Origin of the sequence: Dechloromonas sp. A34, from assembly GCF_026261605.1 — a bacterium.
GTDB lineage: Bacteria > Pseudomonadota > Gammaproteobacteria > Burkholderiales > Rhodocyclaceae > Azonexus.
In genome coordinates, this window is sequence record NZ_CP102486.1 from 3,154,586 (window position 1) to 3,383,758 (window position 229,173).

The 229,173-nt window shown below is 63.3% G+C and carries 213 protein-coding genes, 3 tRNA genes, 4 pseudogenes and 2 other annotated features (1 of these 222 running past the window's edge); of the genes and pseudogenes, 119 read left to right on the forward strand and 101 right to left on the reverse strand.

From position 1 onward, the window contains the following. Positions 1-51 precede the first annotated feature (51 nt). Genes NQE15_RS15790 through cysE form a run of 11 tightly spaced genes read right to left on the reverse strand, consistent with a single transcriptional unit; the run spans position 52 to position 7,834 of the window. Positions 52-447, reverse strand: a complete 396-nt coding sequence (locus NQE15_RS15790; RefSeq protein ID WP_265942617.1) for a DUF2237 family protein — start codon at positions 445-447, stop codon at positions 52-54. Further along, positions 444-638 (reverse strand): Fe-S cluster assembly protein IscX, encoded by a 195-nt coding sequence (iscX, locus tag NQE15_RS15795; RefSeq protein WP_265942618.1) that lies wholly within the window; start codon positions 636-638, stop codon positions 444-446. The genes NQE15_RS15790 and iscX overlap by 4 nt, the downstream gene beginning before the upstream one ends. Then, the gene (gene fdx / locus NQE15_RS15800) at positions 635-979 is read right to left on the reverse strand and encodes an ISC system 2Fe-2S type ferredoxin (protein WP_265942619.1); all 345 of its coding nucleotides are present in this window, start codon (positions 977-979) and stop codon (positions 635-637) included. Before fdx ends, iscX begins: the two co-directional genes overlap by 4 nt. Continuing rightward, positions 976-2,856 (reverse strand): Fe-S protein assembly chaperone HscA, encoded by a 1,881-nt coding sequence (hscA, locus tag NQE15_RS15805; protein WP_265942620.1) that lies wholly within the window; start codon positions 2,854-2,856, stop codon positions 976-978. Before hscA ends, fdx begins: the two co-directional genes overlap by 4 nt. Positions 2,857-2,858: 2 nt before the next feature. Next, a complete protein-coding gene (hscB, locus tag NQE15_RS15810) occupies positions 2,859-3,386 on the reverse strand; it encodes a Fe-S protein assembly co-chaperone HscB (protein WP_265942621.1) in 528 nt (175 codons plus the stop codon). Continuing rightward, the gene (gene iscA, locus NQE15_RS15815) at positions 3,386-3,709 is read right to left on the reverse strand and encodes an iron-sulfur cluster assembly protein IscA (RefSeq protein ID WP_226443567.1); all 324 of its coding nucleotides are present in this window, start codon (positions 3,707-3,709) and stop codon (positions 3,386-3,388) included. The genes hscB and iscA overlap by 1 nt, the downstream gene beginning before the upstream one ends. A 2-nt stretch (positions 3,710-3,711) precedes the next feature. After that, complete coding sequence (gene iscU, locus NQE15_RS15820) at positions 3,712-4,095, reverse strand: Fe-S cluster assembly scaffold IscU (RefSeq protein ID WP_117608694.1); 384 nt, start codon at positions 4,093-4,095, stop codon at positions 3,712-3,714. Positions 4,096-4,116: 21 nt separating this feature from the next. Further along, entirely contained in the window at positions 4,117-5,328 is a 1,212-nt protein-coding gene (locus NQE15_RS15825; RefSeq protein WP_265942622.1) for an IscS subfamily cysteine desulfurase, read from the reverse strand. 25 nt (positions 5,329-5,353) lie between these two features. Continuing rightward, a complete protein-coding gene (locus tag NQE15_RS15830) occupies positions 5,354-6,511 on the reverse strand; it encodes a cysteine desulfurase family protein (protein ID WP_265942623.1) in 1,158 nt (385 codons plus the stop codon). Positions 6,512-6,519: 8 nt separating this feature from the next. Next, positions 6,520-7,020 (reverse strand): Fe-S cluster assembly transcriptional regulator IscR, encoded by a 501-nt coding sequence (iscR, locus tag NQE15_RS15835; RefSeq protein WP_265942624.1) that lies wholly within the window; start codon positions 7,018-7,020, stop codon positions 6,520-6,522. Between the two features lie 58 nt (positions 7,021-7,078). Next, positions 7,079-7,834, reverse strand: a complete 756-nt coding sequence (gene cysE / locus NQE15_RS15840; RefSeq protein WP_265942625.1) for a serine O-acetyltransferase — start codon at positions 7,832-7,834, stop codon at positions 7,079-7,081. 141 nt (positions 7,835-7,975) lie between these two features. Between cysE and NQE15_RS15845 the strand changes: the two genes are divergently transcribed. Further along, complete coding sequence (locus NQE15_RS15845) at positions 7,976-9,736, forward strand: serine hydrolase domain-containing protein (protein WP_265942626.1); 1,761 nt, start codon at positions 7,976-7,978, stop codon at positions 9,734-9,736. A gap of 3 nt (positions 9,737-9,739) precedes the next feature. Beyond that, on the forward strand, positions 9,740-10,000 hold the full coding sequence (locus tag NQE15_RS15850) for a phosphopantetheine-binding protein (RefSeq protein ID WP_265942627.1): 261 nt from the start codon (positions 9,740-9,742) through the stop codon (positions 9,998-10,000). Here NQE15_RS15850 and NQE15_RS15855 read toward each other — a convergent pair. The 24 genes and pseudogenes from NQE15_RS15855 to NQE15_RS15970 form a co-directional block, all read right to left on the reverse strand. Then, positions 9,981-13,076: an error-prone DNA polymerase gene (locus NQE15_RS15855; protein WP_265942628.1), complete on the reverse strand. Its 3,096-nt coding sequence runs from the start codon at positions 13,074-13,076 to the stop codon at positions 9,981-9,983. The two genes, NQE15_RS15850 and NQE15_RS15855, sit on opposite strands and share 20 nt — an antisense overlap. Next, a complete protein-coding gene (locus NQE15_RS15860; protein ID WP_265942629.1) occupies positions 13,060-14,523 on the reverse strand; it encodes a Y-family DNA polymerase in 1,464 nt (487 codons plus the stop codon). Before NQE15_RS15860 ends, NQE15_RS15855 begins: the two co-directional genes overlap by 17 nt. Continuing rightward, entirely contained in the window at positions 14,456-15,169 is a 714-nt protein-coding gene (gene imuA / locus NQE15_RS15865) for a translesion DNA synthesis-associated protein ImuA (protein ID WP_265942630.1), read from the reverse strand. Before imuA ends, NQE15_RS15860 begins: the two co-directional genes overlap by 68 nt. After that, on the reverse strand, positions 15,166-15,771 hold the full coding sequence (gene lexA / locus NQE15_RS15870; protein ID WP_265942631.1) for a transcriptional repressor LexA: 606 nt from the start codon (positions 15,769-15,771) through the stop codon (positions 15,166-15,168). The genes imuA and lexA overlap by 4 nt, the downstream gene beginning before the upstream one ends. A gap of 133 nt (positions 15,772-15,904) precedes the next feature. After that, positions 15,905-15,981, reverse strand: a tRNA-Arg gene (locus NQE15_RS15875). A gap of 163 nt (positions 15,982-16,144) precedes the next feature. Next, a pseudogene (locus NQE15_RS15880) lies at positions 16,145-16,684 on the reverse strand (IS3 family transposase); the annotation flags it as partial. Between the two features lie 21 nt (positions 16,685-16,705). Then, a complete protein-coding gene (gene tnpC / locus NQE15_RS15885; protein ID WP_265950075.1) occupies positions 16,706-18,214 on the reverse strand; it encodes an IS66 family transposase in 1,509 nt (502 codons plus the stop codon). 62 nt (positions 18,215-18,276) lie between these two features. Beyond that, positions 18,277-18,660, reverse strand: coding sequence for an IS66 family insertion sequence element accessory protein TnpB (gene tnpB / locus NQE15_RS15890; RefSeq protein ID WP_265942632.1), 384 nt, complete (start codon positions 18,658-18,660; stop codon positions 18,277-18,279). Continuing rightward, positions 18,603-18,977, reverse strand: a complete 375-nt coding sequence (locus tag NQE15_RS15895) for a transposase (protein WP_265942633.1) — start codon at positions 18,975-18,977, stop codon at positions 18,603-18,605. The genes tnpB and NQE15_RS15895 overlap by 58 nt, the downstream gene beginning before the upstream one ends. 83 nt (positions 18,978-19,060) lie before the next feature. Further along, positions 19,061-19,560 (reverse strand): annotated as a pseudogene (locus tag NQE15_RS15900) (transposase); the annotation flags it as partial. Further along, positions 19,166-19,282, reverse strand: a sequence feature (AL1L pseudoknot). Its footprint overlaps the pseudogene before it by 117 nt. Before the next feature lie 146 nt (positions 19,561-19,706). Beyond that, positions 19,707-20,321: a hypothetical protein gene (locus NQE15_RS15905; RefSeq protein WP_265942634.1), complete on the reverse strand. Its 615-nt coding sequence runs from the start codon at positions 20,319-20,321 to the stop codon at positions 19,707-19,709. A gap of 69 nt (positions 20,322-20,390) precedes the next feature. Then, complete coding sequence (locus NQE15_RS15910; protein ID WP_265942635.1) at positions 20,391-21,485, reverse strand: hypothetical protein; 1,095 nt, start codon at positions 21,483-21,485, stop codon at positions 20,391-20,393. Next, positions 21,395-21,976: a LysM peptidoglycan-binding domain-containing protein gene (locus NQE15_RS15915; protein WP_265942636.1), complete on the reverse strand. Its 582-nt coding sequence runs from the start codon at positions 21,974-21,976 to the stop codon at positions 21,395-21,397. Before NQE15_RS15915 ends, NQE15_RS15910 begins: the two co-directional genes overlap by 91 nt. Beyond that, positions 21,973-24,918 carry a type VI secretion system Vgr family protein gene (locus NQE15_RS15920; RefSeq protein ID WP_265942637.1) on the reverse strand — a complete coding sequence of 982 codons (2,946 nt, stop codon included), beginning with the start codon at positions 24,916-24,918 and terminating at the stop codon, positions 21,973-21,975. Before NQE15_RS15920 ends, NQE15_RS15915 begins: the two co-directional genes overlap by 4 nt. Before the next feature lie 4 nt (positions 24,919-24,922). After that, positions 24,923-25,396: a hypothetical protein gene (locus NQE15_RS15925; protein WP_265942638.1), complete on the reverse strand. Its 474-nt coding sequence runs from the start codon at positions 25,394-25,396 to the stop codon at positions 24,923-24,925. A 29-nt stretch (positions 25,397-25,425) separates the two neighbouring features. After that, the gene (gene tssH / locus NQE15_RS15930; RefSeq protein WP_323054995.1) at positions 25,426-27,597 is read right to left on the reverse strand and encodes a type VI secretion system ATPase TssH; all 2,172 of its coding nucleotides are present in this window, start codon (positions 27,595-27,597) and stop codon (positions 25,426-25,428) included. After that, the gene (locus NQE15_RS15935; protein ID WP_265942639.1) at positions 27,534-28,130 is read right to left on the reverse strand and encodes a Clp protease N-terminal domain-containing protein; all 597 of its coding nucleotides are present in this window, start codon (positions 28,128-28,130) and stop codon (positions 27,534-27,536) included. Before NQE15_RS15935 ends, tssH begins: the two co-directional genes overlap by 64 nt. 13 nt (positions 28,131-28,143) lie before the next feature. Continuing rightward, positions 28,144-29,208, reverse strand: coding sequence for a type VI secretion system baseplate subunit TssG (gene tssG / locus NQE15_RS15940; RefSeq protein WP_265942640.1), 1,065 nt, complete (start codon positions 29,206-29,208; stop codon positions 28,144-28,146). Next, entirely contained in the window at positions 29,172-31,004 is a 1,833-nt protein-coding gene (gene tssF, locus NQE15_RS15945) for a type VI secretion system baseplate subunit TssF (protein ID WP_265942641.1), read from the reverse strand. Before tssF ends, tssG begins: the two co-directional genes overlap by 37 nt. Beyond that, positions 31,005-31,484: a type VI secretion system baseplate subunit TssE gene (gene tssE, locus NQE15_RS15950; protein WP_265942642.1), complete on the reverse strand. Its 480-nt coding sequence runs from the start codon at positions 31,482-31,484 to the stop codon at positions 31,005-31,007. It abuts the gene before it with no gap. A 48-nt stretch (positions 31,485-31,532) separates the two neighbouring features. Further along, positions 31,533-32,069 (reverse strand): Hcp family type VI secretion system effector, encoded by a 537-nt coding sequence (locus NQE15_RS15955; RefSeq protein ID WP_265942643.1) that lies wholly within the window; start codon positions 32,067-32,069, stop codon positions 31,533-31,535. Between the two features lie 31 nt (positions 32,070-32,100). Beyond that, positions 32,101-33,585, reverse strand: a complete 1,485-nt coding sequence (gene tssC / locus NQE15_RS15960) for a type VI secretion system contractile sheath large subunit (RefSeq protein ID WP_265942644.1) — start codon at positions 33,583-33,585, stop codon at positions 32,101-32,103. Then, positions 33,582-34,094: a type VI secretion system contractile sheath small subunit gene (tssB, locus tag NQE15_RS15965; RefSeq protein WP_265942645.1), complete on the reverse strand. Its 513-nt coding sequence runs from the start codon at positions 34,092-34,094 to the stop codon at positions 33,582-33,584. Before tssB ends, tssC begins: the two co-directional genes overlap by 4 nt. A 92-nt stretch (positions 34,095-34,186) precedes the next feature. Continuing rightward, positions 34,187-34,756, reverse strand: a complete 570-nt coding sequence (locus NQE15_RS15970; RefSeq protein ID WP_265942646.1) for a tetratricopeptide repeat protein — start codon at positions 34,754-34,756, stop codon at positions 34,187-34,189. Positions 34,757-35,009: 253 nt separating this feature from the next. Between NQE15_RS15970 and tssJ the strand changes: the two genes are divergently transcribed. From tssJ to NQE15_RS16025, 11 genes are all read left to right on the forward strand, one after another. Further along, on the forward strand, positions 35,010-35,642 hold the full coding sequence (gene tssJ, locus NQE15_RS15975; RefSeq protein WP_265942647.1) for a type VI secretion system lipoprotein TssJ: 633 nt from the start codon (positions 35,010-35,012) through the stop codon (positions 35,640-35,642). Positions 35,643-35,655: 13 nt separating this feature from the next. Then, positions 35,656-36,999 carry a type VI secretion system baseplate subunit TssK gene (gene tssK / locus NQE15_RS15980; RefSeq protein ID WP_265942648.1) on the forward strand — a complete coding sequence of 448 codons (1,344 nt, stop codon included), beginning with the start codon at positions 35,656-35,658 and terminating at the stop codon, positions 36,997-36,999. Beyond that, a complete protein-coding gene (gene icmH, locus NQE15_RS15985) occupies positions 36,996-37,769 on the forward strand; it encodes a type IVB secretion system protein IcmH/DotU (protein ID WP_265942649.1) in 774 nt (257 codons plus the stop codon). Before tssK ends, icmH begins: the two co-directional genes overlap by 4 nt. A gap of 8 nt (positions 37,770-37,777) precedes the next feature. Then, entirely contained in the window at positions 37,778-40,546 is a 2,769-nt protein-coding gene (locus tag NQE15_RS15990; RefSeq protein ID WP_265942650.1) for a type VI secretion system Vgr family protein, read from the forward strand. Positions 40,547-40,550: 4 nt separating this feature from the next. Next, entirely contained in the window at positions 40,551-42,011 is a 1,461-nt protein-coding gene (locus NQE15_RS15995) for a hypothetical protein (RefSeq protein ID WP_265942651.1), read from the forward strand. A 6-nt stretch (positions 42,012-42,017) separates the two neighbouring features. Further along, complete coding sequence (locus tag NQE15_RS16000; protein ID WP_265942652.1) at positions 42,018-42,989, forward strand: hypothetical protein; 972 nt, start codon at positions 42,018-42,020, stop codon at positions 42,987-42,989. Positions 42,990-43,300: 311 nt separating this feature from the next. Continuing rightward, positions 43,301-44,296, forward strand: a complete 996-nt coding sequence (locus NQE15_RS16005; protein ID WP_265942653.1) for a sulfate ABC transporter substrate-binding protein — start codon at positions 43,301-43,303, stop codon at positions 44,294-44,296. A 2-nt stretch (positions 44,297-44,298) separates the two neighbouring features. Next, entirely contained in the window at positions 44,299-44,592 is a 294-nt protein-coding gene (locus NQE15_RS16010) for an ArsR/SmtB family transcription factor (protein WP_265942654.1), read from the forward strand. 472 nt (positions 44,593-45,064) lie between these two features. Beyond that, on the forward strand, positions 45,065-45,670 hold the full coding sequence (locus NQE15_RS16015) for an EAL and HDOD domain-containing protein (RefSeq protein ID WP_265942655.1): 606 nt from the start codon (positions 45,065-45,067) through the stop codon (positions 45,668-45,670). 78 nt (positions 45,671-45,748) lie between these two features. After that, on the forward strand, positions 45,749-46,654 hold the full coding sequence (gene rssA / locus NQE15_RS16020; RefSeq protein WP_265942656.1) for a patatin-like phospholipase RssA: 906 nt from the start codon (positions 45,749-45,751) through the stop codon (positions 46,652-46,654). A 153-nt stretch (positions 46,655-46,807) separates the two neighbouring features. Continuing rightward, positions 46,808-47,167 carry a bacteriohemerythrin gene (locus tag NQE15_RS16025; RefSeq protein ID WP_416336471.1) on the forward strand — a complete coding sequence of 120 codons (360 nt, stop codon included), beginning with the start codon at positions 46,808-46,810 and terminating at the stop codon, positions 47,165-47,167. A 176-nt stretch (positions 47,168-47,343) separates the two neighbouring features. Here NQE15_RS16025 and NQE15_RS16030 read toward each other — a convergent pair whose 3' ends face one another. Together NQE15_RS16030 and NQE15_RS16035 are read right to left on the reverse strand one after the other, a co-directional pair. Next, positions 47,344-47,688: a c-type cytochrome gene (locus NQE15_RS16030; RefSeq protein ID WP_265942657.1), complete on the reverse strand. Its 345-nt coding sequence runs from the start codon at positions 47,686-47,688 to the stop codon at positions 47,344-47,346. Between the two features lie 283 nt (positions 47,689-47,971). After that, positions 47,972-48,988 (reverse strand): LysR family transcriptional regulator, encoded by a 1,017-nt coding sequence (locus tag NQE15_RS16035; RefSeq protein ID WP_265942658.1) that lies wholly within the window; start codon positions 48,986-48,988, stop codon positions 47,972-47,974. A 136-nt stretch (positions 48,989-49,124) separates the two neighbouring features. On the opposite strand from NQE15_RS16035, the gene NQE15_RS16040 reads away from it, so the two are divergent. The 7 genes from NQE15_RS16040 to NQE15_RS16070 all read left to right on the forward strand — a co-directional run bounded on the left by NQE15_RS16040 (position 49,125) and on the right by NQE15_RS16070 (position 58,225). After that, positions 49,125-49,964, forward strand: a complete 840-nt coding sequence (locus NQE15_RS16040; RefSeq protein WP_265942659.1) for an alpha/beta hydrolase — start codon at positions 49,125-49,127, stop codon at positions 49,962-49,964. A 17-nt stretch (positions 49,965-49,981) separates the two neighbouring features. After that, positions 49,982-51,145: an efflux RND transporter periplasmic adaptor subunit gene (locus tag NQE15_RS16045; RefSeq protein ID WP_265942660.1), complete on the forward strand. Its 1,164-nt coding sequence runs from the start codon at positions 49,982-49,984 to the stop codon at positions 51,143-51,145. Positions 51,146-51,157: 12 nt separating this feature from the next. Beyond that, positions 51,158-54,358: an efflux RND transporter permease subunit gene (locus NQE15_RS16050; protein ID WP_265942661.1), complete on the forward strand. Its 3,201-nt coding sequence runs from the start codon at positions 51,158-51,160 to the stop codon at positions 54,356-54,358. Positions 54,359-54,375: 17 nt separating this feature from the next. Next, the gene (locus NQE15_RS16055) at positions 54,376-55,935 is read left to right on the forward strand and encodes an efflux transporter outer membrane subunit (RefSeq protein ID WP_265942662.1); all 1,560 of its coding nucleotides are present in this window, start codon (positions 54,376-54,378) and stop codon (positions 55,933-55,935) included. A gap of 132 nt (positions 55,936-56,067) precedes the next feature. Further along, a complete protein-coding gene (locus NQE15_RS16060; protein WP_265942663.1) occupies positions 56,068-56,505 on the forward strand; it encodes an RNA polymerase sigma factor in 438 nt (145 codons plus the stop codon). Positions 56,506-56,629: 124 nt separating this feature from the next. Beyond that, positions 56,630-57,022 (forward strand): hypothetical protein, encoded by a 393-nt coding sequence (locus tag NQE15_RS16065; RefSeq protein ID WP_265942664.1) that lies wholly within the window; start codon positions 56,630-56,632, stop codon positions 57,020-57,022. A gap of 27 nt (positions 57,023-57,049) precedes the next feature. Then, entirely contained in the window at positions 57,050-58,225 is a 1,176-nt protein-coding gene (locus tag NQE15_RS16070) for a metallophosphoesterase (RefSeq protein ID WP_265942665.1), read from the forward strand. Positions 58,226-58,628: 403 nt separating this feature from the next. On the opposite strand, the gene NQE15_RS16075 is transcribed toward NQE15_RS16070, so the two are convergent. Beyond that, positions 58,629-59,813, reverse strand: coding sequence for an AI-2E family transporter (locus NQE15_RS16075; RefSeq protein WP_265942666.1), 1,185 nt, complete (start codon positions 59,811-59,813; stop codon positions 58,629-58,631). 625 nt (positions 59,814-60,438) lie between these two features. Between NQE15_RS16075 and NQE15_RS16080 the strand changes: the two genes are divergently transcribed. After that, positions 60,439-60,924, forward strand: coding sequence for an acyl-CoA thioesterase (locus tag NQE15_RS16080; protein WP_265942667.1), 486 nt, complete (start codon positions 60,439-60,441; stop codon positions 60,922-60,924). Between the two features lie 361 nt (positions 60,925-61,285). Here NQE15_RS16080 and NQE15_RS16085 read toward each other — a convergent pair. Beyond that, a protein-coding gene (locus tag NQE15_RS16085) for an IS3 family transposase (RefSeq protein ID WP_265941681.1) occupies positions 61,286-62,514 on the reverse strand; the annotation gives its coding sequence in 2 pieces (ribosomal slippage) (positions 61,286-62,226 and positions 62,226-62,514; 1,230 coding nt in all). After that, positions 62,120-62,236: a sequence feature (AL1L pseudoknot), on the reverse strand. It overlaps the preceding gene by 117 nt. Positions 62,515-62,692: 178 nt before the next feature. Between NQE15_RS16085 and NQE15_RS16090 the strand changes: the two genes are divergently transcribed. After that, positions 62,693-62,911, forward strand: coding sequence for a hypothetical protein (locus NQE15_RS16090; RefSeq protein ID WP_265942668.1), 219 nt, complete (start codon positions 62,693-62,695; stop codon positions 62,909-62,911). A gap of 125 nt (positions 62,912-63,036) precedes the next feature. Then, complete coding sequence (locus NQE15_RS16095; RefSeq protein WP_265942669.1) at positions 63,037-63,666, forward strand: dihydrofolate reductase family protein; 630 nt, start codon at positions 63,037-63,039, stop codon at positions 63,664-63,666. A 311-nt stretch (positions 63,667-63,977) separates the two neighbouring features. On the opposite strand, the gene NQE15_RS16100 is transcribed toward NQE15_RS16095, so the two are convergent. Beyond that, a complete protein-coding gene (locus NQE15_RS16100) occupies positions 63,978-64,361 on the reverse strand; it encodes an EF-hand domain-containing protein (protein WP_265942670.1) in 384 nt (127 codons plus the stop codon). 331 nt (positions 64,362-64,692) lie between these two features. On the opposite strand from NQE15_RS16100, the gene NQE15_RS16105 reads away from it, so the two are divergent. From NQE15_RS16105 to NQE15_RS16115, 3 genes are all read left to right on the forward strand, one after another. Then, positions 64,693-64,899, forward strand: a complete 207-nt coding sequence (locus tag NQE15_RS16105; RefSeq protein ID WP_265942671.1) for a hypothetical protein — start codon at positions 64,693-64,695, stop codon at positions 64,897-64,899. Between the two features lie 223 nt (positions 64,900-65,122). Next, complete coding sequence (gene ald, locus NQE15_RS16110) at positions 65,123-66,247, forward strand: alanine dehydrogenase (protein ID WP_265942672.1); 1,125 nt, start codon at positions 65,123-65,125, stop codon at positions 66,245-66,247. A 69-nt stretch (positions 66,248-66,316) separates the two neighbouring features. Then, positions 66,317-68,563 (forward strand): carboxy terminal-processing peptidase, encoded by a 2,247-nt coding sequence (locus tag NQE15_RS16115; RefSeq protein WP_265942673.1) that lies wholly within the window; start codon positions 66,317-66,319, stop codon positions 68,561-68,563. A gap of 22 nt (positions 68,564-68,585) precedes the next feature. Here NQE15_RS16115 and NQE15_RS16120 read toward each other — a convergent pair whose 3' ends face one another. Further along, complete coding sequence (locus NQE15_RS16120; RefSeq protein ID WP_265942674.1) at positions 68,586-69,182, reverse strand: peroxiredoxin; 597 nt, start codon at positions 69,180-69,182, stop codon at positions 68,586-68,588. A 10-nt stretch (positions 69,183-69,192) separates the two neighbouring features. On the opposite strand from NQE15_RS16120, the gene NQE15_RS16125 reads away from it, so the two are divergent. Both NQE15_RS16125 and NQE15_RS16130 read left to right on the forward strand, forming a co-directional pair. Beyond that, complete coding sequence (locus NQE15_RS16125; protein WP_265942675.1) at positions 69,193-69,426, forward strand: hypothetical protein; 234 nt, start codon at positions 69,193-69,195, stop codon at positions 69,424-69,426. Between the two features lie 322 nt (positions 69,427-69,748). Next, on the forward strand, positions 69,749-71,356 hold the full coding sequence (locus NQE15_RS16130) for an AAA family ATPase (protein ID WP_265942676.1): 1,608 nt from the start codon (positions 69,749-69,751) through the stop codon (positions 71,354-71,356). Here the strand turns inward: NQE15_RS16130 and NQE15_RS16135 are convergent. Both NQE15_RS16135 and NQE15_RS16140 read right to left on the reverse strand, forming a co-directional pair. After that, positions 71,289-73,970, reverse strand: a complete 2,682-nt coding sequence (locus tag NQE15_RS16135; RefSeq protein ID WP_265942677.1) for a M16 family metallopeptidase — start codon at positions 73,968-73,970, stop codon at positions 71,289-71,291. The two genes, NQE15_RS16130 and NQE15_RS16135, sit on opposite strands and share 68 nt — an antisense overlap. 380 nt (positions 73,971-74,350) lie before the next feature. Next, positions 74,351-74,427, reverse strand: a tRNA-Arg gene (locus NQE15_RS16140). Between the two features lie 66 nt (positions 74,428-74,493). On the opposite strand from NQE15_RS16140, the gene NQE15_RS16145 reads away from it, so the two are divergent. Further along, positions 74,494-74,760 (forward strand): biotin/lipoyl-containing protein, encoded by a 267-nt coding sequence (locus tag NQE15_RS16145; RefSeq protein WP_265942678.1) that lies wholly within the window; start codon positions 74,494-74,496, stop codon positions 74,758-74,760. 39 nt (positions 74,761-74,799) lie between these two features. Here NQE15_RS16145 and NQE15_RS16150 read toward each other — a convergent pair whose 3' ends face one another. The 4 genes from NQE15_RS16150 to NQE15_RS16165 all read right to left on the reverse strand — a co-directional run bounded on the left by NQE15_RS16150 (position 74,800) and on the right by NQE15_RS16165 (position 78,689). Continuing rightward, positions 74,800-75,141 (reverse strand): BON domain-containing protein, encoded by a 342-nt coding sequence (locus NQE15_RS16150; protein WP_265942679.1) that lies wholly within the window; start codon positions 75,139-75,141, stop codon positions 74,800-74,802. A gap of 186 nt (positions 75,142-75,327) precedes the next feature. After that, positions 75,328-76,737, reverse strand: coding sequence for a sigma 54-interacting transcriptional regulator (locus tag NQE15_RS16155; RefSeq protein WP_265942680.1), 1,410 nt, complete (start codon positions 76,735-76,737; stop codon positions 75,328-75,330). Next, complete coding sequence (locus NQE15_RS16160) at positions 76,734-77,153, reverse strand: permease (protein WP_265942681.1); 420 nt, start codon at positions 77,151-77,153, stop codon at positions 76,734-76,736. Before NQE15_RS16160 ends, NQE15_RS16155 begins: the two co-directional genes overlap by 4 nt. 129 nt (positions 77,154-77,282) lie before the next feature. Beyond that, entirely contained in the window at positions 77,283-78,689 is a 1,407-nt protein-coding gene (locus NQE15_RS16165; protein ID WP_265942682.1) for a HAMP domain-containing sensor histidine kinase, read from the reverse strand. A 355-nt stretch (positions 78,690-79,044) separates the two neighbouring features. Here NQE15_RS16165 and NQE15_RS16170 point away from each other — a divergent pair, with 355 nt between their 5' ends. The 4 genes from NQE15_RS16170 to ettA all read left to right on the forward strand — a co-directional run bounded on the left by NQE15_RS16170 (position 79,045) and on the right by ettA (position 82,666). After that, positions 79,045-79,611, forward strand: a complete 567-nt coding sequence (locus NQE15_RS16170) for a bactofilin family protein (protein ID WP_265950317.1) — start codon at positions 79,045-79,047, stop codon at positions 79,609-79,611. Positions 79,612-79,642: 31 nt separating this feature from the next. Beyond that, a complete protein-coding gene (locus NQE15_RS16175; RefSeq protein ID WP_265942683.1) occupies positions 79,643-80,278 on the forward strand; it encodes an N-acyl amino acid synthase FeeM domain-containing protein in 636 nt (211 codons plus the stop codon). A gap of 119 nt (positions 80,279-80,397) precedes the next feature. Then, the gene (locus tag NQE15_RS16180) at positions 80,398-80,790 is read left to right on the forward strand and encodes a VOC family protein (RefSeq protein WP_265942684.1); all 393 of its coding nucleotides are present in this window, start codon (positions 80,398-80,400) and stop codon (positions 80,788-80,790) included. A 211-nt stretch (positions 80,791-81,001) separates the two neighbouring features. Next, positions 81,002-82,666: an energy-dependent translational throttle protein EttA gene (gene ettA, locus NQE15_RS16185; protein WP_265942685.1), complete on the forward strand. Its 1,665-nt coding sequence runs from the start codon at positions 81,002-81,004 to the stop codon at positions 82,664-82,666. A 90-nt stretch (positions 82,667-82,756) separates the two neighbouring features. On the opposite strand, the gene NQE15_RS16190 is transcribed toward ettA, so the two are convergent. Further along, positions 82,757-83,035 carry a hypothetical protein gene (locus NQE15_RS16190; RefSeq protein WP_265942686.1) on the reverse strand — a complete coding sequence of 93 codons (279 nt, stop codon included), beginning with the start codon at positions 83,033-83,035 and terminating at the stop codon, positions 82,757-82,759. 111 nt (positions 83,036-83,146) lie between these two features. Here NQE15_RS16190 and NQE15_RS16195 point away from each other — a divergent pair, with 111 nt between their 5' ends. The 4 genes from NQE15_RS16195 (at position 83,147) to NQE15_RS16210 (ending at position 87,152) form a co-directional block, all read left to right on the forward strand. Further along, entirely contained in the window at positions 83,147-83,968 is an 822-nt protein-coding gene (locus tag NQE15_RS16195) for a class I SAM-dependent methyltransferase (RefSeq protein ID WP_265942687.1), read from the forward strand. Positions 83,969-83,974: 6 nt separating this feature from the next. Beyond that, positions 83,975-85,852 carry a peptidase U32 family protein gene (locus tag NQE15_RS16200; RefSeq protein ID WP_265942688.1) on the forward strand — a complete coding sequence of 626 codons (1,878 nt, stop codon included), beginning with the start codon at positions 83,975-83,977 and terminating at the stop codon, positions 85,850-85,852. A 43-nt stretch (positions 85,853-85,895) separates the two neighbouring features. Beyond that, positions 85,896-86,579, forward strand: a complete 684-nt coding sequence (locus NQE15_RS16205; protein ID WP_416336472.1) for a hypothetical protein — start codon at positions 85,896-85,898, stop codon at positions 86,577-86,579. A 138-nt stretch (positions 86,580-86,717) separates the two neighbouring features. After that, positions 86,718-87,152 (forward strand): cyclic nucleotide-binding/CBS domain-containing protein, encoded by a 435-nt coding sequence (locus tag NQE15_RS16210; RefSeq protein ID WP_265942690.1) that lies wholly within the window; start codon positions 86,718-86,720, stop codon positions 87,150-87,152. Between the two features lie 100 nt (positions 87,153-87,252). Here NQE15_RS16210 and NQE15_RS16215 read toward each other — a convergent pair whose 3' ends face one another. Beyond that, positions 87,253-87,726 (reverse strand): OmpA family protein, encoded by a 474-nt coding sequence (locus NQE15_RS16215; RefSeq protein WP_265942691.1) that lies wholly within the window; start codon positions 87,724-87,726, stop codon positions 87,253-87,255. Positions 87,727-87,776: 50 nt separating this feature from the next. Then, positions 87,777-88,331, reverse strand: a complete 555-nt coding sequence (locus NQE15_RS16220) for a YaeQ family protein (protein WP_265942692.1) — start codon at positions 88,329-88,331, stop codon at positions 87,777-87,779. Between the two features lie 122 nt (positions 88,332-88,453). On the opposite strand from NQE15_RS16220, the gene NQE15_RS16225 reads away from it, so the two are divergent. The 3 genes from NQE15_RS16225 to NQE15_RS16235 are packed head-to-tail and all read left to right on the forward strand — an operon-like array spanning position 88,454 to position 90,177. Further along, positions 88,454-88,894: a rhodanese-like domain-containing protein gene (locus NQE15_RS16225; protein WP_265942693.1), complete on the forward strand. Its 441-nt coding sequence runs from the start codon at positions 88,454-88,456 to the stop codon at positions 88,892-88,894. Continuing rightward, complete coding sequence (locus NQE15_RS16230) at positions 88,888-89,100, forward strand: hypothetical protein (RefSeq protein WP_265942694.1); 213 nt, start codon at positions 88,888-88,890, stop codon at positions 89,098-89,100. The genes NQE15_RS16225 and NQE15_RS16230 overlap by 7 nt, the downstream gene beginning before the upstream one ends. A gap of 57 nt (positions 89,101-89,157) precedes the next feature. Next, the gene (locus NQE15_RS16235; protein ID WP_265942695.1) at positions 89,158-90,177 is read left to right on the forward strand and encodes a class I SAM-dependent rRNA methyltransferase; all 1,020 of its coding nucleotides are present in this window, start codon (positions 89,158-89,160) and stop codon (positions 90,175-90,177) included. A gap of 33 nt (positions 90,178-90,210) precedes the next feature. Here NQE15_RS16235 and dgt read toward each other — a convergent pair whose 3' ends face one another. Both dgt and NQE15_RS16245 read right to left on the reverse strand, forming a co-directional pair. Next, positions 90,211-91,554 (reverse strand): dGTP triphosphohydrolase, encoded by a 1,344-nt coding sequence (dgt, locus tag NQE15_RS16240; RefSeq protein WP_265942696.1) that lies wholly within the window; start codon positions 91,552-91,554, stop codon positions 90,211-90,213. A gap of 21 nt (positions 91,555-91,575) precedes the next feature. Continuing rightward, on the reverse strand, positions 91,576-91,980 hold the full coding sequence (locus NQE15_RS16245; protein WP_265942697.1) for an acyl-CoA thioesterase: 405 nt from the start codon (positions 91,978-91,980) through the stop codon (positions 91,576-91,578). A gap of 87 nt (positions 91,981-92,067) precedes the next feature. On the opposite strand from NQE15_RS16245, the gene NQE15_RS16250 reads away from it, so the two are divergent. Further along, entirely contained in the window at positions 92,068-93,714 is a 1,647-nt protein-coding gene (locus tag NQE15_RS16250; protein ID WP_265942698.1) for an electron transfer flavoprotein-ubiquinone oxidoreductase, read from the forward strand. Between the two features lie 109 nt (positions 93,715-93,823). Then, entirely contained in the window at positions 93,824-94,621 is a 798-nt protein-coding gene (locus tag NQE15_RS16255; RefSeq protein WP_265942699.1) for an SDR family oxidoreductase, read from the forward strand. Between the two features lie 111 nt (positions 94,622-94,732). Here the strand turns inward: NQE15_RS16255 and NQE15_RS16260 are convergent, their stop codons facing one another. Beyond that, positions 94,733-96,619, reverse strand: a complete 1,887-nt coding sequence (locus NQE15_RS16260; RefSeq protein WP_265942700.1) for a SurA N-terminal domain-containing protein — start codon at positions 96,617-96,619, stop codon at positions 94,733-94,735. A 99-nt stretch (positions 96,620-96,718) separates the two neighbouring features. Beyond that, positions 96,719-98,137, reverse strand: coding sequence for a PLP-dependent aminotransferase family protein (locus tag NQE15_RS16265; protein ID WP_265942701.1), 1,419 nt, complete (start codon positions 98,135-98,137; stop codon positions 96,719-96,721). 149 nt (positions 98,138-98,286) lie between these two features. On the opposite strand from NQE15_RS16265, the gene NQE15_RS16270 reads away from it, so the two are divergent. Further along, positions 98,287-98,619 carry a DUF2917 domain-containing protein gene (locus NQE15_RS16270; RefSeq protein WP_265942702.1) on the forward strand — a complete coding sequence of 111 codons (333 nt, stop codon included), beginning with the start codon at positions 98,287-98,289 and terminating at the stop codon, positions 98,617-98,619. 4 nt (positions 98,620-98,623) lie between these two features. Here the strand turns inward: NQE15_RS16270 and NQE15_RS16275 are convergent, their stop codons facing one another. Next, positions 98,624-99,187, reverse strand: coding sequence for a rhodanese-like domain-containing protein (locus tag NQE15_RS16275; protein ID WP_265942703.1), 564 nt, complete (start codon positions 99,185-99,187; stop codon positions 98,624-98,626). A gap of 182 nt (positions 99,188-99,369) precedes the next feature. Here NQE15_RS16275 and NQE15_RS16280 point away from each other — a divergent pair, with 182 nt between their 5' ends. After that, positions 99,370-99,927, forward strand: coding sequence for an O-acetyl-ADP-ribose deacetylase (locus NQE15_RS16280; protein ID WP_265942704.1), 558 nt, complete (start codon positions 99,370-99,372; stop codon positions 99,925-99,927). Between the two features lie 91 nt (positions 99,928-100,018). Next, positions 100,019-100,369, forward strand: coding sequence for a CZB domain-containing protein (locus tag NQE15_RS16285; protein WP_265942706.1), 351 nt, complete (start codon positions 100,019-100,021; stop codon positions 100,367-100,369). A 71-nt stretch (positions 100,370-100,440) separates the two neighbouring features. On the opposite strand, the gene NQE15_RS16290 is transcribed toward NQE15_RS16285, so the two are convergent. The 3 genes from NQE15_RS16290 to purL form a co-directional block, all read right to left on the reverse strand. Next, positions 100,441-100,824, reverse strand: coding sequence for a hypothetical protein (locus tag NQE15_RS16290; protein WP_265942708.1), 384 nt, complete (start codon positions 100,822-100,824; stop codon positions 100,441-100,443). Between the two features lie 172 nt (positions 100,825-100,996). Continuing rightward, positions 100,997-102,052, reverse strand: coding sequence for an FUSC family protein (locus NQE15_RS16295; RefSeq protein WP_265942710.1), 1,056 nt, complete (start codon positions 102,050-102,052; stop codon positions 100,997-100,999). Between the two features lie 291 nt (positions 102,053-102,343). Then, positions 102,344-106,273, reverse strand: a complete 3,930-nt coding sequence (gene purL / locus NQE15_RS16300) for a phosphoribosylformylglycinamidine synthase (RefSeq protein WP_265942712.1) — start codon at positions 106,271-106,273, stop codon at positions 102,344-102,346. Between the two features lie 161 nt (positions 106,274-106,434). On the opposite strand from purL, the gene NQE15_RS16305 reads away from it, so the two are divergent. Further along, complete coding sequence (locus NQE15_RS16305; protein WP_265942714.1) at positions 106,435-107,055, forward strand: Clp protease ClpP; 621 nt, start codon at positions 106,435-106,437, stop codon at positions 107,053-107,055. 132 nt (positions 107,056-107,187) lie between these two features. Here the strand turns inward: NQE15_RS16305 and NQE15_RS16310 are convergent, their stop codons facing one another. The 5 genes from NQE15_RS16310 to NQE15_RS16330 form a co-directional block, all read right to left on the reverse strand. Then, positions 107,188-108,333: an MBL fold metallo-hydrolase gene (locus tag NQE15_RS16310; protein ID WP_265942716.1), complete on the reverse strand. Its 1,146-nt coding sequence runs from the start codon at positions 108,331-108,333 to the stop codon at positions 107,188-107,190. After that, positions 108,333-108,476, reverse strand: a complete 144-nt coding sequence (locus tag NQE15_RS16315; protein WP_265942718.1) for a hypothetical protein — start codon at positions 108,474-108,476, stop codon at positions 108,333-108,335. Before NQE15_RS16315 ends, NQE15_RS16310 begins: the two co-directional genes overlap by 1 nt. Before the next feature lie 97 nt (positions 108,477-108,573). Beyond that, positions 108,574-109,173, reverse strand: a complete 600-nt coding sequence (locus NQE15_RS16320; RefSeq protein WP_265942721.1) for a DUF4202 domain-containing protein — start codon at positions 109,171-109,173, stop codon at positions 108,574-108,576. A 117-nt stretch (positions 109,174-109,290) separates the two neighbouring features. After that, positions 109,291-109,698, reverse strand: coding sequence for a response regulator (locus tag NQE15_RS16325; RefSeq protein ID WP_265942723.1), 408 nt, complete (start codon positions 109,696-109,698; stop codon positions 109,291-109,293). Then, positions 109,695-111,794: an ATP-binding protein gene (locus tag NQE15_RS16330; RefSeq protein WP_265942725.1), complete on the reverse strand. Its 2,100-nt coding sequence runs from the start codon at positions 111,792-111,794 to the stop codon at positions 109,695-109,697. Before NQE15_RS16330 ends, NQE15_RS16325 begins: the two co-directional genes overlap by 4 nt. Positions 111,795-111,986: 192 nt before the next feature. On the opposite strand from NQE15_RS16330, the gene NQE15_RS16335 reads away from it, so the two are divergent. After that, positions 111,987-112,676: a phosphatase PAP2 family protein gene (locus NQE15_RS16335; protein ID WP_265942727.1), complete on the forward strand. Its 690-nt coding sequence runs from the start codon at positions 111,987-111,989 to the stop codon at positions 112,674-112,676. 58 nt (positions 112,677-112,734) lie between these two features. Here the strand turns inward: NQE15_RS16335 and NQE15_RS16340 are convergent, their stop codons facing one another. Continuing rightward, positions 112,735-113,631: a diguanylate cyclase gene (locus tag NQE15_RS16340; RefSeq protein WP_265942729.1), complete on the reverse strand. Its 897-nt coding sequence runs from the start codon at positions 113,629-113,631 to the stop codon at positions 112,735-112,737. 281 nt (positions 113,632-113,912) lie between these two features. Continuing rightward, on the reverse strand, positions 113,913-115,241 hold the full coding sequence (locus tag NQE15_RS16345; RefSeq protein WP_265942731.1) for a tetratricopeptide repeat protein: 1,329 nt from the start codon (positions 115,239-115,241) through the stop codon (positions 113,913-113,915). A 172-nt stretch (positions 115,242-115,413) separates the two neighbouring features. On the opposite strand from NQE15_RS16345, the gene NQE15_RS16350 reads away from it, so the two are divergent. The 8 genes from NQE15_RS16350 (at position 115,414) to sbcC (ending at position 124,682) form a co-directional block, all read left to right on the forward strand. Further along, complete coding sequence (locus tag NQE15_RS16350; RefSeq protein ID WP_265942733.1) at positions 115,414-116,364, forward strand: AraC family transcriptional regulator; 951 nt, start codon at positions 115,414-115,416, stop codon at positions 116,362-116,364. 478 nt (positions 116,365-116,842) lie between these two features. Continuing rightward, positions 116,843-117,136 (forward strand): energy transducer TonB, encoded by a 294-nt coding sequence (locus NQE15_RS16355; RefSeq protein ID WP_265942735.1) that lies wholly within the window; start codon positions 116,843-116,845, stop codon positions 117,134-117,136. An 83-nt stretch (positions 117,137-117,219) separates the two neighbouring features. Next, entirely contained in the window at positions 117,220-117,672 is a 453-nt protein-coding gene (locus NQE15_RS16360; RefSeq protein ID WP_265942737.1) for a disulfide bond formation protein B, read from the forward strand. Continuing rightward, on the forward strand, positions 117,669-118,325 hold the full coding sequence (locus NQE15_RS16365; RefSeq protein ID WP_265942739.1) for a DsbA family protein: 657 nt from the start codon (positions 117,669-117,671) through the stop codon (positions 118,323-118,325). Before NQE15_RS16360 ends, NQE15_RS16365 begins: the two co-directional genes overlap by 4 nt. Positions 118,326-118,335: 10 nt before the next feature. Next, positions 118,336-118,830, forward strand: coding sequence for an RNA methyltransferase (locus tag NQE15_RS16370; protein WP_265942741.1), 495 nt, complete (start codon positions 118,336-118,338; stop codon positions 118,828-118,830). A 225-nt stretch (positions 118,831-119,055) separates the two neighbouring features. Continuing rightward, positions 119,056-119,922 (forward strand): hypothetical protein, encoded by an 867-nt coding sequence (locus tag NQE15_RS16375; RefSeq protein ID WP_265942743.1) that lies wholly within the window; start codon positions 119,056-119,058, stop codon positions 119,920-119,922. Positions 119,923-120,015: 93 nt separating this feature from the next. Continuing rightward, the gene (gene sbcD, locus NQE15_RS16380; protein ID WP_265942745.1) at positions 120,016-121,248 is read left to right on the forward strand and encodes an exonuclease subunit SbcD; all 1,233 of its coding nucleotides are present in this window, start codon (positions 120,016-120,018) and stop codon (positions 121,246-121,248) included. Beyond that, positions 121,245-124,682, forward strand: a complete 3,438-nt coding sequence (gene sbcC / locus NQE15_RS16385) for an exonuclease subunit SbcC (protein WP_265942747.1) — start codon at positions 121,245-121,247, stop codon at positions 124,680-124,682. Before sbcD ends, sbcC begins: the two co-directional genes overlap by 4 nt. A 23-nt stretch (positions 124,683-124,705) precedes the next feature. Here the strand turns inward: sbcC and NQE15_RS16390 are convergent, their stop codons facing one another. Next, on the reverse strand, positions 124,706-125,254 hold the full coding sequence (locus NQE15_RS16390; RefSeq protein ID WP_265942749.1) for a peroxiredoxin-like family protein: 549 nt from the start codon (positions 125,252-125,254) through the stop codon (positions 124,706-124,708). A gap of 142 nt (positions 125,255-125,396) precedes the next feature. Between NQE15_RS16390 and NQE15_RS16395 the strand changes: the two genes are divergently transcribed. Next, the gene (locus tag NQE15_RS16395) at positions 125,397-126,221 is read left to right on the forward strand and encodes an AraC family transcriptional regulator (protein WP_265942750.1); all 825 of its coding nucleotides are present in this window, start codon (positions 125,397-125,399) and stop codon (positions 126,219-126,221) included. A 58-nt stretch (positions 126,222-126,279) separates the two neighbouring features. On the opposite strand, the gene NQE15_RS16400 is transcribed toward NQE15_RS16395, so the two are convergent. Beyond that, entirely contained in the window at positions 126,280-127,131 is an 852-nt protein-coding gene (locus NQE15_RS16400; RefSeq protein ID WP_265942752.1) for an SDR family oxidoreductase, read from the reverse strand. A gap of 90 nt (positions 127,132-127,221) precedes the next feature. Here NQE15_RS16400 and NQE15_RS16405 point away from each other — a divergent pair, with 90 nt between their 5' ends. From NQE15_RS16405 to NQE15_RS16415, 3 genes are read left to right on the forward strand one after another with little or no spacing between them, the layout of a single operon-like run. Further along, positions 127,222-127,617, forward strand: coding sequence for a winged helix-turn-helix transcriptional regulator (locus NQE15_RS16405; RefSeq protein WP_265942754.1), 396 nt, complete (start codon positions 127,222-127,224; stop codon positions 127,615-127,617). 15 nt (positions 127,618-127,632) lie between these two features. Continuing rightward, the gene (locus tag NQE15_RS16410; protein WP_265942756.1) at positions 127,633-127,911 is read left to right on the forward strand and encodes a hypothetical protein; all 279 of its coding nucleotides are present in this window, start codon (positions 127,633-127,635) and stop codon (positions 127,909-127,911) included. After that, positions 127,820-128,674, forward strand: coding sequence for an alpha/beta hydrolase (locus NQE15_RS16415; protein WP_265942758.1), 855 nt, complete (start codon positions 127,820-127,822; stop codon positions 128,672-128,674). The genes NQE15_RS16410 and NQE15_RS16415 overlap by 92 nt, the downstream gene beginning before the upstream one ends. A 49-nt stretch (positions 128,675-128,723) precedes the next feature. On the opposite strand, the gene NQE15_RS16420 is transcribed toward NQE15_RS16415, so the two are convergent. After that, positions 128,724-129,920 (reverse strand): PilT/PilU family type 4a pilus ATPase, encoded by a 1,197-nt coding sequence (locus tag NQE15_RS16420; protein WP_265942760.1) that lies wholly within the window; start codon positions 129,918-129,920, stop codon positions 128,724-128,726. Positions 129,921-130,066: 146 nt separating this feature from the next. Here NQE15_RS16420 and NQE15_RS16425 point away from each other — a divergent pair, with 146 nt between their 5' ends. After that, a complete protein-coding gene (locus NQE15_RS16425) occupies positions 130,067-130,195 on the forward strand; it encodes a hypothetical protein (protein ID WP_265942761.1) in 129 nt (42 codons plus the stop codon). Positions 130,196-130,222: 27 nt separating this feature from the next. Here the strand turns inward: NQE15_RS16425 and NQE15_RS16430 are convergent, their stop codons facing one another. The 3 genes from NQE15_RS16430 to nifJ are packed head-to-tail and all read right to left on the reverse strand — an operon-like array spanning position 130,223 to position 134,848. Next, positions 130,223-130,399: a hypothetical protein gene (locus NQE15_RS16430; protein WP_265942763.1), complete on the reverse strand. Its 177-nt coding sequence runs from the start codon at positions 130,397-130,399 to the stop codon at positions 130,223-130,225. Continuing rightward, on the reverse strand, positions 130,399-131,235 hold the full coding sequence (locus NQE15_RS16435) for a dihydroorotate dehydrogenase-like protein (protein WP_265942765.1): 837 nt from the start codon (positions 131,233-131,235) through the stop codon (positions 130,399-130,401). The genes NQE15_RS16430 and NQE15_RS16435 overlap by 1 nt, the downstream gene beginning before the upstream one ends. Next, the gene (nifJ, locus tag NQE15_RS16440; protein WP_265942767.1) at positions 131,228-134,848 is read right to left on the reverse strand and encodes a pyruvate:ferredoxin (flavodoxin) oxidoreductase; all 3,621 of its coding nucleotides are present in this window, start codon (positions 134,846-134,848) and stop codon (positions 131,228-131,230) included. Before nifJ ends, NQE15_RS16435 begins: the two co-directional genes overlap by 8 nt. An 86-nt stretch (positions 134,849-134,934) precedes the next feature. On the opposite strand from nifJ, the gene NQE15_RS16445 reads away from it, so the two are divergent. The 6 genes from NQE15_RS16445 (at position 134,935) to NQE15_RS16470 (ending at position 140,007) form a co-directional block, all read left to right on the forward strand. Beyond that, complete coding sequence (locus NQE15_RS16445; RefSeq protein ID WP_323054901.1) at positions 134,935-136,320, forward strand: 3'-5' exonuclease family protein; 1,386 nt, start codon at positions 134,935-134,937, stop codon at positions 136,318-136,320. A 118-nt stretch (positions 136,321-136,438) separates the two neighbouring features. After that, positions 136,439-137,449 (forward strand): patatin-like phospholipase family protein, encoded by a 1,011-nt coding sequence (locus NQE15_RS16450; protein WP_265942769.1) that lies wholly within the window; start codon positions 136,439-136,441, stop codon positions 137,447-137,449. A 28-nt stretch (positions 137,450-137,477) separates the two neighbouring features. Beyond that, entirely contained in the window at positions 137,478-137,942 is a 465-nt protein-coding gene (locus NQE15_RS16455; protein WP_265942771.1) for a CreA family protein, read from the forward strand. Then, on the forward strand, positions 137,939-138,301 hold the full coding sequence (locus NQE15_RS16460) for a cupin domain-containing protein (protein ID WP_265942773.1): 363 nt from the start codon (positions 137,939-137,941) through the stop codon (positions 138,299-138,301). The genes NQE15_RS16455 and NQE15_RS16460 overlap by 4 nt, the downstream gene beginning before the upstream one ends. A 52-nt stretch (positions 138,302-138,353) precedes the next feature. Beyond that, positions 138,354-139,547 carry a DUF2252 domain-containing protein gene (locus NQE15_RS16465; protein WP_265942775.1) on the forward strand — a complete coding sequence of 398 codons (1,194 nt, stop codon included), beginning with the start codon at positions 138,354-138,356 and terminating at the stop codon, positions 139,545-139,547. 91 nt (positions 139,548-139,638) lie between these two features. Beyond that, positions 139,639-140,007 carry a hypothetical protein gene (locus tag NQE15_RS16470; protein WP_265942777.1) on the forward strand — a complete coding sequence of 123 codons (369 nt, stop codon included), beginning with the start codon at positions 139,639-139,641 and terminating at the stop codon, positions 140,005-140,007. 12 nt (positions 140,008-140,019) lie between these two features. Here NQE15_RS16470 and NQE15_RS16475 read toward each other — a convergent pair whose 3' ends face one another. Beyond that, positions 140,020-140,493 carry a nucleoside 2-deoxyribosyltransferase gene (locus NQE15_RS16475; protein ID WP_265942779.1) on the reverse strand — a complete coding sequence of 158 codons (474 nt, stop codon included), beginning with the start codon at positions 140,491-140,493 and terminating at the stop codon, positions 140,020-140,022. A 64-nt stretch (positions 140,494-140,557) separates the two neighbouring features. On the opposite strand from NQE15_RS16475, the gene NQE15_RS16480 reads away from it, so the two are divergent. The 3 genes and pseudogenes from NQE15_RS16480 (at position 140,558) to NQE15_RS23910 (ending at position 142,427) form a co-directional block, all read left to right on the forward strand. Continuing rightward, positions 140,558-140,908: a hypothetical protein gene (locus NQE15_RS16480; protein WP_265942781.1), complete on the forward strand. Its 351-nt coding sequence runs from the start codon at positions 140,558-140,560 to the stop codon at positions 140,906-140,908. A 230-nt stretch (positions 140,909-141,138) separates the two neighbouring features. Beyond that, positions 141,139-142,155 (forward strand): annotated as a pseudogene (locus NQE15_RS16485) (Do family serine endopeptidase); the annotation flags it as partial. A gap of 119 nt (positions 142,156-142,274) precedes the next feature. Continuing rightward, positions 142,275-142,427, forward strand: coding sequence for a PDZ domain-containing protein (locus NQE15_RS23910; protein WP_323054996.1), 153 nt, complete (start codon positions 142,275-142,277; stop codon positions 142,425-142,427). Between the two features lie 58 nt (positions 142,428-142,485). Here NQE15_RS23910 and NQE15_RS16490 read toward each other — a convergent pair whose 3' ends face one another. Further along, positions 142,486-143,178 (reverse strand): UPF0149 family protein, encoded by a 693-nt coding sequence (locus NQE15_RS16490; RefSeq protein ID WP_265942783.1) that lies wholly within the window; start codon positions 143,176-143,178, stop codon positions 142,486-142,488. An 85-nt stretch (positions 143,179-143,263) separates the two neighbouring features. Here NQE15_RS16490 and msrB point away from each other — a divergent pair, with 85 nt between their 5' ends. After that, complete coding sequence (msrB, locus tag NQE15_RS16495; protein ID WP_265942785.1) at positions 143,264-143,662, forward strand: peptide-methionine (R)-S-oxide reductase MsrB; 399 nt, start codon at positions 143,264-143,266, stop codon at positions 143,660-143,662. Positions 143,663-143,669: 7 nt separating this feature from the next. Here the strand turns inward: msrB and NQE15_RS16500 are convergent, their stop codons facing one another. Further along, the gene (locus NQE15_RS16500; RefSeq protein WP_265942787.1) at positions 143,670-144,473 is read right to left on the reverse strand and encodes an AraC family transcriptional regulator; all 804 of its coding nucleotides are present in this window, start codon (positions 144,471-144,473) and stop codon (positions 143,670-143,672) included. 84 nt (positions 144,474-144,557) lie between these two features. Between NQE15_RS16500 and NQE15_RS16505 the strand changes: the two genes are divergently transcribed. Beyond that, entirely contained in the window at positions 144,558-145,766 is a 1,209-nt protein-coding gene (locus NQE15_RS16505) for an MFS transporter (protein WP_265942789.1), read from the forward strand. Position 145,767: 1 nt separating this feature from the next. Here the strand turns inward: NQE15_RS16505 and NQE15_RS16510 are convergent, their stop codons facing one another. Together NQE15_RS16510 and NQE15_RS16515 are read right to left on the reverse strand one after the other, a co-directional pair. Then, positions 145,768-146,658: a radical SAM protein gene (locus tag NQE15_RS16510; RefSeq protein WP_265942791.1), complete on the reverse strand. Its 891-nt coding sequence runs from the start codon at positions 146,656-146,658 to the stop codon at positions 145,768-145,770. Between the two features lie 3 nt (positions 146,659-146,661). Next, positions 146,662-147,087, reverse strand: coding sequence for an acyl-CoA thioesterase (locus NQE15_RS16515; protein WP_265942793.1), 426 nt, complete (start codon positions 147,085-147,087; stop codon positions 146,662-146,664). A gap of 77 nt (positions 147,088-147,164) precedes the next feature. Between NQE15_RS16515 and NQE15_RS16520 the strand changes: the two genes are divergently transcribed. Continuing rightward, a complete protein-coding gene (locus NQE15_RS16520) occupies positions 147,165-147,539 on the forward strand; it encodes a YajD family HNH nuclease (RefSeq protein WP_265942795.1) in 375 nt (124 codons plus the stop codon). A 4-nt stretch (positions 147,540-147,543) separates the two neighbouring features. Continuing rightward, positions 147,544-147,957: a secondary thiamine-phosphate synthase enzyme YjbQ gene (locus NQE15_RS16525; RefSeq protein ID WP_265942797.1), complete on the forward strand. Its 414-nt coding sequence runs from the start codon at positions 147,544-147,546 to the stop codon at positions 147,955-147,957. Positions 147,958-147,968: 11 nt separating this feature from the next. Here the strand turns inward: NQE15_RS16525 and NQE15_RS16530 are convergent, their stop codons facing one another. From NQE15_RS16530 to NQE15_RS16550, 5 genes are all read right to left on the reverse strand, one after another. Further along, entirely contained in the window at positions 147,969-148,775 is an 807-nt protein-coding gene (locus NQE15_RS16530; protein ID WP_265942799.1) for an alpha/beta fold hydrolase, read from the reverse strand. 3 nt (positions 148,776-148,778) lie between these two features. Further along, a complete protein-coding gene (locus tag NQE15_RS16535; RefSeq protein WP_265942801.1) occupies positions 148,779-150,068 on the reverse strand; it encodes an O-acetylhomoserine aminocarboxypropyltransferase in 1,290 nt (429 codons plus the stop codon). Positions 150,069-150,950: 882 nt separating this feature from the next. After that, complete coding sequence (locus tag NQE15_RS16540) at positions 150,951-151,886, reverse strand: CysB family HTH-type transcriptional regulator (RefSeq protein WP_265942803.1); 936 nt, start codon at positions 151,884-151,886, stop codon at positions 150,951-150,953. An 11-nt stretch (positions 151,887-151,897) separates the two neighbouring features. Further along, positions 151,898-152,965 (reverse strand): sulfate/molybdate ABC transporter ATP-binding protein, encoded by a 1,068-nt coding sequence (locus NQE15_RS16545; RefSeq protein ID WP_265942804.1) that lies wholly within the window; start codon positions 152,963-152,965, stop codon positions 151,898-151,900. A gap of 167 nt (positions 152,966-153,132) precedes the next feature. Continuing rightward, positions 153,133-153,456: a hypothetical protein gene (locus NQE15_RS16550; RefSeq protein WP_265942805.1), complete on the reverse strand. Its 324-nt coding sequence runs from the start codon at positions 153,454-153,456 to the stop codon at positions 153,133-153,135. 384 nt (positions 153,457-153,840) lie between these two features. On the opposite strand from NQE15_RS16550, the gene NQE15_RS16555 reads away from it, so the two are divergent. From NQE15_RS16555 to NQE15_RS16630, 16 genes and pseudogenes are all read left to right on the forward strand, one after another. Continuing rightward, positions 153,841-154,620 carry a hypothetical protein gene (locus NQE15_RS16555; protein ID WP_265942807.1) on the forward strand — a complete coding sequence of 260 codons (780 nt, stop codon included), beginning with the start codon at positions 153,841-153,843 and terminating at the stop codon, positions 154,618-154,620. A 299-nt stretch (positions 154,621-154,919) separates the two neighbouring features. Then, entirely contained in the window at positions 154,920-155,507 is a 588-nt protein-coding gene (locus tag NQE15_RS16560; protein WP_323054902.1) for an ABC transporter substrate-binding protein, read from the forward strand. 278 nt (positions 155,508-155,785) lie between these two features. After that, the gene (locus NQE15_RS16565) at positions 155,786-155,941 is read left to right on the forward strand and encodes a hypothetical protein (protein WP_265950417.1); all 156 of its coding nucleotides are present in this window, start codon (positions 155,786-155,788) and stop codon (positions 155,939-155,941) included. After that, complete coding sequence (locus tag NQE15_RS16570; RefSeq protein ID WP_265942809.1) at positions 155,941-156,738, forward strand: ABC transporter ATP-binding protein; 798 nt, start codon at positions 155,941-155,943, stop codon at positions 156,736-156,738. The genes NQE15_RS16565 and NQE15_RS16570 overlap by 1 nt, the downstream gene beginning before the upstream one ends. An 11-nt stretch (positions 156,739-156,749) precedes the next feature. Further along, a complete protein-coding gene (locus NQE15_RS16575) occupies positions 156,750-157,598 on the forward strand; it encodes an ABC transporter permease (RefSeq protein WP_265942811.1) in 849 nt (282 codons plus the stop codon). Positions 157,599-157,630: 32 nt separating this feature from the next. Continuing rightward, complete coding sequence (locus NQE15_RS16580) at positions 157,631-158,146, forward strand: thioredoxin family protein (RefSeq protein ID WP_265942813.1); 516 nt, start codon at positions 157,631-157,633, stop codon at positions 158,144-158,146. A gap of 10 nt (positions 158,147-158,156) precedes the next feature. Then, entirely contained in the window at positions 158,157-159,146 is a 990-nt protein-coding gene (locus NQE15_RS16585; protein ID WP_265942815.1) for a CoA transferase subunit A, read from the forward strand. Continuing rightward, positions 159,143-159,931 (forward strand): CoA-transferase subunit beta, encoded by a 789-nt coding sequence (locus NQE15_RS16590; RefSeq protein ID WP_265942817.1) that lies wholly within the window; start codon positions 159,143-159,145, stop codon positions 159,929-159,931. Before NQE15_RS16585 ends, NQE15_RS16590 begins: the two co-directional genes overlap by 4 nt. Before the next feature lie 22 nt (positions 159,932-159,953). Continuing rightward, positions 159,954-160,739, forward strand: a complete 786-nt coding sequence (locus NQE15_RS16595) for an enoyl-CoA hydratase (RefSeq protein WP_265942819.1) — start codon at positions 159,954-159,956, stop codon at positions 160,737-160,739. A 36-nt stretch (positions 160,740-160,775) separates the two neighbouring features. Next, a pseudogene (locus tag NQE15_RS16600) lies at positions 160,776-162,187 on the forward strand (PLP-dependent aminotransferase family protein). A 99-nt stretch (positions 162,188-162,286) separates the two neighbouring features. Further along, on the forward strand, positions 162,287-163,678 hold the full coding sequence (ccoG, locus tag NQE15_RS16605; RefSeq protein ID WP_265942821.1) for a cytochrome c oxidase accessory protein CcoG: 1,392 nt from the start codon (positions 162,287-162,289) through the stop codon (positions 163,676-163,678). Between the two features lies 1 nt (position 163,679). After that, positions 163,680-163,940 carry a hypothetical protein gene (locus NQE15_RS16610; RefSeq protein WP_265942823.1) on the forward strand — a complete coding sequence of 87 codons (261 nt, stop codon included), beginning with the start codon at positions 163,680-163,682 and terminating at the stop codon, positions 163,938-163,940. A gap of 203 nt (positions 163,941-164,143) precedes the next feature. Beyond that, complete coding sequence (locus NQE15_RS16615) at positions 164,144-164,974, forward strand: substrate-binding domain-containing protein (RefSeq protein WP_265942826.1); 831 nt, start codon at positions 164,144-164,146, stop codon at positions 164,972-164,974. Further along, a complete protein-coding gene (locus tag NQE15_RS16620; RefSeq protein ID WP_265942828.1) occupies positions 164,971-167,433 on the forward strand; it encodes an EAL domain-containing protein in 2,463 nt (820 codons plus the stop codon). Before NQE15_RS16615 ends, NQE15_RS16620 begins: the two co-directional genes overlap by 4 nt. Positions 167,434-167,510: 77 nt before the next feature. Then, on the forward strand, positions 167,511-168,857 hold the full coding sequence (locus NQE15_RS16625) for a phenylacetate--CoA ligase family protein (protein WP_265942830.1): 1,347 nt from the start codon (positions 167,511-167,513) through the stop codon (positions 168,855-168,857). Between the two features lie 2 nt (positions 168,858-168,859). Continuing rightward, a complete protein-coding gene (locus NQE15_RS16630) occupies positions 168,860-169,411 on the forward strand; it encodes an RBBP9/YdeN family alpha/beta hydrolase (RefSeq protein WP_265942832.1) in 552 nt (183 codons plus the stop codon). Between the two features lie 195 nt (positions 169,412-169,606). Here NQE15_RS16630 and cysK read toward each other — a convergent pair whose 3' ends face one another. Continuing rightward, positions 169,607-170,581, reverse strand: coding sequence for a cysteine synthase A (gene cysK, locus NQE15_RS16635; protein ID WP_265942834.1), 975 nt, complete (start codon positions 170,579-170,581; stop codon positions 169,607-169,609). Between the two features lie 281 nt (positions 170,582-170,862). Here cysK and NQE15_RS16640 point away from each other — a divergent pair, with 281 nt between their 5' ends. Continuing rightward, the gene (locus NQE15_RS16640; RefSeq protein ID WP_265942836.1) at positions 170,863-171,045 is read left to right on the forward strand and encodes a hypothetical protein; all 183 of its coding nucleotides are present in this window, start codon (positions 170,863-170,865) and stop codon (positions 171,043-171,045) included. Between the two features lie 3 nt (positions 171,046-171,048). On the opposite strand, the gene NQE15_RS16645 is transcribed toward NQE15_RS16640, so the two are convergent. Continuing rightward, positions 171,049-171,330 (reverse strand): DUF2325 domain-containing protein, encoded by a 282-nt coding sequence (locus NQE15_RS16645; protein WP_265942838.1) that lies wholly within the window; start codon positions 171,328-171,330, stop codon positions 171,049-171,051. A gap of 314 nt (positions 171,331-171,644) precedes the next feature. On the opposite strand from NQE15_RS16645, the gene NQE15_RS16650 reads away from it, so the two are divergent. Together NQE15_RS16650 and NQE15_RS16655 are read left to right on the forward strand one after the other, a co-directional pair. Next, on the forward strand, positions 171,645-171,857 hold the full coding sequence (locus NQE15_RS16650) for a helix-turn-helix transcriptional regulator (protein ID WP_416336473.1): 213 nt from the start codon (positions 171,645-171,647) through the stop codon (positions 171,855-171,857). Then, positions 171,847-173,112 carry a type II toxin-antitoxin system HipA family toxin gene (locus NQE15_RS16655; RefSeq protein WP_265942842.1) on the forward strand — a complete coding sequence of 422 codons (1,266 nt, stop codon included), beginning with the start codon at positions 171,847-171,849 and terminating at the stop codon, positions 173,110-173,112. The genes NQE15_RS16650 and NQE15_RS16655 overlap by 11 nt, the downstream gene beginning before the upstream one ends. Before the next feature lie 84 nt (positions 173,113-173,196). Here the strand turns inward: NQE15_RS16655 and NQE15_RS16660 are convergent, their stop codons facing one another. From NQE15_RS16660 to NQE15_RS16685, 6 genes are all read right to left on the reverse strand, one after another. Beyond that, positions 173,197-174,174, reverse strand: coding sequence for an ATP-binding cassette domain-containing protein (locus NQE15_RS16660; protein WP_265942844.1), 978 nt, complete (start codon positions 174,172-174,174; stop codon positions 173,197-173,199). Between the two features lie 11 nt (positions 174,175-174,185). Beyond that, complete coding sequence (gene ssuC / locus NQE15_RS16665; RefSeq protein WP_265942846.1) at positions 174,186-174,974, reverse strand: aliphatic sulfonate ABC transporter permease SsuC; 789 nt, start codon at positions 174,972-174,974, stop codon at positions 174,186-174,188. 20 nt (positions 174,975-174,994) lie between these two features. Continuing rightward, positions 174,995-175,210, reverse strand: a complete 216-nt coding sequence (locus tag NQE15_RS16670) for a TOBE domain-containing protein (RefSeq protein ID WP_265942848.1) — start codon at positions 175,208-175,210, stop codon at positions 174,995-174,997. Between the two features lie 173 nt (positions 175,211-175,383). Then, positions 175,384-176,241, reverse strand: a complete 858-nt coding sequence (locus NQE15_RS16675) for an amidohydrolase family protein (RefSeq protein ID WP_265942849.1) — start codon at positions 176,239-176,241, stop codon at positions 175,384-175,386. 68 nt (positions 176,242-176,309) lie between these two features. Beyond that, complete coding sequence (locus NQE15_RS16680) at positions 176,310-177,329, reverse strand: sulfonate ABC transporter substrate-binding protein (RefSeq protein ID WP_265942851.1); 1,020 nt, start codon at positions 177,327-177,329, stop codon at positions 176,310-176,312. 11 nt (positions 177,330-177,340) lie between these two features. Continuing rightward, positions 177,341-178,213 carry a TauD/TfdA dioxygenase family protein gene (locus NQE15_RS16685; protein WP_265942853.1) on the reverse strand — a complete coding sequence of 291 codons (873 nt, stop codon included), beginning with the start codon at positions 178,211-178,213 and terminating at the stop codon, positions 177,341-177,343. 203 nt (positions 178,214-178,416) lie between these two features. Here NQE15_RS16685 and NQE15_RS16690 point away from each other — a divergent pair, with 203 nt between their 5' ends. Both NQE15_RS16690 and NQE15_RS16695 read left to right on the forward strand, forming a co-directional pair. Continuing rightward, entirely contained in the window at positions 178,417-178,887 is a 471-nt protein-coding gene (locus NQE15_RS16690; protein ID WP_265942855.1) for a CoA-binding protein, read from the forward strand. 9 nt (positions 178,888-178,896) lie between these two features. Further along, positions 178,897-180,177 (forward strand): O-acetylhomoserine aminocarboxypropyltransferase/cysteine synthase family protein, encoded by a 1,281-nt coding sequence (locus NQE15_RS16695; protein WP_265942857.1) that lies wholly within the window; start codon positions 178,897-178,899, stop codon positions 180,175-180,177. Positions 180,178-180,223: 46 nt separating this feature from the next. On the opposite strand, the gene NQE15_RS16700 is transcribed toward NQE15_RS16695, so the two are convergent. Continuing rightward, positions 180,224-180,484: a hypothetical protein gene (locus tag NQE15_RS16700; RefSeq protein WP_265942859.1), complete on the reverse strand. Its 261-nt coding sequence runs from the start codon at positions 180,482-180,484 to the stop codon at positions 180,224-180,226. Here NQE15_RS16700 and NQE15_RS16705 point away from each other — a divergent pair. After that, positions 180,473-181,138: an EAL domain-containing protein gene (locus tag NQE15_RS16705; RefSeq protein ID WP_265950321.1), complete on the forward strand. Its 666-nt coding sequence runs from the start codon at positions 180,473-180,475 to the stop codon at positions 181,136-181,138. The genes NQE15_RS16700 and NQE15_RS16705 overlap by 12 nt on opposite strands. A 302-nt stretch (positions 181,139-181,440) precedes the next feature. Here the strand turns inward: NQE15_RS16705 and NQE15_RS16710 are convergent, their stop codons facing one another. The 5 genes from NQE15_RS16710 to NQE15_RS16730 form a co-directional block, all read right to left on the reverse strand. Continuing rightward, positions 181,441-182,250 carry a phytochelatin synthase family protein gene (locus NQE15_RS16710; RefSeq protein ID WP_265942861.1) on the reverse strand — a complete coding sequence of 270 codons (810 nt, stop codon included), beginning with the start codon at positions 182,248-182,250 and terminating at the stop codon, positions 181,441-181,443. Continuing rightward, positions 182,250-182,966 carry an alpha/beta hydrolase family protein gene (locus NQE15_RS16715; protein WP_265942862.1) on the reverse strand — a complete coding sequence of 239 codons (717 nt, stop codon included), beginning with the start codon at positions 182,964-182,966 and terminating at the stop codon, positions 182,250-182,252. Before NQE15_RS16715 ends, NQE15_RS16710 begins: the two co-directional genes overlap by 1 nt. 149 nt (positions 182,967-183,115) lie before the next feature. Then, positions 183,116-184,009, reverse strand: a complete 894-nt coding sequence (gene cysW / locus NQE15_RS16720) for a sulfate ABC transporter permease subunit CysW (protein ID WP_265942865.1) — start codon at positions 184,007-184,009, stop codon at positions 183,116-183,118. Continuing rightward, a complete protein-coding gene (cysT, locus tag NQE15_RS16725) occupies positions 184,009-184,836 on the reverse strand; it encodes a sulfate ABC transporter permease subunit CysT (protein ID WP_265942867.1) in 828 nt (275 codons plus the stop codon). The genes cysW and cysT overlap by 1 nt, the downstream gene beginning before the upstream one ends. Before the next feature lie 4 nt (positions 184,837-184,840). Then, a complete protein-coding gene (locus NQE15_RS16730; protein ID WP_265942869.1) occupies positions 184,841-185,845 on the reverse strand; it encodes a sulfate ABC transporter substrate-binding protein in 1,005 nt (334 codons plus the stop codon). Between the two features lie 450 nt (positions 185,846-186,295). Between NQE15_RS16730 and NQE15_RS16735 the strand changes: the two genes are divergently transcribed. The 24 genes from NQE15_RS16735 (at position 186,296) to NQE15_RS16850 (ending at position 223,778) form a co-directional block, all read left to right on the forward strand. Next, positions 186,296-188,275: a tetratricopeptide repeat protein gene (locus NQE15_RS16735; protein ID WP_265942871.1), complete on the forward strand. Its 1,980-nt coding sequence runs from the start codon at positions 186,296-186,298 to the stop codon at positions 188,273-188,275. Positions 188,276-188,314: 39 nt separating this feature from the next. Continuing rightward, positions 188,315-189,151 (forward strand): caspase family protein, encoded by an 837-nt coding sequence (locus NQE15_RS16740; RefSeq protein ID WP_265942873.1) that lies wholly within the window; start codon positions 188,315-188,317, stop codon positions 189,149-189,151. An 85-nt stretch (positions 189,152-189,236) separates the two neighbouring features. Beyond that, positions 189,237-195,143 (forward strand): CHAT domain-containing protein, encoded by a 5,907-nt coding sequence (locus tag NQE15_RS16745; protein WP_265942875.1) that lies wholly within the window; start codon positions 189,237-189,239, stop codon positions 195,141-195,143. Between the two features lie 30 nt (positions 195,144-195,173). Further along, positions 195,174-195,866, forward strand: a complete 693-nt coding sequence (locus NQE15_RS16750; RefSeq protein ID WP_265942877.1) for a M15 family metallopeptidase — start codon at positions 195,174-195,176, stop codon at positions 195,864-195,866. Positions 195,867-195,896: 30 nt separating this feature from the next. Then, positions 195,897-197,471 carry a hypothetical protein gene (locus NQE15_RS16755; protein WP_265942879.1) on the forward strand — a complete coding sequence of 525 codons (1,575 nt, stop codon included), beginning with the start codon at positions 195,897-195,899 and terminating at the stop codon, positions 197,469-197,471. 531 nt (positions 197,472-198,002) lie between these two features. Next, a complete protein-coding gene (locus tag NQE15_RS16760; RefSeq protein ID WP_265942881.1) occupies positions 198,003-200,285 on the forward strand; it encodes a phage tail sheath C-terminal domain-containing protein in 2,283 nt (760 codons plus the stop codon). 46 nt (positions 200,286-200,331) lie between these two features. After that, positions 200,332-200,856 (forward strand): phage tail protein, encoded by a 525-nt coding sequence (locus NQE15_RS16765; protein ID WP_265942883.1) that lies wholly within the window; start codon positions 200,332-200,334, stop codon positions 200,854-200,856. A gap of 12 nt (positions 200,857-200,868) precedes the next feature. Continuing rightward, positions 200,869-201,567, forward strand: a complete 699-nt coding sequence (locus NQE15_RS16770; RefSeq protein WP_265942885.1) for a hypothetical protein — start codon at positions 200,869-200,871, stop codon at positions 201,565-201,567. A gap of 826 nt (positions 201,568-202,393) precedes the next feature. Beyond that, complete coding sequence (locus tag NQE15_RS16775; protein ID WP_265942887.1) at positions 202,394-203,686, forward strand: DUF4255 domain-containing protein; 1,293 nt, start codon at positions 202,394-202,396, stop codon at positions 203,684-203,686. After that, positions 203,683-205,638 carry an ATP-binding protein gene (locus NQE15_RS16780; protein ID WP_265942889.1) on the forward strand — a complete coding sequence of 652 codons (1,956 nt, stop codon included), beginning with the start codon at positions 203,683-203,685 and terminating at the stop codon, positions 205,636-205,638. Before NQE15_RS16775 ends, NQE15_RS16780 begins: the two co-directional genes overlap by 4 nt. After that, positions 205,635-205,880, forward strand: coding sequence for a hypothetical protein (locus tag NQE15_RS16785; protein ID WP_265942892.1), 246 nt, complete (start codon positions 205,635-205,637; stop codon positions 205,878-205,880). Before NQE15_RS16780 ends, NQE15_RS16785 begins: the two co-directional genes overlap by 4 nt. Next, positions 205,877-207,772 (forward strand): DUF4157 domain-containing protein, encoded by a 1,896-nt coding sequence (locus tag NQE15_RS16790; RefSeq protein ID WP_265942894.1) that lies wholly within the window; start codon positions 205,877-205,879, stop codon positions 207,770-207,772. The genes NQE15_RS16785 and NQE15_RS16790 overlap by 4 nt, the downstream gene beginning before the upstream one ends. After that, a complete protein-coding gene (locus NQE15_RS16795; RefSeq protein ID WP_265942896.1) occupies positions 207,769-209,598 on the forward strand; it encodes a DUF4157 domain-containing protein in 1,830 nt (609 codons plus the stop codon). The genes NQE15_RS16790 and NQE15_RS16795 overlap by 4 nt, the downstream gene beginning before the upstream one ends. Then, complete coding sequence (locus NQE15_RS16800; protein WP_265942898.1) at positions 209,595-210,248, forward strand: hypothetical protein; 654 nt, start codon at positions 209,595-209,597, stop codon at positions 210,246-210,248. The genes NQE15_RS16795 and NQE15_RS16800 overlap by 4 nt, the downstream gene beginning before the upstream one ends. Then, positions 210,245-210,586, forward strand: a complete 342-nt coding sequence (locus tag NQE15_RS16805; protein WP_265942900.1) for a LysM domain-containing protein — start codon at positions 210,245-210,247, stop codon at positions 210,584-210,586. The genes NQE15_RS16800 and NQE15_RS16805 overlap by 4 nt, the downstream gene beginning before the upstream one ends. Beyond that, positions 210,579-211,706, forward strand: coding sequence for a hypothetical protein (locus NQE15_RS16810; protein ID WP_265942902.1), 1,128 nt, complete (start codon positions 210,579-210,581; stop codon positions 211,704-211,706). The genes NQE15_RS16805 and NQE15_RS16810 overlap by 8 nt, the downstream gene beginning before the upstream one ends. After that, a complete protein-coding gene (locus NQE15_RS16815) occupies positions 211,703-212,218 on the forward strand; it encodes a phage baseplate assembly protein V (protein WP_265942904.1) in 516 nt (171 codons plus the stop codon). Before NQE15_RS16810 ends, NQE15_RS16815 begins: the two co-directional genes overlap by 4 nt. A gap of 18 nt (positions 212,219-212,236) precedes the next feature. After that, the gene (locus tag NQE15_RS16820; RefSeq protein ID WP_265942906.1) at positions 212,237-212,560 is read left to right on the forward strand and encodes a hypothetical protein; all 324 of its coding nucleotides are present in this window, start codon (positions 212,237-212,239) and stop codon (positions 212,558-212,560) included. Position 212,561: 1 nt separating this feature from the next. Beyond that, on the forward strand, positions 212,562-212,921 hold the full coding sequence (locus NQE15_RS16825; protein WP_265942908.1) for a GPW/gp25 family protein: 360 nt from the start codon (positions 212,562-212,564) through the stop codon (positions 212,919-212,921). Beyond that, a complete protein-coding gene (locus tag NQE15_RS16830; protein ID WP_265942910.1) occupies positions 212,918-215,374 on the forward strand; it encodes a putative baseplate assembly protein in 2,457 nt (818 codons plus the stop codon). The genes NQE15_RS16825 and NQE15_RS16830 overlap by 4 nt, the downstream gene beginning before the upstream one ends. Continuing rightward, the gene (locus NQE15_RS16835; RefSeq protein ID WP_265942912.1) at positions 215,371-218,493 is read left to right on the forward strand and encodes a putative baseplate assembly protein; all 3,123 of its coding nucleotides are present in this window, start codon (positions 215,371-215,373) and stop codon (positions 218,491-218,493) included. The genes NQE15_RS16830 and NQE15_RS16835 overlap by 4 nt, the downstream gene beginning before the upstream one ends. Beyond that, positions 218,490-220,628, forward strand: a complete 2,139-nt coding sequence (locus NQE15_RS16840; protein ID WP_265942914.1) for a hypothetical protein — start codon at positions 218,490-218,492, stop codon at positions 220,626-220,628. Before NQE15_RS16835 ends, NQE15_RS16840 begins: the two co-directional genes overlap by 4 nt. 40 nt (positions 220,629-220,668) lie before the next feature. Beyond that, entirely contained in the window at positions 220,669-221,889 is a 1,221-nt protein-coding gene (locus NQE15_RS16845; RefSeq protein ID WP_265942916.1) for a DUF6519 domain-containing protein, read from the forward strand. Further along, positions 221,814-223,778, forward strand: a complete 1,965-nt coding sequence (locus NQE15_RS16850; RefSeq protein ID WP_265942918.1) for a hypothetical protein — start codon at positions 221,814-221,816, stop codon at positions 223,776-223,778. Before NQE15_RS16845 ends, NQE15_RS16850 begins: the two co-directional genes overlap by 76 nt. Positions 223,779-223,877: 99 nt before the next feature. Here NQE15_RS16850 and NQE15_RS16855 read toward each other — a convergent pair. The 6 genes from NQE15_RS16855 to NQE15_RS16880 all read right to left on the reverse strand — a co-directional run. Further along, positions 223,878-223,968: transfer RNA gene (locus tag NQE15_RS16855), tRNA-Ser, on the reverse strand. Positions 223,969-224,004: 36 nt separating this feature from the next. Further along, positions 224,005-224,274, reverse strand: a complete 270-nt coding sequence (locus tag NQE15_RS16860; RefSeq protein ID WP_265942920.1) for a hypothetical protein — start codon at positions 224,272-224,274, stop codon at positions 224,005-224,007. A gap of 9 nt (positions 224,275-224,283) precedes the next feature. Next, positions 224,284-224,532, reverse strand: coding sequence for a DUF4212 domain-containing protein (locus tag NQE15_RS16865; RefSeq protein ID WP_265942922.1), 249 nt, complete (start codon positions 224,530-224,532; stop codon positions 224,284-224,286). Between the two features lie 2 nt (positions 224,533-224,534). Then, a complete protein-coding gene (locus NQE15_RS16870) occupies positions 224,535-226,574 on the reverse strand; it encodes a sodium:solute symporter family protein (RefSeq protein ID WP_265942924.1) in 2,040 nt (679 codons plus the stop codon). Positions 226,575-226,583: 9 nt separating this feature from the next. Continuing rightward, the gene (locus NQE15_RS16875; protein WP_265942926.1) at positions 226,584-227,249 is read right to left on the reverse strand and encodes a hypothetical protein; all 666 of its coding nucleotides are present in this window, start codon (positions 227,247-227,249) and stop codon (positions 226,584-226,586) included. Positions 227,250-227,251: 2 nt separating this feature from the next. Beyond that, positions 227,252-229,173, reverse strand: partial view of a DUF294 nucleotidyltransferase-like domain-containing protein gene (locus tag NQE15_RS16880; RefSeq protein ID WP_416336474.1) — the 3' portion only. 67 nt of this gene lie beyond the right edge of the window; only the last 1,922 of its 1,989 coding nucleotides appear in the window; its start codon lies off the right edge, out of view; its stop codon occupies positions 227,252-227,254.

Below are 229,173 nucleotides of genomic sequence, written 5' to 3' on the forward strand. Positions count from 1 at the left end.
CGCCCATCCGCACAGCTCTGCCCCGGCCGATTGTGGTAACCGGAAGCGCGCTCAGTGCAGGTCGACGGCGTGCTGCTTGAGGGCTTCCAGCGGCACGATTTCGAGCGCCGCCTGGTTGGTCGAATTCAGTGCCACGTGCGGCGCCTGTCCAGCCTGCCAGGCCTGCAGCCAGCGCGCGGCGCACAGGCACCAGCGCTGACCCGGTCGCAAGCCGGGAAAGTCGAATTCGGGGTGCGGTGTCGACAGGTCGTTGCCGCTCGCCTTGGAGAATTCGAGGAACTCGGCGGTCAGCACGACACACACCGTGTGGCTGCCGAAATCGTCTTCCGAGGTATTGCAGCAGCCATCGCGAAAAAAGCCGGTGACCGGTTGCTCGGAACAAGGCAACAGCGGTCCGCCCAGGACATTGAGCTGGCTGCCCCGCCCCGGGAAGTCACGGGTTTTCATTCCACTTCGTCGATCCAGGCCTGCTGGATGGCTTCGAGTATCTTCTCGCCGCAGTGCTTGGGATCGTCGTTGAATTCAGGGAGCGCCATGACCCAGTCGCGCAGGTCGACGAAATTGATCTTCAGCGGGTCGATGGCCGGATGCGCCTCGGAAAGTTCGATGGCGATATCGTTGATGTCGGTCCATTTCATTTGCGGTGCCCCTCCTTCGCCATATTGATGCTGTATTTCGGGATTTCGACGACCAGCGGCGTCTTGCCGACGATGGCCTGGCAGCCGAGGCGGGAATTGGGTTCGAGGCCCCAGGCCTTGTCGAGCAGGTCTTCCTCTTCCTCTTCGGCCGGCGTCAGCGAGTTGAAGCCTTCGCGGACGATGACGTGGCAGGTCGTGCAGGCGCAGGACATTTCGCAGGCGTGATCAAGTTCGACACCGTTCTCAAGCAGCGTCTGGCAAATGGACTTGCCCTCTTCCGCCTCGATCACGGCGCCGTCCGGACAGTTTTCGACGTGTGGCAGGACGATCAGTTGCGTCATGCGTCTTCTCCCATCTTGATGTCGTCGACCTTGCGGCCGGACAGCACTTTCTTGATGCTCTGGTCCATGCGACGGTGCGCAAAAGCCTGCGTCTCGAAGCCGAGGTCGTCCATCGCGATGTTGATCAGGCGGCGGTTGTCGCCGGCCATGGTGTCGCGCAGCTTGGCGATGGTAGCGACAATCTTGGCGGTTTCCGCCTCGTTGAGCAGATGCGGGTCTTCCATCATGGCGGCTTCGGTCGCCTCAATCATGCGTTGTGCCTCGACCTGTGCTTCCTTCAGCGCCCTGGCCACTGCATCGTCTTTGGCGTGTTCCATCGAATCCTTGAGCATGCCAGCGATTTCGTCATCGGACAGGCCGTAGGATGGCTTGACGGTGACGCTGGCTTCGACGCCGGTGGTCTGCTCACGCGCAGCGACCGACAGCAGGCCGTCGGCATCGACCTGGAAGGTGACGCGGATGCGGGCCGCCCCGGCGACCATCGGCGGAATGCCGCGCAATTCGAAGCGGGCCAGCGAACGGCAATCGCTGATCAGCTCGCGCTCGCCTTGCACGACGTGAATCGCCATCGCCGTCTGGCCATCCTTGAAGGTGGTGAATTCCTGAGCGCGGGCGGTCGGAATGGTCGAGTTGCGCGGGATGACCTTTTCGGTCAGGCCGCCCATGGTTTCCAGGCCAAGCGACAGCGGCGTGACGTCGAGCAGCAGCCAGTCGTCCTTGCCGGTCTTGTTACCGACCAGCAGGTTGGCTTGGGTTGCCGCGCCGAGGGCGACGACCTTGTCCGGGTCGAGATTGGTCAGCGGTTCCTGGCGGAAGAAATCGCCGACCGCTTTCTGGACCTGCGGCATGCGCGTCGAGCCGCCAACCATGACCACACCCTTGACATCTTCGGCGCGCAGGCCGGCATCACGCAGGGCCTTCTTGACCGGCTGCATGGTCTTCGAAATCAGCGTCTGGGCGATTTCGGCAAAGGTCGCGACGTCGAGCTTGGTATCGACGATCTCGCCGGTGGACAGCCGGGCGGTGATCGGCGCCTCCGGATTATTGCTGAGGTATTCTTTAGCTTCGCGGCAGCGCATCATCAGCAGGCGGCCGTCTTCCGGCGACAGCGGCTGCAGCTTGGCCTGTTCGATGGCCCAGCAGAAAATGCGGTGATCGAAGTCGTCACCACCGAGCGCCGAATCGCCGCCGGTGGACATCACTTCGAAGACGCCCTTGGTCAGCTTCAGGATGGAGATGTCGAAAGTGCCGCCGCCGAGGTCGTAGACGGCATAGACGCCCTCCGCCGCATTATCCAGCCCGTAGGCGATGGCGGCGGCGGTCGGTTCGTTGAGCAGGCGCAGCACGTTGAGGCCGGCGAGGCGGGCGGCATCCTTGGTGGCCTGGCGCTGGGCATCGTCGAAATAGGCGGGCACCGTGATCACGGCGCCGACCAGTTCGCCGGCCAGGGCGATTTCGGCACGTTCCTTGAGGTTTTTCAGGATCTCGGCCGAGACTTCGACTGGGCTCTTGATGCCGGCGATGGTGTTGACCTTGACCATGCCCGGCGCTTCGACAAAATCGTAGGGCATGGATTCGACGTGGGCGATATCCTTCAGCCCACGGCCCATGAAGCGCTTGACCGAGACGACGGTGTTGCGCGGATCGATCGCCTGTTTCTTCTGGGCGTCGTAACCGACTTCGGTGGTGTTGTCGGCGTGGTAGCGGACGACCGAGGGCAGCAAGGGCCGGCCCTGCTCGTCGCTCAGGCAGACGGCAATGCCGCTGCGCACGGTGGCGACCAGCGAATTGGTCGTGCCGAGGTCGATACCGATGGCAAGTTTGTGCTCGTGGGGTGCAGCCGACTCTCCGGGCTCGGCAATTTGAAACAGGGCCATTTTTATTCTTCCAGCGACGCCAGCGCGTCGTCGATTTCGTGCAAGAGTTTTTCGAGGAACATCAGCCGGCGGACACGGTCGGTGGCCAGCGCGAAATCGCCGCTGCCATCGAGTAATTCGCCGAGTTCCTGATAACGGGTGTTGATGTCGCCGCGCAGCCGGTTGTGGAGATGCTCGAGCTCGTGGTGGTCACCGCCGTGGCGCGCATCCATCACGGCTTCCCGCCATTCCATCTGGTCCATCAGAAAATCGGCCGGCATCGCGGTATTGTTCTCCGCTTGGATGTCGTGGCCGCCCAGATGCAGCAGGTACTTGGCCCGCTCCAGCGGCTTTTTCAGCGTCTGGTAGGCTTCGTTGGCGTGCGTCGCCCACTGCATCGACATTCGGCGCTCGGCTTCGCCGGCATTGGCGAAGCGGTCCGGATGCACCTGGGCCTGGATGTCGCGGTAACGGGAATCCAGATCCGACAGATCGAGCCGAAAACCACGGTTCAATCCAAACAGGGAGAAGTGGTCGGCGCGAAGATCCATCAGACGTTAAAGGATTCGCCGCAGCCGCACTGGTCTTTCACGTTCGGATTATTGAACTTGAAACCTTCGTTCAGTCCTTCGCGGGCGAAATCGAGTTCCATCCCTTCCAGGTACGGCATGCTCTTGGCGTCCACAAAGACTTTGACGCCATTGCTTTCGAAGACCATATCCTCGGGATCCACCTCGTCGACAAATTCCAGCTTGTAGGCCATGCCGGAACAGCCGCTGGTCCGCACCCCGAGGCGCAGGCCAACACCCTTGCCGCGTTTGGTCAGGTAATTGGCAACGTGTTTCGCTGCCTTGTCGGTCAAGGTGACAGCCATGCTTATTCTCCGTGCTTTTTCTTGTAATCGGCCACAGCTGCCTTGATGGCATCCTCGGCCAGAATCGAACAGTGAATTTTAACCGGCGGCAGGGCCAATTCTTCGGCGATTTCCGTGTTTTTGATCGACAGTGCCTGATCGACGGTCTTGCCCTTGACCCACTCGGTGACCAGTGAAGACGAGGCGATCGCGGAACCGCAACCGTAGGTCTTGAACTTGGCGTCCTCGATCACGCCGGCCTTGTTCACCTTGATCTGCAGCTTCATGACGTCGCCGCAGGCCGGGGCGCCGACCATGCCGGTACCGACCCCGTCGTCTTCCTTGCCGAAGGAGCCAACGTTACGGGGATTCTCATAATGATCAATGACTTTGATGCTATAGCTCATGTTAGTTCTCCTAGAGTTTCTTTAGTGCGCAGCCCACTGCACGGTGCTGAGGTCGATACCGTCCTTGTACATTTCCCACAGCGGCGAAAGTTCACGTAGTTTTCCAACTTTCGTGTGCAACAGTTTGATTGCGTAGTCTATTTCTTCTTCCGTCGTGAAGCGGCCGATGCTGAAGCGGATCGAACTATGGGCCAGTTCGTCGTCGCGCCCCAAGGCACGCAAAACATAGGACGGCTCCAGGCTGGCCGAGGTGCAGGCCGAGCCGGAAGAAACCGCCAGATCCTTGATCGCCATGATCATCGATTCGCCTTCGACGTAGGCAAAGCTGATATTGAGATTGTGCGCCACGCGCTGCTCGAGGTCACCATTGACAAAGGTTGCCTCGATATCCTGCAGGCCCTTGAGCAGCTTGTCGCGCAGGGCGCCAACCCGCTGGTTCTCTTCGACCATTTCTTCCTTGGCCAAACGGAAGGCTTCGCCCATGCCGACGATCTGGTGTGTCGCCAGCGTGCCGGAGCGGAAACCACGCTCATGGCCACCGCCATGCATCTGCGCTTCCAGACGAATACGCGGTTTGCGGCGGACGTAAAGGGCGCCGATACCTTTCGGGCCGTAGGTCTTGTGGGCCGAGAAGCTCATCAGGTCGACCTTGAGCTTGCTCAGGTCGATATCCACCTTGCCGGTGGCCTGGGCAGCGTCGACGTGGAAGATGATGCCGGCGTCGCGGCAGATTTCACCCAGTTCGGCAATCGGCTGGATGACGCCGACTTCGTTATTGACGAACATCACCGAGGCCAGCACGGTATCCGGGCGGATGGCGGCCTTGAAGACTTCGAGATCGAGCAGACCATCTTCCTTGACGTCGAGATAGGTGGCCTCGAAACCCTGACGCTCCATTTCGCGCACGGTGTCGAGCACGGCCTTGTGCTCGGTCTTCACCGTGATGATGTGCTTGCCCTTGGTGCCGGCGTAGAAATTGGCGGCGCCCTTGATGGCGAGGTTGTTGGACTCGGTGGCACCGGAGGTCCAGACGATTTCCTTGGGGTCGGCACCGACCAGCGCCGCGACCTGCTCGCGCGCCTCTTCGACCGCCGCGTCGGCCACCCAGCCAAAGCTGTGCGAACGCGAAGCCGGGTTGCCGAAGTGCTCGTACAAGTACGGAATCATTTTTTCCGCAACGCGTGGGTCAACCGGGGTGGTTGCCGAGTAATCCAGGTAAATGGGAAGTTTCATCGTCATTCTCGCTAGGTCGGGTTGTTCAGACAGCCATTGCTGTCAGTCCTTGCAGGCGTCCGACTGTAACCTGCAAAGCGCTGATAAATTGTTCAATTTCGACCTCGGTATTGCTTGCCCCGAGGCTGACCCGCACCGCACCACGCGCCATCTCCGGCGCCACGCCCATCGCCCGCAGAACATGCGAAGGTTCCGGGTTGGCGCTCGAACACGCGGCACCGCTGGCCACGGCGAATCCGGCGCGGTCGAGCTTGCCGACCAGCGTTTCACCATCGATATCGGGGAAGGCGAAATAGCTGGTGTTCGGCAAACGGCTTGCCTCCGTCGCAAATATCCGGGCGCCCAATCTTGCCAGCCCGGCTTCCAGCTTCGCCTGCAGGGCCCGCAAGCGAGCCGCTAGTTCGGCAACGCGCTGCGCCGCAAGTTCCGCCGCCACGCCGAAGCCGACGATGGCGGGCACATTTTCGGTACCCGAACGCAGGCCGCGTTCGTGACCGCCACCGGCGATCAAGGGCAGCAGTTCGACCCGCTTATCGACGACCAGCGCCGCCGCGCCCTTAGGGCCGCCGGCCTTGTGCGCCGACAGCGTCAGCGCATGAACGCCGGCCGCATTGAGGCTGCGAAAATCGATAGCCAGCTTGCCCAGCGCCTGCACGGCATCGCTGTGGAACCATCCGCCAGTGGCCTTGGCTGCATCGGCCAAGGCCGCGACATCCTGCACGACACCGGTTTCGTTGTTGGCCAGCATTACCGAGAGCAGCCGCGGCCGGTCGAGCAGCGTTTCAGCGTAATCGGCCAGGTTGATGCTGCCGGCACAATCGACCGCCAGCTGGCGCACCTGCCAACCCTGCCGTGCCAGTTGCGCCGCCGGCTTCAGTACGCAGGGATGCTCGATGGCGCTGACCGCCAGCAAGCCCGGCTTCAGCGCAGCCGCGGCGCCTTTCAGGAACAGGTTGTTGGTTTCGCTGCCACCGCTGGTAAACACGATTTCTGTGGGATGGGCATTGACCGCAGCCGCCACCTGTTGCCGCGCCTCGTCGATCGCCCGCCGCGCCGCCCGGCCGAATTCATGCCGACTCGACGCATTGCCGTACTGGCTTTCCAGCCAGGGCAGCATGGCCGCCAGCACCGCCGGATCAAGCGGCGTCGTGGCGTTGTGGTCGAGGTAGATGGGGCGAAACATCGGGAAACTCAGGCGAGGATCGCTGATTTTTCACGGCCGGTACGCGACCGGGGTGCGAGGTGGCGCTTGTCTTCGAGGATTTCGGGCAACTTGCCGGCCAGCTTGAGTTTCTGGCGATCGACCAGTTCGGAGAGCGTCACCGAAGAGAGGTAGTCGAACATCTTGGTATTAAGCGTCGTCCACAGGTCGTGGGTCATGCAACGATGTTCGTCATGGCAGTTTTCACGGCCGCCGCATTGCGTCGCATCGAGTTGCTCATCGACGGCACGGATGATGTCGGCCACGGTCACCAGCGTCAGCGGACGGGCAATGCAGTAACCACCACCGGGGCCGCGCACGCTGTCGACCAGCTTGTGACGACGCAGCTTGCCGAACAGCTGTTCGAGGTAGGACAAGGAAATCTTCTGGCGCTCGCTGACGCTGGCCAGTGCCACCGGCCCGTCCTCGCCACGCATGGCGAGGTCCATCATGGCCGTGACGGCAAAACGTCCTTTGGTGGTCAAACGCATTGTTGCTCTCCCGCTAATAACCCAGTAATGCGGTCAACTATATCGAAGCCATACTAAATCAGTCAACTATCTTGCTCAGATATGTTGGGTCGAAGCGGTCGGCTGCCAAGACCTCGCTGTCGCACTTGACGCCCTGGGCATCCAGTTCCTTCAACAGCGAAGTCAGGCGACGGTCGGTTTCCGCCGCATGATCGAGCAAACCGTGGATGGCCATGGCCAGCGGATCGTCCTGGTCGCGCCCGACGGCATAGGCGGAGAAGCCCAGTTTTTGGGCTTGCGCCTGACGCTGCCGACTTTGTTCGGAATTGTCGAGGATCCGCGCCGGATTGCCGACGGCAGTCGCCCCGGCCGGTATCGGTTTGGTGACCACGGCATTGGAGCCGACCTTGGCTCCGGCCGAAATCGTGATCGGCCCGAGCACCTTGGCCCCGGCCCCGATCACCACACCGTCTTCCAGCGTCGGGTGACGCTTGCCCTTGTTCCACGAGGTGCCGCCTAGCGTGACCCCGTGGTAGATCGTCACGTCATCCTTGATTTCGGCCGTTTCGCCGATCACCACGCCCATGCCGTGGTCGATGAAGAAACGGCGACCAATGGTGGCACCCGGGTGAATTTCGATACCGGTAAAGAAGCGGGCAAAGTGCGCCGTGAAGCGGGCCAGCCAGCGCAAGCGATGGCCCCACAGCCAATGGGCCAACCGGTGCATGATCAGGGCGTGGATACCCGGGTAGCAGGTCAGCACCTCCCAAAACGAGCGCGCTGCCGGGTCGCGGTCGAAAACCGCACGGATATCCTCTCGCAGATACCGGAACATGAAGCCAGATCCCCTCTTATAACGAAGCGGAATTTTAAAATACTCGACTGAAATTGTCAGCTATTTTCCCTGGCAGTGAGCAATTCCATCTGTCTTATAATTGCGCACCGTTTCGTCAGCCCATTTTTAAAGCTCTTTTCCATGCCCAATCGCCTTCTTCTGCTCGTTTCCGCGCTTTTTCTCTCGGCCTGCGCCACCCCCCCTCCGGTCGCCGAGAGCAATGCCCGTGGCGATTACCGGCACACCCAGAATTACCTCTCGTGGCTGGTCGAGCGCGAGATGTCGGATGCCGATATCACCGGCATCAGCATTGCATTGGTCGATGACCAGCAGGTGATCTGGCAGAAGGGCTTCGGTCATGCCGACCTCGAAAACGGCATCCTGGCGACACCGGAAACCGTCTATCGCGCCGGTTCGATCGCCAAGGTCTTTACCGCTGCCGCGGCCATGCAACTGGCCGAACAGGGCAAGATCAACATCGACCAGCCGCTGGCCGCCGCCCTCCCCGAGTTCTCGATCAAGACCCGTTTCCCGAATGCCGGGCCGGTCACGCCGCGCAACGTGATGACGCACCACTCCGGGCTGCCCTCCAATTTCTTTCGCGGCCTGTTCGTGCGCGACCCCGGCCGCTTCGACAGCGTGGTCGAAGGGTTGCGCGACGAACACCTGAGCTTCCCGCCCAATTACGTCTTTTCCTATTCCAATCTCGGCATGGCCTTGCTCGGCGCGACAGTGCAGAAGGTCAGCGGCGAACCGTTCGAAGCCTACATGGCCCAGCATTTCTTCAAGCCGCTGGGGATGACGCAGAGCAGCTTCGCCTCGAAGGCCGTAGCCAAGGCTTACGACGGCAACAAGGAAATCGAGGTTTTCTCGCTGCGCGACATGCCAGCAGCCAACCTGCTTAGCAACGTGGTCGATCTCAGCCAGTTCCTGAAAATGCAGTTTGCCGACGGCCAATACGGCCAGCAGCGGATTCTTGCGCCGGCCACGGTGCGCGAGATGGTTCGCGTCCAGAACCGGGATTTCCCGCTGACCTTCCAGCAATATGTCGGCCTCGGCTGGATGTTGAGCGGCATCGAAGTGCCCGGTGGCGGCCCGGTGGCCAGCCACGGCGGCTCGCTGCCCGACTCGCACAGCATGATGGCGATCCTGCCCGAGCACAAACTGGGTGTCGTCGTGCTTTCCAACTCCGCCACCTCGGCCGTCGCCGTTTCCAAAATTGCTGCCGAAGCCCTGAAACTGATGCTCGAAGCCAAGACCGGCATCCGCCAGCCGCCGGCAGCGGTAGTCCGCTCGCCGGAGCGCGCCCCGAACCAGGAGGAGTTGCGTCTGTTCAACGGCCATTTCGACACCCTGGTCGGACTGGCCAAGGTATCCACGGCATCGGGCAAGATCGACGCCGATGCTGTTGGCCACCATTTCCAGCTGGTGCCGCACGAAGACGGACTGCTGACCCTGAAATACAAGATTTTCGGCATGGTGCCGGTCAATGTCGGCGCCTTCGAGGACATCCGCCTCTCCGCCGTCACGATCGACGGACGGCAGATCATCGTCGGCCGCATCGGCGGCGAATCGCTGCTGTTCGGCGAAAAGCTGAAGCCGACCGCTATCCCGGACAATTTCATGCAATTGCTCGGCAGGTACGAAATCATCGACAAGATCGACGGCCCGGCGCCCAATCACATCATCATGAAAGAAGACGATGGCCTGCTGGTTGGCGAAATGCGCTTCCCGGAAAAGCCGGAACTCTTGCTGCGCATCGGCTTTCAGCCGATTTCCGACCACGAGGCGGTCACCGCCGGCCTGGGCAGCGGGCGCGGCGACACGCTGCGCCTGATCTACGAAGACAACGAAGAGCGGCTGGGCTTTTCCGGCTTCCAGCTCCGTAAGAAACTGAACTGAACCATGGACACACTACACCAGGAACTCAAGGGCTTCATCATCGAGACGATGAACCTCGAAGACATCACACCGGCCGAGATCGGCGACGACACGCTGCTTTTCGCCGAGGACGGCCTGGGGCTGGATTCGATCGATGCACTCGAACTGGTGCTTGCCCTGAAGAAGAAATACGGCATCGTGCTCGAGGCCAACGACGACAAGAGCCGCGAGCACCTGCGTTCGGTGGCGACGCTGGCGGCGCTGATCAGTGAAAGTCGCGGCTGACCGTTTCCAGCCGACCCAGCCAGGCGGAAAGATCGACCAGCCGCTTGGCGACCAGGTGCACCACCTCGCCCTCCTTCTGCAATTGTCCGTAAACCCCGAGCAGCGCTGAACCGAGCAGTTCTCGGCGCTGCTGGTCGACCAGTTGCGGCTGGACGACGACATTGACCAGCCCGCTCTCATCCTCCAGCGTGACGAAGACGACGCCCGCCGCCGTGCCCGGCCGCTGGCGGCCGACGACGATACCGGCGGCGCGAACCAGCGCCCGGTCGCCGGCCTGAGCCAATTCGGCGGCCGGCAGGAAACGGCGCTCAGCGAGCGACTGGCGCAGCAGCGCCAGGGGATGCCGACGCAAGCTCAGGCCGAGGTGCCGGTAGTCGGCGACCAGATTTTCGCCTTCGCTCGGCACCGGCAGCGGCGCGGCCTTCTCGACTGCCGGCAAGCCGGCGAACAGATCGCCCTGCACCGCGGCCGGCGCCTTTTCAGCACTCGCCGCCCAGGCTGCCTGACGCCGATGTCCGGCCAGACTCTGCAAGGCGTCGGCCGCGGCCAGGCGATCGAGGTCGCTGCGTTGCAGGCCGGCGCGAGCCGCCAGGTCGGCCACACTGGCGAAGGGCTGGCGCTGCCGTTCAGCGGCAATCCGCTCGGCAACACTCTTAGAAAAACCGCCGATTTCGCGCAGGCCGAGGCGGACCGCACCGCGCTCGTCGATCCGGCAGTCCCCGTCGCTGGCCGTGACGTCCGGCGGCAGCACGGTGACGCCATGCCGGCGGGCATCCTGGATCAGCATCGACGGCGAGTAGAAGCCCATCGGCTGGCTGTTGAGCAGGCCGCACAGGAAAGCGGCCGGATGGTGGCGTTTGAGCCAGGCCGAGGCATAGACCAGCAGCGCGAAGCTGGCGGCGTGCGACTCGGGGAAGCCGTATTCGCCGAAGCCCTGGATCTGCAGCACGATGCGCTCGGCGAATTCGGCCGGCAGCCCCTTGGCCGCCATGCCGGCGCGCAGCTTGTCCTGATAGATTTGCAGATTGCCCTTGCGCTTCCAGGCCGCCATCGCCCGGCGCAGCTCGTCGGCTTCGCCGGGCGTGAAATTGGCGGCGACGATAGCCAGTTGCATGACCTGCTCCTGGAAGATGGGCACGCCATAGGTTCGGTCGAGGACGGCATCAACCGCCTCCGAGATGCTTTCGATTTTCTCCCTGCCCTGCCGCCGCTTCAGGTAAGGATGCACCATGTCGCCCTGGATCGGCCCCGGCCGGACCAGCGCCACCTCGACCACCAGATCGTAGTAGTTCCGCGGCCGCAGGCGCGGCAACATCGCCATCTGGGCCCGCGACTCGACCTGGAAGACGCCCATGCTGTCGGCGTGGCAGAGCATCTCGTAGGTCGCCGGGTCTTCTGGCGGAATGTCCTGCAGCCGGAGGGCCTGCCCACGCTGCTCGCCGACGATGGCCAGCATGCGGCGGATCGCCGAGAGCATGCCGAGCGCCAGGATATCGACCTTCATCAGCCCGACCGCATCGAGATCGTCCTTGTCCCACTGGATCACCGTGCGCTCCGCCATCGCCGTGTTTTCGACCGGCACCAGTCGGGCCAGCGGCCCGCGCGACATCACGAAGCCGCCGACATGCTGGGTCAGGTGGCGCGGAAAGCCGCGCAGCGCCTCGGCGATCCACAGCCATTTCTCGACGCGCGGCGACTGCGGATCGAGCCCCTGTTCGGCGAAGCGTTGCGGCAACTGCTCCCGCTTGTCCCACCAGGCCAGCGACGCGGTCAGGGCATCGATCTGGGCGATGCCGAAGCCCATCGCCCGGCCGGCGTCGCGCAGGGCGCCCTTGGTCCGGTAGGTGATCAGCGCAGCGGCCAGCGCCGTCCGTTCGCGGCCGTATTTTTCATAAATGTAGGCGATGACCTCGTTGCGCCGCTCGTGCTCGAAATCGACATCGATATCCGGCGGCTCGCCGCGTTCTTTCGAGATGAAACGCTCGAACAGCAGCTCGGAGCGCGCCGGATCGACCTCGGTGACGCCAAGCGCGAAGCACACCGTCGAATTGGCCGCCGAGCCGCGCCCCTGGCAGAGGATATTGGCCCCCCGGGCGAAACAGACGATGTCGTAGACGGTCAGGAAATAGGCCTCGTACTGCAACTCGGCGATCAGCGCCAGTTCGTACTCGATCCGTTGGCGCACGGCCGGCGGCGTACCTCCCGGATAACGCCGCTTGAGGCCGCACTCGGTCTCATGGCGCAGCCAGGAGGCCGGCGTTTCCCCGGTCGGCACGATTTCCTCGGGGTATTCGTAGCGCAGTTCGTCCAGCGAAAAGCGGCATTCCTCGGCAATACGCAGGGTTTCGGCCAGCAATTCCGGCGGATACAGGCGGGCCAGGCGCAGGCGCGCGCGCAGGTGGCGTTCTGCATTGGGAAACAGCGCGTAGCCGGCAGCGAAGACCGTCGTTTTCAGGCGCAGCGCGGTTAGGACATCCTGCACCGGGCGGCGCGCCCGAAGATGCATATGGACATCGCCGGCGGCGACCAGCGGCAGGCCGCAGGCCTCGCCCAGCGCCTGCAGGCCGGCCAGTTTCGCCGCATCGTCCGGCCCGGCGTGCAGTTCGACGGCAATCCAGACCCGGCCGGGAAAGCGTTCGGCCAGCCAGCGCCCGTCGGCCACCGACAGCGATTCGCCGGGCACCCAGAGCACCCGGCAATCGGGCACGGCGCCGCTTGGCGAAACGACATTCAGGTCGTGGCGCTGCAGGGTGTAGGCGCCCTTCTCCGCCCGCCGCCGGGCCAGCGTGATCAGCGCCGAGAGGTTGCCGTAGCCTTCGCGATTGGCCGCCAGGAAGACCAGTTTCAAGCCATCGACCGTCGTCATCTCGCTGCCGACAAGCAGTTTCAGACCAACCCGTTTGGCTGCCTGGTGGGCCCGCACGACACCGGCCAGCGAGCATTCGTCGGTCAGCGCCAGCGCTTGATAGCACTGCTTCGCCGCCTGTTCGACCAGTTCGTCGGGATGCGAGGCGCCGCGCAGAAAGCTGAAGTTGGAGAGGCAGTGCAGCTCGGCGTAGTCAGGCAAAGAGGCCATGCAGGTACCAGCCGTTGGCGTCGCGGAAAATCCAGGCCCACTGCCCGCGCGGATTGCGGGCGACGAAATAGTCGCGCCGCAGGTCGCCCGCCGCGTCGGCCTCGCCTTCGTCCCACCAGCCGCTCTCCAGGCGCTCGGCGCGGGTCAGCAATTGCAGCGGGCCATGCCAGCGCGGGCCGCCCGCCTGCTCGGCCAATGCTTCCGGCACCGGCAACAACCACAGCGGACGGGCCGCGGCGATGGCAGGAAGCGTTCCGGCGGAGGCCGGCACGGCCAGCGGATCGGCCAGGCGGGTGGCGCATTCCGGGCGATAATCGGCCTGCACGCCAATGACCTGGACCGCCGCTTCGCCCAGCCGGGCGCGCAGCCGCTCCAGGCAGGCCGCCGTGCCCTCGCCGGCCGGCGCCGTCTCGAACAGCGAGGCGCTGTCACCGTGCCACTCGACGATCTCGTCGGCTTTCAGACCGAGCACCTCGACCGGTGCCGCCAGTTGCAGACGCGACAGGTGCTCGCGCAACAAGCGCATGAAACGCCTTTCGTCAGCGCAAGGCTCGCTCAGGCGCAGCGACAATTCGCTACCAGTGCCGTCGTCGTGCGTCAGTTGCAGGGTGTAGGCGCGGGCCAGCTTTTGCCGGGCATGCAGCCATCCGGCCAGGGCCGAGAACAAGCGCTGGCCGGCAAAGGCCAGCCCTTCCGCATGCTCGACGCGCGACGGCAACTCAAGCTTCTCGGCAAACCGTTCGGGAAAGACAAAGCTGACCTGGGGATCGGGGCATTCCCCGCGCGCGCGCAGCAGATCGTCGACCGGCCCGTTGCCGAGCCGACGCCGCAATCCGGCCGCCGGCAACTGCGCCAGGTCGCCGAGACATTGCATACCGAAGGAGTCGAGACGCGCCAGGATCTCCGGCGGCCAACCGGCAATGCGGCACGGCAGGACAGCCAGCGCCGTCTGCAGATCGGCGAGCGAGGTCAGCATTGCCGCAGCCCCGGCCTGCGCCAGCCAGCGCGCCCCGAGCGGCGTCGGCGCCACGGCCCAGCGCACGGAATAGGCCTGCTCGGCACAGCCGGCCAATACGGCATCGACAATCGCCTGCCCGCCGCCGAACAGGCGCAGACAGCCGCCGATTTCGAGCAGCAGCACATCCGGCGGCTGCCGGCTGAGCGTCGGCGTGAAGCGGCCGGCCCATGAGGCCAGTGCCGTCAACGCCCGCTCCTCGCGCCCGGCATCACGCTCGAAGACGCTCAAACCGGGTTGCAGGCCGAGAGCCGTCGACAGCTTCTGGCCGGGCAATACGCCGGCCCTGGCCGCTGCCGCGTCGCAGGCGAGGACCCGCCCGCGAACGACGATGGCGCTAGTGCCAGCCTTTGAATTCGTGGTACTAGGCGAGTGCCGCAGGGGCAGCGCTTCGAGCGACAGCAGGGGAAAATGCAGGGCCAGCCACAACACGTTGATTTCTCCCGGGACGGGGGATCGACAAGACCAGCGGCCGCGAGGCCGGACGACCGCGCCGCTTCAGGATGCGCACCGCCAGGCCATGCTCGGCAACGCTCAACACCAGGCGCAAGGGTGCCGGCGACGGTAGGCCGGCGACCGCAGTCGAACGCCACAGGCCGGCAAAAACCGGGCGCCCCTCGACCGCCACCTGCAACCGGCGCAAGGTCCGGGCATCGATGCCGTTGTCCGGCCAGGCGAGCACACCGGCAAAACCACCGCTGGCCAACAGTTGCTCCAGGCACCAGCCCAGTTGCCGGCCGGCTTGGACGACGACCAGGCGCTCCGGCATCAGGCCCGCGGCCGCCCAGGCCGGCGCATGCGGCCGCCAGGGCGGCGCGACCAGCGCCAGCCAGCCGCCTGCGGCCGACAACCGGGCCAATGCAGGTAACAGCAGGCCCATTTCGCCAAGGCCGCTGCGGTCGACCAGGATTTCGGTGAGATTGCCGCGCGGCCAGCCACCGCCCGGCAGTTCGGCGTCGAGTTCGGGATGGCCACTGGGAATGGCCGCGTCAGGCAGACTGGCCAGCGTATCGCCGCGCCAGACATCACCCCGGGCCAGCACTTCCGCCAGGGCGAGAGGCGACGGCATGGTGCTCATGACAAGGTGCTGATCGCCCCGCGAATCAGACCGACGGCAATCCCCTCGATGGCAAAATCGACTTCGGCAGGATTGACGATGATGGGTTCGAAATCCGGATTCTCGGCAATCAGTTCGACAAAGCCATCACGGCGCTGCAAACGTTTGACCGTAACTTCCTCATCGAGCCGGGCCACGACGATCTGCCCGTCGCGCGCCTGGTTGGTCTTGTGCACGGCCAACAGGTCGCCGTCGAAGATGCCGGCATCGATCATCGACAGACCGCGCACCTTGAGCAGGTAATCGGCCCGCGGGCTGAACAGTTGGGCATCCAGGGCATAGCGCCCCTGCACGTTTTCGACGGCAAGGATCGGCGAACCGGCGGCAACCATGCCAATCAGCGGCAGGCCCAGCTGTTCAACCAGCCGAATACCCCTCGCCGAGCCAGGTTCGAGAACGATAGCCCCCTTCTTGGCCAGGGCTCGCAAGTGATCCTCTGCCGCGTTGGGCGAGGCAAAACCGAAGGCGCTGGAAATCTCCATCCGCGTCGGCGGCGCACCGAGCACCTCGAGCGTGCTCCTGATGAAGTCGAGAATTTCCTGCTGACGTGGCGTAAGTTTCATGGCCTGCTCCGCTAAAAACCGGTAACTGTATTTTTATACAGCAAACCGCAAATAGCAAGCAGAACCGCATGTGCCAGCAAACGCCAGAAAGCAAAAAGGCCAATCCGAAGATTGACCTTTCTACTGTTCTTACTGGTGCGCCCGGAGCGATTCGAACGCCCGACCCCTTGGTTCGTAGCCAAGTACTCTATCCAGCTGAGCTACGGGCGCACTGAAAGAGTGGCGCATTATACGGATAATTGGAGGAAAGGCTAGAGGTTTTGACGAATTATTCACCTACTGGTTTTCTCGAACGATCAACGTTCCCATCTCTGGTGAGACACAAGCAGGCGGCTGAATCGCCCCGGTTTCCGTGGAGGCCGGTTGGTTTAAGTCAGGCCACGATGGCGGCCTGATCGGCGAGTTGCCTGTAGTAGTTTGCCTCAGCTTCTGCGGGGGGGATATAGCCAATCGGTTCAAGCAGCCTGTGGTGGTTAAACCAAGACACCCATTCCAGAGTTGCCAGCTCCACGGATTCCCTGGTTTTCCAAGGGGCGCGCCGGTGGATCATCTCCGCCTTGTACAAGCCATTAATCGTCTCGGCTAGCGCGTTGTCGTAGCTGTCGCCCTTGCTGCCGACTGATGGCTCAATCCCGGCTTCGGCCAGTCGCTCGCTGTAGCGGATCGAGACGTACTGCGAGCCCCTGTCCGAGTGGTGGATCAAGGCCTCGTCGGGACTCGGCTGACGGGCGTACAGCGCCTGTTCCAGCGCATCGAGCACGAAGTCCGTATGCATGGAACTGCTCACTCGCCAACCCACGATACGGCGGGCAAAAACGTCGATGACAAAAGCCACATATAACCAGCCTTGCCAGGTCGAGACATAGGTGAAGTCCGAGACCCACAACTGATTGGGACGGTCGGCCTTGAACTGTAAGCGCCCGGCGAACTCAGGTCAGTCGGTGATTTGAGGTTGCCAGCGGTGCGGCAGCAGGTCGCCGACGCGGCTTGCCGGTTGGGTCGGCAGGCGGGTCAGGACATCCTTCAGGTAAGCCAAAGGCTCGTGACCATTGAGCTTGGCGGATTGGATCAGGCTCATGATCGCGGCGGCGCGTTTGCCGGCGCGCAAGCTGCCGGCAAATAACCAGTTCTTGCGGCCGAGCGCGATCGGCCGGATCTGATTCTCGATCCAGTTGTTATCGATCGGCACCTGGCCATCCGTTAGGTAATGCGTCAGCGCCACCCAGCGTTTCAGGCTGTAGTCGATCGCCCTGGCGGTCCCCGAGCCATTGGGTACCACCTGTCGTTGCCGGGTCAACCAGGCATGCAATTCATCGGCAATCGGTCGGGCTTTCGCCTCCCGAATTCGTCGTCGCTCATCGATGTCGAATCCGGCAGCTTCCTGCTCGACCCCATAGAGTTTGCCGAAACAATCCAGTGCCTCGCCGGCGATCAGGCTCTGCTTCTGGCTGTGTAGCTCGAAGAACTTGCGCCGGGCATGCGCCATGCAGCCGGCTTCAGTCAACCCATTGGCCAGCAGTGCCTTGTAGCCTGAGTAATCATCGCAAATCAGTGTGCCGCGCCAGTCACCCAGGAATTCCTGGGCGTGCCTGCCGGCACGGCTTTCAGCAAAGTCATAGATCACCGCCTTGGTCGGCTCGAAGGCGCCGATGCTGTAGGACCAGAGGTAGGCTCGATGCGTCTTGCCAGCCCCCGGATCAAGCATGGCCACCGGCGTTTCATCGGCATGCAGCACCCGATGCCCGAGCATCTCATCCTTCAGGGCATCGACCAGGGGCTGGAGTGCCACACCGCATTTCCCTACCCACTGGGCGAGTGTCGATTGCGGAATGGCCAGTCCGGCCCGACCGAAGATCGCTTCCTGACGATAGAGCGGCAGATGGTCGAGGTATTTGGCAACCAGCACCTGCGCGAGCAAGCCGGTCGTCGGAATACCCTTGTCGATAACGTGCGCCGGAACAGGCGCCTGGATCAGCGTTTCGCACTGCCCGCAGACCCACTTGCCACGAATGTGGCGCTCGACGCTGAAGACGCCTGGCGTGTAATCGAGCTTCTCGGCCACATCCTCGCCGATGCGCTTCATCGTGCAGCCGCAAGGGCAGACCGTGGATTCAGGCTCATGATGAATGTCGGCACGCGGCAGACTCGCCGGCAGCGGCTGGCGTTTGGCCTGGCCTTTCGCCTTCGGTGGCGTCGGCGACAGTTGTGCGAGTTCTTCTTCCATCGCCGCCAGATCGGCATCGATGGTTTCCTCGAATAGTTGCGCCTGCTCGACCGGCCAGTGCTCGGTCTTGACCCCGAAGCGCCAGCGCTTGTGCATCGCCAGTTCATGCGTGAGTTTGTCGATCTTGGCTTGGCGCCAGTCCAACTCGCGGTCTTTCTCGACCAGCAGGCGACGCAGTTCGTCAGCGCTGAGTTGGTCGAGGTGGGTTGGCAAGGACATGGCCGGCATGATGCCGTCCGCCGCCCGATCTGACCATCGTGGACTTCCCCAATGGTGGACCGTCAAACAATCCGGATCACACCGCCGTCAGCCAGTCGTTCCCATGGCAGACCGAGGACGAGTGCATCAAACTGCGGCCGGCTGAGCTCGACGCTGCTGTTGCCGTGCCGCCAGCAGAATCGCCCCTGATTGAGCCGACGGTTCGCTAGCCAGATACCGTATCCATCATGGACCAGCACTTTCATCCGGTTGGCTCGGCGATTGGCAAACAGATAGGCATGGTGGGGTCGGGCTTCGCCAAACATCGAGACGACCCGGGCCAGGATCGTCTCGGTCCCCGCCCGCATATCCAGCGGCGTGGTCGATAACCACAGGGCATCGACCCGAATCACCGTAGCCAATCTCGCAACCAGGCGGCGCAATCGCTCGCCGCCTGTCCAGGCCATTCAATCTTCACCGCCGTGTTGCCACGCCGAACTTCGATCCGAATGTCGGGGATGCTTGAGACGATGGGTGGCATCGGTACCGGCACAAAGGCGGGTTCTGTGCCGCGCGCCGGTGAAATCGACCGTGCCGGCAGGCTGCGGCTCGGTGGCTCAATGCCCCGTTCCCGCATCCAGCGACGGACCTGATTCGCATTGACGCTATTGGCCAACGCAATGCCGGCAACTGAAGCGCCGGCCTCACAACAGGCAGCAATCACTGCCTGCTTGAACTCCTCGGGGTGAGTCCGCCTGCGGCGGCTCGGCTTCTTAACTTCCATCGATCGTGTCCACCATCTTTTTTAGTGGACACTATCTTCACGGTCTAAGCCGTCAATTCACAGATGAGTTCGCCGGGCGCTTACTGCCAGACGCGCTTGATCTCGGGCACTAACACCTCGTCACGCCGCACTCTCTGACTGCGCTGTTCAGGATTGCGCCGCCGAGCGACATGACGCCGGTAGCCCGACGGGGCAATCTGCAATTGCCTGCAGATCGGCTCGACCCCGAAGGCAGCACGATGCTCGTCGACGAAAGACCTCAAGACTTGAATCGGCGGTCGAGCTCCGCCTGGGCGAAAAACGCGCTGGCAAGCTTGAGTATCTCGTTGGCTTTGCGCAGCTCTTTGACCTCGCGCTCCAGTTCCTTGACACGCTTCTGGTCCGCCGTGGTCGGCCCTTCGCGCTGGCCGGCATCTCGTTCGTGCTGACGCACCCAGGTCAGCAGCGTCTGCGGCGTGCAACCGATCTTGACCGCAATGGATTCAACGGCTGACCACAGCGACGGATGATCGGCACGGCTTTCGGCAACCATGCGCACGGCGCGCTCACGAAATTCGGGGGAGAACTTAACTGACTTCTTCATGGCTCTATCTTCTCAAGAGTTAGAGCCTCCACCAAACCCGGGGCGATTCAGGCCTGGGATGATGAGGTGCCATGAACATGCTTGGACTCAAGCACTTATGATGCCCGAGTGCGGAGACCTGCTAATAGTGCGTGCGGCGCAAAATGCTATTTGTATTCGCAAGCATTGAGGGTCGCCCCTTCTTCGCAGGGAACCACACCGGAAATAATAGACCAATCGGAATAGACACTTTCCGTTTCGCAGACCAGATTCAGTTCCTTATTCTTTGCCCGACTTAATACAGTAACTCCGGCCAGCTTAATCGAAGATCCGTGCTGGTCTTCAGATTCATTAACGACGTAGTTAAATGCTCCATTTGCAAATGAAATGCTTGTGGAAACAAGGTCTGGGCGGAGGTATTCGTAAAGTTTGAATTGTTCGAGCGAACCAGTTTCCAACGACGGAAATTGAAATTCTGGTGTTCCATTAAGTTTTCCAAATCGATATTGGAGCGTTACCGCATTTTTCTCCCCCCTGATTACCTTTGAGGTTGCGCATAGCGATACAACCTTGCGCGACTTTGCAATCTTGCAGGAGAACACCACCTCTTCTCCCCCTTTGCAGTGTGTTTGCGCCGATGCCCCGGAAAAAACAGCGGATAGCATGACAATGGCTGTTAGTTTAATTCTGTAATCTGAAAGCCAGCTAGCCAGTTTCTTTTTTCCAGACAAAGCAAAATACTTCAGCTCAGTCTCGATATGCCTAGTAACTAAATAGCCCATTGAGATTTCCTAGAGGTGGTTGCCGGAAAACGGCATCGACGCAACTGCAGCGCTAACAGTACAAATGAGCTACTTGTCGTGCGCTTTATCGTAAGTGTTGGGGTCATATAAATCCTCAGTCAGGAAATCGAATTCGTCCTTGAGCAAGACATTCACCCGGCGCTTCTCGTCTGCCGGAAACTCTATCGCACCAACATGGCAAAGCTCTTTATTCACCTTGCCATTTTTTTCTACGCTGGGCGCATTGGCGATTGCCTTGAGGGCTTCAAGCTCTTGCTCTGGTTTTTCAAAGCGGCTGGTAAGACCGAGCTTCTCTTTGCCAACGCGACTTAACAAGGTGACCAACGGTCGGGTCGGCGAAGGGCCTCCGCGCACGGCTCCAGCCAGCACCATGGCCAAGCCCGTGGCGCTGCGGATGTTCCACAACTGGCAATGCGACAGCACGGGATTGAAGTAATCCTCCACGGCCATTTCCAGTTGAGTATCCTGAAATACTGGCAGTTCTCCCGCTGCCTTGAAGGCCGATGCCCAGCCAGGGTAATTAATCTTCCCATCTTTAGGCTTTTCTGCGTAGTCCTCCCACAGATCGATAGGCGGATACCCTTCCACGTAGGGAATTTTCTGGACGCGCGCGCCGCGTATCTCCTCGTCCGCCTTCAAGGGGTTGTCCGGCTTTTCGTCCTTGTCGGTATCGGTATTGGCACGCTCTTTCAGTTTTTCCTTGTCCGTCTTCTTGAGCTTGTTCCAATACTGCTGGCCGCTTTTGCCATAGCGATTGTATTGTTCGCCTTCGAGGCCATCATTGGTGAGCTGGATTAGAGCGACCACGTTGGGAAAGTAGGCTTTGAACTCCCGATCCGTCACTTTGCTTTGCATCCGCGTCAGCAGCTTGCCTATCCCGCCGCCATCCTGGGTGTATTGGATGTAGCCGTAGGAAAGGCCGATATGCACGATGCGCGAGTAGGAAGTTTCAATGCCTCTCTTTTTGAACTTCCGGCCGACGAATTCCTGATCGCGGTTTCCCGCCCCAAATACGTCGCTGTTAATTTCGCAAAGCCCAACGGCAGCGACGATCATCTTGCGCTCGTTGCGGGAAAGCAGCACGCCGCTGGTCTGGACGACATGGGGCGTAGAGTACAAACGGTCACGCAGCTTTTGCAGCACTTCGTCGCGATGCTTGCGCGCTGAGTTCCGCTGGCTTGCCGTTTGCGCGCTCCCTTCAGCTTTTTTGGGGAAGGCTTGGTTCCGTCGGGAAGCTTTTCTGTCTTCTTTTCTTCTGTGTGATGGGCCGCTTCAATCGATTCTATTTCGCGCAGCCAGCCCTTCAGCGTGTCTCCCAAACTGTGCCATAGGACGACGCCATGCACATACGCGTCACCGGCTTCGCCCTGGACTTCTTTCCAGAATTCGCCGAATTTTGAGGTAATACCGGACGTATCGCCCTGCTTTACTTTGTCCGGAGCTTTTCCCTGATCTACCGGGCGCTTGCCGCCGTTGGGGTCACGGATGTCCGGGATGCGGAGGCTGGAACCAACAACCAGCTTCTTCGGGTTAACGTCCTTGTTTTCCGATTGGACACCTTCTACAGAGCAGCGAAAATGGCGTGCGATGCTACTGAAAGTATCGCCAGCGCGAACGGTGTAAATGGTGCTCACGCGTACTCTCCGTTCTGTTTCAATATCTCGATGCGGGTTACTTCGCTCGCATCCGCCTCGATGACCTGGGTCAGACCGTCAATGTCCGAGTAGCCTTCGACAAACGTACCGCTCTTCAACCATATCCGATAAGGGCGATGCGGCAGTACATAGCCTTCATCATCGGAGAGAAGGTATTGCCGTTCAAAGCCCTTCGTCGGCGTTGCCGTTGGCATGGAAAGGTTGCTTTGCGGGAAGCTAAGCGCCTTCACGCTCACACTCTTCGGCCCCGTCCAATTCTTCTGACTGGCCTTGAACTCGACCCTCCCCGGCGCATGGACACTGATGTTGCCGCCCTCGAGCTTCAAATAGGCCCCTTTGGCTGTGGCCAGCAGGTGTTTCTTGGCACTGGCGCTCAGGCTGGCGTCGGTGCTGGCGAGGGTCACTTTCTTGTCGGCCGCCGCCGTGGTCTTGCCGCTCTGGCTTTGCAGACTGACCTTGCCGCTGGCGGCGTGGAGATGGATGCCGGTTTCGCTGTTGGGTTTGCTCTGGTTGCTGGCTTTTCCCACCGTAAAAATGGTCAGGCCGTCTTTTACCGCCAGGCTGTGATTGCCCTGGGCGATCAGGTTGGTGTCCTGGCCGCTGGCGATGCTGAGGTTTTTGCCGGCAACCAGAATGTGGCTCTTTGGGGTGAGTTGGGCGATGCCGCCGGGTGCGGCGAACTGCAGGCGCGGTTCGTTCCAGGCGGGAACGCTGCCGGTACCGCCCTGGGTGGTTTTGATTTCGCCTTCGCTGCGGCTGATGGCGCCACGGCTGGCCGTGGTGTTCATGACCTCAATGGCGTGTTTGTAGGCTTCGGCGACCGGGAGCTGGTTGGCGGCCGGATCGCCTTTGAGGGCGGCGTTCTGTTTACCGGCGACCTCGGCCAGGCTCTGCGTCAGGCTGTGCGCAGCTTCGCTCTGGGCGATCGGTTCGCGGCTGTCGAGCTGGTGACTGCTGGCGCCCGACCTGGCGTCGGCGCTGATCAGCAGGCCACTGCCGGCGCGGAGCGCGGTGGCGGCCCGGGTGGTGAGTTCGGCGCCATGGCCGCGGTCCTTTTGGCGGGCATTGTCGCTTTGCTGTTTGAGGTGGCCGAGTTGGAGTTGGCTGTGGTGTTCGGTGGTGGCGAGTTCGATGCGCGATTCGCCGGGGGTATCGTCGAAGACGAGCTGGTTGTAGCCGCCCTGCCCGCTGCGGCTGCTGTCGAGTTGCTGGGTCTTGATGCCGGCGAGGCTGGCGCCGTGGGCGTGGTCGCCCGCCTCGCCGGCAAAGAAGGCGGGGGCGTTGGGGCTGGCCTGCTGCGTACCGCTGCCGATCTGGTTGCCCTGGGCATCGGCCTGGCCCTGGCCGTTGTAGGCGGTGCCGATGATGACCGGGCGGTCGATATTGCCGTTCTGAAAAGCGACGATGACTTCCTGGCCGGGGCGCGGGGTAAGGTGGCCGCCCCAGTTGGCGCCGGCGACCGGGGTCATGACGCGCAACCAGACGCCGAGGCGGTCGTTGGCCGGGGCGTTGTCATTGCCGGCGGGATGCGGGCCGCGGCTGGCCGACTGGCTACCGCGTTGCCAGGGGAACTGGACGCGGACGCGCAGGTCGCGATCGGTATGGGTCGGGGTGCCGGCGCCGAGAACGATGGCGGTCAGGGTGCCGCGTGCGCTAGGCCGCGGGTGAAGGCGCCGGCCGTGGGCGTCCGCCATCAGCGGCCGCCAGGGCATGCTAGCCGGGATGGCCTGAATCTGGTTGCGATAGAGCTCGACCGCCGGGCTTTCGGCGCTGTTGGAAACACCGGCCGTCAGATTGCCCCCCAAGGGGACTTCTGTCAGGGCGTTACGGGCCTGGTGGGTGACGGCGGCGATCAGGAAGCGGCGCTGCTCGGCGGCCTGGCGGTCGTGTTGCGGGTGCTCGGCCAAGCTGAACGTGGTGCCGGGCGCGCCGGTACGGACGGTGCCTTCGCCCCGGTATTGCGTGCGGCGGGCGTCGATAGCCTGGCGCTGGTTGGTGAGCATGCGTTCGCCGTGGGCGCTGTTCTGCCAGGCGTATTGCCCGGGGTCGTACCAGGCGACGGTGCGCAGGCCGGCGTCACTTTCGCTGCTGCCGGCGCTTTGCGGCCGGGTGGAACGGCTGCGGTAGTCCCAGCTGGTGGCGTTGAGTTCGCCGGTGTCGATGCGCCGTTGGCCAAGCCAGCGGTCGAGGCTGTCTTCGCTGAGCGTGGCGCCGGCCTGGGTATAGCGGATGCAGGCCTGTTGGTTGTCGGCAAAGGCGCCGTTGTGGTCGGCGATGACGAGGCAGTGGCTGCCCAGGGTTTCGCCTTCGGCGGTCTGGTGTTCGAACCAGCAGAAGAGGCCTTCTTCGGCGAGCAGGCGTTTGAGGAAATCGAGATCGCTTTCCTGGTATTGCACGGTCATGCCGCGCTTGGGGTATGCGGTGCTGTCGGCCAGATTCCAGCGCCAGGCCGGGGCCAGATGGGCATGACCTTTCCAGTCGGACAGCAACTCGTCGACGATTTCGATGACGCTCTTGTCCTGGAAGAGGTAGTGGTCGCGGTTGTGGCCGAGGAAGGCGAGCCAGGGTTCGATGATCAGCCGGTAACGGGCGAAGCCGCCATCGGCACCGAGGCGGGTGGCTTCTGTGATATGGCCGTGGAAGGGGCGTAGCGCTGTGCGGGAAAAACTGGTTTGCAGGTCGAGACGCGCCGCTTGGCCGAGCAAGGCGGTTAGGGATTGATGCGCATTGGCGGCAAGGACCGTCAGTTCGATGCGAAATCCGGCATGTTCGGTGACCGGGCCGAGCGCTTCGTCGATGCGGGCGGTTTCGGCCAGCAAAACATCCGGCCCGGCTGGCGTGGTCAGGGTCAGCAGGCGGGCGTTCTGGTTCCAGCCAGCACCGCCGGCAAGCAGTTCAATGATCTTATCCGTGGCCGCCATGACTTTAGTAGACCTCCCAGAAGTGAACTTCCAGCGGATGCTTTCCCTGGGCGGCAATGCAGGCGGCGGCAGCGTTGCGCCCGTCGAGCAGGGCAATCGAACCGCCGGCCGGCCCGCTTCCCTGAATGAAGGCAACGATGCCACGCCGGCCGAAGAGCTGTTCGGCTACTCCGCCCAAGCCAGCGTCGACGGACAGGATTTCGGGGGCCTTATGGTGCGCACCGAGCCAATCGGCCAAACGGTTGGCGCCGTTTTGCACCTTGCGCCCGGCGAGCGGCCCGGCTTCGATCCTGAGCGGCCCGCTCAACGGCACACCGGCCGAAAGCAGCCCCAGGCTGGTCAACACGGCGCCGTTGCGGGCATAGGCCGGCGTGCCACCGTACGCGGACCAGCCCAGCGCTTCCAGCAAGGCGGCCGGCGCGAGGGCGGCGTAGCGTCGATAGGCGGCAGCGAGCGTGACGTAGTTCAGGTTGAGCATGCTTGACCCTCCGGAAAGATTGCTGCCAATTACTTGATGGCGTACTTGAAGTCGCCGTTCTTGCCGGCGCCAACCTTGATGCGTTCGACCGCCGCGCCTTCGGCCATGCGGCCCAGCACGACTTCGGCGATCTCCGGCAGCAGCGTGCCGCCGAGGATATGATCGACATTGCGCGCCCCGGAATCGACCTCGGTACAGCGGCCGAGCACGGCGTCGACCAGTTTGTCGTCCCAGACGAACTCCGCCTTGTGGTTGGCGGCGACGCGATCGCGGATGCGCCCGAGCTTGAGCTGGATGATGCTGAGCAGCACCTCGTCCGAAATCGGGTAATAGGGCACGACTTTCATGCGCCCCAGGAAGGCCGGCTTGAAGGACTTGAACAGCACCGGGCGCAGCGCATCGGCCAGGGCATCGGCGGCGGGCAGTTCGGCCGCCGCCTTGTTCAGGCAGGACTGCATGATCTGGGTCGAGCCGACATTGCTGGTCAGGATGATCAGGGTGTTGCGGAAATCGATCTCGCGGCCTTCGGCGTCGTCGAGCACGCCCTTGTCGAAGACCTGGAAGAAGAGTTCGAGCACATCCGGATGGGCCTTTTCGACCTCGTCGAGCAGCACGACACTGTAGGGATTGCGCCGCACGGCTTCAGTCAGCACCCCGCCCTCGCCGTAGCCGACGTAGCCCGGCGGCGAACCCTTGAGGCCGGAAACGGTGTGCGCTTCCTGATATTCGCTCATGTTGATGGTGACCAGCTTGCGTTCGCCGCCATAGAGGATGTCGGCCAGGGCCAGCGCCGTTTCGGTCTTGCCGACGCCGGAGGGACCGACGAACAGGAAGACCCCCTTCGGCTTGTTGGGGTCTTCGAGATTGGCGCGGGCAGTACGCACGCGCTGGGCGATCGCTTCGAGTGCATGATCCTGGCCGATCACCCGTTCCTGGAGCAGCGGCTTCAGGTTGAGGACGGTCTTGATCTCGTCCTTGACCATCTTGCCGAGCGGAATGCCGGTCCACGCGGCGACGATTTCGGCGACGACATGGCCATCCACCTGCAACGGCACCATCGGATTTTCGCCCTGCAGTTCGCGCAGTTGAGCCAGTGCCTTGTCCAGCTCGCTGTCCCCGTTGCCGGCGACGGCCAACTTCCGGCGCCCTTTCGGCTTGGCTGCGGGGGCCGCATCCTCGACCGCACCCTCATTGTTTTCCAACTGGTCGCGCAGTTCGAGAATACGGGCGACCAGTGTCTTTTCTTCAGCAAAGCGCGCCCGATAAATGGCGAGATCGGATTCGACGGCGGCGATCTGCGCCTTGAGTTCGCCGATCCGCGTGTCGTGCCAGGCGCCGCTGGCGGCTTCGCGCTCCAGTGCGGCAAGTTCGGCCCGTTCGCGAACAAGGCGCTTGGCGGCCTCGTCGATCAATGCCGGGGTCGCGCTTTGCCCGAGCGCCACCTTGGCGCAGGCCGTGTCGAGCACACCGATCGCCTTGTCCGGCAGTTGCCGACCGCTGATGTAGCGGTGCGAGAGACGAACCGCTTCGGTCACCGCTTCATCCATGACGCGGATGCCGAAGTGCTTTTCCATCAAGGGCACCATGCCGCGCAGCATGGCGGCGGCCAGCGGTTCGCTGGGTTCCTCGACTTTCACGACCTGGAAGCGGCGGGCCAGCGCGGCATCCTTCTCGAAGTACTTCTTGTATTCGGCCCAGGTGGTGGCGGCGACCGTGCGCAGCTCGCCGCGGGCGAGCGCCGGTTTCAGCAGGTTGGCGGCATCGTTCTGGCCGGACTGCCCGCCGGCGCCGATCATGGTGTGGGCCTCGTCGATGAAAAGGATGATCGGCTTCGGACTTTTCTTGACCTCGTCGATGACGTTCTTCAGGCGGTTCTCGAACTCGCCCTTGACGCTGGCCCCGGCTTGCAACAGGCCCATGTCGAGGGTGTGCAGATCGACGCCGAGCAGCGGCGGCGGCACGTCATCGGCCGCGATGCGCAGGGCCAATCCCTCAACCACGGCCGTCTTGCCGACACCAGCCTCGCCGGTCAGGATCGGGTTGTTCTGGCGGCGCCGCATCAGGATGTCGATGACCTGGCGGATTTCGCCGTCGCGGCCGATCACCGGGTCCACCTTGCCGTCGCGGGCGCGCTGCGTCAGGTTGGTGGTGAACTGGTCGAGCGCCGGCGTCTTGCCAGCTTGCGGCGTTGCCGCCTGCAGCGGGTCGCCCCCTCTTCCGTGCTGCCGGCCGGGTTGCCCAGACCGGCGATTTCGGCGGCTTCGGCCGAGCCTTCAGTGATCTTGTCGAAATTGTGTTTGAGTTCGTCGAGCTTGACCTTGGCGAGCAGCTTGGAGCCACGGAAAGCTAGTTGCGACAGTTCCGGCTCGGTGAGCAGAGCGAGCAGCAGGTGGCCGGAACGGATGCGCGGCAGTCGGGCGTCGAGCGAGGCGATCAGCCAGGCCTGCTCGAACAGTTTGGGAATATGCGTCGAGAAGACGGGGGTCCGGGAATTGCCATTCTTGAAGCGGTCGATTTCCTGGTTCAACTCCCGCTCGACCCCGGTCGGGCTGACACTGCTGTGGCGCAGGATGCTCATCAGGTCGCAGCCGGGCTGCTCCATCAGCGCCAGCAACAGGTGTTCGAGATCGACTTCATAATTGCCGCGCCCCATGCACAGGCTGGCGGCGCGCTCGGCGGCCTGGCGACAGGTGCTGTTCAGTTTGCTGATCAGAGTCTTGAGAGAAGTGCTCATTGGCTTTTGTTCTTTATTGAATGGAATGGGTGAGATAACGGGTATCGCTGCGATCACGGGTTTCCGGCCGGGTCAGCACGAAGCTGTCGTAGCCGAGACGACCGCCCAGCCCTTGGCCAAGCCTCAAGGGCTTGACGTCGGCGGCGCGCAGGATGGGCCGGATTTCGTATTCGAACTGGCCGCCCGTGGCCAGCGTCAGGATTTTCTCTAGGGCGGCCGCCACTTCGCCTTTGGGCAGAAAGGCCAAATAGCGCTCGTGGGCTAGCGGGCCGATGTGGATACGGATGCGCAGATTGCGTTGCCAGATGCGCTCGCCAGCCAAAAGGTTGCTGCCCAGCACGGCGTTCTTGCCACCCAGCGTCGACCGTTGGTCGACCGGCACCACATACCAGCGGCCGACAAATTGCTCGACCACCACTTGCTCACGGAAGTAGCCGCCCAGCGCGCGCTCCAGGGTTTCGGCGGAGACCGGCCGCTGACGCAAGAGTCCGGCAAAGAAGGCAATCGATTCGTCGTCGATTGCCCCCGGCGCCTCGCCCATCCGTTCGCGCAACGCATCGAAGCCGAGTCCGGCCAACGCCAGGATGAGCGGCAGAAAACGGTTGCGACGGTCGGTCTCATACTGGATGGGGAGCTTGTACTTCTTCCAGGCCCGGTAGAAATGACCCACCGCCCGATTGGTGAACAAGTCCAGAAAAGCCCGGCCCGAGGCATCGCGCTTGAAGCGCTCGAGGTGGATGACCTGCTCGGTGTAGTGGATTGGCAGCGTGCCGTTGACGCCGAGCATGCCCATGAAGCTCGGGGTGATCTCGACCTGCTCGAGTTCGCCCGTCTCCAGCCCCTCGGCATCGCGCCGATAGCCGGCCACCATGGCATCGACCTGGCTGGGGGCAAAACCGAGGCGCAGCGAATTGCGAAAACGGATGCGCTCGCTGACCGCATTGCCCCCGCCAGTGCCCGCCGTTTTGCGAAACACCATCTCGTAAAGGCGGACGAGCTGGAAAAACTCATAGCGTTCCGGTTCCTGCAGGGTGTGTTCGACTACACCAGGATCGACTCGCCGTTGCGGGGTGCGCATCGGATCAGTTCCTCTCCGGTTCGTTTTGAAACCACCACCAGCTGGATGAAGCTGTTCAGGCTGACATAGAGGCCGAGAAAGCGGTCGATGCAGCGGGCGAATATATCGAGACCGCTGCCGACAAAGCTCGACTCATCGATCGTCAGGCAGACTTCCTGCCCGCGCACGAAGCAGGCAAAGGGCTTGCCGGGCATCCAGACCGTCTTGTCCTGCTGGTCGATACCGAGCACGCCCTCGATCTGCCGCCGGCTGGCCGCCGTCTGCGGCAGGTCGTAGAGGGCCAGCATTTCCCGGAAAGCGCCCAGCCCGTTGCCGGTCAGCGACAGCTGGTTCAGCGAGAGGTGCGAAATGATCCGCCACTGGCCGTCCCGCCGATGATCGAAGCGGCAGGGCGAGGTCGGTTTGCGCAGCAGCTTGATGGCACGCACGCTGGAACCGCCTTCGAGAAACAGGTCGCCGGATGGCAGGCCGACCGACATCAAGGTCGGCAGTTCGCGATTGGTACAGGTCAATTGCAGGCTGAGCACGTCAGTCTTCGGCTGCACCGGATCGAAATCGGCATCGACGATGGAGAGCGAGGTTTCGTAGCCCGGGCTGCTTTCCGCTACCATCTCGTCGCGCTGGGCATACCAGTAATAGCCGTTGCGGTCCGGCGTCTCGCCGTGACGCAGCGAGAAAAATGGACGAAATTCGGTAATCGCCTCGCCCTGCGGCGTCTGGCGTACCCGGCGGACCGCATCGATGGCATAGACCTCGTAGGCATAGGCGCGGCGGCCGTCGGCGACCACCGGATAGGACGACTGGCGGTTGCTGACGCGGATCGGGTCGCCGCGCTGGGCGAACAGGTTGACCACCGGCACACAGCCGAAACGGAGGTTCTGCGCGGTCAGCGTCTGCATCAGGCGTGAGGCATCGCTGTCGGCACGCAGGTCGCCGAGGGTGATATGCAGCGTGATCTTTCCTTCGTCGAGCAGCGCGGACGGTAGCGCCGCGATGTCGAGATCGAAGAAATTGAATTTTTCCGGAAAACAAAAATATTCGGTCAGGTAGCGGTAGGCACCGTGCGCCGTGTCCGGCATCTCGATTAGCGCCTCATCGCTGGCAAAGCCGACTTCGCCAATCAGTCCCTCCCGTGCCGGGCGCCAGCGCTGGTCCGCACCCTCCGCATAGATTTTTTGCTGGCGCAGGAAGAGTGCATCGCGCAAGGCCGAGGCGACCGATGGCTCGGCATCGATATAGAAGCGTAGTTTGTCCAGCTTGCGCAAGCCGGTTTCGACCTTGCCGCCCCGCATGACGAGGGAAAAGGAAAGGATGGCGTTGCAGCCAACCGGCAGGCGCACCTCGCTGGGTGCCGTCGCCACCGGGTCGAAATCCAGTTCGCCGATGGCGACCGGCACCAGCTGGACCTCCCAAGCCGTACGGAATTTGCAGACAGCGCCCTTGACCGGTCGCGACTGAAGTTCGGTGCCGCGCCGGATGCTTGCCACCGCGGAGAGATCACCGCCGCCGTGGTCAAAATAGGCGATCGAGCAACTGGGAAAAGGCCGCAGGTAATGCGGGTAAAGAACGTTGAGCAGGGCTTCGGTGAACTGCGGGTAACTGTCTTCCAGCTTTTTCGAGACGCGCGCGGTGAGCAGCGCGAAGGACTGGATCATCCGTTCGACGTGCGGATCGTCGCAGCCTTCGCCCGAGAGCAGCAACTGGGCGGCCAGTTTTGGGTAGCGCTCGGCGAACTCGCGGGAATGCTGGCGCAGGAAGGCCAACTCCCGCTCGTAATAGGGCAGCAGGTCTTCCACTTAGCCCCCCGCGCGCGGCCGGTGCCGGCTCACCGAGTATTGCAGGCTGGTCGGCTGCAACAAGGCGTCGAAAGCCACCGGCTCCTGCGCCGGCCGGACGAAGAGCACGGCATTGATCGAAAAATACAGGGCATTCACCGTCTTGCGCTGTAGTTCCAGTTCGACGCGCACATCGCGCAGGCGCGGCTCGTGCGCGGCAATCGCCGTTGCGATGCCGGCGCAGATACGCCGGCGGTCGTTGACGCTGGACAGACTGAGCCCGGCGAAATCCGAGAGGCCAAAACCGGCGACCGAGCGGGCGGCGAGAGGAAACGTCTTGTCGCAATCCGCATCGAGCAGAACCCGGGTATTCAGCAAGGCTTCAAGGTCACGGGCGACCGAATCCTTCAGTTGTTCCAGCGACAGACGCCAACGTGCAGCCCTGACTGGCAGGTCGTCGAAGAGCTTGTCGAAGAGGGATGGCTCGAAGCCTTTGATCATAAAAAAGGCGGAAACGAGTTTCCGCCGTGTCTTTCGGAAGAATGGCGATCAGGTCAGGTTCGGTGTGTTGTTGGCGAGGTTCCAGGCGCCCTGGATATTCACTTTGCCGGACTTGGATCCGTCGATATTCAGTTCGTCGTAGGTCCACTTCACGGCGGAATACTTCAGGGAGAAGGCTTCCTTCGGGATACCTTCGTCATCGACCGACGGAGAAACCGAGGCGATGATGACGTTCTTCAGTTCGATCTTCAGGTACTGATGGCGATTCTGGGTGCCGGACGGATTGCCGGTGGTGTTCTTGCCGCCGAAAGCACGATAGAAATAGATGATCACGTCGTTGACCACCAGGCCGGAAGAGCAAGCCTGGTATAGCTTCGGGCTGGAACCGTCGATATCCTTGGTAAAGATCATTTCGCCATGTTCGACACGCTCGGCAGTATGACCGCCGGCTGCCGATGCCGTTGCCGACTTCGGCTGGCGCATGGTGTGGCTCCAGGTCGAGACTTCGACGGTGTCCTTATGCTTGGCATCGCGTGAATCTCCCTTGATATCGCTGCCCTTGAATTCAACGTAAATATCTTTCATTTCGTGCTTTCTCCTTGATGGTTAGGAAACATCAGCTCTTGCTGGATTGCGGCAACTCGGCGACCAGACGCAAGGACACCGAGAGTTCGTCAAGCTGGAAGTGCGGCCGGATGAACGACACAGCCCGATAAACACCGGGCCGACCGGGCACTTCGCTGACTTCGACTGACGCTTCCCGCAAGGGGAACTGCGCCTTGGTTTCCTGCGATGCCGAATCGTCCGCCGTCACGTATTGGTCGACCCAGCGCTGCAGGTAGTTTTGAACATTGGCCGCGGATGCAAAGCTGCCGATCTTGTCGCGCATCATGGCCTTCATGTAGTGCGCGATCCGGGAAACCGCGAACATGTATTGCAACTGCGCCGACAACGAAGCATTGGCGTTGGCCGAGTCGGTATCGTATTTCTTCGGTTTCTGAGCCGACTGGGCACCGAAGAAGGCGGCATAGTCGGTGTTCTTGCAATGCACCAGCGGAATGAAGCCGAGGTCGCTCAACTCCTTTTCCCGGCGGTCGGTGATCGAGATTTCCGTCGGACACTTGAGTGCCACCTCACCATCGTCGGTGCGGAAGGTGTGGGTCGGCAAATCCTCGACCAGGCCGCCGCCTTCCACGCCGCGGATCGCCGCGCACCAGCCGTAGTTTTCGAAAGCGGTGGTCAGTCGGGCGGCAAAGGCGAAGGCGGCACTGCACCAGAGATACTTGTCGTGATTCGTGCCATCGACTTCTTCAACGAAATTGAAACCCTCGGTGACTTCGCCGTCGATCGGGTTGTAGGGCAAGCGCCCCAGAAAACGCGGCAAGGCCAGGCCGACATAACGGGAATCCTCGGATTCGCGGAAAGACTTCCACTTGGCGTATTCGACGGTATCGAACACCTTGGCCAAATCCCTCGGCTTGCCGAGTTCGGTGTAGGAGTCCAAGCCGAACAGTTGGGGGGCAGCCGCCGCGATGAAGGGGGCATGGGAGGCCGCCGCGATATGGGACATCTGCTCGATGAAGTACATATCCTCGGGCTGGCGGGACAGTTCGAACTGTCCGATCAGCGTACCGAATGGCGCGCCACCGAAAGTACCGAACTCTTCTTCATAGACTTTCTTGAACAGTGCACTCTGATCGAAATCGATGGCGGTCTTGAAGTCCCGGACCAGCTCGCGCTTGCCGGCATTGAAGAGCTTGATTTTCAGTTGCTGGCTGGTTGAGGTTTGCTTGCACAGGTAGTGCAGACCGGTCCAGGCGCCTTCCAGCGCCTGAAATTCGGGCGCATGCATGACCTCGCTCAACTGTTCGGAAATTAGCCGATCCAGTTCCGCCACCCGGGCATCGAGCGAAGCCGCAAGGTTCTCGGAAACAATGACCTCTCCTTCCAGAACCTGACTGACCAGTTCGCTGATGATGTCGCGCGCCCGGCTCTTTTCCTGATCCGACTGCGCTACCCGGCTTTCTTCGATGATCTGGTCGAGAATGCTGCGCTCATTTGCTTCGGCAAAGCCGCCAACGACTGCTTCCTGAAGGTTCATTGTTTATCTCCTTCGTGCTTTTCACCGCCCAGGTTGTGCAACTGCTCGGTGTTGTTCAGCACGTCATTCAGCAAGTCTTCCAGCTTCTCGTTGCCGGCCAGCTTGTTGCGCAGATCGGCCAGTTTGGCGCGTGCTTCCTGAAGCTTTCGCAAGGGTTCAACCTGCTGGACGACGGATTCCGGTCGAAAGTCCTCGAACTTCTTGAACTCGATATCGATCCCCATTTCCCCACCTTCCGCGGAGAGGCGGTTCTTCACGCGGTAGACGGTGCGTGGCGCCATGCCTTCCATGACGTCGTCGAAGTTATCCATATCGACGTTGACGAACTTGCGATCGCGAACCTTGCCCTGCGGCTCCCTGGATTGCGCTGCAAAATCACCCAACACGCCAACCACAAACGGCAACTCTTTGACTTCGATGGCATCACCGATCTCGACGTCATAAGTCAACTGGACGCGCGGCGGACGAACCTTTTGCAACCGCTTTTGCACACTTTCCTTTTTCGCCACAAAACTCTCCCGAACAATTATCAAATTCAATCACACGGCATAGCGCGATCAATAACCAAGCACGAACCGAAGCCCAATATCGATCTAGCCAATTACCTCAACATGCTGAACGGATTGCTGCCCGACGACGCCGCTGAGGGAGCGCTCGCCTGGCCTGCTTCATCGCCCCTTTTCGACTCGGCTCTAGCCCTGGCGCGGGCTGCTGCCGCAGCAGCCTCCCGCTTGGCGAGAGCTGCTTCCTTTTTCTTTCTCGCTTCGAGTTCGGCGGGCGGAACCAGAACATCTTCTCCCAGCGTCTCGCGCATGACTTTGGCCAAGCCGGCGGCATCGGAACGGGCATTGCCTTTCAATTCGACATCGTTTCGCAGCTCGCTCAGCGATTGCGACGCAACCCGCAATCCAGCGACGGCGCGAATGCTTTTCGCCTCCCGGTCGGTGTTGTCGCGCTGCAAGGCTTCCTCGGCCGAAACGATCGCCTGGGAATAGTTTTCGGCATCAAAATGAACTTTCGCCATGCGCACCCAAGGTTCTTTGCGATCCGGATTCCGCTTTGCCAAATCGCCAAGAATTCGCACGGCTTCTTCCTGATTACCCTTGTCGAGCAAGGAATCGATCTTCAAGCTGGATTTCCCCATTGCGTCCAGGAACTCGCTTTGGGTCATCGCCACCTTCTCGGTCGCGCAACCTGACAACGCTGCGACAAGCACCGCGACAAGCAGCCAAGAACTCCGTCTAGCGACAAACATAAGCACTCCTTGGGTATTCCATATAGATTGGCGATAGATAAATTAATGCCATATGGTTTGCTTCAATGAAGGCGGCATAGTACATTACGACCCCGGCCATAGCAATACAATTGCATATATCTGAATTGCATTTTTTTACAACACATCATTCGGGCACCACCCACTGTTCATGAGCATTCCAAGGAAGCCTCGTTTCAATTGCTTGTTCGTTGCAATCCTTGGCCTGCTGGCCGCACTGGTTTCGGGATGCAGTACCACATCCGGAGTTCAACTCGCCGGGGCGGCGATTGGCATGGTTCTGGAGGCCACCGGCGTCATCAAGAAAGACTCTGGCGATCCGAGCAAGAAGCTGACGGATCTGTCGCTCCGGGTCTTCGCCGGCGAAGAACTCAACACGACCAGCAATGGAAAATCGCTGTCATTGGTGATGAAGATTTACATCCTGCGCTCCCCGGAGCGACTGAAGATGCTGACCTACCCCGAGATATCCACTACCGAGAGTGAAAGGGAGGCGCTCGGCGATTCCCTGATTTCGGTTCGCGAAATCACCGTCATCCCCGGCAAGTCCTACGACCTCCAGTTGAAGATTCCCGGAGAGGCCACCACCATCGGCATCGTCGGCATGTTCCGGGCGCCGTTCTCCTATCGCTGGAAGCTGGCGTTCGATGCCAAGAACTCCTTCGATACCGGCATCATCGTCGGCGCCCACGCCTGCGCCCTGACCGCCAGCAAGGGCAGCCTGGCGAGCGATATCAGCCCTGACTCGGTCCACTCCTTGATCGGGGTCCAATGCAACCAGTAGCCATACCGACACCATGAACAACGCAAAGATTCTCTGGGGCGAAGGGCTTTTCCTTCGTCCCCAACACTTTCAGCAACAGGATGCTCATGCCGAGGCGATGAATCGACGCACCTTACTCGCGGCAAATCCATTTGCCTGGGGGGTGCGCGACCTCGACCTCGATATCGACTCCCTGAAAAGCGGCGTTTTGCGCTTTAACCGGATCGATGCCATTTTTTCCAACGGCGATTTCTTCACCGCGCCGGATGTCGATCAATTGCCGCCGCCGCTGGCTCTCGACACGGCAGTGGCTGAAGAAGGGGCGACCGAGTTTTTTCTCGCGTTGCACCACGTCAGCCCGCACGGCGGCAACAGCACCGAAAACACTGCCGGCTCCGGACAGGCCCGCTATCTCATCGTGCCTCATGAAACCCACGATCTGTATACCGATGCGGCCGAGGCCGACATTGCCACACTGAGCAAGATCGCCCACCTGAAGTCGGCCAATGAACCCCGGGACCAGTTTTTGACGCTTCCGCTCGTCCGCATCCGGCGGACTGCCAGCAACGGTTTCGAAGTCGATTCCGCTTTCCTTCCGCCGTCGCTCAGTTTGCGCAGCGCGCCCGGACTCTACATGCTGTTGCGCCGGCAGATCGATGCTCTGCTCGCCAAGGTGGATGCCCTGTATGGGTTTCACCGCGAGCCCTCGAAGAACATCATCGAGTTCCGTTCCGGGGATATCGCCTCGTTCTGGCTGCTGCATACCGCGAGCAGCGCCTGCGCCACGCTGACCCATCTGTTCCGCAATCCGGACACTTCGCCCGAACGGCTATTTCAGGAGTTGTTGCGCCTGGCCGGCGGCCTGATGACCTTCTCCAAGGCCTGTTCGCTCAATGACCTGCCGGCCTACGATCACGACCAACCCGGCCCCTGCTTCGCGCGCCTGGACCTGATTTTGCGGGAACTGCTCGATACCGTGATCTCGACCCGCTATTTCGCCATTGCGCTGACCCAGCCCAAGCCGGCTTTCCATGCCGGCCGGCTGGATTCCGAAAAGATCAATGCCGAGACCGCCTTTTACCTGTCGATCACGGCAACCCACCCGCAATCCGAAATCATTGAGTCGATTCCATTACGCATCAAGATCGGGGCTCCGGACGACGTCGAAAAACTCGTTCTTTCGGCCATGTCCGGTGTCCGCCTGACCCATGCCGCCCAGGTTCCAGCGGCGATTCCGGTTCGCCCCGGCGCCTGCTACTTCGCGCTGGATGCCCACGGCCCGCTCTACGAGCGGATGCTCAAAGCACAGTCCGTCATGATCTATGCCCCGGAAAGCTACCGGGATCTCAAAATTGAAATGATCGCCGTTACGCCATGACCAACGCACCCAGCCTGTTTTCCATTGCTCCCGGTACTCAGCCGGACGAATCAGCCGCCGAACGCCCGGCCAAGAACCTCGTCGATCTGCTGTATGACGGCTTCTATATGCTGATCCTGTTGCACAACAGGAGCGCCCCCAAGGACCCCGAAGAATTCTCCGGCAATATCCAGAAATTTCTCGACCAGTTCGAACGAACTGCCAAGAAAAACCATTTCAGTGCGGAAGACATCTTTGACGCCAAATACGCCTTCTGTGCCACCGTCGACGAAGCCGTCCTGACTTCAAAAATGAATATCCGCGACGTCTGGGAACGTCGGCCGCTGCAACTTCTGCTGTTCGGCGATCAACTGGCCGGCGAACATTTTTTTGACAAGCTTGAAGTCGCACGCAATGGGGGCGCCCCCCGGATCCAGGCCCTGGAAGTCTTCCACATGTGCCTGCTGACCGGCTTCAAGGGACGCTACTTGCTGGAAGGTCCGGAAAAGTTGAAGTACCTGACCTCCCAACTGGGCGAGCAGATCGCCCACATCAAGGGCAAGGCCGCGGCCTTCGCCCCGCACTGGGCTGCGCCGGACAGCGTATCCAATGCGCTCAAGCGCGATATTCCGTTCTGGGTCATCGCCTCCGTGCTCGCCCTGTTCGGGCTGACGGCGTATATCGGCCTTGACTGGCATGCCGCACGCAGCGTCCAGCAAACCCTGTCGCCCTTTAAAAACATCATCCAGTTGGCGCCGCGCGCCCCGACACTGACCATCACCCTGCCCTGACCCAAGTCATGATTAACGCCCTCCTCGACGGTCTCCTCTCCCAGCACGCCCGGCTGCTTGAACTGAAGATCGCCTTGCCCGATGCCGCCCTGATCGTCGAACGTTTTTCCGGACGGGAGGCAGTCTCGGAGTCTTTCCGTTTCGAGATCGACTGCGTCTCCACCAACGCCCATCTCGATCTCAATGCGCTGATCGGCGAGGAAGTCACCCTGCGCCTCCTGCAGGCGGACGGTAGCCGGCGTTCATGGCATGGCTACGTCACCCAGGCCATGCAACTCGGGGCCGATGGCGGACTTGCCCGCTATCGACTGGTCATGGAGCCCTGGCTCGCCTTTCTCGGCCACCGCCGGGACAATTACCTCTTTCAGGAGCAAACCGTGGTCGACGTTCTCGGCGGGGTCTTCGCCGACTACCCCCAGGCCAACTGGTCGAACCTGATCACCCAGAAGTTGCGGCAGTACAGCCTGCTGATCCAATACAACGAAACCGACCTCGACTTCACCCGCCGCCTGCTTGCCGAAGAAGGGCTTTCCTTCCGCTTCGAACACGACCAAGCCGCAACCGCCGGCGACGATGCCCGTCATGCCCGACATCGTCTGGTGCTGGTCGACAGTACGAGCGAACTGCCGGCTTGCGCCCAGCCTGAAATCCGCTTTCACCGCAGCCACGCCACCGAAGGCAGCGACACCCTGCAAAGCTGGCGGGAAGTCCGCACCGTGCTGCCCAATACCGTGTCGCTGGCCGGCTGGGACTACAAAGCCCTGATCGCCACCGGCGCGGAAGCAAATACCAGCCTCGACAATGGCGAACTCCCCCGCCTCGAAATTCACGATGCTTCCCGCCCCTATCGCTTCGAGGACAGCGCTGCCGCCCAATTTCGCACCGATCTCGCCCTTGCCGCCTACGAAGCGCGCTACCGGCGCTTTGCCGGCGACGGCAGCGTCCGCCAACTTGCCGAGGGCACTGTTTTCACGCTCAGCCAGCACGACGCTTACCGCGGCGACGACGCCCGCTTCACTGTCCTCGCCGTCGACCATCACGGCGCCAACAACCTCGGGGCACAGGCCGCCGAGTTGCTGGGCAGCACCGATGTCGAAAGGGGCACTTACCGCAATCACCTGCTCGCCCAACCCGCCCGCCAGCCGGTTGTCCCGCTGCCCATCGCCAAACCGCTGGCCCGCCCGCAAACCGCGCTCGTCGTGGGGCTGCCCGATAACGTGCTGACCACCGAACGCGATCACCGGGTCAAGATCCAGTTTCATTGGCAACGCGGCGCCTCGCCCAATCCGGGCGGGCTCGATGCGGCGGAACAATCCGGCCACGCCCCGGGCAACGATCAGTCCGGAACCTGGGTCCGCGTCGCCGAGTGGTTGTCCGGGCCGAACTGGGGCAGTCATTTTTTGCCGCGCATCGGCAACGAAGTCCTCATCGACTTTCTGGACGGCGACATCGATCGCCCGCTGCTCATCGGTCAGGCCTATAACGGGGCAGACCAGCCGCCCTTCGCCGCCGGCCACGAGGGATCCGCCAATCACCCCGGCGTGCTGTCGGGCTGGATGAGCCACAATTTCAAGGAAGGCTACAACCAGTGGGTGGTCGACGATGCGCCCGCTCAGGTCCGCACCCGTCTGGCGACCAGCGAGAACGCCGCGCAGCTCGGCCTCGGCCACCTGATCCACCAAACGCCGGGCAGCGCCACCCGGGGCGCCTGGCGCGGTTCGGGTTTCGAGTTGCGCACCGATGGCTGGCTGGCCGTGCGGGCCGGGGAAGGCCTGCTGCTCTCGGCGACTGCCCGGACCAACGGGCAGAGTACCCAGATGGATGCCGGCGAAGCGGTCGCCCAACTCAAGGCGGCGGCGGAAACAGCGAAAGCGCTGTCCGATGCGGCAAGTGCCCAGACGGCCCTGCCCCTGAAGGCGAATGCCGAACAGACGGCCTTCATCAAGGGCGTCGATCCGCAGCAGGATGGCAAATTCTCCGGCGACGTCGGCGGCCAGCCGGCACGCAAGGCGAATCCCGGCAGCCGCGAGCCGGGCGATCCGACCGAACGCTTTGCCGATTCGATCATCCTCGCCGAGGCGCCGAGCGACATCGGACTGGCCAGCCCGGCCAGTACCCTGCTCTTCGCCGGCGAACATCTGCACGCCACTGTGCAGCACGATTTTCACATCGCCAGCGCCCATACCATCTCGGCCACCGTCGGTGAAGGCGCCAGCTGGTTCAGCCACTCAGGCGGCATCAAGAGCATCGCCGCCGCCGGCAGCCAGTCGATTCAGGCCCATACCGACGAAATGGAAATCCTGGCCGATCAGGCCCTGACCGTCACCAGCAGCAGCGACGAGATCCACATCCTGGCCAAGCAGAAAATCGTGCTCAAGGCCGGGCAATCTTCGGTGACGCTGGAAGGCAGCAACATCACCTTCGCCTGTCCGGGGACGTTCTCGGTCAAGGGGAGCGGGAATGCGTTTGTCGGGCCAGGTTCAAGTCCAGCGGAGATGGAAGCTTTACCTGATGGAACGGTCGATAAGGCGCCCAACTGGATCGAGGTAATGCACACCGATGTTGATGGCGAAGCCTTCTCCGGGCAAGGTTACAAGATTCACTTCGAGGGCGGCCAAATCGTCAGCGGAAAACTGGATGGCAATGGCTTTGCCCGCCATGAGAATGTTCCAGCCGCCGCCAAGTATGTCGAATACGAGCCGCGCGAACCCGGGAAAGACGCTCCTTGGGAGACGTTGGAACAATTGATCAACGCGGCGCAGCAAAAGCTCGGATAATTCCATGTGGGAAGAACTCGAAAATGGTCTGGCCTGGTTCAAGGCCGCACCGGAGCGCTGGATGTCCAGCGCCAAGCAGGATTTTACGGCCGCTGCCGAATGGATATGGATCGTCATCCAGGGCGATTTCTCGGATGATCAGACGACCGCCCAGGCTGTGACGGGAACGGTCATTTCCATGATTCCGCTGGTCGACCAAATCTGCGATGTGCGGGATGTCGTCGCCAATTGCAGGAAGATTAATCAGGACAGCAGCAATCGCTGGGCTTGGGTGGCCTTGGCGTTAACGTTGATCGGTCTCTTTCCAACCTTGGGCAGTCTCGTCAAGGGTTGCTTCAAGGTGATGTTCGCCTATGGAAGAAAAGCCATGTTCCAGGCCGGTAAAACAGCGTTGGACGCGGACATGTGGAAAGCCAGCAAACCGTTTGTGGAAAAAGGCATCGGCAAGCTGAACGACTTCCTGGCCCACCCAGAGGTGCGCAAGACACTCAAGGCCCTGAAGATTGACAACCCCTACAAATACCTGGCAGACCAATTGCGCAAGCTCACCCGGGGACTATCCCTGGGCAAGCTGACCGCCGCCTTCGACACCGCCATCGGCGCCCTGAACAAGTTGCTTGACCTCGTCAAGAAATGGGGAACGACGCCCATGCAAACCCAGGCCGGCCAATTGCTACAAATGGTCAAGAAAGTTCGCGAGCAAGCCAACAAGGCGCTGGCCGATGCCCTGGCGCCCATTCAGAATTACCTCAATCGACTGGCCCAGCGGCTCGATGTCGAACACCGTGTGAATCACAGTGCTAGTACCAACGTGCCAAATCCGCATGGGACGACGCGGATGCAATTGGATGAGGAGATTGCTGAGCTGCGGAAGGCGAAGCCGGAATGGGTGAAAGTCGGGAAGGCGGGGATATATGATGCGGAACGTAAAGCCCCTCCAGTGCCTCCGACTCATTTCGATATTGGCGAAGATGCTCCTAAACCGCTAACCGAGGTTTACAACACCTTCCACGGCACCATCACCCCCGACATTTTACCGCCCGGCACGGTGCTCTATCGGGTACTCGACGCAAAATCCAACGACAATGCCATTTACTGGATGAGCCAGGCGGAGTTTGATGCCCTGCACGCCAAACCGGAGTGGCGCGACCACTTCGCTGTCTGGAAGCATTGGAACAGCAATGGCGAATACCTCACCTATACCGTGCCGCCCGGCAAGGGTATGCCGGTCTGGCGAGGCAAGGCTGCATCACAGCGTCTTGAAGACAAGGGAATTCCTGTTCCTGCCGACAAAAGCGGCAACTACTTCTGGCTTGAAGGCGGCCACGAGCAGATCGCCGTCAATCCAAAACTGCTCAATCCCGAACATGCCAGCAAACGCGAATTCACCGGCTGGGGCTACGACGACGGAGATATTGAGGTTAACCTCGTCGGAGTGCCCATCCTGGAACGGAACTGGAGATAAGAATTTATGTTGAAACCGACCCCGCTGATCCCGCAAGAAATCTATCTTCTCGAACGCTACAGCTCGCTCGATTACTTCGGGCGGATGCGCGACGCCTTCGAGGCCTGCGTCAAGGCTGCCGAGAATGCCTTGGCAGAGTTCATGAAACACCTGCCGCCGGATTATCGAAATCAACCGCTATGGAAACAGCCGGATGCCGTCTGGGGGGAGCGGGTGATTCCAAACATACAATTTTCTCTACAGGGCGTCTTCAACGGATACATCCGGCTTAGTCACGAAGACTTTGAAGGTCTCGCGTTGTCTGGCAATGTCACTGCTTCTTTTGCAGCAATCCAGCGCGACTACGATAACGAATGGATGCCCGAACCCTTTGTGACGGAATACGATGCGAACGAACGGATTGCCCGAAGGCTCGCCTCCAATATCTTCTACACCCAGCAAGGGAATTGGCACATCGGGGATTTATCCTATGACTATAATTCTGCCCGTGGCCCGCTTGATGCCCCCGAAAGCTGGCCCATCTACCGCCTGAACCATGCCATCACCGTCAAAACCGACGACAAGGTTCCACAAAGCGGCGTTTACCTCCCCAATGCCCCCAATAGTGCCGCCCAATTTCTGATCAAAGGCTACGAAGCTTGGCGCGCCTATGTCCAGCCCACGCCCGAGGAGCTTACCCCTTCTGGCTATTTCAAGAACCCGACCATCCGCCAAGACTGCACCTGGACCCTGGTCGAGCGCGTTGCCGATAGCGGCGGCGGTACTGGTTTCGGTCCGCAAGGGGATGCCGGAGGCGCAATCCGCCGTCCGAACGTTGCCGCCGGCCAATCCTGCCCCGAAGCCGGCTGGTGGTTTACACCGGCGCAAGCCAATTCCCGCCGCTTCTTCAAACAAGGCGAAGTGATGCCCTCTCTGGGCGGCGACTACGGCCTGACCTTCTGGCAATGGTCGCCGGACCAGTCGGCGCCAAAGTTGTAGGAACACCTGAGTTCGGCTCCAAACGCCAACACTCGGTGACAGTGGTGGCCACGCACGCCCGGCACCGCCCCGTCCGCTTCAGGTACCTATCCGAGAATGCGCCGAAAGCATTCACTGAAGGCAATAGTGAGCTTGCCCAAGAAAGATGTGCGGCCGACGATCTGCTTCCGCGCTGGCGACACTAGCTCGAACAACTACGGGCCAAGCCCCCATAGACAAAAACATAATAAGCATCGAATAATTTATTCTTTTTGCTTGTTAAACGAGCCCTTAGACTGAGCGCATCGATCTTCTCCTCAGGAATTATTCCCATGCGCAAATCAGTCATTGCGGCGGTATTCGCCGCAGCGCTCAGCATCGGCCAGGCATTCGCCCAGACCACGCTGCTCAACGTCTCGTACGATCCGACGCGCGAGCTGTACAAGGACTTCAACGCCGCCTTCAACAAGCATTGGCAGGGCAAGACCGGTCAGACGGTGAATATTCGCCAGTCGCATGGCGGCTCCGGCAAACAGGCGCGTTCGGTTACCGACGGCCTGGAAGCCGATGTCGTCACCCTCGCCCTTGGCTACGACATCGATGCGCTCGCCGAGCGCAAGCTGATCCCGGCCGATTGGCAGAAACGCTTCCCGAACAATTCCTCACCCTACACCTCGACCATCGTTTTCCTGGTCCGCAAGGGCAACCCGAAAGGTATCAAGGACTGGGGCGATCTGGCCAAGCCCGGCGTCGGGGTCATCACCCCGAACCCGAAAACCTCGGGCGGCGCCCGCTGGAACTATCTGGCGGCATGGGCCTGGGCGTTGAAGCAGCCGGGCGGCAACGAGCAGAAGGCCAAGGAACTGCTCACCGCCATTTTCCGGAACGTACCGGTACTCGACTCCGGAGCGCGCGGCTCAACCACCACCTTTGTCGAACGCGGCCTCGGCGACGTGCTGATCGCCTGGGAAAACGAGGCGCAACTGGCGGTCAATGAAATCGGCAAGGACCGCTTCGAGATCGTCGCCCCCAGCCTGTCGATTCTCGCCGAACCGCCGGTCGCCGTGGTCGACAAGGTCGTCGAGAAACGCGGCACCCGGCTGACGGCCCAGGCCTATCTCGACTACCTGTACTCCGAGGAAGGCCAGAACATCGCCGCCAAGCACTATTACCGGCCGTCCGACAGCAAGGTGGCCGCCAAATACGCAGCCCAGTTCCCGAAAATAAAACTGGTGACGATCGATAACACGTTCGGCGGCTGGCCTAACGCCCAGAAGATGCACTTCGCCGACGGTGGTACTTTCGACCAGATCTACCTCAAGAAGTAGCCATGGAAAAACACTGGAGCGACAAGGATATCGAGCTGACTGCCGACCGCTGCAAGGCCGTCGCTCATCCGCTCCGGCTGGCCATACTCTGCCTGCTGGGCCAGGGGGAACGCTCAGTCGGAGATATTTGCCGCGAACTGGGCACCACGCAGCCTAATATTTCGCAGCATTTGACCCAGCTCCATAACCAGCGCCTGCTCAAGTCGCGCAAGGAAGCCAACTTCGTCTACTACGCCATCGCCGACCAGCGCCTTAGCGAAATCATCGGCATGCTGCAAAAAATCTATTGCCCATGAAGGCAGTGCCCGAATAATGGGCACCCCGTACAAATCGTTTCTGCGACAAGGCACTAGCACCGCTACTCAGTTACTACTCCCAAGCTTATCCACAGGAAATGGGGATAAGCTTGGGTAGCGAATTTTGCCCGACCAGTGGTCCCAAACCATATGCATCGGCCATCCGAAGCAAAATCCCGGTGCGCTTGACGACTGGTTCAGCAAGGTCAATCAGCCTAACAACCAATGACTGTTGCCCGCTTATCACAAGGCACAGGATCAACATGGCAACCAGAACCGGCCCTCTCCATTGCGTCTCCGGAGTTGGGCCCTCGATCTTTCTGGAGATATCTGCTTACAAATAGCGGTACGTCCGCAATGCGCCTGATGCGTTATTCAGGTACTTGCTGCTTAGTTCAACGCTGATGGCACGGCTTATGCGTGACAGGATCAAGACGCGCAATCCAGGCGGATTCAGCCAGAGGAGAACAAAATGACCTCAGATAAAGACAACGTATACCTCGGCCGCCAGCCCATTTTTGATCGCCAGCAACATCTGGTGGCTTACGAACTGCTGTACCGTTCCGGCGAGTTCGCGGAGGCGCACGTTACCGACAATGCGCAAGCCACTGCCGAGGTTATTCGGCGGAGCTTCAAACGGATCGGCATAAATACCGTACTGGGCGAATCCGCCGGCTTCCTCAATGTCGATGCCGAAATGCTTTACAGCCGCCACCTCGACGCCTTGCCGGTCAATCGCCTGGTGCTGGAACTGCTCGAAACCGTGGAGATCGACGACGGGATTATCGAACGCTGTCGCGAACTGAAGCAGCGCGGCTTCCGCCTGGCCCTCGACGATGTGTCTTCGTATGACGACCGCCTTGCCCCCCTGTTAGAAATGGCCGATATCATCAAGATCGACTTGGCCATGCTTGACCAGGCCGGGCTCGCCGCCCTCGTCCGACGACTCAAGCCATACACCGGAAAATTGCTGGCGGAAAAAGTCGAGACCTGGGAGCGCGTCCACGAATGCATGGCGTTGGGCTTTCAACTCTTCCAGGGTTTTATCCTCGCCCGCCCCAGCATCCTGGTTTCCTGAGACGAACCGGCAGACAATGCTTGGCGGAGATAGACTCTGACTGCCATCATTCCAGCCACTTAGAACAGGAACCAAATCTTGAAAAATCACCCTATCCGCATCGGCTTAGCCTTGGGCAGCGGCTCGGCCAGAGGCTGGTCGCACATTGGCGTGATCAGGGTTCTGGAGCAAGCCGGAATTTCGCCCGAAATCATTTGCGGCACCTCGATCGGCTCGCTGGTCGGGGCGGCCTATGCCGCCGGCAAACTGGACAGTCTGGAGCTCTGGGTAAAGGAGTTGAGCTGGCAGGCCGTAGTCGGACTGCTCGACCTGAAAATGGGGGGCGGGCTGATCGAAGGCGGCAAACTTGTCGGTTTTCTGCGCAAACAGTTGGACGATCAAGGCATCGAGGAACTGACCAAAACCTTCGCCTGCGTCGCGACCGACCTGGCCAACGGTCGCGAAACCTGGCTGCGCGAGGGATCGGTGGTTGACGCCGTGCGTGCTTCGATCGCCATGCCAGGCCTGTTTACCCCGGTATTGCGGGAGGGGCGAATGCTGGTGGACGGTGGCCTGGTCAATCCGGTGCCTGTCTCCCTGTGCCGGGCCATGGGTGCGGATGTCGTCATCGCCGTGGACCTGAACTGGGATCTACTCGGCCAACGCAAACGCCTTTCCAGCCAAGCCAGGACAGAGTTGGTGCCGACCACGAATGGCAAGCTCAATGGACTCCTTGCCAGGCTTCGACCGTCGAACTGGATGAACGGTGAGTCGCAAGCACTCAAGGCCATGCCTTCGATGCTCGACGTCGTCAGCACCAGCCTGAACATCATGCAGGTCCGCATTACCCAGAGCCGACTGGCCGGCGAACCGGCCGATGCGATGATTCGTCCGAAATTATCCACCATTGCCGCGATGGACTTCCATCGCGCCGAGATCGCGATCGCCGAAGGCGAACGTGCCGCGCGGCACGCCCTGCCAATGATTCAGGAACTGCTCGGCTGATCGGAAAGGCGAAGACCTGTTCGCCCTTGATCGCCAGAACCGAACGGTCTGGCTGCCATCTAATCGACTGAATGATCAGCTCATAGGCTGGAGGTCGTGATGGGGCAACGATGTTTCCCACAGTGGCAACCGGGGTATAGCGTAGGGAACTGGGTGCTGGACAACCAGCACAAGAAGCTGCTGACCCTTTGCCAACACGTGATCGACTGGCAGACAGAGGAGGACGATCTGGGCATTTTCCGGTTTCGTACCATTCTCGACGATCTGCAGGATTACGCCGATGACCACCTCCGCACGGAAGAGGCGCTACTCGCCAAGTGCGGCTTTCCGTTGCTGGCGGGACATAAGGCGGAGCACGCCTCACACCGGCGCCAGCTCAATGAATTCCTGAGGTCGGCAAGCCACGGAGAGCTCGACCAAGAAGGACTCAGTCGCTATTTGTCGGACTGGTGGGTCGCACATATTCTGGAGTCCGACAAACAATACACGGCCTACATTCAACGCTTTCGCTAAACGTCAAACATGATTGTCGGTAGCAGGAAACCCGGGAAAGCCGGCGTTATCCCGTCGGCTTTCCCGGTTGCGACGCTGTTTCTGGCCACGGGCCATGATCAAACCCAATTCGACCGGGGAAGGTTGGCTTTCGCCAGAACCCGGTCGAGAAAGGCTGAATAGCTAAAAACTGCCGTTTAGCGCGACAGAATCCAGCCGCACAGATTCTTCATTTCGTTCTGATCCTTGGTATCGATGATCTTGTGATCTTCCTCGCTGCCGTCCTCGAGCTTCACCTTCAAGCCGGAGGTGATGTTCTTGATGCACTTTTCTTCCCCATCCGGCTTGCCCTTGAATTTGGCGGCAATCTTCTGGTAGGAGGGACCTTTCTTGGTCTTGTCGACCGCATGGCACTTGAAGCAATCGTTCTTCTTGGCCAGCGCCTTGGCGGCTTCTTCATCGACAGCCGCGTGAGCCGGAACCAGACCGGAAAGCGCAAAAAGCAAGGATCCGGTGAGGAAAAGTGAGTGTGCGGTTTTCATTACAGATATCTCCAGTGGGGCGGCCAGCGTGCCGCATATAAGTGATAACGCAGACGACGTCCTCCTGTTGACGGAACATCGGCCGCAGTTACAAAGGAATACAAATTAAGAGCGGCTTGATCGTTGCGGTGACAGGGTATCGGCTGCTGGCTATGACCTTAGCTGCCAATCCCTGAAATGAAAAGCCCCGGCGCGACTCCGCGAATGAAGAAGCACCGCCGGCACCATGATGCCGGGAGCCGGTGAGCCGCCTAGTGCTACGCCCCGAACAGACCAGCCAGCGCTATTCCCGACAGCACGCCTCCTCAGCAGCATTCTGCAACGCAACCTCGGTGCGCAGTGTGTTGTAACCGGGCTGGGCGCTGTAGCTGCATTCGCCGCTGCCGTTACCGACCCCGCCGAGCAGCGGGCAGGCGCCAAACAGTTCGGCCACCCAGTCGACGAAGGCCCGCACCTTGGGCGACAGGTGGCGATTCTGCATGTAAGCCACCGAGATCGGCATCGGCGACGGCGACAGTTGCGGCAAGACTTCGACCAGGGCGCCCGATTCAAGCTGCGGCAGCACCATGAAGCGCGCTGGCTGGATCATGCCGAAGCCCTGCAGGCCGCAGGCGACATAGGCTTCGCTGTCGTTGACCGAAACGCTGCCGCGCATCTTGACCGGCATGGACTGGCCATCGACGATGAAGTCCCAGTCGAAGTCGCGGCCGGTACGGCTGGAGAAATACTGCACGGCCCGGTGCTGCTGCAGGTCGTCGATGCAGGTCGGCACACCGTAACGTTCGAGATAGTCCGGTGCGGCGCAGGTGATCATCTTCAGCGTCCCGATGCGGCGGGCGACCAGCGTCGAATCCTGTAGCTCGCCGGCACGGATGACGCAATCGACCGCTTCGCGCACCAGGTCGACCATGCGGTCGCCCATGCCGATGACCAGTTCGACTTCCGGGTAGCGTTCATGGAATTCGGAGAGGCGAGGAATCAGGATCAGGCGACCGATCGGCGATGGCACGTCGATGCGCAGCCGCCCTTTCGGACCGCGCGCCACGTCCCGGAACGAGGACTCGGTTTCCTCGACTTCGCCGAGGATGCGGGCACAGTGCTCGTAGTAGGCGGCGCCATCGGGCGTCAGGCTGATCCGTCGCGTCGTGCGGTTGAGCAGGCGCACCTGGAGCAGGGCTTCGAGGTTCTGGATGATGGTCGTCACCGTCGCCCGCGGCAGGCCGAGATGGTCGGCAGCCCGGGTAAAACTGTTGGCATCCACGACCTGCGTGAACACCTGCATGGCTTGAAAACGGTCCATCGTCACCCTTTCCGATTCAACACGATTGTTTGCTGCTGTTGAATAGTATTGTCGAAATACAGGTATTTATCCAGCCAAACATAACTTCCAGAATAGCTCCATCCCAACTTTCGGCAGCCCCACTGCCCCGAACGCGATGGCAGCAGCAACCCCGACGACGACCAGGCAGCCCCAAGATCTGGTCATTCCCGGCCCGGCCGGGCCGCTGGCCCTGCGCCTCTACCGGCCGAGCCGGATTACGGCCGCCTTGCCCGTCGTCCTCTACTTTCACGGCGGCGGTTTCGTCAGCGGCAACCTCGACGATGCCGACCAGCCGGCCAGCTACATCGCCGAGCACGGCCCGGCCCTGGTCCTCGCCGTCGGCTACGCACTGGCCCCAGCCCGGCCCTTCCCGGCTGCGCCGGAAGATGCCCATGCCGCGGCGCTGTGGGCTACCGCCCATGCCGCCGAACTGGGCGGCGACCCAGCCCGCCTGGCGGTCGCCGGCGACGATGCCGGCGGCAACCTGGCTGCCGCGCTGACCCTGATCGCCCGCGACCGCAACGGCCCGGCGATCGCCGCCCAGGTGCTGGTCGGGCCGATGCTCGACCCGAGCATGACCCGCCTCGGCGACGGCATCCGGCTCAATTCCGACCTCAGCGCCGCGACCTGTGCCGCCTGCTACCGCCAGTACCTGCCGCAGTCCCACCAGCGTCTGCATCCCTACGCCTCGCCGCTGGCCTCGGTGCGTCAGGCCGGCCTGCCGCCGGCGCTGATCGTCACCGCCGAATGCGACGTGCTGCACAACGAAGCCGAGAAATACGCCGCGGCACTGATCGCCGCCGGCGTGCCGACCCAAGTCGTGCGCTTTGCCGGCGTCAATCACGCCGCGCTGGCCGGCCACCGTCCCGCCCTCGACGAGATTGCCCATTTCCTGCGCCACCGGCTGCGGGAGGCCGGCGAACCCGCCCCCAACAAAACCCGAAATCCCATTTGACCCCGAGAGGAATCGCCATGTCCCAACAACACAAACGCCTCGCCCTCGCCGCCGCCCTCGCCGGCCTGTTCAGCCTCGGTGGCGGTCTCGCCGTCTATCACGGCCAGGCCGGCGCTGCCCCGGTCGCTGCCGCGCCGGCCGCCGCCACGGTCGATGTCGCCGAAGTCGCCAGCCGCGCCGTCACCGAGTGGCAGCAATACTCCGGTCGCCTCGAAGCCGTCGAGCGGGTCGAGATCCACCCGCAGGTTTCCGGCATCCTGACCGCCGTGCATTTCAAGGACGGCAGCCTGGTCAAGAAGGGCGAGCTGCTATTCACCATCGACCCGCGCCCCTTCGCCGCCGAAGTCGCCCGCGCCGAAGCCCAGCAGGCCGCGATGGAGGCCCGCGTCGCCTACACCGCCAGCGACCTGGCGCGCGGCGAGCGGCTGTTGGCCGAGAATGCCATCGCCCGCCGCGATTTCGACGAGAAGCAGAACGCCGCCCGCGAAGCCAAGGCCAACCTGCAGGCCGCTAGGGCGGCGCTCAACGTCGCCCAGCTCAACCTCGAATACACCCGCATCACGGCGCCGATCGCCGGCCGCGTCTCGCGGGCCGAAGTCACGGTCGGCAACCTGGTCGCTCCCGGCAACGGCCCGGCCCTGACTTCGCTGGTCTCGGCCGACCGCATCTATGCCGCCTTCGACGTCGACGAGCAGAGCTACCTGAAGGTGGTTAACGGCCGCCAGGGCAAGGCCCTGCCCATTCACCTCGGGCTGGCCGACGACGAGGGTTACTCGCGGGAAGGCCGGCTGAGCTCGGTGGACAACCGCCTTGACAGCACCTCCGGCACCATCCGCCTGCGCGCCCTGGTCGACAACCCGGACGGCAAGCTGGTCCCCGGCCTCTACGCCCGCATCCGGCTCGGCGCCGCCAGCCAGCGCGACGCGCTGCTGATCGACGAGAAGGCGGTCGGCACCGACCAGGCCAAGCGCTTCGTGCTGGTCGTCGGCGAAGGCAACCAGACGGCCTATCGCGAAGTGCAGCTGGGCAGCGTGCAGGATGGTCTGCGCGTCGTCGAAAGCGGCCTCAAGGCCGGCGAACGTATCGTGGTCAACGGCCTGCAGCGTGTGCGTCCGGGCGACCCGGTGACCCCCAACATCGTGCCGATGGGCGGCGTTGCGCCGGCCGTGGCCAAGGGCTGAGGAGCAAGGGCCATGAACATTTCAAAATTCTTCATCGACCGGCCGATCTTCGCCGGCGTGCTCTCCATCCTGCTGCTGCTGGCCGGCGTGCTGGCGCTGTTCCAGCTGCCGATCTCGGAGTATCCGGAAGTCGTGCCGCCCTCGGTGGTGGTGCGTGCCCAGTACCCTGGCGCCAACCCCAAGGTGATCGCCGAAACGGTGGCCTCGCCGCTCGAGGAGTCGATCAACGGCGTCGAGAACATGCTCTACATGCAGTCGCAGGCCAACAGCGACGGCAACCTGACGGTGACGGTCAATTTCAAGCTCGGCGTCGATCCCGACAAGGCGCAGCAGCTGGTGCAGAACCGCGTCTCGCAGGCGCTGCCCCGCCTGCCCGAGGATGTCCAGCGCCTCGGTGTGACGACCATCAAGAGCTCGCCGACGCTGACCATGGTGGTGCACCTGATCTCGCCCGACGACCGCTATGACATGACCTACCTGCGCAATTACGCGGTGCTCAACGTCAAGGACCGGCTGGCTCGCATCCAGGGCGTCGGCGAAGTCGGCCTGTTCGGTTCCGGCAACTACGCTATGCGCGTCTGGCTCGATCCGCAGAAGGTCGCCCAGCGCGGCCTGACCGCGGCCGAGGTGGTGCGCGCCATCCGCGAGCAGAACGTGCAGGTCGCGGCCGGCGTCATCGGCGCCTCGCCGAGCGCCGCCGACGTGCCATTGCAGTTGAACGTCAATGCCCAGGGCCGCCTGCAAAGCGAAGGCGAATTCGGCGAGATCGTGCTCAAGACCTCGCCGGACGGTGCCGTCACGCGCCTGGCCGACGTCGCCCGCATCGAGCTGGCGGCCTCCGAATACGGCCTGCGCTCCTTGCTTGACAACAAGCCGGCGGTGGCCATTCCCATCTTCCAGGCGCCGGGCGCCAACGCCCTCGATGTCTCGGCCAAGGTGCGCGAGGCGATGGCCGAGCTGTCCAAGGACTTCCCTGCTTCGGTCGAGTACCGCATCGTCTATGACCCGACCCAGTTCGTGCGGGCCAGCATCAAGGCCGTCGTCCATACCCTGCTCGAAGCCATCGCGCTGGTCGTGCTGGTCGTCATCGTCTTCCTGCAGACCTGGCGCGCCTCGATCATCCCGCTGCTCGCCGTGCCGGTCTCCATCGTCGGCACATTCTCGCTGCTGCTCGGTTTCGGCTATTCGATCAACGCCCTGTCGCTGTTCGGCATGGTGCTGGCGATCGGCATCGTGGTCGATGACGCCATCGTCGTCGTCGAAAACGTCGAGCGCAACATCGAGGCCGGGCTGACGCCGCGCGAAGCCACCTACCGGGCGATGCGCGAAGTTAGCGGGCCGATCATCGCCATCGCCCTGACGCTGGTCGCCGTCTTCGTGCCGCTCGCCTTCATGACCGGCCTGACCGGCCAGTTCTACAAGCAGTTCGCGATGACCATCGCCATCTCAACGGTGATCTCGGCCTTCAATTCGCTGACCCTGTCGCCGGCGCTGGCTGCCATGCTGCTCAAGGGCCACGGCGAAAAGCCGGACTGGCTGACCCGGCAGATGAACCGCTTCTTCGGCCGCTTCTTCGCCGCCTTCAACCGCTTCTTCGGTCGTGCCTCCGAGAACTACGGCCGCGGCGTCACCGGCGTGATCGGTCGCAAGGCCTCGGCGATGGGCGTCTATGCCGTGCTGCTCGGCCTCACCGTCGGCATCTCCTATCTGGTGCCCGGCGGCTTCGTGCCGGCCCAGGACAAGCAGTACCTGATCAGCTTCACGCAGTTGCCGAACGGCGCCTCGCTCGACCGCACCGAGGCGGTGATCCGCAAGATGGGCGAAATCGCCCTCGCCCAGCCCGGCGTCGAAAGCGCCGTCGCCTTCCCCGGCCTGTCGATCAACGGCTTCACCAACAGTTCGAGCGCCGGCATCGTCTTCGCGACATTGAAACCCTTCGATGAACGGCGCAGCCCGGAACTCTCGGCCGGCGCCATCGCCGGCGCGCTGAACCAGAAGTATGCGGCGATCCAGGAAGCCTTCATCGCCGTCTTCCCGCCGCCGCCGGTCATGGGCCTGGGCACGGTCGGCGGCTTCAAGCTGCAGATCGAGGATCGTGGCGCCGTCGGCTATGCCGAGCTGAATGCCGCCGCCAACGCCTTCATGGCAGCCGCGGCCAAGGCGCCGGAACTGGGGCCGATGTTCTCCAGCTACCAGATCAACGTACCGCAGCTCGACGTCGATCTCGACCGCGTCAAGGCCAAGCAGCAGGGGGTTTCGGTGACCGACGTCTTCGACACCATGCAGATCTACCTCGGTTCGCTGTACGTGAACGACTTCAACCGCTTCGGCCGTACCTACCAGGTCCGCGCCCAGGCCGATGCGCCCTTCCGCGCCCACCCGGAAGACATCCAGCAATTGAAGACGCGCAACAACCAGGGCGAAATGGTGCCGCTTTCCTCCTTGGTCAAGGTGCGCTCGACCTTCGGCCCGGAAATGGTCGTCCGCTACAACGGCTACACCGCTGCCGACATCAACGGCGGCCCGGCCCCCGGCTATTCCTCGGCCCAGGCCGAGGCGGCGGCCGAACGCATCGCGGCGGAAACCCTGCCGCGCGGCGTGCGCTTCGAATGGACCGACCTGACCTACCAGAAGATCCTGGCCGGCAACGCCGGCATCTGGGTGTTCCCGATCAGCCTGCTGCTCGTCTTCCTGGTGCTGGCCGCCCAGTACGAAAGTCTGACCCTGCCGCTGGCGGTGATCATGATCGTGCCGATGAGCATCCTGGCGGCGCTGACCGGCGTCTTCCTGACCGGCGGCGACAACAACATCTTCACCCAGATCGGGCTGATGGTGCTGGTCGGGCTGGCCTGCAAGAACGCCATTCTGATCGTCGAGTTCGCCCGCGAGCTTGAATTGCAGGGCGCGACGCCGCTGCAGGCGGCGATCGACGCCAGCCGGCTGCGCCTGCGCCCGATCCTGATGACCTCCATCGCCTTCATCATGGGCGTCATCCCGCTCGTCACCTCGACCGGCGCCGGTGCCGAAATGCGCCACGCCATGGGCATCGCCGTCTTCTTCGGCATGCTCGGCGTGACCTTCTTCGGCCTGTTCCTGACCCCGGTTTTCTATGTCTTGCTGCGCACGCTGGACAAGCGCCACAAGCTGCATTCGGCCACCCACCACGAGGCACCGATTGCCCCGGCCCATACCGCCCCCCAGAGCGCGGCCTGAGCCGCAGGAGATACGACATGAACTACTTGCTCCCCTACCCGCCCCGGGCCGCTGCTGCGGCGCCCCTGGAAACGCCAACCCGCCCAGCCCACCGGGCAAGCGCCATCAAACTGTTCCCGCTGCTCGCCGCGCTGCTGACGCTGGCCGGCTGCTCGCTGGCCCCGACCTACCAGCCACCGACGGTGGACGCCCCGGCCGCCTTCAAGGAGGCGACCGCCACCGGCCCGTGGAAAACCGCCGAGCCGGCCGAGAACATCCCGCGCGGCGAATGGTGGAAGGCCTTCGCCGACCCGACGCTGGACGACCTGGAAACCCGGGCCGCTGCCGCCAACCAAGACCTCAAGGCCGGCGCCGCCCGCCTGGCCCAGGCCCGGGCCTTGCAGCAGAACGCCCGCTCGGCCCTCTTCCCGCAGATCGGCATCGGCGCCGGGCCAACCCGGCAAAGACCGTCGCCGGCTTCGCAAGGGCTGGCCGCCGATGCCGACACCAGCATATCGACGCTGTGGCGGGCGCAAGGCACGGTCGCCTACGAGGCCGATCTGTTCGGCCGGGTCAGCAGCGGCGTCGATGCCGCCAAGGCCACGACCGAGCAGCGCGAAGCACTCTTCCGTTCACTGCAGCTGGCCATCCAGGCCGACGTCGCCCAAGCCTACTTCTCGCTGCGCGAACTCGACGCCCTGGCCGCGATGTACGCCGAGACGGTGACCCTGCGCGAGCAAAGCACCAAGCTCTTCCAGCGCCGTTTCGACGAAGGCGATATCAGCGAGCTGGAATTGGCCACCTCGCGCACCGAACTCGCCTCGGCCCGTTCCGAAGCGCTCGGCGTCGCCCGCCAGCGCGCCGTGGCCGAACACAGCCTGGCCATCCTGCTCGGCCAGGCGCCGGCCGCCTTCGCGCTGCCGCCGCGCCCGCTCGACCGGGTAACGTTGCGAGTACCGGCCGGCCTGCCCTCGGCCCTGCTCGAACGGCGTCCCGACATCGCCGCCGCCGAACGGGCGATGGCCGCCGCCAATGCCCGGATCGGCACGGCCCGCGCCGCCTTCTTCCCGCGCCTGAGCCTGACCGGGGCACTGGGTTACGAGTCGGCCGAACTGGGCGACCTCTTCAAGTGGAGCAGCCGCGCCTTCGTCATGGGGCCGCTGGTCGGCACCCTGCTCTCGCTGCCCATCTTCGACGGCGGCGCCCGCCAGGCCGGGGTCGATCAGGCCCACGCCGCCTACGCCGAAGAGGCCGCCAACTACCAGCAGACGGTACTCAAGGCCTTCAAGGAAGTCGAGGACAACCTGGCCCACCTGCGCCTGCTCGGCGACCAGACCCAGGCCCAGGACGACGCCGTGCAGTCGGCCCGGCGCGCCGCCAAGCTGTCGCAGATCCAGTATCGCGAAGGATCGGTCAGCCACCTCAACGTCATCAACGCCGACCGCAGCGTGCTGCAGCAGCAACGCGTCGCCGTCCAACTCGATGCCGAGCGGGCGCGGGCCACGGTGAACCTGATCCGTGCCATTGGCGGTGGCTGGGATTCAGGACCAGCGATGAGCATGGCCATGACTGCTCAAGGCGAAGGCGATAAGCAGTAGGCCAGACGGCGGACACTCTGGCGCGGCCCCTATTATTTTTTCACCGCCCCACAATATCCACGCCTGTGATTCGTCTACACAGGTATGGATACATCGCTTTCCCTTGCACCGCCTTACGAAAAGCTCCGCCTGATGGCCGATCAAAACCGACGCCTGACTGAAACGGTTGCCCGTGAAAGCGGGCGCCTGGGGAGCTTCATTCGTCAGCGCGTGCCCGATCCAGGCGAGGCGGAGGACATCCTGCAGGATGTCTTTTTCGACCTGGTCGAGGCCTGGCGCTTGCCGGAGCCCATCGAGCAGGCCGGCGCCTGGCTGTTTCGGGTGGCGCGGAATCGCATCGTCGACCGCTTTCGCAAGCGGCGCGAGGAACCCTTGCCAGTCACCCGGCCGGAAGAGAGCGACGAGGCGACGCATTGGCTGGAGAACGCCATGCCGGCCTGTGATGGAGGCCCCGAGGCGGCGCACCTGCGCCGTTTGTGGCTGGACGCCATCGCAACGGCCCTCGACGAGTTGCCGCCCGGGCCGCGCGACACCTTCATCGCCCATGAGTTGGATGGGCGCAGTTTCTAGGAAATGGCCGCCGAAAGCGGCGTGCCGCTGAACACCTTGCTCGGCTGGAAGCGGCAAGCGGTCCTGCACCTGCGCGACCGCCTCCGGCCCCTTTACGACGAACAATCTTGAACAAGGAATGACCATGATGAAATGCTCTACCGACCAATCCGGCTGCGCCTCGCGCTGCCTGAAGATCGGCCTACTGGCCGTGGCCGGCATCGCCGCCGTGACCTGGGTCGTCATGCAATTGTGGAACTGCCTGCTGCCCGATCTGTTCACCGGTGTTTCACGCATCGGCTACTGGCAGGCGCTTGGCGTGCTGCTACTCAGCCGGATTCTTTTCGGCGGCCTGCGCGGCGGCTGCCACGGCCATTGGCGTGAGCGCCGGGCGCACTGGGAAAGCCTGACGCCGGAAGAGCGCCAACAACTCAAGGGGCGCTTCCGTAGCCGCTGGAGCAACTGCTGTTCTTCGAGCAAGGCCGAAGCACCTGAGAACGTTAGCGACACGGGCGACAAGCCCGCCGCTAACGCCTGAGCACAAGACTAAAGCGAAACCTCTCCCATGTCCATGACCCAAGCTGCACATCAACCGTCGATCAGCCACCATGCCCTGCCGGGCCGCTTGCGCCGCGCCCTCTGGCGCCTTCTGCCCTTCATCGGCGGCCTGCATGCCTACATCGGCTGGCGCCTGCTGCCAGCCTTCGATTTCGGTGCGGCCGGCCTGGCGCTGGCGATTGGTGGGCTGGTGATTTCGACCTGCCTCGTGCCGATCGGCCTGGTGGCGCGCTTTCTCGTTGCCCGTCCGACGCTGACCGACCGGCTCAGCTGGCTGGGCGGTCTGGCGATGGGGCTGTTTTCCTCGGTGCTGGTGCTGACCGTGCTCCGCGATGTCGTACAGCTGCTGGCTGATGCCCCATCGCTGGCCGAACCGACGGCCATTGCCGTTCTAGGCCTGGCCAGCCTGTTCACGCTGGTCGGCTACGTCAATGCGCGGCGGCTCGCTCGCGTTGTAACGGTGGATATCCCATTGGCCAATCTCCCGCCAGAACTGGCCGGATTCACTATCGTCCAACTCAGCGACATCCACGTCGGGCCGACGATCAAGCACGAATATGTCCAGGCCATTGTCGACCGCGTCAATCAGCTTGATGCCGATCTGATCGCCATTACCGGGGATGTGGTCGATGGCAGCGTCGAGCAATTGCGCGCCCATACCGCGCCGCTTGGCAGCCTGCGCAGCCGGCATGGCAGCTATGTGGTGACCGGCAACCACGAGTACTACTCCGGGGCGACGGCCTGGATGCGTGAATTCGAGCGGATCGGACTGCGTGGCTTACATAATCGTCACGTCGTCATTGCCCACAGTGGCGCCCGATTCGTGCTGGCCGGGGTGACCGACTTTTCGGCCGGCGCCTTCGATGCGGCGCAGGCTAGCGATCCGAGTGCTGCACTGGCCGGCAGCCCACCCGACCTGCCGCGTATCCTTCTCGCTCACCAGCCGCGTTCGGCGAGCGCTGCCGAAGCTGCCGGCTTCGACCTGCAGCTTTCCGGCCACACCCACGGTGGCCAGTTCTGGCCGTGGAACCACTTCGTGCCGTTGCAGCAGCCCTTTACCGCCGGCTTGCACCGGCTCGGTCGGCTGATGGTTTACACCAGTCGTGGCACCGGCTACTGGGGGCCGCCCAAACGCTTTGGCGCGCCCTCGGAAATTACTCTTCTACGCCTGATCGCAGCCTAAAGGACGACTCTGGATTGGAGGCGCGCGCCGAATTGAAAAGCCTCTGCTCAGTCCGAGTTGCAGTCCGTTGTTGCTGGCAACAGACTGCGGCTATTGCCGCCATTCAGTTGTTAGCCCGTGGTCGTCAGCAATTGCTTGGAGACCTGCCGGTCAGTACCAAAGCACGGCGAACGGCAGCTTCCTTATTTGGCCAATGAGTGCTCCTTGCCCAAATGGACATAGCAACTGCTCCGTAGCGGTCGTTGACGACCTCACCCAAACCGGCCACAGGAAGCCGTTCCGGCCCACTTCTCTTAAGCAGTCACTCCGACTAAGGCGTTTCCGGAAAGCTGCCAGTGGGGCTGCGAGGTCGATACTTCCTTTAGGACTGACGGGGCGCACGGTGCGAGCTAACGCAGTGGTGCTACTCCCCGAGTAATTCGGCCACCGCCTCCAGTTCCTCCACATGCTGAGCCACCACCTTGATGATGACGGTGATCGGAATGCTGAGCAACATGCCCCACACGCCCCATAGCCAGGCCCAGAAGAGCAGTGAGACGAACACCGCAGCAGTATTCATTTTGGCAATCCGGCCCGTCATCCAGGTGGTAACAAATGTCCCCACCAATGTGGCGATCACCAGCGAAGCTCCGACGACGATTAGCGCCGTCGCAAAATCGTCGAACTGAATGAGGGCCGCCATGCCAAGGCCGACGGCCGCAACGGCCGGACCAAAGTACGGGATGATGTGAAGCAGACCTGCCGCCACCGCCCAGGCGCCTGCGTTCTCGAGGCCGATCCAGCGTAACGCGATCCATGTCAACAACCCGACCAGCACGTTGGTCGCCAAAAGCATGAACATGTAGCGCTGTATCGATTCATTGATGTCGTCAAGGAGGTGCACTGTGATCTTTCTCCGCGACAACGACGGCCCGGTGAGGCGCACCAGTTTTCGTTTGTACGTGTCCCCCGAGAGCAGCAGGAAGAAGGTCAGGAACAGCACCATCGACGTTTGGCCGATCAGGCCGACGGCACCCAAAGATCCGGCCAGTAGCCAATCACGAAGTTTGAGGCCGGGCACATCGAAGACAACGCGTGTCGCCTTCTGCGTTGGCGTTGGAGCTTCGCCAGTAGCCTGGTTGGTCGCCTTCTCTAAGGCGCTGGCGGCGTTTTGTACATTTTGCAGGGTGTTGCCGTGGCCTTTGTTCAGTCTGGCGAGTCCGGCTGACAATTTGCTCGCGGCGGAAGGCAACTGATCGAGGATCGTCTGAATCTGTCCACTCAAACCGTAAGCCCCGAGAGCCAGCGCGCAGATGACGCTGAGCATGACAATGGTAGTGCCAACGGCACGAACAACTCTGATCCGCTCCAAATACACCACAATGGGATTGAGCGTGTAGGAGAAAAGGATGCCGACCAGCAGGGAAATAATCAGAGCCTGCGCCCATTCCAAGGCAAAAATCACCGCCAGCGTGGCGAGGATGGTCAGTGCCAGCCCCCGTCGACTTCTCGGCATATGTCCGCTGAGCGACGGCGCCACTGCGTCGGGGCTCGAAGGCGAAGGACTATCCGCCCGACTTCCCGCTCCGGGTGTCGAGATTATTTTCATGGTAATGACACCTCAGTGGTCGCTAAGCGTGGCCGTCTCCGATCACCTGCGAATCATACTGTCGGCGCGTGAAATGCGAGAAATTACTTAGATTACTGGTTTCAGCAGATGATCAGTTGCAAGTGCTTTTTCCCGTACGAGGATGTACTCCGTTCGCTGGCACACACAGGTTTTACATTGGTACCGTTCTGCATTGCCGCGATCACTCACCGCGATGACAACACAGCAACAGTGGGTGACTAAGGTCGCCAGCGGAAAAGGGGGTGACAACACCAATTGACCGTAGGATCAACGGCACAAGTCTTATCCACGTGGCGCCCCTCGCTCATTGACGGTGACCGTCGTTGCGGGGCGTGTAGTCATCTGTATGTGATGTTCCCGGCCGCGAAAATCGCAGGAGACACCGTGGGCCGCTTTCTGGCGTCATTCTCGAGTCGTGCTATCTGCAACAACCTGCCGTAGCATCACCAAAATATTGACCTGTACGAACGGCTGGTAACACATTGCATACCGGCCAATCGGCTAAACATTTGCTCGGCCCACCCCTGAGCCTAAGATGATCGCTCATTCATCAACGCCTATCAGTAAGCTCATAGTCGATTAAGGGAATTTTTTGGAGACTCCAATGGATATGCCTTCGCACCAACTCACCATGACCGTCTTGATGACGCCAGACATGGCCAATTTTTCCGGCAATGTCCACGGTGGTGCACTCCTCAAACTGCTTGACCAAGTAGCCTATGCCTGTGCAAGCCGCTACGCAGGAACCTACGTGGTGACTCTTAGTGTCGATCAGGTAATGTTCCTCCAGCCTATTCATGTGGGCGAACTAGTCAGCTTTCTTGCTTCCATTAATTACACCGGCACGTCATCAATGGAAGTGGGGATCAAAGTCGTTGCTGAAAATATCCGTTCGCAAGAGGTTCGACACGTCAACAGTTGCTTCTTCACCATGGTTGCTGTGGATGATCAAAGCAATTCTGTTCCTGTCCCTGCATTAAGGCCATTTTCGCCCGACGAAAAGAGGCGGTTTGAGGCTGCCAGGATTCGCAAAGAACTACGGCGCGAACTCGCACAGCGATTCGATACGGCAAGAAAAGCAAAGCACTAACTGACAAGAACTCTTCTCAGTCAACGCTTCCGAAAACAACGAAGTTCCGCATCGCCCGCTCCTGGCCAGGTGCTTTAGTAGCCCTAAATCCACCACGGGTCTGACCCAGTATCTTCATCGTCATCCGTTTCGATCCCCTCGTCTTCACGTTCATCATTAAAAGGGTGGTCCGGTTTATGGGGGTGATGGATAGGGTCTTTGGGATTGGACGTGTCGGGCTCTATAGGTTGATGGCCCGGTGAAGTTGGCATAAATATTCCTTACTACAGTCATTCAATATCATTGGGAAGATATCCATATACAAGGTTGCAACTCATTGGACTGAATCGCCCCGGTTTCCGTGGAGGCCGGTTGGTTTAAGTCAGGCCACGATGGCGGCCTGATCGGCGAGTTGCCTGTAGTAGTTTGCCTCAGCTTCTGCGGGGGGGATATAGCCAATCGGTTCAAGCAGCCTGTGGTGGTTAAACCAAGACACCCATTCCAGAGTTGCCAGCTCCACGGATTCCCTGGTTTTCCAAGGGGCGCGCCGGTGGATCATCTCCGCCTTGTACAAGCCATTAATCGTCTCGGCTAGCGCGTTGTCGTAGCTGTCGCCCTTGCTGCCGACTGATGGCTCAATCCCGGCTTCGGCCAGTCGCTCGCTGTAGCGGATCGAGACGTACTGCGAGCCCCTGTCCGAGTGGTGGATCAAGGCCTCGTCGGGACTCGGCTGACGGGCGTACAGCGCCTGTTCCAGCGCATCGAGCACGAAGTCCGTATGCATGGAACTGCTCACTCGCCAACCCACGATACGGCGGGCAAAAACGTCGATGACAAAAGCCACATATAACCAGCCTTGCCAGGTCGAGACATAGGTGAAGTCCGAGACCCACAACTGATTGGGACGGTCGGCCTTGAACTGTCGATTGACCCGATCCAGCGGGCAAGCCGCTTTGCTGTCGCTGATCGTGGTGCGCACCACCTTGCCGCGCATGACTCCGCGCAAACCTTGACGCCGCATGAGTCGCTCGACCGTACAACGGGCCACCGCGATGCCTTCGCGGTTCAGTTGCCGCCAGACCTTGTCGGCACCATAGACCTGCAGGTTGGCCTGCCAGACGCGCTTGATCTCGGGCACTAACACCTCGTCACGCCGCACTCTCTGACTGCGCTGTTCAGGATTGCGCCGCCGAGCGACATGACGCCGGTAGCCCGACGGGGCAATCTGCAATTGCCTGCAGATCGGCTCGACCCCGAAGGCAGCACGATGCTCGTCGACGAAAGACCTCAAGACTTGAATCGGCGGTCGAGCTCCGCCTGGGCGAAAAACGCGCTGGCAAGCTTGAGGATCTCGTTGGCTTTGCGCAGCTCTTTGACCTCGCGCTCCAGTTCCTTGACACGCTTCTGGTCCGCCGTGGTCGGCCCTTCGCGCTGGCCGGCATCTCGTTCGTGCTGACGCACCCAGGTCAGCAGCGTCTGCGGCGTGCAACCGATCTTGACCGCAATGGATTCAACGGCTGACCACAGCGACGGATGATCGGCACGGCTTTCGGCAACCATGCGCACGGCGCGCTCACGAAATTCGGGGGAGAACTTAACTGACTTCTTCATGGCTCTATCTTCTCAAGAGTTAGAGCCTCCACCAAACCCGGGGCGATTCAGACATCCAGTTCAACGGAGAAAGTGATATTCGGATTTATACAAGCAGGTAGGGGCGCCTGGGCGGTCCGTCGGCAAATGCGGTTCGCCGCTGTATAGTTGAAGACCACCACTCATCTGAGCATTAGCCATGTTCGCTGTAATCGTCGCCCTCATTCTTCTTTCCGCCGGCGTGGCGGCTATCTATCTGATATTGAAGAATATGAGTGAAGATGGCATCGAGATTGCAGCGCCTGGGAGTTGCAAGCGGGGCCGCTGCGGAGCGCCGAGCCGTCCGCTGGTTGAGGAAGCCGAGGAAGCTCCACTACAGGCTGCGGATGTTGGTGATCAGGGCAAAGCGAATCCCTAAAGGGTTGCTTTAGTTGAAAGCTCAATGAGGCCATAACCGGTCTCTCAAAATTACGCTCCATAGCGGACACTCGCTTTTTCCTCACCGTCTGCCTCCTAAGACTTTCGCAGTTGTTGTAAATTTCGATGAAGGACGCCGCTTCTCGGCGCGGCGGACCTTCGCTGTCAGGAAGTCGCAATCTCGAGGGAGAGGTAACCAAACTAATGAAAACGCAGTATTACACCGCTTCAAGTGTTGATGGATTTATAGCAACCGAGGACGACTCGTTGGAGTGGCTGTTTCCACTTGGCGACCTGACTGACTCCAGCTATCCAAGTTTCATTGCTGAGGTCGGCGCGCTGGCTATGGGGGCCTCCACGTATGAATGGATGGTCCGTAATGCTGACAAGGTTGCAGCAGAGACCGGCTCGTCTTGGCCGTACTCCCAGCCTGTCTGGGTGTTTACCAGTCGCCAGCTCCCGGTAGTTGAAAGTTCAGACGTCAGGTTCGTAAAAGGCGATGTGCGCGAGGTTCACAAAGAGATGTGCGTAGCCGCCGGGGCAAAGAATATCTGGATTGTGGGAGGCGGAGACCTGGCTGGGCAGTTTCATGACGCAGGACTTCTGGATGAACTCATCATCCAAATTGGCTCCGTTACCCTGGGCAGAGGCAAGCAAGTCTTTCCACGCCGGGTCCTGAGTCCAACCCTGCGCCTTATTTCAGTTCGCCAGATGGGAGTTGGCATGGTTGAATTGCGATATGAGGTTGGAAAATAGCCCCACCCAACTATTCGCCTAAGTTTAAACGTTGAACGTCTGCTTCCCTTTGGAGGCTAGTTCCGCTTAGGGCACGTAGTGTGAGTTCGTCGGATCGAAAAGCTGCCGACCACCGCTTCTGATGACCGGACGGCGGGTAACCGCCGCATTGCTGACCGAAGTTGGAAGGGACTCGAACGGCCGGATTGGCACCGATAAGCAGCCCCCCCCGGAAACGACAATTCCCGCCGAAGCGGGAATTGTCATCATGGATTGATCGGACTGCTTAGGCTGGCTGTACGCTGAACCTCGTCATCGACCGTACCAAGGCCTCAGTAACCGCCCTTGTTCATCTCGGGCTTGGCCGGGGTGGTGGTTTGCTGGCTCGGGTCGCGACTTTCGCCACTGACGCCGGCGGCACCACGTGACAGATTCTTTTCGTCGGCCTGCCATTCAGTCAGGGAAATCTGCTTGTTCTTGTCGGCATCCAGGGCCGAGAAACGCGCCGAAACGTCGGCGGAGCGCTTGGCTTCGGCTTGGCTGATCTGGCCGTCGTTGTTCTTGTCGAGTTCCTTGAACATCGGAGGCGTTACGGCCGAACTGCCGGCAGCCGAGCTCCGGCCCGAATCGGGTGTGCTGGGGGTGGTTTCGGCAGCCGTTGCGGCCAGGGGCATGGCGGCAAGAAGGATAAGGGTAGCAAGAGTGTGGCGTGTCATATCGATTCTCCTTTGAAAATGAAAACGCATTGCTAATTCAGCTCGCGGCCCTCAATGCGGACCACGCTTCGACGGGAAGCTGCTGAACTGGTATTCATCGTAGGCATTGACCCAGCCGCTTTCTGTCGGAGCCGGCTGAATTGCTTGTCAGACGAGTCCTGCATGGACGAGCCGCTTATCGACCCAAGTCGTTGCGCTATAGGCACTGCAAAATGCCGAATCTGGTCAACCTGGAAAAATTCATCTGCAAGGAAGCACCTCGGCATTTCCTTTGCGTGGCCTGATCTATACACTGACCCCGTCTAACGCACGACAACACGGAGAAAGAAACATGCAAGGTTTGTTCGCGTACAAGCTCGACGGTAAAGGTGACGCTCTTGAACTGGGTATCGATCTGGATTCAACCAACGCCAAGGCGCTTGCTCGGCTTGATCGTTATATCAACTGGGAAGATGTTCTGAAATTGACGGAGAACGACCCGGAGGCGGCCTATGCCGCGGAACGCCTGCATACGGTTTTGCAGCATTTGGGCGGGTGAAATCCTCTACCGTCTTCGCTTAATGCATCAACAGGAGTAACTCGAACCGGGGCCGGAACGTTGCATCTGGCTCCCCTGCTTCAAACCGCCAACGCGCCGCCAGGATTTGCCACCGCCGGGGCGGCGATCGATTGGAAAGAAGCGTGGCCGAAGTTGGCAATCCGGACGGCGAGCGCCTGGCGCTGGCCGAATCCGGGCAACTCTGAAGTATAGAGGAAAGCACATGCTGATCGGCGTCCCCAAGGAAATCAAAAATCACGAATACCGCGTCGGCCTGACCCCGAGCAGCGTGCGGGAATTGGTCGCGCGCGGCCATCGGGTCATCGTCGAGAAGAATGCCGGCGGGGCCATCGGGCTTACAGACGATACCTATCTGGCAGCCGGCGCCGAACTAGCGGAATCAGCCGCCGCGGTTTTTGCGCAGGCCGAACTGATCGTCAAGGTCAAGGAGCCGCAGCCCGACGAATGCAAGCTGCTGCGGGCCGACCAGGTACTGTTTACCTATCTGCACCTGGCGCCGGATCGCCGCCAGACCAAATTGCTGCTGGACTCCGGCGTCACTGCCATCGCCTACGAGACCATCACCGACAACCATGGCGGCCTCCCGCTGCTCGCCCCGATGAGCGAAGTGGCCGGCCGGATGGCTATCCAGGCCGGCGCCGCCTGCCTGGAAAAATCGAAGGGTGGCGCCGGCGTGCTACTCGGCGGTGTGCCCGGTGTCGCGCCGGGCAAGGTCACCATCCTCGGCGGCGGCGTGGTCGGCTACAACGCCGCCCTGGTCGCCGTCGGCGTCGGGGCGGAAGTCACCGTCATCGACCGCTCGCTCGACCGGCTGCGCTGGCTGGACCAGCAGTTCGGCAACCGCATCCGGACGCTCTACGCAACCGCCGACACCATCGAAGCCAGCATCGTCGAGGCTGACCTGATCGTCGGCGCCGTGCTGATTCCCGGCGCGGCAGCACCCCATCTGATCCGCCGCGAACAACTCAAACATCTGCGGCCGGGAACGGTGCTGGTCGACGTCTCGATCGACCAGGGCGGCTGCTTCGAAACCAGCCGGCCGACCACCCATGCCGACCCGATCTACATCGTCGATGACATCGTGCACTACTGTGTCGCCAACATGCCAGGCGCCGTGGCCAGAACCTCGACCTTCGCCCTCAACAACGCCACCCTGCCCTTTACGCTGGCCCTGGCCGACAAGGGCTACCAGCGCGCTCTGCTCGACGACCCGCATTTGCTCAACGGCCTGAACATCCATCGCGGACAACTGACCTGTTTCCCGGTGGCCGATGCGCTCGGTCTGCCGTGGTCCGATCCGCTGGGCAGCCTGCAGGCGAGCCCATAAGCCGCGACCCCCGCCGGCACACCGGATCGCCAGTGGCCGGCGGGGGAAGCCGAACTGTTGCGAACCGGCATGGTCTATAGTCACGAACAACCGACCCCGGCCCACCCCATCCTGAATTCGATGCCCATGCTTGAAATCCGAAAGAATCTTTGCTGGCTGCTGCTGGCCCTTGCCACCTCCGCCCAGGCCCTCGATCTGGCGCCGCTGCAACAGCAGGGGCGCGCCGCGCACCTGGCGACCGAACTGCTGAGCCGTTATCACTACAAGGCGCTGCCGCTCAACGACGAAATGTCGGAGAAGATTTTCGACCGCTATTTGAAGTCGCTCGATTCGGAGAAGTACTTCTTCATCCAGTCCGACATCAAGCAATTCGCCGGCGCGCGCACCCGTCTCGACGATGCGATCATCGAAGAAGACCTGAGCGCCCCCTTCGCCATCTTCAATCAGTACACCCGGCGCGTCGTCGAACGCTTTGCCTACGGACGCAGCCTGCTCAAGACGGGATTCGATTTCAGCCAGAAAGAAGGCTTCGAGTACAACCGGGAAAACGCCGTCTGGCCGAAATCCGACGACGAAATCCGCGAACTATGGCGCAAGCGGGTCAAGAACGACTGGTTACGCCTGAAACTTGCCGGCAAGGACGACAAGGGCATCCGTGAAACGCTGGACAAGCGTTACGAGGCCTCGATCCGCCGTGTCGGCCGGCTGAAAAGTGAAGACGCCTTCCAGATCTTCATGAATGCCTACACGATGTCCATCGAGCCGCACACCAACTACCTGGGGCCGCGCGCCGCGGAAAACTTCGATATCTCGATGAAGCTGTCGCTGGTGGGTATCGGCGCCCTGCTCGAGGAAAAAGACGAATACACGACGATCCGCGAACTGATTCCCGGCGGCCCGGCCGCCCTGTCCGGCAAGCTGAAGGCCGGCGACCGCATCGTCGGCGTCGGCCAGGGCCGGAATGCCCCTCTAACCGATGTCTTCGGCTGGCGCCTGGACGATACGGTGAGCCTGATTCGCGGCGCTACCGATTCGGTCGTCCTGCTCGACATCCTGCCTGCCGATGCCGGTCCGGACGGCAAACACAAGCTGGTTCCGCTGATCCGCAAAAAGATCACGCTCGATGAGCAGGCCGCCAAGAAATCGATCATTGCGATCCGCGATGGCGAGACGACGCGCCGCATCGGCGTCATCACCCTGCCCACTTTCTATCAGGACTTCGTCGCACGCCAGAAAGGCGACCGTAACTTCCGCAGTGCGGCGCGCGATGTGACCCGCCTGCTCGAAGAGCTGAAAAAAGAAAATGTCGCCAGCGTTCTGATCGACTTGCGCAACAACGGCGGCGGCTCCCTCACCGAGGCGGTCGAACTGACCGGCCTCTTCATCGACCGCGGGCCGGTCGTGCAGCAGCGCGACGCCGACGGAAAGATCACGGTCGAGAGCGATACCCGGGCCGGCGTGACCTGGGATGGCCGGCTCGGCGTGCTGATCAACCGGGGCTCGGCTTCGGCATCGGAGATTTTCGCGGCGGCGATCCAGGATTACGGCCGCGGCATCGTTATCGGCGAACCGAGCTTCGGCAAGGGAACCGTGCAGACCATGCTCGATCTCGACCGCATCGGACGCAGCGACAAGGCGCAGTTCGGCGAACTGAAAATGACCGTTGCCCAGTTTTTCCGCGTCAATGGCGGCACCACACAGTTGCGCGGCGTCGAGCCGGACATCCGCTTCCCGACGCTGGCCGAGCTCGACAAGCAGGGCGAATCCGCGTTCGACAATGCCCTGCCCTGGGGACAGATCGTCGCCGCCGACTATTCGCCCAGCGGCAACGCAAAAAATCTGCTGACCAGCCTGCAGTCGCGCCATGCCAGCCGGGTCGGCAGCGACCCGGATTTCCGCGACCTGCAGGAAGACATGGCCGAGTTCCGTCGCCTGCGTTCGACCAATAGCATCTCGTTGAATGAAGCCGAACGCCGCCTCGAACGCACTGCCACGGAAGCCCGCCAGGCGGCGCGTAGCGCCCGCCGCAACGGCGAGAAAACAGCCAGCGGAAAGCCAGCCAAGGGCACGGCCGAAGCGGTGATCAGCGAGGACCTCCTCGACGATGGCCTGGAGGCTGGCGAACGCAAATCCGCCAACGACCTGTCGGAAGCCAAAGCGCGCAAGGAGGCGGCCGACTTCATGCTCCGTGAAGCCGCCCGGATTCTGAGCGACGAAGTTGCCCAGTCGAAAGCTGATACCCCACGCCCGGATTTGGCGGCACGCGGCGCCCCGCTGCCGAGCGGCGCGCTGACGATTCCCCGCAGCCTGCGCTAAACACCGGCGGCGGCGGGCGGCCCTACGGCTTGCTCGCCGACGGCCTGGCCGCTCCGAGTTGCCTGACCTTCTGCAGCGCCTGTTCGACGTTGGCGGCCGGCGACACGCCGCCGATGGTCGCCGCGATTTTCCCGTCGGGCCTCACCACGAAGGTCGTGCGTTCGGCGAAGCCGTGGTCGATCTCGATGCCCCGTGTGTCTTTGGCGCCCGCCACTGCCGCGCTCACCTTCAGGGCATACGCCCTGGCGATCCGGCCATCGGCATCCGAGGCGACCACCAGCTTGCCGGCGCAATAGTCGGGATCGGCTGAAAATTCCTTGAGGCGGGCCAGGCTGTCGAGCGAGACGCCGACCACCGTGGCGCCGGCGGCGACGAACTGGTCGTGCTGCTCGGCAAAAGTATGGGCCTGAATGTTGCAGCCATGGGTATAAGCCGACGGATAGAAATAGACGACAACCGGGCCTTTCTTCAGAGTCTCCTTCAGCGAAAAGCTGAATGCCTTGCCGGCCAGCGCCGCCTGCGCCGTGAAATCTGGTGCGACATCGCCGTCGTTCAGTGCAGCCTGGGCCGAGAAGGCAACGGCGCCGGATAACAGGCAAGCCGCAAGAAATCGTTTCATGGAGTAATCCTTGGTTGAAAATCTGGACGGTCAAGACGGGCCGACGGCAAACGGCGCAAAGCATGGTGCCTATTCAGACATCGTCAGCAAAAAACTGGTTCCGTCCGCACCAGGAAGGACCCTGCGCCCAGTCGCCCTGAAAAAACCACCGACCCGACCTATACTGGAAGTGCATCAGGAAACGACGATCCAGCCAATGAAGACACTGTGGTGTCGGTACTGGATAGCCGGGTTTATGGTGTAGCCGCTAACTCCCTTGCGCGGAACGCCTTGGGGCTGGTTAGTCTGGCGAACGATGGCCGGTGGATTTATCTGCCCAGCAAGCAGACCGTTCACCGGTCATTTTCCTTGCCGCTAGGGTCGTTGCCATGATCAAGCGAAGATCACAAGGTGAAATGAGATCGTCCAGGGTTGTTCCCAGTTTCTCAGTGGCATCTCTCGATGTGACGACACGGCTAGTGCTGATTTTCGCCCGTCGCAGTGGCGACCACTGACCGCCCGAGGCAAACGCCATTCCCGCTAACCGTGATTCCCTCCCTGCTCCAAAGGAAACGCTGATTGCCGCGTTGCGCGATCCTGCGCTCTACCCGGATGCAAGCGGGCCGGTCGATCTGCTGGAAACCCATATCTCCTATGTCTTGCTGGCCGGTAGCCATGCCTACAAGATCAAGAAAGCGGTCGATCTGGGGTTTCTCGATTTCAGCACGCTGGCCCGCCGTCATGAGTTTTGCGAGGAAGAACTGCGCCTCAATCGCCGACTGGCGCCGGACCTCTACCAGGCCGTGGTCGCCATTACCGGCAGCCCGGAGGCGCCCCGCCTGGGTGGCAGCGGCGAGGCAATCGAGTACGCGGTGCAGATGCAGCGCTTCCCGCAGGATGCCCTGCTCGACTGGCAGTTGAGCGAAGGCCGGCTCGACGCGGCGGGCATCGACCAACTGGCGGATGCGCTGGCCGATTTCCACGGGCGGATCGCCCGCGCTCCACCCGACAACCCGTTCGGCACCCAGCAGGCCATGTGGGCACCGATGGCCCAGAATTTCGATCAACTCCGCGCCCTGCTTCCCGACACCGGCCATGCCAGCCGCCTCGACCAACTGGAAACGTGGAGCCAGCAGCGCTTCAGCAAGCTGAACCGACTGTTCGCCAGCCGCTCGCGCAGCGGCTGGATACGGGAATGCCATGGCGACCTGCATCTCGGCAACATCGCCCGGGTCGATCAGGAACTGCATATCTTCGACTGCATCGAGTTCTCGCCTGAGCTGCGTTGGATCGATGTCTTCAGCGAAATCGCCTTCCTGGTCATGGACCTCGAGGAGCGCGGCCGGCCGGACTACGGGCAGCGCTTGCTCAACCGCTATCTGGAGGCCACCGGTGATTACCGTGGCCTGCCGCTGCTCGACTTCTACAAGGTCTACCGGGCCCTGGTCCGGGCCAAGATCTGCGCCATCCGCGACCAGCAGAAGGCACCAGCCGTGTCCAGCCCTCAGCTAGCCGACGGCGAGCGCTACCTGGGTTATGCCGCGCAGGCCACCCTGCCCCGCCCGTCGTGCCTGCTGCTGATGCATGGGTTGGCAGGTTCCGGCAAGACCTGGCTGGCCGGGCAATTACTGGAAGAACTCGGCGCCCTGCGCATCCGCTCGGACCTCGAACGCAAGCGCCTGCGCGGCCTGGCTCCCGCCGCCAGCAGCCACTCGGGCGTCGGCCAGGGCATTTACGATCCGGCAACAACCACCGCCACTTACGGCCAGCTGCTCGAACTGGCCAACGAGATTCTGGCCGCTGGCTATCCGGTGGTGGTTGATGCGGCCAATCTGCAGGCTTGGCAACGCACGGCATTTCGCCAGCTGGCCGCGACCTGGCGCGTGCCATTCGTGATCGTCGACTGTGCGGCTCCGCCAACTGTCCTCCAGGCTCGGGTTGCCCAGCGTCAGGCGAGCGGCGGCGATGCCTCGGAAGCCGACCAGCTCGTCCTCGCCCACCAGATGCAGACCCGCGAAGCGCTGTCGTCCGATGAGGAAGCCTATTGCCTGCACATCGACACCACGGCCCCCCTGCCTGCCGATCTGTACCGCCGCCTGCGGGAAATCGCGACGGCCGGCACCCCGACTACTTGCCCCGCCCCACTGTCCAGACGATCGGCGCATCGGCCAGATACTTGCGCAGGACCTGGGTGACCTCCGCCGCCGTCAGGCGGGCGATCTGCTCATCGTAGCGGGCCAGCCAAGCATAGTCCTGGCCGCTGTACAGGCCTTGCGCCAGATTTCTGGCGAAGGTTTTCTCGGCACGCAGGGAGTTTTTCCGTTCCTGCGCCCAGGAACTCTTGGCACGCTCGACTTCCTTTGCCGAGAAGCCCTCCTTGAGCGCCCGCGCCAGTTCCTCCTTGAGCCCGGCCAGCGCAGCATCCGCCTTGTCGCTGGCGGCGCTGGCCTGAATCGTCACCCGGCTGCGCGGCTCGAAGTGGCTGCCCGCCAGATTGACGCCGGCCGCATAGGCCAGGCCGTCGCGCTCGCGCAGGCGTTGCCAGATCCGGCTGTCGGCATCGCCGCCAAGCGCCTTGACGGCAATCCGCAAGGCCGGGAAATCCGGCGAATCGTCGGTCAGGCGCAGCAGGGTCGAACCGCTGATCGTCGCATTGGGTTTTTCCGGCATGGCGATGGTGATCGGCGCCGTATCCACTGTCAGCGGTGCGGCAAGCTCCTTGACACGGGCATAGGGAATCGTCGCCTTCGGCAGCTTGTCGACGCGCGACCACACCGCCTGCACATCCTCTGGGGCAAAAGCCCCGACCAGCGCCAGGCGGGCACTGGCGATGCCGGCGAAATCGCCGACGCAGCGCGTCGCATCGGCCAGCGTGACGGCGCGGGCCTCGGCCAGTTGCTGCTCCAGCGAGCGCGGCTGCAGCGGGTGGCCGGCCGGGTAATTGTCGAAACGCAGATCGGCGGCATTGCCTGCCACCTGCCCTGGATCCTTGAGCGCCGCTTCGAGTCCGGCGACGGACGACGCCTTGATCCGCGCGAACTCGTCGGCCGGCAGCGCGGGCGCGGCCCAGGCGGCGAGCAGCAGGTCGAGCGCCGCATCGATATTCTTGCGCGGCGCCTCGAGGCTGATGCCCCCCAGGCCCAGCGACCACTGCGCCTGGAGCGCCTCCAGACGGGCACTCAACTGGTCGCGACTCAGCCCGCCGCCGCCATAGGCCAACAGGTGGCTGGCCATGGCGCAGGCCATCGAACGGCCGGCCAGGGCGGACTCGTTGCCATAATCGTTGGCCACCACCAGCCAGGCCAGTTCGCCCTGGGGCCGCCGCGAAATCAGGGCAGCCCGTGCCCGCTCGCCGTCCAGCGTCAGCTTGATGGTGGCTTTCGCCAGTTCGCCGGCCGAGCCGGGAATGGGGTCAGCCGCCTTGGCGACTGCGGGCCAGTCCTTGCCGGACACCAGCTCACGGGCCCCGGCAAATTTCGGCAACTCCGGCGCGGCCACACCGTCGGCGTGACGGAGCAGCACGTCACTGCGATTGACCGCGACCGCCCATTTCTTCAAAGCGGCATTGGTTTCCTCCAGGGTCAGGCTCCTGACCGCGTCGCGCTGCCAGAAAAGAAGACGCCAATCGCCGGCGACTTCGCCTTGCGAGAGTACGGTGGCCAGCATTTCGTGGGAGCTTTCCAGGCGTTCGTAGGCATTCAGTTCATTGAGGCGAGCCCGTTCCAGCTGTTCCTGCGTGATGCCCCGGACAGCGGCGACTTCGATATGCTCGCGCAGGGCTCGCGACAGGACTTCCGCATCAGCCTCCTTGCCCGCCGTGGCAAAGGCGATTAACAGGCTGTAGTCGGCTTGAACCCGGGTACCGCACGAGACGGAAACGGCAATCTTGCGCTCGAGGACCAGATCCTTGCGCAGGCTGCCCCAGTCGCTGGCACAAATGGCGCTACTCGCCAGATCGAAGGCCTGGGTCTCACGGTTGGTCAGCCCGGGCAGTTTCCAGGCACTGGCGGCTATGGTCTTACCAGCCGGCAGCACCAGTTCACTGCGATTGGTCATCGCCCGGGTTTCTTCCCGCGTCCAGTTGCCGACCTTGGGCGTCGGCGGGTTGCGCGCCTCGCCAAATAGCTGGCTGGCCAACGCCAGCACGCGCTGCGGCGCGAAATTGCCGCTGACGATCAGGGCGGCATTGTCCGGTCGATAGTGTTTCTTGTGGAAGGCTTGCAAGGCACTGAACGGCGCATCCTCGATGTCGCTACGGGCGCCGATGGTGGGCCGTGAATAGCCATGCCAGAAAAAGCTCTGCCGTTGCAGGGCGCGCATCACCAAGCTGCCGGCATCGCTGTCGCCGCGTTCCAGCTCGTTGCGCACGACGGTCATCTCGCTGGCCAGATGCTCCTTGGTGAAACTGGCCCGAATGAAACGATCGGCCTCGATGCGGAGGACTTCGTCGATCTTCTCGGGTTCGGCGGCAACGGTTTCATAGTAATTGGTGCGATCGGTGCTGGTCGTGCCGTTCCAGGTGGCACCGAGCGCCGTCAGATCGCTTTTCAGATCGGCGCGCTTGCCGGCGCTCTTGAACAGCATGTGCTCCAACAAGTGCGCCATGCCGGCCTCGCCGTAGCCCTCCTGCTTGCTGCCGGTCTTGACCAGCAGCTCGATGCGGGCATTGGCGGCCGAAGGAAACGGCGCCAGGATGATCTTGAAGCCGTTCGGCAGGATATAGGAGGAAAAACCCGCCGCCTGGGCATCGAGCCGTGGCGTACTGGCCTGAGCGACGCCCGGCTTGGCAGCCGCCGCAGCGGGAAGCACGGGCAATAGCAGCGCGCAGATCAGAATGACGGAACTGCGGAGTGTCGGAATCGAAACAAGGAAGTTTGATTGCAATTTATCTGGCCTGTGGAAAATGGGAGCGTGCGATTTCGTGAACGCATGATCGCACCAGAGCATCCGATTCGTCGAAAAGCTTGATCAAGCAGGTCACAAAAATTGCCAGGCCGGACTGCTGTTCTATGCTGGAGCGGACAACAGTCCCGGGGGCACGGCATGTCTGGCGGCCGTCATGCAGATCGAAATACAGCCTCAATTCAACGAGAGCATCCGCCGGGAATAGCTTGGAAAACTCAGTCCCCAATTTCTCCCCCAGAAAGCAAAAAAGCCAATCCGAAGATTGACCTTTTAACTGTTCTTACTGGTGCGCCCGGAGCGATTCGAACGCCCGACCCCTTGGTTCGTAGCCAAGTACTCTATCCAGCTGAGCTACGGGCGCACTGTCAGAGCCGCGCATTATACGGATGCGAAGGTAGAATGCAAGGCCTAACTTGGAAAATCTTCAATGAGCAGTTTCTCCGTTCGTATGCCCAAGTACCCAGAGTGCTGGGAAAGTTGTGGTTCGTGTGCCAGCGGTAACGTTTTCATCCTCGAATTGCTGGTCAAGGTCGGCGACACGATTGAGCGCGACGACAACATCCTGACCCTGGAAACCGGCAAGGTGGCGCTGGACATTCCCAGCCCACGCGCTGGCCGGATTGTGGAAATCCATGTCACAGAGGGCGATACAGTCGATGAGGGGGCGCTATTGGTAACGCTGGAAGAAGCTTGACCAGCGCCATCCAGATCGGCGCATGAGCACCCCCTGACATTACTTTGGGAGCTCGATCTCCATCGCATTGCGCACTTCCTTGACGCCACGCACGCTGCTGGCGAGATCAAGTGCCCGCCGCAATGAATGTTCGTCCGGGACCTTGCCCCCCAGCGTAATGACCCCGCTTCGAGTCTGCACGCGGAATTGCGAGCCGATTAAGCCGACGTCGGTGCGCAGCAGGGTTTCGACTTTGTCGTGCAGTGTCGCATCGGCAACTTCGACACTCGCCCCGGGAACTGCCAGAACCGGCGGATTGTCCGTGGCAAATGCGGTCAATCCGAGACTGCCCAGGATGGTGGCCAGCACGAGACCTGCCGTGGCCAGAGTGCGTTTGATCATCGATAACTCCTTCAAGTATTAAACCTGAAAGCGTTAACGCAAGCTTAGTGCCAATCAAATTTTATCAATATAATTCAAATACTTGAATAATACTCACGGCACATTTCACGGTGAGTTTCGTCGTCCGCCAGCGACATTTATTTCGCCTTTCCGGCCCCAGGCACACGGGGGCGGGCCTGGGCAGGGTTAGCGTTCGGCGACGGAATCGCCTTCGCTGCGAAACATCGCCGGCGTCAAATCGTGTTTCTGTAGCAGCCGATAAAACTCAGTGCGGTTGCGATCGGCGATGCGGGCGGCATCGGCCACGTTGCCATCGGTCAGCTTGAGCAACTGGACCAGATAGTTTCGTTCGAAACGCTGCTTGGCATCGGCATAGCTCAGCGCTTCCATGGCGGGAACGCGCAGCGCGCGCTGGGCCAGCGAAAGCGGAATGAGCGGGGTCGAGGTCAGGGCGCAGCTTTGTTCGACGACGTTATAGAGTTGCCGGACATTGCCCGGCCAGGCTGCTGTCGCCAGGGCTTCCAGCGCATCCGGAGCGAAACCGGTGATCGGCTTGCCGTACTTGGCGGCGATCTGCTGGACGAAATAGGCGGCGAGCAGCGGAATGTCTTCGCGTCGTTCTTCCAGGCGCGGCAGGGTCAGCGAAACGACGTCCAGGCGATAATACAGGTCTTCGCGGAATTGCCCTTGGGCCATGGCTGCGTCAAGGTCGCGGTGGGTGGCGGAGAGCAGGCGAACGTCGACCGGCTCGGAACGGGTCGCTCCGACCGGGCGCACCACGCGTTCCTGCAGCACGCGCAGCAGCTTGACCTGCAAGGAGAGCGGCATGTCGCCGATTTCGTCGAGAAAGAGCGTTCCGCCATTGGCCGCCTGAACCAGCCCGACGCGGGTGCTCCCAGCACCGGTGAAGGCGCCCTTGACGTGACCGAACAGTTCCGATTCCAGCAAAGGTTCGGGAATCGCGCCGCAGTTGATCGCGATGAATGGCCCCTTGGCGCGCGGACTAGCGCGATGAATGGCTCGGGCCAAGACCTCCTTGCCGGTACCGCTTTCGCCGCGAATCAGCACGCTGGCGTCGGAGGCGGCGACCATGCGCGCTTCCGACATCAGTTCCGCCATCTGGCTGCTGCGGAAGACGATGCCGTCCCGCCATTCTTCCGAGGCGCCTCCGGCCAGCGCCAGCGCCGACGGATCCTCGGGCAGGATTGGCGCCGAGAGCTGCATCGCCTGGTCGATTTTGGCGAGCAATATCTGACTGTCGAAGGGTTTCGTCAGATAACCGAAAACTCCGCGCGAGGTCGCTTCGACGGCATCGGGAATCGTCCCGTGCGCGGTCAGCAGGATCACCGGCAGGCTGGGCCGGGTGCTGCGGATTTCCTCAAAGAGCGCCAGGCCGTCGCGGGCCGGTAGGCGAACATCGCTGACCACGACCCGCGGCGGATCGACGGCGATCCGGGCCAGCGCCTCTTCGGCCGAACCGACCGCGGTAACCTTGAATCCCCTCGCCCTCAGGCGAATGGACAGCAGCCGCAGAATATCCTCGTCATCATCGACCACCAGAATGTGGGCGCCGTTGCCCATGGCCGGGGTATTCATTTCAGGCTCCGGGCGCCAACCGGGCGCTGCGCCGGCCGGGTCGGCAAGGTGCGTTCGATGTCGGCCAGACCATCGAGCTTTTCCTGCAATTCAAGCGTTTTGCGCTGACTATCTTTCAATTGTTGCCCCTGACGATCAAGTTGCCCCTCAGCCTTCTGGCGCTCGGCATAGTTGTCAGCCAGCAGTCGGGCCAGCGGCTGCAGGCTGACCGCTGCCGGATCGTTCGACTTGAGCACCAGTTCGAGCTGCTGGGTCGCCTTGCCCAGATCCTGCGGTCCACGCGGGTGCCCGAACAGCATGGCGGTGCGCAGATGGGTGTTCGGGTTCTGCGGCAAGGCCGCAAGCACCAGGCGTTCCCGGCTCAACTCGGCCGGCGAGAGACGGGAAAGCAACTGGTAATAGGCCAGTGGCGGCAAGGGCCCGGGCTCGTCGTAGCTCGGTTTGCTTTTAACCGGGGAGTGGTGCCACAACCCACCAGCCCAATTGCGACAACCATTAATAGAAATTTCAGCAAGTCACGCAAATTCAAGCGCCCTCCCCAATCCTTAGTATTCATTAGGCAATTCCACACAAAAGTGAGCCCCTTTTTCGACAGCCAGCAATGAAACCGTCCCGCCCATGGCGCGCACCAGATCGCGCACGATGGACAGCCCGACGCCACTGCCCTGGCGTTGGGCCGGCGCTTCCCGCTGCCCCTGAACAAAGGGGTCGAAAATTCGCTGGCGGTCCTCCGGTGCAACCCCCGGCCCCTGATCGATGCACTCGAAGCGCAGACAATCGTCGAGGCGGGAAACGACAAGACGGATTTCGCCGCTTTCGGGGCTGAAATCAATGGCGTTGGAAAGCAGGTTGTCCAGCACCACCACCATTTTTTCGCTATCCAGATTGGCGCTGGCCCGCTCCGGCGCTTCGACGACAACTTTCACCCGCCGCGACTGGGCATGGAACTCCCGGCGCTGGACGACGCCTGCCAGGAACTTGGCCAATTCCACCGGCTCAAGATTGAGGTGACGCGCCTCGAGAGCCGCGCCGTTCAGGCTGAGCAGGCTCTCGATCTGTTGCTGCAAACCGGTGACGTTGTGTTGCAGGATATCGACGACCTCGCGCTGGTTCGCCCCCAGCCGCCCGGGAACCTCTTCGCGCAGCAAGGCGACGCCTTCTTTCAGTGAGGTCAGCGGCGTTTTCAGTTCGTGCGAGACGTGGCGCAGGGTCCTTTCGCGATCGGCCTCGAGTTCCCCTAGGCGCTGCCGGAGCCAGTCCAGACGTCGGCCAAGCTGCCTGAGGTCGGCGGGTCCGCCGACCTTGATCGATTCATCGAACCGATTGGCACCGAGGCGGATAATAGCCTGCTCCAGTTGACGCACCGGCCGCACCAGCCACCACGCCATGGCCAGGGCGACCAGCAAGGCGCCACCCAACGCAAGCGCGATCTGCCCGCCGAGGTGCAGGCGGTTCGCTTCCAGTTCGATGAGCAGACGGCTGTTCTGGTTTTCGATCCAACGCTGGCCAGCCTGCTTGAGCAACCCATTCAGTTCGACCATCCGGGACAGGAAAGGCGTCAGTTCGGCCTTGCCGATCTTTTTGTCCAATCCGCTGCGCAAGGCTTCCGCCACCATTTTCCACCCGCCGAGCAGCGGCGAGAGCGGCTCGGCCGCCAGTGTATCGAGGCGATCGACCAGAACCAGTGACTCGGCCAGATGCTCGTCGAAACGCTGGCGGAATACGGCATCGTCGAGAACCAGGTATTGCCGGGCGCTCCGCTCGATATCGACCGTACGTTCGGCCAGTTCCTGTATGGCTGCCGTCAGGTGGATGGCTTGTTCACTGCCGCGCCGACTTTCCTCGACCAGGCGCTCAACGACCATCCAGCTCCGGAGTGCTGCACCACCCAGCAGCAGAACGATCAAGGCGAAGCCCAGGAGCATGCCATGGCGAAAGGAAACTCGAATCATCCGCGTTATATATGAAGAAAGTTGGAGTGTAGACCGTAAGCGCGCGCGGCACTGAAAGCGATGCCTCCGAGATACAGCAGAAATTCACCGCAAGATTCTAAAATTATTTACATAAATTCAATAAGTTAACGAAACTGTCGCCAATTTGCGACATCCAGCAAGCAGCATACATCCACGAATTCGGCAATTGCAAAAATATTTGTCGCCAATCCCCGACGGACAAGACAGATGGACTCATGCCGGATATCAAGACATCTATATAACCATCTGTTTTTGTTTGATTTATATATTCTGGCTCGGTTATCGCTTTAGCTTTGCGAATTCAGCGTTCGACTACTTCAAAAAAGGAAGCCACATGTTCAGCAAATCGACCCCGACTATTCGCAACGACGTCATTACCCGCAAGGATGTACGCCCCGTTCTTGGGAATGGCAACAACCCAAGCACGCCCGATCTGTCGACCAAGGGTGCGCTTGAGGCCGCGGCGGAAAAGCCAGCTGAGGTCAAGTCGGAGGCGCCGGCCAATACGGAAAACGTCCTCGGCGCCCGCTTGATCGTCGGCCCCGATGTCAAGCTGAAAGGCGCAGAAATTCTCGACTGCGACACCCTGGTTGTCGAAGGGCGCGTCGAGGCCACCATGGACAGCCGGGTCATCCGGATTGCCGATCAGGGCTCATTTGCCGGCAAAGTCAGTATCGACATTGCCGAAATTCACGGCACCTTCGAGGGCGAATTAACGGCCCGTTCGCAATTAATCATTCACGCAACCGGTCGAGTCAGTGGCAAGATACGCTACGGGAAGCTCGTCATCGATGAAGGTGGTGAACTGTGTGGCGATATCAACGCCATTTCCGCTGAAAGTCGTGCCTCACATCGCTCGGCAAACGATTTCGTTCCCACCCTGAATGCCGTTGCCGGTTGAAAGCTGCGTCCTGCCAACATAGAATCCTGACATGCTTAGTGCTTCGCCTCATTATTCATCTAGCAAACCGATTCCGGGGGCTGCGTTCTCGTCGCCAGCGGTGCTCTTTCGCTCGGCGGATCTCGTTATCCGCCGGGTGGAGGATTTCCAGGAGCGCCAGGCAAGCGATCTGCTGGTGCGACGCATGTACACTTGGCGGGGCTATCGCTCCAATCCACATACAGCCCCAGTACATGAAGACCACCGCGTAACGCTGACCGCCTGGCTGGACAATGTGCTGGGCGCAACACTGACTTTGTCGCGTGATGGCGGCAATGGCTTGCTGTGTGAAGCCCTGTATCCGGAAGAGATCGCGGAGCTTCAGGCAAAAAGCCGGAGCATCTGCGAATACTCGCGGCTGGCCATCGACCCCGACTACAGTTCACCGGAACTCATGGAATCGCTTTTCCGGACGGCTTACAACTTTGCCCGGACGCATTTCGACGCTAGCGACGCCGTCGTCGAGATCAACCCGCGGCATCGCCGCTACTATGAGCGACAACTGGGCTTCACCTGCCTCGGGCCGATCCGTACTTGCCCCAGAGTCGAAGCGCCAGCCATGCTGCTCCATCGCGACTTGCGTCACCCGCTACCCGAATCAGCGGCTATCGGGCGCCGCGCGGCCTAAACCTTCGCCTCATCAGTTCGCACCAGCGCCATCGCCAGCGCGCAAAACGGCTGAATTTAAGTCGTTATAGATGGTCAACCCCCGCAGATATGATTCACTACATTGCGGGGAGAAATACCATGCGTGATCCGTTACCGCCCCTCGGCCTCAAGTACGTCAAAGTCGTTGCCCTGTCCGTGACCGAGCTTGAGCGTGCGAATCGGTTCTACCAGGAAAAGCTTGGCCTCGAGCCGGCTTTCGAGGGAAAAGAACAGGTCGGATGGCAACTCGGCCAAGTGATTCTGATGCTCAAACCCGACTGGGCAGCGCCAACGGACCGGCCGAACCCACGCATTACGGTCGCCACTGACCATGCTCCGACCACTCAGGAGGCACTACGCGCGCGGGGCATCACGATCGCCAACGAAGTGCAGGTCTACGGCGACTTCCATGTCGGCAGTTTTCTCGACAGCGAAGGCAACAAGCTGTGGTTCTGCTCGCCGACAAACACCTCGGGATCACCGCCTGCCTGACCGCCCCCCGTGCATTATGGCAGTGGACGAATCACCTGCCACGGATGAACGATAGCTCGAGTCGGCAATGAGCCACTTGCGCAGCAATTCCGGCCACGGCTGCCCATAGTAGAATCGCGGGCTTGGAATTTCAGCGCTCCCTCAATAGCGGGGAGCAAGTTCGTTCATGGAACCCAAGGGTTCTAATTAATTTTTCTGAAAGTGCCGCGTAATGGCCCAATACGTAATGTCGATGCTGCGCGTCAGCAAAATCGTCCCGCCCAAACGACAGATCATCAAGGATATTTCCCTTTCCTTCTTCCCCGGTGCCAAGATCGGCCTGCTCGGCCTGAACGGCTCGGGCAAATCGACCGTGCTCAAGATCATGGCCGGCGTCGACAAGGAGTACGACGGCGAAGTGCAGCACCTGGCCGGCGTCTCGATCGGCTACCTGCCGCAGGAACCGCAGCTCGACCCAACCAAGACGGTCAAGGAGGAAGTCGAGTCGGCCCTCGGCGAAGTCATGCAGGCCCAGGCCAAGCTGGACGAGGTCTATGCCGCCTACGCCGACCCGGAAGCCGATTTCGACAAACTGGCCGAAGAACAGGCGCGGCTGGAAGCGATCATCGCCACCTCGGGTGCCGACACCGAAGCCCAAATGGAACTGGCCGCCGACGCGTTGCGCCTGCCGCCTTGGGATGCCATCATCGGCAACCTGTCGGGCGGTGAAAAGCGCCGCGTCGCTCTATGCAAACTGCTGCTCGCCAAGCCGGACATGCTGCTGCTCGATGAGCCGACCAACCACCTGGACGCCGAATCGGTCGAATGGCTGGAACAGTTCCTCGTCCGCTTCCCGGGCACCGTCGTCGCCGTCACCCACGACCGCTACTTCCTCGATAATGCGGCAGAGTGGATTCTCGAACTCGACCGCGGTCACGGCATTCCGTACAAAGGCAATTACTCGTCCTGGCTGGAGCAGAAGGAAGCCCGCCTGGAGACGGAAAACAAGCAGATCGACGCCCACATGAAGGCGATGAAGCAGGAACTGGAGTGGGTACGTTCCAATCCCAAGGCGCGCCAAGCCAAGAGCAAGTCTCGTATCGCCCGTTTCGAGGAATTGTCCAGCCAGGAATACCAGAAGCGCAACGAAACCCAGGAAATCTTTATTCCGGTCGGCGAGCGTCTCGGCGGCAAGGTCATCGAGTTCAACGGCGTCAGCAAGTCATTTGGCGACAAGCTGTTGATGGACAACGTCAACTTCACCATCCCGGCCGGCGCCATTGTCGGCATCATCGGCCCGAACGGTGCCGGCAAATCGACGCTGTTCAAGATGATCACCGGCCAGCAACAGCCGGATTCAGGCACGGTCGACATCGGCCCGACGGTCAAGATGGCCTACGTCGACCAGTCGCGCGACTGCCTCGACGGCAGCAAGACGGTGTTCGAAGAACTGGCCCAGGGCAGCGACATCCTGCAGATCGGCAAATTCGAGATGCCGTCGCGCGCCTACATCGGCCGCTTCAATTTCAAGGGCGCCGACCAGGGCAAGCAGGTCGGCAACCTGTCCGGCGGTGAACGCGGCCGTCTGCACCTGGCCAAGACGCTGATGACCGGCGGCAACGTCCTGCTGCTCGACGAACCGTCCAACGACCTCGACGTCGAAACGCTGCGCGCCCTGGAAGATGCGCTACTCGAATTCCCCGGCTGCGCCATGGTCATCTCGCACGATCGCTGGTTCCTCGACCGCATCTGTACGCACATCCTGGCCGCCGAAGGCGATTCGCAGTGGAATTTCTTCGAAGGCAACTTCCAGGAGTACGAAGAGGACAAGAAGAAGCGCCTCGGCGAAGAAGGCGCCAAGCCGAAGCGTATCCGCTACAAGCCGATCACGCGCTGAGCCTTAACGTAGACAGCAAAACGGGCGCCGTATGGCGCCCGTTCTTTTTTGCCCCCCGCCATCGCGAAGGGCGTAATAACTGTGGTGGATTTAGTGCTTCAGATTGGCAGAGAAAACAGCCTTGGTTTTTTCGGAAAACTGGAATTCGTTGAAAGCGCGGTCGATTTCGGCTTCGTTGCGGCCTGCGGAATGATCTTCGAAGCAGATGCCGATGGTCTTGCCGTTGGCGGCCAGGGTCTGGAAGGCATAACGCCAACGTTGAGCTTCAGCCAGCCGCTCGCGCAGTTCGGCTTCGTTGGAAATCGTAATGCCGGCATTCTTCAGGGAATCCAGGAATTGTTCGAAGGATTCGTTGCTCAAACTGCCCATTTATTTCTCCGTATGAAGTGCGGTGTTGGATCACCATGAGCCTAATAACGAGGCGATTTCAATTCGGTTGACACGAAAGTCATAGAACTTTGAATGCGATAATCTCGCCCCATGAAAAAGCAAAACCCACCGGCCGCGATCCCGGAAATCCGCCCCGGGCAGTCCATCGAACTGCTAAAGGAACTACACATCCTGACCCGCGACGGTAAGCTCAACCAGGACACCCGCCGCAAGCTGAAACAGGTCTATCACCTCTACCAGTTCATCGAACCCTTGCTGGCGGATGCCGAGACACTGGTCGACCATGGAGCCGGCAAGTCCTATCTCGGTTTCATCCTCTATGACCTGTTCAGCAAAAACCAGGCCACAGGCGAAATCATTGGTATCGAAAGCCGCCCGGAACTCGTCGACAAATCCCGCGAACTGGCCGCCCGGCTTGGCTTCGAACGGATGCGCTTCCTCGCCTGCACGGTCGAGGATTCGCTGACCTCACCGGAGCTCCCGAACCAGGTCGATGTCGTGACAGCACTACACGCCTGCAACACGGCGACCGACGATGCGATCCGTTTTGCCCTGACCAAGGAAGCCCGGCATATCGTCCTCGTGCCTTGCTGCCAGGCCGAAGTGGCCTCGGCCATGCGGGCCAGAAAGAATGAATCGCTGGGCAAAACAGCCCTGTCCGAACTTTGGCGACACCCGATCCACACCCGCGAGCTGGGTAGCCACCTGACCAACGTGCTGCGCTGCCTCTTGCTCGAGTCGCACGGCTACGACGTCACGGTCACCGAACTGGTCGGATGGGAGCATTCGATGAAGAACGAGTTGATCATCGCCTCCAAGCGCGGCACGCCCCGCAAGAACGCCCGCGAGCGCGCCGAGGCCATCCTGCGCGAATTCAATCTCGAAGAACTCGCCCCGCGTTTTGCGTACTAAGGCGCCATGACCCGTCCCCAACACCCCATCGAACTCCTCGCCCCGGCCAAGAATGCCGATTTCGGCATCGAAGCCATCAAGCATGGTGCCGATGCCGTCTATATCGGCGGCCCGGCCTTCGGCGCCCGCTACGGTGCCGGCAATACCGTCGCCGATATCGAACGCCTTTCCGCGTACGCCCATCGTTTCCACGCCAAGGTTTTCGTCGCCCTCAACACCATCCTGCGCGACGACGAACTGGAAGAAGCCCGTCGCCTGGCTTGGCAGATTTATCAAGCCGGTGCCGACGCCCTGATCATCCAGGACATGGGCCTGCTCGAACTCGACCTGCCGCCGATCCAGTTACACGCCAGTACGCAGACCGACATCCGTAACCCGGCCAAGGCCAGGTTCCTGGAGGACGTCGGTTTCTCGCAGATCGTGCTGGCCCGTGAAATGAGCATCGGCGAGATCGCCACCGTCGCCCGCAAAACCACGCTGGCCCTTGAATACTTCGTCCATGGCGCACTGTGTGTCGCCTACTCCGGACAGTGCTACATCAGCCACGCTCATACCGGGCGCAGCGCCAACCGCGGCGAGTGTTCGCAGGCCTGCCGCCTGCCGTACACGCTGGTCGATGACAAGGGCAAGACCATCACCGAAAACCAGCATCTGCTGTCGATGAAGGACAACAACCAGAGCGAAAACCTGCTCGAACTGGTCCGCGCCGGCGTCAGTTCGTTCAAGATCGAGGGGCGGCTAAAGGACCTCTCCTACGTCAAGAACATTACCGCCCATTACCGCTCGCTGCTCGACGACATCATCGCCCAGCATCCCGAATACAGCCGCGCCGCCAGCGGCCATAGCACCTTCACCTTCACGCCGCAGCCGGACAAGACCTTCAACCGCGGCTACACCGATTATTTCGCCAACGATCGCCAGGACGACATCGGCGCCTTCGATTCGCCGAGTTTCGTCGGTGAGCCGATCGGCGACGTGGTCGATATCGGCCCCGGCTATTTCACGGTCAATGCCGAGATCGATTTCAACAATGGTGACGGCGTCTGCTTTTACGACGCTCACGGCGAAGTGCTCGGCATGCGGATCAATCGGGCCGAAGGCAAGACGCTGTACCCGGCGGAGACTCCCGAAGAACTGACGGTTGGCACCACCTTGTTCCGCAACCGCGACCAGGAATTTGAGCGGGCGCTGGAAAAGGATTCTGCCGAACGCCGCATCGCGATCAAGCCGGTGTTTTCCGAAACGCCTGATGGCTTTGCGCTGACACTCAACGACGAGGATGGCGTCACGGTCACGGTCGATCTGCCGCATGCGAAGGAGGCCGCGAAGAATGCTGAGCGGGCGACCGCTGCCCTGAGCGAACAACTCGCCAAGTTCGGCAACACCCTGTTCGTCGCCGAGCCGGTCGAGCTGCAATTGTCGCAGCCGTGGTTCCTGCCAGTCGGTGCACTCAACGCACTGCGCCGCGAAGCCACCGAGAAACTCGAAGCCGCCCGGCTCGCGGCCCACCCACGCCCACCGCGTGCCGCTCCGGCGGCCACGCCGGTACCCTACCCGCAAGACGAGCTGACCTATCTCGGCAATGTCTTCAACGCCCAAGCCCGCGCCTTCTACGAGAAGCACGGCGTCAAGCTGATCGAGGAAGCCTACGAGGCTGGCAACGAAAAAGGCATGGTCTCGCTGATGATCACCCGCCATTGCCTGCGCTACAGCTTCAACCTGTGCCCGAAGGAAGTGAAGCACCTGAAGCCGGACCCGATGACGCTGATCAACGGCAACGAAAAGCTGATCCTCAAGTTCGACTGTAAGGCCTGCGAGATGCACGTCGTCGGCAAGATGAAGAAAGGCGTCAAGCTGAACCTGGGAACCATCCGTCCGGCATAATACCGGCATGCAACCAACCGCCTGCCCCTCCTGCCGCCAAGTCATGAGCAAGCACCGCTTGGAGCGCTTGCTGCATGGCGAGGTGGTTCTTGATCTGTGCTTCCACTGCAACGGCATCTGGTTCGACGACTACGAGAGCGCCCAGATCACCCCCGGCGGCATCATCGAACTGTTCAAGCTGCTGCACGAGCACCACGACGACCAGCGCCTGCCCCTGCGCGACCCGCTGGCCTGCCCACGCTGTCACGAACGCCTGCTGCACGGGCTCGACCTGGCCAAGCATGGCGGCCGCTTCAACTACCACCGCTGCCTGCAGAAGCACGGACGCTTCACCACCTTCGCCCAGTTCATGATCGAGAAGGGCTTCGTCCGCCAGCTCAACCCGGCCGAGATCGACGAGCTGTCCGCCAAGGTCGGCATCATCCGCTGCATGGGCTGCGGCGCCCCTGTCGATATCCGCCACGAGCACGCCTGCGGCCACTGTCGGGCGCCGATTACCATCCTCGACCCCGGTGCAGTCGAACAGGCACTGACACGCCTCAAGACCGCTGAAGTCAGGCGAACTACAGCTGACGTCGAGGTTCTGGGCGATGCCATCGTGATGCGCGAACGCGAAAAGTCACGACTGAAACGCATGAAACAGGAACCGGATAACGCTGGCATTATCGATGCGATCGACCTGATTTCAGCCGGAGCAGAGTTTGTCTGGAACCTGATCAAGCGATAGGGGAAATACTGCCGACCGGCAACGGAAGAGGCGCACCATTCTTTTTGGTTAGAGCGCTGCGGCAAGAGAACTTAGGCAAGCTATCCGTGTCCGACGTGCTGGCTGCAATTTACTCAACCCGAAGCGAAAGGATCCAAGATGCCAAACCGCCTGGTTAGTGAAGTAATTCAAGGACGGCCATTCCCGACCACCGGGACTGGCACCACCGTGCGTGAAGCCGCAATTATCATGAAAGAATGGCATTCTTCAGCCATTCTGATCGTTCACAAAGGTGTACTCACCGGAATCTGTACCGAACGTGACATCGTCTTTCGTGCGGTGGCCAACAGCTGCGACCCGGCCAATACCGCAATCACCACCATCATGACCCGAAACATTCAGACCGTCGGCCCGGACAAGCCTTTCGGACATGCCCTGCACCTGATGTACGAAGGCGGCTTCCGGCACATTCCCGTCGTTGATGATGCCGGCCACCCGGTCGGCCTGTTGGCAGCGCACGACGCCCTGGATCTCGATGGTCTGCAGATGGAACAGGATCTGGTTCGGCGCGAAGAAATCACCGTCATTCTGTGACCAGACCAAACCCGGCCGGCGCATTGCAGCCGGCCGCACAGAAAAGCAGCTGAAAAAAAAGCGAGCCACTCAGGCTCGCCTTTTGCGCAGCAATCCGCCCTTACTGGACGCGAATTTCGACGCGACGCCCCTCTTCCGGACTGCCGGTACCAAGCGTCGACTCCGGCTTGCGGAACTTGATGCGTTCGGCGGAAACACCACCGGCCACCAGTGCATCACGCACCGATTGAGCGCGATGCTTGGCCAGTTCGGCATTCTTGGCCGGATCACCGGACATGTCGTGAAAGCCGGAGAGCAGCACGATAGCGTTCGGGTTGGCCCCCAGGGCTTCCAGCGTTTTGGCGACGACGCCCTTGTCGGCTTCGTCGAGCGCTGCTGCGCCGACGGCGAAATAGACCTTGACCAGGGCTTCGCCAACTGGCGCGATGTCTGCCTGCTCGGCAGCGGACTTCGCTGCCGGCTGGACGTATTTTCCGGCGCTGGCACCATAAACCACCGCCACAACAGCCAGCATGATACCGGCCAGAACCCCGACGATTACCGCGGTTGATTCGTCATCATCATTCGCTGCCATAGTCACCTTTCACAAAATGTTGGTCTATGCCTGCAAAATACGCAGCGATTCTATGCCGAATCGCTAGCAAACAGAACTTTCGGTGCCAGCTCGATGTGCCCCTGGTCGCCGCCCAACCAGATCAGGCCATCCTGAATCGTGCATTGCAGGCGCATGCCGCGCTCCGCCAGGCTGGCCAGCGCCTTGCCATCCTCCACACTTAGAGACAGCACGCGCAGATTCTTTTGCCCCGAGACCTTGCCTTGTGTTTGTTGCCACCATATTTCGGCCGACCGCCCGCCATAACTGAGCACCATCACGTGCCGCGACCGGTTGCAGGCCCGGCGAATGGCTTTTTCATCAGGCAGGCCGACATCGATCCAGCGTTCGATACTACCCGTGGGATCGAGCTCCTGCAGGTCGGCCTCATCCTCTGTCGCCGACAGGCCACGCCCGAAGGTCAGCGTTTCCGAAGCATTCAGCGCGAAGGCCAGCAGGCGAACCATCATCCGCTCGTCGGTTTCCGACGGATGGCGGGCGATGGTCAGGGTGTAATCGCCAAAATGCGAACGGTCGAGGTCGGCAAGCTGCAACTCGGCCTTGAAAATGGTGGATTTGAGCGCCATGACTGCCCCGGAAAAAGGCTGGATTATCCCATGAGGGCGGGAACCCGTCGCCCGGCGATGAGGTCAATCAGCCATTGAGACTTCAAGTCTATAATCAGCGTTTTCTGATAAACGAGATTACCATGCGCCGACTACTGCTTGCCTGCCTGATTGCCGCTGCCGGATTTGCCCACGCCGAAGTCATCGACATCGACAATGCCGAGCTCGACAAGCTGATGAAGAGCGGCGTGCCGGTGGTCGATATCCGGTTGCAATCGGAGTGGGAAGAAACCGGCATCGTCGGCGGCAGCAAGCTGCTGACCTTCTTCGACGAACGCGGCAAGGCCGAGCCCGCCGCCTGGCTGGAGAAGGTCAAGCCGATCGCCAAGCCCAACGAACCGCTCGTCGTCATCTGCCGCAGCGGTAACCGGACCAAGGCGGTCAGCCAGTTCCTGTCGCAGCAGGCCGGCTATGCCAAGGTTTATAACGTGAAGCAAGGCATCAAGGGCTGGATCGCCAATGGCGGCCCGGTCGTCCCGGCAACGCAGAGCATTGCCGCCTGCCGCACCGCAAAGACTTGCTGAGCCAGGCCGTCGACCGCAAACGCTGCGCCAGTTGCGATTGCTGGCGCGGCGAACGCCTGCCCGGCGTAACGCCAGACACGGTCGATGTCGAGTCGGAGACGGTAACCGGACTGTGCATTGGTGGCGGCTGGGATGCTTCCGAGCGCAAAGCCCGCTCCGCCTGCGGCCACTGGCGCATCTGGCCGGTGCTCGAATCCCGCGGCTGACACCTGCCCTCCGGTAGAATGCGCGCCTTCCCCTCGCGGGGCATTTCGGGAAACGCCATGTTCAGCCCCACCCTTACCGACCTCTTGCAAGCCGCCCTGGATGCCCGTCAATCGCTGATCGAGCGCCTCCATGCCGAGGACACCAATGCCTACCGGCTGTTCAATGGCAGCACCGAAAACCGGCCCGGCCTGACCGTCGACCGCTACGGCGACCTGCTGCTGATCCAGACTTTCCACGAGCCGCTGGATGGTCACGACCGCGCCGAGATCGAAAACTTCTACGCGGCCACCCTGCCCGGCCTGATCGCCGTCTATAACGACCGCAGCCGGGCCAACTCGCGGATCGGTAACCCGCTGCCGCCCGATGTGCTGGCCGAAGCGCTGAAAGCGCGCGAATTTCACGAGATGGGCATCCGCTATCTAGTCCAGGGCCGCCATGGCGGTCAGGATCCCTGGCTCTTCCTCGACATGCGTGCCGGGCGCCGGCGGGTGATGCAGGAGGCTGCCGGCAAATCGGTGCTCAACCTGTTCGCCTATACCTGCGGCATCGGGGTCGCGGCGGCCAAGGCCGGGGCGGCGCATGTGGTCAATGTGGACTTCGCCGAATCCAGCCTCAAGGTCGGCAAGGACAATGCCCGCCTCAATGATCTGCCGATCCGCCTGCGCTTCGTGCAGAGCGATGCCTTCGCCGCCATGCGCCAACTGGCCGGCATCGGTCAGCCGAACATGGTGCGCGGCAAGAAAATGCCGAATTTCCCCAAACTGGACGCCCACGTTTTCGATCTGGTCTTTCTCGACCCGCCGCGCTACGCCAAGAGCCCGTTCGGGGTGGTCGACATCATCAACGACTACGCCGCGCTGATGAAGCAGGCCCTGCTGTGCACGGCCGAAGGCGGCACACTGATCTGCTGTAACAACGCCGCTCAGCTGTCGCGCGATGTCTGGGCCGACCAGTTGCAGCGTTGCGCGAAAAAGGCGGGGCGGGCCGTTCGCACCCTGGAGTGGATCACGCCGGAAGAAGACTTTCCCAGCCATGACGGGCAGCCGCCGCTGAAAATCGCCCTGCTACGCGTCTAGTGCCAGCCTTTGCCTTTGTGGCACTAGGTTGCCTCAGGCTGGCAGATCGACGCCCTTGAGCTTGCGGTACATGTCGACGGCGTAGGAATCGGTCATTCCCGCGACGAAGTCCGCCACCTGCAACAGGCGGATATAGGGGTCGGGATCGGGCTCGCCGCCGTGGCCGAGGAACTGGGCCGGTAGCAGCTTGAGCAGCATGCGTTCGCGGGTGGTGAAACGACCGTGGCCGGCGCCCGCCTCCACGGCCTTCGAGAAGAGATCGAGCAAGGCACCCAGCACCTCGAAACCGGCGGTTTCAATTTCCAGTGCCGGGCGTGCCGTATAGATTGTTTCCTTGGCCAGCCTCAGGACCGCCTGCAGCGGAATGCCGACCGGCGACTGGGCGAGCAGTTCCTCGTCGAACTCGCCCTTGAGGATGGCTTCCTCGTTTGCCAGGAAGACGGCGGCGGCACTTTCCAGCAGACGGCCGATGGCCTTGGCGCGCAGGTATTCGAGACGCTCCTTCGGGTCGTGCAGACGATCCAGCCGACCGCCATTGACCGTATTGCCGGCCAGATCGGCGAGCAGACACTCGGCATCGCGATAGGGCACAAAACCCAGCTTGGCGGCATCTTCGAGATCGACGATCAGATAGCAGGTGTCGTCCGCCACTTCGACCAGGAAGGCCAGCGGATGACGGCGCCAGGCAGTGCCCGGAATGCGTTCGACGAGGCCGGTCGACTGCGCGACCTGGCGAAAGGCCTCGGCGTCCTGCTGGAAGAAGCCGAATTTCTTGCTGCTCTTGCCTTCCAGTTCCGTCTTGAGATGCGAGGGCCGCGGGTATTTGGTGAAGGTCGCCAGCACCGCGCTGGTCAGCTGCAGGCCCGGATTGGCCGGGCTTTGCAGCCGGGTGACGATGCGAAAGCCCTGGGCATTGCCTTCGTAACGCTCGAAATCGGCATGCTGGGCGGGGGTGAAGGGGTGGCGTTCGAGCAGGCCGGAAGTCCTGAACCATTCGCGAATGGCGTCCTCGCCGGCATGGCCGAAGGGCGGATTGCCGATATCGTGGGCCAGGCAGGCGGCGGCGACGATGGCCCCGAAATCGCCACTCTCGACGTGTTTCAGCCCATGCCGGGCAATGATCTCGCGCCCCACCACCGCTCCCAGCGAACGGCCGACGCAGCTCGCCTCCAGGCTATGCGTCAGGCGGGTACGGACGTAGTCGCTCTTCGAGAGAGGAAAGACCTGCGTCTTGTCCTTCAGGCGCCGGAAGGCGGAGGTGAAGACGATGCGGTCGTAATCCTGCTGGAAGGCGGTGCGCTCCGGTGTGCCCGGTGCCTTGCCGGCCCCCGGACGCTCGGCCGAGAGCAGTTTTTCCCAGATTTTTCGTTGGCTCATGAGCGCCAGTTTACCCGAGCTTCACTCCGCTTCGAGCACGGCCCGGACATCATCCGGGATAGCGACCGATTTTCCGCTCATGGTGTCCATCCAGACGATCTTGGCTGCACCTTCGGCATAGAGATCGCCGTCGATCAGCATCTCGACATGGCTTTGCACGCTGGAACGCCCGGGATGGCCGACAAAGGTGCGAACCTCGACGGTACCGGGATAGTTCATCGGCTTCAGAAATGTGCAACTGGCATTGATGATTACCGGCCCGCAGCCGCCCGGACGAACCGGAACGCCCATCGCCTCGATCCATTCGACCCGCGCCTGCTCCATGTAGCGGAAGTAAACCGTATTATTCACATGCCCATAGGCATCCATGTCGCCCCAGCGAATCGGCATCCTGGTTACGTGGATCAGTTTCTTTTTATGTTCCATGTCATTCAATTCCCGGAGGGGTTGATCAATGCGTTTCCATACTGTACCGTATTGAATGCACCACCACAATAAAACCAAGGAGACAACATGCAGCGCGAAGCCATGGAATTCGACGTCGTCATCGTGGGCGGCGGCCCGGCCGGACTGGCTTCGGCCATTCGCCTGAAACAGCTGGCGACTGAAAGCGGCACGGAACTCGGCGTCTGCCTGATCGAGAAAGGGGCTGAAATCGGGGCCCACATTCTCTCCGGCGCTGTCATGGACCCGCAGGCACTAACCGAGTTGCTACCCAACTGGAAAGCAGACGGCGCGCCGCTCAATGCCCCGGTGTCGGAAGACCGTTTCTTCATTCTTTCCGAAGACGGCGCCACCAAGATACCGAACAGCCTGCTCCCCAAGTGCTTTCATAACGAAGGCAACTACGTCATCTCACTCGGCAACGTCTGCCGCTGGCTGGGCGAACAGGCCGAAGCGCTGGGCGTCGAAATCTACCCGGGCTTTGCCGGTTCGGAAGTGCTGTTTGATGAGGCCGGCGCCGTGATGGGCGTCGCCACCGGCGACATGGGCCGTCTGCACGATGGTTCGGAAGGCCCCAACTTCCAGCCGGGCATGGAGCTGCATGCCAAGTACACCTTCTTTGCCGAAGGCTGCCGCGGCCATCTCGGCAAGCAGTTGCAGGCGCAATTCAATTTGAACGAGGGCGTCGATCCGCAAACCTATGGTATCGGCCTCAAGGAACTCTGGGAAATCCAGCCGGACAAGCATCAGCTAGGCCTCGTCGTGCATAGCGGCGGCTGGCCGATGGACTCGGCCACCTACGGCGGCGGCTTCCTTTATCACCTGGAAAACAACCAGGTCGCTGTCGGTTTCGTCGTCGGCCTCGGCTACAGCAATCCGCACCTTTCGCCCTACGAGGAATTCCAGCGCTTCAAGACCCACCCCAACATCCGCGCCTTCCTCGAGGGCGGCAAGCGTATCGCCTACGGCGCCCGAGCCTTGGCCGCCGGCGGCCTGCAGTCGCTGCCCAAGCTGACCTTCCCGGGCGGCGTGCTGGTCGGCGACGATGCCGGCTTCCTCAACGCCGCCCGCATCAAAGGTTCGCATTGCGCCATCAAATCCGGCGCGCTGGCTGCCGAAGCCTGTTTCGCGGCGCTCACCGGCGAACGCCAGCGCGACGAACTGGCCGCCTACCCGGAAGCCTTCAAGCAGAGCTGGCTGCATCAGGAACTGCATCAGGCGCGCAATTTCAAGCCGTGGATGAACAAGGGCCTGAAACTCGGCTCGGTGATGTTCGGCATCGACCAGTTGGTCTTCGGTGGCAAGGCGCCCTGGACCCTGCACAACACCATCCCCGACCATGCCAAGTTGAAGCCGGCCAGCGAATGCGCACCGATCCCCTACCCGAAACCGGACGGGATGATCACCTTCGACCGCCTGTCCTCGGTCTTCCTCTCCAGCACCAACCACGAGGAAGATCAGCCCTGCCATCTGCAACTGAAAGATGCCGGGGTGCCGATCCGCGTCAATCTGGCGACCTACGATGCCCCTGAACAGCGTTTCTGCCCGGCCGGCGTCTATGAAATCGTCAGTGACGAAAGCGGTGGCAACCCGCGCTTGCAGATCAACGCCCAGAACTGCGTGCACTGTAAAACCTGCGACATCAAGGATCCGACCCAGAACATCAACTGGGTGGTGCCACAAGGGGGTGAAGGGCCAACTTATCCGAATATGTGATACGCATCACCGAAGCCGCAACGAACCGCCCAAACTCGGCATCGGGTGAGTTCAAAGCGCCTTCTCGGTTTATAATTCGCCGGCTAAACCCCTTAGGGAGAACAAACACATGGGCTTTCTCGCCGACAAGAAGATTCTGATAACCGGTCTGCTGTCCAAGCATTCCATTGCCTATGGCATCGCCAAGGCATGCCATCGTGAAGGCGCCCAACTCGCCTTCTCGTACCAGAACGAGCGTTTCATCGACCGCATCAACAAGTTCGCCGCCGAATTCGACAGCACCCTGGTCTTCCCGCTGGACGTCAGCAGCGATGAACAGATCACCAACCTGTTCGTCGAACTCGGTAAGCATTGGGACGGACTGGATGGCCTGGTGCACTCCATCGCCTTCGCCCCGACCGAATCCATTGAAGGCGATTTCCTAGAAGGCATGTCACGCGACTCCTTCCGAATTGCCCACGAAATTTCCTCGTACAGCTACCCGGCGCTGGTCAAGGCCGCGCGGCCGATGATGCAGGGTCGCAAGAGCGCTGCTCTCGCCCTCTCCTATCTCGGTGCCGAGCGCACCATGCCGAACTACAACACCATGGGCCTGGCCAAGGCCAGCCTGGAAGCGGCCACCCGCTACCTGGCCTTCTGCCTCGGCCCCGAAGGCATCCGCGCCAACGCCATTTCGGCTGGCCCGATCAAGACGCTGGCTGCCTCCGGTATCGGCAACTTCGGCAAACTGCTGTCCTACAACTCGCACCATGCTCCGCTGCGCCGCAACGTGACCATCGATGAAGTCGGCAACGCCGCCGCCTTCCTGCTTTCCGATCTGTCCAGCGGCATTACCGGCGAAATCATGTACGTCGATGGCGGCATGAACACCACCGCCCTGGGCAACGCCGAGCCGCTGCCTGCATAAATAATCGCCCCGCAAGAGGCAATAAAAAACGCCGATCGGTGCAAACCGATCGGCGTTTTTCTTGACCTATCAACCCAAAGGGAAACGGGCCGTTTCCGGCCCGTTGGATACTTACTTTTCCTTGGCTTCCAGGGCGGCCTGGTTGATCTCGACTTTGTAACGGCTACGCAAGGCAGCCAGGTAGAGGCGCAGATCTTCCTGGGCCGACAGGTTGGCCAGTTGTCCGAGCAACGCCTGGCGACGGGCAGCATCCAGCTGTTCGCCGGAATTCACCTTGCTCAGCTTGAACAGCGCATAACCCGAACCCGGCAATTCGACACCGGTATAAGCCGGCAGCGTAGCACCATCCATCTTGAAAACGGCCGCCGCGGCTGGCGGCGGGATCATCCGCGAATCCAGGCGGGAAACACTCTTGGCGGCACCCCAGGCCAACTTGTCTTCGCCCTTCTTCAAGGCCTCGAGACGGGCTTCGCCATCCTTCTTGGCCTGGGCCTGGGCTTCCTGGCGCTTGAGCAGGGTTTCGATGCTCGCCTTGACGCCATCGAAGGGCTGCAAGCTTGCCGGCTTGTAGTCGACCAGGCGGGCGGCAACCAAGGTATTGGTAGCAATTTCGACGGCTTCGGTATTGCGCTTGTTCTTGATCGAATCTTCGGAGAACACGGCGGCCAGCAGCTTTTCATTGGCCAGTGGGCCATTGGCCGGATTTGCCTGACGCCCCAGCCAGTCGGACTGCTTGATGGTCAGCTTGAACTTCTCGGCCACCGGCTTCAGGCTGTCGGCCTGCTCGTAGACCGTATTGCTGAAGGCTTCGGCCGCTTCGGCAAACTTGCGGGAAGCACCCGCCAGTTTCAATTCGCTTTCGATCTCGCCCTTGACTTCGGCAAAGGGTTTTTCCTTGGCGGCGTGAATACCAGTCACCTTGATGATGTGAAAACCGAAATCGGATTCGACGACACCGGAAATTTCGCCTTCCTTCATGTTGAAAGCCGTCTCTTCGAAGGCCTTGACCATCATGCCGCGCCCGAAGAAACCCAGATCGCCGCCCTTGGCAGCAGAACCCGGATCATCGGAATTTTTCTTGGCCAGATCTGCGAAGCCGGCCGGATTCTTCTGGACGTCCTTGAGCAGCACCTCAGCCTTTGTCTTCGCCTTGTCCTTGCCCAGCTTTTCCGACGCAATCAGGATATGGCTGGCCCGGCGCTCTTCCGGCTGCCGGAATTTGTCCTTGTGACCGTCGTACCAGGCCTTGATTTCAGCCTCGCTAACCGTCAGCTGGGTGCCGATGGTCTCCATCGACAGCACCACATATTCGGCCTTGGCCTGCTCGGGCAATTCGAATTGTTTGCTGTTTTCGTCGTAGAACTTCCGTACCGCACCGTCCGCCAGCTTGACCTTGTCCAGATAGGCATCCAGCCCGAGGCGGAACTCCATTACTTCGCGCTTTTCGGTCTGCAGCGCCAGCAGTCGATCGCTGACCGTATGTGCCATCAGGCTAGACTGGCTGATGGCACCGGCCAGTTGTTGCAACGTCATGTCCTGGCGCAGTTGCGCCTCGAATCCGGCCGGCGACATGCCCTGCCCGCGCAGTGCAGCTTCGTAGCGTTCGGCAGAAAACTGACCGTCGACCTTGAAGGCATCGATGCCGCCGATTGTCCGGCGAATCGCTTCGTCGCTGACAAACATGTGCTTCTTGTTGGCCTCGAGCATCAACAGGCGCTGATTGATCAGATCGTCGAGGATCGCGTTACGGGCCTCCGGATTGTCGAGCAACTTCGGGTCGAACTGGGCGCCCAGTTGGGTGCGCAGACGGTCCTGCTGATCGCGTACCGACTGCTGGAACTGCTGCTGGGTGATCTTGATGTCGCCGATCGTGGCCACTTCGTCGCCCGAGCCGACGTTGTTCATGTAGGAATCAACGCCAAAAAAGGCAAAAGGCAGAATGATCAGACCGAGAAATACCTGGACGATTCTTTTATTGTTGCGGACTGCGTCGAACATGAGGAGAGGAATCCTTCAAAGTCGTTCAAGAAGGCAAGGCGCAGCTTGCCCAAAAAAGGGTGAATGATACCGTATTTGCCCGGCCCCAATTTGATGCAATCAGGCCCGGGATATCACCGCGCCCAGCCGGCGGACGGCATCCTCGATTTCCGGACCGTGCGGGTTGCCGCAGTTCAGGCGCAGGCAGTTGCGGTACATGCCGCTGGCCGAAAACAGCTCGCCCGGCACATAGGCCAGATTCTCGGCAATGGCGCGTTCGTAAAGCGCCGTCGTATCGAACTCTTCCGGCAGTTCAACCCACAGCACGTAGCCGCCCTGCGGCTGCGAAATACGCGTTGCCGCCGGAAAATGGCGACCAACCGCCGCCCGCATGCTCTCCACCTGGCGTTCATAGCTGCGCCGCAGCGTGCGCAGATGGCGTTCATAGGCGCTCGATTCGAGATATTCGGCCAGCACGTTCTGGGTAATCGGATTGGTCCCGCCGCTGGTGATGGTCTTCTGCAGGGCGATCGCCGAGCGATAACGACCAGCCGCAACGAAGCCTATGCGCAACGCCGGGGTCAGGCTCTTCGAAAAAGACGAGCACAGCATCACATTGCCAACCATATCGAAAGCCTTGATCGGCCATGGCCGCTGTGGCCCGAAATGCAGGTCGCCGTAGATATCGTCCTCAATCACCGGAACACCACGGCTGGCAGCCAGGGCCGCCAGCTGGCGCTTCTTGTCATCCGGCATCATGCTGCCCAGCGGATTGCTGGCATTCGGCACGAGCAGACAGGCGGCAACACCGCCGTTGCGGGTCGCCAGTTCGAGCGCTTCGACCGAGAGGCCGTGACGCGGATCGGTCGGAATCTCCAGCGCCTTGAGACCGAGTGTTTCGAGCAGTTGCAGCATCAGGTAATAACCCGGCGACTCCACCGCCACGGTATCGCCCGGCTTGGTCACAGCACGCAGGCAGAGGCCAAGAGCCTCGGTGCAGGAATTGGTGATCACGATCTCGTCACCGGCCAAGGGCCCGCCCCAGGCCAGCGAACGGCGCACCAACTGGCGGACCAGCGCCGGCTCGTCCATGTTGATGTGACTGCCACCTTCGAGCAACTTCGGGTGACGACGGGCAACCCCGGCATACAGACGGTGCAGCGCTGCCACCGGCAACAGCGAGGCAGCCGGCAAAGCCGCCGCCAGCGGCGCTACCAATGGCCGGCAACCGGCCTGAAGAACGCGGACCAGACGCTGCGTGACATCTACCGGCACCGCCGTCTCCGGCGTCGAGCGCTGCGCCGGCTCGGCCCGCACCGGCCCGGGCCGGCGAACGAAATAGCCGGACTGCGGCCGGGCCTCGACCAGCCCGCGATTCTCCAGCTGGCGCAAGGCCTGGACCACGGTCGACACGGATAGCCGCCGCTCCACCGACAAACGACGAACCGACGGCAGACGGTCGCCATGACGCAAGGCACCATTGGCAATCATGCCCTCCAGTTCCGAGGCCAATCTTTCGTAGCGCAACAAGTCAGTCATTTCGCATTACCAGTACAGTTGGCGGCAACGACAACCAGTACAGTATAAACAACAGCAAACTGTACTGATCACAATTAAACTTTATTGCCACTGTATCATGCGTTTTCGCCGACCTAAACTTTCTCCCATAACGATAGCTAGAGAGAGCCATGAAAATCGACTTGAAGTCTGGCGAGGTCTGCTTGAGCGACAACCATCCGATCTGCCTGCGCCAGGCGCGCGGCCTGTGTGTAACCAGCACGGCCGGCACGATCTGGATCACCGTCACCGGCGAACCCGGAGATACCTTTCTCGAACCCGGCCAGACCTACGAAGTGAGCAGCAACGGATTGGCGATCATCGAAAGCATCGGCAACGGGCGCGTCCGCTTGACAAAACCCAAGTTATTTTCCGGCCTGCGGCAGCAGGCCGTGGAAATCCTGCGCCAGCTAAAGCCCCATGAAAAAACCGGCCGCAGCGGGCCGGTTTCCCTTAAGCCGTGAACGATCAAAAATCGCCCTTGACGATGGGAAAGCCCAGGGCGTCCCAATCCAGCATGCCGCCGCGGTAGTAGTAGATCTTGTCGACCGGAAAGCCATCGCGCACCATGGCGACGATCGCCGTCGGGCTTTGCGGGCAGACCGGACCGTTACAGAAGGCATAAACCTTCTTGGCCTTGACGCAATCCCACTTGCCGCCCTGCTTGGCGCAGCCCAATTCATTCATGCGCCCGGAAACCTCGGTATAGGGAATGTGATACGAATTCGGAATCGTGCCCTTCATGCGATCCTCAGGTTCGCGCATGTCTACGATAAGCGCCTCCTTGTCGTTCATGGCCTGCAGCAGTTCGATTTCGGTCACCGGATGAACCCCGGGAACCGGGATCAGGGGTTGCAGCCAGCCTTTATTCTTGGCGCATGGGGTCATTGTCCGGGTGATCTCGAACGGGCCATTTTTTGTTTGCACCACGAATTTGGTGTCGGTGCCGATGATGCGCAACAACTCCTTGTCCTGAGCCGTCGCAGCCAACGCCAGTGTCGACATAGCCAATCCAGCAAGTACTCTCTTCATTGTCAAATCCTCCTCAAGATTTTTGGAATGAAACCGAGGCGAGAATTTACAATATATAAGCACTTGCGTATATCGTAATTTACTACTTATAAAAACGAACAAGCAGTGCCGCAACTGCGGTTTTTGCCGCCGCGCGAAAAATACGTAGCATGGCAAGCACGAGCGTTTTCCCTGGAGCCACGATGCCCAATGCCAACCACCACTTTTTCGGCAATCGCGTCAGTCTGCTGGTCGGCGACCTCACCGAACAACGGGTCGATGCAGTCGTCAATGCCGCCAACAGCAGCCTGCTCGGCGGCGGCGGGGTCGATGGCGCCATCCATCGCCGGGGCGGCCCGGCCATCCTCGATGCCTGCCGTGAAGTCCGGCGAGAAAATTGGCCAAACGGCCTGCCGACCGGCGAGGTGGTCGCCACCACGGGCGGCGCCCTGCCCGCCCGCTATGTCATCCATGCCGTCGGCCCGATCTACGGCGCCCATCGCGGCGAAGAAGCCGTCCTGCTAGCCGCTTGTTACCGCAACGCCATTCGCCTCGCCAATCAGCTTCAACTGACCAGCATCGCCTTCCCGGCTATCTCCACCGGCGTCTACGGTTACCCGCCGGAGAAGGCCGCAGCGGTTGTTTCCCGGGCATTACGCGTGACCATGACTGAGTTCACGGACATTGAAGAAGTACGACTGGTTTTCTTCAATACTCCCGCACTCGAAGTTTTCATCGCCCATCAGCAATTTACCGACTGACCCGGGCCCTCGCTCTGCGGCATAATTCGGGCTTCGGCGGGCGATGGCAGTTTCTCCGCCCTCAGCCTTCAACCAAACGGAGACCCCGCACATGACGCGTATCGATATCGACGGCGCCATACGCTTGCACAATCACTGGCGGCGCCAGTTCATCAACGCCTTCGCCGGCGGCAACTACGCCGACATGCCGCTCTCCGAACATCGCGGCTGCACCCTCGCCAGTACCTTGAAAGATATTGCTGACGCCGTGATCGAAACGGCCGACTACCAGCAACTCGTCGCCATTCACGACCACTTTCACGCCTTGGCCAACGATATCGTCGAACTCAGCAACAATGGTCTCGGCGACGCCGCCGACCTGCTTCTTCCCGAGCTCAACGAAGCCTCGCATCAACTGGTCGGACAACTCGACAAGCTGCGCACTGCACTGACTCCGAAATAACGAGGCGGCGAGGCACCGCCCCCTCCGCTGCCAAGCCAATCAAGTGTGACTTGAGCCCGATCAGTTGCGCGTCACCTTGCACTCATTGGCGAGGGGCGTCCACTATTGGTGTCCATCAAGACACCCTTCCAGGGCAGGTCAATCCAAAGCAAGCCGTTTTTCCGGTCCTCATAGCGCGGGAGGCCGGAGGTGGAATCGTGGCGTTGCAGCGTGTGACGATTGCCCTGCCAGTTGAGTTCGATCGAATTGGGATTCCGCACATCGCGCAGAATTTCGACCTTCCTGCCCAACTCGCAACCATACACCCCGCTGGCCAGTCGAAAATTCAGTTGCTTGCCATTGGCAGCCTCGTCGCGAGTCGAAGCAGTTGCCGGCATTGGCTCAGTCGTAACGCAGGCGCTCAACATCGCAAACAGGGCAGCCAGGGCAACTGCTGATATTTTCAACCCGGTCATCTGCTCTCCTCTGCGTACCAACGCATGCGCCGCATCGCACCATTGCCGGCACGTTTTTCCGGCCTCAAGGCGATGATGCCTATCGCTATGGCTGAGACAACAGCGCGTATTCATGGTTCGCGGCCGCGTATCTTGGCGGTCGTCGACAGGGAGTACCGCCGGATAAACCCGTTTACGGCCGGATGCGAGTCGGTGAGAGCCGCCGAATCTGTGCCCCCAATAGCTGACGAAAGCACGGACTATGCAGGCACACGCCGCCTGCAAGTCCAACCGCGGAACCCAGCACGGTATCGAACAAGCGAGCCTGAAGCAGCGCATCTGGCGCGCCCAGACCAAACTGGGCGGCCTCAGCCAGCAAGATGGTCAGGGGTGTAATGAAGATCGTTGCCAAGCCATAGTGACGCACCACCAGCGTCTCGATCACGAAGGCCAAGGCCATCATCAACAGCGAAACGCCCCATTTATCCAGCGGCAGCATCAGCAAGCCCCAAGCCAGAAACAAGCCGATAACGGTGCCGGCTATACGGTGAACCTGCCTCGTCCAGACAGCGCGTAGCGAGGCCCCCTGGATTACAGCCAGACAGCTCACCGGCACCCAATACGGGCGCTCCAGTTGCAATGCATGAGCCAAGGCCAGCGAGATGCCGACGAATACCCCGATAACGATTGAGTCAAATACGACAAAATCGAAGGTTGCTTGCGGTAAAGGCTTGACTGGCTGCGCAGCCTCCCGGCGCAGGGTGTAGAGACTGTAGAAGAACGCAATCAGACAGGCTTGCAGGCTCCCTAAAGTCAGCAGTCCGACAAACAGGGGGACTTGCCCAACCTCGATCGGCGAATAGGCCCCGATGGCCGATGCCATGATGAAAAACAGGCTGCCCGGCGGCCCAAGCACAAAGAAGCGACATACCATCGAAACCAGGATGGCAATGAAGGTCAGTACCGGCACCAGCAGCACCGGAAAAAAATGGCTGACCACCCCCAGCGCGTAGCAGGCACTCATGCCAAAGGCACACGCCATCAGCGACACCATGCGATGAGATAGGGGCGTATTGGGAGAATAGAGGAAGACCAGCCCCCCCAGAGATGAGGCCAGTCCGTAATCCAGATGCTCGAAATAGGCACCGACCAGAAGCGGCAGACCAGTCGCCAGCGCCGCACAGAACGGCATCTGCCAGCGCCGGTCGCTGGCGTTGATTGTCGCCAGATGGAGCATTTCCCGGCGCATGAGCGCTTGGAATTTCTCCCATCTTCGCAAGCCCATCGCCAAGCCGCCTTTCGCGCGTAGATACCAGTTACAGGAAGCCCATTTTACATAGTTGGCCCCAGAGCCTCGGCATCGGCGTCATTGCTGAGGGCGCTGAAACCAAAGCGCAAGGGACGGCCTGGCTAATGCCGGATGCCAGGCCTATCAGGGCAACTTTTTCAGCCGCCCGCTACCACTGGAAAAATCCGACGCGTTCGCGCCAACCCGGCTGTGACAAGCAACATGCCCAGCCGGGGTTATTGCTGACGCGAATCAGCGCACCCAGCGCCGGGCGTTGCGGAACATCCGCATCCACGGCGAATCCTCGCCCCAGTTTTCCGGGTGCCAGGACATCTGCACGGTGCGGAAGACGCGTTCCGGGTGCGGCATCATGATCGTGAAGCGACCGTCTTCGGTGGTCACCGCGGTGAGACCGTCCGGCGAACCGTTCGGGTTGTACGGATAGGCTTCGGTCGGCTCGCCCTTGTTGTCGACGTAGCGCAGCGCCGCGACCACCTGCTCCTGGTCGTCCGGATTGTCGAACACCGCCCTGCCCTCGCCATGCGACACGACGATGGGAATACGCGAGTTTTCCATGCCGCGGAAGAACAGCGACGGCGACTCCATGACTTCGGCCATCACGAAACGGGCCTCGAACTGTTCGACCTTGTTGCGGCGGAAAGCCGGCCAGTGTTCGGCGCCGGGGATGATGGACTTCAGCGCGCTCATCATCTGGCAGCCGTTGCAGACGCCCAGCGCAAAGGTGTCCTCGCGCTTGAAGAAGCGGGCGAATTCGTCGCGGCAACCGTCGTGCATCAGGATGGTCTTGGCCCAGCCCTGACCGGCACCCAGCACGTCGCCGTAAGAGAAGCCACCGCAGGCGACCAGGCCCTTGAAATCCCTGAGGCTGACGCGGCCGGCCAGGATGTCGCTCATATGCACATCGACCGCGGCAAAGCCGGCCTTGTCGAAGGCGGCGGCCATTTCGTAATGGCTGTTGACGCCCTGCTCGCGCAGGATGGCGACACGCGGCCGCTCGCCGAGCTCCTGATAAACCTGGGTGAAATCTTCCTGCGGGTCGAAGGTCAGCCAGGGATTCAGGCCGGGGTCCTTGGTATCGAGGATGCGGTCGAACTCCTGCTGGGCGCAGCTCGGGTTGTCGCGCAGGGTCTGCATCTGATAACTGGTTTCCGACCAGGCGCGTTGCAGGTCGACGCGCTTTTCGCGCAGCAACTTCTTGGCATTGCGGATGACGCGGATTTCGTCCCACTCGTTCATGTAGCCGACGAAATGGTAGGGCACGCGCAGGGCGCGCAGCACCGGCGTGACCTTTTCGCGGTCGGCACGGCGGATCTGGATCAGGGCGCCGAGTTCTTCGTTGAACAAGGCCCGGACGCAGTTCTCGAAATCACGGCCGGCCAGCAGGTTGGTCAGCTTTTCGCTGCCGTCGGTATCGCCGACGACCGGGTCGTAGCAGATGCCGTCGAGGTCCAGCGTCACGCCACGACGGCTGGCGAAGGCCATTTCGACGGCCGCCGTAAACAGGCCGCCGTCGGAGCGGTCGTGGTAAGCGAGCAGCAGGCCGTCGCGGTTGAGCTTCTGCACGGCATCGAACAGGCCCTTGAGCTTGGCCGGATCATCGACATCCGGTGCATCGCTGCCCGTGGCGTTGTACACCTGGGCCAGACAGGAGCCGCCGAGGCGGTTCTTGCCGAGGTCTAGCAGCAGGAGATCGGTTTCGCCCTGATCGACAGCCAGTTGCGGGGTTTTCGTCTGGCGCACGTCGTTTACCGCGGCAAACGAGGTAACGACCAGCGACAGCGGCGAGACGACCTGCTTCTTTTCGCCGCCCTCGTCCCAGGCGGTGCGCATCGACAGCGAATCCTTGCCGACCGGGATCGAGACACCGATCGCCTTGCACAGGTCGGAAACCGCTTCGACGGTATCGAACAGGCGTGCATCTTCACCGGCGACGCCGCACGGCGCCATCCAGTTGGCGGAGAGCTTGACCTTGCCCAGTTCGCCGACATCGGCCGCAGCCAGGTTGGTCAACGCTTCGCCGATTGCCATGCGTCCGGAAGCCGGGGCATCGAACACGGCGAGCGGGGTGCGCTCGCCCATGGCGAAGGCTTCGCCGAGATAGCCTTGGTAGCCCATCGTCGTCACCGCGACGTCGGCCACCGGCACCTGCCACGGGCCGACCATCTGGTCGCGGGCGGTCATGCCGCCGACCGAGCGGTCGCCGATCGAGATCAGGAAAGTCTTGTCGGCGATGGTCGGCAGACGCATCAGGCGATAAGCGGCCTCTTTCAGTTCGATCGAGGCGGCATCGAAGGAGACGAAGCTTTCCGGCTCATGCTTGACGTCACGGGTCATGCGCGGCGGCTTGCCGAGCAGCGCTTCCATTTCCATGTCGACCGGGTTGACGCCGAAATGGGCGTCGGTCACGGTCAGGTGGCCGTCGCCGGTCGCTTCACCGACGACAGCGAACGGGCAGCGCTCGCGCTTGCACATGGCTTGGAATTCGGCGATGCGATTCGGCGGAATGGCCAGCACGTAGCGCTCCTGCGATTCGTTAGACCAGATTTCGGCCGGCGACATGCCCGGCTCTTCGGTCGGCACCTTGCGCAGATCGAAAATGGCGCCGACGCCGCCCGAGTGGGCCAGTTCCGGCAGGGCGTTGGAAACGCCGCCGGCACCGACGTCATGCACCGACAAAATCGGATTGTTCTTGCCCATCTGCCAGCAGCGGTCGATGACTTCCTGCGCCCGCCGCTGGATTTCCGGGTTGCCGCGCTGGACGGAGGCGAAATCGAGGTCTTCGGCATTGGCACCGGCCGTCATCGACGAAGCGGCACCGCCACCGAGGCCGATCAGCATGCCGGGACCACCGAGTTGGACGAATTTCGTGCCGACCGGGAAAGTTTCGTCCTTGAACGACTGTTCAGCCTGGATGCTGCCCAGGCCGCCGGCGATCATGATCGGCTTGTGGTAGCCGCGCACCGTGCCGGCGACATCCTGCTCATAGGTGCGGAAATAGCCGGTCAGGTTCGGGCGGCCGAATTCGTTGTTGAAGGCGGCGGCGCCGATCGGGCCTTCGAGCATGATGTCCAAGGCCGAGGCGATGCGCGACGGCCGACCGTAAGCATGCTCCCACGGCTGCGGCGCATCCGGCAGGTTCAGGTTGGAAACCGAGAAACCACAGAGGCCGGCCTTCGGCTTGGAACCTTTGCCGGTGGCGCCTTCGTCGCGAATTTCGCCGCCGGAGCCGGTGGAAGCGCCCGGGAACGGGGAAATCGCCGTCGGGTGGTTGTGGGTCTCGACCTTGGTCAGGATGTGGGTCAGCTCTTCCTTGTAGGAATAGCCACGGTCGGCATCCGGGTAGAAACGGTTGATCGTCGCGCCTTCGATGATCGACGCGTTGTCGGCATAGGCCATGACCGTGCCTTGCGGGTTGGCAGCATGCGTTTCGCGGATCATGCCGAACAGCGTCTTGTCCTTGGCTTGCCCGTCGATCACCCAGGAAGCGTTGAAGATTTTGTGACGGCAGTGCTCGGAATTGGCCTGAGCGAACATCATCAGCTCAACGTCGGTCGGGTTGCGGCCAGCCTTGTTGAAGATGTCCAGCAGGTAATCGATTTCGTCGTCGGACAGCGCCAGGCCGAGCAAACCGTTGGCCTCGACCAAGGCGGCTTTGCCACCCTTGAGCACGTCGACGGTATTCAGCGGCTTCGGTTCGAAATGGCGGAACAGTTCGCCGGCGGCCTCGAAACCGGGCAGCACCGATTCGGTCATCCGGTCGTGCAGCAAGCCGGCAACGGTCTTCTTTTCCTCGGCCGTCAGCGCCCGGCCACCCTTGACCTCGACGTGGAAGGCGACGACGCGTTCGATGCGCTCGATGGCATCGAGATCGCAATTCCAGGCAATGTCAGTGGCCTTCGACGACCATGGCGAAATGGTGCCGATGCGCGGTGCCACCAGGAACAGCTCGCCGATTTCAGCCGCGGCCGCCTTCTCTTCTAGCAGCGTCGCCAGCTTGACGCGCTCGTCGGTGTTCAGCTCGCGCTTCTGCGCCACGACGTGCCAGTAATCGGCACCTACCCGTTCGATATCCGACACGGCCGCGACCAGGCGGGCTTGCAGGCGTTGCAGACGGAAGGCGGAAAAGGCGGCGTCGCCCTTGAGGCAAAGAATGTCGGCCATGGAGAGGTGATTTCTGGTTAGGCGGGGAGGCCGGCATTATACCCGAGGCCGGGGTAAAGCCCGCCAATGCCCCACAGCCGCCACGTTTCGCCCGAGCGATCGATACCCGGCACTGGCGAACAGGATCATAATCGGACCCAACAAAGCGCCGAGGAATGATCATGAACAAACAGACTGCCGGCCAAGACGAAGACTCGCTGACCACTGTGCCCTTCCGGAATATGATTCGCTACGAGCAGCAACTGCCGGTTCGGCAGGTTTCGTATTACCTCTGCGGCGACATTCACGAACCGCAGCATTACACCGAACTGTTCTTCACGCTGCGGACGGCCAGCGAAACCGACCTGATCTACCTGCACCTCAACTCGTCCGGCGGCGACTTCAACACCGGCTTGCAGATCATCAACAACGTACTGGCATCAAACGCCCGGGTGATCACCATCCTCGAGGCACGCGCCTATTCGATGGCCGCACTGATCTTCCTCAGTGGCGACGAACTGATCGTCCACGACAACTGCCAGTTGATGTTTCACACTTATTCCGGCTTCTTCTCAGGCAAGGGCAACGAGCAGCAGGCCGAGGCGGTGGCGGTCGGCAGCTGGTTCGAGAAGGTCATGCGCCGGATCTGTCAGCCCTTCCTCAGCGAGGCGGAAATTGCCGGCATCCTCAAGGGTTCCGATCTCTGGATGGACTCCGACGATATCCGCCGCCGGCTAACGCGCATCAAGCGCAGCAGCATGGCGGCCCTAAAGAAAGCGGCGAAGACCCGCAGCAAGACATAGAGAGAGCCTTCGGAATCAAGAGCGCCAGCGGCTCAGGCAATTTGATGCTGCAGGTCGTGGCTAAGCCTTGGCCCTCGCCGGACATTTTCCACCACCTCTTGCGGACGAGTCAGCAGCCTCAGTTGCTCTCGCCTAGCCCTGCCGCCAAGGCAGCCCGAGGTGGCGCCAGCCACCCTTGCTGCCGCGATGCGCGTTTTCGTCGGGCTCTCCCTCGAAACCGTCGAGGATGTTGTAGGCCTCGAAGCCGAGTTCGCTGGCGCGCCGGGCGGCAGCAATCGAGCGCACGCCGCTGCGACAGAGCATAAGCACTTTCTTGCCGGCCGGCACGGCGCCGGCCAACGCCTCGCCGAAGGCAGGATTCATGGCCATGCCGGGCCATTGTTTCCAGGCCAGCGCGACGGCGCCCGGCACGAAGCCGACCCACTCCCGCTCGGCATCGGTACGGACATCGACCAGCACCGCCTCGCCGGCTTGCCACCAGCGGTAGGCGAGTTGCGGCGAAATATCACCGGCGTAACCGGTGGCCACCTGCACTCCATGCAGTTCGCCACCGCCGGCATCGTGGCGGTGTCCTGAAGTCAGGTTGGCTGGCACGGCTTCGTCGATGCGCTTCGGCTTGGGCAGGTTCAGGGAATTCATCAGACTGACGAAATCCTCCTGTGTTTTGCCGGCGACCCGGGCATTGTCTGCTTTCTCGGCGCCGATGGTAGTCCGGGTGTGGCCTTGATAGTCGTGGCCTGGCCAGACGATGGTCTCGTCGGGCAACGCGAAAAGCACGCGGGTCAGGCTGTCGTACAGAGCCTGCGGGCTGCCGGACTGGAAATCGGTACGACCGCAGGTGCCGACCAGCAGCGTGTCGCCGGTGAATACGTTGTTGCGCCATCGGTAGCACATGCTGCCCGCGGTGTGGCCCGGTGTATGTAGTGCGCGAATCTGCTCGCCGCCGAAGGACAGCACGTCGCCATCATTGAGCTGCACCGAGGCCGTCGTTATGCCGCAGCCAGCCGGCGCTGCGGTACGCGCGGCAGCATGTTCGGCCAGGAGCCAGGCGCTGGTGATGTGGTCGGCATGGCCGTGGGTTTCCACCGCCCAGACCAGATCGATGCCCTGCTCCGCCAGCACGGCCAGATCGCGGTCAATCTGCGCGTCGACCGGGTCGATGATCAGCCCCTGGCGCGAGGCTTCATCGACCAGGATGTAGGTAAAGCTGCTCGACGCCGGGTCGAACAACTGGATCGGCGTGACAAACTTTTCCGATACCTGTGCGGTCGGTGCCATCAGTGCCGGCCGTAAGGGTCGGCGGCCACCACGCAGGGATCGTCGCTCAGCGCGTCCCCCGTGGCAGCATCCTGGTTTTTGATCGCATGCCAGAATTCTTGCTCGAGAGCGACGAGTTCCCGGCTGATGTCATCGTGTTGCATAGGCGGCCTCCTGTTCTTCGGCGAGGTCTCCGAACCCGAAGTTGCTCGCACTCGATGTTTAGTCCGGCCGCCAGCGGTAATGTTCCGAAGCTTCGAATCAGCCCTCGGCAACCGCCTTCAGGATCAACGGCAGCAGCGGCTCCGGCAGTTTGATGCCGCCGGTCGTGGCGAAGCGTTGGGCATCGCCGGACATTTTCTTCCACGTCTTGCGGATGATGCCGAGCCACTTCTGTTCGCTGTATTCGGCGTGCTGCCCGGCGAAACCCAACATGTAGTGCTCGAGGAAGACAAGGCTGCTGACGTCTTCCAGCAGTTGCGTATCGGGATTGGTCATCAGCCCCTGCTTGCCGACCGCCGCCTTCACTTGCTCGACCATCGGCGCATCGTAGCCGGCCTGCACCAGCAAGTCGCCAGCCGTCTCGGCGTGGAATTTGTAGAGGCCGGTGCGCCAGGCGAAGTAGCCTGGCTTGGTCATCGGATAGCTGCTGCGCGGCACGGTCCAGCGCTGGATGTGCTGGGCGCGCACGGCAAGTTGGGCGACCTCGCTGGCCTGCGGCGCGAAACGGCCGATCATTTCGGTCATCCGCCGGGCGTAGAGCAGTTCCTTCGGCAGGCCTTCGTCCTGATTCGGGTCCTGGGCGTTGGCGGCATCGAACAGGGCAATGGCTCGGTTGAAGCGTTCCTGATTGGCAATCATTGAATTTCTCATGGTGATATACGGGTCGGCCCGCTCGGCCTCCCCTTGAACAATAGATCAACTGTAGCGGTAATGTCGCTGCGCCGAACCGGCCGGCACGCGCCAAACCGGAAAGCCCTACTTTCCAGTCTCCAGCCATTTGAGGACGATAGCGAACAGCGTCTCCGGAGTAATCGGTTTGGCAATGAAGTCGTCCATGCCGGCCGCAAAGCAGCGCGCCTTGTCTTCGGCGAAGGCATTGGCGGTCATGGCCAGGATGGGGATGCCAAACCCGTCGGCCCGTTGCCGTATCCGGCGCGTCGCTTCCAGACCATCCATCTCGGGCATCTGCATGTCCATCAGGATCAGGTCGTACGTGTTTTTCTCGACCAAGGCCAGGGCTGCCACGCCGTCGTTGGCGACATCGACCAGCAAACCGGCGTCGCTCAGCAGCATGACGGCGATCTCCTGGTTGACCGGCTCATCCTCGACAAGCAGTACCCGACGCCCCTGATAATCGCGTTGCAGGCTGGCTTCCGCCTTCAATGCCCCCCCGCGGCTGAAGCGGTCGTGCCAGCGGCTTTTTTCAGGCAGGCCGTAAACCAGAAGGTGCTGCCGACCCCGAGCTGGCTGACCACCCCGGCCTCGCCGCCCATCAACTGGGCGAGTTTCCGGGTGATGGCCAGCCCCAGCCCGGTGCCGCCATAGCGCCGCGATATCGAATCGTCGGCCTGGGCGAACGAGGCGAACAGGCGCTCCTGGACTCCGGCGGGAATGCCAACCCCGGTATCCTGTACTTCGCAACGCACCCGCACGCTGTCGCTGTCCTCCGCCTCAAGCCGCAGTCGCAAGGTTACGCTGCCCTGTTCGGTGAATTTGAGGGCATTGCTCACGTAGTTCAATATCGCCTGCTGAATCCGCGTCGCATCACCCAGCAAGGACTCAGGGAGCAGCGCAACTTCGCAGTGCAATTTCAGATTCTTCGCACGGGCCTGGTCGGCCAGGATGGAGGTCACGTTGGTGACGATAGCCCCCAGATTGAGCGGGCTTTCCTCAAGTACAAACTGGCCAGCGTCAATCTTCGACAGATCGAGAATGGCATTGATGATTTCCAGCAGATGGCGCCCGGCGACATCGATCTTCTCGAGCTTTTCCGCCTGTTGCGGCGGCACGCCCGAACGCTTGAGCAAATGCACCATGCCGGTAATGGCATTGAGCGGCGTGCGGATTTCGTGCGACATGTTGGCGAGGAAGGAGCTCTTCGCGACATTGGCCGCTTCCGCCGCTTCCTTGGCCACCGCCAAGGCGGCCGTGCGCTGGGCAACCAGATCCTCGAGATGCAGACGATAGGCCTGAAGTTCGGCCTCCGCCGCCTTGCGGCTGGAAATGTCGCGGGTTACAGCCAGTTGCATGGTCCGGCCGTTATCAGCCATCGGCACGGCATGGCTCTCCATCCAGCGTCGGCCGCCTTTCAGGCCGCACACTTCGAATTCCATTTGCACGGCAGCCCCGGCCAGCACCTCCCGGTGCATCGCCGCGAAAGCTTCGCGGTATTCCGGAGCAACCAGCTCGAGTACCGGTTGACCAGCCACTTGTTCCAGAGAATCGGCCTCGACCATCGCCAGCCCGGCCGGATTCATCTCACGCAACAAGCCTTGTTCATCTACCGTCTTGATGCATTCCGGTTCGTTTTCGATGATGGTGCGCAAGCGGGCCTCGCTGGCCGCCACATCGATCAGCGCCTGCCGACGCTCGGCATCGCTGCGCGCCAACTTGAGCTGGGTCTCGGACAGCCAGCCGAGCACGCTGTCCTCCATCCCCATGGCCACTGGAATGTGTGTTGAAAAATCGCCGCTGCCCAAGCGCGCGATGCGCGCATGCACATCGTCCAGCGACCCGCCCAAAGTTGTTCGCAAAGCCTGGTAAGTACGCCAGAGCATGAACAACAAAAGCAGACCGAACACAATGAAGACCAGCCGCAAGAGCATGGCGAACTCAGTGGCTGCGCGCACCGCCTCGGTAGTGCGCTGCTCTAGAATCTCATGCAGTTCGCTCATCGGGCGCATGATCTCCGCCTTGGCCTGGAGATAGGCGGCATCGTGCAACATCCGGCTGGCCTTGAGCCGATCGGCGGCGCTGGGCGGGGTTCCTGATTCGACCAGCGCCATCGCGGCGAATTCGGTGCGAGTCAAGGTGTCCGAATTGGCTTTCGCCTGGGCCAGCTTGGCAAACTCCAGATCGGAAAAGCCGGCTTGCCGCATCAGGTCGAGCAGTGAAATATTCTGTCCGCTCGACGGGCGCGGCCGCAGGTCATCGGCCTGCACCATGTCCCAGTAAATATTCTGATACTCGAGTGGACGCGGCTTGAGGCCGTCGCGAATATCGAGGATTTCCTGATAGTGCCGCTTGAACAGGGGATCGCCGGTGGTCACATAACTGCGCACCATGCGCGTCAGGTCGTCCGACGACTGACGCAATTCCTGCGCCAGCCAAAACGAGCGGATCCGCTGCTCATTGGCCTGGTCGATCTGCTTTTCCGAATGCACATAAATAAAAAAGAGCGCCGAAAAAGCAACGAACATCAGCAGGGTCAGCCATAAGCTGCGGGAAAAGCGGGAACGCTTGCTAATGAATGGATTCATGGTTTTATTTTTTATCTGCCCCAACATCATAGTCGTCTTGGTCCTGGCAAGCCAAAAAGACAGTGACATTTACCCCAATCCGACCGACGCCCTTCGTCCGATTGAACGTTCCCCGGCAAAGAGGTCAGACCTGTCTGCTTACAAAAACCCGGTGCTACCATAAATGCTGTGTATGAGTTGTTGGAAAGAATCATGACGCACTCCGCAATTGCAATCGGCCAGGAGGAAACGCCGACGGCCTGGCACCGCCAGGTGGCGGCGGTATTTTTCCGGCATGTCTATTTGAAGGGTATTGGAACGACGGTTTTCATTACCCTGTTCTTCAACCTGTACTTCTATTTGCTGAAGAACCCGGCCTACCCGATCACGGTCATGCCCATCACCTGGCTCGACCGCCTGATCGATGTCCAGCCGCTCGCCCTACCCGTCTATGTCTCGATGTGGGTTTATGTATCCCTGCCACCGGCATTGCTGGCGACGCGACGCGAGCTGTGGTTCTACGCGATAGCCATTGCCGCCACCTGCCTTGCCGGACTGCTCGCCTTCTACTTCTGGCCGACGGCAGTTCCTGTCGCCACTGTCGACTGGACGCAGTTTCCCGAACTCGGTTTCCTGAAAAACATCGACGCCTCGGGCAATGCCTGCCCTTCGCTGCACGTTGCCACCGCCGTCTTCTCCGGGGGCTGGCTGCATCACCTGCTGCGCCGCTTTGGCGGACCCTTATGGATACTGAGCTTCAACTGGGCATGGTGTATCGGCATCGTCTATTCGACGATGGCCATCCGCCAGCACGTCGCCCTTGATGTGCTGGGCGGGCTGGTACTGGGCCTGCTGGCAGCATGGCTATCCTTGCGCTATCGCGTGTTGGCGAAAGATCAATAACTGTCGTCGTACGATTGGCGCTGAAACATGCGATCAACGCCAATCGATGCCGCCAAAATCACATCGTCGCGTCCCATATCCGGACGCAATTTCGGCCTGCGGCTTTTGCCGCAAACAAAGCCTTGTCGGCACGATCGATCGAGGCCCCTACCGGAATGTCCGGATCAAGAAGCGTCAAGCCGAAAGACGCAGTGACGTGAACCGGGGTGTTTTCGCCAATGTCTATTTCCAATGCGGCGATCCCGTCGGCGAGTTCCTTGATTCGGTCCTGACCTTGCGCCATTTCGGTGTAGGGCATACAGAGCAGGAACTCTTCTCCGCCATAGCGAAAAACCTTGTCATAGGGACGGAGATTCTTGATCAGATGACGAATAGATGCTGACAACACACGATCCCCGGCGGGATGCCCGTGGAGATCGTTGATGCTCTTGAAATTATCGAGGTCCATCATGGCGATGTAGCAAACATGGGCATGGCGCTTCACCAACTGCTGTTGCTCGCGCAAGGTCGGCAAGATGTCGTAACGGGTGATTGCCCCGGTCAATGAGTCGTGATTGAACAGCGAGTTTTCCAGCTCCCGCTCAAGGGACGAGATTTCAAGTCGCAGCCGCTCGAGAGCATTGGAAAATCCGTCATAGGCCAGCGGGTCGATGGGGTTTCCGGCAGCAGCGGCAAGCAGCAACAGCTTGGCCAGGTGATGCAAGCGCTTATGTTCCTCGCCCATGGCGATAAACCCGGGATGCTTGCGAAGCTTTTCCGGCGCATCGCTATAGAACCATTGGCCAAAACGGCATTCGGTATGGGCAATGTCGCTGGTATCGTGCTTGTTGCCCGGCAAACTGCAGACGAGGGTGCGAACCAGAGCGCCATACCATGCCTGGTGGTTATTCAACGCCTCCTTGAGCTGCGCGACAATTGCTTGCAACTCATCACGACTGACATCGGCGAGTGCCACGGCAAGACTCCCTATCGGTGGCAGCGATGCGGCAGAAAAACCGATCGACCGCCCATTGCCCCCTGCTGCCCGGCAATACGTGGACAACGACAGACACCACAGCGGCCGGGCGTGACCGGGTCGAGACCAGCCGACCCGGAATGTAGAAGCGAGAGTAGTTAGCGCAAGGCATGCTGTCTGTGCGATATCGCGCTTAAGGGGGAGATCCGGTTTGCGATCGACCGGAATCCCCCAGCCGAGCATCAAGGAGTGGACTGGCGCGCCGGCACCTCGGTGATCGCTCAAGCCGCCGCGCGCAGCGGCTCGCAGCGGGCGACCAGTTGGCCGGTCAGCGGGCTGTGGCCGCGCCGGGTCAGGCGTTCGGCACAGAGCGCCGTGGCCAGTGGGCGCTGGCCGGCACGCAGGGCAGCCTCGATCAAGGTCAGGTCGATCAAGTCGCGTTGGGCGTGGCTGCCGCCGAAGCGGTGAGCGATGTCACGGACCTGGCGGATCAGGCGCACGCTTTCGTCGTAGTGCCCCTGGCCAAAGGCCTGGATCGCCAGCGTCAGCGGATGCCCGACCTTGCGGGTGAAAGCTTCGTTGTCGTCATTGCGCTGCATCGCCAGTTGTTGCGTTTCGAGCACGGCGGCCACGGCATCGGGGCGCTGCGCCCCGACGAAGGCCATCACCGCGTGCACATCATTGAAGGCGTAGTTACCGGCCGTGGCGATCGGCAGCCAGCCGTCGGCCACTTCCGCCCAGCGCCGGCCGACATCGATGCCGCGCAGGTGCAGGCGCCAGAGCAGCGCCGAGGCATCGACCATGTCGAGCACCATGGTCGATCGCTCGCCGTGGATCGGACCGTCGAACAGTGCCAGCACTGCGTCGATATCCCCCAGTTCGAGGTGGTAGAGCGCCAGGTGCCACCACAGGTGCACCTTGAAGAAGCTGTCGGTCGACCAGGCATCGGGGTTGGCGCGCATCCAGGCGATGCCGTCGTGCGTCCGGCATTGCATTTCCATGACGTGGGCCACTGCGTGTTGCGCCCAGCCATCGCGCGGCTCGAGTTCGACCGCCGCCCGGCCCTGGGCCTCGGCCCGGGCGTAGTCGGCGGTTTCCTCCAGGCCGAAGGCGTGCATGGCGAGTACTGAGTGGTAGCCCGGCATGCTGGGCGACCAGGCCGGCAGGGCGCGAGCGATGCGGTCGCGCAGCAGGCGCGAATTACCGACGTAGAAATCGGCCAGGTGTCCAGCCTGCAGCGCCAGGATGTCGCGCGGGTAGTCGATGGCGACGTCCTCAAGCAGCCGTCCGGCGCGCAGCCATTGGCCGTCGACCATCTGGCCGACGGCATCGAGATGGCCGCGCTCGCGGGCATTGGCCGGCAGCCGGAGCGCCGCATCGAGGCAATCGCGGGCCACCGCGATACCGGCCGGCTCGGTACCGAGCAGGTGGAGGTAGGCCTTGAGGACATGGGCCATGACAAAGTCCGGACTTTCGGCGATGGCGGCATCAACGCTGGCCACCGGATCTTCGATATAGCACTGGAACTGGTGCAGGGCGCGCCGGTAGTGGGCCAGGCTGTCGGCGCTGGCGCCGGAATGCGCAAGACTCAGCTCGTCATTGATGGTCATTGGGTGTCTCCTTTGGGGGTCGAATGGTTTGCTGTCGATTCGCCTCGTGTCCGGAAAAATCGGCCGGACCACGGGCGCAGTGCTAAGGTAATCTGAAGGATGTTGTCTCGATATATCCGGGACGCCTGAAGATTTGACCGGGACGCCGGAGCCTTGTTCATGGAGGGGAAATATGGATGTCCTTTCCGACGTATTTGCCGCCGTGCGCTTCTCGGGCGGTGTCTTTCTCGACGCCGAATTCACGGCACCGTGGTGCGTGGTGTCGCAGGTCGGGCCAGAGGAGTTCGAGGCCCAGGGCAGGATGCCGGCCCACCTGATCGCCTACCACTATGTCGTCGATGGTCGGCTGTTCGTGCGCGTAGGCGATGGTCCGGCGCTCGCCGTGCAGGCCGGCGAGATCGTGCTGCTGCCGCGCAACGACGGGCATGTGCTAGGCAGCGCCCCGGGCCTGCGCCCGGTGATTGTCGACAATCTGATCCACGGTCCGAGCCCGGAAGCGCCGGCCTTGCTGCGCTACGGCGGGGGCGGCGAGCCGACGCGCATCGTCTGCGGCTATCTGGGCTGCGAGATGCCCGACAACCTGCTGCTCAAAGCCCTGCCCCCGTTGCTCAAGCTCGGGGTGCGCGACGGCAGCGGCGGCGCCTGGCTGGAGAGTTCCTTCCGCCATGCCGCCCAGGCGTATGGCGTCAGCGACAGCGGTTCGGCGGCGGTGCTCGGCAAGCTGGCCGAACTGCTTTTCGTCGAAGGCGTTCGCCGCTACCTGGCCGCCTTACCGGAAGGCCAGACCGGCTGGCTGTCCGGCCTGCGTGATCGCATGGTCGGACGGGCACTGGCCCTGCTCCATGGCGACGTCGCCCATCCCTGGACGACCGAGGAGCTGGCCCAGGCGGTGGGACTGTCGCGCTCCGCCTTCGCCGAGCGTTTCACCGGCCTGATCGGCGTGCCGCCGATGCGTTATCTGGCGACCTGGCGCCTGCAACTGGCTGCCGCCCGCTTGCGCGAAAGCACGGCGTCGACCACGCAGATCGCCGGCGAGATCGGCTATGAATCCGATGCGGCCTTCAACCGGGCGTTCAAGCGGGCCTTCGGCACGACACCTGCGGCCTGGCGCCGGCCAGGATGAATCGCCATCGGGCCTGGCAATACGCCGCCATGCCGCGTTGACCGCAAGCGCCCGCCGCGGAGATACTCCGCGCAATGTCTCCGCAACCCCACCCCGGCGCCGGCCACGTCCGCCTCTTCAACGACCTGCGCCAGCTGCTGCGGCCGCTGATCGTATCCCTGGTCATTCATGCAGTGTTTTTCTGGCAGGCCCCCGGTCTGTTGCTGTCGCCGGAATCGCCGGCCGCCCGGCACGGCGATTTGCGAGCCAGCCTGCACCAGCCGCCGGCTGCCGCCCCGGTTGTCGCGCCCAGTGCCGAACCGCCGCCGTCCAGCCCGAGCGAGCCGGCCGAGACGGCCCCGGCCCGCCAGCCCGAAGAACGCAGCTATGCCCCGGCCCGCCCACGCCGCCCAGCGAGCCGGCGAGCCAACAGGCGACGCCGGACGCCCAGCCGGCGCCACCGGTCGAGCCCCTGCGCAGCGGCATCGAGGTGGCCGGTTTGCGCCAGTATCACCTGGCGCTGGGCCAGAAGGCCAAGCAGTTCCGGCGCTACCCGCCGGCCGCGCGCGAGGCCGGATGGCAAGGCCGGGTCGCGATGCGCCTGGCCGTCTCGGAGAGCGGCGCGCCGATCGGCATCAGCCTGCTCGGCAGCAGCAATTTCCCGGACCTCGATCAGGCCGCGCTGGAGATAATGTACCTGGCGGCCGGGCATACCGAGGTTCCCGAAAGCCTGCGCGGCCGCGCCTTCACGATCGACCTGGCCGTGGACTTCCACCCCGACGACGCCCCGTGACCATCCAGGCGCCGGCCCGGCGTAGCTGCCGGCAGGTCAAATCGGTATAGTGCGCGGCTCGACGAATCGGCAAGCAGATCACCATGAATTCCCACCCCCTGCGCTCCCCCGGACCGCAAGACAGCAACGCCTGGCTGCTGGTTTTCGCCGCCTGGGTGATTGCGACGACCGCGACGCTCGCCGTCCTCTTCTTCGGCGAGGTCATGAACTACCCGATCTGCACGCTGTGCTGGTACCAGCGCATCTTCATGATGCCGCTGGCCGTGATCCTGCCGCTCGGGCTCTTTCCCTTCGATCCCCGGGTCGTCCGTTATGCCCTGCCCCTGGCCGTGATCGGTAGCCTGATCGCGGTCTTCCACCAGTTGCTGGTGATGGGGATCATTCCCGAAAGCATCAAGCCCTGCACCCAGGGCGTGCCCTGCTCGGTGACCGTGGTGACCTGGTTCGGCTTCCTGACCATTCCGCTGCTTTCCGTCCTTGCTTTCCTGACCATTGCCGCGCTGCTGCTGGCGGCGCGTTACCGGAGTTCCCGATGAACCAGAAAACCCTCTTCGTCGTCGCCCTGACCATCCTGCTACTCGCCTTCACCGGCGGCGCCTTCTACTACTCGGCCCAGCAGGAGAAGCAGGCCAATCAGGTCGCCGAAGCCAACCGCGCCGCCCTGATCCGCATGCACTCGCCGACCCTGGGCAAGGCCGAGGCGCCGGTCGTCATCGTCGAGTTCCTCGACCCCGCCTGCGAAACCTGCCGCGCCTTCTACCCGCGGGTCAAGCAGCTGCTGGCGGCCAATCCGGACAAGATCCGCCTCGTGCTGCGCTACGCCCCCTTCCACAACGGCTCCGACAAGGTCGTGGCGCTGCTTGAAGCCGCCCGCATGCAGGGCAAGTTCTGGCCGGTGCTCGAAGCCCTGCTCGCTTCCCAGGCGCAATGGGCGCCGCACCACACGGCGCAGGTCGCGCTGGCCTGGCCGCATCTCGAAGGCCTGGGCCTGAACATGGAACAGATGGCCTTCGACCTGACCTCGCCGGACATCGCCAAGGTCATCGAACAGGACCTCGCCGATGCCAAGACCCTCAACGTCACGATGACGCCGGAGTTCTTCGTCAACGGCAAGCCGCTGCCCAGTTTCGGCTTCGAGCAGTTGCAACAGTTGGTCGACGACGCGCTGGTCGCGACGCGCGGCAAGTAAGCGACAGCAAATGGAAACGATCACCAGGAAGCAGGCCGTCAAGGACTACACCGGCTATGCCTGCATCGGACTCTACAACCCCAAGGGCCCGGAAAACGTCGGCGCCATCATGCGTGCCGCCGGCTGCTACGGCGTCAACTCGGTGTTCTACACCGGCAAGCGCTACGAGCGGGCGGCCGAATTCCGCACCGACACCAAGCAGGTCCATCTGCAGTTGCCGCTGATCGGCGTCGACGACCTGCAATCGGTGATTCCCTTCGGCTGCACCCCGGTCGCCATCGAGATCCACCCGGATGCCAAGCCGCTGACCGAGTACGCGCATCCGGAACGGGCCTTCTACATCTTCGGCCCGGAAGACGGCAGCCTGAAGAAGAACGTGACCTCCTGGTGCAAGGACATCATTTACATCCCGACCCACGGCTGCATGAATCTGGCGGCGACGGTCAATGTCGTGCTTTACGACCGGATGCTGAAGGCCAGCGGTTTTCGTCATACGGCCGAGTGAAGTCCGGATCTGTGCCCGCCGTCTGGTGATGGTCGAGGCAGGATAAAAGCAGTTTTTTCCGGTCCGCAGCAAATATTGCCGGCTACCGTTACGACCAGTGCCTGATTTTGCCGCACATCGCCGCCCGGCAAGGCATGGCACGGGCGGCCAGGCATTCCTATCGCATGGCATCGATATTGCTGTTGCATCTCGCCAAGGGCAGTCCATTTTGACGGGAGGAAAACAATGAGCATCTCAGCCATCGCATCTTTTTACGCCACCAGCGCAGCAACCGCGCTACGCAGCACGAGCGGCAGCGCGGCGAGCAGCCAGAGCACGGCAAGCAAGGCAACGAGCGAAAGCACGACAGTGAGCATCTCGAACGAAGCCCGTCAGGCGGCCGCAACCGAAGGTCGGTTCGCCGTCCCGGAATCCGTCCGCCAGGCGGCACTGGCCGAACTGAACAGGGTTTTTCCGCCGGACATTCTCGACGAAGCACAGGCCCGGCTACAGGCCAACCCGGGCATCAGCGGCAGCAGCAGCGCCACGCCGGGCATGGGCAACCTGCCCCTGTTGCCGGAGAACGAAGCGCTCCTCGCGCAAATAAAAAGTGAAATGCACGCCGCCAAAGCCTCCAACACCCAAGGCATGACGAATCTGATGCCCTACGTGCGCCTGATCCACACCGTCCAGACTGAAGGCTGGAAAACGCCGATGACGATGGAAGACGCCCAGCGCGAAGTCGACATCGCCTCGGCCATGGACCGGCTGAAACCTGCTTCGACGGTAGCCCCCTTGAGCGAAGCCGAGCAGATGAAAAAGGATCTCGCCAACGTGGCGCAGATCCAGAAGGAACTGGCGGGAGAAATCCCCGACCAATGGAAGCAGCGCTGGAATGAAGAAAACCTGAGCATGCCGGAAACCGCCACCACGAGCTTTCCGCAATCCATCTGGCTCGGACTGGCCAAGGCCGCCGGGATCAGCGAAGAAGAGTTCCTCGGCAAGGCGCGCGAGCTGGCCGGCAAGTACTCGGGCAACACTTTCCTGCAGGCGATCGAAAGTTTCGTCAGCGAGCGCTACGTCGCCAGTTCGGGCACGACGCAAACGAGCTGAGGCAGCGCCCTACCGGTCGAACGCGAGCAATGCTCGCTGCGGCAAGGGCAGTTTGCCGTTTAAACTTCGCCCTTTCCCATTCAGCAGCCCGGTATGCGCCTCCTCCACACCTCCGACTGGCACCTCGGCCAGCATTTCATGGGCAAGAGCCGGCAGGCCGAGCATCAGGCGCTGATCGGCTGGCTGCTCGACCAGGTCGAGGAACACGCAGTCGATGCGGTGTTGATCGCCGGCGACATCTTCGATACCGGCACGCCGCCGAGCTACGCCCGCGAGCTGTATAACCAGCTGGTCGGGCAACTGTACAAGGCCGGCGTCCCGCTCCTGGTGCTCGGCGGCAACCACGATTCGCCGGCCACCCTGGGCGAAAGCCGCGAACTGCTCGCCCACCTGGGAACAACCGTCATCGCTTCAACCCACGAAGACGTCACCACACAAGTCATCGTCCTGCCACAACGCACCGGCGAACCGGGCTGCATCGTCTGCGCCATCCCCTTCGTCCGGCCGCGCGACGTACTGCACAGCCAGGCCGGACAAAGCGCCGAAGAAAAGCAGCTGTCGCTGCAAACGGCGATCCAGGAACACTACGCAGCGGTGCACGCCGCCGCGCTGGCCAAAATGCTCAGCCTGGCAAACTCGCTGCCCGGCAAACTGCCCATCGTCGCCACCGGCCACCTGACCACGGTCGGCGCCAGCGCCAGCGAGTCGGTCCGCGAAATCTACGTCGGAGCGCTGGAAGCCTTCCCGACCACGGCCTTCCCGCCGGCCGACTACATCGCGCTCGGCCACATCCACCGGCCGCAACGGGTCGGCGGGCTGGAGCACATCCGTTACTGCGGCTCGCCGCTTGCGCTCAGTTTTGACGAGGCCAGGCAGCAGAAAGAAGTGCTGCTCGTCGATCTCGACGCCGATGGCCTCAAGGCGGTGACCGCCTTGCCGGTGCCCTGCTTTCAAGGGCTGGTCGCGGTCAGCGGCAATCTCGACAGCCTGCGCGGCGCGATCGCTGCAGCAGCGGCCGAAGGCAGCCGCGAGCGCCCGACCTGGCTGGAAGTGACGGTGGCCGAAGACGACTACCTGGCCGACCTGCCGGCACGCATCGAGGCGCTGACCGAAGGCTGGCCGGTCGAGGTGTTGCGCATCCGCCGCCAGCGCGGCAACACCGCCGCGCGGCTGGACGCCGCAGCCAGCGAAACGCTGGACGAACTCAGCCCGCACGACGTCTTCGCCCGCCGCCTGCAACAGGAGGAGTTGAGCGACGAGATGCAAGCGGCGCTCAATGAACGCTACCGCGCCGTCGTCGCCGGCCTGCAGGGAGAGGAAGCATGAAAATCCTGACCCTGCGTCTGAAAAACCTCAATTCGCTGAAAGGCGAATGGACCATCGACTTCACCCGGCCCCCCTTCACCGACAACAGCCTGTTCGCCATCACCGGCCCGACCGGCGCCGGAAAATCGACCCTGCTCGACGCCATCTGCCTCGCGCTCTACCACCAGACGCCGCGCCTGAAGACGATCTCGGCTTCCGACAACGACATCATGACGCGGCACACCGCCGACTGCCTGGCCGAGGTCGAATTCGAAGTCAAAGGCGCCGTCTACCGCGCCTTCTGGAGTCAGCGTCGCGCCCGCGACAAGGCGGACGGCGCATTGCAGGCGCCCAAGGTCGAACTGGCTGCGCTTGACGCCAATGGCGACGGCACCATCCTCAGCACGCAGACCAACGACAAGCTCAAGCGCATCGCCGAGATTACCGGCCTCGACTTCCCGCGCTTCACCAAGTCCATGCTGCTCGCCCAGGGCGGTTTCGCAGCCTTCCTGAACGCCAGCGCCAATGAACGGGCCGAGCTTCTGGAAGAACTGACCGGCACCGAAATCTACGGCGACATTTCGCGCAAGGTTTTCGAACAGGCGCGCGAGGCCAAAAGCCAGCTCGACCAGCTGAAAGCCCGTGCCGACGGCATGGAACTCCTCACCGACGAGCAGCGCGCCGCGATGCAACTGGAAGCCGCCCGCCTAGACACGCAACTCGCCGACCTCCAGCACCGCCACCAGCAAACGCAAAGCCAGCGCCAGTGGCGCCTCGATCTGGCGCAAGGCGAACAGGAAATCAAAACCGCGGAAGGCAAACAGCAGGAAGCCACGGCCGCGCTGACCGCCGCCACCCCTGACCTGCAAAAACTCGCCGCCAGCGAGCCGGCCGAAGCCCTGAAACCACTGCACCAGCAATGGCAGCAGGCAGGCACGACCTGCCAGCAAAGCGAAGCCGAACTCAAGTCGCTGCACGCCGAGCGCCAAACGCTGCAAGGCGAACAACTCGCCCGACACGTCGCCGCCAGCCACTACAGCGCCCAGGTCGCCTCCCAGGCGCTGCAAGCCCTGCAACAAAGCCAGCGCGAAGTCCGGCAACTAGACGACTTCTGCGCCGCCCACCCACAACGCGCCCAACTCGGCGAACGCCTCGGCGTCTGGCGCCAGCAGTTCGAACAGCGTGCCAGGCTCGGCCGCGACCTCGCCGCCCAGCAGCAGGCACAGCGGAAACTCGAACAGGAACAAGCCGAAACCGCCCGCCAGCTCGCCGCGCAGAATCTTGCGGTCGACACCGCGGCCAAGGCAAAAGCCACGGCCGACAGCGCGCTGGACAAAGCCCTGGCCGAACAGAACCAGCGCCTCGCCGGCCAGACCCTGGCCGACCTGCGCCAGCACTGGCAGCGCGAACAGGCCGGCCTCGCCCGCTGGCAGCAGCTCGAAGCCCTCGCCCAGCGCCGGCGCGAACTGGCCGAACTGCAAACGACGCTGGCCACGCAACTGCAGCAGGGCGAACAGAAGATCGCCGCCCAGGAAAAAACCTTGGTCGCGCTGCGCGAGCAACACAAGGAACTCGCTGGCCAGGTCACCGACAAGCAGAAACTGCTCGAACAGGAACGCCGCATCCAGAGCCTGGAGCAACATCGTCGGCAACTGCAGCCGGGCGAAGCTTGCCCACTGTGCGGCGCGCTGGAGCACCCGGCCATCACCGCCTACGCCGCGCTTGACGTTTCCGCCACTGAAACTGCGCTTAAGGAAAAACAGGCTGCGCTCGAAACGCTGACCCAGAAAGGCCAGCAACTGCGCGCCGAACAGGCCGCCGCGCAAGCCACGCAAAAAAGCGGGCTGGAGCAGCAAGCCAAGACAACGCAGGAAAGCGCCCGTCTGCAAAATGAATGGCAGGAAGGCATCGCCGCGCTGCCAGCCACCCAGTCGCTGGCGCTCGGCACCTGGCAGGACGCCACCACCCTCGCCACCGCCCGCGCAGCCGCCGAAAAGGCCCAAACCCAACTCGCCGCGCTAATGCAGGCCGCCGACCAGGGCGAACAAACCCTGAACGCCTCCCGCAAGACCGCCGCCGACGCCGCTCAAGCGCTGCTCAACGCCGGCAACCAGCAAAAACTGCTGCAACAGACGACGCAAACCGGCCAAACCCGCCAGGCCGAGATTCACAAAACCCTGCAGGCCATCGCCCAGGAACAGGCCGAACTCGATGCAAAGCTGATCGAAACGCTGAGCGAAATCCCGACCGACCCCGCCACCTGGCTAGGCGAACGCGATGGCGAATGGCAGCACTGGCAGCAAACGCAACAACGCCGGCAGGCGCTGGCCGCCCTCCTCGTCCAGCAGCAGGAGCGCCACGACGCCGCACAAATCCAGGCGGTGCATTGGGCGGAGCGCCGGAAAGCTTTCCCGGAAACGCCGTCGGCCATGGACCTGCCGGCCACCGATGATCCGGCCGCCGCCCTCGCCCGCTGCGCCGAGCGCATCGCCGACCTGACCCAGCAACTCGCCGCGCAACAAGGCCGACAAGCGCAACTCGAAACCAACCTCGCCCAGCAGCAAAGAGCCCTCGCCGACGCCGCGACCGCCTGGCAAACCGCCCTCGCCGCCAGCCCCTTCGCCGACCTCGCCGCCTACAGCGCTGCGCTGCTACCAGCCGAAGAACGCCAGCGCCTGCGGCAACTGCAGGAAACCCGGCAACTGGCGAAACAGCAGGCCGCAGCCGTACTCACGGCGGCCCGCGAAAAGGTCATCCGCCTGCAAGTCAGCACCGGCGAAACACCCATCCCGCCGCTCGTCGAACTCGACGAAACCCTCGCCCAACTCGACACCCAGCGCCGCCAACTCAGCGAACAACTCGGCGCCCAGCGCGCCCTACTCAGCCGTGACGAACAGGCACGGCAAAGCCAGCAGGCGCTGTTCGCCCAGATCGCCGCACAAATCACCGAGAGCGATATCTGGCAGCGCCTCGACGGCCTGATCGGCTCGGCCAAGGGCGACAAGTTCCGCAAGTTCGCCCAGGGCCTGACCCTCGACCACCTGCTGCACCTCGCCAACGGCCACCTCGCCCGCCTGCACGGCCGCTACCTGCTGCGCCGCAAGACCACCGGCGAACTGGAACTCGACATCGTCGACAGCTGGCAAGGCGAAGTCGCCCGCGACACGCGCACGCTGTCCGGCGGCGAAAGCTTCCTGGTCAGCCTGGCGCTGGCCCTGGCCCTCTCCGACCTGGTCAGCCACAAAACCTCGATCGACTCGCTGTTCCTCGACGAAGGCTTCGGCACCCTCGACGCCGACACCCTGGAAATCGCCCTCAACGCCCTCGACACCCTGAACGCCAGCGGCAAGATGATCGGCGTTATCAGCCACGTCGAAGGCATGAAGGAGCGCATCCCGGCGCAGATCCGCGTCGACAAGGGCGGCGGGGTCGGGTATTCGCGGTTGAGTATTTAGGGCGGGCCAATCGCGGCGAAAACTCAGACGCTACCGGCATATTCGCCGCGCGCCGGATAGTCGTGGGCGATGGCGAAGTCGACGGCACCGAGCAGGTCCTGAAACTGCGGGCGAGCGAAGGGCATGGTCTGCACCGCACCGTAATAAAGCGTGCCATCCGGGCGGACCAGGAAAACACCCGGTTCGCTGAACAGCGCCGGCTCCTCGATGCCAATCGAGGTCTTGCCACGCGAGGCGCTGATATACAGCCCCCACTGGCGGGCGCTTTTGAGGCTCAGGCCATAGCCGATTTTGATGTCGCCGGCCTTGACCTTGTCGGCCATGGCATGGGCGCGCTCGCCATCGTCGCTGCTGACCGCGACGACTTGGACGCCGCGTTTTTCGAACTCGGGCACCAGGCGTTCGAGTTCCAGCAGGTACTTGGCGCAAATCGGGCAATGCAGGCCACGATAAAAGACGACAAGGTCGAAGCACTCTCCTGGAGCTGCGCCGAGCACGAAACGGCTGCCGTCGGTTAACGCCACATTGAGCGCGGGAACGGGGTGGCGGGGCATCAGGGCGGTAGCGGTCATCAGGCATCCTTTCGTTGAATTGCTGGGTCTTCGCAAGATCGTTGAAGGCCGGTTTCAGCGGTGCGTCACTGCTTGACCGACACGGACCATTGTGCTGAACTAAGTGCAACCAATCGTTCATATATATTTGCAATTCGTACAGATGCAACTTAACCGCCTCGATCGACTGTCCGCCCTGCTCGAAGGCCTTGCACCGCGCGTAGAAGTCAACCTGCCGCCGGCCGGCATCGCCAGACTGGACTTCGCCGCTGAACCATCTCCCTTCCTGCATATCCACTTGCTGGCGGAAGGTGAAATACGCCTTCAACTATGGTCATCCGCCAGCATCGCACTCCAGGCACCCTGCATCGTCATCTGCCGTTCAGACATCGCACATGCACTCGAAACACCGGCGGCAGAAAACTTCCAGCGCCTGATGTGCGCCCGCGCCTGGCTCGATGGACCGGTCGCCCCGCTGCTACTCAACGAATTCTCCACACCGCAGGTGGTCTCGATTGACGGTGCCGAATCCTCGCTGCGCCACGTAATCGACCTGATCTCCTCGGAACTGGAGGCGCCGCGCTGCGGCCAGCCGGCACTGCTAGACCGGGCCGGCGACATCCTGTTTATCGGCCTGCTGCGCCACCTGATAGCTCACCCGAAAACCTCCGGCGGACTGTTGAGCGGTCTGGCCGATCCGCGCATCGCCCGCGCCCTGGTCGCCATCCACGCCCAGCCGCAATTCAAATGGACGCTGGAATCGCTGGCCGAAGAAGCCGGCATGTCGCGCACCGCCTTCGCCAATACCTTCCGCGAGGTAATGCTGGCAACTCCGGGCAAATACCTCTCGGCAATCCGGCTGGCGATTGCCCAGCGCGCCGTGCAGTCGGGCAAAGGATTGAAGGCGGCAGCGCGGGATGCCGGCTACACCAGCCCCTCCGCGCTGTCGCGAGCGCTATCGCAAGCAAGCGCGATGGCGTCGCACTGAGCGGCCAAAGCCGCCTGCTGGTGCCGATGGTGGCGACCGCAGGCTCTACCCACGGCCTTTAGCCCAAGGCCAGCCTGACCTGCGCGGCCAGCGTTGTCGTCGGGCGACCGATCAGCCGGCTAAGTTGCCGGCCGTCATCGAACAGACCGCCCTTGGATGCGCCGATGTCGGATTCAGCCAGCAGCGTCGCCAACCCTTCCGGCAAACCAGCGCCGAGCAAAGCGGCCTTGAACTCGCTTTCCGGGAGATTCTGGTAGGCCACGGCCTTGCCGGATTGCTGCGAGATTTCGCGGGCCATGTCGCCCAGCGTGTAGGCCTGGTCGCCCGCCAGTTCGTAGATGCGCCCGGCCTGGTTGTCCAGCATCAACACCGCAGCCGCCGCTTCGGCATAGTCCGCACGCGCCGCCGAGGCGATCCTGCCCTCCCCGGCACTGCCCAGCACCACGCCGTATTGCAGCGCGGTCGGGATGCCGGCGAGGTAGTTCTCGGAATACCAGCCATTGCGCAGGATGAGCGCCGGCAGGCCGGAAGCGCGGATCAGGCTTTCCGTTTCCTGGTGCTCGGCGGCCAGCGGCAGCGGCGAAGTGTCGGCATGCAGGATGCTGGTATAGGCCAGCAGGCCGACGCCGGCAGCCTTGGCTGACTCGATCACGGCGCGGTGTTGCGGCACGCGGCGACCGACCTCGCTGGCCGAAATCAGCAGCAGCTTGTCGGCGCCCTTAAACGCGGAGGCCAGACTGGCCGGCTGGTCGTAATCGGCCTGGCGAACCTGCACGCCGCGCGCCGCCAGATAGGCACCTTTCTCCGGATGGCGCACAGCGGCGACGATTTCGCCAGCCGGCAGTTTCTTCAACAGGGCTTCGATGACAAGGCTGCCCAGTTGGCCGGAGGCTCCGGTAACGACGATCATGATGAAAATTCCTTTATTTCAGTGGGTGGAGTCGGCAGAATAGCGACGACACTAACTTTTAGTAAGTACGCACCCAAAGGTAAGTTTCAAATGCATAACGACAGCAATCCCCGGCCCGGCTTTGCCGAACTCATGCAGCGCGGCCAACTGTTTGCCGAAAAATGCCCTTCCCGCGAAGTGCTGAAGCACGTCACCAGCCGCTGGGGCGTCCTGCTGCTGGTCGCCCTCTTGAGCGGCACCCAGCGCTTCAGCGACCTGCGCCGCAAAGTAAACGGCATCAGCGAAAAAATGCTCGCCCAGACCCTGCAATGGCTGGAAGGCGACGGCTTCGTCGAGCGCATTTCCTACCCGGTGGTGCCGCCCCACGTCGAATACCGGCTAACACCGCTCGGGGAAGAAATAGGCCAAAAGGTGGAGGCGCTGGCCGACTGGATCGAGGTCAAGTTGCCGGAAATTTTGGCCGCGCAGAGGGAGAAGCGACTGTAGGCTTCTGTAAAGCAATTGAAGCTTGTTCGTGCGTTCACGAAAGTCGTCCGCGACATGCTGAAAGCCAGGGGCAAGATGATCGGCGTGATCTGCCACGTTGAGGGGATGAAGAAATGCATCCTGGCGCAGATTCAAAATGAATTGAAAATTCAAATTGCGCTGACCTCTTTATCCGCCCTCATTTTCAACCAGGAATATCTAAATGTCCGCGAAACCCCCGATTATTCACCACTACCCCGCCCGTCAGCCGAGTACCCGGCCGCCGCTGCTTTTCGTGCATGGCGGTTACAGTAACGCCGCCCTGTGGGGCGTCCGCTTCATTCCGTATTTCCAGGAGCAGGGCTACGACTGCTACGCGCTTGAGCTTTCCGGCCACGGCAGCCGCCCGGCGGATCGGGCGCAGCTCGACGATTTCGGCATCGACGATTACGTCGCCGATCTCGCTGCTGCCGTCGCCAGCCTGCCCGCGGCACCGGTGCTGATCGCTCATTCGATGGGCTGCCTGGTCAGCCAGCGTTTTCTCGAACGGGGCACGGCGTGCGCCGTGGCCTTCCTGGCGCCTGTGCCGCCCACCGGAACGGGTGGCACGGCCAGCCGCTTCGCGTTGACCATGCCGGATTTCTTTGCCGAGTTGCCAAATGCGGTGAACGGCACGACCAACGAAAAAACCATGCGCACCATGGCCCGTGTTTATTTTTCGCCGAGCATGGCGCTGGAGGAATCCGTCCAGTACCTGCCGCTGATCCAGCCGGAATCGGAAAAGGCCGTGGCCGAAATGGTCACGGCGCCCTTTCGCATCGCCCGTGGCCGGGCCCGCATTCCGGCGCTGGTCATGGGTGGTTCGGCCGACCAGGTCTTCCCGGCCTCGATGCTTTTCTTCACCGCTGCCTCGTGGAATGCCAAAACACAGGTCATCGAGGGGGCTGGCCACATGCTGATGCTCGACCCGCAATGGCCGGACGCTGCGGGCAAGCTGCATGTATGGCTGGAAAGCCTCGCCACAGGCCAACTTCCGGCGGCTGAAGCACAAACAATTGGGGAATCTACCCCCTCCTGATCGTCGGCAAAAACGCCGTAAGCCGGCCGAGCAGCGCCAGGGGAAACGCTTAACCGGCGCTGGCCGCCTCTTCGGCGGCGGCTTCGGCGGGCGGCTCTTCCTTTTCTTCCATCGACAGTGACAGGCCGCTTGCGGTCGACGGCTCGCCTTTCTTGCTCTTCAGCTTGATGGCCAGCCGCAGTTCATTGGTCGAGTCGGCGTTGCGGATCGCCTCGTCGTAGCTGATGTGGCCGGCGTCGTAGAGGTCGAACAGGGCTTGGTCGAAGGTCTGCATGCCCAGCTCGCGGCTCTTGTCCATCACCGGCTTGATCGCGGCCGACTGCCCCTTGGAAAGCAGTTCGGCCACGGTCGGCGTGTTGAGCAGGATTTCGATGGCCGCCTTGCGCTTGCCGTCTATCGAGCGGACCAAGCGCTGGGAAACGACGGCCTTGAGGTTGGAAGCCAGGTCCATCATGACCTGCGCCTTGCGTTCGTCGGGAAAGAAATTGACCACCCGGTCGAGCGTCTGGTTGGCGTTGTTGGCGTGCAGCGTGCCCATGCACAGGTGGCCGGTTTCAGCAAAGGCCAGCGCGTGTTCCATGGTTTCCATGTCGCGGATTTCACCGATCAGGATGACGTCCGGCGCCTGGCGCAGCGTGTTCTTCAGGGCGTTGTGCCAGGACAGCGTATCGACCCCGACTTCCCGGTGCGATATCAGGCATTGCTTCGAGACATGGACGTACTCGACCGGGTCTTCGACGGTGATGATGTGGCCGGGCGCCGTTGAGTTGCGGTGATCGATCATCGCCGCCATGGTCGTCGACTTGCCGGAGCCGGTGCCGCCCACGACCAGCACCAGGCCGCGCTTGGCGCTGATTACCTCACGCAGGATCGGCGGCAGGCCGAGCTTGTCGAAGTTGGGAATTTCGCTGGTGATGGTGCGGATGACCATGCTGACCGCCGCCTGCTGCTGGAAGACATTGACGCGGAAACGGGCGATCCCGGGCAATGAAATGGCGAAATTGCACTCCATCTCGCGGTCGAAATCTTCGCGTTGCTGGTGATTCATCAGGATCAGCGCCAGCTTGCGCGAAATGTCGGCGGTCAGCTTCTGCGCCGACAACGCCTTCATCGTGCCGTGCACCTTCATGGTCGGCGGAAAGTCGCGCGCGACAAACAGATCGGAGCCGCCATGCTGAACCATCGCCTTGAGCAAGGCATGGATGTAATTCTTTAGCTCGTCGCCGATCACGTCTTCGTTGTTCATCAAGTTTCCTTTCGTGCCGCCGGCGAAGGACGGGTGACACACAGTGGACCAAAGCGGGCAGAGACCTTTACCAATTTCCTCCGGCAGATCGAAAAAACGGCGCGGTACTGATCCGCGCCATTTTAATTTCGATTCCGGGTTGCTGCTTGACCGCTGTGAAGACGGTAATCACCGGTCGTCGCCTCGCCATTCTGCGTAATCACCATTGGTTGGCGCTCTTCTGCCAGGAGCAGCAGGACTTCGGCGACACCGGCCACTCGCGGCCCGATATCTGAGCCGCTGCCGATTGACCCTCCCCCCGGCTAATGCGACTTGCTGGTGCGTGGCGCGGTGAAGGAGTCGAGCACGTTGAGGTAGGCGGCGCGGGCGAAGGCGCTGGGATCGGGCAAGTTCTGCTGGCTCATCGAGCCCTTGAGCTGGGCCACCGACGCGTATTCCCGCGTTTCCATCCAGTGCCGCATGCCGTCGAGAACTTCCATCAGGGCGGCCGGCCCTCGCTGCAGCAGCGCGCTCGCCATATGGACCGCATCGGCCCGGCGAGCAACATTTTCAGGGCATCTTCGCCGGTGTGCACGCCGCCGGTGGCGGCCAGGGTCAGCCGGGTGCGGCCGCGCAGGATGGCGATCCAGCGCATGCTCAGCAAGGTATCGGCCGAGGATGAGAGATGCACGCGATCGACGACGCTCAGCGTCTCCAGATCGATGTCCGGCTGGTAGAAGCGATTGAACAGCGAGACGCCGGCCGCACCGGCCATTTCAGCCTGGTGCAGGAAATGCGGCAGCGACGAGAAGAAAGGCGAAAGCTTCATGGTCACCGGAATCCTGACCACCGCCTTCAACTCCTTGAGCAAGGAGATGTAGTGATCTTCCAGCGCCTCGCCGGAAACTTTCGGATCCGAGGGCATGAACCAGGCATTGAGCTCCAGCGCATCGGCACCGGCCGCCTGCATTTCCTCGCCGAGTTCGACCCAGCCGCCGAGCGAGGAGCCGTTCAGGCTGGCCACCACGGGGATGTCCAGCCGTGACTTCAGGCGCTCGATCTGCGCCAGATAGCCATCCAGCCGGCTCTGGTAGTTCTTCCCGTAGGGCAGATGCCCGTTGGCCTCGCCGAAGGTCTCGGGGTGCACGAGAAAGCGGTCGACCATCTGCTCGTCGTTGCGGATGTCCTCCTCAAACAGCGAATGCATGACGATGGCCGCCGCCCCGGCATCTTCAAGCTGCAGCACGGTGTCGAGGTCGTGGCTGAGCGGCGACGACGACGGGACCAGCGGATTTTTCAGATTCAGGCCCAGGTAGCGGGTCGAAAGATCAGGCATGGGGGGTCTCCTTGGTTTCGGCGGCGGCTTCGGCTTTTTTCTCGATCTCGGCTTCGGGCAGGGCCATTTCGGCGAGTTCGAGATATTCCTGGTGGCGTAGTTTGGCATCCTTTTCGGCCTGCACCATGAAGCGCTCGGCGGCTTCCGGATGCTGACGTTCAAGTACGGTAAAGCGGGCTTCGTTGCGGGCGAATTCGCGGAAGGGAATGCTCGGCGCGGCGCTATCGACCGACATCGGGTTGCGCCCCTGCTCGCGCAGCCTGGGATCGTAGCGCAACAGCGGCCAGTGGCCGGCCTTGACGGCGAGATCCTGCTGCCGGTGGTTGTGCGACAGATCGACCCCGTGCGCGATGCACGGGCTATAGGCGATGATGATCGAGACGCCGGGATAGCTTTCGGCGTCGAGGAAGGCCTTCAGCGTGTGCGTGTCCTTGGCGCCATAGGCGACCTTGGCGACGAAGACGTTTTCGTAATCCATGGCGATCCGCGCCAGATCCTTCTTGCGGTTGGGCTGGCCGCCGGCCGCGAATTTGGCGACTGCGCCGCGCGGCGTCGCCTTGGAGTTCTGGCCGCCGGTATTGGAATAGACCTCGGTATCGAGAACCAGGATATTGACGTCGGCGCCTGAGGACAGCACGTGGTCGAGGCCGCCGAAACCGATGTCGTAGGCCCAGCCGTCGCCGCCGATGATCCACACGCTGCGCCGGATCAGGTAATCGGCGAGCGCCGCCAGCTGCGCGGCGGCCGGCGTCGCGATGTGAGCCAGCTTGGCCTGGAGCAGGGCAACGCGCTCGCGTTGTTCATGGATGCCGGCTTCGCTGCCCTGCTCGGCTTTGAGCAGCGCTTCGACCAGGGCGTCGCCGACTTCAAGCGCCATCGCCTTCAACTGCGTGCGCGCCGCTTCGGCCAGCTGGTCGGTGGCCAGGCGCATGCCGAGGCCGAACTCGGCGTTGTCTTCGAACAACGAGTTGTTCCAGGCCGGACCGCGGCCCTCGGCATTGGTGCAGTACGGCGTCGTCGGCAGATTGCCGCCATAGATCGACGAGCAGCCGGTGGCGTTGGCGACCAGCATGCGGTCGCCGAACAGTTGCGTCGCCAGCCGGATATAGGGCGTTTCGCCGCAGCCGACACAAGCCCCGGAAAATTCGAAGAGCGGCGGCAGCAACATGGCGCCGGGCACCGTGCCGCGCTTGGCGAGGCGCCGGTCGTAATCGGGCAGTTTCAGGAAGAATTCCCAGTTTTCCGCTTCCGGGGCCCGTCGTGGTGCCTGCTCGGCCATGTTCAGCGCCTTGCGCGAAACATTGCTCTTGTCGCGGATCGGGCAGACTTCGACGCACAGCGTGCAGCCGGTACAGTCTTCAGGCGCCACCTGGTAACTCATCTTCCATCCGGCCGGGTAATCCTTGCTGCGAATCGCCATGCTCTTGAAACTCGGCGGCGCCCCGTCGGCCAGTTCGGCCGGATAGGCCTTGGCGCGGATGGCGGCATGCGGGCAGACAAAAACGCACTTGCCGCATTGCGTGCACAGGTCGGTTTCGAGCACCGGTATCTGCAAGGCCAGGTTGCGCTTTTCATACTTGGCGGTGCCGAGCGGCCAGGTGCCGTCGGCCGGGAACAGCGACACCGGCAACGCATCGCCGCGGCCGGCGATCAGTGGCAGGGTCATCTGGCGGACGAAATCGCTGACCGCTGGCACTACGATCGCTTGTTCCGCGGCAAAACTCGCCTCGGCCAGTACCGCCACCTGATGCAGGCATGCCAGCGTCATGTCGATCGCCCGATAGTTCAGCTCGGCGATGCGTCGGCCCTTGCGGCCATAGGTCTTTTCGACGGCGTGCTTGATCGCGGCGATCGCCTCGTCCTGCGGCAGGATGCCGGAAATGGCGAAGAAGCAGGTCTGCATCACGGTGTTGATACGCCGCCCCATGCCGGCGTCGGCCGCGACCTGATAGGCATCGATGACGTAGAAGCTGATCCGCTTGTCCACCATCGTTCGCTGCATGGCCGGCGGCAGCGTGGCCCAAACCTCGGCGGGCGGCACCTCGGTATTGAGCAGGAAAACCGCGCCCGCTGCGGCATGCACCAGCAGATCATGGGTTTCGAGGAACAGGGGCTGGTGGCAGGCGATGAATTTGGCGTCGCCGGCGCCGGTCAGGTAGGTCGAGTGAATCGGCTGCGGCCCGAAACGCAGGTGCGAAACGGTCATCGCCCCCGACTTCTTGGAGTCGTAGACGAAATAGCCCTGGGCATGCAGCGCCGTTTCGTCGCCGATGATCTTGATCGAGTTCTTGTTGGCCGACACCGTGCCGTCCGAACCCAGGCCGTAGAACACGGCCGCAAAGGTCTCATGCGCCGCGGCGGTGCGGAAGGCCGGATCGAACGGCAGCGACAGGCCGCTCAGATCGTCGTGGATGCCGACCGTAAAGCGGCGCTTCGGCTGCTCGCCGGCCAGGGCGTCGAAAACGGCGAGCACCATGGCCGGGTTGAATTCTTTGGAACCCAGCCCGTAACGGCCGCCGATCACCCGGGGCAGCTTGGCGAAGCGTGGTGCCTCGCTGGAAATGTCTTCGGCCAGGGCAACCAGGACGTCCTTGTAGAGTGGCTCCCCCTCGGCCCCCGGCTCCTTGCAGCGGTCGAGCACGGCAATATTCCGCGTCGTCGCCGGCAATGCGACGAGCAAGGCGGCCGGCGCCCAGGGCCTGAATAGGCGGACCTTGAGCAGTCCGACCTTCTCGCCCTGGCGATTCAGGTGGTCGACGGTTTCCTGCGCCGTTTCGGCCCCGGAGCCCATGAGCACGATGACGCGTTCGGCATCGGGAGCGCCGACGTAGTCGAACAACTTGTAATGGCGGCCGGTCAGCTTGCCGAATTCATCCATGCAGCACTGGACAGTGCCGGGGAAGGCGTCGAACCACGGGTTCTGTGCCTCGCGGCCCTGGAAGAAGACATCCGGATTCTGCGCGGTGCCGCGCAGTACCGGGTGCTCCGGCGACAGGGCACGGCCGCGCTGGGCGCTGACCCGCTCCGGCGGCAGCAGCTTGCGCAATACACCATCGTCGATGGCGGTGATCTTGGCCACTTCATGCGAGGTGCGAAAGCCGTCGAAGAAATGCAGCACCGGAATCCGCCCGGCCAACGTTGCGGCGGTGGCGATGGCCGCCATGTCGTGCGCTTCCTGGACCGAATTGGAAGCCAGCATGGCAAAGCCGGTGGCGCGGGTCGCCATCACGTCGGAATGGTCGCCGAAGATCGACAGCGCGTGCGTCGCCACAGCACGGGCGGCGACGTGAAAGACCGTCGGCGTCAATTCGCCGGCGATCTTGTACATATTGGGGATCATCAACAGCAGGCCCTGCGAGGCAGTGAAGGTGGTAGCCAGCGCCCCCGCCTGCAGTGCGCCATGGACGGTACCGGCGGCGCCGCCTTCGGACTGCAGTTCGACCACTTTGGGGACGCTGCCCCAGATGTTGAGCTTACCCTGTGCCGCCCATTCGTCTGACAGTTCGCCCATGCCGGACGAGGGGGTGATCGGATAAATCGCGATCACTTCGGAAACCCGGAAGGCAACCGAGGCGACGGCTTCGTTGCCGTCGATGGTGAGCATCTTGTTCATGATGGATCCTTGCAATGCTGCAACGCAACAAGGCCATTCTACGCCCATTCCCTCTGAATAATTGCCTGGAGAAACCGGCGAATCGCTTGCGCCGTGAGAAAATCCACGACATGCGCCCACTAGCTTTTGTCGACCTGGAAACCACCGGGGCCACCGCCACCGTCGACCGGATCACCGAAATCGGCATCGTCGAAGTCGATGCCGACGGTACCGTTCGCGAATGGCAGCAACTGGTCAATCCGGGCACCCGCATCCCGCCCTTTATCGAACAACTGACCGGTATCAGTAACGAGATGGTGGCCGACGCCCCCTCGTTCGCAGACGTCGCCGCCGAAACGCTGCGCCGCCTGGAAGGCCGCCTGTTCATCGCCCACAACGCGCGCTTCGACTACGGCTTTTTAAAGAATGAGTTCAGGCGGCTCGACGTCACTTTTCGCGCCCCGGTGCTGTGCACGGTCAAGCTGTCGCGCGCCCTGTTCCCCGAGCACAAGCGCCACAACCTCGATTCGCTGATCGAGCGCCACGGCCTGGCTGCCGAGGCACGCCACCGGGCGCTGGCCGATGCCCAGCTGATTCACCAGTTCTGGCAGAAGATCCACGCCGGCCTCGACAGCGCGGCGATCGAAGCCGCACTGAAGGCCCAGGACGCCCACCCCAGCCTGCCGCCGCATCTCGACGCCGGCATCGTCGATGACCTCCCCGACACGCCCGGCGTCTATCTTTTTTACGGTGAAAACGCCCTGCCGCTCTATGTCGGCAAGGCCAAGAACATCCGCCAGCGGGTGCTTTCGCACTTCGCGGCCGACCATCAGTCGGCCAAGGATATGGCGCTGTCGCAGCAGGTTAAGCGCATCGACTGGATCGAGACCGCCGGCGAAATCGGTGCCCTGCTCAAGGAAGCGGCACTGGTCAAGCAATTGCAGCCGACTCACAACCGCCTGCTGCGCAAGAACGACGAGCTGTGCACCTGGACGCTGATCGATGAAGGAGAAGGCTGGCTGCGCCCGCTGCTGGCCTCGGCACAGGATCTCGACTTCGACATCCGCGCCTCGTGCTACGGCCTGTTCAAGAGCACCAAGGAGGCAACCGACGTGCTGCGCGCCCTGGCCACCGAACACCATTTGTGCGACGCCCTGCTCGGCCTGGAAAAGACCGCTCCCGGCAAACCCTGTTTCGGCTTCCAGATCAGGCGGTGCAAGGGGGCTTGCGTCGGCAACGAGCCTTACGCCAGGCACACGATGCGACTGGTCGGCGCCCTCGCCCGACTCAAGCTGGCCGCCTGGCCACTGAACGGTCCGGCGCTGATCCACGAGGGGGACGAGACACACCTCGTCGCTGGCTGGCGTTACCTGGGCACGGTGAAAAGCGAAGAGGATATCCACACGCTGCTGGCAACCGGCCGACCGCCATTCGACCGCGACACCTACAAGATTCTCGCCAAGCACGTTGGCCGGATGAAGCCGCTACGCTGAGCGTCGGCTTCGCCGCCCGGCGCTGCATAATGACAGACGGCAAATCATTGCGTGCCAATGTCATTACAAAAACCAATCCGTGGCAAACTAAGGGCACTTCTTTCGCCGGAGTCCCACCGTGAATCCTCCCGATCCAATTCCCACCGCTCCCGCCAAGACCATTGCCATCGCCTGTCAGGGTGGCGGCAGCCATACGGCCTTCACCGGCGGTGTCCTGCAGGCCCTGCTGCGCAACCTGAAGCCGTCCGAGCATCGGATCATCGGATTTTCCGGCACCTCCGGCGGCGCGCTGTGCGCGACGATTGCCTGGTACAGCCTGCTGCTCGGCGACCCGGGAAGGGGTGCGGAATTGCTGGAGGCGTTCTGGCGCGACATGTCGGCCAAGAAATTGCCGGACAGCATGTTCAATTCCTTCCTGGTCTGGCTCCAGCGCAGTTCCGGTTATCTCGCCATGCCGGAAATCAGTCCCTACCAGTTGCCGGCCGGCGGCCAGGAAGTCCTCGCCGACGCCATCCAGCGCCATGTCGATTTCGCGCAATTGCCGAACCTGATCGGCACAAACTCACCGCGCCTGCTGGTCGGTGCCGTCGACGTTCTCTCCGGAGAGTTCACGGTCTTCCATTCGCACCACCCGGAAGAGGAAAAACGCATCACCCCCGAGGCTCTGCTCGCCTCGGCGGCGATCCCCGAGCTCTTCCGCGCCGTCCGTATCGGCCACGGTCTCTACTGGGACGGGCTCTTTTCGGAAAACCCGCCGATCCGCGGCTTCCTGGCCGGCGAACAAAGTCGCGAGGACAAACCCGACGAAATCTGGATCATCCAAATCAACCCGGAACAGCGTAGCCAGGAACCCAAGCTGAGCAACGAAATCACCGACCGTCGCAACGAACTGGCCGGCAACCTCTCGCTGAACCAGGAACTGTTTTTTGTCGACCAGACCAACAAGTGGCTGGCCAGAGGCTGGCTGAATGCCGAGCAATTCAAGCAGGTCACGGTTCGCCACATCCCGCTCAAGCGCGAGCTCGACTACCCGTCCAAGCTCGACCGCAGCCCGGCCTTCATCAACGGCCTGCTGATCGAAGGCCAGCGCGAAGGGCTCGCCTTCCTGCACACTCTGCGGCATGCTTGAACTTCCACCACTCGCCCGACAACCCGCCATGCGCCACTTGCCCCTGATCCTCGCCGCCCTCGCCCTGCCCGCCAGTCTTCCTGCGGCAGCTGATGAGGTCGGCTGCGTCACCACCGCCTGGAAGCTGATCGGCGCCAATCACCGGGTCTGCGTCTATGCCTTCGACGACCCGAAAATTCCCGGCGTCACATGCCACGTCAGCCAGGCCAAGACCGGCGGTGTCAAGGGCAGCTTTGGCCTGGCCGAAGATCCCTCGCAGTTTTCGCTAGCCTGCCGCCAGATCGGCCCGATCACGCTGCCGGCCAAGTTGCCGGAAGACGAAATCGCCTTCAGTGAAAACACCTCACTGCTCTTCAAGGAAACCGCCATCCATCGCTCCTACGACGCCAAGCGCAAAGTCCTGATCTACCTCGCGATCAGCCGCAAGCTGATCGAGGGGGCGCCGGCCAATGCCATCTCCACCGTGCCAATCCAGCCCTGGGGCGGCAAGTGAAGGCAAGGACCGCGCTGCGCCAGGTGGCGCCTTACATCACCAAGGACGGCTCGGAAATCCGCGAACTGCTCCACCCTAGCCAGCATGCGGTGCGCCGGCAGAGTCTGGCCGAAGCGGTCGTTCCCCCCGGGGGTGCGACCCAGCTCCATCGCCACGACAGCAGCGAAGAGATCTACCACGTCACCCGCGGCAGCGGGCTGATGACGCTGGGCACCGAGAAATTCACAATCAGGGTCGGCGACAGCATCGCCATTGCGCCAGGCACGCCGCATCGCGTCGAAAATACGGGCAGCGAGGCATTGCACATACTGTGCTGCTGCGCGCCCGCCTATTCGCACGACGACACCATTCTGCTCTGACGCCTGACGGCCTGCCGTCGGCAATCGCCAACCTCTCACCGGAGCAAAGCGCATGAACCCCATCATCGAGGCGATCCGGAAACGCGATAGCGGGCGCGACCCGGAACGGCTGACCATGCGCTACGCCAAGATGAAGGAAAGCCCTTTCGTCTTCCTGCGCGGTGCCTGCCACCTCTTCTACGATGCGCTGCCCGACGCCCCGGTGCTAGACCGGGCCCCCTTGGCCTGGTGCTGCGGCGACCTGCATTTCGAGAATTTCGGCAGCTACAAGGCCGACAACCGCTTGGTCTATTTCGACATCAATGACTTCGACGAAAGTGCCCTGGCGCCCTGCACCTGGGATATCGTCCGGCTGCTAACCAGCATCCGCTGCGGCGCCGAAACCCTGCGCGCGACGGAGGCCGAAACCAGGGCCGTCGCCAGCGACTGCCTGCATAGTTACCGCGCCGCCCTGCTGCGCGGCAAGCCGCTCTGGGTCGAAGGCGAAACCTCGTCGGGCCTGATCCATGACTTGTTCGTGGCGCTCGCCGAGCGCAAACGGGAGAACTTCCTCGACCGCCGCACCATCCTCGACGACGGGCAACGACGGATCAAGATCGATGGGATCAAGGCGCTTGCCGTCGCTGCGAGCGAGCGGGACAAAGTCACGGCCTTCATGAAACGCTGGGCGGCCGAGCAGCCCAAACCCGGCTTTTTCAAGGTCCTCGACGTGGCGCGTCGGATCGCCGGCACCGGCAGCCTGGGCGTCACCCGCTACGTCATTCTGGTCGACGGCAAGGGCTCGCCGGATGAAAACTATCTGCTCGACCTGAAGGCCACGCACCCCTCATCCCTGCTGCCTCGTCTGCGCCAGATCGACGTCATCCAACCGGTATGGCAAGACGAGGCCAGGCGGATCGCCACAATTCAGAATCGACTGCAAGCGGTCGACCATGCCTTTCTCCAGCCGGTGACGTACGACGGCCAACCCTGCATCCTCAGGGATCTCCAGCCTTCGGAGGATCGGGTGGCGATCGGCGACTGGGGCAAGAAGCTCGATCGGCTGCGCGACGTTGTCTATGCCATGGGCAATGTTCTGGCCTGGGACCAATTGCGCGCCAGCGGGCGTGGTGGCGCAGCCAGCGCCGACCAGCTGAGCGATTTTGCCCAAGGCGAAAGATGGATGTCCGAGCTTCTGGAAACGGTCGACGCGATGACCAAAACGACGCACGAACAGTGGGAAACATTTCGCCAATCCGCACTGTAAGCATGTCTTGAGGCCCGAATGAGTTCAATCGACAGCGCATATGGTGGCAAAATACCGTTGGGTCGTTCTCATTGCCAACCGGAGTCGTGGCATGTCTTTCAGGAAGTACCGAAATCCGCTTTCCATCGCGCTTGCCGCACTGGTGCTGCTTGTCCTCGGCCCCTCGCCCGCCCGGGCGGAGCCACTGAAGACCCTGGGGTTCGACGACATGAGCTGCCAGGTCTGGAAGCAATCCAAGGACGATGCCGATCAGCGCGCCCTTTACATCGTCTGGATACGTGGCCTGCTGACCGGCTACAACTATGCGCGCCCGAGCCAGCAGGTTTCGACCATTTCCAGCGGCACGATCGAGCAGTGGGTAAACCGCTATTGCAACGACAACCCAGCAAGCAGTTTCAGCGATGCGGCCTTGCGACTGAGCGACCAATACTCCGGCCGAAAATCGGCCATCACCAAGTAAGCAAGCCCATCCCTAAACGGCCTGCAGCGCCTCACTCAGTCCGCCGACGACAATCCTTGTCGGCACCGCCAGCATCAGATTGAGCGGCAGGCCGAAATCCTCGACATACAGACCGGCCTGATCGAGCGGCCGGCCATTGCGCCATTCGAGCGCAGTCCCCGAAATCCGCTCGACGCGGGCCGTCGTCGTCTCATCGCGCGCCAGATAGCCGATCACCGGCTTGCCCAGGGCCAGCGCGAAACCGACTTCGACACAGGTACCGGAATCCGGCTCGCAGCCGCGAAACGGGTTGAGGTTGGCGAGCACAGCATCGGCCGAACGGATCAGGTCGATGTTGGCGTGGTAAATGCCCGGTGCGGTGGTTTCGACGCCATCGAGCGGAATCAGCGCGTCATGGCCGGCGGCTTGGCACAGTTGGCGCGCTTCGTCGGCCCAGGCCAGGGCATCCGGGCGAAAGACATCGGGGCCGGCTAGATAGAGCTTCATTGGTCATCCGTCGTTGATAGGTCCGCCCTGCCCTTGCTTGGCCAGGAACGCGGCGCTGTGAAACATGGCGATACAAATCGTCGCAAAAAGCATACTTGAAAAATCGCTGGCCTCCGCAAAGATGGGACTCTGGATTCTTGCCGAGGAAATTGCCATGACCAAAACCAACACGTTGAATCACAAGAACACCGCAAACTTTCTCGAGGTATCGCGCCAGTACTTCAGGCTGCCCGGCCTGCTGCGATCGCTGCTGATTGCGGGCAGCATCGGCGCCACGGTGGGTGGTGAAGCCATCGCCAACGCCGAACGCGAGCCGGCGCCGACTACGGAAAATCGCTCCGGAAGCGCCTCTCCTCCGGATGTTGCAGGTTTCAGCGCTCATCGCGGACAGCCGCCAATCGAAACCATGCCTTAGTCAGATCGTCTTCACGACCGACTGCAACCTCATATGAAAAAAATTGGAAACCCATGATGAATATCCGAAACCTTAAATTGACGGTCGCCGCGCTGAGCATTGCAGCGGCGCTCGGTGGCGCCTACTCCATCGGCCAACTGCAGGCGATCGGTCAGGCCAGTGCCGCAATCCCGACGGCTGCCCCGCTCGCAGCCCCGGCGGCACCGCTGGCGACGCAAGCCCTGCCCGACATGGGAAGCATCGTCGAGCGCAACGGCCCGGCCGTGGTCAACATCAGCGTCACCGGAACACGCAAGACCGCTGCCAATGGTCCGAACATGCCACAACTGTCACCGGACGATCCGCTCTACGAGCTCTTCCGCCACTTCCGCCTGCCGCAACCCGGCGGCGAATCGCCGATACACGGACTGGGTTCCGGCTTCATCGTCACGCCCGACGGCACCATCCTGACCAATGCCCATGTCGTCGATGGCGCCGAGGAGGTTACCGTCAAGCTGATCGACAAGCGTGAATTCAAGGCCAAGGTGAAAGGCCTCGACAAGGCGAGCGACGTCGCCGTGCTGAAGATCGATGCCAAGGATCTGCCGACCGTGAGAATCGGCAGTTCGGGCACCACCCGGGTCGGCGAGTGGGTGCTGGCCATCGGCTCGCCCTTTGGTTTCGAGAACAGCGCCAGCGCCGGCATCGTTTCGGCGAAATCGCGCTCCCTGCCGGACGGCAGCTACGTTCCCTTCATCCAGACCGACGTCGCGGTCAATCCCGGCAACTCCGGCGGCCCGCTGTTCAACATGGCCGGCGAGGTGATCGGCATCAATTCGCAGATCTTCTCGCGCAGCGGTGGCTACCAGGGACTTTCCTTCGCCATCCCGATTGAAGTCGCGATCAACGTCGAGCGGCAGATCGCCACGCACGGCAAGGTCCAGCGCGGCCGGATGGGGGTGACGATCCAGGAGATCGACCAGTCGCTGGCCGACTCGTTCGGCCTCAAGAAGCCGGCCGGCGCCTTGGTCAACTCGGTGGAAAAAGGCAGCCCGGCAGCCCAGGCCGGCCTTGAGCCGGGCGACGTGATTCTCGCCATCAACGGCAAGGAAATTTTCAATTCCGGCGAATTGCCAGCCATCGTCGCCGGCATGTCGGCTGGCGAAAGCGTCAAGCTACAAGTCTGGCGCAATAGCGCAACCCGCGAAATCAACGTCAAGATCGGCAGCTTCAGCGACCAGAAGCTGGCCGCCGTTGAGCCTCACGAAGGCGACAAGGGCCGGCTCGGCGTCGCCGTCCGTTCCCTGACCCCGAAGAACAACGGCAGGCCGAGGTCAAGGGCGGCGCCCTGGTTCAGAACGTCAGTGGCCCGGCGGCCAGGGCCGGCATTCAGCCGGGCGACATCATCGTTTCGGTCAATGGTGAAGCGGTCAAGGGGGCGGAGCAATTACGCGCCTTGGTCACCAAAGCCGGCAAACGGGTCGCCCTACTGGTCGAACGCGGCGACTCGCGGATTTTCGTGCCGGTCGATCTCGGCTGAGGCAGCGGCCGGACGGTTCGCTTGAGCCGCCCGTCCAGCAGTCGGCGGTGAAGCGGATTCAGTTCAGCTTGTCGGGACGACCGCAGCACTGCTTGAATTTGCGGCCGCTGCCGCAGGGGCAAGGATCGTTGCGACCGGACTTCGGTTCTTCATGGCGGATGGTGCCGCCCATGCGCTTGTTGCGCCAAAAGTTGTAGAGCGTTTGCACGATGACCGGCAGGTTCTCCTGGATGTCGCCCACCAGACGGGCTTCCTCGGCCGGCGCAAACCAGCGCTCGCCGCTTTTTTCGACGTCTTCCTTGAGCATACCGTTGAGCATGAACATCGGTTCGAGCAATTCGGAAAGGTCGTCGGCATGCTTGCCGGCCAGGTCGTACCAGTCGCCGGCCAGCCCGGCACCGAAGATGTAGGAATCGGCCCAGGCGGCGTAATCGTAGGTCTCGCAGCTTTCGTCTTCCGGATAGAGCACCGGGGCCACCGTTTCGTCGGCGAGCAGTGCGGCAGCGATATCGTTGTTCAGGCGCATCAGCAGTTCCACCGTTTCGGCGACCACCGGATCGTCAGTTTCCATGCCCTTGCCCAGCGCTTCCGGCAACCAGACGCTGGGCTGCACCGGCTCCGGACCGCTGACAATGGCGCAGAGCATGGCCTGGACTTCATCGAGGCGCATGGCTTCGTCAGCGAAAACTTCGGTTTCGAGCAGTTCTTCCAGACGGTCGAGATCAGCGTCGGTGAGGGGGGTGGGGTTCATATCGGTTTATCCTGTTGGGCAGAGTGAATCATCGTCGAGTATAGGTGTCCGACATCGCGTCGCCAACCCCGAGGAATGCCAATCCATGACGAAAATAGTCAAAACCGATGCCGAATGGCGCGCCGAACTCAGCCCCGAGCAGTTTCGTGTCGCCCGCAAGAAAGGGACCGAGCCGGCCTTCTCCGGCCAGTACTGGGATTGCCATGACGATGGCACCTATCGCTGCATCTGCTGCGGCGCCCCGCTCTTCCGTTCCGAGACCAAGTTCGATTCGGGCTGCGGCTGGCCGAGCTTTCACACCGCCAACGACGAGAAACTGGTCGATGAGCACGTCGACCAGAGCTTCGGCATGATCCGTACCGAGGTCACCTGCCACGAATGCGGTGCCCACCTCGGCCATGTTTTTCCGGATGGTCCGGCACCGACCGGGCTGCGCTACTGCATCAACTCGGCCTCGTTGAAGCTCGACCCGGACCAGACCTGAGCGCGGTTCAGGCCAGCTTGGCCCGTTCCTGCATGAAGCGCCCGGGCGGCACTCCGAAGGCGCGCTTGAACATCGCCGAAAAGGCCGCCTGGCTGGCGTAGCCGAGTTCGGCCGCGACCTCGCCGCCGGGCCGCCCCCGGCCGATCAGGTCGAGCGCCCGGGCCAGGCGCAATTGCTGGCGCCAGGCGCCGAAACCCATGGTCAGTTCGCTCTGGAAGAGGCGGGCCAGGGTCCGTTCGCTGGCTCCGACCCGCTCCGCCCATTCAGCCAAGGACAGCGGCGACGCCGGGTCTTCGATCAGCGCGTTGCACAGCGCCTGCAGACGGCGATCCCGGGGTAGCGGCAGGCCCAGCGAAAGCGGCGGCGCCCGGCGCATTTCTGCCAACATCAGGCGGATCATCAGGTCGCGCCGCAGCCGGTCCTCGGCCGCTTCGCCCTTGACCGCCTCGCTGAGCGCCTCGATCAGGCTGCGCATCAGCCCGGATACCTCGATCACCGCACAGGCCCCGAGCGGTAAGGGCGAGGCCGCGCGGGCGACATAGACGGTACGCAATTCGACCTCGCCGAGGGCGACAACCTCGTGCTCGATCCCGGGCGGAATCCAGACGGCGCGAAAGGCCGGCACCAGCCAGGCCATGCCGGCCGCCGAAATGCGCAAGGCGCCGCGCAAGGGATAGGCCAGCTGGGCCCAGTCGTGGCTGTGGGCCGGCACCGTCACATCGGCCGGCAGGCTACGCAGATTGACGGTGAGCGGTTCGTCGGCAGTCGGCGCCCGACGCGGGCATGGGTCGAATGGCAGGTGTGTCAGCATCGCGATAATTTATGTCACGTTATCGTATTTCAGTCAAACCGGGATTCAATAAACTGGCTCCTGTCCGATCTTTCCGTCGCCGCCATGACCGCAGCCGTCCTCCCTCCCACCGCCAAGCGCGATCTCGAAACCATCTCGCTGATCGGTTTCGTCCATGGCGTCTCGCATTTCTTCCACCTTTTGCTGCCGCCCCTCTTTCCCTGGCTGATGGCCGATTTCGGGCTGAGCTTCACCGGCATCGGGGCGACGATGACGGTCTTTTTCATCGTCTCCGGTATCGGTCAGGCGATGGCCGGCTTTCTCGTCGACCGCTTCGGTGCGGCGCGGGTGCTCGGTGGTGGTATCAGCTGTTTCGCGCTGGCCGGGGTCGTGCTGCATTTTGCTTCCGGCTACCCGATGCTCGTCGTGGTCGCCGCACTGGCCGGCCTCGGCAACAGCGTCTTTCATCCGGCCGACTTCACGGTGCTCAATCGCCACGTCTCGCAACCGCGGCTTGGTCATGCCTTTTCCGTGCATGGCCTGTCCGGCAACCTGGGCTGGGCGGCGGCCCCGGTCTTCATGGCCGGCATTGCCACCGTCGCCGGCTGGCGCAGCGCAGCGCTCGGCGCGACGCTGGTCGCCCTGCTCGCCCTAGCCCTGCTCTACTGGCGGCGACAGGCGATCGCCGATCCGCTCGGCTATCACGCCAGCCAGCACGGCCAGACTAGCGGTCCGGCCTTCGCCTTCCTCAACTCGCGCGCCGTCTGGCTGTGCTTCCTGTTCTTCCTGCTGATTACCGCCGCCTTCGGCGTTATCCAGAACTTTGCCAGCCCCATCCTGCAGGCGCTCTATAACCTCTCGATCACCGCGGCAGCCGCGGCCTTATCGACCTACCTGCTGGGCGGTGCAGCCGGCATCGTGCTCGGCGGCTTTCTCGCCCAGAAGGGCGACCATGACCGGCTGATCGCCGCCGCCCTCGGCGTCGCCGCCCTGTTGGCGATACTGTTGGCGGCCGGCATCCTGCCGGGCTGGAGCATTCTGCCGCTGATGGCCGGGATCGGTTTCTGCACCGGCATCGCCGGCCCTTCGCGCGATTTGCTGGTGCGCCGCGCCGCCACCGCCCGTTTCGGGCAGGCAGCCTTCGGGCGGGTCTATGGCTTCGTCTATTCCGGCCTCGACCTCGGGCTGGCCAGCGCCCCGCTGATCTTCGGCGGCCTGATGGACGGCCACCAGTTTAGCCAGGTGCTGGTCGGCGTCGCCGTGCTGCAGACGCTGGCCATCCTCGCCGCGCTACGCGTCGGCAAGGCCGTTTAAGCTATAAGCCGCGCGCCCAGCCCGGGCGCAGGTGGGCCTCATCCGGCGCGGCGATGGCCTGCCGGATCTGGGCCAGCAGGCGTTCCTTGTCGGCGCCCAGCGTACCCTTGAGGACCAGCCAGTTGGAGGCGTGGTCGCTGCGAAAGACCGTGCGTTTGAGGTCCAGGCTGGAGAGAAATTGCTCCATCTCGACGAAGAGTTCGGGCTGGGTGAGGGGCTCCCATTCCGGAAAATCGGCCCGGAAACGCTGTTCGCCCTTGGGAAAACTGACCACCAGCGTCGCCAGATACTCCGGCTGCGTGGCATTGGCCAGCCGCGCCGAATTCTCGGCGTGTTGCTGCGAATAGACCTTGCCGCCGAGGCCGTTGAGGATCATCACCGAACGGGTGATGCCGGCACTCCCCAGTTTGTCGAGCGCCTCGCGGGTGCTGTCGAAGGTTTCGCCCTTCTTGACCGCGGCCAGCACCTGGTCATCGCCCGATTCGGCGCCGAGATAGATCATTTTCAGGCCGGCTGCCACCAGTTGATCGATTTCAGCCTGCGACTTCTTGCGCAGGTTGCGCGCCAGGCAATAGGCGGAGATACGGCGCACGGCCGGCAGATGGGTGCGGATCGCCTCGAGGATACCCAACAGCCGCCGGGTCGGCAGGACCAGCGCGTCACCATCGGCCAGGAAGACGCGGCGAACCTGATCGCCGTAGCGCTGGCCGGTCAGGCGGATGCTGTCGAGAACCTCATCCTCTTCGCGCGCCCGGAATTTCTTCTGCGGCGCGGTGTACATCTCGCAAAAAGTGCACTGGTTCCACGAGCAGCCGTCGGTCACCGGCAGAATCAGCGACTCCGCCTCACTCGGCGGGCGGAAGACCGGCTCGACGTAACGGATTGGCAGCATCGCCTAGCCGCTCACTTTGGCGACGAAGGCCGGCGGCGCCGAAGTCGGCTTGCGGGCGGCGTAGTCGAAGAACATGATGCCGTGCTTGCCGCGCGCCACTTCGCGCCCGCTCGCCTTGTCGGAAAGGCGCCAGACCAGATCGCAGCCGTACTTGTTGAAATCGTCGGCGCCCATTTCGACGACCAGCGTTTCGCCGTGGAAGGCCTCGGAACGGTACTGAGCGGCGACGTCGGCGACGACGATGCCGACGCCTTCGACATCCAGCTCGGTATAGCCCAGCGCCTTGAAAAAGCGCACCCGGGCCTCGGATACCAGTGAGATCAGCGCCGCATTGTCGAGATGATGACCGTAGTTGATGTGGCCGATATAGATCGGGATTTCGGTAGCGAACGTAAAGTGCTCGGGCAGGTCTATCTTGATGCGGGGCATGATGGTTTCAGGCTGTTCGGGAAGCCTGCATTTTAGGTGCTGCAGCGTAGAATCCGGAAAAAACACCGGAGTCCGCCATGAAGTCGATCGACCACAACAAACTCGACAAACTCGTTCTCGACGCCCGCAAGGCAGCGGATACCCGCGCCGAAGGCTATCGCGAGCGCGCCCTGAAAATCTACCCGTGGATCTGCGGCCGTTGCGCCCGCGAATTCACCGCGACCAATGTCCGCGAACTGACCGTGCATCACCGCGACCACAATCACGACAATAACCCGCCCGACGGCAGCAACTGGGAACTGCTTTGCATCTACTGCCACGACAACGAACACCAGAAAGAAATCGAGGCTGACCGCGGCTACACCGACACCAGTTCGGCGCGTGGTGGCGGCGCCACGCACAACCCGTTCGCCGCGCTGCAAGGCCTGCTCAAGGACAAGGGCAAGAGCTGAACCGATGAGCGAGCAGCATCGACTGAGCTTCGATACCCCCGGCCGCGGCTCGGTCGAGATCACCGCCGAGATTGCGGCGGTGGTCCGCAAGACCCCGCTCGATAGCGGCATCGCCCATGTTTTCGTGCGCCACACCAGTTGCGGCCTGGCAATCACCGAAAATGCCGACCCGACGGTGCGCCGCGATCTGGAAACCCTGTTGCAGCGCTGGGCGCCGGATGGCGACCCGGCTTACCGCCACGACCTGGAGGGCGACGACGACATGGCGGCGCACGCCCGTTCGCTGCTCACCGGCACCTCACTGACCGTACCCTTCGCCGGCGGCCAGTTGCTGCTCGGCACCTGGCAGGGCATCTACCTGTTCGAGCACCGTACGCACGGCCATCGCCGGGAAATCGTCGTTACCCTGCTCGGCTGATTTCGCCAACCTCAGGTCGCGATGAAGTCGCGCAGGGCGTCGAGCACGGCATCCGGCCGCTCGGCCATCAGCGCGTGGCCGCTGCCTTCGATGCTGACCAGCCGCGCCCCGGCGATGAAACCGAGCAGCGCCTTGGCGGCCTTGGGCGAAGTCATCTTGTCCTGATTGCCGGCGACGATCAACAGCGGCGACGTAATGGCCGTCAGGCTTTCCGGGCGGCGCGAGTAGGCATTGCAGGCGTTCATGTCGGTATGGAAAACGCCCTTCTTCTGGCGTTCCATCAGGCGCTGGTTCATGCCGAGCAGCCACAGGCCGGGCACCGTGTTGCCGCCGATCTGTCCGGTCGCCGAGTAGGACCAGGTATTGATCATTTCGGCGGCCTTCGGCTCGTCGTCGCGCGTCGCATCGAGCAGGGCCTGCGATACCGGCATCGGCAGCGAACTGCCGATCAGCACGGTCTTGCCGACGCGCGGTGCGAAACGGGCCGCCACTTCGAGCGCCACCAGCGAACCCATACTGTGGCCGATCAAGGTCGCCTGCTCGACACCGCAGGCATCGAGCAGCGCAACCACCCAGTCGGCCAGCGCCTCGACCGAAGCCAGCGGCTCGCCGCCACTGCGCCCGTGGCCCGGCAAGTCGGGGACGAGCACCGAGAACCCATGATGGGCGAACCAGCGGCTCTGCAAGACCCAGCACGAATGGTCCTGCTGCGCGCCGTGCAGGAAGACGACCACCGGCTGTTGATTGACGGTATCGGCCGTGAGCTTCTTGCCGCCGTTGTAGACATAGGCCATCTGGCCGAGAACCTTGATCTCCATAACTCAGGCCTTGGCCGCTGCGGCGAGGCCGCGATTGAGGTCGTCGATCAGGTCGTCCGCGTCTTCCAGGCCGATTGACAGGCGGATGGTGCCGGGATGAATGCCGGCCGCGACCAGCGCCGCATCGGACATGCGGAAATGCGTGGTCGAAGCCGGGTGAATGACCAGCGACTTGGCATCGCCGACATTGGCCAGATGCGAGAAGACTTTCAGCGCCTCGATGAACTTGCGCCCGGCCGCCCGCCCGCCGCTCAGGTTGAAGGTGAAGACCGAACTGCTGCCCCGCGGCAGCAGTTGCTTGGCGAGTTCGTGATCGGGATGATCCGGCAGGTCGGGATGGACTACCGCCTGCACCGCCCCGCCAACTAACGCAGAGAGATGGGCGACCACCTTGCGGGTGTTCTCGATATGGCGCGCCATACGCAACGGCAGCGTTTCCAGACCTTGCAGTATCTGGAAGGCCGAGAGCGGGCTGAGACAGGCGCCGAAATCGCGCAAGCCCTCGCGCCGGGCACGGAGCAGAAAGGCGGCAACCGTCGACTCCTCGGCAAACACCATGTCGTGGAAGCCTTCATAAGGCTCGGTCAACGTTGGAAATTTACCACTGGCCGCCCAGTCGAAAGCGCCGGAATCGACGACCACGCCGCCGATCACCGTACCGTGGCCGGAGAGGAACTTGGTGGCCGAATGAAAGACCAGATCGGCGCCGAGATCGAAGGGCTTGAGTAAATACGGCGTGGTGAAGGTCGAATCGACCAGCAGCGGCAGACCATGCTCATGGGCCAGCGCCGACACGCGGGGAATATCAAGTACATCGAGCCCTGGATTGCCCAGCGTCTCGCCGAACAGCAACCGGGTTTCCGGCCGGATGGCCGCCCGCCAGGCATCGAGATCGCGCGGATCGACGAAGGTGGTGGTGATGCCGAAACGCGGCAGGGTGTATTCAAGCAGGTTGTGCGAGCCGCCGTAGAGCGAGCGACTGGCCACGATATGGCTGCCGGCGCCCATCAAGGTCGTGATCGCCAGATGCATCGCAGCCTGCCCGGAAGCCACGGCAATCGCCCCAACCCCGCCCTCCAATGCTGCTACCCGTTCTTCGAGCACGGCATTGGTCGGGTTCGAGATGCGCGAATAGACGTGGCCGCCGCGTTCCATATTGAACAGCGAGGCGGCCTGCTCGGCATCCTTGAAAACGAAGGAGGACGTCAGGTAAATCGGCTGGGCCCGCGCCCCGTACTGGCTGTCCGGCACCTGGCCGGCGTGCAGGGAAAGCGTGTCAAATTTATAACTCATCCCCGACCGCCTTCAAGCAGTACTTTGCCCTCGAATCTCATCCCGTGCGCTCCCTTTCGCTGTGCCAATCAATATCTTGTTGCCGCGGAGAGAACAGGCCTTGCATCGCCCCTCCGGGCCAAGGCTGAAATATAGGGTGTTGCGCCAGGCGACGGAACAATCCATCGCTTACATGCATATAAAAAATACGACTACCGAGGCTCGGGTGAAAGCCGGAGGCTCAATGAAAAAAGCCGGGTTGCCCCGGCTTTTCTTAGTGATACGCAGTCTTCGAAGCCAGCTTTCGCGCCATCAAAAGCGCCAGACCAAAGATGACCGCAGCAACGCCAATGCCCAGGTAGGAAAGTTCGTCCATATATGCCTCGTTGAAGGTTGGTTGAGAATTTTGCGGCTTAGTAGACAGCCTTCACGCCCAAAGTTCCCGAACGAACTACATTTCTTGGCATTGGCGATCGCAACGCCGAACGACTACTGCCAGCGTCCTCGCGACTCAACTGCTCAAGCCATCTCGCACCGATAACACCGGCCACCTATCCAGTCATACGAGACGCGAAATCAGCAATTGCCCTTCTTGGCCTGCCCGGGCGGGCAGAAACCACCATCATTGCGGTGGCTAGGCGCTGGATCAACGACGACCGACCCGGCTGGCGTATATACAGCGCAGCCTTGTAGCAGCGAGAGCGCTGCCAACAACGAGAGAAGAATTTTCATACCGGTGCTCCCTATTGAGAAACTACGCCCCAGATTCTACAGCCGGCAGGCCCCGGGGCCAGGCGCCACGTTTGGTCGCCTTGTGGTTTCCTGCTTGTCGGTACACACCGAAATGCGCGCCCTGCTCGGCACCGCCGTTGGAGCCCGACAGCGGTTTTTGCCGACCAGCCCCTAATCTGTTCCGTTTTGCGTCTTGAGGGCGGCCTTGATCAGGTCTTCGCCGACGTCCGGACAGACTTTCTCGATGAAGGCATGGGCATAACTGCGCAGGTAGGTTCCGCGGCGCACCGCGAGACGCGTCGTGTTGGACGGGAAAAGATGAGGTACCGGGATCAACTCCAGGCTCCGGTCCTGCTCCGCGTCATAGGCCACCGAGGCCACCACCCCGACGCCCAGACCGAGCCCGACATAGGTCTTGATCACGTCGGCGTCGATCGCCGAAAGGACGATGTCGGGAACGATGCCGGCGTCGGCGAAGGCCTGATCAACATGGGCGCGGCCGGTGAAGCCTTCGTGATAGGTGATGATCGGATACTCGCTAAGCGTTTCCAGCGTGATTTCGCCGACGCCGAGCAGCGGATGGCCCTGCGGCACGATGATGGCGTGATGCCAGGAATAGAACGGGAAGGACGCGAGTTCGGACACCTTGTCGACGCTTTCCGTGGCGATGCCGACATCGGCCTGACCGGAGACCAGCAGGTCGGCGATTTCGCGCGGACTGCCCTGGAGCAGTGTCAGATGGACCTTCGGGTAATCGGCCTTGAACCACTTGATGATGGTCGGCAACGCGTAGCGGGCCTGGGTGTGGGTGGTGGCGATCACGAAGTGCCCGGTTTCGCGGCTGGCGAACTGGTCGGCAATGCGGCGCAGATTCTGGGTATCGAGCAGGATGCGCTCGACGACCTCGGCCAGTTCCTTGCCCGGCTCGGTCAGCCCGAGCAGGCGCTTGCCGCGGCGGACGAAGATCTCGATACCGAGTTCGTCCTCGAGATCCTTGATGTGTTTGCTGACGCCGGGTTGCGACGTATAGAGCGCGCTGGCGACTTCGGTCAGGTTGAAATCCTGTCGAATCGTTTCGCGAACGATTCTGAGTTGCTGAAAATTCATGGTCTTTCCTCTTATGCCGCCAGGCGGTCGTTCTGGAATACGCGGATGGCGCGTGGGCGCAGCGATACATGGTCACCTTCGCGCAGGCCGGAGGCGCTGAGCGCTTCGCGCAGCACCGAAACCTCGACCAGCTCGCCATCCGGCCGGCTCAGTTCGACCTGGGCCAGCGGGCCGATCGCGATCACCCGCAGGATTCTGGCCGGCAGGCCGCCCTCCGGCGTACTGGCCGGCAACAGATCGAATTCGTGCGGCCGGACGAAGCCCACGGCCTGCGCGCTCGGTTCGTGGCCATGGCCGAGTTGCAGCGCGTGCTCGCCGACGTGCAGATGGCCGTCCTCGACCCGGCCATGGAACAAATTGACCGAGCCCAGGAAGCTGGCGACGAAGGAGGTCGCCGGATGGTCGTACACCTGGTCCGGCGAGCCGATCTGCTCGACCTTGCCCTTGTTCATCAGCACAACGCGGTCGGAAACCTCGAGTGCCTCCTCCTGGTCGTGGGTCACGAAGACGCTGGTGACGTGGATTTCGTCGTGCAACTGGCGCAACCAGCGGCGTAGTTCCTTGCGCACCTTGGCATCTAGCGCCCCGAACGGCTCGTCGAGCAACAGCACCTTGGGCTCGACGGCCAGGGCACGGGCCAGCGCGATGCGCTGACGCTGGCCGCCGGACAGCTGCGAGGGAAAACGGTCGGCCAGCCAGCCGAGCTGAACCAGGTCGAGCAGCCGCGTCACGCGTTTCCTGATCTCGGCTTCGGCCGGGCGGAATTTCCGGGGCCGGACGCGCAGCCCGAAAGCCACGTTGTCGAACACCGTCATGTGGCGGAACAGCGCGTAGTGCTGGAAAACGAAGCCGACCTGGCGCTCGCGGACATGGCGGTCGGAAGCATCGTCGCCTTCGAGCAGGATCTGGCCGCGATCGGCATATTCGAGGCCGGCGATGATGCGCAGCAGCGTCGTCTTGCCGCAGCCGGAAGGGCCGAGCAGCGCAACCAGCTCGCCGGAGGGAATGTCGATGGAAACATCGTCCAGTGCCTGGAAAGCACCGAACTGCTTGCTGATGTTGCGTATGGCGATACTCATGGTCAATCTCCAGGGCTTTGGTCGTTCCGGCTAGCCACGGCGGTTAGCGGAATCACACGATGGACGAAAGTCTATGGAGAGTTGCTTATAAGCAGAAATAATAAAATCGCAGAAGCTAATCCGTTTTTTATATAAACCAATCAGGCGGCCGTGATCCAGGCGGATAACTAACGCCCCTTGGCCTGAATGGCTGGCCCAGCCTTCGGTTGCACCTCGTAACCATGGGTACGCAGCAGGCGCACCGCCATCTCGATGGTGCGCCGGGTCTTCCTGGGAACGACCGAAGGCCCGCCCGCCGGCGGGGTCGGCAGCGGCAGTTGAAGGCCGTGCGCCGCGAGCCAAGCGGTAATCGCGCTCAGCCCCTTGGCCCCGATCCCCTCGGCCTGCTGCAGGCGCCGATAGCCGAGGGCGGCGACTTCCTCGGGTGTGAACTGGGGACGATCGAATATCTTGCGCAGCGCATTGCGCTGCAAGGTCGGCAATTCGTTCATCGCGGCGCTCGGGTCGGCCCCCGGTCGTACACGGAATTCGCCACCCACACCGCGGGCGGGCAGGCAGTCGCTCATGTCGTCAGCCATAGGCAGCTCGATCCAGAATGGATTGGTCTCAGGGAAAGGTCTGGAGCAAAGGGTATTGAGGCGGCTGCCGACAGGAAACGACATATTTTTGATATCGATATGCCCAAGGGAAGCATGAGCGACGGAATTCCAAGGCGCTTGAACGCCTGACTCCGCAGGCCAGGCCAGCTTGTTGCAGCTGCCGGCAAGCGGACAAAAGATATCGGCTGCTATCGCTGTCGTGTGGCGATCTTTCTACACAAGCCTCGGCTTGACGATCCGCCATGCCTATCTCATGGGTATTTCCCAAGGTGGGCCATGTATGATCGACGTATAAGACTTGGCCTTGCGGGCATTTTCCAACCTTATCAATTCAATACGCTGGAAACAATTACTAGGGTAGACGGCAATCTCCGTGCGTATATGCAAAGTCAGCCGTCTGCCTTACATTTGATCGCCATGACTAACGACCCGAGAATCGAGCCGCTCTTAGAGTGGAATCGCCTAGCAAGACAGAACGCCGAAGACGCGATCGTGTCCTCAATGTTTGAAGCAGGCTTCAAAGCCAGCGAGCCTATGGAGTCATTCTCAACATGGCTCTTGGTAGGTACTGCGGCAGTTGCCTCCTTCTTGGTGACCAATGCTGACAAGCTGGTCCCATTCATCAAACAAACCGGCTTCCTCGCTTGTGGGGCATTCCTTTGTTTTTCCTGCTTGTTTGGCCTCAGTTCCAAGATGTACGCACTGCGCTGCAAGATTCAAATTGAAACTGGCGCAGCAGTACGAAAGACGTTCGCAGAACAGCTCGCCAAGCATGTGCAGGAAGAAGCAAAGATCCAGGAGAGCGCGGCTACCTGGGGAATAACGCTTGAAACTGGCATTCGACTCGAACGAGTACTTGCCGAGTTCTACAAGCCTCTGCCGCGCTGGGTTGCATGGCTGGCAAACAGGCAGGTCAAGAAGCACGCCGGCAATCCTCAACTGGGCTACTTCCCGGTGATTGCGGGGTTGAAACGGCAAGGCCTTTTTGTGACTCTTCAAGCCCTGACGTTCCTTGGATTCCTCGTCACTGGTTTTGTCTTTGCAGCAGCAATCTAGCCCTTCCATCGACAGCACTTGCCCCAGCAAGCCGAGTCAATTAATGCCTGCTCCATGAGCCTGTACCAAGAACATCCTCTCGGCCCCATGAACTGATATCGTGCCTCCACCGCAAACCGCCGCACCGCCGATCATCCGGGCAAGCGGCGGTTTTTCTTTGAGTTGGCAGTTTGAATCGATGCCCCTCCGGCGCATATATCCCGACGCATATAACAACCAAAGAATTCCATCGTTCTGCTGCACGCCGCCTGCCGGCAAACTGGCTTCAGATCAATTCCCCCCTGAACCAGGAGAACACCATGCAGCACAAGCATTCCCTCACGGCGCTGGTCGCCGCCCTCGCCCTCGTCGGCGGCCTCTCCAGTGCCCTGGCCGACCCCCTGAAGGTCGGCTACCTGCCGGTCACCGGCCACGGCAAGTTCTTCGTCGCCAAGGAACAAGGCCTGTTCGCCAAGGAAGGCCTCGACGTCGAACTGATCGAATTCCAGAACTCGGCCGACGGCCTCAACGCCGTCGTCGCCGGCAAGCTCGACATCGGCGCTTTCGGCACCACGGCACCGGTCGCCCACATCTCGAAGGGCGCCAAGCTGAAGATCATCGGCGGAATCATGGGCGGTGACGCCGCGCTGATCGCCACCCCGGCCAATGCAGGCAAGATCGCCGGCATCGCCGACCTCAAGGGCAAGAAGATCGCCACCGTGCGCATGGCCTCGGGCGATGCCGTGCTGCGCGGCGCCTTGAAGGACAAGGGCATCAACTGGAAGACCGATGTCCAGATTTTCGAGCTGAAAAATCCGCCGGCCGTCATCGAAGCCGTCAAGTCGGGCCAAGTCGATGCCGGTCTGGTCTGGGGCCGCATGACCTGCGCGCCGAAGACCAGGGCCTGAAGGTCGTCATCCACTCCACCGACCTCCAGCCGGGCCATCCGTGCTGCCGCCTGGTCGTCACCGAGGCCAGCCTGAAGGATCAGGCGAAGTGGGAGAAATTTGTCCGCGCCATCCTGAAGGCCGAGAAGTTCGCCAGCGAGAACAAGAAGGAAACCATCGAATCGATCGCCAAATACGTCAAGATCGACCAGCAACTGCTGTGGCGCGGCTACTACTCGCAGTATCTCGACCAGTCCTCGGACCCCGACACCAAGGGCGTCAAGCACTTCGCCGACGTCATGGTCAACAGCGAGTTCATCGCCGCCAAACCTGACCTCGACGCCGCCATTGATGCCCGCGTCTACGCCAAGGTGTTGAACGACCTGGCCCGCGAAAACCCGAAGGATCCGTTCTGGAAGAAACTCCAGAAGAACTTCAAGCAGAAGAACGCCTGATGAGCCACGGTCTCAAACTGGAAGGCGTCGATTTCTCGTACGACGCCAACCACATCCTGGCCGGCATCGACCTGTCGATCCCGGCCGGGCAGTTCGTGACCTTGCTCGGCGCCAGCGGCTCGGGGAAATCGACCCTGCTCCGCCTGGTCGCCGGGCTGCAGTTCCCGCAACAGGGCAAGCTGGCCTGGAACGGCCAGCCGATTGCCGGGCCAGGCCCCGAGCGCGGCGTGGTCTTCCAGGACTACGCCCTGTTTCCCTGGCTGTCGGTAGTCGACAACATCGCGGTCGCCATCGGCAAGGCCCGCCCCGCCACCCGCAAGGCGGAACGCCGGGCCGAAGCCGGCGACTACCTGAAGAAGGTCGGGCTGGAAGCGGCGATCGGCAAGTATCCGTTCGAGCTCTCCGGCGGCATGCGCCAGCGCGCCGCCATCGCCCGCGCCCTGGCCCTCGGTTCGCCGTTGCTGTTGATGGATGAGCCGTTCGGGGCGCTGGACCCGGTCAATCGCGCCCGCCTGCAGGACCTGGTTTTGGAAATTTGGGAAGCCGGATCTGCTAGCGGCGCGTCAAGGAAAACCATCGTCTTCGTCACCCACGACATCGACGAGGCGCTCTACCTCGGCGACCGCGTCGTGATTCTCGGCTCGACGCCGGGCCGCGTCATCGCCGACCTGCCGGTCGAATTTCCGCGTCACCGCGACCGTCGCGCCCTGTTCGACAGCGACCAATTCCACACCCTGCGCGAATCCATCGCCGAAACCCTGGCCGCCGACACCCTGCGCCAGTTGATTGCCGCGTGAAGGAAAACAACATGTCCGAAACCCTGGCTCTCGAAACCCGAGAGCTTTCCGTAGCGCCTGCGCCGCACGTAGCCAGCGGCCCGGCGACGTCCGCGATTGCCACGCGATTCGCCGCCCGGCTCGGCCGCCTGCTCGAAGCCTCGCTGATCTGGATCGTCCTGCTCGGTGCCTGGTTCCTGGCTGCCGAATTCACGCCGCTCGGCGACAATCCGCTGATCCCCGGCCCGCTGGTCACCGCCCGCGCCCTCTGGGAATCGCTGCCCGAACTCTGGGTCGGCACCATCTCGTCCTTCACCATCCTGGTCCCCGGCTTCGTGCTCGCCAGCGGGCTCGGCATCGTCTCGGGGCTGACCATCGGCACCTCGCCGCGCCTGCAACGGGCCTTCTTCCCGTTCGCCCGGGTCGCCGCGCCGGTGCCGCCGACGGTCTATATCCCCTACGCCATCGCCGTCCTGCCGACCTTCAAGCTGTCGGCCATCTTCGTCGTCTTCATCGGTGCCTTCTGGCCGATCTTCCAGAATGCCGCGGCCGGCGCCCATGCGCTGGAGGAGCGTTTCCGCGATAACGCCCGCATCCTCGGCCTCACCGGCTTCGAGTATCACTGGCGCGTGGTCTTCCCGGCCGCCCTGCCCCACATCTTCTCCGGCATGGCGGTCGGCCTCGGCTTCTCGTTCATCCTGCTCACCGTAGCCGAACTGTTCGGGGCCAATGCAGGGTTGGGGCGTTTCGTCCAGTACTACGCCGACTTCGCCGACTACCCGAAGATGGTGGCCGGCATTCTCTACACCGGCCTGATCACTTTCCTGGCCATGAGCGGGCTGGAGGCGATCAAGCGTCGCGCCCTGTTCTGGCAACGCTGAACCCGGTCCCACCCACTTTCCCGATCGCGATCATGAAACCGATTTTCCGTACCCTGCTCACCGTTCTCGCCCTCGTCGCCGGCAGCAGCGCAAACGCCGCCCTTTTCGAACGCAGCACCGCAAACCTCCAGGATGAAGCACATGCCGCCGCCCGCGACGGCAAGCTGCTCGCCGTCCTACTCACCCTGCCCGACTGCCCGGGCTGCATCGAGATGGAACACACCGTCCATGCCAATCCGGCGACCGCGAAAGCGCTGGCCCGGCAGTTCCGCACCGTCCGCCTCGACATCGCCAGCCCGGCACCGATTGCTGACGGCGACGGCAAGCCGACCAGCGGCCCGGAACTGGCCCGCCGCCTAAAGGCCATCGCGACACCGTCCTATGCCTTCTTCGATGGCCACGGCCGTTTCCTCTACCGCTACACCGGCACCCTGAATGCCGCCGAGTTCCGCAAGCTGGGCAGCTACGTCGCACGAGGCGAATACGAGCAGCGCCCCTTCGACGGCCGGCCCGCCGCCGACCGCCATGCCGGCCATGACCACCACTGATTCTCGTACCATGCAAAACAAGCTGATTTCCCTCGCCGAAGCCGTCCGCCGCTACACCTGGGACGGCATGCAGTACGCCAGCGGCGCCGCCCTGCCGGTCGGCTCCGACGCCATCGTTTTCGGCCGCGAACTGCTGCGCCAGAAGCGCCGCGACCTGCACGCCATCTTCCATTGCAACACCCAGCAACTGAACCTGCTGGCCGGGGCCGGCGCCGCCAGCAAGGCCGAATGCGGCTTTTCCGGGCTGGAAGTCTTCGGCTTCGCCAACGGCCTGCGCCGGGCGGTCGAAAGCGGCCAGCTGGCGCTCGAGGACTATTCCAACCTCGCGATGGCGGTCCGCCTGCTCGGCGGCGCCATGAACTGGCCGTTCGTGCCGGCCACCGTCAATATCGGCTCCGACATCCAGGACCGTAGTGCCTTCGCGCCGGACGAATACCCGGCCAAGCGCAAGATCCCGACCGTCACCGACCCATTTTCCGGCCGTGAAATCGGCGCCTTCAGGCCGCTCAAACCCGACCTCGCCGCCATCCACGTCTCGCTGTCCGACCCGCTGGGCAATGCCATCATGCTCGGCACCGAATGGAGCCGCTTCGAGCTGTCCCGCGCCGCCAAAAAGGTCGTGCTGATCGCCGATGCTATCGTCGATACCGACTGCATGCGCCAGTATCCGAATCTGGTGCGCATTCCCGATATCATTGTCGAAGCCGTGGTCTACCACCCCTTCGCCGCCTGGCCGCAGTCCTCGCCCGGGCTCTACGACGTCGACGAGGCGCACATGAAATTCATGAACAAGGCACTGGCGACTGCCGAAGGCACGGCCGACTATGTGCGCGACTATGTCGAGGGCTACACCGATCTCGACAGTTATCTCGACCTGATCGGCCGCGACACCATCGCCCGCCTCAGCGACAGCGCCACCCGCTTCCTGCTCGATCCGTTCCGGCAGTGGATCAAGACGCCCGAAGAAATCGCCACTCTGAGCGCCGAGGTGACGGCATGAGCGCCCTGCCCTACACCCGCCAGGAGATGATGGCGATCGCCACCGGCCGCGAGCTGCGCGACGGCGAACTGGCCATTTTCGGGGTCGGCCTCTCGATGCTCGCCGGCTACTTCGCCCAGGCCCACCACGCGCCCAATATCCGCGCCATGACCGAAGGTGGCGTCTATGGCGCGACGCCGGTCGGCGGCCTACCCTGGGGCATCGAGTGCAACCGCATCTCGGCCAACGCGACGAGCTTCACCAATGCGCTGGACGCCCTCGGTTTCCTGGTCGCCTCCGGTCGCTGCGACGTCGGCATCATCGGCGCGGCGCAGGTCGACAAATTCGGCAACGTGAACACCACCGGCATCTGGGACGGCGAGATCGGCGATGCCTATCGCCTGCCCAAGACCCGGCTGACCGGGGCTGGCGGCGCCAACGACATCGCCTGCGGCGCTGGCCGGGTGGTGATCATGGTCACCCACGAACCGAAGCGCTTCGCCGAGCGGGTGAGCTACATCAGTTCCCCCGGCTACCTCGGCGGCGGCAATGCCCGCGAATGCTACGGCTTCGTCGGCGGCGGTCCTTCGGCCATCGTCACGACGCTGGGCATCCTGCGCCCCGACCCGGTCAGCAAGGAGTTCATCCTCGACGCTTACTACGCCTTCTCCAGCGTCGAGGAAATCCTCTGCCATACCGGCTGGGACCTCAAGGTATCGCCGACCGTGCACGTCGTGCCCGAGCCGAGCACGGAAGAACTCGCCGCCCTGCGTCGCGTTGACGAAACCGGCGCTCTGCGCAAGTAACCCAACCAAAAAAGGAAAATTGATGAGCGACACTCCCCTCGTGCTGCGCCACGACGACCACGGCGTCACCACCCTGACCCTGAACCGCCCGGCGGCCCGCAACGCCTTGTCGCAAGGCATGCTGCGCGCCCTGCACGATGCCTTCGCTGACATCGCCAGCGACGACAGCGTGCGCGTCGTGATCCTCGCCGGCGCCGGCCCGGCCTTCTGCACCGGCCACGACCTCAAGGAGATCCGTGCCGCCGAGTACTCGCGGGACTACACCGAAGCCCTGTTCAGCGACTGTGCCGAGCTGATGCAGGCCATCGTCGATCTGCCCAAGGTGGTGATCGCCCGCATCCATGGCATCGCCACCGCCGCCGGCGCCCAACTGGTGGCCAGTGCCGACCTGGCCGTGGCCGCCGACGACAGCCGCTTCGCGACGCCCGGCGTCAATATCGGCCTCTTCTGCTCGACGCCGATGGTCGCCCTGTCGCGCAACGTCGCCCCCAAGCACGCCCTGCAGATGCTGCTCACCGGCGACCTGATCGACGCCGCGACCGCCCTGCGCTTCGGGCTGGTCAACGAACTGGTGCCGGCCGCCGAACTGGAAAGTGCAACCCTGGCCCTGGCCCGCCGGATCGCCGCCAAGTCGCCTCTGACCCTGGCCATCGGCAAGGAAGCCTTCTACCGCCAGGCCGAACTGCCGCTCGCCGAGGCCTACGCCTATACGCGCGATGTCATGGTCGCCAACCTCGAAGCCCGCGATGCCCAGGAAGGCATCAATGCCTTCATCGACAAGCGCCACCCGGTCTGGTGCGGGCGCTGAGCGGCGGCACGGGAGCGGGGCTGATACCATCGCCCCATGACCCGTTATCAGGAACTGGCTGAGCAGACCGCACACTTGATCGCCCAGGGCGTGCTGCGGGCCGGCGAGCGCCTGCCGTCGATCCGCCATGCCTGCCGGAACCATCAGGTCAGCCCGGTCACCGTAACCCAGGCCTACTACCTGCTGGAGAGCCGGGGCCTGATCGAAGCGCGCCCGCGTTCCGGCTACTTCGTGCGCGGGCGCCTTGCCCCCAGCCTGCCCGAACCGGACATGACCCGGCCGGTCGGCGGCGCCACGGAACTGCAGATCAGCGATTTCATTTTCCGCATACTGGACAGCGTCAAGGACCCCGCCATCGTGCCGCTGGGTTCGAGCTTTCCCAGCCCTTACCTGTTCCCGCTCGACAAACTCGGCCGCTTCCTGGCCAGCGCCGCCCGCAAGCTCGATCCGCTCGCCACCGTCACCGACCTGCCGCCGGGCAATGAGGAATTGCGCCGACAACTCGCCTTGCGCTACCTGGCCCGGGCGCCAAGGTCTCGCCGCAGGAGATCGTCGTCACCTCAGGCGCGCTGGAGGGCATCAACCTTTGCCTGCAGGCCGTTACGCGGCCCGGCGACCTGATCGCGGTCGAATCGCCGACCTTCTACGCCGGACTGCAGGCCGCCGAACGGCTGGGCCTGCGCGTCGTCGAAATCCCGACCCACCCGCGCGACGGGGTCAGCCTCGAAGCGCTGGCGGGAATCTTGCAGCAACACCCGGTCAAAGCCTGCCTGTTGATGCTCAATTTCTCCAACCCGTCCGGCAGCCTCGTCCCGAACGAACGCAAGCAAGCGTTGCTCGCCCTGCTCCGCCAGCGCCAAGTTCCGCTGATCGAGGACGACGTCTACAGCGAACTGTACTTCGGCCCGGAGGCACCGCTGTGCAGCAAGGCCGACGATCACGACGGCCTGGTCATGCACATTTCGTCCTTCGCCAAATGCCTGGCCCCGGGTTACCGTCTGGGCTGGGTCGCCGCCGGCCGTTTTGCCGGCGAGATCCAACGCCAGAAGCTGTCCACCAGCCTGTCGACCACCGTGCCGGTCCAGATCGCGCTTGCCGAATACCTCAAACACGGAGGCTTCGACAACCATCTGCGCCACCTGCGCCGGACTTTGGCCGCGCAGGAAGCGCTATTCGTCGCCGCCATCGAGCAACATTTTCCGGCCGGCACGCGGCTGGCCCGGCCACAGGGCGGCTATTTCCTGTGGCTGGAGTTGCCGCCGCAGGTCGACGCGCTGGCGCTCCACCAGCAGGCGCTGGAGCAAGGCATCAGCACGGCGCCCGGGCCGATCTTCTCGGCCCAGAAGGAATTCGCCCACTACCTCCGGCTCAATTTCGGCCATCCGAACTTTCCGGGTGTCGAAGCGGCCATCGCGACGCTGGGCCGGTTGGCCGGCGCACTGTGCTGAAATCTGTTCCTATAGAAAACACTACAACCTGAATCTGTTCCTGTTGCGTGGCCGGTGATTTACTCGCCGTCCACGATCAATGCCCCAAGGAACACAGGAATGGACACCCCGGTCAGCAAAATCCGCACGGCCAAGCTCGAGCTCTACCGGAAGAAGGGAAAGATCCACGCCAAGGCGGTCGATGGGCGATTCAACACGCTGCGCTGGACCATGGTCTGGCTGACCCAGATCGTTTTCTACGGTGCCTGCTGGCTCGAATGGGAAGTCGGGGGAGCCAGCCGCCAGGCCGTCCTATTCGACATCGCCCATGAAAAGCTCTACCTGTTTGGCCTCGTGCTCTGGCCTCAGGATGCCTTGCTGCTGGCCATCGCCCTGATCATTGCCGCGCTCGGGCTGTTTTTCGTTACCGCTCTGGCCGGCCGGCTGTTCTGCGGCTTCGTCTGCCCGCAGACGGTCTACACCAGCATCTTCGTCTGGATCGAGACGAAGATCGAGGGCGACCACCTGGCCCGCCTGAAGCTCGACCAGAGCCCGATGACTACCCGCAAGCTGGCCCTGAAAAGTCTGAAACACGGTATCTGGCTGGCGATCGCCGGGTGGACGGCGATCACCTTCGTCGGCTATTTCAGCCCGATCCGCGACTTGCTGGCTGCCTTGCCGCGACTGGACATCGGCCCCTGGGAAGGCTTCTGGCTGATCTTCTACGGTGCCTTTACCTACGTCCAGGCGGGCCTGGCCCGCGAAGCGGTCTGCCAGCACATGTGCCCCTATGCCCGTTTCCAGGGCGTGATGTTCGACCCGGCCACCCGCAACGTGGCTTACGACAGTCGCCGCGGCGAACCCCGGCATGGGCGCCTGAACAACGCAACCAGCGGCGACTGCATCGACTGCGGCATTTGCGTCGAGGTCTGTCCGACCGGTATCGATATCCGCCACGGCCTGCAATATCAGTGCATCAACTGCGGCCTGTGCATCGACGCCTGCGATCAGGTCATGACCCGGACCGGCGCACCAACCGGCCTGATCCGCTTTGCCTCGGCCGCGGAACTGGCCGGTCCGGCGGTCGGCGACAAGGCGAACCTCCGGCCGCGCATCGCGGTCTATATCGCCATGCTGACTGCTTTTTCCGCCCTCGGCGCCTGGAGCATCGACCGCCGCCCGCCTTTCCTGGTCGACGTCATTCGCGATCGGGGCGCACTGCATCGCGAGATGCCGGACGGCCGGATCGAGAATGCCTACACCTTGAAACTGATGAACCTGACCGATACGCCCCAGGAACTGAGCATCGACCCGGAAGGCATGGCCGGCCTCGAGGTGATCGGCCAGCGCAGTTTCCCGGTGGCGGCCGGAAGTATCAATCCGGTCCACCTGACGCTATCCGCGCCCGGCGACTGCATCCTGTCCGGCTTGCAGCCGATCACGCTACGGGTGTCGACCAATCATGCCGCCGGCCGGCAAATGCGAGAAAATACGAGTTTTTTCCTGCCCTGACATGAGCCACGACCATAGCAATCCATCCGCCCCACCGATCTGGCGAGCCCCCGATGGCTCGCCGGTGGCTTGCGTCGAAAAGATCAAGGTAATGAACGAGAACTTTGTCGAACTCCGGCAATTGGCCCTCGACACCCTGGAAGACGGCGTTCTGATGGGCTGTTCCGAAGACCAGGTGCGCCAGTGCATGGTCGACATGATTCTGTCCCTGGAATGTACTTTCGGCCCCGCCAGGCAAGACCCGAAAACTGCATCTCGCTGAAGGCGGCCTTGTTCCGCCACCAGGGTGCCGGCGGCTGCCTGCGCACGGTAGCCGCCACCGGAGCAGAAACCTGCGCTGCAGGCACTAGACAGCCCCCCTTCGCTTTGGCATAGTCTGGCACCGTTTTGCAATTGCCCGATGATCGCCTTGATCCTCCCGATGCCGCACGAATTCACTCTCTTGTGACCATTAGCCGAAGCGGCTTGCTTGCGGTCGCGGCCATCTCGCTGCAGCTTTGCCCGCCAGTGTCAGCACTGGAAATCGTCGGCGCCAGCACGATCCAGCCGATCATGAAACAACTGCAGCCGCTGATCGAGCGGGCGGAAAACGAACCCCTAACCCTGCGCGGCGGCGGTTCCGCGGCCGGCGCCGCGGCGGTGACCGATGGCCGGGCCGAGATTGGCATGGTTTCGCGTCCGCTCAACGACGAAGAACGCTCCCGACTGCAGCACGAGGTCATCGGCTACGATGCGCTGGCCATCGTCGTCAACCGGGCCAATCCGCTGATGGGCTTGAGCAAGTCCCAGTTGATCGACATCTTCGCCGGCCGCACCAGCAACTGGAAAGAACTGGGCGGTCCGGACCGCCCGATCGTGCTGGTCAGCAAGGAAGTTGGGCGCTCCACGCTGGAACTGTTCGAGCAGTACACCGGGCTCTTGAGCCCCAAGCGCGTCGCCAGCGAAGCCATTCCGCGCATAAGCGGCAAGGCCCACATCATTGGCTCCAACCTGGAGTCGCTGACCCTGGTCGGCGGCCTGCCCGGAGCGATCGGTTATGTCTCGGTGGCCACAGCCCACTCGATGGATGAGGCCGGACTGCCGATCAAGATCCTGAAACTTGAGGGCATCGAACCGAAACCGCAAAGCATCGCCAACGGCAACTACCCAATCATCCGCGAACTGAACCTGGTGTTCCGCGCCAGGACGGCCCGAGTAGACCGCCTGCTCCAGCTGATGCAGGGTGACGAGGGCATCGCCGTTCTGCGCCAGCAAGGTTTTCTGCCACCCGTCGTGCCACCGGGCAGCCGGCCATGAATTCGACCCTGACCGGCCGGATCCTGCTGCCTTTTGTTGTCGTTGCCTGCATCGTGCTGGCAGTGCTGTTCGCACTAGAACAGGTCGGCCGGCGGGGCGATACCGCCCATGAAGTCGAACGCCGACTGATCACGGTGCAGTTGCAACTGCGCGAAATTTCAGCCCAAGTGCAGGGTGGCATCTTGACTGGCCAGGAGCGGTTTGCCATTCAGGCCGCGAATGCAGCGCTCGAAGCGGATCGCCAACTGGTTGCGCTGGGCCGGTTGCGCCACGATACCGGCGAGTTGGGCAGCCATTTCGAAAACTACTATGCGGGCATGGTGGCGCTGAATTCACTGTTTCTCGAAAACCGCGCCGAGGAAGGAACGCAGCGACTGGCCGGCATGCGCGACCTGCAAGGACAAATCGACGAGCACGTGAATGTCATGCGCGAAGCGGCCCGCATCGACCGGGCCAGGCTGGCACGATTGGCGGTGATCGCCGAAATCGTGTCGGCAGTCGCCTTGCTGGGGGCGCTATTCCTGATGGCGGCATTGCTCATGCGCCGGGTGGCGAAGCCAGTCAAGCACTTGGCCCATGCGGTGGAGGGCATTGCCGAAAAAGCCGAACTGGATCTGGAACAGCTGAAGAACCTGCTGCCCGCGGCGAAAGCTCATGCCGGACCATCGTGGCCGCCGGCTCGGCTGAACGACGAACTCGGTTCGCTACTGCAGAGCTTCCAACGCATGGTCGAGCTGCTCGACCATGAGCGCGAGGCCTTGCGCCTGGCGGCCAGCGTCTTCCAGAACAGCCGCGAAGGCATCCTCATCACCGATCCGGACGCCAACATCATCGACGTCAACGAGGCTTTCAGCCGCATCACCGGCTACCCGCGCGAGGAGGCCATCGGCCGCAACCCGCACATTCTCCGATCGAACCGGCAGGATGCCGCCTTCTACCAGGCGATGTGGCAGGCGCTTGCCGGGCAGGGTTTCTGGAGCGGGGAAATCTGGAATCGGCACAAGAACGGCCACGACTACCCTCAACTACTGACCATCAATACGGTACGCGATGCAGCGGGCAAAGCGACGCATTACGTCGCGGTCTTTACCGACATCACCCGCATCAAGCTGCATGAGACCGAGTTGGAGCACAGCGCCCATTACGATGCGCTGACCGGCGTGCCCAACCGGGTGCTGCTCGCCGACCGCATGGGCCAGGCCATCGCCCTGTCCCGCCGCGAAAAGAAACTGATGGCCGTCAGCTACCTGGACCTCGATGGCTTCAAACCGATCAACGACCGCTATGGCCATGCCGCCGGCGACCGTCTGCTGGTCGAAATCACCCGGCGCCTGAAGGGGCTGTTGCGCGGTTCCGACACCATTGCCCGGCTAGGTGGCGACGAATTCGTCTTCCTCTTGCTCGGGATGGAGGGCTCGCCCCAATGCACCGCCACGCTCGAACGCATCCTCGAGGTCATTGCCCAACCCGTCGATCTGGGCGGCTATGCGGTTTCGGTCTCGGCCAGCATCGGCGTCACGCTCTACCCGCTGGACGACGGCGATCCGGACACCCTGCTGCGCCATGCCGACCAGGCCATGTACCAGGCCAAGGAGGCGGGACGCAATCGCTACCACTTCTATGACCCGGAGCAAGACCGCCGCGCCGTATCACACCGCGAGGCGGTGTCGCGCATAGCCCAGGCACTGGAAAGCGGTGAACTTGAACTGCACTATCAGCCCAAGGTCGACATGCGGGCCGGCAAGGTAATCGGCGCCGAAGCACTGATTCGCTGGCGCCATCCGCAACGCGGCCTGCTCCCCCCGATGGAATTCCTGCCCGTCGTCGAACATACCGAGATCGATCTCGCCATCGGCCAATGGGTTGTCCGGACCGCGCTGCAACAGATGCAATCCTGGCGGGCCTCGGGTTTCGATCTCCAGGTCAGCGTCAATATTTCGGCCCATCATCTTCAGCATGAAAACTTCGAGACCTGGCTGAGCGGGATGCTCGCCGCCTTTCCCGATGTGCCGCCGGCCTGTCTGCAACTGGAAGTACTGGAAACCACAGCCTTCGACGACATCGTCAATGTTTCGGCCGTCATGCGCCAGTGCCGGGAAAAAGGCGTCGGCTTCGCACTCGACGATTTCGGCACCGGTTATTCGTCGCTGACTTATCTGCGCCGCCTGCCGATCGATGTGCTGAAGATCGACCGTTCCTTTGTCGGCGACATCCTGACCGATCCCGAAGACCTGGCTATCGTCCAGAGCGTGATCGCCCTGGCCAGGGCCTTCGGCCACAGCGTCGTCGCCGAAGGCGTGGAAACGGCCGAGCATGGCCTGATCCTGCTCGGCCTGGGTTGCGACCAGGCCCAAGGCTGGGGCATCGCCGCCGCCATGCCGGCCGCCGATTTTCCGGGCTGGGCGCGCGACTGGCGGCCTGACCCGCGCTGGCGCGAGAACGCCCAACAAAGCCTATAAGCACATAACAATAACGTCGTTCCCCGGCCTCGCCGCTCCCGTGAAAATCGCTGCAAACAACCGAAGGACAGCATTTCATGGCAACTACACAGACCACCGCAGTCGACCGCCCGTTCTGGGACGAAAAGCTTGAAACCCAGTCGCGCGCCGCCTGGGATGCCCTCAAACTCGACCTGCTGAAAAAGCACCTGCACCACGCCTACGCCAACTCGCCGTACTACAAGGCCAGTTTCGACACCGCCGGCGTGCATCCCGACCAGGTCCAGTCGCTGGCCGACATCCGCCGTTTTCCCTTCATCGAGAAGAAGGTGCTGCGCGAGCGGCAGGAAGCCGTGCCACCCTTCGGCGACCTGGTCGCCGTGCCGGAGCGCGACATCGTCTATATCTCGGCATCGAGCGGCTCGACCGGCGTGCCCACCGCCTCGCCGTTCACGGCCCAGGACTTTGAAGACTGGATGGACTACGAGGCCCGCCAGTTCTGGTCTTCCGGCCTGCGCCCGGACGACCGCTACTGCCACTCGCTGAATTTCTCGCTGTTCGTCGGCGGCCCCTGCGTGCTCGGCGCCCAGAAGCTCGGCGCGCTGTCGATCCACGCCGGCACCGTGCCCTCCGAACGCCTGCTCGCCATCGCCAAACAATTCCAGGCGACGGCCATCTGGACGACGCCGTCCTATGCCTGGTATCTCGGCGAAACGGCAGTCAAGGAAGGCATCGACCCGAAGAACGATCTCGCCATCAAGCGCATCTTCGTCGCCGGCGAACCGGGCGGCTCGATCCCGGAAACCCGGCAGCGCATCGAGGCGCTGTGGGGCGCCAAGGTCTACGATTACTACGGCCTTTCCGACATCTTCGGTTCCTGCGCCGGCATGTGCGAAGAGCAGCACGGCCTGCACTGGGCCGAGGATCACATCCTGGTCGAAGTGCTCGATCCCGATACCCAGGAACCGGTCGCCGAGGGCGAACGCGGCGAGCTGGTATTGACCACGCTGAAGAAGGCGGCGCGGCCGATGATCCGCTTCCGCACCGGCGACATCGTGTCTTTCACCAACGAACCCTGCGCCTGCGGCCGGACCGCGCAGCGCATGCTGGGCACGCACGGCCGCCTGGACGACATGCTGATCATCAAGGGCGTCAATATCTTCCCCAGCGACATCGAGGCCATCGCCCGCAAGGACCACGACCTGAGCGGCGAATACAAACTGATCGTCGAACGCGAAAACCATCTCGACCGGCTGACCGTCGAAGTCGAGCGCGCCGCCGGCGATGCCGGCCAGGATGCCGAACTGGCCAAGCGCTTCGCCGGCCACCTGAAGTCGATCACCGGCGTCGCCGCCAAGGTCGTTATCCTGCCGCCCGACACCCTGCCTCGCGCCACGCACAAGGCGAAGCGCGTCGAGGATCGGCGCCAGCACGTCTGGAGCTGAACATGGCAACCACCCTGATCGTTCCCGGGCTGCGCAACAGCGGACCGACCCACTGGCAAAGCTGGCTCCAGGGGCAATTGCCGGACAGCCATCGCGTCGAGCAGGCGGATTGGGAAACCACCTGTTTCTCCGACTGGGCGGCCCGCGTGCGCGAGGAAATCGATGCCATAGAGGAACCCGTCTGGATCGTCGCCCACAGCTTCGGCTGCCTGGCCAGCGTGACCGCCGGTTTCGTGCGCCCCGGGCAGATTCTGGGCGCCCTGCTGGTCGCCCCGGCCGATCCGCAGCGTTTCGGCGAACCGACCGCCCTGCTCGAGGAAAAGCTGCAATTCCCCAGCCTGGTCGTGTCGAGCAGCAACGACCCCTGGGTCAAGGCCAGCGCCGCGGAATACTGGGCCGGCCAATGGGGCAGCGACTATCTGAACATTGGCGAAGCCGGCCACATCAATGTCGATTCCGGGCACGGCCCGTGGCCGGAGGGATTGATCCTGTTCGAACAGTTGCGGGCCGGGGCCAGCATCAGCGATCTGCTGCGCAAAAACGACCGCCCCTAATGACCATGCCCGAATAATGGGCAAAGCGTATAAATCGTTTCTGAGACAAGGCTCTAGCAGGTCAATCCAGTTCCTACCCCCAAGCTTATCCACAGGAAATGGGGATAAGCTTTTCGCTTTGGGGGGAACGGCATGAACGATTGGCGAATGGCGAATGGCGGCTGAGAGACTATGACGGCTTGGCGACCGGGTGCCTCATACCGCTAATCCGGCCTCGTTGAACAGCCCTTCGAATAGGATGGAACTCAGGTAGCGCTCGCCGGAATCAGGCAACACGACGACGATGGTCTTGCCGGCGTTCTCCGGCTTCCGGGCCAGTCGGCTGGCGGCAGCGACGGCGGCGCCGCTGGAAATCCCGGAAATGATGCCCTCTTCCCTGGCCAGGCGACGGGCGTAAAGCACGGCATCTTCATTGGAGACCTGTTCGACGGCATCGACCAGCGAGAGGTCGAGGACGGCCGGGACGAAACCGGCGCCGATGCCCTGGATCTTGTGCGGCCCGGGCTTGATCGGCTCGCCGGCGCGGGCCTGGGTCAGCACCGGGCTGGCAGTCGGCTCGACGGCCACCGACTGGATCGCCTTGCCCTGGGTCTGCTTGATGTAGCGCGAAACGCCGGTAATGGTGCCGCCGGTGCCGACACCGGAGACCAGGATGTCGATAGCGCCCGCGGTGTCGTTCCAGATTTCCGGGCCGGTGGTAGTTTCGTGAATGGCCGGGTTGGCCGGATTCTTGAATTGCTGCAGCAGAACGTACTTCGGGTCGGACGCGGCGATTTCCTCGGCCTTGGCAATGGCGCCGCCCATGCCTTTGGCGCCTTCGGTCAGCACCAGCTTGGCACCGAAGGCGGTGAGCAGCTTGCGGCGTTCGAGGCTCATCGTTTCGGGCATGGTCAGGGTCAGCGGAATGCCCTTGGCGGCGGCAACGAAGGCCAGCGCGATGCCGGTATTGCCGGAGGTCGGCTCGACCAGTTCCTTGCCGGGGCCCAGCAGGCCGCGCTGTTCGGCGTCCTCGATCAGTGCCTTGCCGATCCGGTCCTTGACCGAGTAGGCCGGGTTGCGGCCCTCGACCTTGGCGAGCACGGTGGCCTGGGCCCCGTCGATGATGCGGTTCAATTTGACCAGCGAGGTACGGCCGATCGGCTGCGAGTTATCTGCAAACCATTTGGACATGCTGTTTTCTCCCTGAAAATCATCTGTAGCCACCAATCTATCGCCCACCATTCAGGCGCCGAACGAATAAAAAATCAGATCGATATAAGGATCTTCGTGATATCGATGTTGGCAATAGATTCTTTGCCAAGACGTCGAAACTACGGAAAACTAGCTCCCAACCGCCGGATTTAATCGATAACTTGCCAAGGCGGGCGACAAATTCTGGCTAAAGCGTCGCTCGCTCCAGTACTCCCCGGGAGCCGGCCTCGCCGGACCAACAGGGGAGCAAGGAGCAAGTCATGGTTCTTACCCTCGAACTACCCATCCGCCGCAACCCCATCGACCCGCTGACCGCCTACGAAAGCCGCTTCGGCGACCTGCCCGCCTGGCTGGACGAAATCAGCCCCGGCGAAGCCCGCTCACTGGCCTTCCTGGCCCTGCGCCGGGGCGCGCCGCTCGCCCCCGCGGATATCTTCTCCTGAGGATCAGGCAGCGACACCGGCCAGTGCACTACCCAGCTGGCCGACGCTGCGCCGGCTGAAGACAATGGGCACCGCCATGGCTTCGGCCCCCTGGCGGATCTTCTTGGCCAGACCGTGATTGACCTGGTCGACCATGACCACGATGACTCGCGTATCGAGCGGAATCTGGCGATGACATTCGCTCTGCTTGCGCCCGCTCCAGTGCCGAACCGGGACATAACCCTGCTCGGCGAGAAACGCCTTGTACGACCCGACCCGGTCACCACCGACGATCAATGCCGACATGATCTGCTCCCTGAATGATTGACAGGCTCAATCTAGCGGCAGCGCCAGGGCAAGCGAACGACTTAATCCTGCAATCGACATAAGGCGTTTCGCTATATGTATCTATCCGAAACTCGCTTGGCGGCGAGCACCTCAATCATTCCCGAACGGGAATAATCTTTCCCAACATCAATTTTTAGGAAGAAATATTCCCGTTCGGTAAATTAAGCTTGCGCCACGCCACATCCTGACCAATAATTTCCCGAACGGGAATTTATTCAACAAGGATTGAAGCGATGGCCGGCATCCGCAGCACACAACAACTGGGCGACAGCTTGCGCGCGGCACGCAAGCAACTCGCCCTGACGCAGGCGCAACTGGCGCTGGCGGCCGGGGTCGGGGTGCGTTTCATCGTCGACCTCGAAGCCGGCAAGCCGACGCTGCGCCTGGCGCAGGTGCTGCGCGTCATCGATGCGCTGGGCGGCGAGCTGGCGCTCAACGGCCTGCCGGTGCCGAGCGCCGGCGGCGGAGACAGCCATGACGCTTGAGTTGGCGGTCTGGCTGTTTGCCTATGCGGTCGGCACGCTGTCGCTGAGCGAGGGGCGCCTGGCTTTCCAGTACCGCACCGACTGGCTGCAACGGCCCGACGCCCTGGCGTTGTCCGCTTCCCTCCCCTTGCAGGCCGAGGCTTTCGACGACCACCAGGCGCGCCCTTTTTTCGCTGGCCTGTTGCCGGAAGGCCGATTGCGCCGACTGATCGCGCAGCAGTTGCATGTTTCCGGCCAGAACGACTTTGCGCTGCTCGACAGCATTGGCGGCGAATGTGCCGGGGCGATCACTTTCCTGCCACCGGGGCAGCCCCTGCCGGCGCCGGCCGCTGAAGATGCGGTGCGCTGGCTGGATGACAACGAAATCGTCGCCATGCTCGACGAGTTGCCCCGCCGCCCGATGCTGGCTGGCAAGGATGGCCTGCGCCTCTCGCTGGCCGGCGCCCAGGACAAGTTGCCGGTGGTCTTCGACGGCCAGCGCCTCGGCTTGCCGCAGAGCGGGCGGCCAAGTACGCACATCCTCAAACCGCCGATTCATGGGCTGGCAGACACAGTCGCCAACGAGGCTTTCTGCCTGGCCCTGGCCGAGGCGATGAAGTTCCCGACGGCGCGCTCGCAGATCGGCCAGGTCGGCAACCGCTGCTTCCTGCTGGTCGAGCGTTACGACCGCCCGCCCCAGCCGCAGGAGCCGGCCAGCCGCCTGCACCAGGAGGATTTCTGCCAGGCGCTGGGCGTGGTGCCGGAGATGAAATACCAGAACGAGGGCGGCCCCGACCTGGCCCGCTGCTTCGATCTGCTGCGCCGCGTCACCCGGCCCAGCGCGCCGCAAGTGCTGCGCCTGCTCGACGCCGTGGTGTTCAACGCGCTGATCGGCAACCACGATGCCCACGCCAAGAACTTCTCGCTGCTTTACAGCGGCCGCTCGCCGGTACTGGCACCGCTCTACGACATCCTGTGCACGGCGGCGTACCCGGATTTGACGCCGAAAATGGCCATGAAGATCGGCAGCAAGTACAAGTTCGCCGAGGTGCAGGCGCGGCACTGGGATCAGTTCGCCGAGGGTGCCGGTCTGGCCCGGGCGCAAAGCCGCAAACGCGTCGGAGAACTGGCCCGTGCCCTGCCGGCGGCAGCCCGCAAGCTGCAGGCGCAAGCCGGCCGGGGCTTTGCTGGCCTGCCGCTGATCGAGCAGATCGTCAGCTTGATCGAGCAACGGGCGGCGCTGACTCTGCGCCGGCTGCAGGACAACACCGGCTAGGTGTTTCAAAACCGTCGGGTAAGACTTGGGGCGCGACTAGAGCGCGACAGGAGGTACGGACTCCACGCGACCCAAGACAGGTTCTCAAGTGGCCAGCATCACCTCGTTGGATTTGAAAGTCGCCAGCACCTCGGCCCCGACTTCCAGGGGTTGCTCGCTCAGCGAACGGGTCAGTACCGTCGCGCTGACCAGCCCGCCAGGGGTCAGAACGCGGACTTCGGAAAGCACACTATCGATGACGATTTCGGTAATGCGACCGCGGATCTGATTGCGGTTATTGATCGCCGCGACCGTCATCAGGCGCTTCAGCACACGGCTTTCCAGTTGCGCGAACTGTGCTTCGCCGTGTTCGCGAGGGCGCGCCAGCGCCACCTTTTCATCGAGCGTGATCCGGCCGTCCTCGATCAACACGATGCGATCGCCGAGTGCCACGGCCTCCGATACGTCGTGGGTGACCAACAGGGCCGTAAAGCGGTGCTGCTTCCAGAGGCTCTCGATCAGGCGCTGCATTTCGATACGGGTCAAGGCATCCAGCGCGCCCAGCGGCTCGTCGAGCAGCAGCAGGCGCGGCCGGTGGATCAGCGCCCGGGCCAGGGCCACCCGCTGGCGCTGGCCGCCGGAGAGGCGGCTCGGCCATTCGTCGGCGCGATCGGCCAGGCCCACCTGCCCCAGCACCGCGAGCGCCCGCTCGCGAACCTCGGGCTTCGACCCGGCGAGGCCGATGGCGACGTTCTGGATAACCGTCCGCCACGGCAGCAGCCGCGCATCCTGGAACATCATGCGGACATCGTCTTTGAGCACGCCGGCCGATTTTCCGTCGAGCCGGATGGCGCCGTTGCTCACCTCATCCAGCCCGGCCAACTGGCGCAGCAAGGTGCTCTTGCCGCAACCGCTACGCCCGACGATGGCGACGAATTCACCGGCTGCGATGTCGAGATCGAGGCCATGCAGCACCTGGCGTTCGCCAAAGCGTTTTTTCAGCTGGCGCACGCCGATGCTCAGCCCCTGCCCCCGGGGCTGGGTGGCGCGGACCTCGTCCCATTCACGATTGTCGATTTTCATGTCGGTTCCGATCAAGCCGCGCTAAAGGAGGTGTTCCACCGCAACCAGTGGCGTTCGAGCAGGCGGGCGGCGGCGTCGGCGAGCTTGCCGAGCAGCGCATAGAGCAGGATGCCGAGCAGCACGACGTCGGTCTGCAGGAACTCCCGGGCGTTCATCGTCATGTAGCCGATGCCGGACTGCGCCGAAATGGTCTCGGCGACGATCAAGATCACCCACATGAAACCCAGCGCATAGCGCACGCCGACCAGAATCGACGACAGCGCGCCGGGCAGGATGACTTCGCGGTACAGCGACCAGCCCTTCAGGCCATAGCTCTTGCCCATTTCGATCAGCGCCGGGTCGACCGCGCGGATGCCATGGAAGGTGTTGATGTAGACCGAGAAGAACACGCCCAGCGAGATCAGGAAAAGCTTCGCCGTCTCGTCGATGCCGAACCACAGGATGACCAGCGGGATCAGCGCCAGCGGCGGGATGTTGCGGATCATCTGCAGCGTGGTGTCGAGGGCGATTTCGACCTGGCGGAACGAACCGGTCAGCAGCCCGAGCAACAGCCCGAGCCCGCCGCCGATGGCGAAACCGGTCAGCGCGCGCCAGGAGCTGACCCGGACGTGTTGCCACAATTCCCCGCTCGCCGAAAGCGCAAGCCCCGCCTTCAACACGGCAAACGGCTCGGGCAGGATGCGGCTGGAAAGCCAGCCGAGGCGCGCCGCGATTTCCCAGGCGACCAGGATGGCGACGGGCAGCAGCCAGGGGATCAGCACACCACGCACCCGGCCAAGAAGTTTATTGATTCGATGCATGAGGAACTCCAGGGCACGGCTTACAGTTTGGCGATGGAGACTTCGGTGGCCTTGACCAGGGCGAGCACCTCGACGCCGACCTTGAGCTGCAGTTCCTTGACCGAGCGCGTGGTGATCACCGAGGTGACGATGCCGAAGGGCGTCTCGACATCGACTTCGGAGACGACCGGCCCTTCGACGATTTCCTTGATCTTGCCCTTGAACTGGTTGCGGGCATTGATGGACTGGATGGTCATGACATTTTCCCTGTGGAATGGATTGGACGAAGAAATTATGCGCAGCCGATGGGCGCCGACCAACGACGAATCCCTTAGAAGCTTATGCGGCGCATGGCATAGGCTTACAACCGGATGCGGGCTCCACCGCCGGAACGACGGAGCCTCCCGACACCGCGCCGCGAAGGCTTCGGTTACAGCTGCAACAGACGTTTGGCGTTGCCGTAGAGCAGCTTGTCGAGAACCTCATCCTTCCATCCCAGCCGCAGGAAGTCATCGACCGTCTGGCGCATCGCCCGGAAGGGATAGGACGTGCCGAACAGGAACTGCTCGCGCAACACGCCATTCGCCGCTTCGACATAGGCGGCGCTGCCCGGCGCGAACAGATACATGTCGGGACAGAGATGAACGTTCTCGTAGCGGAAGGCGACGCCGATGATCTCGTTCACCCGCGGCCAGAAGCCGTGGTAGCAGATGATGGAGAGCCGGGGAAAGGCCCGGGCGACGCGACCGACGGCAGCCGGATCGTTGTAAGCGAGATCAGGCGTCGTCGGCCCCGACATCAGGCAGACCGGCACCCCCAGCTCCTGACAGGCGTCGTAGATCGGCAGAAACAGCAGATCGTCGGCATGCAGCGCCGGCGCGCCGAAACCGGGTTCGAGATTGATCCCCTTTTGTCCCAAGCCCTTGATCGCGTGCTCGACGCTGGCGAGCGCCGCCGTGACGCCCCGGGCCTGCGGATCGACCGAACCGAGCCCGACAAGTTCGGGATGGCCGGCGCACAACTCGGCGATGCGCTGGTTGCCGACTACCAGGCCCGGCGTGTCGCGGCCGACCACGACGGCCCGGATAATGCCGCTCTGCCGGATTTCCTCGAGATAGCCATCCAGCGTGAAGGAGGCGTGGAAATGGGCGTCGTCCAGCGAACCGGTGCGCCGGTTGAGCCAGCGGGCGGTGTCGTAACCCGCCGTACCCGGCGTGGCGCCGTAGAACTCGGCCAGGAAAGCCGGGCGACTGCGAAAATCGATAATTTTCTGGGTTGTCGTGCTCATTTTTCTCTCCACGAATATGAAAACCGCCTCGCCCCAGTCGAGGCGAGGCGTTCTCCGGACCAGCCGGGTTATTTTCCGGCGACCTGCTTGACGCCCTGGTTCCAGGCCGCATCGGCGACCCGCACATGCTTGGGCACCAGCTTCAGCTCGAAGAACTTGTCGGCGATCTTCTGCTGCGCCGCCAGAACCTCCGGAGTGACCGGCTTGACGCCGTAACTCAGGCGGTGGGCAGCGCGGTCGATGACCGGCAAGTCGATGCCGATCAGCGGCGCAATGAACTTGGCCACTTCCCCGGGATTTTGCTTGCCCCACTGGTCAACCTTGTCGATCTCATCGAGCAGGATGTGCACGATGTCCGGATATTTCTCGGCATAGGCGCGCGCCGACAGGTAGAACTGGTGGTTGGCGACGGCGCCCTTGCCATCGACCAGCACGCGGGCGTTCAACTGCTTCTCGGCAGCCGCCAGGAAGGGATCCCAGATCGCCCAAGCCGCGACCCGGCCGCTCTCGAAGGCGGCGCGGGCGTCGGCCGGGGCCAGATAGGTAACCTCGATGTCGGAGTACTTGAAGCCGGCGTTCTCCAATACCTTGACCAGCAGGAAATTGGCGTTGGAACCCTTGGCCACCGCGACCCGTTTGCCCTTCAACTCGGCGACGCTCTTCACCGGCGAGTCCTTGGGCACCACCAGCGCTTCCGCGCTCGCTGCAGGCGGCTCGTTGCCGATGTAGACCAGGTCTGCCCCGGCAGCCTGGGCGAAGATCGGCGGCGACTCGCCGACCGTCCCGACGTCGATGCTGCCGACGTTGATGGCTTCGAGCAAGGGCGGGCCGAACGGGAATTCCGTCCATTTGACGGCGACGCCCTTGTCGGCCAGCCGCTTTTCCAGGGTGCCGAGGGCTTTCAGGATAACCAGGGTGCCGTACTTCTGATAGCCGATACGCAGTTCCTTTGGTGCATGGGCAGCGGGCTCGGCGCCCGCCGGCCCGACCAGGGCACCGCTCGCTGTCGCGGCAACCGCCAGTAGGCCGGCCAGGCGTTGGAGAGCGCGCCGCAGCCGACCGGGTGTAGTTGTCTGAATCGTGTTCATTGCGGAGCCCCTTAGAAAGCGCGGTCTTCACCGAAGGTAACCCGGTGCAGCAGACGGTGCTGGTTGCCGTAGTCGGCGGTGGCGTAGTGCACGGTGGCCCGGTTGTCCCAGATCGCGACGGTGTTGGCTTCCCAGCGCAGGCGGGCCTGAAATTCAGGGCGCAGGAACTGGGCGAAGAGGAAGGTCAGCAGGGCATCGCTCTGCTGGCGGGACAGCCCCTTGATGCGGTCGGTGAAATTCGGATTCACATAGACGATCTTCTTGCCGGTCACCGGATGCGTCTGCACCACCGGATGCACCACCGGCAGATTGTCGGCGCGGGCCTTGCGGTAGATTTCCTCGCCGTTCTCCAATTGGGCAAAGTAATTCGGCCAGCCGCTGTGCTCGAAGCTATGCACGGCTTCGAGTTCTTCCAGATAGAGCTGCAACGCACGCGGCAGCGAATCGTAGACTGCCGTGCCGCTGGACCACAGCGTGTCGCCGCCGGCCGCCGGAATGATGTGCGAATAAAGGACGGTGCCCGTCGGCGGATTGGCCGAGAAGGTGATGTCGGCATGCCATTGATCGGTGCCGTAGCGATGGCCCACCGGCTTGGTCTCGATCAGTTCGATGGACTGCACGCTGTCGTGCCGCGGGAAGAAGGCCTTGGTCTTGTCCGGATCGCCGAAGACACGCGCCACGTCGATCTGCTGTTCCGGCGTCAATTGCTGCCGGCGGAAGAACAGCACCTGGTATTCCCCGAGCGCCTTGCGCAACTCGGCGCGGACCGCCTCGTCCTGGATTTTGGCGAGGTCGAGGTCGTGAATGAGCGCGCCGATATTCGGCGTGTAAGGCTCGACAATCAAATGCTTGTAGCCTGGAACGGCATTTTCAAGTTTGGACATGCGATATCTCCCGTGGAAAGGTCATGGATGGCCGGCCGATGCCGGTGCCAGGCCAATCTAACGACTGCCGTCAGGGCTGCGAACCATTGATTTTGTCGATCGATATGTCCTTCAGGGGAAGAAGCTAATAACCGTGCGAAGCCGCATAAGCTTCTAAGTTTTTAGTCGTTTGGCCGGGACATGGAGGCCACTACGATGCGTCCATGAGCGATATCAACACCCTGCGCCGCGTGCTGCGCGAAAGCCGCACCCTGGCCATCGTCGGCCTTTCCGCCGACTGGTTCCGGCCCTCCAACTTCGCCGCCAAGTACATGCAGGCGCATGGCTACCGGATCATTCCGGTGAACCCCAAGTACGACGAAATCCTCGGTGAGAAGTGCTATCCGAATCTGGCGGCGATTCCCGAGCCGGTCGATCTGGTCGACGTCTTCCGCAAGCCGGCCGACGCCCCGGCGATCGCCCGCGAAGCGGTCGCCATCGGCGCCAAGGCGCTCTGGCTGCAGATCGGCGTGATTAGCGACGGCGCCCGGGAGATTGCCGAAGACGCCGGCCTGACCGTGGTCATGGATCGCTGCGTCAAGATCGAATACGCCCGCCTGTTCGGCGGCCTCAACTGGTTCGGGGTCAATACCCGGCTGATTTCCTCGCGCCGGCCGACCTGGCTGCCCCACTGAAAGATTCCCATGGCTGATCACGATTACGGGTTCGACACCCTCTGCCTGCACGCCGGCCAGATTCCCGATGCCGCCACCGGCAGCCGCGCCGTGCCCATCTACCAGACCACCTCCTACGTCTTCGACAGCCCCGAGCACGCCGCCAGCCTGTTCAACCTGCAGACCTTCGGCAACGTTTATTCGCGGCTCTCCAACCCGACCGTCGCCGTGCTCGAAGAACGCATCGCCGCCCTCGAAGACGGCCGCGCCGCGGTCGCCGTCGGCAGCGGCATGGCGGCCCAGATGATTGCCCTGCTCAACATCTGCGAGGCCGGCGACGAGATCGTCGCGGCACGCACGCTGTATGGCGGCACCCATACCCAGCTCGACGTCAATTTCCGCAAGCTGGGCATCAACACGATCTTCGTCGATTCCGACGACCCGGAAAATTTCGCCCGCGCCATCACGCCGAAAACCAAGGTGCTCTATGCCGAGACCCTGGGCAACCCGTCGCTCAACGTGCTCGACATCGAGGCCGTGGCGAGGATCGCCAACCAGGCCGGCCTGCCGCTGTTCATCGACAACACCTTCGCCAGCCCCTACCTGTGCCGGCCGTTCCAGTGGGGCGCCGCGATCAGCGTGCATTCGGCGACCAAGTTCATCGGCGGCCACGGTACGACGATGGGCGGCGTCATCGTCGAATCCGGCAAGTTCCCCTGGGACAACGGCAAGTTCGCGACGATGACCGATCCCTCGCCGGGCTACCACGGCGTGCGCTTCTTCGAGACTTTCGGCGATTTCGGCTTCACCATGAAATGCCGCATGGAAGGCCTGCGCACCTTCGGCCCGGCGCTCTCCCCGTTCAATGCCTTCCTGCTGCTGCAAGGCGTCGAAACCCTGCCCCTGCGCATGGAACGCCACTGCTCGAACGCCCTGGCCGTCGCCCGCTTCCTGCAAGATCATCCCAAGGTGGCCTGGGTCAATTACCCGGGGCTGGAAGGCAACCGCTACTACGATCTGGCGCAGAAATACCTGCCGAAAGGCGCCGGGGCCGTGCTCAGCTTCGGCATCAGGGGCGGCGCCGCAGCCGGGCAGAAATTCATCGACAGCGTCGAGTTTCTCTCCCACCTGGCCAATATCGGCGACGCCAAGACCCTGGTCATCCACCCGGCGTCGACCACGCACCGGCAGTTGTCCGAAGAACAGCAGGTCGCCGCTGGCGTGCCGCCCGACCTGATCCGCCTCTCGGTCGGCCTGGAAACGCTAGCCGACATCCTCTGGGACATCGACCAGGCCCTGAGCAAGACTTGAACGCCCGAATATGAATCCAAGCGGCATGCTTGGATTCATATAAGAATTAATTGGTTGGCCGCCGCCAGGGCCTGTCGATAATGGGGTCGATATTCATAACAGCCCCCGGAGACAACATGCCGCTCAGCGACTTGATCAGAACACTCAATGCACCGCAGGGGCCGTCCCCAACCGCTATGCACGCTCCGGGCTCGATCAGCCCTTCGTCGCGGTCGATGGCCGCGTTTTCCTGCACTACGCCAATATCCGGCTCGAATCGAAGTTCCTGCCCATCCTCGAGACGGCAAGCGGCAAGCTGCACGGCCATGCCGCCGCGATCCAGGCCTTCGGCCTGTCCAACGGCATCCAGATGACCCCGGAGGCGGTTTTCGTACTGCCTACCGACGACCACGAATTCGTCTATCTCGACCGCCTGGTGCGCACGCTGCATGCCCTGAACTATCTGACCCGGCCGACCCGCGGCAACCTGCTGCTCCAGGTGCATGCCCGCCACGTACTGAGCGTGCCGGCCGACCACGGCCTGGCCTTCGAGGAGATTTTGCGGCCCTGCGGCCTGTTCCCCGAGCAGATCACGCTGGAAATCGATACCAGCCGCATCGACGATACCGCGCATCTGGTGCGCGCCATCGCCAGCTACCGCTCACGCGGCTACGGCATTGCGGTCGGCAACTTCGGCCACAGCCAGCTCGACTTCGGTCTGCTGCGCGAACTGCAGCCCGATCTGGTCAAACTCGATCCGCTGCTGCTGGCCTCGACGCGGCCGCTACGGAGGATCATCGATTGCCTGCACCAGTTGCCGAGCAAGGTGATGATCGAAGGCGAGGATTCGCGGACTCTGAAGAAGTTTGCCACCGCGGCCGAGGTCGACCTCGTCCAGGCCCATTCCCCGCAGCGTCGCCTGCTACATGCAGACCAGCCGGGCGCTGGAGATTCCCTGGACAGCATCCGGGATGCCGCCTGAGGGAATTTATGAAGAGATAGCCTTAACTCCCTAGCCTCAAAGGGAAAAACCAGGTTACCCACAGAAACTGTGGATAACCATGTGAATAAGCTGTCCAAACAGGCCTTAACACCCCGTTACAAAAGACTTTCACTTACTCTGCCAAAACTCTACGCACAATTCTATCTATATGAAAAAGAACAATTTAATGGATTTTCATTGACATCTTGATCAGTCACAGAATGTCACATTGACGCTATCCGAAAAATGTCGGCTTTGTGCATAAGTCAAGTCTTGACAGAGAAATTATTTACTTAGCGGGACTACTGGGATTGAACCAGAATGTAGCCGCGATTCTCCACCGCATCCCTGGTCCGCATCCCCTGGATGAGGGTCGCCAAGGGCATCCAGACCCAAGGGTGATGGCTCGGATTCACATCCAGGATGAGCACCGAATCCGATGCCGCATCATAGGCACCCAGCGGCGAGATATGCCCCCCGCCGGTTTGTCCAACAGCCCCCCGGTGGTAATTGACGATCACGAAATCCCCTGCACGGTTGAGATTGTCGATCAGATCCTTGCGAATCTCGGCCTCAGCTTTCTGCTCGTCCGCGATGACCAGGCGGGTGCGAATTTTGTGCGCCTGGAGCAGGTCATCGAGTTGGCGCAACTGATAGCCACCATCACGGAGAACCTTGCCATTGATCATGGACGGTTCGCCAAAGACTTGTGCCCTTGTTTTCTTACCCGTGGCGATAACGCTTTCCTGGGTGTGCCTGCGAACCGTCAATTCCAGGTCCTTGGGCAGATAAAGACCATCCGCCGGGATCAAGCGGCTGCGATCGCGGGGCGCCCCCATCCCCTGCGGGTCCAGCGCGTTCAGGACGATCGCCGCCGAGGTCGGCCCACAAAAGGCAATCGTCACCTGTGCTTCAAACTGGTTGGATAAAGGGGCGAAGTCGCTCCTGCCGGCGGCCCGAGCCAATCGATCCAGGCCTTCCGGCGAGGCAAAGGGAACGAGGACCGGTATCCGTACCGGCGATGATTCGTCACGAGCCAGCGCCGCGGGGAGCAGCGTACCGGCTAACAGCAGTGCCGATACGATACGGATTGGCAATAGAGACCAATGCATCACTGAGCCAGCCACTTGACCAGAGGCTCGAACCAGATCGGTTCCGGCGTGTAGAAAAGGCTGTGCCCCATGCCCGCGGCGTAACCACTCTGGATGGCGGTTTCCTCAATCGTCAGGCCAGCATTGGCTGCTTGCAGATCCTTGCAACTGCCCATCCAATCATCCGTCGTGTCGTATTGCGAGAGGATGCGACCCTTCAATTGCCCTTGGGTGTCGGCAATCAGTTTTTCGTAGGTTGCACGAGCATCCGCACCACCGATATTGCGTGCCGACGGCAATGCACAGCCAGCCAGAATGGCGTAGTGGATGCCGGGGTTGGCTAGTCGGGTTGCGGTCGCAATGGTGATGTAGCCACCTTTCGAGTGCCCCACAACGGCGATGTTTTTCGGTGGAACACCTGTGGTCAGCAATTGCGTGATCTGACCAGAAATCTTGTCGGCGTAGGCAGGGACGCGACTACCTTTAGGACGGAACTCGGCAATGACGACGTAGCCCGCTTTGGCAAAAGCATTGGTGAGGCCTGTCGTATCGTAGGTCTTGCGGAATTCCTTGCTGTAACTGTCAGGGCCGAGTTGTTCAACGGACAGGCCATGTTGGAAGAACAGATACTTCTTATTGACGTCGATGCTGGCAGGCAGGTCGCGCAACACCTCCTGCGCTTGGACGGGGGGCATCAGAGTAACCAAAAAGCATAAAACCAGATGAAGCGACTTCATTCATATCCTTCCACAAATAGCTAAAAAAACGGCCACCCGAAGGTGGCAGTTTACGAGGAAGCAACCGTTAAGGAAGCAATTTATGGAATGTCCGCCTTGGGCAGGAAGTCGACCGGCTGTGGAAGTCTCAAAACGAGCAGGAGGACCACTCACCCGTCGGCGGTTTCGCTGGCCGCCTGGGCGGCCCGCCATTCGATGAAACTCTTGATGACCAGCGTCAGCAGCGCGAGGATCGCCAGCAGCGAGGCGACGGCGAAGGCGGCGGCGAACTTGTACTCGCTGTAGACGATCTCGACATGCAGCGGCATGGTGTTGGTTTCGCCGCGGATGTGGCCGGAAACCACCGAGACGGCGCCGAACTCGCCCATCGCCCGGGCATTACAGAGGATCACTCCGTAGAGCAGGCCCCATTTGACATTGGGGATCGTGACATGCCAGAAGGTCTGCCAGCCGGAGGCCCCGAGCACCGTCGATGCCTCCTCCTCGTCCCTGCCCTGCGCTTCCATCAAGGGGATCAACTCGCGGGCGACGAACGGAAAGGTCACGAAGATGGTTGCCAGAACGATGCCGGGCACCGCGAAGACGACCTTCATGTCGTTGTCGATGAACCAGGAACCCAGCCAACCGGTCCGCCCGAAGACAAGCACGAAGATCAGCCCGGCGACCACCGGCGACACCGAGAATGGCAGGTCGATCAGCGTGATCAGGAAGGACTTGCCGGGGAATTCGAACTTGGCGATCGCCCAGGCGGCGGCGACGCCGAACACCAAATTGAGCGGCACCGAGATCAGGGCCGCGATCAGGGTCAGGCGGATCGCACTCAGCGCGTCCGGCTCGACCAGTGCGACCAGATAGGCGTCCCAGCCCTTGCGCAGCGCCTCGTAGAAGACAACGACCAGCGGCATCAGCAGGAACAGGGCGAAGAAGGTCAGCGAGATGCCGATGATGGTCCATTTGACCCAGGCGCTTTCCCGGGTCGCCGGATTGCTTTCATAGCGCTCGGCATGCGTCGGCCCGAGATGGAGAGAAATTGTCGCCGCCATTATTTTGCTTTCCCGGTACGTTTGGCCGTCCATGCCTGGAGGCTGTTGATGGTGATGAGCAGGATGAAGGAAACCACCAGCATGACCGCGGCGATCGCCGTGGCGCCCCGATAGTCGTACTGTTCCAGCTTGGTGATGATCATCAGCGGGGTGATTTCGGAAACCAGCGGAATGTTGCCGGCGATGAAGATGACCGAGCCGTATTCCCCGACGGCGCGGGCGAAAGACAGCGCGAAGCCGGTGAGCAGCGCCGGGAGGAGCGTTGGAAAGATCACCTGGCGGATCGTCTGCCAGCGATTGGCGCCCAGGCTGGAAGCCGCCTCCTCGATCTCCACTTCGAGATCCTCGAGGACCGGCTGCACGGTGCGCACGACAAAGGGCAGACCGATGAAGACCAGGGCGAGCAGGACGCCGAGCGGCGTGAAGGCGACCTTGATGCCGAACTGCTCGACGATACGGCCGATCCAGCCATTGCCGGCCCACAGCGCAGTCAGTGCGATCCCGGCGACGGCGGTTGGCAATGCAAACGGCAGGTCGACCAGCGAATCGACGACCTTCTTGCCCGGAAAGGTATAGCGCACCAAGCTCCAGGCGAGCAGCAGGCCGAAGACGGCATTGATCGCCGCCGCCGCCAGCGAAGCGCCGAAAGTCAGCTTGTAGGAAGCGACGACACGCGGCGTCGTGACCACGTACCAGAACTGTTCCAGCGTCAGTTCGGCGGTCTTGATGAAGACCGCCGCCAGCGGGATCAGGACAATCAGCGATAGCCAGGTCAGCGTATAGCCCAGCGACAGGTTGAAGCCGGGCAAGGCATGGCGGCGGCTCATCGCATCACTTCGCGTAGATATGGTCGAAGGTGCCACCATCGGCGAAGTGGGTGTTCTGCGCCTTGTCCCAGCCATCGAATTCCTTGTCGATGGTGAAAAGCTTGAGGTTGGCGAACTGCTTGGCAAACTTGGCGGCGACCTTCTTGTCGGTCGGACGGTAGTAGTTCTTGCCGGCGATTTCCTGGCCTTCTGCCGAGTACAGGTAGTTCAGGTACTCGGTCGCCACCTTGCGTGTACCCTTCTTGTCGACGATCTTGTCGACCACGGCCACCGGCGGTTCGGCCAGGATGGAAACCGACGGCGTGACGATCTCGAACTTGTCCGGGCCGAGTTCCTTGAGCGACAGGTAGGCCTCGTTTTCCCAGGCGATCAGGACGTCGCCGATGTTGCGTTCGACGAAGGTCGTGGTCGAACCGCGGGCGCCGGAGTCGAGCACTTTGACGTTGCCGTAGAGCTTCTTGACGAAGTCCTTGGCGGTTTCATCGGAGCCGCCCTTCAGGTTCTTGGCGTAGGCCCAGGCGGCCAGGTAGTTCCAGCGGGCGCCGCCGGAGGTCTTGGGATTCGGGGTGATGACTTCGACACCCGGCTTGACCAAGTCGCCCCAGTCCTTGATGCCCTTCGGGTTGCCCTTGCGAACCAGCAGGACGATGGTCGAGGCATAGGGTGAGGCATTCAGCGGCAGCTTCTTCTGCCAATCCCTGGCGAGCAGCCCCTTGTCGGCGATTGCGTCGATGTCGGCGGCCAGCGCCAGGGTCACGACGTCGGCGTCGAGGCCATCGATGACCGCCCGCGCCTGCTTGCCGGAACCGCCATGCGAGGCCTTGAAGGTCACCGTTTCGCCGGTCTTCGCCTTCCAGTGCCTGGCGAAGGCGGCGTTGTACTCCTGGTAGAGCTCCCGGGTCGGATCGTAGGAAACATTGAGCAGCGAGACGTCGGCCAGGGCATTGCCGCCGAGGGCGGCCCCCAGGGCGAGAGCGATCAGGCTGCGACGGATGGTGTTGATTGGCATGGCGGGTATTCCGGAATGGCTAAAGAGGAGATCCAAATTTACGGAAGAACAAAAAAGGATCGAACGACATTATTGTTATTTGGATATTCAGGAGGACCCCGTCCACATCAACGAAAAAATGCCCTGCAAATTTGAGACCGCCAATGGCGCCACGCCAACGACGCAAATCGCGGGAACCTTCGTCCGGTGCCGCACTCCATTCCAACGTCAAGCAGCATGTTGACGGCATCGCTGAGCGACTGCGGGGGCGCGGGGTATCGAGCGCGCAGAACTGCCGTTCGCCGACTGCCCTGGCGTGAAAGATTTGCCCTTGGAATGACGGATTCATCAGACTAAGATGGAACTGCCGTTTGGAAAAAAAATGGCCGGACGATAAACCCCGGGCGCTTCAGCGATTAGCGGGCGTACACGGGACCGACAGAGAATGCATTAGCCAGCAGCGAGGCGCGGATGAGACTTCATGTCTTTATCGCCATGCCCTTCGGTGTCAAAGCCGACGGTAACGGCAAGCTGATCGACTTCGAACAGGTCTATGCGCAACTGCTCAAGCCCGCGCTCGAGGATGCCGGCCTCGAAGTATTACGCGCCGACGAGGAACAGGCCGCCGGCGACATCCGCGCCGACATGTTCCAGGAACTGCTGATGGCCGACCTCGTGGTCGCCGACCTGACGCTGGACAATCCCAATGTCTGGTACGAACTCGGCGTGCGCCACGCCTTGCGGGCGCGCGGTGTCATTCTCGTGCAGGGGCCGCGGGCGACACAGCCGTTTGACATCTATACCGACCGCAAGATGCACTATCACCTGCGTGACGGCGCACCCGATCCCGACACCCTGGCCGCCGAGCGCCGGGCGCTCTGCGAAATGGCGCGCGAGACCCTGCGCGCCTGGCACGGCCGCAAGAGCAGCCCGGTTTACGCGCTCCTGCCCAACCTCGAGGAACCGGCCTGGAACCGGCTGCGGGTCGGCGCAGCGCTCGAGTACTGGGAGCAGTACCAGGAATGGGCGATCCGCATCGAAGTCGCGCGTAATGGCGATCGCCCCGAAGACATCCTGGTGCTGGCCGACGAGGCACCGGTCACGGCGCTGCGCGTCGAAGCCCACCTGAAGGCGGGGGAAGCGCTGCGCCGCATGCAGCACTTCCATTTCGCCCTCGAACAACTCGAACTGGCCCTCGCCTTCGACCCCGACAACTACGAGGCACTCCGCCAGCGGGGCATCTGCCTGCAGCGCATCGGCCGCATCGACGAAGCGCGCGCCGTCTATCAGCAACTGATCGCCCTCGATCCCGACGATGTCGGCGCCTGGGATCTGATGGGCCGCCTCGATAAGGAGGAATGGGTTGCCGCCTGGCGCATCCCCGGTCACAGCGTCGAGCAGATGCGCAGCGATGCCGCCTACGAAGATGCCCTGCTCCGCCAGGCGATCGACAGTTACAGCACCGCCTTCCGCGTCTGCCCGGGCGATTACTTCTCGGGGATCAGTGCCGTCTTTCTCATGCACGCCTATCACGCTCTGACCGGCGACCCCCGCTACCTGGCCGAAGCCGCCACCATGGCCGGCGGCGTCGCCTGGGGCGCCAGTTGCGAGCGCGACGAGGCAAAACGCTACTGGGCCAAGGCCAACCTCGGCGGCCTCTCCCTTCTGCAGGATGACCCGGCGCTGGTTCGGGCCGCCTACAAGGAAGCCATCGTCCATGCCGACAACGACTGGCTGGCCCTCGAATCGACGCTCTCCCACCTGCGCGTACTGAACGATCTGGGCTTCCGCCCGGAGAACGTGCAGATGGCCATCTGCACCATCGAGCGGGCCATGCAGCGGATGGTTCCGCCGGAATACCACTGGCAACCCGACCGGGTCTTTCTCTTTTCCGGCCACATGATCGACAGTCCTGAGCGGCCCGAACCGCGCTTTCCGGCCGACAAGGAGGCGATCGCCGCGGCCCGCATCAGCGAAGTGCTCGATGCCCTGGAGGCTGGCCCCAACGACCTCGCCATCGCCCAGGGCGCCTCGGGCGGCGACCTGCTCTTCGGCGAAGCCTGCCTCGCCCGCGGCGTCCGCTTCCAGATGCTGCTGCCGCTCGCCGAGCCGGAATTCATCGAAGCCTCGGTATTGCCGGCCACCGACGGCGAAAACTGGCGACGGCGCTACTACGCCCTGCGCGACAAACTGACCCTGCCCATCCGCATCATGCCCGATGCCCTCGGCCCGCTGCCCCAGGACCGCGAGGGACGCACCATGGACCCCTTCGTACGTTGCAATTTATGGCTGCTCTACAGCGCCCTGACCCAGGGCATCTCGCGCGTCCGCTTCATCTGCCTGTGGAACGGCGGCGGCGGCGATGGCGCCGGCGGCACCGCCCACATGGTCCGCGAAGTCAAGCGACGGACCGGCCAGGTGACCTGGCTCGATACGCGACAACTGTGGTGAAGCCAACTTTCCCGCCCCCAAACCCAAAGGAGACCCATCATGAGCAAGAAAGCACTCTGCATCGGCATCAACAACTACCCCGGCACGCACATGGACCTGCAAGGCTGCGTCAATGATGCCCAGGACTGGGCGACCGCCCTCGCCGCCCGCGGTTACGCCACCACCAGCCTGCTCGACAGCCAGGCCACCAAGGCCGCCATGGTGGCGGCGATGAGCGACGTGATCGGCGCCGCGGTCAAGGGCGACACCGTCGTCATCACCTTCTCCGGCCACGGCACCTACCAGCCGGACACCGATGGCGACGAAGCCGACGGCCTCGATGAAGCGCTCTGCCCCTACGATATCCAACTCCAGCATGCCGCGCTCACCGACGACGAGATTCACGACATTTTCCTGAGCCGCAAGGCCGGTGTCCGCCTGCTCCTGATTTCGGACAGTTGCCACTCCGGCACCGTGACCCGGGCCGCGCCCGCCGAGCCGGAGGCCGACGGGCCGCGACCGCGCTTCATGCCGATGGGCAACTGGCTGCCCGACGATCAGTTGCCCAAGAACCGTTCCGGCGGCGTGGCCGCCCATGTCGCCGCGCCGAGCAGTGCCTCGCCCTTCCTCCGCGCCTACTCCCGGCAACTCGGCGACCTGCTGATTTCGGGCTGCAAGGAGGGCCCGAACAACTTCAGCTACGACGCCCGGATCAACGGGCGCTTCAACGGTGCCTTCACCTATTACGCCCTGAAGACGCTCAAGGACATGAAACCGGGCGCCACCTACTCGGCCTGGCACAAGGCCATCGTCAAGTACCTGCCGTCGGCCAGCTATCCGCAGAGCCCGCAACTGGTGGGCAGCCGAACCGCCCGCGGCCTGAAGATATTTGAATAGACGCCGCCGATCGGCCGGCCAGGGCGCCCGTCCTGGTCTTTAGTTCTTGCCCGGCCGCGCCCCGCCAATCCCCCAGGAGCCCACGATGACTGATCAAACGCCCTCTGCCAGCCTCTACCTGCAATCCGCCAGCCCGCGCGGCAACGAGATTCCCGCCCTGCTGCGCAGCACCACGCGTTCCGGCGGCAGCGAAATCGACCCCCTGCTGGCCGGGCTGGTCGTCGAAAAGAGCTACTCCCTGGGCGCCGCCACCCGCGGCGGGCCGCCGGGCGAAAAAGTCGGCATTGCCGCCGAACCCAATCGGGTGCTGGCGCTGGAGGCCGAGGACGGCACGATGATCTTCATTCATCCTGACCAGCTGAACGCCGATGTCGCCCGCCTGCAGCCGGAGGCGATGGTCGATGGCGCCGTCGACCTCGAGCGTTTCCGTGACCCGAATGCCGCCAGCCGCGGGTTCGGCGACGTCATCTGGAAGGTGATCTCGGTGCTGCGCCTGCCGACTGACGGACTGGCCGAAGAAGCCATGGCGCTGGCCCGTGACTGGGCGATCGAGCAAGCCGAAGAGGCACTCGACGAACCCTTGAAGGGCAAACTGCTGGACACCGCCACCTTCCTCGGCGCCAAGGCGCTGATGTGGAAGATCGAATCCCGGCTGGCCGGGCGGCCCGGCCTCTATCGCTGGCACGACAAGACAATCGCCGCCGCCGATTACTGCCCGCCCGAAGCGCCCGCCCTCGACGCGGCGCGCGCCGGCCAACCGATGCTGCTGCTGATCCACGGTACCGGCTCCTACACCGTCGGTGGTTTCGCCGACCTGCGAGCCGACGAGACCACCTGGCGGGCGCTCATCGAGCGCTTTCCCGGCGGCATTTTCGGCTACGAGCACCGGACTTTCTCGCAAAGCCCGCTGGAAAACGCCGTCGAGGTGCTCAACGCCCTGCCGCCAGGCGCCCGGGTCAGCATCCTCAGCCACTCTCGCGGCGGGTTGGTCGGGGATCTGCTCTGCCTCGGCCAGGTCGGCGCCCCGGCCATCGACGCCTACCGGATCGGCACCGCCGAAGCGACCGATCCGGCCGGCCTCGAACGGGAAGCCGCCGAGGAGCGGGATCGCCTGCGGCTGATCGTCAAACTGATCGGCGAACGGCGGATCGCCGTCGAACGTTACGTCCGGGTCGCCTGCCCGGCGCGCGGCACGCGCTTCCTGTCCGACAATCTCGACGTCGCCCTGTCGGACTTCCTGAACCTCATGAAATGGGGCGGCGGCGCCCTGGTCGGGGTGGCGGCGGCCGCCCTCGGCGGCCCGGTGGCCGGCGAAAGTTTTGGCCGGGGCGCTTCGAGCGCCTTTGGCGTGGTCAATCGCCTGATTCTCGAAATCGCCGGTCGGCGGATCGACCCGCGGATGATCCCGGGCATTGCCGCGATGTGCGTCGATTCGCCGCTCGCTGCCTTTCTCGCCCATCCCGAAACCCGCCGCCGCGACGGCATCGCCATGGCGGTCATCGCCGGCGACACCGAATTCAGCGGCCTCGGGCTCAACAACCTCGGGCGCCGGGTCGCCAACCTGTTTTGCGACTGGCGCCTGTTCGACGACTACGACAACGATCTGGTCGTCGATACCGATTCGATGTATGCCGGCCTCGGCTTCCAGCCCGGCACCGGCTATCTCTACGACCAGGGGGAAACGGTCACCCATTTCCGCTACTTCTTCAACCAGTCGACCCGCGATGCCGTGCATGCCTGGCTGGCCGACGATCCGTCCCGGGAAACCCACTTCGAGATCCTTGCCGCCGGCGAGCAGGCGCCCTGGAAAGAGCGCGACAGCCGCCGGGTCCAGCGTGGCGGCGAACGCCAGCCGCGGCCGGTGGTCATCCTGCTGCCCGGCATCATGGGCTCCCACATCGCCGTGCACGACAAACGGCCGAAGGATATCGACCGCATCTGGTTCAACGCCTTCCGCCTGGGCTTCGGCCATCTTTCGCGGATCGCCGACATCGCCGATCCGCAGGCCTTTGCCGAGGATATCTGGGAGCGCATCTACGGCGACCTGGCCGACTATCTCGGCGCCACCCACGAGGTCATCCGCTGTCCCTACGACTGGCGGCAGCCGGTCGGCCTCTGTGCCGATGCCCTGCAGCAACGGATCGCAGCCGCCATCCAGGACAACCCCGGCCAGCCGGTCCGCCTGCTCGCCCACAGCATGGGCGGCCTGGTCGCCCGTTGCCTGATGGAAAAATATCCGGAGTCCTGGCAAGCCGTGGTTGCTTCCGGCGGCCGCCTGGTCATGCTCGGCACGCCGAACAACGGCGCCCACCTGATGGTTCACACCCTGCTCGGCAAAACCAGTTCGATGCGCGGCCTGGAAAAGCTCGACACCCAGCACAGCCTGCAGGAAGTGCTCGACATCGTCGGCGGTTTCCCCGGGGCCCTGACCCTGCTTCCCCGCCCGGCCTGGAACGATGTCGGCAACGACCCGCGGGTGCCGACGGAGCAGTATTACCTGGCCGACACCTGGCAGGATCTCCGGAACTGCAATACCGACCGCTGGTACGGCGACAAGATCGGCGCCCTGCCGAGCGCCGAATTCCTTGGCCTGGCCAAGGCCTTCTGGGAATTCCTGCCGCGCAACGAGGTACCCGACCCCGACCGGGTCTGCTACGTATACGGCCAGGGCGAGAAAACCCCCTGCGGCGTGGTGAAGACCGCCGACGGCCGCCTGCAACTGCTGTTCACCAGCGAAGGCGACGGCTCGGTAACCTGGGCCTCGGGTCGCCTCGACAACGTGCCGGACAACGAGCGCGGCTGGTACATGCCGATCGAACACGGCGACCTGGCCAGCGTCGAGGAGCACTTTCCGGCCATTCTCGACCTCGTCACCCGCGGCACCACCGACCAGCTCGAACGTCTGCCCCAGACGCGCGGCGCCGCGGCCGCAACCTTCGTGCTCGAGGCCCCGCCACCGGTGATCCCCAGCGAAGACGAACTGGCCCGCGCCCTGATCGGCAGCACCCCGCGCCGCCGCCAGCGCCCGCCCAAGGCCGGCCTGGCCGTCTCCGTGCTGGCTGGCGATCTGCGCTTCGTCGATCAGCCGGTCATCTGCGGCCACTATATCGGCGACCCGATCGCCGCCGCCGAGGCCATCCTCGACAAGGAACTCGACGGCCGCCTCAGCGAGCGCGAACGCCTCGGGGTCTACGCCGGCGAAATCGGCACCGCGGCCATCGTTCTGCCGCCGCGCAGCACCGGCCAATCGCTGCGCGACAGCCGGCCGGGCGCCATCATCGTCGGCCTCGGCGACTTCAACGGCCAGCTCGGTGCCCGGCAGATCAGCGAAACCGTGCGCACCGCCGTGCTCCGCCTGCTGCTCCTGCTGCGCGACACCAGCGCCCTCGGCAGCGAAACCCCGATCCGCCTCTACAGCCTGCTGCTCGGCGGCAACTCGACGGCCCATATCAGCGTCGATGAATCGGTGGCCGCCGTCACCTGCGGCGTTCTCGAAGCCAACAACCAGTTCGCCCAGGTCGTGGCCAACTCCGAGTTTCCGGGGAATCCGGTGGCGACGCTGACCTTCATCGACATCTATCGCGACGTGGCGATCACCGCCGCCCATGCCGTATCCGAATTGCCGCGGACCCTGGCCAGCCAGTTGCGGGCGCTGAACGCCGAGCTCGACGTGGCGCGCAGCCTGGAAATCGGCAAGGGTGTCCGCGAGCGGCTCGCCGCCCGCAGCGGCCAGGGCTACTGGTCGCGGCTGATCATTACCGATGCCGACGCTCCCGACGGCAACCTGCCCCCCGATAGCACCGAGGCGTCGGTCCGGTCGCCGCTCCCGCCCGCCCGGCTGCCGGTCCTCGCCGCCCAGCCCGCCAGCGCCACCGACGTCGGCAGCACCACCCCGCCAGCCGATGCCGCGCCAGGCGAAACGCGCTACCTGCCGGAACGCCTCAAGTACGTCTTCCTCTCCCAGCGCGCCCGGGCCGAAGCCCTGGTCCAGCAGCGCCAGCCGGGCCTGATCGAGGCCATCATCCGCAAGCAGCGCCTGACCAACACCCCCAATCCGCAACTTGGCCAGACCCTGTTCCAGCTCATGGTGCCGGTCGCCTACAAGAGCGCCGCCCGCGAAAGCCCCCGTCTGCTGCTGATCCTTGACAGCTACACCGCCAGCCTACCGTGGGAACTGCTGCAGGCCGACGATGAACCGCTCGCCGTCCGTTCGCCGATGGTCCGCCAGCTGATCACTGCCCGCTTCCGCGGCATGGTGCCGAGCGCCAACAGCAATTCCGCCTGCATCATCGTCGCCCCCAGCACCTACGGCTACCATCGCCGCTTCGGCGGCAAGACCGAAGCCCTGGCCGAACTCCCCGGCGCCATCCGGGAAGGCGAGGCGATCCGCGACAAACTGCGCGAAGCGCGCTGGACCAACATTGTCTGCGGCGCGGACGGACGCGAGGCGATCGACGTGCTGGCCGACCTCTACCATGCCCCCTACCGCCTGCTCGCCATCTGCGGCCACGGCATTTTCGAGGCCAAGGGGGTCGATGGCCGAAGCTACAGCGGCGTCGTCCTCTCCGACGGCCTGCTGATCACCGCGGTCGAAATCGGGCTCATGGAAGTCGTCCCCGAAGTCGTCTTCCTCAGTTGCTGCCACCTCGGCAGCATGAGCCACGAGGCCGCCCAGCCCAATCGCCTGGCCTACAGCCTGGCCCGCGAACTGATCGACATCGGCGTGCGCTGCGTGGTCGCCGCCGGCTGGGCGGTGGACGATAGCGCGGCCGAAACCTTCGCCACCGTCTTCTTCGACAAGCTGACCACCGGCGACACCTTTGGCGACGCTGTCTTCGCCGCCCGCGTCGCGACCTACGATCAGCATCGGGCGACCAATACCTGGGGCGCCTACCAGGCCTATGGCGATCCGGCTTACCGCCTCGGCCCGCCCGACGGCCGGCGCGCGGAGTCGAACCGCCGCTACATGGCGGTCGAGGAATTGCTCGATCAACTGGAAAACCGCCGCATCTCCCATGCCACGCGGGCGGGTCGCCAGGCGCCGACGAGCTTTGCCACCGACGCCGCCTGGGTGCGCCGCGAACTCGCCCGCTGCCCGCCGGAATGGGCGCGCCGCCCCGAGGTCCTGCAGGCGCTCGGCCGGCTCTACGCCGAATTCGGCGACGCCGGCTTCCAGGCGGCGCGGGAAGCCTACCTGGCCGCCCTGCAGAGCGAGGATGGCGCCGGCCGGGTCGGCTGTCAGGTCATCGAACAGCTGGCCAACCTCGAGGCCCGATGCGGCGACAAGCTGATCAATCAGGGACACCAGGCCGACGGCCTGGGCCTGCTGGACACTGCCGCCCGCCGCCTGCTCGCCCTCGATACCGCGGTCGACGGCCAACCCGCGCTCAGGAATCCGGAACGCGCCGCCCTGCTCGGCAGCACGCTGAAGCGCCAGGCGGCGGCCCAGGCCAAACTCGGCAAGCCCGGCTGGAAAGCCATCGCCGCCACGCTGGACGCCGCTGCAGCCGCCTATCGCAAGGCGGGTGGCGAGAGCGCCGCCGATTCCTACAACACTCTCAACGCCCTGGCTTTTGCCTGGCTGGCCGGCCGCCTGTCGACCACCCCGGAAGAAGGCGCCGAACTGGCCCGCCGCTGCAGCGCCGAGGCCAGCCGGCGCTTCGCCGCCAGCAAGAGTTTCTGGGATGCGGTCGGCATGCCGGATGCCGCGGTTGTCGCCTGGCTGCTGAGCGGCAAGACCACCGACCCGGATGAACAGTTGCGCACCGCCTACCGGCAACTGGCCCGCGAGGTTCCCCATACCGCCCGCGAATGGGACTCGGTGGCAACCCAGCTGCAGCTGCTCGCCCGCTTCCTCGAGCTGCGCCAGCAGGCCGGCGACGCCGAACGGGCCGCCCTGCTCAAGCGGCTGGCCGACCCCGAGGCCCCCTCCCCAGCCGCCGCCCCGGCGAGTGGCCGGCGACGGGCGCCGGCACGCAAGAAAACAAGCTGAGCCCTTCCATCAACGACCAGGAGACCCACCATGGCCAAAACCTACATCTTCGCTGCTGGCGACACCCTCAGCCGGATCGCCAAGGCCCAGCTCGGCGATGCCAAGCTGGCCGCGTCGCTGGCCGATTTCAACGGCTTGCCGGACGCCAACCAGATCATGGTCGGCCAGGCCATCCAGTTGCCCTCGGCCCGCGACCTCAAGCCAAGCACCGCACCGTTGCCGCGCGCCGCCGCCTGGCCGGTGGCACCGTCGGGTTTCCAGGGAGTGCGCGACTGCTTCGGCGACATCCTGCAGTTCATCGGCGCCGACGGCAACATCGACCCGCGCTGGGAAGCCAGCCGCATCGTCCGCCAGGTGCTGCCCTTCGCGATTCCGCTGGCCTGGGACACCAGCAAGTCGGCGTCCGGCATCCGCTGCCACAAACTACTGGCGCCGCTGTTCGAGGAAGTCTTCCGGCAGATCGTGGCGCGCGGGCTGCAAAGTGCGGTCAAGACCTACGGCGGCGGCTACCAGTTCCGGGCCAAGCGCAGCGGGGTCAAACCCTCGACCCATTCCTGGGGCATCGCCATCGACCTCAATCCCAACACCAATGCCATGGGCACCGCCGGCGACATGGACCCGCGCCTGGTCGAGCTCTTCGAAGGCCTGGGCTTCGTCTGGGGCGGCCGCTGGGCCGGGCGCGGCAAGGACCCGATGCACTTCCAGTACTGCACCGGCTACTGAGCGCCGGCCCGGGCGCAGGGGGAGACGCTGATGGAAACCGGCCGCCTGATGTTTCTCTTCCTGCTCGCCGCCGCCCTCGCCCTGCTCAGCGCCCGCCTCGTCGTCTGGCGTTACCGGAAGACCATGACCCGGCTGATGCAGGCGGCGACGACGCCGGTTTCGGACACCCCGGCGACCGCCGTTCCCGGCGAGCCGGTGCGCAGCCCGCCGGCGCCGCTGAGCCTGGCCGACAATCGGCGCGCCCTGTGGTGGTTGGTCGCCCTTTTGGTTGGCCTGTCGCTGCTGATGGCGCTGACCCGTGCCTATATCGAATTCCGTTTTGTCTATGAAACGGAGCCGACCGTTTCGCGCCTGGCCACGCTGGCGCTGGTCTTCGCCTGGCCGGTGATCCCGGTCATCGGCCTGCTCCGCCGCTGGTCGCGCTGGCGCGTCGGCGGCCTGCTCGCCGCCTGGTGGCTGGCCGCCCTGGCGCTGCTGGCCTGGCGGACGACCGAGGCGGTCAGCCTGGCCGCGCTGGTCCAGATGCTGAGCATGGAAATCGGCCTGCCCCTGATCGTCGTCGCCACCCTCTGCCTGGGCAGTGCCACCCGTGCCGTCGGTCCCTGGCTGCTGCCGCCTTTCCTGGTTCTGTCGTGGTCGAGCCAGAGCGGGCTCGACCTGCTCGAAAGCCTGGTCGATGACCGCGCCCCGCTCCTGCCTGCGCTCTCCGCATGGTTCGGCGTCTGGCCGGTGATCATCGGCTTTGGCCTGCTCCCCTGGCTGCTCGCCTGGTGGCCGGTCAAGTGGCTCGGGCACTGGCTGGCCCGAGCCTACACGAGCCGCCATTTTTCCGAGCTGATTTACCTGTTCTCCGCGGTCTGGGGCATTGCGCTGTTCTTTCCGGCCCTGAGTTCGGCCAGCCACCTCGGGTGGGGCGGTGCCATCGTGCTCCTGCCGCTGCTCTGGATTCCGCTCGCCATGCTGCTCGCTCCCCGACTGCGCCCGGCCATCCCAGGGCGGCCGCCGACCCTGCTCGTGTTGCGGGTCTTCCAGCAGGACGCCGCGGTATCCGCCCTCTTCGACCAGGTCATCGAGCGCTGGCGATTGACCGGCAATACGGTGCTGATCGCCGGCACCGATCTCGTGGACCGCACGATCGACGCCGAGGACATTTTCACCTTCATCGACCGCCGGCTGGGCGAACGCTTCATCCGCAGCCCGTCCGAGGTCGCGCCGCGCCTGGCCGCCTTCGAGCTGGCGCCCGATGCCGAAGGGCGTTACCGGATCAACGAATGCTATTGCCACGACCAGACCTGGCAGGCGGCCCTCGCCGCCCTGGTCGGCATCAGCGACGTCGTGCTCATGGACCTGCGCAGCTTCAAAGCCAGAAACAAGGGCTGCATCCATGAACTGGGGGTGCTTGCCAGGGCGTCGGGAGTCGCCCGCGTCGTCGTCCTGACCAGCGCCGAGAGCGAATTGCCGGCCGCGCGGGACGCCGCGGGTGGCGCCCCGGCCGATCGTTTCGTCTGGCTCGACCTGGACAGCAGCCGGCGATTCCAGGCAGCGCAGGTGCTCGCCGCCCTTTTTCCCGAACCCTCCGCGAAAACGGAAAAATCCGGCCCCTGATAGCGGCTTGGGCGAGCGGATCCGGCACCGTGCCATGTCGGGAAAAAACGACTGCAAAAACCTTGTAGAACGGCCTTGGACCGGCATTTGGAGCGCGAAGTTCCGTTGCGAAAAAATCAAAATAAATGACCTTGTATTCACAAAATCCGTCATATAGAGTGATTTCTCCGGCATACAAAAACGCAGCAAAAAAATCGCAATAAGCCAACCGGCTCACCAGCCGACTGGCACTGTCCGAAACAACCGCCGCTGGCCGCCCCCACCCCAGGGCCACCCCACCGGATCAACTGACAATTTCACCCACCCCACCCGGGCTGTGGGATTGATAAATGGGCTTCGGCCCTTGCGTGTGTCGCGGATCGAGCGTCCGGGCACCGCCTTTCGGCTCCGCCTTGAGGAGCCATTTACGAGCCGATTCGCTGTCTGTTTCTGGCCGTCGTTGCGACCAGAAGGGCTTTCGGGAACCGGCAGACGTATCGATGTGATCGCGAACGGGAAGGCCGCCGGCCGGCCCGCAGAAAGGAGTCCGTCATGCCCTTACAGCTTGCCTCCCCCGGCGTCTATATCCAGGAAGTTTCCAGTGGCGTCCGCACCATCGCCGGGGTGGCCACCTCGGTTGCCGCCTTTCTCGGCGCCGCCGCCCGGGGGCCGATCAACAAGGCGACCCGAATCCACAGCTTCGCCGATTTCGAGCGTGCTTTCGGCGGCCTGACGGTCGATTCCGAGATGAGCTACGGGGTGCGCCAGTTCTTTCTGAACGGCGGCACCGACACCTGGATCGTCCGCGTCGTCAAGGATGCCGCACCAGCCAGCCGGACGCTGCAGAATGCGACGCCGATTCCGGTGCTGACCGTAACGGCGCTCGATGCCGGCGCCTCGGGCAACGACATCCAGGTGCGCGTCGATTACGCGACCGCCTTGCCGGACAGCACTTTCAACATCAGCTTGGTCCGCGGCAGCGACGGCCGCGCCGAGCAATACGCCAATGTCTCGATGAACTCGGCCGATGCCCGCTACCTGCCCGACCTGATCAACGGCGTCTCGCAACTGGTGAAAATCAGCCGCGACGTGTCCGGCGCAACACTGAACGCCCTGCCGGCCGGCACCTCGACCAGCGGCGCCCTGGCCGACGTGCAGACCGTGCTCGACGCCACGCACACCGATTTCCGCGTCGTGGTCAATGGCCTGGCGCCGGTCACCGTCAGCATCACGCTGCCCGGCGACATCGCCGGTGGCACCGCGACCCAGCGCCTGACCGCGCTGGCCACCGCCATCCAGGCCAAGGTTCGGGCCCAGGCCGGTGGACAGGCCGCGCTTTCCGGCTTTACCTGCACGCGCAGCGGCAGCACCCTGGTCCTGACCTCGGGCACGGGTGGCGAGTTTTCTACGGTCCGCGTCCTTGGCGGCAGTTCGAAGAACGCCGCCGGCGTGCTGAAACTCGGTGTCGCCGCTGGTGGCAGCGAAGTCGATGCCGTGGCCGGCGTTCGCCCGACCCCGATGCCCGACCCGGCAACCCTGACCAGCGGCACCTTCGCCGCCACCGATCTCGACACCCTGCCCGACGCCACCCACACCAGCCTGCGCATCAGCCTCGACGGCTACGGCCCGGACGTCGTCGATCTCGGCAACACGGGAGCCGCCGGCGCCAATCTGGCGGCGAAACTGGCCGACATGGCCGGCCGCCTGCAAACCGCCGTCCGCGCCCTGAAACCCGGCAATCCGGCCTACAGCGCATTCACGGCCAGCGTCGTCGGCAGCACGCTGCTTCTGGCCAGCGGCTCGCGCGGGGCCGGTTCGGCCATCGCGGTCAGCGCCGCGCCGGCCAACGACATCACCGCCGGCCTGCACCTGCTGGCCGAGGCGACGCTCGCCGCCCCGCCGACCAATACCTTCCTCAACGGCGGCAGCGAGACCCCCTACGGGCCGGCCGACATCTACCCCGCCTTCATCGGCAGCCGGGCCCAGCGCCAGGGCCTCTACGCGCTGGAGGATGCCGACCTCTTCAACCTCCTGGTCCTGCCCGGCATCACCGATCCCGGCGTCCTGGCCGATGCCGCCGCCTACTGCGAGGAACGCCGCGCCTTCTTCATCGTCGATGCGCCGCTCACAGCGAGCGACGTCGCCGGCATGGCGGCGGCCGCCTCGGGCACCGAGCTACCCAAGTCGGATCACGCCGCGGTCTATTTCCCCTGGACCTACGTCGCCGACCCCCTCAAAAACGGCAAGGCCCGCCTGACCCCGCCCGGCGGCACGCTGGCCGGGCTCTACGCCCGCACCGACGGTAGCCGCGGGGTCTGGAAGGCGCCGGCCGGCACCGATGCCAACCTGGCCGGCGTCCAGTCCATGGCCGTGCCGCTGACCGATGGCGAAAACGGCGTACTCAACCCGCTCGGCGTCAATTGCCTGCGCACCTTCCCGGTCTATGGCGCGGTCAGCTGGGGTGCCCGCACCCTGCGCGGCGCCGACCAGATGAGTTCCGAATACAAGTATGTGCCGGTCCGCCGCCTCGCCCTCTACATCGAGGAATCGCTGTACCGGGGCACGCAGTGGGTGGTCTTCGAACCCAATGACGAACCGCTGTGGGCGCAGATCCGCCTCAATATCGGCGCCTTCATGAACAGCCTGTTCCGCCAGGGCGCCTTCCAGGGCAGCTCGCCGCGCGAGGCCTACCTGGTCAAGTGCGACCGCGAAACGACCACCCAGGACGACATCAACCGCGGCGTCGTGAACATCCTGGTCGGCTTCGCGCCGCTCAAGCCGGCGGAATTCGTGGTCATCAGCATCCAGCAGCTGGCCGGGCAGATCCAGGTCTGACCGTCGTCGCCAGGACAAACTGAACCGATATTCGAGGAGACTGAAAATGGCCCAGTTCACCGTCAATGCCCAACGCTTCGATCCCTACAAGAATTTCAAATTCCGCGTCAAATGGGATGGCCGTTACGTCGCCGGGATCAGCAAGGTGTCGTCGCTCAAGCGCACGACCGAGGTCGTCGAACACCGCGAAGGCGGCGACCCCTCGAGCGCCCGCAAATCGCCCGGACGCAGCAAGTTCGAGGCGATCACGCTGGAACGCGGCGTCACCCACGACACCAATTTCGAGCAGTGGGCCAACAAGGTCTGGAACCTCGGTTCCGGCCTGGGCAGCGAGGTCTCGCTCAAGGACTTCCGCAAGGACCTGATCATCGAGGTCTATAACGAGGCCGGGCAACTGGCGCTGGCCTACAAGGTCTTTCGCTGCTGGGTTTCCGAATACCAGGCGCTGCCCGACCTCGACGCCAATGCCAATGCCGTGGCCATCCAGCACATCAAGCTCGAAAACGAAGGCTGGGAACGCGACTACGAAGTCGGCGAACCGACCGAACCCAGCTTTGTCGAGCCGGGCTGATGGAGCCTCGCCATGCAAGCGCTGAGCAGCACCCAACTTCTCGCCCTGTGGGACGCCGGACAGACACGCCATCCGCTTGACCGCGCCCTGCTGGCGCTCGCCCTGGCCATGCCGGAGCAGGCGCCCGAACAACTGGCCGACCAGCCGGTCGGCTGGCGCGAGATCCATCTGCTCGCCCTGCGCAACGCGATGTTCGGCAATGCGCTGGACGGCTACGCGACCTGCCCGTCCTGCGCCAGCCTGATGGAGTTCAGCCTCGACGCCGGCGCCCTGCTCGGCGAACTGCCGCAGCCGCCGAGCGCGGCGCGGGTGGCGCTCGACGGCGGGCAATGGCGGCTGCCGACCAGCCGGGACCAAGCGATGATTCTCGACGCCGCGGACCCGGAAATGGCCGTCGGCATCCTGCTCGAGCGTTGCCGGATCGGCCAGCCGGCCGGAAACTCGCCGGCCCTGATCGCCGAACTCGAAAGCCGGCTGGAAGCGCTCGATCCCGCCGCCAACATCCGGCTCGGCATGCAGTGCACCGACTGCGGCCAGGCCTGGGACGCCGCCCTCGACATCGGCAGCTGCTTCTGGGCCGAACTCGGCAACTGCGCCCACCGCCTGCTCGAAGCCGTGCATCGGCTGGCCGGCGCCTACGGCTGGCGCGAGGCCGACATCCTGGCGCTGAGCCCGGCGCGCCGGGCAGCCTACCTGAGCCTGATCGGTTAGGACGGCGATGAGCGGATTCCTCCACCAACTCGCCGCCCGCAGCCTGGGCCTCGCCCCGGCCGCCCGGCCACGGGCCGCCCTGCCCTATGCCGCCCGGCGCCGGAAACTCTGGCGGCGGCCGTCGAGTCGGCGCCGGCCGCCCTGCCGAACGAGGCACCAGCGCCGGCGATGGCGGCACCGCCCAGCCGGCGCGGCGATGTCAGGCCGGCGCACGCCCCTGCTCCGATTCACGGACAGCGCGCCAACGACTCTGGCGATGACCAAGCGGCGAGCAGCGATGTCCGGCCCGCCCCGACCGCGCAGCCGACCCTTAACACCGTGCTGCCGCAAACCGCCGGGCCGCGCCATAGCACGCAAGAAAATCTCCCACCCGCCCCGACGCGCCGCGACACGCCGGTCAATCCACCGCTTACGGTCATGCCGGCCAGCCGCTTGCCCGAACCAACAGCGGCACCGGACAGCCATCCCGTCGGCGATGCGACCAGCGGCAGGTTGAGCGACCTCGAAACCCTGGTCAGCCGGCTTCTCTCGCCGGCAACGAATCGCCCCGTGCCGGCGCCGGAGCCGCCAGGCTCGCCACCGACCGACGCTCCGCTGGCGACCGGCCGGCGCCCCGATCAGACCGTGACCGTCCGCCCGCAAAGCAGCCGTGAAGACCTGTCGAAAGCGGCCAGCCCGACGCCCGATACAGCGCCCGAAGTACACATCACCATCGGCCGCCTGGAAGTCAATCCGCCCAGCCGCCCGACCCCGCCGCCGCCCGTCCGCGCGGCCCGGCGCCGCTCTCGCTGGGCGACTATCTGGCCCGCCGCGCCGGAGGCCGCTCATGAGCAACGCCCTGGCCATTGCCGGCGTCACGGCGGTCATCAAGGACCTGCTCGATTCCGGCCTGATCGACCACGCCATCACCGATACCCTGGGCGCCGGCGTCCTGGTCACCGCCCTGGCCCCGGATACCGTTTCGCTCGACAATGAGGAATCGCCCCAGCTCAACCTTTTCCTGCACCAGGTGACACCCAACGTCGCCTGGCGCAATGCCGCGCTGCCCTCCCGCGACGGGGCCGGCAACCGGGTCGCCAATCCGCCGCTGGCGCTCGATCTGCACTATCTGCTGACCGCCTATGGGCGGGCCGAGTTGCAGGCCGAAGTCCTGCTCGGCTATGCCCTGCAATTGCTGCATGAAACGCCAGTGCTGTCGCGCGCTGCCATTCGCCGGGCGCTCAACCCGGCCGTGGTCGAGGGCGCCATCCTGCCCACCGCCTACCAGAGCCTGCGCGGCGCCGACCTCGCCGAGCAGGTCGAACTGCTGAAAATCACCCCGGCGGCGCTCGGCGGCGAAGAGATGTCCCGCCTGTGGTCGGCGCTCCAGGCCCGTTACCGGCCGACCGCAGCCTTTCAGGTGTCGGTGGTGCTGATCGAGTCGCAGCGGGCGGCGCGCAGCCCCCTGCCGGTGCTCAGTCGCGGCGAAACCGACCCGGTCTCGCACCGCGAGCGCGGCGTACTCGCCTTCAGCGGCCTGACGCCGCCGTTGCCGACGCTGGAGGCTGTCGTCCCGGCCGATCGCCAGCCGGTCGCCGTGCCCGGCGGCGAAGTCAGGCTCGAAGGCCATCATCTGGATGGCGTCGATCGCCAGGTCACGCTGAGCCTGGCCGCCTTCCAGATCAGCCGCCGGATCGCGGTGACGCAAGGCAGCCCGAGCGAAGTGCGCTTCACCATGCCGGGCGATCTGCCGGTCGGTCTCTACCGGGTCGAACTGGCCGTGCAAGGTCTTGCCGACAGCCAGCCGCGCAGCACCAACCAATTGCCGCTGGCGCTCGCCCCGCTGCTCGTGCTGCCGCCGTTCGGTGCCAGCCGCAACGCCGGCACCGTCACCCTGGTCTTCGACGTGGCGCCGCAGGTCCGTCCGGGCCAGAAGGCGGCACTGATTCTCGGCGACCGCGAAATCGCCGCCGAGCCGTTTTCCACGGCGACCACCCGCCTCAGTTTCAAATTCGCCGAGGCTCCGGCGGCCGGCACCACGCTGCTTGCCCGCCTGCGCATCGACGGCTTCGACAGCCCGATCGTCGACCGCACGGCGACCCCGGTGGCCTACCTCGACCGCCAGGTGACGCTGCCATGAACGCCCCGCTGACCCAGGACTGGACCATCGCCAACCAACAACTGCTGGTCGCCGAATTCGCCCGCCTCAAGCAGCGCCTGCAACCCACCTCCGGCAAGACGCTTTCCCACGTTCAGCGCCAACAGGCTGACAACATTGCCCAGGCCCGGCATGGGCTGCGCGGCGAAAGCGCCATCGACTGGCTGACGGCGGCCTTCGCCCTGTCCACTTTCGAGCGCGACCTGCTCCTTCTCTGCGCCGGCGCCGAAATGGATGCCGACCTGGCCCGCGCCTGCGCCGCCGCGCAGGGCGATGCCGCGCGGCCCTGGGTCAGCTTCGGCCTCGCCCTGGCCTGCCTCGAATCGCCGCACTGGAGCGCGCTGACGCCGCAGCGCCCGCTGCGCCGCTGGCGCCTGCTCGAAATCGACGCCGCTACCGGCCTGGCGGCCGGCCGCCTGCGCCTCGACGAACGGGTGCTGCATTTCCTGGTCGGCATCAACGAACTGGATATCCGGTTAAGCCACCTGCTCCGGCCGGCCGTCACACTGCCCCGGCAGGCCGCCGCCCACGCCGAGGCCAGCGCGGCGGTGATTGACGAACTGTCGGCCAGCAGCGAATTCGAAAGCGACGATCTGCCGGTCATCGTCCTCGAAGGCGACGATCCGGCCGCCCAGGAGGACATTGCCGCCCGCTGCGCCCGGGCGCTCGGCCTCGACTGCCTGGTCCTGCAAGCCGCGGAAATTCCCCTCACCGCCGACGAGCGGGCGGCCCTGATCACGCTCTGGCAGCGCGAAGCCACGCTGCTCGGCACGGCCTTGCTGGTCGCCGTCGGCGACGCCGGCCCGGCGGCCGGCGAAGCGGCCCGCGCCCTGGTCGAACGGGTCGGCGGCCTGTGCCTGATGGCCTGCCCGAGCGCCCCGGCCCTGATCGCCCCGAGCCTCCGCTACCGGATCGACAAGCCGGCCGGCGCCGACCGCCGGCAATTGTGGATCGATAGCCTCGGTCCCGAGCAGGCGCAACGGGCCGGCCCCGAACTCGACCGGGCGGCCAGCCATTTCCGCCTCGCCAGCCGCGCCGTGCAGGACATCGCGCAGTCCCTGCAACCGGCCGACGCCGCCCTGAGCCCGCTTTGGGAGAGCTGCCGGCGGGCAAGCCGGGGCGGCCTGGATCACCTCGCCCAGCGCCTGGAAACCACCGCCGACTGGGATCGCCTGGTGCTGCCCGAAGCCCAGCTCGCCGTGCTGCGCCAGATCGCCGCCCACCTGCGCCAGCGCTACACCGTCCAGGAAACCTGGGGCTTCGCCGCCCAGGGCAGCCGCGGCCTCGGCCTGGCCACGCTGTTCGCCGGCGAGAGCGGCACCGGCAAGACGCTGGCCGCCGAAGTGCTGGCCCACACCCTGCACCTCGACCTCTACCGCATCGACCTCTCGGCGGTGGTCAGCAAATACATCGGCGAAACCGAAAAGAACCTGCGCCAGGTCTTCGACGCCGCCGAGGACTGCGGCTCCATCCTGCTCTTCGACGAAGCCGACGCCCTGTTCGGCAAGCGCACCGAAGTCAGGGACAGCCACGACCGCCACGCCAACATCGAGGTCAGCTACCTGCTGCAACGAATGGAGGCCTATCACGGCCTGGCCGTCCTCACCACCAACCTCAAGTCCAGCCTGGACAGCGCCTTCCTGCGCCGGCTGCGTTTCGTCGTCCAGTTCCCATTCCCCGACCAGGCCCAGCGTCTGGCCCTTTGGCGGCGCGTCTTTCCGGCCGCGACGCCGGTCCGCGACCTCGATCTCGACAAGCTCTCGCGGCTCTCGATGACCGGCGGCAGCATCCGCAACATCGCGCTCAATGCCGCTTTTCTCGCCGCCGATGCCGGGGAGCCGGTGAGCATGACCCACCTGCTGCAGGCCGCCCACGCCGAGGCCTCGAAGCGCGAACGGCCGCTGGCCGATGCCGAAACGCGAGGCTGGGCATGAGCAAGATCCATCTCCACATCGAACACCTGAGCCTGCCCGGCTACACCCCGGCCGAGCGCCGTGCCCTGCTCGCCGCGTTGGAGCGCGAACTGGCGGTCACGGCCGGCAGCGCAACGCCGCCAGCCGACAGCCAGCGTCAGGCCCTGCGCGTCAATGCGCCCGACCTGCGGCCGCAGACCGTCGCCCGGCAGGTCGTGCAGGGCCTCAAGCCCGGTGGAAAAACCGGTGGGGGCCAGCCATGAAGCAGTTCAGCCCGGCCTTGCCCCGCCTTCCCGACACGCCGCCACGGCCGACGGCCGAGCGCAGCCGGCGCGAGATGGATGCCGACCGTCGCGCCGGCAACGCCCTCGACCGCGCCATGAGCGACCCGGCGCGGCGGACCCTGCCGGCCTGGCCGGCCAGCGCCAGCCCGCTCCCGGACAGCGCCGGCCAGGCGCTCGCCCCGGCCCTGCGCGCCCCCTTCGAACAGGGCTTCGGCCATGACTTCTCGCAGGTCCGCATCTTTCCCGCCGGCGAAGCCTCGGAAGCCGTGCAGGCGGCGGGCAGCCGGGCCATCACCTGCGGACCGCGCATCGCGCTCGCCCCCGGCCAGTGGGCGCCGGAAACGCCGAGCGGCCGGGCGCTGCTCGCCCACGAACTGGCCCACGTCACGCAGCAGGCCGCCGAGGGCATGCCGCGCGCCGACCACAAGACGCTGGACGAAGAGATCGACGAGGAACTCAAAGCCAAGGCCAGCGACCCGAAGACGCTCGACCCCAAGCATCGGGAATATGCCCGCACGCTGCAGGGCCACGGTTTCGCCATCACCCACGACCAGTCCATGGACCTGCTGCCGGAACCCAAGGATCCGAAAGCCAAGGCGGCCTGGAAGCGCCAGTTCCAGAAGATCGACAAACTGGCCGGCCGCATCCTCGACCAGAGCGGCCCCCGGGTCGACGACAAGGAAAGCCGGGCCCAGATGTTGGCGGCCGACCTGGCTACCGCCGGGTTCATCAACGAAGCGATGGCGCTGGCCCCCAAGATCACCGACCCCGAGCTGCGCCAGTTCGTCTATCAGGCCGTGCTCGGCCAGCCGGCCAAAGTCACCGAGGCGCAGATCACGAGCATCGCCCAGGACCAGGCGACCAACGCCAAGAGTCTCGGCGAGCATGATCTCTTTACCAGCTTGACCACCGACCAGGGCGTATACGCCGGAAAACTTGGCAGCGCCAAGGTCAACGCCGCGCTCAAGGTGGTCGTCAAGACCTACGCGGCCGATGCCGACCTACCGCTGAAGCTGGCGAATCTCATGTTCTTCCACCCCGCGAGCCGAGCCGCGTTCAGTACGTGGATGACGACCGAGAAGCGCAGCGCCCTGCTCAAGCAGGTCTCCGAGCAGGCCTACTTCGTCGAAGGCGCCGAAATCCAGACCGGCGCGACGACCATCAACCCCGATGCGGCGACGCTGGGCTGGGCGATCGGCAACAAGCAGAGCGTCGCCGTCGAGGATGTCGTTGCGCTGTGCGCCGCGGCCGGCACGCCCGTCGCCGCGCCGCGCGCGCGCGACACGAACTCGCTCAAGGCGTGGCTGGAACTCAACACTGAGAAGATCGGCGCCGCGCTCAAGAAGCAGAATCCCGGCAAGCCGGAGGTCGCCGAAGCGATGTACGCGCAGATCGTCGATGCCTTCACCTGGCATGTTCCGGCCGACTCGACGGAAGACGTCAAGCCCGACAAGCTCGGCCATCTGACCAAGCTCTCCACCGCCGGCCCGCAGAACAAGCAGATCAAGGTCGACTGCGACGTACTCGCCACCTATGGCGTGCGCTTGCTCGTCGCCAGCGGTTTCACCCCGATCGGCTACATGGCGGTCAAGCCGGGCGACCCCGACCGCGCCGCACACGCGATGGCCTTGCTGCAACACGGCACGGAGTTCCACTCCATCTCCAACGGCACCACGAAGAAACTGGCAGCGACCACCAAGGCCGCCGCGCTCAAGGAAACGCGCGACTTCGGCATCGGCGAGGCCTACGACGCCAACCGCCCGCTCGCCGGTTACGACATTTACTACAAGGACTGCGACGCCAAGGGGACGCTGCCCGACGAAGTGCTCAACGCGGACAGTTCCGCGCGCGATGGAGGGCTGAGCAAATGAGCCGCCTCGCCCCTCCGAGCCCGGCCACCATCCCGGCCCCCGTTGTCGCCGAGCACCCGGCCAAGGGCGACCTCACTGCGACCCACGCCGGGCTGCAAGCCGCCAAGGCGTCGCTGAGCGACTCCCCGGTGCTTGCCCCCGTCCTCGCCGCCGGCGGCCAGCCCCTGCCCGGCGCCCTGCGCCGGGAGTTCGAGCCCTTCTTCGGCCACGACCTGTCGCGCGTCCGCATCCACGCCGACGCGCCGGCCCGCCGGGCGGCGACGCAGCTCGCCGCCGACGCCTTCGCGATCGGCCGCGACATCGGCTTCGCGGCCGACCGCTACCGGCCGGACACCGTCGGCGGACGCCGCCTGCTGGTCCACGAACTGGCTCACGTCGTTCAGCAGGGCAGCGCCGCGCCCGCCGACGTGCAACCGGAAAGACTTCCCGGGCCGGCCGAAAGCGAGGCCGATGCCGCCGCCCTGGCCTTTCTGAGCGCCCGCCCCGGCCCCGTGCTGTCGCGCTTCCGGCCCGGCCTGGCCTGCGCGGTGAAGACCAATGGCGGCGAGTTCAAGACGGATACCTACATCGCGACCAACGTGCCCCCCAAAGGCGGCGGCAAGATCGGCAAGCGGGTGGGCGCCGATATCAAGCTCCGCTTCAAACCCAACGAACTCGTCGAGGCTGACTTGATCGGAACCGTTCAGACGGTTCGGACACTGATGGCCACCAAGGCCGGTGGGCCAATCGATACCTTGAACTCGCCAACCGCCCACATGGCCTCCCGCGCCCTCGTCAAGGGCGAGAGCGATCCGGGTCGCTTCATCGACCAGACCGACCTGGGCGGCACCGGGAAAAAACAGGCCCCCAATACCAGTCCGCTATACGCCACCAACGCCCGGCAAGGTTCGACGCCAAAAACCTTGACGGAAGGCGTGCCGGCGCCCGAAACCGTCGGCGCCACTGCCGGTTATGGCAAAGATGATTTCGGCGAGCATGGCTACCGCAAGAAGAAACCCGACGGCACCTTCGAGGAAAAGGACGCGACCCTCTCGGATCGCCCCGGCAGCACCATCACCTTCAACAAGCAGGAATTCGAGATGAAATTCGAGGTTGCCGCCTTGGCCTTGTCCGGCCCCATGGCCAATACCTACCTCGGTTCCGTGGAATGGGGCTGGAAATGCGACGCCGCCGGTACCGCCTCGCTGGCGCCTCCTGCCATCCGCCTGATTTCTCCGGGACTGCCGACGAGTGCCTTCGTCGACGCAGCGAAAAAGTGGAATGCCGCCAAGACCGTCAAAGACCCGAAGAGCAAGAAGGCGCTCGACACCGTCGACCTGCCGCTGCCGACCGCCGCCACCGAGACCAGCAACAAGCCGGCGGCGGAGCGCGGCACCGGCGAATTGCTGGTCGCTCTGGGCAGCGTCGACACTGCGCTGGGCACCGCCAAGGATGTCGACAAGAGCGCCAAGACCCTGGAAAAGCGCGCCATGGAGCAGGCCCTGGCCGGTCGCCAGGCCGTGGTCGACGTCAATGTCAAGAAGACCGAGGACTGGACCGGCGCCGACGAGGTCTATGCCGTGCTGAGCAGCGGCAGCAAGCGCCTGAAGACGCCAGTCAAGAGCCTCAACGACGGCCAGTCGGGCAGCTTCGCGCTGCCCCTGCCCGGCCTGATGCCGATCAAGGGGCCGATCCAGGTCCGGATCTACGACGAGGACACGGGCACCTTCTTCGACCAGGACGACATCATCGTCAACATGGCGTGGCAGCCGCCCTACGGCGCCATCCGCAACACCCGCTCGCTGGACGAGGCGGATTACGACGTTCGCGTGAGGTTCAACAAATGAGCGGCCCCCTTTCCTCCCGTCTGCTGCGCGGCGGCCTGATCCTGATCGACCCGGCCAGCGGCGCCGTGCAGCGGGTGATTTCGCTGCAGTACAACCCGGAAACCCTGAGCCGCACGTTGCAGCCGCAGGCCACCGAAAGCAGCGGCCCGTTTTCCGAACCACTGCGCCTGAAAGGGCCGCCGGTCGAGACCATCAAGCTCGACGCCGAGATCGACGCCACCGACCAGCTCGAATTTCCCGACCAGCATCCGAAGACGGTGGCCTCGGGCATCCACCCGCAACTGGCGGCGCTGGAAACCATTGTCTATCCCGACAGCGACACGCTGATCCGCAACAACGACCTGCTCAATCTCGGCACCCTGGAAATCGCCCCGACGGTGGCGCCGCTGACGCTGTTCGTGTGGAGCAAGGAGCGGGTGGTCCCGGTCCGCATCACGGAGTTTTCGATCACCGAGGAGGCTTTCGACAATGCGCTCAATCCGATCCGCGCCAAGGTCTCGCTCGGCCTGCGCGTCCTCCATGTCGGCGACCTCGGCTTCGGCGACAAGGGCGGCCATCTCTACATGGTTTATCAGCAGCGCAAGGAACGCCAGGCCGCCGACGCCGGTCTCGGCAGCCTGGCCTCGCTCGGCCTGAGCGGACTGCCATGAGCATCGAACGCTTCCCGCCCAACAGCCGCTACGCCGGCGTGCCGACTGCCGAACTGGCCGCCCCGGATGGCGAAAAGATCGTCTACCTGCGCCGCCGCTTCGTACCCGACCCGGCCACCCTGGTCGCGGTCGGCGAAGTCCAGGTACGCGACGGCGACCGCCTCGACCGCCTGGCGGCGACCCATCTCGGCGATCCGATCCAGTACTGGCGCATCGCCGACGGCAATGGCGCCCAGGTGCCGAGCGCCCTGGAGCGGCCCGGCGACACCCTGCGCCTGACCCTGCCCGCCGGCCTGGGCGGCGGCATCGGCTTCAAGAGCGGAGGCGGCGATGCTTAAGGGCATCCACCTGACCCTGCTGGTCGGTCCGGGCGTTCCGATCCCCGCCCCGAAACCCTTGATGGACGCCCTGGAAAGCGTCGAGGTCACCTCGTCGGCCGACACGCCGAGCGGCTTCCAGCTCAGCTTCGTGATCGACAACCGCTCGCCGCTGCATACGCTGCTGTTGGTCGCCGGCGGCCAGGTGCCGTGGCTGCGGGTGATCCTGGTCGCCACCCTGAACAGCCTGCCCAGCGTGCTGATGGACGGCCTGATCACCCGCCAGGAAATCACCGGCGCCAACGAGCCGGGCCAGAGCCGCCTGACCATCACCGGCGAGGACCTGACGGTGGCGATGGACAAGCAGGACATGAGCGGCCTGCCCTACCCGGCCATGCCACCGGCCGCCCGCGTCGCGCTGATCGTCGCCCGCTACGGCCTGTACGGCATGCTGCCCCTGGTCATCCCCTCGCTGTTCGAGGACATCCCGATCCCGGTGGACCGCATTCCGACCCACGAAGGCACCGATCTCGCCTACATCCGCCAGCTCGCCAAAGAGGCCGGCCATGTCTTCTACATCGAACCCGGGCCGCTGCCCGGCGCCAATGTCGCCTACTGGGGGCCGGAAATCCGCCTCGGCATGGTGCAGCCGGCGCTTAATCTGGGCATGGATGTGCATAGCAACGTCGAAGCGCTGTCCTTCGCAGTCAATCAGTCCGATGCCGAACTGCCCATCGTCTTCATCCAGAACCCGATCACCAAATTTCCGATTCCGCTGCCCATCCCCGACGTCAGCCTGGCCAACCCGCCGCTCGGCCTGATTCCGCCCATGCCGAAAAGCATCCGGCTGATGAAGGAAACCGCCAAGCTCTCGCCGATCGCCGCCCTCGGCAAGGGGCTGGCCGCGGCCGCCGGCTCCTCGGCCGATGCCGTCACCGGCGACGGCAGCCTCGACGTGCTGCGCTACGGCCATGTCCTGAAAGCCCGCCAACTGGTCGGCGTGCGCGGTGCCGGGCTGTCTTTCGACGGCCTCTACTACGTCAAGAAAGTCAGCAGCAAGCTGAAGGCGGGCGAGTTCAAGCAGAGCTTCTCGCTGGCCCGCAACGGCCTGATCTCCACCCTCCCCCTGGTGCCGGCATGACTCAGAAAACCCGCCATTACGGCAAATTCCGCGGGGTCGTGATCAACAACATCGACCCCATGCAGATGGGCCGCATCCAGGTCCAGGTGCCCGACGTGCTCGGCCCGGCGCTGTCCTCGTGGGCCATGCCCTGCGTGCCCTTCGCCGGTATCCAGAGCGGCGTTTTCGTACAGCCGCAGATCGGCGCCGGGGTCTGGGTCGAATTCGAGCAGGGCGATGCCGACTACCCGATCTGGGTCGGCGGCTTCTGGGGCTCGGCGGCCGAAGTCCCGGCCCTGGCGCTGGCCGGCCTGCCGGTCTCGCCCAGCATCGTGCTGCAGACCGGCAACCAGAACACCCTGATGATCTCCGACCTGCCCGGCCCGACCGGGGGCATCCTGCTCAAGACGATGACCGGGGCGATGATTTCGATCAGCGAGATCGGCATCACCATTTCCAACGGCCAGGGCGCCACCATCATGCTCACCGGCCCGACGGTGAACATCAACAACGGCGCCCTGACGGTGATCTGAGACCAGGACACGACGACCATGCCCGGCTTCCTTCTTCACCTCGGCGCCACCGTCCTCTGTGCCCACGGCGGCCAGGCGACGCCGACCGCGCCCAACCCGCGCGTGCTGCTCTCCGGCCAGCCGGCGACCACACTCGGCCCACCCTACGTCGTCGTCGGCTGCGCCATGCCGCCGCCGACCGCCGGCAACGGCCCCTGCATCACCGGCCAGTGGCTGATGGGCGCGACGCGCGTCCTGATCGGCGGCCAGCCGGCCTTGCTTCAGGCCTCGCCCTCAATCTGCGCACCGACCGGCACGCCGATGACGGTCGCCGTGACGCAAACTCGCGTGATGGGAACCTGAAATGAGCCTGCACTTTCCCTTCCAGCCCGACCGTCGCGGCCGTAGCGGCGAGGCGGACAGCGAAACCCACCTCCGCGACATGATCGAGCAGGTGCTGTTCACCGTCCCCGGCGAGCGGGTCAATCGCCCCGATTTCGGCTGCGGCCTGCTGCAGCTGGTATTTGCCCCGAACAGCGACACCCTGGCCGCCGCCGTCCAGATGACGGTGCACAGCGCCCTGCAGCAATGGCTGGGCGACCGCATCGTGGTCGAGGGGGTCAATGTCGAACACAGCGAAGGCACGCTCTCGGTCGACGTTCAATACGTCATCCGGCGCGGCGAGGAACGCCGGCTGACCCGATTCACGCGGGGGGCACCATGAACCGCCAGTTCCGCAGCGACAACCCGCGCCGCCTGCAACTGCTGCGCGACCAGCAGCCGGTCGGCAAGAACGGCATCGATTTCGTCGAGATCACGTCGCTCGACCAGCGCAGCCTGCGCGTCGTCTGCGTCCATCCGGTCAGCGCCATCGGCCGCGCCAACATCCGCATCGCCGGCGGCGTGCGCGTCACCGGTATCGCGCTCGCCGCCGAGCCGGTGCTCAATGGCCGCGAAATCCGCCTCAAGGTCGAAGAGGCCGGCGATTTCTCGTGGTACACGCTGAGCCTGATCGACCCGGCCGACGCCGAAGCGCCGGCCCCCGGCTTCGACATCTGCCTGTCGTCCATCCGCTTCAACTTCAAGGCCGGCTGCCCCTCCGAATTCGACTGCGCCGACGTGCACGACTGCTCGCCGGCCACCCCGCCGGAACCGCGCCTCGACTATCTGGCCAAGGACTACGACAGCTTCCGCCGCCTGATGCTCGACCGCATGGCGCAACTGGTGCCCGGCTTCGCCGAACGCAGCCCGGCCGACTTCACCGTCGCCCTGGTCGAAACCCTGGCCTACGTCGGCGACCACCTGTCCTACACCCAGGATGCCGTCGCCACCGAGGCCTATCTCGGCACCGCCCGCCGCCGCACTTCGCTGCGCCGCCACGCCCGGCTGCTCGACTACCCGCTGCACGACGGCTGCAACGCCCGGGTTTTCGTCACCGTCGAGGCCGTGGCCGCCGCCGAAGCCAAGACCATCCCGGCCGGCACGGTACTGCTCGCAACCGCCAGCGCGGGCGACCCGGTACGCCGCCGCGACCTGCTCGACCAGTTGCCGCTGCCCGGCGTCGAGGTCTTCGAAACCCTGCACGACCAAGTGCTGCACGCCGCCCACAGCCGCATCGCCATCCATGATTTCGCCGACCCGGCCTACTGCCTGCCGCGCGGCACGACGGCCGCCGCTCTGGTCAATTCCCCGGCCCTGGCGCTGGCCGCCGGCGACGTACTGATCCTCGAAGAAATCCTCAGCCCGACCACCGGCCAGGCCGCCGACCGCGATGCCAGCCACCGCCACCCGGTCCGCCTGACCGCCGTTGCGTCGGGCCACGACGACCTGACCAACACCGACCTGCTGCTGATCAACTGGCACAACGAAGATGCACTACCCTTCCCGCTCTGCGTCAGCCACGAATTCGAGATCGGCGGCGCCCTGGTCAAGCAGGCCATCGCCGTCGCCCGCGGCAACGTCGTGCTCGCCGACCACGGCCTGACCCGGCCTTGGCAAACCCTGGAACCGCCACTCGTCGGCGACGGCGGCACGCCCGCCCTGCGCCTGCCGTACCGGCCGCGCCTCAAGGAATCCGGCCTCGCCTTCGCCGAGCCCTACGATCACGACGCGGCGACCGACGCCCGCCAGCCGCTGGCCGCCAGCCGGGTGCTGAGCCAGGAAGCGCGCCGGGCACGCCCGGCCGACATGATGCTGGTGGCCGACGATTCCAGCCTGTTCGGCGACCAGCCCGACGCGGACGAAACCCCGTGGACGCCGCAACGCGACCTGCTCGGCAGCGAGCGTTTCGCCCGCGAATTCGTCGTCGAAACCGAGAACGATGGCAGCGCCTGGCTACGCTTTGGCGACAATCAGTTCGGCGCGGCGCCGATCACCGGCCAGCGCCTGCTGGCGCACTACCGGCTGGGCGGCGGGCCGCAAGGCAACGTCGGTGCCGAAGCCATCAGCGCGCTGGTCAGCGATGATGCCAGCCTGATGCTCGGCATCCAGTCCCTGCGCAATCCCCTGCCGGCCCAGGGCGGCGCCGAGCCGGAAAGCCTCGACGCCATCCGCCTCAACGCGCCGGAAGCCTTCCGCACGCAGGAACGCGCCGTCACCACCGACGACTACGCCCGCGCCGCCCAGCGTCACCCCGACGTGCAGCGGGCCGCTGCCCGCCTGCGCTGGACGGGCAGCTGGTACACCGTCTTTCTGATGCTCGACCGCCGTAACGGCAAGCCGGTCGATGCCGAATTCAAGGCGACCATGCGCGCCTTCCTCGAACGCTTCCGGCTGGCCGGCTACGACTTCGAATTCGCCGACCCGGTGCATGTGCCGCTCGATATCCAGCTGCAAATCTGCGTCGCCAGCGGCTACTTCGCCGCCGATGTCAAAGCCGCGCTGCTCGAAGCCTTCACCGCCAGCGTCGACCGGCATGGCCGGCCCGGCTTCTTCCACCCCGACGGCTTCACTTTCGGCACGCCGCTCTATTTGTCGGCCGTCGTCGCCAGGGCCATGGCCGTGGCCGGCGTCGCCTCGGTCGACATCCGCCGCTTCCAGCGCTGGGGGCGCAGCGCCAAGGGCGAACTGGCGGCTGGCGTGATCACTGCCTCGCAGCTCGAAGTCCTGCGTGCCGACGGCGACCTAAACTTCCCTGAAAACGGCCAGATCAGCTTCATCGTGGAGGGCGGATCATGAGCACTTCCGACAAGTGCGGCTGCTGTGCCGGCGTCACGCCGCTGACCCCGGTCGATCCCGTCCAGCCCCCCGGCCAGACAGCGCTGGCGCTGCGCATCGGCACCCACGGCCGCTTCCGCCAGAGCATGCTGGCCGACCTCGCCGACCAGGCGCCGCTCGCCGGGCTGAGCACCCGCGACAGCGACGACCCGGCGATCGCCCTGCTCGACAGCTGGGCCGCCGTGCTCGACGTGCTGAGCTTCTACCAGGAACGGATCGGCAACGAAAACTACCTGCGCACCGCCGGCGAACGCCGCTCGGTGCTCGAACTGGCCAGCGCCATCGGCTACGAGCTGCGCCCCGGCGTCGCCGCCTCGACCTGGCTCGCCTTCACGCTCGAGACGGCGCCCGGCGCCCCGCTCGAAACCCGCATCGACAGCGGGACCCGCGCCCAGAGCGTACCCGGCCAGGACGAAACCGCCCAGACCTTCGAGACCCTCGAAGCGATCGACGCCAAGGCCCGCTGGAACGCCCTGCCGGTACTCGCCGCCGAAACCGTGGCGCCGCGCATGGGCCTGCGCACCATCTACCTGGCCGGCACCGCCACCCGCCTGCAGGCCGGCGACGCGCTGCTGATCGTCGGCGACGAGAGGAAACTGGACCCCGGCAACGAAAACTGGGATTTCCGCCGCGTCGCCCGTCTGCGCGAAGTGCTGCCCAGCGACCCGGGCGATCCGAAGGACATCGGCTACACGGTCGTCACGCTCGATCGCGGCCTCGGCCAGCCCTGGCGCGGGGTCAATCCGGCGCGAACCAACCCGCGCTGCTACGCCCTGCGCGCCCGCGCCCACCTGTTCGGCCACAATGCGCCGGACTGGCGGGCGATGCCTGCCAACCTGCGCGCCACTTACCTGGGTCTGGATGACGATGCCCGGCCGCCGATCAGCCAGCATCCGGAATGGCCAGGGTTCACGCTGGCCGATATTTCCGACCCACCGGCCGGCAGCGCCAGCGGCAGCGGGCTCCTTGGCCAGTACTACCGGGGCAAGGGCTTCCGCGAACTGATCCTGAGCCGTACCGACGCGACCGTCGACTCCTCGACCTGGACCGGCGGCAGCCCTCACCCCAGCGTTCCGGCCGATCATTTTTCAGCCCGCTGGTCAGGCTGGGTCGAGGCACCCAGCAGCGGCTCGTTTACCTTTTATGCAACCGTCGACGATGGTGTTCGCCTGTGGATTGATGGCGAACTGCTCATCAATGACTGGACCGATACGCCCGGCGTACACACTTGCACAGTCAGTCTGCGCGCCAACCACAAGCACGACATTCGCCTTGAATATTACGAAAATGCGGGCGGCGCCACCTGTCAGCTGGCGTGGTCCGGGCCGGGTATCACCCAGACAGTTATCCCCACCACACGCCTCTACCCGCGCGATGTCCATACCGTTCACCTCGACGCCAGCTACCCGAAATGGCTGGCCGACGGCTGGGCCGTCCTGTCGATCCCGAATTACGAAGAGGTCTATCGCATCGTCAGCACCGAGGACGACGCCCGGGCCGATTTCACCGTCTCGGCCACCGCCACCCGGCTGACGCTGAGCGGCGAAAACCTGCGCGACACCTTCAACGACCATGTCCGCAGCACCACGGCCTTCGGCCAGTCCGAACCGCTCGACTGGGCCACCCGGCCGCTCTCCGGTTTCCTGCAGGGTCACCTGATCGACCTCGCCGGCTACGAGCAGGACCTGCCGGAAGGTCGCTGGCTGGCCATCTCCGGCCTCGTGCTGGCCGACTTGCCGGCCAACGCCAAGGCGCGCAACCGGCTGCTCAAGGGCGACGCGCTGGCCTCCATCCGCATCGCCCGCGACCGCAAGACGGCCGATCTGGAATTTGAGGATTTTTCCCGGTTGACCGTAGCCCTCGCCCCGGCCGCCGAGATCGTCCGCATCCAGCACAACGACAGCAGCGGCGGGCGCACGCAACTGCTGCTCGACAGCGATCTGAGCCACGCCTACCTGCCAGCCACCGTGCGCCTCAACGCCAACCTGGCCCCGGCCAGCGCCGGCGACAGCAAGCAGATGCGCATCCAGCCCGAGCCACTGGGCAGCGGCGACGGCAGCCGCAGCCTGCAACGTTTCGCCCTGCGCCAGGGTCCGCTGACCTACATCACCGCCGCGACGCCGAGCGGGACGGCGAGTACCCTCGAAATCCGCGTCGATGGCCTGCTCTGGCAGGAAGCACCGCGCTTCACCGCGCCCGGCCCGACCGAACGCGCCTACACCGTCAAACTCGATGAAAACGGCAGCGCCACCGTGCAGTTCGGCGACGGCACCCACGGCACGCGGCTGCCCACCGGCAGCGGCAATGTCGAAGCGCGCTATCGCGTCGGCCTCGGCACGGCCGGCAACGTCAAGGCCGAGCAGATCAGCATGTTGCTGACCCGGCCGCCCGGCCTCAAAGCCGTCACCAACCCAGTACCGGCCGGCGGCGGCACCAATGCCGAAGCCGGCGACGAGGCCCGGCGCAATGCGCCGCTGCGGGTCCGCACCCTGGACCGCATCGTCTCGCTGCGCGATTTCGAGGATTTCGCCGCCGCCTTTACCGGCATCGGCAAGGCCCAGGCGATCTGGCTCTGGGACGGCGAACAGCGCCTCGTGCACCTCACCGTCGCCGGCACCGACGGCGCACCGCTCGACCCCAACGCCGCCCTTTATCGCAACCTGCTGGCGGCGATCGACGCCGCCCGGCCGCCGCACCAGCCGCTCCGGGTCAGTCCCTGCCACGACCTGCGCTTCGGCCTGACTGCCGGGCTGTGGATCGCGGCGGACTACGAAGCCGAGAAGGTTCGCGCCACGGCCGCAAAGGCGCTCGCCGCCAGCTTCGGTTTCGCGGCCCGCGCCTTCGGCCAGCCGGTCAGCGGCAGCGAAGTCCTGGCCGCACTGCAAGGCGTCGCCGGCGTCGTCGGCGCCGATCTCGACAAGCTGATCCAGGTCGAGTCTGGCCTCACTCTCCACACCGCCAACGGCCCCGACGGCAGCATCCCGGCGCGCAGCGCCCGCTGGCAGGGCGACACCCTGCAACCGGCCGATCTGCTGTTGCTCGACCCCGCCGCCGTCAACCTTATGGAGCGTACGTCATGAAGCTCGACGCCGATGCACTGCTCGCCCTGCTGCCCGCCTTCTACCGCGAGCGCGATGCCGAACTGAACGGCCCGCTGCGCGCCCTGCTCGGCATCATCGCCCGCCAAGGCGCCTTGCTCGAAGCCGACATCGAGCGCCTTTACGACAACGCCTTCATCGAGACCTGCGAAGACTGGGTCGTGCCCTACATCGGCGACCTGCTCGGCGTGCGCGCCCTCTATCCGGTCAGCGGCACCGCCGCCTTCGGTCCGCGTGCCCTGGTCGCCAACACCCTGCGCCTGCGCCGGCGCAAGGGCACGGCACTGGTCCTCGAGGAACTGGCCTTCGACACCACCGGCTGGCGCGCCCGCGCCGTCGAATTCTTCGAGCGGGTGTCGACCACGCAATACCTGAATCACCTGCGCCCGCATTCCCTGCGTACCCCGGACCTCCGGCAACCCCGGCCACTCGACCGCATCGATGGCCCTTTCGGCACCGAAGCCCACACCGCTGACATCCGCGCCCTGCCGGCCGGCCGCTACAACCTGCCGAATGTCGGCCTTTTCCTCTGGCGCCTGCAGGCCTACCCGGTACAACGCGCCACCGCCCGCCCGGCAACGACGCGGCCCGGTTTCTACACCTTCGACCCGCTCGGCCTCGATCAGCCGCTCTTCAACCGGCTGCGCACCGAAACCGACATCAGCCATCTGGCCGAACCGATCAATGTTCCGGAAGCCTTGCACTGGCGCGACCTGCACGCCGAGCTTGAAGCCCGCCGCCAGGCCCTGACCGATGGCGAAGACCCGGACGACCAGTACTTCGCCGAGGCCGGCGGCGGCCCGGTGTTGCGCGTCTGGATCGACGACAGCGAAGTACCGGTCGAACATCTGGTCATCTGCGACCTCAGCCCGATTCCCACGGTAGTACCTGAAGACTGGCGCCACCCGCCGGCCACGCTCACCGTCACCGCCCGCAAGGCCGGCCGGCCGGACATGACTTTCCCGGCTGCGGGCGGCGTGCTGGTCGGCATCGACCCCCGGCGCGGCCGCCTGGCGCTGCCCGATGGCATCACGGCAACCAGTGTCGAAGTCGGCTACGCCTACGGCTTCCCCGGCGACATCGGGGCTGGCCCCTACGACCAGCGCCCCGGCCCGGGCGACAACGATCCGCTGGCTGCCCAACCTGCGGCGGCCGACTTCGAGGTCGTCATCCAGATCCCCAGCGCCGCGACGCCAACTCTTGCCTCGGCCTTCAACGCCCCGGCCAACCCGGCCGATGCGGTCAACCGCGTCATCGCCGGAAAACGCACGCTGGTCATCCTCAACACCGATGCGACGGAAGCCGTAGCGCCCGTACTCGACCTGCCCGACAGCCATCTCGGCATTCAAGCCGCGCCCGGCCGGCGCCCGGTGCTGTTCGGCGATTTTTCGCTGCAAGGCAACGCTAGCACGCGGCTCAGCCTGGGCGGCCTGTTGCTCGATGGCGCCCTGAATCTGCAAGGCCCGCTGCACGCCGTCACGCTGCGCCATTGCAGCCTGGTTCCGAACAAGGGCGGCATTGCCCACACGGGCACCGGCACCGACCTCACGCTGAGCCTTTACCGCTGCCTGAGCGGCCCGCTGCGCAGCAACCGGCCACTCGCTGCCGTCGCGCTGCGCGACAGTCTGATCGATGGCGAAGGCGGCAACATCGCGCTCGATGTCGACGACAGCCCGCTGACCATCATCGCCTGCACCCTGCTCGGCACGACGGCGGCCGGACGGCTGGAGGCCAGCAACAGCCTGTTCGACGGGCTGGTCACCATCGCCCGCCGGCAGGAAGGCTGCGTCCGTTACAGTTATCTGCCGCCGAAATCGGTCACCCCACGCCGCCATCGCTGCCAGCCCGATCTGGTCATGACCGACCTGCCCGCCGCCGACGCCGCCCGCGAAGCAATGCGCGTCACACCCGCCTTCACCAGCATCCGCTTTGACACGCCGGCCTATGGCCAGCTGACCCGATCAACCGCTCCGGAAATCCGGACCGGCGCCGACAACGGTGCCGAAATGGGCGTCTGGAACCTGCTCCAGCAACCGCAGCGCGAAGCCAACCTAGCGCTGGCGCTCGATGAATACCTGCGATTCGGCCTCGAAGCGGCCGCGATTTTCGTCAATTAGCCCCATTCAGCATCCCTAGACAAAAACCGGGAGAGACACAATGAAAGCCGACCTCAGCCGCGCCACCTTCGACAAGGCCAGACGCTACCGCAGTGTGCGGATGCAGCAGGGCCGCGTGCAGCTAGACGCCGATTTCAACGAGCAGCAGGACATTCTCAACCATCGCATCGAGATCGAGACGCGCGACAGCCTCGGCCCGGTCGCCGTGCCCATCGACAACCCCGGCTTCGGCCTGACGCCGGCCGGCACCGATCTGAGCATCTCGGCCGGACGCCTCTACGTCGATGGCCTGCTCTGCGAAAATCCTGCCGCTACCACTGTCGCCAACCAGCCTGACCTGCCCGACACTTCCTCGCCGGTGCTGCCGGCCGGGGCATCGCTCTTGCCTTTGCCGCCCGTCGGCGTCACGGCGGCCAGCATCACCGGCGTCGTCGTCTTCAACGCCGGCAACGCGGTGGCGCCGGCCGATGGCACCTACCTCGCCTATCTCGAAGCCTGGCAGCGCCACTTGAGCCCGCTCGACCTGCCGGTGGACGACACCAGCATGCGCGAAGTGGCGCTCGGCGGGCCCGACACCTGCACCCGCGAAAAAACCGTCTGGCAGGTCAAGCTGCTGCGCGCCGGCGATCTGGGCGCACCGCTCACCTGCCTGTCGTCTAATATTGCCGCCTGGAACACGTTGACCGCAGCACCCGACGGCCGCCTCGCCGCCCGCGCCGAAGCCAGCATTCCGCCCAAGACGCCCTGCCAGTTGCCGCCGGAAGCCGGCTACCGGCTGCTCGAAAACCATCTCTACCGCGTCGAGATCCACGACGACGCGAGCGTTACCGGCAAGGCTCGTTACAAGTGGTCGCGCGACAACGGCAGCCTGTCCAGCCGGGTTGTCCGCTGGCTCAATGACCCGATTGCCAACGAATTCGAGGTTGCCAGCATCGGCCGCGACGATGTGCTGGCGATCACCGCCGGCTGCTGGGTCGAGTTCTTCGACGACACGCACGAACTGCTCGGCCAGCCCGGCCCACTCGTGCCGGTCATCCGCACCGAAGGCAATGTCGTCACCGTCGACCTGACCAAGCTGATCGGCCACGCGCTGGACCAGGCGATGTTCCCGCGCAATCCACGCGTCCGGCGCTGGGACGGCGTGGCCGAGATCAGGCCGGCTGCCATCGCCAGCCCCAACACGGGTTGGGAGGAACTGGCGCAGGACGGCATCGAACTGAAGTTCGCCCGGGCAACTACCGGATCGGCGATTACTGGCTAATTCCGGCCCGTACCGCCACGGCGGCCATCGAGTGGCCGCAGGAAAACAGCAAACCAGCCTTTCTCTCGCCGGCGGGTGTTTTGCGCGCTTTCGCCCGCCTCGCCCTACTTGAATTCGCGGCCGGCGCCTGGACCCTGAAGTCGGACTGCCGCCCGCTCTTCCCCAGCCTGACCGAGCTGACCCAGCTCCATTACGTCGGCGGCGACGGCCAGAGCATCAAGACCAATCCGGCCAACTTGCCGGCCCTGGTCGCGCTACCCAGCCCGCTCCAGGTCGGCGTCGCCAATGGCCAGTTCCCGGTGGTCGGGGCGCAGGTGCGCTTTACGGTCGATGAAGGGCAACTGCCCAACGGAACCAAGACCCAAGTCGTCGACACCCTGGCCGATGGCATCGCCAGCATTGCCTGGTCACTGGCCTCCGACCCGGCCAAGCCGGTGCAGCATGCCAGCGCCGAATTGCTGGTCGCCGGCCAGGTCGTGGCCGGCCGCTATCTGCCGGTGCATTTCAGCGCCCAACTGGCGCTGGCCAGCGGCGTCGCCTACGACCCGACGGATTGCCCGGACCTGGTGGCCGCCGAGGCCTACACCGTGCAGGACGCCATCGACACGCTGTGCAAGCGCCCTCAGGGCAGCGGCGGTTGTTGCGTCACGGTCGGCCTGACCGGCGAGTACGAGGCGCTCGATATCGCCCTGCGCGCACTGATCACCGAAGGCCGCCGCGACATCTGCATCTGCCTGCTGCCCGGCAACCACCGCCTGGCCGACGACCTCAGCCTGACCGGGACATCCCGCCACCACATCAGCATCCACGGTGCCGGCCCGGCCAGCCGCCTGGTCCTCAAGCAGCAAATGTTCAAGTTCGACACCTTCGGATCACTGAGTTTGAAGGATTTCACGTTGGTGAACTGGGGCAGCCCAAGCAGCTTCACCTTCTTGAAATGCAACAACATCGACTTCAGCCATGTCGAATTCTTTGGTACATCAGCGACCGGCAACAGCCTGCTGAAAATTGCCGGCAGCGCGCGCCTGCTGATTGAAGACTGCACTATTTTCGCCATTACCCCCGGCAACAACGAGAAACTGGATTTCGTTCTCGAGCGCGTTCCCAGCCTGTCGGCGCACAAGAATGCCTTCGGCACCACCGCCACGCTTGATGGCAGCCTGAACGAGGCTGCCGAAGCCATTGCCGCCCTCAGCGCGGCGGACCGCAAGGGAATGGCGACCGAGATCAGCGCCCTCCTGCGCAGCAACGACCTGGTGAACCTCACTAGTCGCGAACAGAGCAGCCTCAACAATCTGCGCGTCGTGGTCGGCCGAAATCCAACGGCAGCCAGCCTGAGCAAGGCGCTCGATCAACTTGCCGACGCCCTGCGCGCCGGCACCCCGGCCTTTGCCCTGGCCCTCGACGACACCGACGATGCCAGCCTGATCAACAACCGCCTGCGTGGCCGCATCACGCTGTTCGGCGAGTCCGACGAGCTGCCCGATCTAACGCCTGATCAGCTCAAGCGACTCGGTGCCGCCCTCAAGGCCGGCGCCGTGACCTTCGACGACAGCGGCAGTCTGGTCCTCGACCGCAACGCCCTGCAAGGCATGCGGATCAGCGGCAAGGCGCTGGCCAAGGTGATCGACAACGCCCAGGGAAGCATTCCCCTCTGGCACAACCTGCAGGTCACAAACAACCGCATCGACAGCGAGGAAGATCACTATCCGGGATTCAATGCTGCCTTCAACGGCAACACCCTGGAACCGCAAGGCAACGTCGGCGCGCTGATGGCCAATCAGGCCAAAGTCATCGGCAATTTTGCCGACAAAGACTTGAGCCTTTTTGTCGTTGGCGCCAACCCGGAAAGTTTCGGCAACGGCGGCTTGAACGTGGTGGCACTGTAGGCGCGGCACACGATCTCCGACGCATATGGCGCCGGGTGATGACGCCTTCGCTGAGCACAAAGAAAAAGCGCCCCGAAGGGCGCTTTTCCATTTGAATCCTGGCGGAGAGGGCGGGATTCGAACCCGCGGTAGGGGATTACCCTACACACGCTTTCCAGGCGTGCGACTTAAACCACTCATCCACCTCTCCAGGGAGGCGCGCATTGTAGCAGAAGAGCCGCATTGGTCAAACGAACTTTCGCGCTAGAGCCAGTCCTATCCAGAGAAGGAAGAGCAGGACAAAAGAAATGACGCCGACCGTCAGTGCGCTGGTTTTGGCTGGGAGCAATCGAGCGACCAGACGACGGGGCGGGTCGGTAAGCAGCGCAAAAAATCGATAGATCACATTCCCGGCTCTTTTCTGCCCAGCCATTAAGTAGAGAAAGCCCTGGGCGAGCAGGCAGAGGGCCAGCATTTCGACTAGAGCGCGCAACGCTGAAATCAAGAACAGACTCATCACCGACGGCTACTCGTTGTCGATTCCGTGCTCGATATCCAGCGCACGCATCCTGCGGTTGTAAAACCAGATGATCGCGAGGTAGATGAACAGCAGTCCCTGGGACCCCATGTAAAAACCGAGCGGAAAGCCGAACATGACAATCTCGTTCAACTCGCGGGCATACCAGTTCAAGACAAAAGTGATCAGCAACCAGAAACTGAACAGGCCGATGGTCAGGCGTCGCGTCTTGCGCCAATAGACATTGACCTCCTGCATGCTCAACCCTCTCCTTTATTCCTGTCGCGCCGGATACCGTGAAGAAAATGCTCGGCTTCCGGATAAGGTTTGGTGACCAGGCTGACCACGACAATGGTCAAGAAACCGGCAAAGACACCGAACAACCCCGCCGATGTCGACTGCACATGGAACCAGGGTTCCATGTGGATGCCTTTGATTCCCAGCCAGGGAATGCTGTCGAATTCGACCCGCAGAATGTAATAGACGGTGAGCAGCATGCCGACCAGCATGCCGGCCAGGGCACCGGTTCGGGTTGCGCGTTGCCAGAAAATACCGAGGACCAGCGCCGGAAAGAAGGCCGAGCCGGCAATCGAGAAGGCCCAGGCCACCATCGCCAGGATCGTACCGGGCTTCTCGGCGGCCACCGTGGCGGCAAGAACGGCCACCAGGAGCAAGAGCGATTTGGAAATCACCAGTCGGAATTGGGTCGAGGCATCGGGACGAATGATGCGGTAGTAGACGTCGTGCGACAACGCGCTGGTTATGGTCAGCAGCAGTCCATCGGCGGTGGACAAGGCAGCCGCCAGTGCCCCGGCGGCGACCAGCCCGGAAACGACATAGGGCATGCCGGCGATTTCCGGCGTGGCGAGGACAATGACGTCGGGATTCAGCGTCAACTCCGCCAGTTGCATGATGCCGTCGCGGTTGATGTCTTCGATGCTGACCAGACCGACCTTAGTCCACGCCGCGACCCAGCTCGGCAGTTTGGCAATGGGAATATCCGCCAGATGCGACAGGACTTCATATTTGGCGAATACCGCGTAAGCCGGGGCCGTGATGTAGAGCAGCAGGATGAAGAGCAGCGACCAGAAGACCGATTCCCGTGCCTGGTTAACTGTCGGTGTCGTGTAGAAGCGGGTCAGCACATGAGGCAGCGCTGCGGTACCGACGGTCAGACAGAAAATCAGGGCCAGGAAGTTGATGCGCATCGAGAATTGCTCCTCGGCAGTCTGACCAGGGAAGGCTTCCGCGTGGTGGGCCGGCGGCTTGCTGCGTTCGACCGCCGAGAACATGGCGGCTTCCCAACGGGTCCGTGCCTGATCAGGGTCGTGCGGCAGTTCCCGCCGCTGGCGTTCCAGGGCGACGATATCGCGCATCTGGGCATCGCTGGCCTTGAGCTGATTGATCTGTATCGACAGCTGCTCGCGCTCCAGAATCAGCGACTGCGGCAGTTGCATGATCTTCTGTGAATAGGTGTCGGCCCGCTGGTGAAAGAGCTGGCGCACCTCGATTTCCGCGGGCGTATTGAACAGACGCTTCTCGAGCTGCGTGACTTCCTGCAGTACCTGCCCGAAGACCAGTTGCGGCACCGGATTGCCGGTCACGTTGTAGGAAAGGATGGCCACCGGCGTGATATAGGCCACGATCAGGATGATGTACTGGGCAACCTGGGTCCAGGTCACCGCCCGCATGCCACCAAGAAAGGAGCAAACGAGAATCCCGGCCAGGCCGACGAAAACGCCGATCTCGAACTGCAAACTGACAAAGCGGCTGGTAATGACGCCGACCCCGTAGATCTGGGCGACGACATAGACGAAGGAAGCCAGGATCGCCGCGCCGACCGCGACCAGGCGGATGGCATTGCCGCCGTAGCGGGCACCGAGAAAGTCCGGAATGGTGTACTGGCCGAAACGCCGGAGGTAGGGAGCGAGAAAAAGTGCCACCAGCACGAAGCCGCCGGTCCACCCGATGATGTAGGCCAGCCCCTGGAAGCCCGAGAGATAGAGCGTTCCTGCCATCCCCATGAAGGAGGCGGCGCTCATCCAGTCGGCGCCGGTCGCCATGCCGTTGAAGAAGGCGGGTACCCGGCGCCCGGCGACGTAATACTCCGAGACGTCTGAGGTACGGCTGGCGATGCCGATCGCGGCGTACATCGAGATGGTGAAAAACAGGAAAGCGTAGCCGATCCAGCGCGGCGGCATGCCATGCTGTTCGAGCACCGCCAGCAGACCGACGAAGAACAGAAAACTCCCTGTGTAATACAGGTAGTAACGCTGCAGACGGGTCAGAGAGCTGAGCACCTGCCGCCTTTAATGTGTCCGGCGCAGGAAAGTGCTGGCGCGCGATTCGTCGAGTAGTTGGGCGGCCGTATCTATCTGCTTGCCGACCGCGCGCACCAGCAGCATCTGGAAGATCCGCGCCAGCATCAGGGTATTTTCCATTGCACTGCGCCGCCCGTTGCCGGCATCAAACCCGAAAACCTCGATCCAGTGGTCGAGCGGCATGATGCTGCTCCCCCGATCGCTGAACATCGCCGGTAGCAACCAGGCCAGATCGACCCATTGCGCCTGGAAATCGACGCCTAGACGCTCGCGCAAAGCACGTTGCAGAAAACCGCTGACATAGGACACGTGATAGGTGACCACCGGACACTTGCCGACGAACTGCAGGAAAGCGACCAGTTGCCGGTCGAGCGCCGCCGCATCCTCACCCTGCCCGGCCAGATCGACGAAAAACGCGTCGTCCGGCAGGATGGTCGACTGGCGGACAGACGTGGCGGCGATGCTCAACAGTTGGTCGCTCTCGGAATTGACGCCGCTGCTGGTAATCTCGACCACGACATAGCGGGTATGGAAGTGCACCTCATCCAGCGCCGGCGCCGGCATTGCCCGCCAGGACTCAAGGGCGGTCCGGACATCCGCCGAGAGATGGGCCGGCATCGCATCCTTGAACAGCAATTTCTTCAGGTTGAGCATGCCTAGTTCACCTGATAGTCGAGTTTGAGGCGAGTCTGGATTTTCCTGGCCTGGCGGAAAGACTCCTTCAGGATGCGGCGGTCCAATTCGTTGAGCTTGTCGGGATTGATCAGGTTGTCGCCCTGGGTACCGGGCTCGCCCTCCAGGTACTGGTGTTGCAGGCGGAGCAACTGGATGAAATCGAGCCCTTCGAGGATGGCGTTGATTTCATCGCTTTTGATCGACAAGCGTTGCGAGGAGAGGCGCAGGCGCTGTACCGAATTGGTGTTATGGACGCCGGTGGCGAGGGCATAGATGCGGGCGACATCGACGAAAATCCGCGAGCCGTATTTTTTGAGGTCGATCTTGCCCGGGTGATCGGGTTCGAGGTCGGTCAGGAAATCGCGAATCTTGCCCAGTGGCGGCTCGACATCGAGGGCATTGCGGGCCATGGCGCGCAGGAACATCGGGTTGGATGCGGTTAGTTCGAGCAGGTAACGACGCATGGCTTCGGCCAGTTCAACCTTGCCGAACAAGGGCCGGAAGTCGAAGAAGATGGTCGCATTGAGCAGCGCATCGGGTTGCGGAACGCGGATCCAGTTTCCAAACTGATCTTTCCACTCGTCCAGCGTCAGGCACCACTGCGGATTGCTCGCCATGATGTTGCCCTTGCACAGCGGAAAGCCACAGCGGTCGAGGGCATTGTTAACATCAAGGGCGAAGGCTAGGAAACGCTGGCGCAGGGCATCGACCCTGGGGCCAGCCTGTGCTTCCATGGTCGAGGCCGCATCGGGCACCACGAAGACAATGCCATTGTCCTGATCGGTGCTGAAGGTCTGCTCGTCGCGCCCTTCCGAACCGAAGGCCAGCCACGACCACTCGACGCCGTCGAAGGGATGGTTTTCCAGGTTGAGCTGGATCACCCGGCGGGTCAGCGCGTCGTTCAGGGCCGAGATGAACTGGGTCAGCTGCTCGGCACCAACGCCCTGGGCCAGCATGTTGAAGGCCAATTGACGGACATCGGCAGCCGATTGCTGCAGGGACTCGATATTGCGCGCCGAGTCGATGGACTGGCGAATCTGGCGCAGACCGACGCGCTGCAGGGCAAACAGATCGCGCTCGGAAACGACGCCGGTCAGTTTACCTTCGGCATCGGTAACCAGCACGTGGCGGATGCCCTGCGAGGCCATGGCGAGCATGGCATCGTACGCGGTGGCATGCTCCTCGAGCCGGAAGGGATCCGCCGACATCACCTGGCTGACCGGCGCCGTCAGCGGCAGATCGGCGAGTACCACGCGGTCGAGCAGGTCACTGCGGGTAAAGACACCAACTGGCTTGCAGTCCTCGCCGGCGATGACCAGCGAGCCGACGCCGGCCGCCGACATGGTTTGGAGCGCCTGGCGCAATGGGGTATCCGGCGCCACCGTGATCGGCGAACGCGAGCCGATGCCGACCAGCGGCGAATTCAGCGTTTGCTGTTCGCTGGCTTTCTGGGCGAACTGCAGTTGCAGCTGGCAGCGCGACTGATCGAGCAGGCTGGCGATGTATTGCGTGCAGAAGAGGTTGAATTCCGGGCTGGTCGCCAACAGGGCCAGGAAGTCCTCGGCCGGCAGCTGGTAGCAGAAGGAGTCCTCAAGCGCGGTGTAGGAATTGGTCGACGGACGACCCGCCGTTACGGCGCCGATCGGGAAACATTCGCCGGCCCCGAGACTGAGGATGGAATATTCGGTGACCGTCACCTCGCCGGACTGCCGCGCCTGCACCTTGCCGGATTCGATCATGTAGAAAAAACGCACGTTGCCGGCATCCGGCCCGACAATCTCGCTACCGGCCGGGTAGAAGACAATCTGCGCCTTGTCGGCAAACAATTGCTGTGCCTCGAGCGCCATCTTGTTGAACGGGGCGTGATTTCGCAGGAAAGCCAGCGTATTGCCGGCCACGCGTC

Bases quoted from the DNA above. Each gene is read 5' to 3' on its own strand.
- NQE15_RS16265 (WP_265942701.1), bottom strand. From the start codon at position 98,137: ATGACTGACTTGTTGCGCTACGAAAGATTGGCCTCGGAACTGGAGGGC.
- NQE15_RS16585 (WP_265942815.1), top strand. From the start codon at position 158,157: ATGCAAAACAAGCTGATTTCCCTCGCCGAAGCCGTCCGCCGCTACACC.
- NQE15_RS16225 (WP_265942693.1), top strand. From the start codon at position 88,454: ATGCGCCGACTACTGCTTGCCTGCCTGATTGCCGCTGCCGGATTTGCC.
- NQE15_RS16115 (WP_265942673.1), top strand. From the start codon at position 66,317: ATGGTCTATAGTCACGAACAACCGACCCCGGCCCACCCCATCCTGAAT.
- NQE15_RS16210 (WP_265942690.1), top strand. From the start codon at position 86,718: ATGCCAAACCGCCTGGTTAGTGAAGTAATTCAAGGACGGCCATTCCCG.
- NQE15_RS16465 (WP_265942775.1), top strand. From the start codon at position 138,354: ATGAACCCCATCATCGAGGCGATCCGGAAACGCGATAGCGGGCGCGAC.
- iscX (WP_265942618.1), bottom strand. From the start codon at position 638: ATGAAATGGACCGACATCAACGATATCGCCATCGAACTTTCCGAGGCG.
- NQE15_RS16525 (WP_265942797.1), top strand. From the start codon at position 147,544: ATGAGCGAGCAGCATCGACTGAGCTTCGATACCCCCGGCCGCGGCTCG.
- NQE15_RS16785 (WP_265942892.1), top strand. From the start codon at position 205,635: ATGAGCAAGATCCATCTCCACATCGAACACCTGAGCCTGCCCGGCTAC.
- cysT (WP_265942867.1), bottom strand. From the start codon at position 184,836: ATGAGCCGCCGCCATGCCTTGCCCGGCTTCAACCTGTCGCTGGGCTAT.
- cysE (WP_265942625.1), bottom strand. From the start codon at position 7,834: ATGTTCCGGTATCTGCGAGAGGATATCCGTGCGGTTTTCGACCGCGAC.
- NQE15_RS16205 (WP_416336472.1), top strand. From the start codon at position 85,896: ATGAGCAAGCACCGCTTGGAGCGCTTGCTGCATGGCGAGGTGGTTCTT.
- msrB (WP_265942785.1), top strand. From the start codon at position 143,264: ATGACGAAAATAGTCAAAACCGATGCCGAATGGCGCGCCGAACTCAGC.
- NQE15_RS16750 (WP_265942877.1), top strand. From the start codon at position 195,174: ATGGCCAAAACCTACATCTTCGCTGCTGGCGACACCCTCAGCCGGATC.
- NQE15_RS16420 (WP_265942760.1), bottom strand. From the start codon at position 129,920: ATGAACAACGAAGACGTGATCGGCGACGAGCTAAAGAATTACATCCAT.
- NQE15_RS16035 (WP_265942658.1), bottom strand. From the start codon at position 48,988: ATGGACCGTTTTCAAGCCATGCAGGTGTTCACGCAGGTCGTGGATGCC.
- NQE15_RS16235 (WP_265942695.1), top strand. From the start codon at position 89,158: ATGTTCAGCCCCACCCTTACCGACCTCTTGCAAGCCGCCCTGGATGCC.
- NQE15_RS16180 (WP_265942684.1), top strand. From the start codon at position 80,398: ATGCGTGATCCGTTACCGCCCCTCGGCCTCAAGTACGTCAAAGTCGTT.
- NQE15_RS16435 (WP_265942765.1), bottom strand. From the start codon at position 131,235: ATGCCTGATCTTTCGACCCGCTACCTGGGCCTGAATCTGAAAAATCCG.
- NQE15_RS16010 (WP_265942654.1), top strand. From the start codon at position 44,299: ATGGAAAAACACTGGAGCGACAAGGATATCGAGCTGACTGCCGACCGC.
- NQE15_RS16405 (WP_265942754.1), top strand. From the start codon at position 127,222: ATGCATAACGACAGCAATCCCCGGCCCGGCTTTGCCGAACTCATGCAG.
- NQE15_RS16510 (WP_265942791.1), bottom strand. From the start codon at position 146,658: ATGCTGCCAATCCGTTACGTCGAGCCGGTCTTCCGCCCGCCGAGTGAG.
- NQE15_RS16815 (WP_265942904.1), top strand. From the start codon at position 211,703: ATGACTCAGAAAACCCGCCATTACGGCAAATTCCGCGGGGTCGTGATC.
- iscU (WP_117608694.1), bottom strand. From the start codon at position 4,095: ATGAGCTATAGCATCAAAGTCATTGATCATTATGAGAATCCCCGTAAC.
- NQE15_RS16695 (WP_265942857.1), top strand. From the start codon at position 178,897: ATGGCTGATCACGATTACGGGTTCGACACCCTCTGCCTGCACGCCGGC.
- NQE15_RS16260 (WP_265942700.1), bottom strand. From the start codon at position 96,619: ATGTTCGACGCAGTCCGCAACAATAAAAGAATCGTCCAGGTATTTCTC.
- NQE15_RS16165 (WP_265942682.1), bottom strand. From the start codon at position 78,689: ATGATTCGAGTTTCCTTTCGCCATGGCATGCTCCTGGGCTTCGCCTTG.
- cysW (WP_265942865.1), bottom strand. From the start codon at position 184,009: ATGGCGGCGACAATTTCTCTCCATCTCGGGCCGACGCATGCCGAGCGC.
- NQE15_RS16195 (WP_265942687.1), top strand. From the start codon at position 83,147: ATGAAAAAGCAAAACCCACCGGCCGCGATCCCGGAAATCCGCCCCGGG.
- NQE15_RS16370 (WP_265942741.1), top strand. From the start codon at position 118,336: ATGGAAACGATCACCAGGAAGCAGGCCGTCAAGGACTACACCGGCTAT.
- NQE15_RS16715 (WP_265942862.1), bottom strand. From the start codon at position 182,966: ATGAAGTCGCTTCATCTGGTTTTATGCTTTTTGGTTACTCTGATGCCC.
- fdx (WP_265942619.1), bottom strand. From the start codon at position 979: ATGACGCAACTGATCGTCCTGCCACACGTCGAAAACTGTCCGGACGGC.
- dgt (WP_265942696.1), bottom strand. From the start codon at position 91,554: ATGAGCCAACGAAAAATCTGGGAAAAACTGCTCTCGGCCGAGCGTCCG.
- NQE15_RS15825 (WP_265942622.1), bottom strand. From the start codon at position 5,328: ATGAAACTTCCCATTTACCTGGATTACTCGGCAACCACCCCGGTTGAC.
- imuA (WP_265942630.1), bottom strand. From the start codon at position 15,169: ATGAGCACCATGCCGTCGCCTCTCGCCCTGGCGGAAGTGCTGGCCCGG.
- NQE15_RS16220 (WP_265942692.1), bottom strand. From the start codon at position 88,331: ATGGCGCTCAAATCCACCATTTTCAAGGCCGAGTTGCAGCTTGCCGAC.
- NQE15_RS15905 (WP_265942634.1), bottom strand. From the start codon at position 20,321: ATGGGCTATTTAGTTACTAGGCATATCGAGACTGAGCTGAAGTATTTT.
- NQE15_RS15855 (WP_265942628.1), bottom strand. From the start codon at position 13,076: ATGGCCTCTTTGCCTGACTACGCCGAGCTGCACTGCCTCTCCAACTTC.
- NQE15_RS16825 (WP_265942908.1), top strand. From the start codon at position 212,562: ATGAGCCTGCACTTTCCCTTCCAGCCCGACCGTCGCGGCCGTAGCGGC.
- NQE15_RS16055 (WP_265942662.1), top strand. From the start codon at position 54,376: ATGAACTACTTGCTCCCCTACCCGCCCCGGGCCGCTGCTGCGGCGCCC.
- NQE15_RS16645 (WP_265942838.1), bottom strand. From the start codon at position 171,330: ATGTCGGCATTGATCGTCGGTGGTGACCGGGTCGGGTCGTACAAGGCG.
- NQE15_RS16360 (WP_265942737.1), top strand. From the start codon at position 117,220: ATGAATTCCCACCCCCTGCGCTCCCCCGGACCGCAAGACAGCAACGCC.
- NQE15_RS16175 (WP_265942683.1), top strand. From the start codon at position 79,643: ATGCTTAGTGCTTCGCCTCATTATTCATCTAGCAAACCGATTCCGGGG.
- NQE15_RS16550 (WP_265942805.1), bottom strand. From the start codon at position 153,456: ATGAACGAATTGCCGACCTTGCAGCGCAATGCGCTGCGCAAGATATTC.
- NQE15_RS16555 (WP_265942807.1), top strand. From the start codon at position 153,841: ATGTATGATCGACGTATAAGACTTGGCCTTGCGGGCATTTTCCAACCT.
- NQE15_RS16400 (WP_265942752.1), bottom strand. From the start codon at position 127,131: ATGATCGTCGTTACCGGAGCCTCCGGCCAACTGGGCAGCCTTGTCATC.
- ettA (WP_265942685.1), top strand. From the start codon at position 81,002: ATGGCCCAATACGTAATGTCGATGCTGCGCGTCAGCAAAATCGTCCCG.
- NQE15_RS16545 (WP_265942804.1), bottom strand. From the start codon at position 152,965: ATGAGTATCGCCATACGCAACATCAGCAAGCAGTTCGGTGCTTTCCAG.
- NQE15_RS16625 (WP_265942830.1), top strand. From the start codon at position 167,511: ATGGCAACTACACAGACCACCGCAGTCGACCGCCCGTTCTGGGACGAA.
- tnpB (WP_265942632.1), bottom strand. From the start codon at position 18,660: ATGGCCTGGACAGGCGGCGAGCGATTGCGCCGCCTGGTTGCGAGATTG.
- NQE15_RS15955 (WP_265942643.1), bottom strand. From the start codon at position 32,069: ATGAAAGATATTTACGTTGAATTCAAGGGCAGCGATATCAAGGGAGAT.
- NQE15_RS16800 (WP_265942898.1), top strand. From the start codon at position 209,595: ATGAGCGGCCCCCTTTCCTCCCGTCTGCTGCGCGGCGGCCTGATCCTG.
- NQE15_RS15970 (WP_265942646.1), bottom strand. From the start codon at position 34,756: ATGACCCAAAGCGAGTTCCTGGACGCAATGGGGAAATCCAGCTTGAAG.
- NQE15_RS16200 (WP_265942688.1), top strand. From the start codon at position 83,975: ATGACCCGTCCCCAACACCCCATCGAACTCCTCGCCCCGGCCAAGAAT.
- NQE15_RS16670 (WP_265942848.1), bottom strand. From the start codon at position 175,210: ATGACCATCCAGTCCATCAATGCCCGCAACCAGTTCAAGGGCAAGATC.
- nifJ (WP_265942767.1), bottom strand. From the start codon at position 134,848: ATGAACAAGATGCTCACCATCGACGGCAACGAAGCCGTCGCCTCGGTT.
- NQE15_RS16820 (WP_265942906.1), top strand. From the start codon at position 212,237: ATGCCCGGCTTCCTTCTTCACCTCGGCGCCACCGTCCTCTGTGCCCAC.
- NQE15_RS16120 (WP_265942674.1), bottom strand. From the start codon at position 69,182: ATGAAACGATTTCTTGCGGCTTGCCTGTTATCCGGCGCCGTTGCCTTC.
- NQE15_RS16305 (WP_265942714.1), top strand. From the start codon at position 106,435: ATGAACAAACAGACTGCCGGCCAAGACGAAGACTCGCTGACCACTGTG.
- NQE15_RS15920 (WP_265942637.1), bottom strand. From the start codon at position 24,918: ATGGCGGCCACGGATAAGATCATTGAACTGCTTGCCGGCGGTGCTGGC.
- NQE15_RS16540 (WP_265942803.1), bottom strand. From the start codon at position 151,886: ATGAATTTTCAGCAACTCAGAATCGTTCGCGAAACGATTCGACAGGAT.
- NQE15_RS16500 (WP_265942787.1), bottom strand. From the start codon at position 144,473: ATGCTGACACACCTGCCATTCGACCCATGCCCGCGTCGGGCGCCGACT.
- NQE15_RS15895 (WP_265942633.1), bottom strand. From the start codon at position 18,977: ATGGAAGTTAAGAAGCCGAGCCGCCGCAGGCGGACTCACCCCGAGGAG.
- NQE15_RS16860 (WP_265942920.1), bottom strand. From the start codon at position 224,274: ATGAGTCTGTTCTTGATTTCAGCGTTGCGCGCTCTAGTCGAAATGCTG.
- NQE15_RS16215 (WP_265942691.1), bottom strand. From the start codon at position 87,726: ATGGCAGCGAATGATGATGACGAATCAACCGCGGTAATCGTCGGGGTT.
- NQE15_RS16270 (WP_265942702.1), top strand. From the start codon at position 98,287: ATGAAAATCGACTTGAAGTCTGGCGAGGTCTGCTTGAGCGACAACCAT.
- NQE15_RS16295 (WP_265942710.1), bottom strand. From the start codon at position 102,052: ATGCGCCGGGAAATGCTCCATCTGGCGACAATCAACGCCAGCGACCGG.
- NQE15_RS16145 (WP_265942678.1), top strand. From the start codon at position 74,494: ATGAGCAGTTTCTCCGTTCGTATGCCCAAGTACCCAGAGTGCTGGGAA.
- NQE15_RS15935 (WP_265942639.1), bottom strand. From the start codon at position 28,130: ATGAGCACTTCTCTCAAGACTCTGATCAGCAAACTGAACAGCACCTGT.
- NQE15_RS16865 (WP_265942922.1), bottom strand. From the start codon at position 224,532: ATGCAGGAGGTCAATGTCTATTGGCGCAAGACGCGACGCCTGACCATC.
- NQE15_RS16030 (WP_265942657.1), bottom strand. From the start codon at position 47,688: ATGAAAACCGCACACTCACTTTTCCTCACCGGATCCTTGCTTTTTGCG.
- NQE15_RS16840 (WP_265942914.1), top strand. From the start codon at position 218,490: ATGAAGCTCGACGCCGATGCACTGCTCGCCCTGCTGCCCGCCTTCTAC.
- NQE15_RS16690 (WP_265942855.1), top strand. From the start codon at position 178,417: ATGAGCGATATCAACACCCTGCGCCGCGTGCTGCGCGAAAGCCGCACC.
- NQE15_RS16530 (WP_265942799.1), bottom strand. From the start codon at position 148,775: ATGGAGATCAAGGTTCTCGGCCAGATGGCCTATGTCTACAACGGCGGC.
- NQE15_RS16345 (WP_265942731.1), bottom strand. From the start codon at position 115,241: ATGACCATCAATGACGAGCTGAGTCTTGCGCATTCCGGCGCCAGCGCC.
- NQE15_RS16595 (WP_265942819.1), top strand. From the start codon at position 159,954: ATGAGCGACACTCCCCTCGTGCTGCGCCACGACGACCACGGCGTCACC.
- NQE15_RS16790 (WP_265942894.1), top strand. From the start codon at position 205,877: ATGAAGCAGTTCAGCCCGGCCTTGCCCCGCCTTCCCGACACGCCGCCA.
- hscA (WP_265942620.1), bottom strand. From the start codon at position 2,856: ATGGCCCTGTTTCAAATTGCCGAGCCCGGAGAGTCGGCTGCACCCCAC.
- NQE15_RS16070 (WP_265942665.1), top strand. From the start codon at position 57,050: ATGTCCATGACCCAAGCTGCACATCAACCGTCGATCAGCCACCATGCC.
- NQE15_RS16040 (WP_265942659.1), top strand. From the start codon at position 49,125: ATGGCAGCAGCAACCCCGACGACGACCAGGCAGCCCCAAGATCTGGTC.
- NQE15_RS16520 (WP_265942795.1), top strand. From the start codon at position 147,165: ATGAAGTCGATCGACCACAACAAACTCGACAAACTCGTTCTCGACGCC.
- NQE15_RS16760 (WP_265942881.1), top strand. From the start codon at position 198,003: ATGCCCTTACAGCTTGCCTCCCCCGGCGTCTATATCCAGGAAGTTTCC.
- NQE15_RS16335 (WP_265942727.1), top strand. From the start codon at position 111,987: ATGACGCACTCCGCAATTGCAATCGGCCAGGAGGAAACGCCGACGGCC.
- NQE15_RS16245 (WP_265942697.1), bottom strand. From the start codon at position 91,980: ATGGAACATAAAAAGAAACTGATCCACGTAACCAGGATGCCGATTCGC.
- NQE15_RS16150 (WP_265942679.1), bottom strand. From the start codon at position 75,141: ATGATCAAACGCACTCTGGCCACGGCAGGTCTCGTGCTGGCCACCATC.
- NQE15_RS16105 (WP_265942671.1), top strand. From the start codon at position 64,693: ATGCAAGGTTTGTTCGCGTACAAGCTCGACGGTAAAGGTGACGCTCTT.
- NQE15_RS16255 (WP_265942699.1), top strand. From the start codon at position 93,824: ATGGGCTTTCTCGCCGACAAGAAGATTCTGATAACCGGTCTGCTGTCC.
- NQE15_RS16630 (WP_265942832.1), top strand. From the start codon at position 168,860: ATGGCAACCACCCTGATCGTTCCCGGGCTGCGCAACAGCGGACCGACC.
- NQE15_RS16310 (WP_265942716.1), bottom strand. From the start codon at position 108,333: ATGGCACCGACCGCACAGGTATCGGAAAAGTTTGTCACGCCGATCCAG.
- NQE15_RS16290 (WP_265942708.1), bottom strand. From the start codon at position 100,824: ATGACCGGGTTGAAAATATCAGCAGTTGCCCTGGCTGCCCTGTTTGCG.
- NQE15_RS16680 (WP_265942851.1), bottom strand. From the start codon at position 177,329: ATGAACACGATTCAGACAACTACACCCGGTCGGCTGCGGCGCGCTCTC.
- NQE15_RS16745 (WP_265942875.1), top strand. From the start codon at position 189,237: ATGACTGATCAAACGCCCTCTGCCAGCCTCTACCTGCAATCCGCCAGC.
- tssE (WP_265942642.1), bottom strand. From the start codon at position 31,484: ATGATCAAAGGCTTCGAGCCATCCCTCTTCGACAAGCTCTTCGACGAC.
- NQE15_RS16655 (WP_265942842.1), top strand. From the start codon at position 171,847: ATGACGCTTGAGTTGGCGGTCTGGCTGTTTGCCTATGCGGTCGGCACG.
- NQE15_RS16000 (WP_265942652.1), top strand. From the start codon at position 42,018: ATGTTGAAACCGACCCCGCTGATCCCGCAAGAAATCTATCTTCTCGAA.
- tssJ (WP_265942647.1), top strand. From the start codon at position 35,010: ATGAGCATTCCAAGGAAGCCTCGTTTCAATTGCTTGTTCGTTGCAATC.
- NQE15_RS16570 (WP_265942809.1), top strand. From the start codon at position 155,941: ATGAGCCACGGTCTCAAACTGGAAGGCGTCGATTTCTCGTACGACGCC.
- NQE15_RS16575 (WP_265942811.1), top strand. From the start codon at position 156,750: ATGTCCGAAACCCTGGCTCTCGAAACCCGAGAGCTTTCCGTAGCGCCT.
- NQE15_RS16505 (WP_265942789.1), top strand. From the start codon at position 144,558: ATGACCGCAGCCGTCCTCCCTCCCACCGCCAAGCGCGATCTCGAAACC.
- NQE15_RS16780 (WP_265942889.1), top strand. From the start codon at position 203,683: ATGAACGCCCCGCTGACCCAGGACTGGACCATCGCCAACCAACAACTG.
- NQE15_RS16080 (WP_265942667.1), top strand. From the start codon at position 60,439: ATGGATATGCCTTCGCACCAACTCACCATGACCGTCTTGATGACGCCA.
- NQE15_RS16835 (WP_265942912.1), top strand. From the start codon at position 215,371: ATGAGCACTTCCGACAAGTGCGGCTGCTGTGCCGGCGTCACGCCGCTG.
- hscB (WP_265942621.1), bottom strand. From the start codon at position 3,386: ATGGATCTTCGCGCCGACCACTTCTCCCTGTTTGGATTGAACCGTGGT.
- NQE15_RS16470 (WP_265942777.1), top strand. From the start codon at position 139,639: ATGTCTTTCAGGAAGTACCGAAATCCGCTTTCCATCGCGCTTGCCGCA.
- NQE15_RS16660 (WP_265942844.1), bottom strand. From the start codon at position 174,174: ATGAAAATCGACAATCGTGAATGGGACGAGGTCCGCGCCACCCAGCCC.
- NQE15_RS16315 (WP_265942718.1), bottom strand. From the start codon at position 108,476: ATGCAACACGATGACATCAGCCGGGAACTCGTCGCTCTCGAGCAAGAA.
- NQE15_RS16490 (WP_265942783.1), bottom strand. From the start codon at position 143,178: ATGAACCCCACCCCCCTCACCGACGCTGATCTCGACCGTCTGGAAGAA.
- NQE15_RS16580 (WP_265942813.1), top strand. From the start codon at position 157,631: ATGAAACCGATTTTCCGTACCCTGCTCACCGTTCTCGCCCTCGTCGCC.
- NQE15_RS16100 (WP_265942670.1), bottom strand. From the start codon at position 64,361: ATGACACGCCACACTCTTGCTACCCTTATCCTTCTTGCCGCCATGCCC.
- cysK (WP_265942834.1), bottom strand. From the start codon at position 170,581: ATGTCCAAATGGTTTGCAGATAACTCGCAGCCGATCGGCCGTACCTCG.
- tssC (WP_265942644.1), bottom strand. From the start codon at position 33,585: ATGAACCTTCAGGAAGCAGTCGTTGGCGGCTTTGCCGAAGCAAATGAG.
- NQE15_RS16730 (WP_265942869.1), bottom strand. From the start codon at position 185,845: ATGCCAATCAACACCATCCGTCGCAGCCTGATCGCTCTCGCCCTGGGG.
- NQE15_RS16675 (WP_265942849.1), bottom strand. From the start codon at position 176,241: ATGAGCACGACAACCCAGAAAATTATCGATTTTCGCAGTCGCCCGGCT.
- NQE15_RS15990 (WP_265942650.1), top strand. From the start codon at position 37,778: ATGATTAACGCCCTCCTCGACGGTCTCCTCTCCCAGCACGCCCGGCTG.
- NQE15_RS16590 (WP_265942817.1), top strand. From the start codon at position 159,143: ATGAGCGCCCTGCCCTACACCCGCCAGGAGATGATGGCGATCGCCACC.
- ssuC (WP_265942846.1), bottom strand. From the start codon at position 174,974: ATGCATCGAATCAATAAACTTCTTGGCCGGGTGCGTGGTGTGCTGATC.
- NQE15_RS16250 (WP_265942698.1), top strand. From the start codon at position 92,068: ATGCAGCGCGAAGCCATGGAATTCGACGTCGTCATCGTGGGCGGCGGC.
- NQE15_RS16375 (WP_265942743.1), top strand. From the start codon at position 119,056: ATGAGCATCTCAGCCATCGCATCTTTTTACGCCACCAGCGCAGCAACC.
- iscR (WP_265942624.1), bottom strand. From the start codon at position 7,020: ATGCGTTTGACCACCAAAGGACGTTTTGCCGTCACGGCCATGATGGAC.
- NQE15_RS16535 (WP_265942801.1), bottom strand. From the start codon at position 150,068: ATGAGTTATAAATTTGACACGCTTTCCCTGCACGCCGGCCAGGTGCCG.
- NQE15_RS16190 (WP_265942686.1), bottom strand. From the start codon at position 83,035: ATGGGCAGTTTGAGCAACGAATCCTTCGAACAATTCCTGGATTCCCTG.
- NQE15_RS16775 (WP_265942887.1), top strand. From the start codon at position 202,394: ATGAGCAACGCCCTGGCCATTGCCGGCGTCACGGCGGTCATCAAGGAC.
- NQE15_RS16365 (WP_265942739.1), top strand. From the start codon at position 117,669: ATGAACCAGAAAACCCTCTTCGTCGTCGCCCTGACCATCCTGCTACTC.
- tnpC (WP_265950075.1), bottom strand. From the start codon at position 18,214: ATGTCCTTGCCAACCCACCTCGACCAACTCAGCGCTGACGAACTGCGT.
- NQE15_RS16280 (WP_265942704.1), top strand. From the start codon at position 99,370: ATGCCCAATGCCAACCACCACTTTTTCGGCAATCGCGTCAGTCTGCTG.
- NQE15_RS15790 (WP_265942617.1), bottom strand. From the start codon at position 447: ATGAAAACCCGTGACTTCCCGGGGCGGGGCAGCCAGCTCAATGTCCTG.
- icmH (WP_265942649.1), top strand. From the start codon at position 36,996: ATGACCAACGCACCCAGCCTGTTTTCCATTGCTCCCGGTACTCAGCCG.
- NQE15_RS16710 (WP_265942861.1), bottom strand. From the start codon at position 182,250: ATGCATTGGTCTCTATTGCCAATCCGTATCGTATCGGCACTGCTGTTA.
- sbcC (WP_265942747.1), top strand. From the start codon at position 121,245: ATGAAAATCCTGACCCTGCGTCTGAAAAACCTCAATTCGCTGAAAGGC.
- NQE15_RS16875 (WP_265942926.1), bottom strand. From the start codon at position 227,249: ATGCTCAACCTGAAGAAATTGCTGTTCAAGGATGCGATGCCGGCCCAT.
- sbcD (WP_265942745.1), top strand. From the start codon at position 120,016: ATGCGCCTCCTCCACACCTCCGACTGGCACCTCGGCCAGCATTTCATG.
- NQE15_RS16065 (WP_265942664.1), top strand. From the start codon at position 56,630: ATGATGAAATGCTCTACCGACCAATCCGGCTGCGCCTCGCGCTGCCTG.
- lexA (WP_265942631.1), bottom strand. From the start codon at position 15,771: ATGAAACTTACGCCACGTCAGCAGGAAATTCTCGACTTCATCAGGAGC.
- iscA (WP_226443567.1), bottom strand. From the start codon at position 3,709: ATGGCTGTCACCTTGACCGACAAGGCAGCGAAACACGTTGCCAATTAC.
- NQE15_RS16095 (WP_265942669.1), top strand. From the start codon at position 63,037: ATGAAGGACGCCGCTTCTCGGCGCGGCGGACCTTCGCTGTCAGGAAGT.
- NQE15_RS16395 (WP_265942750.1), top strand. From the start codon at position 125,397: ATGCAACTTAACCGCCTCGATCGACTGTCCGCCCTGCTCGAAGGCCTT.
- NQE15_RS16810 (WP_265942902.1), top strand. From the start codon at position 210,579: ATGCTTAAGGGCATCCACCTGACCCTGCTGGTCGGTCCGGGCGTTCCG.
- NQE15_RS16620 (WP_265942828.1), top strand. From the start codon at position 164,971: ATGAATTCGACCCTGACCGGCCGGATCCTGCTGCCTTTTGTTGTCGTT.
- NQE15_RS16005 (WP_265942653.1), top strand. From the start codon at position 43,301: ATGCGCAAATCAGTCATTGCGGCGGTATTCGCCGCAGCGCTCAGCATC.
- NQE15_RS16565 (WP_265950417.1), top strand. From the start codon at position 155,786: ATGGTCAACAGCGAGTTCATCGCCGCCAAACCTGACCTCGACGCCGCC.
- NQE15_RS16685 (WP_265942853.1), bottom strand. From the start codon at position 178,213: ATGTCCAAACTTGAAAATGCCGTTCCAGGCTACAAGCATTTGATTGTC.
- NQE15_RS16765 (WP_265942883.1), top strand. From the start codon at position 200,332: ATGGCCCAGTTCACCGTCAATGCCCAACGCTTCGATCCCTACAAGAAT.
- ccoG (WP_265942821.1), top strand. From the start codon at position 162,287: ATGGACACCCCGGTCAGCAAAATCCGCACGGCCAAGCTCGAGCTCTAC.
- NQE15_RS16015 (WP_265942655.1), top strand. From the start codon at position 45,065: ATGACCTCAGATAAAGACAACGTATACCTCGGCCGCCAGCCCATTTTT.
- NQE15_RS16480 (WP_265942781.1), top strand. From the start codon at position 140,558: ATGGCGATACAAATCGTCGCAAAAAGCATACTTGAAAAATCGCTGGCC.
- NQE15_RS16560 (WP_323054902.1), top strand. From the start codon at position 154,920: ATGCAGCACAAGCATTCCCTCACGGCGCTGGTCGCCGCCCTCGCCCTC.
- tssK (WP_265942648.1), top strand. From the start codon at position 35,656: ATGAACAACGCAAAGATTCTCTGGGGCGAAGGGCTTTTCCTTCGTCCC.
- purL (WP_265942712.1), bottom strand. From the start codon at position 106,273: ATGGCCGACATTCTTTGCCTCAAGGGCGACGCCGCCTTTTCCGCCTTC.
- NQE15_RS16075 (WP_265942666.1), bottom strand. From the start codon at position 59,813: ATGAAAATAATCTCGACACCCGGAGCGGGAAGTCGGGCGGATAGTCCT.
- NQE15_RS16735 (WP_265942871.1), top strand. From the start codon at position 186,296: ATGAGACTTCATGTCTTTATCGCCATGCCCTTCGGTGTCAAAGCCGAC.
- NQE15_RS16475 (WP_265942779.1), bottom strand. From the start codon at position 140,493: ATGAAGCTCTATCTAGCCGGCCCCGATGTCTTTCGCCCGGATGCCCTG.
- NQE15_RS16430 (WP_265942763.1), bottom strand. From the start codon at position 130,399: ATGGAAGTTCTCGACGGCATGCGGCACTGGATGGAAACGCGGGAATAC.
- NQE15_RS16415 (WP_265942758.1), top strand. From the start codon at position 127,820: ATGTCCGCGAAACCCCCGATTATTCACCACTACCCCGCCCGTCAGCCG.
- tssG (WP_265942640.1), bottom strand. From the start codon at position 29,208: ATGCGCACCCCGCAACGGCGAGTCGATCCTGGTGTAGTCGAACACACC.
- ald (WP_265942672.1), top strand. From the start codon at position 65,123: ATGCTGATCGGCGTCCCCAAGGAAATCAAAAATCACGAATACCGCGTC.
- NQE15_RS16610 (WP_265942823.1), top strand. From the start codon at position 163,680: ATGAGCCACGACCATAGCAATCCATCCGCCCCACCGATCTGGCGAGCC.
- NQE15_RS16515 (WP_265942793.1), bottom strand. From the start codon at position 147,087: ATGCCCCGCATCAAGATAGACCTGCCCGAGCACTTTACGTTCGCTACC.
- NQE15_RS16700 (WP_265942859.1), bottom strand. From the start codon at position 180,484: ATGGCCGTGCAGCTTGCCGCTTGCCGTCTCGAGGATGGGCAGGAACTT.
- NQE15_RS16330 (WP_265942725.1), bottom strand. From the start codon at position 111,794: ATGAATCCATTCATTAGCAAGCGTTCCCGCTTTTCCCGCAGCTTATGG.
- NQE15_RS16740 (WP_265942873.1), top strand. From the start codon at position 188,315: ATGAGCAAGAAAGCACTCTGCATCGGCATCAACAACTACCCCGGCACG.
- NQE15_RS16455 (WP_265942771.1), top strand. From the start codon at position 137,478: ATGCGCCACTTGCCCCTGATCCTCGCCGCCCTCGCCCTGCCCGCCAGT.
- NQE15_RS16390 (WP_265942749.1), bottom strand. From the start codon at position 125,254: ATGACCGCTACCGCCCTGATGCCCCGCCACCCCGTTCCCGCGCTCAAT.
- NQE15_RS15830 (WP_265942623.1), bottom strand. From the start codon at position 6,511: ATGTTTCGCCCCATCTACCTCGACCACAACGCCACGACGCCGCTTGAT.
- NQE15_RS16845 (WP_265942916.1), top strand. From the start codon at position 220,669: ATGAAAGCCGACCTCAGCCGCGCCACCTTCGACAAGGCCAGACGCTAC.
- NQE15_RS16795 (WP_265942896.1), top strand. From the start codon at position 207,769: ATGAGCCGCCTCGCCCCTCCGAGCCCGGCCACCATCCCGGCCCCCGTT.
- NQE15_RS16060 (WP_265942663.1), top strand. From the start codon at position 56,068: ATGGCCGATCAAAACCGACGCCTGACTGAAACGGTTGCCCGTGAAAGC.
- NQE15_RS15995 (WP_265942651.1), top strand. From the start codon at position 40,551: ATGTGGGAAGAACTCGAAAATGGTCTGGCCTGGTTCAAGGCCGCACCG.
- NQE15_RS16170 (WP_265950317.1), top strand. From the start codon at position 79,045: ATGTTCAGCAAATCGACCCCGACTATTCGCAACGACGTCATTACCCGC.
- NQE15_RS16155 (WP_265942680.1), bottom strand. From the start codon at position 76,737: ATGAATACCCCGGCCATGGGCAACGGCGCCCACATTCTGGTGGTCGAT.
- NQE15_RS16320 (WP_265942721.1), bottom strand. From the start codon at position 109,173: ATGATTGCCAATCAGGAACGCTTCAACCGAGCCATTGCCCTGTTCGAT.
- NQE15_RS16090 (WP_265942668.1), top strand. From the start codon at position 62,693: ATGTTCGCTGTAATCGTCGCCCTCATTCTTCTTTCCGCCGGCGTGGCG.
- NQE15_RS16045 (WP_265942660.1), top strand. From the start codon at position 49,982: ATGTCCCAACAACACAAACGCCTCGCCCTCGCCGCCGCCCTCGCCGGC.
- NQE15_RS16640 (WP_265942836.1), top strand. From the start codon at position 170,863: ATGGTTCTTACCCTCGAACTACCCATCCGCCGCAACCCCATCGACCCG.
- NQE15_RS16805 (WP_265942900.1), top strand. From the start codon at position 210,245: ATGAGCATCGAACGCTTCCCGCCCAACAGCCGCTACGCCGGCGTGCCG.
- NQE15_RS16275 (WP_265942703.1), bottom strand. From the start codon at position 99,187: ATGAAGAGAGTACTTGCTGGATTGGCTATGTCGACACTGGCGTTGGCT.
- NQE15_RS16755 (WP_265942879.1), top strand. From the start codon at position 195,897: ATGGAAACCGGCCGCCTGATGTTTCTCTTCCTGCTCGCCGCCGCCCTC.
- NQE15_RS16770 (WP_265942885.1), top strand. From the start codon at position 200,869: ATGCAAGCGCTGAGCAGCACCCAACTTCTCGCCCTGTGGGACGCCGGA.
- NQE15_RS16050 (WP_265942661.1), top strand. From the start codon at position 51,158: ATGAACATTTCAAAATTCTTCATCGACCGGCCGATCTTCGCCGGCGTG.
- NQE15_RS15845 (WP_265942626.1), top strand. From the start codon at position 7,976: ATGCCCAATCGCCTTCTTCTGCTCGTTTCCGCGCTTTTTCTCTCGGCC.
- NQE15_RS16350 (WP_265942733.1), top strand. From the start codon at position 115,414: ATGGATGTCCTTTCCGACGTATTTGCCGCCGTGCGCTTCTCGGGCGGT.
- NQE15_RS15850 (WP_265942627.1), top strand. From the start codon at position 9,740: ATGGACACACTACACCAGGAACTCAAGGGCTTCATCATCGAGACGATG.
- NQE15_RS16830 (WP_265942910.1), top strand. From the start codon at position 212,918: ATGAACCGCCAGTTCCGCAGCGACAACCCGCGCCGCCTGCAACTGCTG.
- NQE15_RS15925 (WP_265942638.1), bottom strand. From the start codon at position 25,396: ATGCTCAACCTGAACTACGTCACGCTCGCTGCCGCCTATCGACGCTAC.
- NQE15_RS16285 (WP_265942706.1), top strand. From the start codon at position 100,019: ATGACGCGTATCGATATCGACGGCGCCATACGCTTGCACAATCACTGG.